186 protein-coding genes and 34 pseudogenes (1 of these 220 running past the window's edge) are annotated in these 229,488 nt (G+C 67.6%); 105 read left to right on the forward strand and 115 right to left on the reverse strand.

What is annotated here, in order from left to right:
- Positions 1–247: 247 nt before the first annotated feature.
- From G4G31_RS16645 to G4G31_RS16660, 4 genes and pseudogenes are all read right to left on the reverse strand, one after another.
- Positions 248–1,548: pseudogene (locus G4G31_RS16645) on the reverse strand (RNA polymerase sigma factor).
- The gene (locus tag G4G31_RS16650; RefSeq protein ID WP_182988593.1) at positions 1,548–1,970 is read right to left on the reverse strand and encodes a VOC family protein; all 423 of its coding nucleotides are present in this window, start codon (positions 1,968–1,970) and stop codon (positions 1,548–1,550) included. The pseudogene G4G31_RS16645 and the gene G4G31_RS16650 overlap by 1 nt, the downstream one beginning before the upstream one ends.
- Positions 1,971–1,974: 4 nt before the next feature.
- Positions 1,975–2,397, reverse strand: coding sequence for a YciI family protein (locus tag G4G31_RS16655; RefSeq protein ID WP_182988594.1), 423 nt, complete (start codon positions 2,395–2,397; stop codon positions 1,975–1,977).
- Positions 2,398–2,533: 136 nt separating this feature from the next.
- A complete protein-coding gene (locus tag G4G31_RS16660) occupies positions 2,534–2,890 on the reverse strand; it encodes a YciI family protein (RefSeq protein WP_182988595.1) in 357 nt (118 codons plus the stop codon).
- Positions 2,891–3,108: 218 nt separating this feature from the next.
- Between G4G31_RS16660 and G4G31_RS16665 the strand changes: the two genes are divergently transcribed.
- The 3 genes from G4G31_RS16665 (at position 3,109) to G4G31_RS16675 (ending at position 4,945) form a co-directional block, all read left to right on the forward strand.
- Positions 3,109–3,477 carry a hypothetical protein gene (locus G4G31_RS16665; RefSeq protein WP_182988596.1) on the forward strand — a complete coding sequence of 123 codons (369 nt, stop codon included), beginning with the start codon at positions 3,109–3,111 and terminating at the stop codon, positions 3,475–3,477.
- Between the two features lie 144 nt (positions 3,478–3,621).
- Entirely contained in the window at positions 3,622–4,326 is a 705-nt protein-coding gene (locus G4G31_RS16670) for a M23 family metallopeptidase (protein WP_182988597.1), read from the forward strand.
- 64 nt (positions 4,327–4,390) lie between these two features.
- Positions 4,391–4,945 (forward strand): ankyrin repeat domain-containing protein, encoded by a 555-nt coding sequence (locus tag G4G31_RS16675; RefSeq protein WP_202033628.1) that lies wholly within the window; start codon positions 4,391–4,393, stop codon positions 4,943–4,945.
- A gap of 20 nt (positions 4,946–4,965) precedes the next feature.
- Here the strand turns inward: G4G31_RS16675 and G4G31_RS16680 are convergent, their stop codons facing one another.
- Both G4G31_RS16680 and G4G31_RS16685 read right to left on the reverse strand, forming a co-directional pair.
- A complete protein-coding gene (locus G4G31_RS16680) occupies positions 4,966–7,032 on the reverse strand; it encodes a bifunctional diguanylate cyclase/phosphodiesterase (protein WP_210283913.1) in 2,067 nt (688 codons plus the stop codon).
- 216 nt (positions 7,033–7,248) lie between these two features.
- Positions 7,249–8,397, reverse strand: coding sequence for a branched-chain amino acid ABC transporter substrate-binding protein (locus G4G31_RS16685; RefSeq protein WP_182988599.1), 1,149 nt, complete (start codon positions 8,395–8,397; stop codon positions 7,249–7,251).
- A 337-nt stretch (positions 8,398–8,734) separates the two neighbouring features.
- On the opposite strand from G4G31_RS16685, the gene G4G31_RS16690 reads away from it, so the two are divergent.
- The 4 genes and pseudogenes from G4G31_RS16690 to G4G31_RS16700 all read left to right on the forward strand — a co-directional run bounded on the left by G4G31_RS16690 (position 8,735) and on the right by G4G31_RS16700 (position 11,718).
- Complete coding sequence (locus G4G31_RS16690; RefSeq protein ID WP_182988600.1) at positions 8,735–9,076, forward strand: hypothetical protein; 342 nt, start codon at positions 8,735–8,737, stop codon at positions 9,074–9,076.
- A 240-nt stretch (positions 9,077–9,316) separates the two neighbouring features.
- On the forward strand, positions 9,317–9,451 hold the full coding sequence (locus tag G4G31_RS27640; protein ID WP_267873621.1) for a hypothetical protein: 135 nt from the start codon (positions 9,317–9,319) through the stop codon (positions 9,449–9,451).
- Between the two features lie 69 nt (positions 9,452–9,520).
- Positions 9,521–11,222 (forward strand): annotated as a pseudogene (gene leuA, locus G4G31_RS16695) (2-isopropylmalate synthase).
- A gap of 34 nt (positions 11,223–11,256) precedes the next feature.
- Entirely contained in the window at positions 11,257–11,718 is a 462-nt protein-coding gene (locus G4G31_RS16700; RefSeq protein ID WP_308621617.1) for a cytochrome c family protein, read from the forward strand.
- A gap of 45 nt (positions 11,719–11,763) precedes the next feature.
- Here the strand turns inward: G4G31_RS16700 and G4G31_RS16705 are convergent, their stop codons facing one another.
- The 4 genes from G4G31_RS16705 to G4G31_RS26515 all read right to left on the reverse strand — a co-directional run bounded on the left by G4G31_RS16705 (position 11,764) and on the right by G4G31_RS26515 (position 13,443).
- Positions 11,764–11,955, reverse strand: a complete 192-nt coding sequence (locus tag G4G31_RS16705; protein ID WP_182988601.1) for a LiaI-LiaF-like domain-containing protein — start codon at positions 11,953–11,955, stop codon at positions 11,764–11,766.
- Between the two features lie 180 nt (positions 11,956–12,135).
- Positions 12,136–12,612 carry an acyl-CoA thioesterase gene (locus G4G31_RS16710; protein WP_182988602.1) on the reverse strand — a complete coding sequence of 159 codons (477 nt, stop codon included), beginning with the start codon at positions 12,610–12,612 and terminating at the stop codon, positions 12,136–12,138.
- Between the two features lie 64 nt (positions 12,613–12,676).
- On the reverse strand, positions 12,677–13,021 hold the full coding sequence (locus tag G4G31_RS26510; protein ID WP_229425621.1) for a MaoC/PaaZ C-terminal domain-containing protein: 345 nt from the start codon (positions 13,019–13,021) through the stop codon (positions 12,677–12,679).
- Positions 12,922–13,443, reverse strand: a complete 522-nt coding sequence (locus G4G31_RS26515) for a hypothetical protein (protein ID WP_229425695.1) — start codon at positions 13,441–13,443, stop codon at positions 12,922–12,924. Before G4G31_RS26515 ends, G4G31_RS26510 begins: the two co-directional genes overlap by 100 nt.
- 224 nt (positions 13,444–13,667) lie before the next feature.
- Here G4G31_RS26515 and G4G31_RS16720 point away from each other — a divergent pair.
- From G4G31_RS16720 to G4G31_RS16730, 3 genes and pseudogenes are all read left to right on the forward strand, one after another.
- A pseudogene (locus G4G31_RS16720) lies at positions 13,668–14,767 on the forward strand (branched-chain amino acid aminotransferase).
- 577 nt (positions 14,768–15,344) lie between these two features.
- Positions 15,345–15,938, forward strand: a complete 594-nt coding sequence (locus G4G31_RS16725; protein WP_182988604.1) for an outer membrane beta-barrel protein — start codon at positions 15,345–15,347, stop codon at positions 15,936–15,938.
- Positions 15,939–16,075: 137 nt separating this feature from the next.
- Positions 16,076–17,001, forward strand: a pseudogene (locus G4G31_RS16730) (LysR family transcriptional regulator).
- A 59-nt stretch (positions 17,002–17,060) separates the two neighbouring features.
- On the opposite strand, the gene G4G31_RS16735 reads toward G4G31_RS16730, so the two are convergent.
- The 3 genes from G4G31_RS16735 to G4G31_RS16745 all read right to left on the reverse strand — a co-directional run bounded on the left by G4G31_RS16735 (position 17,061) and on the right by G4G31_RS16745 (position 19,447).
- Complete coding sequence (locus tag G4G31_RS16735) at positions 17,061–17,762, reverse strand: pirin family protein (RefSeq protein WP_182988605.1); 702 nt, start codon at positions 17,760–17,762, stop codon at positions 17,061–17,063.
- Positions 17,763–17,955: 193 nt separating this feature from the next.
- Positions 17,956–18,537, reverse strand: coding sequence for a flavin reductase family protein (locus tag G4G31_RS16740; RefSeq protein ID WP_182988606.1), 582 nt, complete (start codon positions 18,535–18,537; stop codon positions 17,956–17,958).
- Between the two features lie 106 nt (positions 18,538–18,643).
- Entirely contained in the window at positions 18,644–19,447 is an 804-nt protein-coding gene (locus G4G31_RS16745; protein WP_182988607.1) for a ferritin-like domain-containing protein, read from the reverse strand.
- Between the two features lie 710 nt (positions 19,448–20,157).
- Here G4G31_RS16745 and G4G31_RS16750 point away from each other — a divergent pair.
- The 3 genes and pseudogenes from G4G31_RS16750 (at position 20,158) to G4G31_RS16760 (ending at position 26,199) form a co-directional block, all read left to right on the forward strand.
- Positions 20,158–24,482: pseudogene (locus G4G31_RS16750) on the forward strand (DEAD/DEAH box helicase).
- Positions 24,483–24,605: 123 nt separating this feature from the next.
- Complete coding sequence (locus G4G31_RS16755) at positions 24,606–25,352, forward strand: FadR/GntR family transcriptional regulator (protein WP_182988608.1); 747 nt, start codon at positions 24,606–24,608, stop codon at positions 25,350–25,352.
- 148 nt (positions 25,353–25,500) lie between these two features.
- Entirely contained in the window at positions 25,501–26,199 is a 699-nt protein-coding gene (locus G4G31_RS16760) for a FadR/GntR family transcriptional regulator (RefSeq protein WP_182988609.1), read from the forward strand.
- A gap of 108 nt (positions 26,200–26,307) precedes the next feature.
- Here the strand turns inward: G4G31_RS16760 and G4G31_RS16765 are convergent, their stop codons facing one another.
- On the reverse strand, positions 26,308–27,162 hold the full coding sequence (locus G4G31_RS16765; protein WP_182988610.1) for a hypothetical protein: 855 nt from the start codon (positions 27,160–27,162) through the stop codon (positions 26,308–26,310).
- 479 nt (positions 27,163–27,641) lie between these two features.
- On the opposite strand from G4G31_RS16765, the gene G4G31_RS16770 reads away from it, so the two are divergent.
- The 5 genes from G4G31_RS16770 to G4G31_RS16785 are packed head-to-tail and all read left to right on the forward strand — an operon-like array spanning position 27,642 to position 34,865.
- On the forward strand, positions 27,642–30,476 hold the full coding sequence (locus tag G4G31_RS16770) for a TonB-dependent receptor (protein ID WP_182988611.1): 2,835 nt from the start codon (positions 27,642–27,644) through the stop codon (positions 30,474–30,476).
- A 60-nt stretch (positions 30,477–30,536) separates the two neighbouring features.
- Positions 30,537–31,058, forward strand: a complete 522-nt coding sequence (locus G4G31_RS16775) for a hypothetical protein (protein WP_202033630.1) — start codon at positions 30,537–30,539, stop codon at positions 31,056–31,058.
- Complete coding sequence (locus tag G4G31_RS24590) at positions 31,031–31,339, forward strand: hypothetical protein (RefSeq protein WP_202033631.1); 309 nt, start codon at positions 31,031–31,033, stop codon at positions 31,337–31,339. The genes G4G31_RS16775 and G4G31_RS24590 overlap by 28 nt, the downstream gene beginning before the upstream one ends.
- A gap of 17 nt (positions 31,340–31,356) precedes the next feature.
- A complete protein-coding gene (locus tag G4G31_RS16780; RefSeq protein WP_182988612.1) occupies positions 31,357–33,648 on the forward strand; it encodes a hypothetical protein in 2,292 nt (763 codons plus the stop codon).
- Complete coding sequence (locus G4G31_RS16785; protein ID WP_182988613.1) at positions 33,645–34,865, forward strand: pectinesterase family protein; 1,221 nt, start codon at positions 33,645–33,647, stop codon at positions 34,863–34,865. The genes G4G31_RS16780 and G4G31_RS16785 overlap by 4 nt, the downstream gene beginning before the upstream one ends.
- A 239-nt stretch (positions 34,866–35,104) precedes the next feature.
- On the opposite strand, the gene G4G31_RS16790 is transcribed toward G4G31_RS16785, so the two are convergent.
- The 3 genes from G4G31_RS16790 to G4G31_RS16800 are packed head-to-tail and all read right to left on the reverse strand — an operon-like array spanning position 35,105 to position 37,802.
- Positions 35,105–36,067, reverse strand: a complete 963-nt coding sequence (locus G4G31_RS16790; protein WP_229425058.1) for an alpha/beta hydrolase — start codon at positions 36,065–36,067, stop codon at positions 35,105–35,107.
- Positions 36,064–36,981: an aldose 1-epimerase gene (locus G4G31_RS16795; protein ID WP_182988614.1), complete on the reverse strand. Its 918-nt coding sequence runs from the start codon at positions 36,979–36,981 to the stop codon at positions 36,064–36,066. The genes G4G31_RS16790 and G4G31_RS16795 overlap by 4 nt, the downstream gene beginning before the upstream one ends.
- A complete protein-coding gene (locus G4G31_RS16800) occupies positions 36,981–37,802 on the reverse strand; it encodes an NAD(P)-dependent oxidoreductase (RefSeq protein ID WP_182988615.1) in 822 nt (273 codons plus the stop codon). Before G4G31_RS16800 ends, G4G31_RS16795 begins: the two co-directional genes overlap by 1 nt.
- A gap of 189 nt (positions 37,803–37,991) precedes the next feature.
- Between G4G31_RS16800 and G4G31_RS16805 the strand changes: the two genes are divergently transcribed.
- The 3 genes from G4G31_RS16805 (at position 37,992) to G4G31_RS16815 (ending at position 41,535) form a co-directional block, all read left to right on the forward strand.
- Entirely contained in the window at positions 37,992–39,392 is a 1,401-nt protein-coding gene (locus G4G31_RS16805) for a glycoside hydrolase family 105 protein (protein WP_182988616.1), read from the forward strand.
- A gap of 16 nt (positions 39,393–39,408) precedes the next feature.
- Positions 39,409–40,632, forward strand: a complete 1,224-nt coding sequence (locus G4G31_RS16810; RefSeq protein WP_229425059.1) for a DUF4861 family protein — start codon at positions 39,409–39,411, stop codon at positions 40,630–40,632.
- A 126-nt stretch (positions 40,633–40,758) separates the two neighbouring features.
- Entirely contained in the window at positions 40,759–41,535 is a 777-nt protein-coding gene (locus G4G31_RS16815; RefSeq protein WP_182988617.1) for a tetratricopeptide repeat protein, read from the forward strand.
- 104 nt (positions 41,536–41,639) lie between these two features.
- Here the strand turns inward: G4G31_RS16815 and G4G31_RS16820 are convergent, their stop codons facing one another.
- Complete coding sequence (locus G4G31_RS16820) at positions 41,640–41,996, reverse strand: hypothetical protein (protein WP_182988618.1); 357 nt, start codon at positions 41,994–41,996, stop codon at positions 41,640–41,642.
- A 370-nt stretch (positions 41,997–42,366) separates the two neighbouring features.
- Between G4G31_RS16820 and G4G31_RS16825 the strand changes: the two genes are divergently transcribed.
- Both G4G31_RS16825 and G4G31_RS29275 read left to right on the forward strand, forming a co-directional pair.
- Positions 42,367–42,852 carry a hypothetical protein gene (locus G4G31_RS16825; RefSeq protein ID WP_182988619.1) on the forward strand — a complete coding sequence of 162 codons (486 nt, stop codon included), beginning with the start codon at positions 42,367–42,369 and terminating at the stop codon, positions 42,850–42,852.
- A 93-nt stretch (positions 42,853–42,945) separates the two neighbouring features.
- Entirely contained in the window at positions 42,946–43,344 is a 399-nt protein-coding gene (locus G4G31_RS29275; RefSeq protein ID WP_182988620.1) for an energy transducer TonB, read from the forward strand.
- Positions 43,345–43,489: 145 nt separating this feature from the next.
- Here the strand turns inward: G4G31_RS29275 and G4G31_RS16835 are convergent.
- Positions 43,490–44,388 (reverse strand): annotated as a pseudogene (locus G4G31_RS16835) (LysR family transcriptional regulator ArgP).
- A 74-nt stretch (positions 44,389–44,462) separates the two neighbouring features.
- Between G4G31_RS16835 and G4G31_RS16840 the strand changes: the two are divergent.
- The 3 genes and pseudogenes from G4G31_RS16840 to G4G31_RS27650 all read left to right on the forward strand — a co-directional run bounded on the left by G4G31_RS16840 (position 44,463) and on the right by G4G31_RS27650 (position 45,763).
- On the forward strand, positions 44,463–45,110 hold the full coding sequence (locus tag G4G31_RS16840; protein WP_182988621.1) for a LysE/ArgO family amino acid transporter: 648 nt from the start codon (positions 44,463–44,465) through the stop codon (positions 45,108–45,110).
- 50 nt (positions 45,111–45,160) lie between these two features.
- A pseudogene (locus tag G4G31_RS27645) lies at positions 45,161–45,364 on the forward strand (FMN-binding negative transcriptional regulator); the annotation flags it as partial.
- A 183-nt stretch (positions 45,365–45,547) separates the two neighbouring features.
- Positions 45,548–45,763 (forward strand): hypothetical protein, encoded by a 216-nt coding sequence (locus G4G31_RS27650; RefSeq protein WP_267873622.1) that lies wholly within the window; start codon positions 45,548–45,550, stop codon positions 45,761–45,763.
- Positions 45,764–45,877: 114 nt separating this feature from the next.
- Here the strand turns inward: G4G31_RS27650 and G4G31_RS16850 are convergent, their stop codons facing one another.
- From G4G31_RS16850 to garD, 3 genes and pseudogenes are all read right to left on the reverse strand, one after another.
- Positions 45,878–46,762, reverse strand: a complete 885-nt coding sequence (locus tag G4G31_RS16850) for an SMP-30/gluconolactonase/LRE family protein (protein ID WP_182988622.1) — start codon at positions 46,760–46,762, stop codon at positions 45,878–45,880.
- Positions 46,759–48,210 carry an MFS transporter gene (locus tag G4G31_RS16855; RefSeq protein ID WP_182988623.1) on the reverse strand — a complete coding sequence of 484 codons (1,452 nt, stop codon included), beginning with the start codon at positions 48,208–48,210 and terminating at the stop codon, positions 46,759–46,761. Before G4G31_RS16855 ends, G4G31_RS16850 begins: the two co-directional genes overlap by 4 nt.
- 177 nt (positions 48,211–48,387) lie before the next feature.
- A pseudogene (gene garD, locus G4G31_RS16860) lies at positions 48,388–49,906 on the reverse strand (galactarate dehydratase).
- Between the two features lie 294 nt (positions 49,907–50,200).
- Between garD and G4G31_RS16865 the strand changes: the two are divergent.
- The 22 genes and pseudogenes from G4G31_RS16865 to G4G31_RS16965 all read left to right on the forward strand — a co-directional run bounded on the left by G4G31_RS16865 (position 50,201) and on the right by G4G31_RS16965 (position 79,849).
- Complete coding sequence (locus G4G31_RS16865; RefSeq protein ID WP_182988624.1) at positions 50,201–50,890, forward strand: FadR/GntR family transcriptional regulator; 690 nt, start codon at positions 50,201–50,203, stop codon at positions 50,888–50,890.
- A gap of 470 nt (positions 50,891–51,360) precedes the next feature.
- A pseudogene (locus G4G31_RS26520) lies at positions 51,361–51,543 on the forward strand (TonB-dependent receptor plug domain-containing protein); the annotation flags it as partial.
- A gap of 709 nt (positions 51,544–52,252) precedes the next feature.
- Entirely contained in the window at positions 52,253–53,830 is a 1,578-nt protein-coding gene (locus G4G31_RS26525; RefSeq protein ID WP_229425060.1) for a TonB-dependent receptor domain-containing protein, read from the forward strand.
- Positions 53,831–53,895: 65 nt separating this feature from the next.
- Complete coding sequence (locus G4G31_RS16875) at positions 53,896–55,737, forward strand: glycoside hydrolase family 28 protein (RefSeq protein ID WP_182988625.1); 1,842 nt, start codon at positions 53,896–53,898, stop codon at positions 55,735–55,737.
- Positions 55,738–56,344: 607 nt separating this feature from the next.
- Positions 56,345–57,259 (forward strand): 5-dehydro-4-deoxyglucarate dehydratase, encoded by a 915-nt coding sequence (gene kdgD / locus G4G31_RS16880; protein WP_182988626.1) that lies wholly within the window; start codon positions 56,345–56,347, stop codon positions 57,257–57,259.
- A gap of 93 nt (positions 57,260–57,352) precedes the next feature.
- Positions 57,353–58,930 carry an aldehyde dehydrogenase (NADP(+)) gene (locus G4G31_RS16885; RefSeq protein WP_182991818.1) on the forward strand — a complete coding sequence of 526 codons (1,578 nt, stop codon included), beginning with the start codon at positions 57,353–57,355 and terminating at the stop codon, positions 58,928–58,930.
- A gap of 649 nt (positions 58,931–59,579) precedes the next feature.
- Positions 59,580–60,431 (forward strand): SpvB/TcaC N-terminal domain-containing protein, encoded by an 852-nt coding sequence (locus tag G4G31_RS27655; protein ID WP_182988627.1) that lies wholly within the window; start codon positions 59,580–59,582, stop codon positions 60,429–60,431.
- Positions 60,409–61,239, forward strand: a pseudogene (locus G4G31_RS27660) (SpvB/TcaC N-terminal domain-containing protein); the annotation flags it as partial. The gene G4G31_RS27655 and the pseudogene G4G31_RS27660, both read left to right, overlap by 23 nt.
- 280 nt (positions 61,240–61,519) lie before the next feature.
- Entirely contained in the window at positions 61,520–63,067 is a 1,548-nt protein-coding gene (locus tag G4G31_RS16900; protein WP_182988628.1) for a toxin TcdB middle/C-terminal domain-containing protein, read from the forward strand.
- Positions 63,054–63,368 carry a hypothetical protein gene (locus G4G31_RS16905; protein WP_182988629.1) on the forward strand — a complete coding sequence of 105 codons (315 nt, stop codon included), beginning with the start codon at positions 63,054–63,056 and terminating at the stop codon, positions 63,366–63,368. Before G4G31_RS16900 ends, G4G31_RS16905 begins: the two co-directional genes overlap by 14 nt.
- A gap of 161 nt (positions 63,369–63,529) precedes the next feature.
- Positions 63,530–65,128 (forward strand): hypothetical protein, encoded by a 1,599-nt coding sequence (locus G4G31_RS16910; protein WP_182988630.1) that lies wholly within the window; start codon positions 63,530–63,532, stop codon positions 65,126–65,128.
- A 91-nt stretch (positions 65,129–65,219) separates the two neighbouring features.
- Complete coding sequence (locus tag G4G31_RS16915; protein WP_182988631.1) at positions 65,220–67,016, forward strand: RHS repeat-associated core domain-containing protein; 1,797 nt, start codon at positions 65,220–65,222, stop codon at positions 67,014–67,016.
- Positions 67,017–67,319: 303 nt separating this feature from the next.
- The gene (locus G4G31_RS16920; protein WP_182988632.1) at positions 67,320–67,724 is read left to right on the forward strand and encodes a hypothetical protein; all 405 of its coding nucleotides are present in this window, start codon (positions 67,320–67,322) and stop codon (positions 67,722–67,724) included.
- Between the two features lie 338 nt (positions 67,725–68,062).
- Complete coding sequence (locus G4G31_RS16925) at positions 68,063–68,407, forward strand: hypothetical protein (RefSeq protein ID WP_182988633.1); 345 nt, start codon at positions 68,063–68,065, stop codon at positions 68,405–68,407.
- Positions 68,408–68,942: 535 nt separating this feature from the next.
- Positions 68,943–70,073 carry a hypothetical protein gene (locus G4G31_RS16930; RefSeq protein WP_182988634.1) on the forward strand — a complete coding sequence of 377 codons (1,131 nt, stop codon included), beginning with the start codon at positions 68,943–68,945 and terminating at the stop codon, positions 70,071–70,073.
- A gap of 399 nt (positions 70,074–70,472) precedes the next feature.
- Positions 70,473–71,249: a hypothetical protein gene (locus tag G4G31_RS16935; RefSeq protein WP_182988635.1), complete on the forward strand. Its 777-nt coding sequence runs from the start codon at positions 70,473–70,475 to the stop codon at positions 71,247–71,249.
- The gene (locus tag G4G31_RS16940) at positions 71,246–71,857 is read left to right on the forward strand and encodes a hypothetical protein (RefSeq protein ID WP_182988636.1); all 612 of its coding nucleotides are present in this window, start codon (positions 71,246–71,248) and stop codon (positions 71,855–71,857) included. Before G4G31_RS16935 ends, G4G31_RS16940 begins: the two co-directional genes overlap by 4 nt.
- Positions 71,812–72,255 carry a hypothetical protein gene (locus G4G31_RS16945; protein WP_182988637.1) on the forward strand — a complete coding sequence of 148 codons (444 nt, stop codon included), beginning with the start codon at positions 71,812–71,814 and terminating at the stop codon, positions 72,253–72,255. Before G4G31_RS16940 ends, G4G31_RS16945 begins: the two co-directional genes overlap by 46 nt.
- Before the next feature lie 65 nt (positions 72,256–72,320).
- Positions 72,321–74,120 carry a hypothetical protein gene (locus G4G31_RS16950; RefSeq protein WP_182988638.1) on the forward strand — a complete coding sequence of 600 codons (1,800 nt, stop codon included), beginning with the start codon at positions 72,321–72,323 and terminating at the stop codon, positions 74,118–74,120.
- Between the two features lie 1,011 nt (positions 74,121–75,131).
- A complete protein-coding gene (locus G4G31_RS16955; protein WP_182988639.1) occupies positions 75,132–77,942 on the forward strand; it encodes a hypothetical protein in 2,811 nt (936 codons plus the stop codon).
- A 173-nt stretch (positions 77,943–78,115) separates the two neighbouring features.
- Positions 78,116–79,264, forward strand: coding sequence for an alpha/beta fold hydrolase (locus G4G31_RS16960; protein WP_229425061.1), 1,149 nt, complete (start codon positions 78,116–78,118; stop codon positions 79,262–79,264).
- A gap of 105 nt (positions 79,265–79,369) precedes the next feature.
- A complete protein-coding gene (locus G4G31_RS16965; RefSeq protein WP_182988640.1) occupies positions 79,370–79,849 on the forward strand; it encodes a VOC family protein in 480 nt (159 codons plus the stop codon).
- 104 nt (positions 79,850–79,953) lie between these two features.
- On the opposite strand, the gene G4G31_RS16970 is transcribed toward G4G31_RS16965, so the two are convergent.
- Positions 79,954–81,354 carry a GntP family permease gene (locus G4G31_RS16970; RefSeq protein WP_182988641.1) on the reverse strand — a complete coding sequence of 467 codons (1,401 nt, stop codon included), beginning with the start codon at positions 81,352–81,354 and terminating at the stop codon, positions 79,954–79,956.
- 285 nt (positions 81,355–81,639) lie between these two features.
- Between G4G31_RS16970 and G4G31_RS16975 the strand changes: the two genes are divergently transcribed.
- The 3 genes from G4G31_RS16975 to G4G31_RS16985 all read left to right on the forward strand — a co-directional run bounded on the left by G4G31_RS16975 (position 81,640) and on the right by G4G31_RS16985 (position 84,902).
- Positions 81,640–83,028 (forward strand): nucleobase:cation symporter-2 family protein, encoded by a 1,389-nt coding sequence (locus tag G4G31_RS16975; protein ID WP_182988642.1) that lies wholly within the window; start codon positions 81,640–81,642, stop codon positions 83,026–83,028.
- A 207-nt stretch (positions 83,029–83,235) separates the two neighbouring features.
- Positions 83,236–84,321 (forward strand): porin, encoded by a 1,086-nt coding sequence (locus G4G31_RS16980; protein ID WP_182988643.1) that lies wholly within the window; start codon positions 83,236–83,238, stop codon positions 84,319–84,321.
- 122 nt (positions 84,322–84,443) lie between these two features.
- The gene (locus G4G31_RS16985) at positions 84,444–84,902 is read left to right on the forward strand and encodes a PaaI family thioesterase (protein ID WP_182988644.1); all 459 of its coding nucleotides are present in this window, start codon (positions 84,444–84,446) and stop codon (positions 84,900–84,902) included.
- Between the two features lie 3 nt (positions 84,903–84,905).
- Here the strand turns inward: G4G31_RS16985 and G4G31_RS16990 are convergent, their stop codons facing one another.
- Positions 84,906–85,724 carry an IclR family transcriptional regulator gene (locus tag G4G31_RS16990; protein ID WP_182988645.1) on the reverse strand — a complete coding sequence of 273 codons (819 nt, stop codon included), beginning with the start codon at positions 85,722–85,724 and terminating at the stop codon, positions 84,906–84,908.
- Between the two features lie 397 nt (positions 85,725–86,121).
- Here G4G31_RS16990 and G4G31_RS16995 point away from each other — a divergent pair, with 397 nt between their 5' ends.
- The 5 genes from G4G31_RS16995 (at position 86,122) to G4G31_RS17015 (ending at position 90,680) form a co-directional block, all read left to right on the forward strand.
- Complete coding sequence (locus G4G31_RS16995) at positions 86,122–86,988, forward strand: branched-chain amino acid ABC transporter permease (RefSeq protein WP_182988646.1); 867 nt, start codon at positions 86,122–86,124, stop codon at positions 86,986–86,988.
- Complete coding sequence (locus G4G31_RS17000) at positions 86,985–87,986, forward strand: branched-chain amino acid ABC transporter permease (RefSeq protein ID WP_182988647.1); 1,002 nt, start codon at positions 86,985–86,987, stop codon at positions 87,984–87,986. Before G4G31_RS16995 ends, G4G31_RS17000 begins: the two co-directional genes overlap by 4 nt.
- Positions 87,979–88,737 (forward strand): ABC transporter ATP-binding protein, encoded by a 759-nt coding sequence (locus G4G31_RS17005; RefSeq protein WP_182988648.1) that lies wholly within the window; start codon positions 87,979–87,981, stop codon positions 88,735–88,737. The genes G4G31_RS17000 and G4G31_RS17005 overlap by 8 nt, the downstream gene beginning before the upstream one ends.
- Positions 88,730–89,437 (forward strand): ABC transporter ATP-binding protein, encoded by a 708-nt coding sequence (locus G4G31_RS17010; protein WP_182988649.1) that lies wholly within the window; start codon positions 88,730–88,732, stop codon positions 89,435–89,437. The genes G4G31_RS17005 and G4G31_RS17010 overlap by 8 nt, the downstream gene beginning before the upstream one ends.
- A gap of 61 nt (positions 89,438–89,498) precedes the next feature.
- Positions 89,499–90,680: an ABC transporter substrate-binding protein gene (locus tag G4G31_RS17015; protein ID WP_182988650.1), complete on the forward strand. Its 1,182-nt coding sequence runs from the start codon at positions 89,499–89,501 to the stop codon at positions 90,678–90,680.
- 203 nt (positions 90,681–90,883) lie between these two features.
- On the opposite strand, the gene G4G31_RS17020 is transcribed toward G4G31_RS17015, so the two are convergent.
- The 3 genes and pseudogenes from G4G31_RS17020 to G4G31_RS17030 form a co-directional block, all read right to left on the reverse strand.
- Complete coding sequence (locus G4G31_RS17020; protein WP_182988651.1) at positions 90,884–92,089, reverse strand: CaiB/BaiF CoA-transferase family protein; 1,206 nt, start codon at positions 92,087–92,089, stop codon at positions 90,884–90,886.
- 73 nt (positions 92,090–92,162) lie between these two features.
- Positions 92,163–93,315, reverse strand: a pseudogene (locus G4G31_RS17025) (acyl-CoA dehydrogenase family protein).
- 19 nt (positions 93,316–93,334) lie between these two features.
- Entirely contained in the window at positions 93,335–94,543 is a 1,209-nt protein-coding gene (locus G4G31_RS17030) for an acyl-CoA dehydrogenase family protein (RefSeq protein ID WP_182988652.1), read from the reverse strand.
- A 304-nt stretch (positions 94,544–94,847) separates the two neighbouring features.
- Here G4G31_RS17030 and G4G31_RS17035 point away from each other — a divergent pair, with 304 nt between their 5' ends.
- The 3 genes from G4G31_RS17035 to G4G31_RS17045 all read left to right on the forward strand — a co-directional run bounded on the left by G4G31_RS17035 (position 94,848) and on the right by G4G31_RS17045 (position 97,736).
- Positions 94,848–95,594 (forward strand): DUF2076 family protein, encoded by a 747-nt coding sequence (locus G4G31_RS17035; RefSeq protein WP_182988653.1) that lies wholly within the window; start codon positions 94,848–94,850, stop codon positions 95,592–95,594.
- Between the two features lie 91 nt (positions 95,595–95,685).
- Positions 95,686–97,032 (forward strand): MBL fold metallo-hydrolase, encoded by a 1,347-nt coding sequence (locus G4G31_RS17040; protein ID WP_182988654.1) that lies wholly within the window; start codon positions 95,686–95,688, stop codon positions 97,030–97,032.
- Positions 97,029–97,736: a hypothetical protein gene (locus G4G31_RS17045; protein WP_182988655.1), complete on the forward strand. Its 708-nt coding sequence runs from the start codon at positions 97,029–97,031 to the stop codon at positions 97,734–97,736. The genes G4G31_RS17040 and G4G31_RS17045 overlap by 4 nt, the downstream gene beginning before the upstream one ends.
- A gap of 12 nt (positions 97,737–97,748) precedes the next feature.
- Here the strand turns inward: G4G31_RS17045 and G4G31_RS17050 are convergent, their stop codons facing one another.
- The 19 genes and pseudogenes from G4G31_RS17050 to tssB form a co-directional block, all read right to left on the reverse strand.
- Positions 97,749–98,162, reverse strand: a complete 414-nt coding sequence (locus G4G31_RS17050) for a hypothetical protein (protein WP_182988656.1) — start codon at positions 98,160–98,162, stop codon at positions 97,749–97,751.
- A 40-nt stretch (positions 98,163–98,202) separates the two neighbouring features.
- Entirely contained in the window at positions 98,203–98,805 is a 603-nt protein-coding gene (locus G4G31_RS17055; RefSeq protein ID WP_229425062.1) for a hypothetical protein, read from the reverse strand.
- Positions 98,806–98,823: 18 nt separating this feature from the next.
- On the reverse strand, positions 98,824–100,665 hold the full coding sequence (locus G4G31_RS17060; protein ID WP_182988657.1) for an acyl-CoA dehydrogenase: 1,842 nt from the start codon (positions 100,663–100,665) through the stop codon (positions 98,824–98,826).
- Positions 100,666–100,750: 85 nt separating this feature from the next.
- Positions 100,751–101,140, reverse strand: a complete 390-nt coding sequence (locus tag G4G31_RS17065) for a DUF4280 domain-containing protein (RefSeq protein WP_182988658.1) — start codon at positions 101,138–101,140, stop codon at positions 100,751–100,753.
- 1 nt (position 101,141) lies between these two features.
- Positions 101,142–101,495, reverse strand: coding sequence for a toxin-antitoxin system YwqK family antitoxin (locus tag G4G31_RS17070; protein WP_182988659.1), 354 nt, complete (start codon positions 101,493–101,495; stop codon positions 101,142–101,144).
- Between the two features lie 145 nt (positions 101,496–101,640).
- Positions 101,641–102,372: a hypothetical protein gene (locus G4G31_RS24595; RefSeq protein ID WP_202033632.1), complete on the reverse strand. Its 732-nt coding sequence runs from the start codon at positions 102,370–102,372 to the stop codon at positions 101,641–101,643.
- Positions 102,369–103,634 carry a type VI secretion system tip protein TssI/VgrG gene (gene tssI, locus G4G31_RS24600; protein WP_202033641.1) on the reverse strand — a complete coding sequence of 422 codons (1,266 nt, stop codon included), beginning with the start codon at positions 103,632–103,634 and terminating at the stop codon, positions 102,369–102,371. Before tssI ends, G4G31_RS24595 begins: the two co-directional genes overlap by 4 nt.
- Positions 103,634–104,140: a hypothetical protein gene (locus G4G31_RS17080; RefSeq protein WP_182988660.1), complete on the reverse strand. Its 507-nt coding sequence runs from the start codon at positions 104,138–104,140 to the stop codon at positions 103,634–103,636. The genes tssI and G4G31_RS17080 overlap by 1 nt, the downstream gene beginning before the upstream one ends.
- A 19-nt stretch (positions 104,141–104,159) precedes the next feature.
- Complete coding sequence (locus G4G31_RS17085; protein WP_182988661.1) at positions 104,160–104,762, reverse strand: hypothetical protein; 603 nt, start codon at positions 104,760–104,762, stop codon at positions 104,160–104,162.
- 36 nt (positions 104,763–104,798) lie between these two features.
- Entirely contained in the window at positions 104,799–105,434 is a 636-nt protein-coding gene (locus tag G4G31_RS24605) for an AAA family ATPase (RefSeq protein WP_202033642.1), read from the reverse strand.
- A 369-nt stretch (positions 105,435–105,803) separates the two neighbouring features.
- Positions 105,804–106,253: a hypothetical protein gene (locus tag G4G31_RS24610; RefSeq protein WP_202033643.1), complete on the reverse strand. Its 450-nt coding sequence runs from the start codon at positions 106,251–106,253 to the stop codon at positions 105,804–105,806.
- On the reverse strand, positions 106,208–107,344 hold the full coding sequence (locus tag G4G31_RS24615; RefSeq protein WP_202033644.1) for an AAA family ATPase: 1,137 nt from the start codon (positions 107,342–107,344) through the stop codon (positions 106,208–106,210). Before G4G31_RS24615 ends, G4G31_RS24610 begins: the two co-directional genes overlap by 46 nt.
- Complete coding sequence (locus G4G31_RS29280; RefSeq protein WP_374011320.1) at positions 107,341–107,655, reverse strand: type VI secretion system baseplate subunit TssG; 315 nt, start codon at positions 107,653–107,655, stop codon at positions 107,341–107,343. The genes G4G31_RS24615 and G4G31_RS29280 overlap by 4 nt, the downstream gene beginning before the upstream one ends.
- 52 nt (positions 107,656–107,707) lie before the next feature.
- A pseudogene (locus G4G31_RS29285) lies at positions 107,708–108,355 on the reverse strand (type VI secretion system baseplate subunit TssG); the annotation flags it as partial.
- Positions 108,352–110,180, reverse strand: a pseudogene (gene tssF, locus G4G31_RS17105) (type VI secretion system baseplate subunit TssF). The pseudogenes tssF and G4G31_RS29285, both read right to left, overlap by 4 nt.
- Complete coding sequence (gene tssE / locus G4G31_RS17110) at positions 110,177–110,614, reverse strand: type VI secretion system baseplate subunit TssE (protein ID WP_182988664.1); 438 nt, start codon at positions 110,612–110,614, stop codon at positions 110,177–110,179. Before tssE ends, tssF begins: the two are co-directional and overlap by 4 nt.
- Before the next feature lie 9 nt (positions 110,615–110,623).
- Positions 110,624–111,121, reverse strand: coding sequence for an Hcp family type VI secretion system effector (locus G4G31_RS17115; protein ID WP_182988665.1), 498 nt, complete (start codon positions 111,119–111,121; stop codon positions 110,624–110,626).
- A gap of 89 nt (positions 111,122–111,210) precedes the next feature.
- Positions 111,211–112,773: a type VI secretion system contractile sheath large subunit gene (gene tssC / locus G4G31_RS17120; protein ID WP_182988666.1), complete on the reverse strand. Its 1,563-nt coding sequence runs from the start codon at positions 112,771–112,773 to the stop codon at positions 111,211–111,213.
- 45 nt (positions 112,774–112,818) lie between these two features.
- Positions 112,819–113,379 carry a type VI secretion system contractile sheath small subunit gene (tssB, locus tag G4G31_RS17125; protein ID WP_182988667.1) on the reverse strand — a complete coding sequence of 187 codons (561 nt, stop codon included), beginning with the start codon at positions 113,377–113,379 and terminating at the stop codon, positions 112,819–112,821.
- 284 nt (positions 113,380–113,663) lie between these two features.
- Between tssB and G4G31_RS17130 the strand changes: the two genes are divergently transcribed.
- From G4G31_RS17130 to G4G31_RS17150, 6 genes and pseudogenes are all read left to right on the forward strand, one after another.
- Entirely contained in the window at positions 113,664–114,185 is a 522-nt protein-coding gene (locus G4G31_RS17130) for a hypothetical protein (RefSeq protein WP_182988668.1), read from the forward strand.
- A complete protein-coding gene (tssK, locus tag G4G31_RS17135; RefSeq protein ID WP_182988669.1) occupies positions 114,182–115,207 on the forward strand; it encodes a type VI secretion system baseplate subunit TssK in 1,026 nt (341 codons plus the stop codon). The genes G4G31_RS17130 and tssK overlap by 4 nt, the downstream gene beginning before the upstream one ends.
- On the forward strand, positions 115,168–115,548 hold the full coding sequence (locus tag G4G31_RS17140; protein ID WP_182988670.1) for a hypothetical protein: 381 nt from the start codon (positions 115,168–115,170) through the stop codon (positions 115,546–115,548). The genes tssK and G4G31_RS17140 overlap by 40 nt, the downstream gene beginning before the upstream one ends.
- Positions 115,549–115,803: 255 nt before the next feature.
- Positions 115,804–116,379: a DotU family type IV/VI secretion system protein gene (locus G4G31_RS17145; protein WP_182988671.1), complete on the forward strand. Its 576-nt coding sequence runs from the start codon at positions 115,804–115,806 to the stop codon at positions 116,377–116,379.
- A 263-nt stretch (positions 116,380–116,642) separates the two neighbouring features.
- A pseudogene (locus G4G31_RS27665) lies at positions 116,643–116,921 on the forward strand (type VI secretion protein IcmF/TssM N-terminal domain-containing protein); the annotation flags it as partial.
- Positions 116,922–117,031: 110 nt separating this feature from the next.
- Complete coding sequence (locus G4G31_RS17150) at positions 117,032–118,006, forward strand: type VI secretion protein IcmF/TssM N-terminal domain-containing protein (protein WP_267873623.1); 975 nt, start codon at positions 117,032–117,034, stop codon at positions 118,004–118,006.
- On the opposite strand, the gene G4G31_RS17155 is transcribed toward G4G31_RS17150, so the two are convergent.
- Together G4G31_RS17155 and G4G31_RS17160 are read right to left on the reverse strand one after the other, a co-directional pair.
- The gene (locus tag G4G31_RS17155; RefSeq protein ID WP_182991918.1) at positions 117,990–118,568 is read right to left on the reverse strand and encodes a hypothetical protein; all 579 of its coding nucleotides are present in this window, start codon (positions 118,566–118,568) and stop codon (positions 117,990–117,992) included. The genes G4G31_RS17150 and G4G31_RS17155 overlap by 17 nt on opposite strands.
- Positions 118,490–119,956: a hypothetical protein gene (locus G4G31_RS17160; protein ID WP_182988673.1), complete on the reverse strand. Its 1,467-nt coding sequence runs from the start codon at positions 119,954–119,956 to the stop codon at positions 118,490–118,492. Before G4G31_RS17160 ends, G4G31_RS17155 begins: the two co-directional genes overlap by 79 nt.
- 17 nt (positions 119,957–119,973) lie before the next feature.
- Here G4G31_RS17160 and G4G31_RS17165 point away from each other — a divergent pair, with 17 nt between their 5' ends.
- From G4G31_RS17165 to G4G31_RS29300, 4 genes and pseudogenes are all read left to right on the forward strand, one after another.
- The gene (locus tag G4G31_RS17165; RefSeq protein WP_182988674.1) at positions 119,974–120,225 is read left to right on the forward strand and encodes a hypothetical protein; all 252 of its coding nucleotides are present in this window, start codon (positions 119,974–119,976) and stop codon (positions 120,223–120,225) included.
- Positions 120,222–120,434 (forward strand): annotated as a pseudogene (locus tag G4G31_RS29290) (type VI secretion system ImpA family N-terminal domain-containing protein); the annotation flags it as partial. The gene G4G31_RS17165 and the pseudogene G4G31_RS29290, both read left to right, overlap by 4 nt.
- A gap of 85 nt (positions 120,435–120,519) precedes the next feature.
- Positions 120,520–120,705, forward strand: coding sequence for a hypothetical protein (locus G4G31_RS29295; RefSeq protein WP_374011321.1), 186 nt, complete (start codon positions 120,520–120,522; stop codon positions 120,703–120,705).
- Positions 120,663–121,319, forward strand: coding sequence for an ImpA family type VI secretion system protein (locus tag G4G31_RS29300; protein ID WP_210283260.1), 657 nt, complete (start codon positions 120,663–120,665; stop codon positions 121,317–121,319). The genes G4G31_RS29295 and G4G31_RS29300 overlap by 43 nt, the downstream gene beginning before the upstream one ends.
- An 18-nt stretch (positions 121,320–121,337) precedes the next feature.
- Here the strand turns inward: G4G31_RS29300 and G4G31_RS17175 are convergent, their stop codons facing one another.
- The 3 genes from G4G31_RS17175 to G4G31_RS17185 all read right to left on the reverse strand — a co-directional run bounded on the left by G4G31_RS17175 (position 121,338) and on the right by G4G31_RS17185 (position 123,170).
- Complete coding sequence (locus G4G31_RS17175; protein WP_182988676.1) at positions 121,338–122,042, reverse strand: DUF1294 domain-containing protein; 705 nt, start codon at positions 122,040–122,042, stop codon at positions 121,338–121,340.
- Positions 121,958–122,542: a hypothetical protein gene (locus tag G4G31_RS17180; RefSeq protein ID WP_182988677.1), complete on the reverse strand. Its 585-nt coding sequence runs from the start codon at positions 122,540–122,542 to the stop codon at positions 121,958–121,960. The genes G4G31_RS17175 and G4G31_RS17180 overlap by 85 nt, the downstream gene beginning before the upstream one ends.
- A 67-nt stretch (positions 122,543–122,609) precedes the next feature.
- Positions 122,610–123,170 carry a hypothetical protein gene (locus G4G31_RS17185; protein WP_182988678.1) on the reverse strand — a complete coding sequence of 187 codons (561 nt, stop codon included), beginning with the start codon at positions 123,168–123,170 and terminating at the stop codon, positions 122,610–122,612.
- A 205-nt stretch (positions 123,171–123,375) separates the two neighbouring features.
- Between G4G31_RS17185 and G4G31_RS17190 the strand changes: the two genes are divergently transcribed.
- Entirely contained in the window at positions 123,376–124,071 is a 696-nt protein-coding gene (locus G4G31_RS17190; protein WP_182988679.1) for a trimeric intracellular cation channel family protein, read from the forward strand.
- 105 nt (positions 124,072–124,176) lie between these two features.
- On the opposite strand, the pseudogene G4G31_RS28550 reads toward G4G31_RS17190, so the two are convergent.
- The 3 genes and pseudogenes from G4G31_RS28550 to G4G31_RS17200 all read right to left on the reverse strand — a co-directional run.
- Positions 124,177–124,476 (reverse strand): annotated as a pseudogene (locus G4G31_RS28550) (cupin-like domain-containing protein); the annotation flags it as partial.
- Positions 124,477–124,672: 196 nt separating this feature from the next.
- On the reverse strand, positions 124,673–124,984 hold the full coding sequence (locus G4G31_RS28555) for a hypothetical protein (protein ID WP_308621642.1): 312 nt from the start codon (positions 124,982–124,984) through the stop codon (positions 124,673–124,675).
- Positions 124,985–125,060: 76 nt separating this feature from the next.
- Positions 125,061–125,441: a hypothetical protein gene (locus G4G31_RS17200; RefSeq protein ID WP_182988680.1), complete on the reverse strand. Its 381-nt coding sequence runs from the start codon at positions 125,439–125,441 to the stop codon at positions 125,061–125,063.
- Positions 125,442–125,621: 180 nt separating this feature from the next.
- On the opposite strand from G4G31_RS17200, the gene G4G31_RS17205 reads away from it, so the two are divergent.
- Positions 125,622–126,515, forward strand: coding sequence for a LysR family transcriptional regulator (locus G4G31_RS17205; RefSeq protein WP_182991821.1), 894 nt, complete (start codon positions 125,622–125,624; stop codon positions 126,513–126,515).
- A 30-nt stretch (positions 126,516–126,545) separates the two neighbouring features.
- On the opposite strand, the pseudogene G4G31_RS17210 reads toward G4G31_RS17205, so the two are convergent.
- The 4 genes and pseudogenes from G4G31_RS17210 to G4G31_RS27895 all read right to left on the reverse strand — a co-directional run.
- Positions 126,546–127,725, reverse strand: a pseudogene (locus G4G31_RS17210) (MFS transporter); the annotation flags it as partial.
- Between the two features lie 96 nt (positions 127,726–127,821).
- Positions 127,822–128,877 (reverse strand): NAD(P)-dependent alcohol dehydrogenase, encoded by a 1,056-nt coding sequence (locus G4G31_RS17215; RefSeq protein WP_182988681.1) that lies wholly within the window; start codon positions 128,875–128,877, stop codon positions 127,822–127,824.
- 188 nt (positions 128,878–129,065) lie between these two features.
- Positions 129,066–129,569, reverse strand: coding sequence for a hypothetical protein (locus G4G31_RS17220; RefSeq protein WP_182988682.1), 504 nt, complete (start codon positions 129,567–129,569; stop codon positions 129,066–129,068).
- A gap of 41 nt (positions 129,570–129,610) precedes the next feature.
- A complete protein-coding gene (locus tag G4G31_RS27895; protein ID WP_182988683.1) occupies positions 129,611–129,856 on the reverse strand; it encodes an alpha-hydroxy-acid oxidizing protein in 246 nt (81 codons plus the stop codon).
- A 377-nt stretch (positions 129,857–130,233) separates the two neighbouring features.
- On the opposite strand from G4G31_RS27895, the pseudogene G4G31_RS27670 reads away from it, so the two are divergent.
- From G4G31_RS27670 to G4G31_RS17290, 14 genes and pseudogenes are all read left to right on the forward strand, one after another.
- Positions 130,234–130,785, forward strand: a pseudogene (locus G4G31_RS27670) (DUF2138 family protein); the annotation flags it as partial.
- A gap of 191 nt (positions 130,786–130,976) precedes the next feature.
- Positions 130,977–131,905 (forward strand): annotated as a pseudogene (locus G4G31_RS29305) (DUF2138 family protein).
- A 139-nt stretch (positions 131,906–132,044) separates the two neighbouring features.
- A complete protein-coding gene (locus G4G31_RS17245) occupies positions 132,045–132,569 on the forward strand; it encodes a DUF1175 family protein (protein ID WP_182988687.1) in 525 nt (174 codons plus the stop codon).
- Positions 132,566–135,559 (forward strand): MG2 domain-containing protein, encoded by a 2,994-nt coding sequence (locus G4G31_RS17250; protein WP_182988688.1) that lies wholly within the window; start codon positions 132,566–132,568, stop codon positions 135,557–135,559. Before G4G31_RS17245 ends, G4G31_RS17250 begins: the two co-directional genes overlap by 4 nt.
- Before the next feature lie 17 nt (positions 135,560–135,576).
- Positions 135,577–136,110, forward strand: coding sequence for a hypothetical protein (locus G4G31_RS26550; protein WP_229425064.1), 534 nt, complete (start codon positions 135,577–135,579; stop codon positions 136,108–136,110).
- Positions 136,111–137,392: 1,282 nt separating this feature from the next.
- Complete coding sequence (locus G4G31_RS26555) at positions 137,393–138,157, forward strand: DUF2300 domain-containing protein (protein WP_229425623.1); 765 nt, start codon at positions 137,393–137,395, stop codon at positions 138,155–138,157.
- 265 nt (positions 138,158–138,422) lie between these two features.
- A complete protein-coding gene (locus G4G31_RS17260) occupies positions 138,423–138,851 on the forward strand; it encodes a DUF2300 domain-containing protein (RefSeq protein ID WP_182988690.1) in 429 nt (142 codons plus the stop codon).
- Between the two features lies 1 nt (position 138,852).
- Positions 138,853–139,644, forward strand: a complete 792-nt coding sequence (locus G4G31_RS17265) for a YfaP family protein (RefSeq protein WP_182988691.1) — start codon at positions 138,853–138,855, stop codon at positions 139,642–139,644.
- Position 139,645: 1 nt separating this feature from the next.
- Positions 139,646–140,414: pseudogene (locus G4G31_RS17270) on the forward strand (YfaP family protein).
- 182 nt (positions 140,415–140,596) lie between these two features.
- Positions 140,597–140,989: pseudogene (locus G4G31_RS26560) on the forward strand (alpha/beta hydrolase); the annotation flags it as partial.
- A gap of 136 nt (positions 140,990–141,125) precedes the next feature.
- Positions 141,126–141,383, forward strand: coding sequence for an alpha/beta hydrolase (locus G4G31_RS26565; protein ID WP_229425624.1), 258 nt, complete (start codon positions 141,126–141,128; stop codon positions 141,381–141,383).
- 55 nt (positions 141,384–141,438) lie between these two features.
- Positions 141,439–141,804 carry an energy transducer TonB gene (locus G4G31_RS17280; protein ID WP_182988692.1) on the forward strand — a complete coding sequence of 122 codons (366 nt, stop codon included), beginning with the start codon at positions 141,439–141,441 and terminating at the stop codon, positions 141,802–141,804.
- A gap of 465 nt (positions 141,805–142,269) precedes the next feature.
- A complete protein-coding gene (locus G4G31_RS17285; protein ID WP_210283914.1) occupies positions 142,270–142,602 on the forward strand; it encodes a hypothetical protein in 333 nt (110 codons plus the stop codon).
- Complete coding sequence (locus G4G31_RS17290; RefSeq protein WP_182988694.1) at positions 142,602–143,432, forward strand: tetratricopeptide repeat protein; 831 nt, start codon at positions 142,602–142,604, stop codon at positions 143,430–143,432. Before G4G31_RS17285 ends, G4G31_RS17290 begins: the two co-directional genes overlap by 1 nt.
- 60 nt (positions 143,433–143,492) lie before the next feature.
- On the opposite strand, the gene G4G31_RS26570 is transcribed toward G4G31_RS17290, so the two are convergent.
- The 5 genes and pseudogenes from G4G31_RS26570 to G4G31_RS17310 all read right to left on the reverse strand — a co-directional run bounded on the left by G4G31_RS26570 (position 143,493) and on the right by G4G31_RS17310 (position 148,945).
- On the reverse strand, positions 143,493–143,708 hold the full coding sequence (locus G4G31_RS26570; protein ID WP_229425065.1) for a BBE domain-containing protein: 216 nt from the start codon (positions 143,706–143,708) through the stop codon (positions 143,493–143,495).
- The gene (locus G4G31_RS17295) at positions 143,693–144,955 is read right to left on the reverse strand and encodes an FAD-binding oxidoreductase (RefSeq protein ID WP_229425066.1); all 1,263 of its coding nucleotides are present in this window, start codon (positions 144,953–144,955) and stop codon (positions 143,693–143,695) included. The genes G4G31_RS26570 and G4G31_RS17295 overlap by 16 nt, the downstream gene beginning before the upstream one ends.
- A 342-nt stretch (positions 144,956–145,297) precedes the next feature.
- Positions 145,298–145,774: a hypothetical protein gene (locus G4G31_RS17300; protein WP_182988695.1), complete on the reverse strand. Its 477-nt coding sequence runs from the start codon at positions 145,772–145,774 to the stop codon at positions 145,298–145,300.
- Positions 145,775–145,819: 45 nt separating this feature from the next.
- Positions 145,820–147,448: an NAD(P)/FAD-dependent oxidoreductase gene (locus G4G31_RS17305; protein ID WP_182988696.1), complete on the reverse strand. Its 1,629-nt coding sequence runs from the start codon at positions 147,446–147,448 to the stop codon at positions 145,820–145,822.
- A gap of 180 nt (positions 147,449–147,628) precedes the next feature.
- Positions 147,629–148,945: pseudogene (locus tag G4G31_RS17310) on the reverse strand (MFS transporter).
- Between the two features lie 344 nt (positions 148,946–149,289).
- Here G4G31_RS17310 and G4G31_RS29310 point away from each other — a divergent pair.
- Positions 149,290–149,907 (forward strand): annotated as a pseudogene (locus G4G31_RS29310) (SapC family protein); the annotation flags it as partial.
- 189 nt (positions 149,908–150,096) lie between these two features.
- Here the strand turns inward: G4G31_RS29310 and G4G31_RS17320 are convergent.
- The 18 genes and pseudogenes from G4G31_RS17320 to G4G31_RS26610 form a co-directional block, all read right to left on the reverse strand.
- On the reverse strand, positions 150,097–150,777 hold the full coding sequence (locus G4G31_RS17320; protein ID WP_182988697.1) for an SOS response-associated peptidase: 681 nt from the start codon (positions 150,775–150,777) through the stop codon (positions 150,097–150,099).
- Between the two features lie 24 nt (positions 150,778–150,801).
- Positions 150,802–151,101: an antibiotic biosynthesis monooxygenase gene (locus G4G31_RS17325; protein ID WP_182988698.1), complete on the reverse strand. Its 300-nt coding sequence runs from the start codon at positions 151,099–151,101 to the stop codon at positions 150,802–150,804.
- 69 nt (positions 151,102–151,170) lie between these two features.
- Positions 151,171–151,497 (reverse strand): aldehyde dehydrogenase family protein, encoded by a 327-nt coding sequence (locus G4G31_RS27685; RefSeq protein ID WP_267873624.1) that lies wholly within the window; start codon positions 151,495–151,497, stop codon positions 151,171–151,173.
- Positions 151,406–152,617 (reverse strand): annotated as a pseudogene (locus G4G31_RS17330) (aldehyde dehydrogenase family protein). The gene G4G31_RS27685 and the pseudogene G4G31_RS17330 overlap by 92 nt, the downstream one beginning before the upstream one ends.
- Before the next feature lie 205 nt (positions 152,618–152,822).
- Positions 152,823–153,659: pseudogene (locus G4G31_RS17335) on the reverse strand (glycoside hydrolase family 43 protein); the annotation flags it as partial.
- An 84-nt stretch (positions 153,660–153,743) separates the two neighbouring features.
- Positions 153,744–156,518: a TonB-dependent receptor gene (locus G4G31_RS17340; RefSeq protein WP_182988699.1), complete on the reverse strand. Its 2,775-nt coding sequence runs from the start codon at positions 156,516–156,518 to the stop codon at positions 153,744–153,746.
- A gap of 183 nt (positions 156,519–156,701) precedes the next feature.
- Positions 156,702–157,838, reverse strand: coding sequence for an ABC transporter ATP-binding protein (locus tag G4G31_RS17345; RefSeq protein WP_182988700.1), 1,137 nt, complete (start codon positions 157,836–157,838; stop codon positions 156,702–156,704).
- A 17-nt stretch (positions 157,839–157,855) separates the two neighbouring features.
- Entirely contained in the window at positions 157,856–158,713 is an 858-nt protein-coding gene (locus tag G4G31_RS17350) for a carbohydrate ABC transporter permease (protein ID WP_229425068.1), read from the reverse strand.
- Complete coding sequence (locus G4G31_RS17355; protein ID WP_229425069.1) at positions 158,710–159,636, reverse strand: carbohydrate ABC transporter permease; 927 nt, start codon at positions 159,634–159,636, stop codon at positions 158,710–158,712. The genes G4G31_RS17350 and G4G31_RS17355 overlap by 4 nt, the downstream gene beginning before the upstream one ends.
- Positions 159,637–159,650: 14 nt before the next feature.
- A complete protein-coding gene (locus G4G31_RS17360) occupies positions 159,651–160,754 on the reverse strand; it encodes an extracellular solute-binding protein (RefSeq protein ID WP_182988702.1) in 1,104 nt (367 codons plus the stop codon).
- On the reverse strand, positions 160,724–160,954 hold the full coding sequence (locus G4G31_RS17365; RefSeq protein WP_182988703.1) for a hypothetical protein: 231 nt from the start codon (positions 160,952–160,954) through the stop codon (positions 160,724–160,726). The genes G4G31_RS17360 and G4G31_RS17365 overlap by 31 nt, the downstream gene beginning before the upstream one ends.
- Before the next feature lie 142 nt (positions 160,955–161,096).
- On the reverse strand, positions 161,097–162,053 hold the full coding sequence (locus G4G31_RS17370; protein WP_182988704.1) for a glycoside hydrolase family 43 protein: 957 nt from the start codon (positions 162,051–162,053) through the stop codon (positions 161,097–161,099).
- A gap of 169 nt (positions 162,054–162,222) precedes the next feature.
- Positions 162,223–162,609 carry a LysR substrate-binding domain-containing protein gene (locus G4G31_RS26580; protein WP_308622177.1) on the reverse strand — a complete coding sequence of 129 codons (387 nt, stop codon included), beginning with the start codon at positions 162,607–162,609 and terminating at the stop codon, positions 162,223–162,225.
- 46 nt (positions 162,610–162,655) lie between these two features.
- A pseudogene (locus G4G31_RS26585) lies at positions 162,656–162,907 on the reverse strand (LysR substrate-binding domain-containing protein); the annotation flags it as partial.
- 100 nt (positions 162,908–163,007) lie between these two features.
- Positions 163,008–163,172, reverse strand: a pseudogene (locus G4G31_RS26590) (LysR family transcriptional regulator); the annotation flags it as partial.
- 265 nt (positions 163,173–163,437) lie between these two features.
- A pseudogene (locus tag G4G31_RS29315) lies at positions 163,438–165,203 on the reverse strand (amidohydrolase).
- Between the two features lie 42 nt (positions 165,204–165,245).
- Positions 165,246–165,584, reverse strand: a complete 339-nt coding sequence (locus G4G31_RS26605; RefSeq protein ID WP_229425070.1) for a hypothetical protein — start codon at positions 165,582–165,584, stop codon at positions 165,246–165,248.
- Between the two features lie 427 nt (positions 165,585–166,011).
- Positions 166,012–166,137 (reverse strand): annotated as a pseudogene (locus G4G31_RS26610) (LysR family transcriptional regulator); the annotation flags it as partial.
- 95 nt (positions 166,138–166,232) lie between these two features.
- On the opposite strand from G4G31_RS26610, the gene G4G31_RS17390 reads away from it, so the two are divergent.
- The gene (locus G4G31_RS17390) at positions 166,233–166,922 is read left to right on the forward strand and encodes a hypothetical protein (protein ID WP_182988705.1); all 690 of its coding nucleotides are present in this window, start codon (positions 166,233–166,235) and stop codon (positions 166,920–166,922) included.
- A 7-nt stretch (positions 166,923–166,929) separates the two neighbouring features.
- Here the strand turns inward: G4G31_RS17390 and G4G31_RS17395 are convergent, their stop codons facing one another.
- The 5 genes from G4G31_RS17395 to G4G31_RS26615 all read right to left on the reverse strand — a co-directional run bounded on the left by G4G31_RS17395 (position 166,930) and on the right by G4G31_RS26615 (position 171,804).
- Positions 166,930–168,303 (reverse strand): MFS transporter, encoded by a 1,374-nt coding sequence (locus G4G31_RS17395; RefSeq protein ID WP_308621655.1) that lies wholly within the window; start codon positions 168,301–168,303, stop codon positions 166,930–166,932.
- A 217-nt stretch (positions 168,304–168,520) separates the two neighbouring features.
- Complete coding sequence (locus G4G31_RS17400) at positions 168,521–168,994, reverse strand: MarR family winged helix-turn-helix transcriptional regulator (RefSeq protein ID WP_182988706.1); 474 nt, start codon at positions 168,992–168,994, stop codon at positions 168,521–168,523.
- A 205-nt stretch (positions 168,995–169,199) separates the two neighbouring features.
- Positions 169,200–170,048 (reverse strand): glycoside hydrolase family 75 protein, encoded by an 849-nt coding sequence (locus G4G31_RS17405; RefSeq protein WP_182988707.1) that lies wholly within the window; start codon positions 170,046–170,048, stop codon positions 169,200–169,202.
- A gap of 533 nt (positions 170,049–170,581) precedes the next feature.
- Positions 170,582–170,797, reverse strand: a complete 216-nt coding sequence (locus G4G31_RS17410) for a hypothetical protein (protein WP_182988708.1) — start codon at positions 170,795–170,797, stop codon at positions 170,582–170,584.
- A gap of 707 nt (positions 170,798–171,504) precedes the next feature.
- On the reverse strand, positions 171,505–171,804 hold the full coding sequence (locus tag G4G31_RS26615; protein WP_229425071.1) for a hypothetical protein: 300 nt from the start codon (positions 171,802–171,804) through the stop codon (positions 171,505–171,507).
- A 406-nt stretch (positions 171,805–172,210) separates the two neighbouring features.
- On the opposite strand from G4G31_RS26615, the gene G4G31_RS26620 reads away from it, so the two are divergent.
- The 4 genes from G4G31_RS26620 to G4G31_RS17430 all read left to right on the forward strand — a co-directional run bounded on the left by G4G31_RS26620 (position 172,211) and on the right by G4G31_RS17430 (position 174,791).
- Positions 172,211–173,023 (forward strand): DUF2779 domain-containing protein, encoded by an 813-nt coding sequence (locus G4G31_RS26620; RefSeq protein WP_229425072.1) that lies wholly within the window; start codon positions 172,211–172,213, stop codon positions 173,021–173,023.
- A 69-nt stretch (positions 173,024–173,092) separates the two neighbouring features.
- Complete coding sequence (locus G4G31_RS17420; RefSeq protein ID WP_182988709.1) at positions 173,093–173,413, forward strand: hypothetical protein; 321 nt, start codon at positions 173,093–173,095, stop codon at positions 173,411–173,413.
- A gap of 78 nt (positions 173,414–173,491) precedes the next feature.
- Positions 173,492–174,340, forward strand: coding sequence for a hypothetical protein (locus tag G4G31_RS17425; RefSeq protein ID WP_182988710.1), 849 nt, complete (start codon positions 173,492–173,494; stop codon positions 174,338–174,340).
- Positions 174,291–174,791: a hypothetical protein gene (locus G4G31_RS17430; protein ID WP_182988711.1), complete on the forward strand. Its 501-nt coding sequence runs from the start codon at positions 174,291–174,293 to the stop codon at positions 174,789–174,791. Before G4G31_RS17425 ends, G4G31_RS17430 begins: the two co-directional genes overlap by 50 nt.
- A 21-nt stretch (positions 174,792–174,812) precedes the next feature.
- Here the strand turns inward: G4G31_RS17430 and G4G31_RS17435 are convergent, their stop codons facing one another.
- The 8 genes and pseudogenes from G4G31_RS17435 to G4G31_RS17470 form a co-directional block, all read right to left on the reverse strand.
- A complete protein-coding gene (locus tag G4G31_RS17435; protein WP_182988712.1) occupies positions 174,813–175,205 on the reverse strand; it encodes a RidA family protein in 393 nt (130 codons plus the stop codon).
- A 34-nt stretch (positions 175,206–175,239) separates the two neighbouring features.
- A pseudogene (locus G4G31_RS17440) lies at positions 175,240–176,411 on the reverse strand (acyl-CoA dehydrogenase family protein).
- A gap of 11 nt (positions 176,412–176,422) precedes the next feature.
- Entirely contained in the window at positions 176,423–177,277 is an 855-nt protein-coding gene (locus tag G4G31_RS17445) for an enoyl-CoA hydratase family protein (protein WP_182988713.1), read from the reverse strand.
- Between the two features lie 8 nt (positions 177,278–177,285).
- Complete coding sequence (locus tag G4G31_RS28560; protein WP_308621660.1) at positions 177,286–177,825, reverse strand: MarR family transcriptional regulator; 540 nt, start codon at positions 177,823–177,825, stop codon at positions 177,286–177,288.
- A 4-nt stretch (positions 177,826–177,829) separates the two neighbouring features.
- Positions 177,830–180,216 (reverse strand): annotated as a pseudogene (locus tag G4G31_RS17455) (bifunctional salicylyl-CoA 5-hydroxylase/oxidoreductase).
- Positions 180,213–181,855 (reverse strand): annotated as a pseudogene (locus G4G31_RS17460) (AMP-binding protein). The pseudogenes G4G31_RS17455 and G4G31_RS17460 overlap by 4 nt, the downstream one beginning before the upstream one ends.
- Positions 181,856–182,127: 272 nt before the next feature.
- Positions 182,128–183,333, reverse strand: coding sequence for a S8 family peptidase (locus G4G31_RS17465; RefSeq protein ID WP_182988715.1), 1,206 nt, complete (start codon positions 183,331–183,333; stop codon positions 182,128–182,130).
- A 532-nt stretch (positions 183,334–183,865) separates the two neighbouring features.
- Positions 183,866–186,067 carry an OsmC domain/YcaO domain-containing protein gene (locus G4G31_RS17470; protein ID WP_182988716.1) on the reverse strand — a complete coding sequence of 734 codons (2,202 nt, stop codon included), beginning with the start codon at positions 186,065–186,067 and terminating at the stop codon, positions 183,866–183,868.
- 510 nt (positions 186,068–186,577) lie between these two features.
- Here G4G31_RS17470 and G4G31_RS17475 point away from each other — a divergent pair.
- Together G4G31_RS17475 and G4G31_RS17480 are read left to right on the forward strand one after the other, a co-directional pair.
- The gene (locus tag G4G31_RS17475; protein WP_182988717.1) at positions 186,578–187,513 is read left to right on the forward strand and encodes a CHAP domain-containing protein; all 936 of its coding nucleotides are present in this window, start codon (positions 186,578–186,580) and stop codon (positions 187,511–187,513) included.
- A gap of 16 nt (positions 187,514–187,529) precedes the next feature.
- A complete protein-coding gene (locus tag G4G31_RS17480; RefSeq protein ID WP_182988718.1) occupies positions 187,530–189,509 on the forward strand; it encodes a serine protease in 1,980 nt (659 codons plus the stop codon).
- A gap of 118 nt (positions 189,510–189,627) precedes the next feature.
- On the opposite strand, the gene G4G31_RS29320 is transcribed toward G4G31_RS17480, so the two are convergent.
- Both G4G31_RS29320 and G4G31_RS29325 read right to left on the reverse strand, forming a co-directional pair.
- Complete coding sequence (locus tag G4G31_RS29320) at positions 189,628–190,140, reverse strand: chloride channel protein (protein WP_374011252.1); 513 nt, start codon at positions 190,138–190,140, stop codon at positions 189,628–189,630.
- A complete protein-coding gene (locus G4G31_RS29325; protein ID WP_374011322.1) occupies positions 190,137–190,457 on the reverse strand; it encodes a chloride channel protein in 321 nt (106 codons plus the stop codon). The genes G4G31_RS29320 and G4G31_RS29325 overlap by 4 nt, the downstream gene beginning before the upstream one ends.
- 213 nt (positions 190,458–190,670) lie before the next feature.
- Here G4G31_RS29325 and G4G31_RS17490 point away from each other — a divergent pair, with 213 nt between their 5' ends.
- Positions 190,671–192,404, forward strand: coding sequence for a hypothetical protein (locus G4G31_RS17490; protein WP_182988719.1), 1,734 nt, complete (start codon positions 190,671–190,673; stop codon positions 192,402–192,404).
- Positions 192,405–192,407: 3 nt separating this feature from the next.
- On the opposite strand, the gene G4G31_RS17495 is transcribed toward G4G31_RS17490, so the two are convergent.
- Genes G4G31_RS17495 through G4G31_RS17510 form a run of 4 tightly spaced genes read right to left on the reverse strand, consistent with a single transcriptional unit; the run spans position 192,408 to position 196,388 of the window.
- Complete coding sequence (locus tag G4G31_RS17495) at positions 192,408–192,665, reverse strand: hypothetical protein (RefSeq protein WP_182988720.1); 258 nt, start codon at positions 192,663–192,665, stop codon at positions 192,408–192,410.
- A 17-nt stretch (positions 192,666–192,682) separates the two neighbouring features.
- Complete coding sequence (locus G4G31_RS17500; protein WP_182988721.1) at positions 192,683–194,077, reverse strand: hypothetical protein; 1,395 nt, start codon at positions 194,075–194,077, stop codon at positions 192,683–192,685.
- Entirely contained in the window at positions 194,074–195,789 is a 1,716-nt protein-coding gene (locus G4G31_RS17505; protein WP_182988722.1) for an McrB family protein, read from the reverse strand. The genes G4G31_RS17500 and G4G31_RS17505 overlap by 4 nt, the downstream gene beginning before the upstream one ends.
- A complete protein-coding gene (locus G4G31_RS17510) occupies positions 195,786–196,388 on the reverse strand; it encodes a hypothetical protein (protein ID WP_182988723.1) in 603 nt (200 codons plus the stop codon). Before G4G31_RS17510 ends, G4G31_RS17505 begins: the two co-directional genes overlap by 4 nt.
- A 279-nt stretch (positions 196,389–196,667) precedes the next feature.
- Here G4G31_RS17510 and G4G31_RS17515 point away from each other — a divergent pair, with 279 nt between their 5' ends.
- Positions 196,668–197,825, forward strand: a complete 1,158-nt coding sequence (locus G4G31_RS17515; RefSeq protein WP_182988724.1) for a YjgN family protein — start codon at positions 196,668–196,670, stop codon at positions 197,823–197,825.
- Positions 197,826–198,317: 492 nt separating this feature from the next.
- The gene (locus tag G4G31_RS26630) at positions 198,318–198,839 is read left to right on the forward strand and encodes a M48 family metallopeptidase (RefSeq protein WP_229425628.1); all 522 of its coding nucleotides are present in this window, start codon (positions 198,318–198,320) and stop codon (positions 198,837–198,839) included.
- A gap of 65 nt (positions 198,840–198,904) precedes the next feature.
- Here the strand turns inward: G4G31_RS26630 and G4G31_RS17525 are convergent, their stop codons facing one another.
- Positions 198,905–200,872, reverse strand: a complete 1,968-nt coding sequence (locus G4G31_RS17525; RefSeq protein ID WP_182988725.1) for a U32 family peptidase — start codon at positions 200,870–200,872, stop codon at positions 198,905–198,907.
- 458 nt (positions 200,873–201,330) lie between these two features.
- Positions 201,331–204,891 (reverse strand): indolepyruvate ferredoxin oxidoreductase family protein, encoded by a 3,561-nt coding sequence (locus tag G4G31_RS17530; RefSeq protein ID WP_182991824.1) that lies wholly within the window; start codon positions 204,889–204,891, stop codon positions 201,331–201,333.
- A gap of 189 nt (positions 204,892–205,080) precedes the next feature.
- On the opposite strand from G4G31_RS17530, the gene G4G31_RS17535 reads away from it, so the two are divergent.
- The 5 genes and pseudogenes from G4G31_RS17535 (at position 205,081) to G4G31_RS17550 (ending at position 210,325) form a co-directional block, all read left to right on the forward strand.
- Positions 205,081–205,548, forward strand: a complete 468-nt coding sequence (locus G4G31_RS17535) for an Lrp/AsnC family transcriptional regulator (RefSeq protein WP_182988726.1) — start codon at positions 205,081–205,083, stop codon at positions 205,546–205,548.
- Between the two features lie 902 nt (positions 205,549–206,450).
- A complete protein-coding gene (locus G4G31_RS17540) occupies positions 206,451–206,978 on the forward strand; it encodes a (2Fe-2S)-binding protein (protein WP_182988727.1) in 528 nt (175 codons plus the stop codon).
- Positions 206,975–207,577, forward strand: a pseudogene (locus tag G4G31_RS29330) (xanthine dehydrogenase family protein subunit M); the annotation flags it as partial. The gene G4G31_RS17540 and the pseudogene G4G31_RS29330, both read left to right, overlap by 4 nt.
- Positions 207,578–207,692: 115 nt before the next feature.
- Positions 207,693–208,010 (forward strand): hypothetical protein, encoded by a 318-nt coding sequence (locus G4G31_RS29335; RefSeq protein WP_374011323.1) that lies wholly within the window; start codon positions 207,693–207,695, stop codon positions 208,008–208,010.
- Positions 208,007–210,325 (forward strand): xanthine dehydrogenase family protein molybdopterin-binding subunit, encoded by a 2,319-nt coding sequence (locus tag G4G31_RS17550; RefSeq protein ID WP_182988728.1) that lies wholly within the window; start codon positions 208,007–208,009, stop codon positions 210,323–210,325. Before G4G31_RS29335 ends, G4G31_RS17550 begins: the two co-directional genes overlap by 4 nt.
- A 91-nt stretch (positions 210,326–210,416) precedes the next feature.
- Here G4G31_RS17550 and G4G31_RS17555 read toward each other — a convergent pair whose 3' ends face one another.
- Positions 210,417–210,914, reverse strand: a complete 498-nt coding sequence (locus G4G31_RS17555) for a hypothetical protein (RefSeq protein WP_182988729.1) — start codon at positions 210,912–210,914, stop codon at positions 210,417–210,419.
- A 91-nt stretch (positions 210,915–211,005) separates the two neighbouring features.
- Here G4G31_RS17555 and G4G31_RS17560 point away from each other — a divergent pair, with 91 nt between their 5' ends.
- Complete coding sequence (locus G4G31_RS17560; RefSeq protein WP_182988730.1) at positions 211,006–211,284, forward strand: hypothetical protein; 279 nt, start codon at positions 211,006–211,008, stop codon at positions 211,282–211,284.
- A gap of 34 nt (positions 211,285–211,318) precedes the next feature.
- On the opposite strand, the gene G4G31_RS17565 is transcribed toward G4G31_RS17560, so the two are convergent.
- The 7 genes from G4G31_RS17565 to G4G31_RS17595 all read right to left on the reverse strand — a co-directional run bounded on the left by G4G31_RS17565 (position 211,319) and on the right by G4G31_RS17595 (position 217,875).
- Positions 211,319–211,483 carry a hypothetical protein gene (locus G4G31_RS17565; protein WP_182988731.1) on the reverse strand — a complete coding sequence of 55 codons (165 nt, stop codon included), beginning with the start codon at positions 211,481–211,483 and terminating at the stop codon, positions 211,319–211,321.
- 361 nt (positions 211,484–211,844) lie between these two features.
- Positions 211,845–212,111 (reverse strand): YkgJ family cysteine cluster protein, encoded by a 267-nt coding sequence (locus G4G31_RS17570; RefSeq protein ID WP_182988732.1) that lies wholly within the window; start codon positions 212,109–212,111, stop codon positions 211,845–211,847.
- Positions 212,108–213,757, reverse strand: a complete 1,650-nt coding sequence (locus tag G4G31_RS17575) for a dynamin family protein (RefSeq protein WP_182988733.1) — start codon at positions 213,755–213,757, stop codon at positions 212,108–212,110. The genes G4G31_RS17570 and G4G31_RS17575 overlap by 4 nt, the downstream gene beginning before the upstream one ends.
- 2 nt (positions 213,758–213,759) lie before the next feature.
- Complete coding sequence (locus G4G31_RS17580) at positions 213,760–215,595, reverse strand: dynamin family protein (protein ID WP_182988734.1); 1,836 nt, start codon at positions 215,593–215,595, stop codon at positions 213,760–213,762.
- Entirely contained in the window at positions 215,592–216,188 is a 597-nt protein-coding gene (locus G4G31_RS17585) for a hypothetical protein (RefSeq protein ID WP_182988735.1), read from the reverse strand. The genes G4G31_RS17580 and G4G31_RS17585 overlap by 4 nt, the downstream gene beginning before the upstream one ends.
- A gap of 11 nt (positions 216,189–216,199) precedes the next feature.
- Positions 216,200–216,946 (reverse strand): GTPase, encoded by a 747-nt coding sequence (locus G4G31_RS17590; protein WP_182988736.1) that lies wholly within the window; start codon positions 216,944–216,946, stop codon positions 216,200–216,202.
- 143 nt (positions 216,947–217,089) lie between these two features.
- Positions 217,090–217,875 carry a hypothetical protein gene (locus tag G4G31_RS17595; RefSeq protein ID WP_182988737.1) on the reverse strand — a complete coding sequence of 262 codons (786 nt, stop codon included), beginning with the start codon at positions 217,873–217,875 and terminating at the stop codon, positions 217,090–217,092.
- Positions 217,876–218,107: 232 nt separating this feature from the next.
- Between G4G31_RS17595 and G4G31_RS17600 the strand changes: the two genes are divergently transcribed.
- Positions 218,108–219,733 carry an NERD domain-containing protein gene (locus G4G31_RS17600; protein ID WP_182988738.1) on the forward strand — a complete coding sequence of 542 codons (1,626 nt, stop codon included), beginning with the start codon at positions 218,108–218,110 and terminating at the stop codon, positions 219,731–219,733.
- A gap of 95 nt (positions 219,734–219,828) precedes the next feature.
- Here G4G31_RS17600 and G4G31_RS26635 read toward each other — a convergent pair whose 3' ends face one another.
- Positions 219,829–220,359, reverse strand: coding sequence for a molybdopterin dinucleotide binding domain-containing protein (locus G4G31_RS26635; protein ID WP_229425073.1), 531 nt, complete (start codon positions 220,357–220,359; stop codon positions 219,829–219,831).
- The gene (locus G4G31_RS17605; RefSeq protein ID WP_229425074.1) at positions 220,356–222,071 is read right to left on the reverse strand and encodes a molybdopterin-dependent oxidoreductase; all 1,716 of its coding nucleotides are present in this window, start codon (positions 222,069–222,071) and stop codon (positions 220,356–220,358) included. Before G4G31_RS17605 ends, G4G31_RS26635 begins: the two co-directional genes overlap by 4 nt.
- A 293-nt stretch (positions 222,072–222,364) precedes the next feature.
- On the opposite strand from G4G31_RS17605, the pseudogene ftsZ reads away from it, so the two are divergent.
- A pseudogene (gene ftsZ / locus G4G31_RS26640) lies at positions 222,365–223,264 on the forward strand (cell division protein FtsZ); the annotation flags it as partial.
- 459 nt (positions 223,265–223,723) lie between these two features.
- Positions 223,724–226,189, forward strand: a complete 2,466-nt coding sequence (locus G4G31_RS26645; protein ID WP_183107498.1) for a DNA polymerase II — start codon at positions 223,724–223,726, stop codon at positions 226,187–226,189.
- A 380-nt stretch (positions 226,190–226,569) separates the two neighbouring features.
- Here G4G31_RS26645 and G4G31_RS17615 read toward each other — a convergent pair whose 3' ends face one another.
- The 3 genes in view from G4G31_RS17615 to G4G31_RS17625 are tightly spaced (at most 11 nt apart) and all read right to left on the reverse strand, a layout consistent with a single transcriptional unit that may run on beyond the window.
- Positions 226,570–227,742, reverse strand: a complete 1,173-nt coding sequence (locus G4G31_RS17615; RefSeq protein ID WP_182988740.1) for an alpha/beta fold hydrolase — start codon at positions 227,740–227,742, stop codon at positions 226,570–226,572.
- 11 nt (positions 227,743–227,753) lie between these two features.
- A complete protein-coding gene (locus tag G4G31_RS17620) occupies positions 227,754–228,200 on the reverse strand; it encodes a response regulator (RefSeq protein WP_182988741.1) in 447 nt (148 codons plus the stop codon).
- On the reverse strand, positions 228,175–229,488 hold the final stretch of the coding sequence (locus G4G31_RS17625; RefSeq protein ID WP_182988742.1) for a hypothetical protein. Its footprint extends 1,986 nt past the window's final position; only the last 1,314 of its 3,300 coding nucleotides appear in the window; its start codon lies beyond the right edge, outside the window; the stop codon is at positions 228,175–228,177. The genes G4G31_RS17620 and G4G31_RS17625 overlap by 26 nt, the downstream gene beginning before the upstream one ends.

Genomic DNA, 229,488 nt, shown 5'->3' on the forward strand with positions numbered 1-229,488 from the left:
TGGCTTCCGATCAGTTTGTTCGTGAAAATGCTGGGGTCAGGTCTGACAAATGGACACGAACTCTGCTCTTGCATCGCCCACAAAAGCCCACAGCTGGGCCCGTGTCTGAATGTCACGTGAAAATGCTGGGGTCAGGTCTGACAAATGGACACGAACTCTGCTCTTGCATCGCTCACAAAAGCCCACAGCTGGGCCCGTGTCCAAATGTCAGACCTGACCCCAGCCTGGTAGGCACGGCAGCCGGGCTTCAGCGATCCGGCTCCCGGCCATCGGCACTTGCGCCGATCACGCGTGCGCGTTCTTCCAGCAGGGCCCGCTCGCGCGCATTCGCCGCCAACCCCGCGGCACGGGAAAACTCGGCGGCCGCTTCCCGCCGCCGTCCCAGCTTTTCCGGGAAATCCCCGCGCACGCTCGGCAGCCATTGATAATCGCGCAGTGCCCCGTCCCGCGCCAGCGCATCGACCAGCGCCAGCCCGGCCGCCGGCCCCTGGCCATCCCGACGGCCACCGCCCGGTTCAGTTCCACCACCGGCGACGGCGCGGCCTCGGCCAGTTCGCCGTACAGCCGGGCAATCTCGTTCCAGTCGGTCTGGGCAGCGCTGCGTGCGCGCGCGCGTGGCAGGCGGCGATCGCCGCTTGCAGCGTGTACGGTCCGCGCCGTGTTACCGGCTGTTGCGCGCGCGCCAGCGCCGCCAGCCCGCGCCGGATCAGGATGCCGTCCCAGCGCGAGCGGTCCTGGTCGAGCAGCAGCACCGGCCGCCCGGCGCCGTCGACGCGCGCGTGCATGCGCGAGGCCTGCAATTCCATCAGCGCCACCAGTCCCCGGGCTTCGGATTCGTAGGGCGCCAGTTCCGCCAGCATGCGTCCCGGGCGCAGCGCTTCCTCGACCAGCGCCGGGCGCATCCATTCGGCGCCGCTGGTGGCGGTATAGCCTTCATTGAAGACGAGATACACCACTTCGAGCACCGCCTCGAGCCGCTCGTGCAGTTCGCCGGGCGGCGGCAACTCGAAGGGCACGCGCGCCTGGCCGAGCGTGCGCTTGGCCCGCACCAGGCGCTGGGCGACCGTCGCTTCCGGCACCGGGGAAGGCGCGCGCGATCTCGGCCGTGGAGAGGCCGCCGAGCAGCCTGAGCGTGAGCGCCACCCGCGCGTCCGGGGACAGCACCGGGTGGCAGGCAGTGAACATCAGGCGCAGCAAGTCGTCGCCGATGATGTCGTTGCGGGCGGCATCGAGGCCGTCGACGAAATCGGGCACGATCAGGGCCTCCTGTGCTTCCAGGTCGAGGCCGATCTGCTGCAGCTTTTTCCCGGAGAGATTTATCGCGGCGCAGGCGGTCGAGCGCGGCGTTCTTCGCGGTACGCATCAGCCACGCTCCCGGATTGTCCGGCACGCCCTGCCCCGGCCAGGTCTCCAGCGCGGCAACCGGGCGTCGCCGGCCAGTTCCTCGGCCAGGCCGATGTCGCGCACAAGGCTCGCGACGCCGGCGACGATTTTCGCCGACTCGATCCGCCAGACGGCGGCGATGGCCGTATCGACCTGCGCGGCCATCAGCCTTGTGACGCGATGTCGGCCGGCACCTGGCTCATGTCCATCCGGGACAGCTCCCAGACATGGCCATCGAGGTCCTCGAAGCCGTGGCCGTACATGAAGCCGTGATCCTGTTTCGGGTTCGGCGCCCGGCCGCCGGCGGCGAGCGCCTTGGCCACGAGGGCATCGACTTCCTCCCGGCTCTCGCACGACAGGCAGGTGAGCACCTCGGTCGTCTCGCGCGCGTTCGCCACCGGCTTGTCCGTAAAGGTCTGGAAGAAGCGCTCGACCAGCAGCATCGCGTAGATGTTCTCGCCGATGATCATGCAGGCCGCGTCGTCGTTGCTGAACTGGGGGTTGAATTCGAAACCCAGGCTGGCGAAAAAGGCGCGGCTGCGCGCCAGGTCGCGCACGGGGAGGTTGACGAATATTTGCTTGTGCATGGTCTTATCCTTTCGTGGTGGTGGTGTCTTCAAGTTCGCGGAAACGCTCGAGCGCTTCGGTCTGGGCGAAATCGTCGAGTTCGAATACCTGGCGCACCTCGATTTCTGCGTCGAGGCCCTGGCCGCGCGGGTTCGGGAAGCGCCGTGCCCATTCGAGCGCTTCCTCGCGGCTGCGCACGCCGATCATGGTGTAGCCGGCGATCATTTCCTTCGATTCCGTGAACGGGCCGTCGATGACCCTGCGTTCCTTGCCCTGGTAGCGGATACGCCAGCCGCGGCTGCTCGGGTGCAGGCCGTTGGCGTCGAGCAGGACACCGGCACGCGCCAGCTCCTGGTGGTATTCGCCCATCGCATGAAGCAGGCTTTCCGCCGGCATGGCGCCGGCTTCGGATTCGGGGGTGGCCTTGACGATGATCATGAAGCGCATGTCGATTCTCCTGTGGTGTACGGTTCAGCCCGGTGTCAGCGGCAGCCGCGGTTTGCCGGGTTTCGATGACACGACGAAGGGCAGCACAGGAAATCGACATGCGCCACGAAAAACATGAAAAATATCTCTGCCCGCGTCAGGCCTCGTAGCACGGCGCCAGCGCGCGCACCTCGACGGTGGCCCACTCGGCAGCCGGGCAGCGCGCGGCCAGTGCCACCGCTTCCTCATGCGTGACCACGTCGACATGGTAGAAGCCGCCGATCATTTCCTTGGCTTCCGCAAACGGTCCATCGAGCATGCGCGCCTTGCCGGCTTCTTTTGTTACCCGGGTAGCGCGCGTCAAGGGCGCGAGCGACTGCGCCGCCACCAGCACGCCCTCGCGCTGCAGCGCGGCGCCGAAGTCGAGCATGCGCTGGTACAGGGCGCGCCCCTCGTCTTCCGTGCGCGTGGCACGCTGGCCCACCGGTTCGTGAATCAGCAACATGTAGGACATGGGTCTTTCTCCGCGAAGAGTGTCACAAAGGCAAGCAGTATGCGCTGGAGCGGGTCTTCAGTAAAGCATTCGTCCTGGTCCAGGCATGGACTCGTCTCAATCGTGCCAGACCTCGTACCGTCCGACGCCTCCTACACGGCCGCCACACCTGCTCCTATTGTCCCCGCGCAGGCTGGCGCTACTATGAAGGAACCAATTCATACAAGCAGGAGGCAAGCATGGGTGAAAACAAGGGCAAAGGCATGAAAGGCCGTAACTACGATGAAATCAGCGGCGTAGGTACCAGTGTCGCCGGCGTGACCGGGACCACCGGCAAGCTCAACGATGGCGTGCGCGATGGCGGCGTCGGCAAGCCTGCCGCGGCCGATAGCGGCAACCTGAACCGGCAATCGGCCGAACCGAATGACGGCGACACCACGCCGGCGCTGGGCACCGGCAATCGCTCTGGCGCCGGCGAGAGCCGCCAGGGCGCGCCGGGTGACCCGAATTCCCAGTCGGGCCAGGGCGGCAACCTGCAGGGGAGGCAAGAGCCTCGACCAGGACGTGCTCGGCAAGGGAAAACTGAGCATGCGCAGTTGATAATCTAGTTATACTCTCGCCTGAAGCGCAGCTGCAAGAAGGCTGCGTTAGCGTGGCCGGCCGGCGTCAACCCGCCGGCCGCCGCGCGTCCTGATATCCCTGCCGCCCGTGGCGGCAGTCCACCCACGAACCACCCTCGACCGCCCTCCTCAATGAGCGCTTTTCGACCTTTCTTGCGCGCCCTCGTGCTGGTGCTGATCGCCACCGCCGCCTGGATCCTGCTCGGCCCCTGGCTGAAAAACGCGCTGTACGCGGTACGCCTGGCTTCGATGCCCGCCCTCACGGCGCTGCCGGTTCCCGTGCGCGGCGTGGCGGCGCGCGACCTGCGCGACACCTGGGGCGGCGCCCGCGGCGGCGGCCGCAGGCACGAAGGCATCGACATTTTTTTCGCGCGTCGCGGCACGGCCATTACGTCCAGTACCGAAGGGCTGGTCCTGCGTGTAGGCACCAACTCGCTCGGCGGAACGGTCGTGTGGGTGCTGGGACCTGGCGGCCAGCGCCACTACTACGCCCACCTGGACAGCTACGCCGACATCGAAACCGGCCAGCGCGTGCGGCCAGGCACCATCCTCGGCTATGTCGGCACTACCGGCAATGCGGCCGGCACGCCGCCGCACCTGCACTACGGCATCTATGAAACAGGCGGCGCGATCAACCCGTATCCGCTGCTGCGCCATGCGCCCGCCAAGGCGGAAGCCAAGGCCGAAGCCAAGGCGGAAGCCAAGGCGGAAGCCAAGGCGGAAGCCAAGGCGGAAGCCAAGGCGGAAGCGAGGGCGCAAGCCAAGGCCGAAGCCGGGGCGAAGGACAAGCTGGCCGCATCCGGGGCGCAGGGGCGCACCGCGCACCAATTGCATTGAGCCATCCGCGCGAACGGCGCCTCTTCGCGCGCTGTGCTTCAATGACGCTTCCATCGAGACCATGATGAGCAAAGGAAGCATGCAGTCCAGCCCGCCCAAGGCCGCCAGCCCCGCCGAACTCGACGACGACACCCTCGCCTTCGTGCGCCGGGTGTTCGGCCATGCGCGCGCCGGCGACAGCGACGAGCTGGCCGCACTGCTGGCCCGGGGCCTGCCGCCCAAGCTGCGCAACGAGCGCGGCGACAGCCTGCTGATGCTGGCCTGTTACCACGGTCACCTCGATACCGCCCGCGTCCTGCTGGAACACGGTGCCGACCCCGAACTGCTCAACGATGCCGGCCAGACGCCGCTGGCGGCTGCCGCCTTCAAGGGCGATGTGGCGGTAGCGACCCTGCTGCTGGATCACGGCGCCGGTGTCGACAATGCCGGTCCGAACGGCAAGACCGCGCTCATGCTGGCCGCCATGTTCAACCGTGTCGACATCATGCGCCTCCTGCTGGCGCGCGGCGCCGATCCGCGCCTCGCGGACGCCGCCGGCGTATCGATCCGCGAGGCGGCCGCGAAGATGGGGGCGCAGGACAGCCTTGCCTTGTTGACCGAACTGCTCGAGGGCCGCTGAAGCGTCGCCGTTCGCCCCGCTCAGGCGTGGCGCGCACGCGCCGCCCGCAGGAACTCGGTGGCGCCGGCAACCGGCAGCGGATGGCTGAACAGGAAGCCCTGGAACAGGTCGCAGTCGCAGGCGGCCAGCGCCTGGTGCTGTTCGCGTGTCTCCACGCCTTCGGCCACCACGTGCATGTCGAGCTTGTGGGCCAGGGCCATGATGCCGGCACACAGGTCGGCATCCTTGGGATCGTCGGCCACGTTCTTCACGAACGAGCGGTCGAGCTTCAGGTAGTGCACCGGCAGCTGGCGCAGGTAGGACATCGACGAAAACCCCGTACCGAAGTCGTCGATCGACAATGCCACCCCGCCGCCGCGCAGGCGGTGCAGGATGGCGATCGCAAGATCCGGGTCGGACATCATCATCGATTCGGTCAGCTCCATTTCCAGGCAGCCGGGCCCGATGCCGTATTCGCGCATGACGTCGAACACGTAGTCCGGCAAGGCGGCGCTGGTGAGCTGGCTGGTGGATAAATTGACGGCTACCGGCACGGTACCGATCCCGGCCTCTCGCCAGCTCGCCGCCTGGCGGCAGGCTTCCTCGATCACCCAGCGTCCCAGGTGCAGCAGCAAGCCCAGCTGTTCGGCCAGCGGGATGAATTTATCGGGCGCAACCAGACCGACCCCTGGACGATTCCAGCGGATCAGCGCCTCGACGCCGGCGACGCTGCCGTCGCGCCGCACTTTCGGCTGGTAGACCCGGGCGAACTCGCTCGAGCCGACGGCGGCGCGCAGGTCGCGCTCGAGCTCGACACGTTGGGCCACGGTGGAGCCCAGCTGGGGCGAATAGAAGCGGTACTGGTCGCGCCCGCTGTCCTTGGCCGCGTACATGGCGGCCTCGGCGCGTCCCAGCAGCGCGACGGCGCTGTGGCGGCCGCCGCGCGACAGGCTGATCCCCGCGCTGAAGGTCAGGTGCAGCGGCTGGCGCAGCACGGCATAGGGTTGGGCCAGGAAGGCGCGGATCTGCTCGACCTGGTGCGCCACGTCCTCGATCGACTCGGCATGCGGCAGGATAAAGGCGAACTCGTCGCCGGACAGGCGCGCCAGGCTGGCCAGCGGCACGTTGCACTGCTGCAGGCGCTGGGCGCCCAGCTTGGACATCAACAATTGCTCCTCGAGCGCCGCCTCGAACATCGTGCGGTTGGCCAGCCCGGTGAGCGAATCGGTGATGCGTTCCTGCTCGATCCGGGTATGCAGGCCGCGCAGCTCGGTGATTTCCGTCGAGAAGCCGATCAGGCACATCGGCTGGCCGGGCAACTGCAGCGGGATCTTGCGCGAACGGAAAACGTGGCGGGCGCCATCGGCACCGACGATGACTTCCTCCCGCACCACGCGCTCGCCGCCGGCCAGTACCTCGCGGTCGATCTCGGCAATGCGCTGGGCCAGCTCGGGCGGCATCAGCTCGGCGTCCGTGCGTCCGACCAGGTCCTGCAGCGGCCGGTCGTACAGGGCCAGGACCGGCGCATTGGCGTAGAGGTAGCGGCCCTCCACGTCCTTCAGGTAGATCGCGGCGTCGACATTCGACAGGATGGCGTTGAGTAGGTCGTTTCGCTCGATCAATTCCCTGACGGCGCGGCGCTGTTCCGTGATATCGGTGGAGATGCCGCAAAGGCCGATCACGCGGCGTTCCTTGTCGAACAGCGGCAGCTTGACGGTACGGAAGGTGCGCCGCTCGCCGCTGCGCAGCTGGACGACTTCGTCGGCATCGACCTTGGCAGCGTCGGTCATGGTCGCGTGGTCGGTGCTGCCGATGTCGGAGGCCGCCATGTCGACGAAGCCGGTGTCGGGGTGGCCGATGATTTGCGCGGGGTCGGCGCCGAACACGGCGGCCAGTGCCTTGTTGGCGAACAGGTAGCGCCCGCTCGTGTCCTTCACGTAGAAGCAGGCGTCGAGATTATCGACGAGCGTCCACAAGCTCTCCAGCTGGGTACGGTCAACTCCGGGCTCACCGCGTGCTTCGTCCATGCTGCCCCCCCTCGCGACGCCTCGTCGGCGCATTTCCAGGCCATGGCATCCATCGCGCATCATGCGCTTCGCATGACGCATGGGTGCAGTGTAGCGCCCTTGGGGCTTGTTGCGGCAAATCAGTAAGCACCGCTGCGCAAAGCAGCCACAACAGCAAAAAAGAGACTGTTGCGTCTCTCCCGGCTCCGCGGGCGGCGGGCGAACGGTAGGGTGCACCCTCGTCCGCGAGGGCTCACGACCGTGCAAACAAGAAGGGCCGGCATGATGCCGGCCCTCGAGGAATGCGGTCGTGGCGGATTACTTCGTCACCGCCAGCATGCTGCGGCGCCCGCCCTTGAAGGTGTACAGGGTGATGGTGCCGTCGCGGATGTCCCCCCGCTCGTCGAAGGCGATCGGGCCGGTCACGCCCGCGTAGCGGGTCCTTGCCAGGGTCGGCAGGTAGGCCGCCGGTGCGGTCGAGCCGGCTTTGACCATGGCGTCGGCCATCGTCATCACCGCATCATAGGCGTAGGGCGCGTTGATCTGCACGTCGATGCCGAAGCGCTTGCGGTAGGCGGCGCGGAAATTGTCCATCGCCGCCTTGCCGGCCGCATCGACGCCGCCCGCCTCGGCGCAGAACACCTGGCCGTCGGTCATCGCGCCACCCGAGAGCTTGTGGATCTCGTCCGAGCAGATGCCGTCGCCGCCCATCATCCTGGCCGTGAAGCCGAGCTGTTTCATCTGGCGCAGCATCGGGCCGGCCACCGCACTCATGCCGCCGAAGAACACCAGGTCGGGCCTGGCGGCGCGGATCTTGGTGAGGATGGCGCTGAAATCGGCGGCCTTGTCGTGGGTGAACTCGCGCGCGACCACGGTTCCGCCCTGTTGCTGCAGGGCTTTCGCGAACTCCACCGCCAGGCCCTGGCCGTAGGCCGTGCGGTCGTCGATCACGGCAATGCGTTTCGCGCCCATTTCCCTGACGGCATAGTGGCCGAGTGCCCGGCCCAGCTGGACGTCGTTGGCGACGACGCGGAAGGCGGTATTGAAACCCTGCTGCGTGTATTTCGGGCTCGTGCTCGAGGGCGAAATCTGCGGGATACCGGCCTGGTGATAGATTTTCGAGGCCGGGATCGTGGTGCCCGAGGTTTCATGGCCCACCACGCCATTGACGCGGGCGTCGACCAGTTTCTGGGCGACATTGGTCGCCTGTTTCGGATCGCCGCCGTCGTCCTCGGCCACCAGTTCGAAACGGACCTTCTTGCCCTTGATCTGGACGCCACGGGCGTTGAGCGCCTCGATCGCCATGCGCGCGCCGTTCTCGGTATCCTTGCCGAAATAGGCGACCGGGCCGGTGACGGCGGCCGAATGGCCGATACGGACGACTTCCTGGGCGGCAGCCCCGCCAGGCGCCAGGATGGCGGCAGCCACGACGGCGGCGCCGACGGTGGCGAACAGATGCTTCTTCATTGATTCCTCGATTGATTCCGTGACAACGCGTGTAGACGCGAAAACGGAAACTATAGCAGGATGGGCTGCGCGCGTGCGGCAGCAGCCCCCGCCGGCCTGGTGCGTCGACGGGGCCCAGCATGTACACCGCGCCTGGCGGACAGGTCGCCAGCGCCGGCGCCACGCACGCCACACCTCGAAGCCGAAGCGCGCCCTTGCCGACGCCGCGCACGATAGCGGGCACGAAGCAGACAGGGGTGCCGCTTGCGGCATACTGGACCTTCGTTCACACCGATCGGCCCAGGCGCGCCGCTAGGAGTTTCCCATGACGAAGCCGCGAGCAGAGGAAGACAGGAGCATGGAACCCGCCGCCAACGCTGCACCGCTCTCCCTGCGCACCCTGGTGTATCGCTTTCTCTTCTTCGACTGGCTGTTCGCCGACGTCGGCCGTGCCCGCACGCCCCTGGAACGCCATGCGGCGCTGCAGCACAACCGGCGCATGGGCCTCTACCTGCCGATCTATTTGCGCCGCTGGTCCTTCCTGACGGTCTTCGATTTTGCCCTCGGCTGCCTGGCCGAACGGGCGCTCCAGGCCACCCTGTTGTCGGCCTGGTTTTTCACCTGGACCTGCATCACCGCCACCGGCGCCGTCGTGATTACGGTCGCGTGGGTCTTTCTTACCCAGGTCCGCCAAAGCTAGCGGACTGGACAGCTGCCTCTCCTCCGCGCAACACTTTTCTTAAAAACATTCTTGACACCGAACTATATTCGGCCTACAGTCAAACGCATGTCCTTTCATCTGTCCATGCCAATTTCCCTATCGCTCGCCGCGCGACACGCGCCGGCGCTGCTACGACTACGCGCCTGAGCCCGTCGCGCCACGCCGCGCCGCTTCGCTTCCGGTCTCGCCGAGACCCCCGTAGTCAGAGGAATTTGCACGATGAACAGCACCTGTCAAACCATTCGCGGCACCATGTTGCACCACACCATGCACGCTGGCGCACGCATGTCGGTGGCCTCCGCTTTCGCCGCCGGTCCTGGCCTGCTGGCACTACCGATCGGTTGCCGGGCCTAGCGTCACCTGGCCCGCCCGGCAGCCAGCGCCACTCCCGCAGCAATCCCATTTCATTTACGCAGGAGTTTCATCATGCTGAGCAACCCGTCATCGAAATACCGCCCCTTCCCCGCCGTTCCGCTGGCCGACCGCCAGTGGCCAGGCAAGACCATCACGCGCCCGCCGATCTGGATGAGCACCGACCTGCGCGACGGCAACCAGGCACTCATCGAGCCGATGAGCGTCGAGAAGAAGCTGCGCTTTTTCGACAAGCTGGTGCAGATCGGCGTGAAGGAAATCGAAGTCGGTTTCCCCTCGGCCTCGCAGACGGACTTCGACTTCGTGCGCATGCTCGTCGACGGCAAGCGCATTCCCGACGACGTCACCATCATCGTCCTGACCCAGGCGCGCGAGGAACTGATCCGCCGCACGGTGGACTCGGCGGTCGGCGCGAAGCGGGCGATCGTCCACGTGTACAACTCGGTGGCGCCGGTATTTCGCCGCGTCGTGTTCGGCATGGAGCGCGACGAGATCGTGCAGATTGCGGTCAATGGCACGCGCCTCATCAAGGAGCTGGTGGCCCAGCACCCGCAAACCCAATGGGGCCTGGAATATTCGCCCGAGTCCTTCTCGACCACCGAACTCGATTTCTCCAAGCAGATCGTCGACGCCGTCAGCGCCGTCTGGGAGCCGACGCCAGCGCAGCCGATGATCGTCAACCTGCCCTCCACGGTGGAAGCGAGCACGCCCAACGTGTATGCCGACCAGATCGAGTGGATGAGCCGCCACCTCGAGCGGCGCGACAGCCTGGTCATCAGCGTCCACCCGCACAACGACCGCGGCACCGCCGTGGCGGCGGCCGAACTGGCGGTGCTGACCGGCGCCGACCGCGTCGAGGGCTGCCTGTTCGGCAATGGCGAGCGCACCGGCAACGTCGACCTGGTCACGCTGGCACTGAACCTCTACACCCAGGGCGTCGACCCGGGACTGGACTTTTCCGACATCGATAGCGTGCGCCAGCTGGTCGAGGAGTGCAACCAGCTGCCGGTGCACCCGCGCCACCCGTATGCGGGCGACCTGGTGTTCACGGCCTTCTCCGGTTCGCACCAGGATGCGATCAAGAAGGGCTTCGCCGTGCAGAAGGCGGACGCGCTGTGGGAAGTGCCCTACCTGCCGATCGACCCGGCCGACCTCGGGCGCAGCTACGACGCCGTCATCCGCGTCAACAGCCAGTCGGGCAAGGGCGGCATGGCCTACCTGCTGGAACAGGAATATGGGCTGGAACTGCCGCGCCGCCTGCAGATCGAATTCTCGCGCGTGGTGCAGAAAGTGGCCGATACCAGCGGCCGCGAAATCGCCGCCAGCGACATCCACGCCCTGTTCGCACGCGAATACCTCGAGCGCGAGGCGCCTTACCGCTATGGCGCACACCGCATGACCGAAGACACCCGTGCGGGCGATGCCGGCAACAAGCAGGTCGAGATCGAGGTCACGGCCGAGCACGAGGGCCAGCCCTGCGTGCGCCGCGGCGCCGGCAACGGCCCGATCGACGCCTTCGTCAATGCCCTCGGCCTGGACATCCGCCTGATGGACTACCACGAGCATGCGATCGGTTCCGGCGCGAATGCGCGCGCGGCCTGCTACGTCGAACTGCGCGTGGGCGACGGTCCCTACCCTGTTCGGTGCCGGCATCGACAGCAACATCGTCACCGCGTCCTTCAAGGCCGTGCTGTCGGCGGTGAACCGCCACACGCAGGCGCAACCCGCGCGCACGGTGGCGATGGCCGCTTGAGCGGGACGGGCGGCGGCAGGGCCGCTGCCTTGCCGTGCCCGGGCCCCTTGCCGCCGGCAGCCCGTTCCGACCGCCGCTCCGACATGAAACGACGACTGTTCCTGCTCCTCTGCGTGCCGCTCGCCGCGCGCGCGCCGCACCGCCAGCCGATCCTGCCGCCGGTGCGCGCCTGTTCGCCAGCCGCTGCGCCTCCTGCCATGGCGTCGGCCCTTCGGCAAGGGGCGGGTTCGGCCCGCAGCTCAACGCTTTGTTCGGCCGCACGGCCGGGGCCACACCGGGGTATGCCTATTCGGCGGCGATGAAAAAGTCGCGGATCGTCTGGGACGAGCGCACGCTGCGTGCGTTTCTCGCCGATCCGGATGAGGTAGTGCCCGATACGAGGATGCGCTTCTGGGGCATGGGCAACGAACGCCAGGTGGGCGATTTACTGGCCTACCTGCGCAGCTTCCAGCCGGCTGGCGGTATCGCGCCGGTGGCGCCGGCCACGAGACGCTAGCGGCGGCGGCGAACCGCCGCCTGTCCGGCATCGCGCAGCCCGGTGCTAGTCATGCACCACGCGCCCGAACAGCAGGATCACGCCCGCCATCACCAGCGCCAGCGGCCACCACTGCTGGACAGTGGCGGCATCGAACAGGCCGGTATCGCGTGCCAGCGCGACGCTGCCGACGACGATGGCCGCCAGCGCCACCAGCAGGCCCGGCGCGCCGCGCTCCCAGCGTGCAATTCGCTCCATGTCTTCCTTTCCCAGCATTGCCAGCGCAGCGCTCGCCGCCGGTCGTGACGCCCATGCGTATGGGCACACCAGATTCGTTTCAAAAGCATATGTTGGCGAACGTCAATTTGTTACTAGCAGATGTGCTAGTAGCTGGGCAATGCGGATCCGGCCCCGCCGGGCTGCCCGGCGCGCGAAAAACTAGCGCGTCCTGCCGTGCAGCGCCTGGCGCGAGCGTTTGCGCTCCTCGGCTTTCTCGAAACGGCGCTTCTGCTCGTCGGTCTCCGGCAGCAGCGGCGGGACGGCCTGCGGCTTGCGGTCGGCGTCGACCGCCACCATCGTGAAATAGCAGCTGTTGGCGTGCCGTACCGTGCGCTGCTGGATGTTTTCCGTCACCACGCGGATGCCGACCTCCATCGAGCTGGTCCCAGTGTAGTTTACCGAGGCCAGGAAGGTGACCAGCTCGCCGACGTGGATCGGCTGCAGGAACATCACCTGGTCGACCGACAGCGTCACCACGTAGGCGCCCGAATAGCGGCTGGCACAGGCATAGGCGACGCTGTCGAGGAGTTTCAATATGGTGCCGCCGTGGACATTGCCGGAAAAGTTCGCCATGTCCGGCGTCATCAGGACCGTCATCGTCAATTCGTGGACGGGTCTGCCGTGGTGGTCGTTCATGTGGGTCCTGGTTGGGAGGGAAGAGGCGTTCGTTCTCGACGATTGTACGGCGCTTTGCCGGCGCTTACCGGCAAGCCCCAGGGTTGCCGGCGAAGGCGGCATGTCCCTCGGCCGCCAGTGCCCCGTCCGCCAGCACCATGAATTCGCCCGGCGCCGCACCTTCGGCCAACACGACGGCCGAGCCCAGCGCCACCGGCGCCCGGAAGCGCACCGACAGGGCCGTGACGGGGCGGCCCGCCCGTGCTTGCAGCAGCGCGCAGGCACGGCCGAGCGTGTGCATGCCGTGGATGATGGGTGCGCGCAGGCCCATCAGGCGCGCGCTCCAGCCGGCCAGGTGGATGGGATTCCAGTCGCCTGAGACGCGGGCGTAGTCGCGTCCTGCGGAAGCGGCGAGCTGCCAGCGTCCGATCTCCGCCCGGGCTGGGGTAGCGCGGCCGCGCTGCGGCGCCCGCCCGTGCCGCGCTGCGCCAGATAGGTGCTGCTGCAGGTCAGCAACGGGGTGCCGTCTGCGCTGACGCTGGTTTCGAGCCGGCACAGCACCGCGCCGGATGCGCTCGGCGGCAGGATGTCGATGCGGGTCGACAGGCGCAATGGCCCGGCGGGCAGCGGCGCGTGCGCGACAAGCAGGTTCTCGACGTGGACCATGCCGGCGATCCGGTACGGAAAAGCGGGCGACAGCATCGTCGCCAGGTGGGCGCGCTGCACCGGCAGGTACCACCAGGTCAGCGCCACCGTGCCCGGCGCGAAGTCGAGTGCGGCGTTGTAGGCCTCGCACTCGACGCGCGTGGGCGCTTCCATCAGGAAAGTGGAAGTCAGCGGCGCAGCCGGCACGGCCCCATGCCGCCCGGGCGCTTGAAGAGCGCGCGCAGCAGCAGTCTCGCGCCCATCGGCGGCAAATGCGCCGCCCCATTCGAACCGAACAAAATTTCCCTTTCTTCCGCCCGCTGGGGCAGCTGCTGCGCGAATTGTCAAAACTTCCATCGGTAAAAAACCGCTGATTGATCGATAATACCGCCTGACGACGCACTACCGCACTGTCGCTTTACGGAGACCGTATGAACAAAGTTGGCCCATCGACCCTGTCGATCCAGAAAAGTTTGATGCCCCTGCCCCCCGCCGACCGCTCGGCGCTGCTGCAAAACCCCGGTTTCGGACGCGCGTTCAGCGACCACATGGTCACGATCCGCTACACCGAAGGCCGCGGCTGGCACGACGGCAAGGTCGAGGCGCGCGGCGCCCTGCCGCTCGACCCGACGACCATGGTCCTGCACTATGCGCAGGAAATCTTCGAGGGCATGAAGGCCTATCCGCAACCGGACGGCGGCGCCGCCCTGTTCCGCCCGGAGGCGAATGCACGCCGCTTCCGCAAGTCGGCAGAACGCCTGGCGATGGCGCCGCTGCCGGAAGAGCTGTTCCTGGAATCGGTGCACGCCCTGGTTTCTGAAGATCGGGACTGGATCCCCCAATCGGAGGGGTCCGCTCTCTATCTGCGCCCCTTCATGATCGCCACCGAGGCGGCCCTGGGCGTGCGTCCGGCCAACGAATACCTGTACTGCGTATTCGCTTCCCCGGCCGGCAACTACTTCAAGGGCGGCGCCGCCGGCGTGACGCTGTGGGTCTCCGAGAACTATATCCGCGCCGCGCCCGGCGGCACCGGTGACGCCAAGTGCGGCGGCAACTACGCTGCCAGCCTGGCAGCGCAGGCCGAAGCCACGCGCGAAGGCTGCGACCAGGTCGTGTTCCTCGATGCCGTCGAGCGCAAATGGGTCGAGGAACTGGGCGGCGCATGAACATCTTCTTCGTCTTCGCCGACGGTTCGGTCCAGACGCCGCCGCTGACCGGCACCATCCTGCCAGGCATCACGCGCGATTCGCTGATCACGCTGGGCCGCGACCTGGGCCTCACCGTGCGCGAAGAGCCGTATTCGATCGACCAGTGGAAAGCCGATGCCGCCAGCGGCCGCCTGGTCGAAGCCTTCGCCTGCGGCACCGCGGCCGTCGTCACCCCGATCGGCAAGGTCAAGGGCCGCGGCTTCGAAGCGGCCATCGGCGACGGCGGCGCGGGCCCTGTCACCACGCGCCTGAAGTCGGCGCTGCTCGACATCCAGAACGGCCGCGCCGAAGACAAGCACGGCTGGATCCAGCGCGTGTTCTAAGCGCTTCCGCGACAGCGCCGCAGCGAGGGCAGCCCCGGGTTGGCGCTCAGTCAGTCAAGCTGAGGTCTTCCAGGAAGAACCGCGCAGACCTGTAGGGTGGGCGGCTGTACCCGGCCGCCTGCCCGCCCGCTGCTTGGATGCCGCCCACGCGTTCAAGCAGACGCTGAAAGCTTGCGACGGATCGCCTGCCGGTTGGACGCCGCCCGCGCGTCCGACCACACGCTGGAACCTTGCGACGAATCGCCTGCTGGTTGAACGCGTGGGCGGCACGGACGCTGCCGGTTCGCTAGCTGAGAGGGTGGAGCCGCCCACCCTACCGTCTGTGCATCGTTCCTGGAAGAATAGGCGCTGCCACCTTGGCGTCGGACCGGGATTGGAGCATGCCCGGGTTGTTGCTTTTCGCCTGCGGCGAGCAGGCCCGGCCCGCCTGCATGGCGCAGCCCCTTTCCTTTGCTGCACATATGTTTCATATGCGCAACAGTTGTCAATAAGGGTTTGCACGTAGGCAATTATCTCTTCTATCATGTCGCTTGGACTACGCAATTCGCGTCGTGCCACTACTACACATCGAAAAGACATGAAAAAACTCGCTATCGCATTGGCTCTCGGTCTCGCTTCGCTGGGCGCCCAGGCACAAACCACCACCGTCGAAACCGCACCGGCCAAGTCCCTGTACTTCGTCGTTGGCGCCGGCCTGACCTTCGGCGGCGACAAGCTTGCTACCGCCGAGTTCGAGAACGGCGGCGAAATCAATATCCACGCTGGCAGCATGATCGCCCTGCTGGCTGGCCTGGAATACCGCGTCAGCCCGGAATTCTCGGTGCAGGGCACCGTCGGCTACCACGTCGATAACGCCAGCGCCAGCAACGGCGACATCCGTTTCGAGCGCGTGCCTGTCGAACTGCTGGCCTACTACCACGTGAACGAGCAAGTGCGCGTCGGCGGCGGCCTGCGCTACGTCACCAACACCGCCCTGCGCAGCAGCGGCGCCGGCGACATCGGCGACTACGACTTCAAGAACACCACCAGCCCGGTCGCTGAAATCGAATACCTGGTTTCGCCGCAAGTGGGCATCAAGCTGCGCTACGTGAACGACAAGTTCGAAGAGAAGCAGTTCGGCGGCAAGGTCAAAGGCGACCACGTCGGCATCCTGGCCAACTTCTACTTCTGATGCCCGGGGGCGCATCCCTGCCCCCCCCGAGCAGCAAGGCAAAGACCACGAGGACTCGTGGTCTTTTTTCATCCCTCGTTTCTGCACAGCCGGCGCCGGGTTATGATGCGGCCTTTCCGGCCGCCCGATCGAAGCGCATGCTCAAACTCAGCCTGGACGCCCTGCTCACCGTCGACACCATCGCCCGCCGCGGCTCCTTTGCGGCCGCCGCCAGGGAACTGTTCCGGGTGCCCTCGACGATTTCCTATACGGTGGCCAAGCTGGAAGAAGACCTGGGCGTACAGCTGTTCGAACGCTTCGGACCGCGGGTGGAACTCACGGCCGCCGGCGCCGAACTGCTCAAGGAAGGCCGCTACCTGTTGAAAGCCGCGGGTGACCTCGAGCGCCGGGTGCGCCGCGTCGCCTCCGGCTGGGAGACCGAATTCACGCTTGCCATCGATTCGATGCTGTGCCCCGATCCCTTGATGACGGAAATCGACGTCTTCTGCGGCGTCGCCGACCAGACCCGCCTGCGCCTGCTGAAGGAAGCCCTGTCGGGGACCTGGGAAGCCCTGCTCGAGCGGCGCGCCGACCTGCTGGTGGGCGCCGCCGGCGCGGACCCCGCGGGCGGCGGCTACACGGCGCTGCCGCTGGCGACCGTCGGCTTCGTGTTCGTGGTGGCGCCCGGGCATCCGCTGGCCGGCGCACGCGAACCCCGGCGAAAGCCGACCTCGCGGCCTGGCGCGCCGTGTCGGTATCGGATTCCGCACGCCAGCTGCAGGCGCGCACGGTCGGCCTGCTGTTCGGGCAGAACACCCTGGCCGTGCCCGACATGCAGACCAAGCACGCCTTCCAGCGTGCCGGCCTCGGTTTCGGCTTCCTGCCCCAACCCCGGGTGCACGAGGACCTTGCCGCGGGGCGCCTGGTCGCCAAGGCGGTGGAGGAACCCAAGCCCGACGAAACCCTGTACCTTGCCTGGCGCACCGGCGAGGAAGGCGCGGCACTGGACTGGTGGAAGAAGCGTTTGCAGGACGGCGCCGTCGTGCGCCGGATGCTGCTGCCCGCAGGGTGCGGGCAGGTGTAAGGATGCTGCGGAGCTAGCTGGCCTTGGCGGCGGGGCCGCCGCCAAGGCCATGAGCGCATTTAGTGCGGCAGGTCGAACACCAGCACTTCAGCGTCCGCCGCGCCCGACAGCGTGATCGCCGCTTCCCCGTCGACCCGCACCGCGTCGCCGGCCGCGAGCAGCACGCCGTTCACGCTCAGGCTGCCCCGCGCCACGTGGACGTAGCCGATGCGGCCCGCGGGCAGCGGATGGGACAGGCTGTCGTCGCCATTCAGGATGGCGGCGTAGATCGACGCATCCTGGCGCAGGGTGACGGAACCGTCGCGGCCGCCCGGCGACGCCACCAGGCGCAGCTGGCCCTGTTTCGACGACGGGTCGAAGTGCTTCTCCTCATAGCCCGGCGCGCCGCCGATCTCGTTCGGCTGGATCCAGATCTGCAGGAAATGCACCGGCTCGGTGCGCGACCCGTTGAATTCGCTGTGGACCACGCCCTTGCCGGCACTCATGCGCTGCACGTCGCCGTAGCGCAGCACCGAGCCGTTGCCCATGCTGTCCTTGTGTTCCAGGGCGCCGTCGAGCACATACGAGATGATTTCCATGTCGCGGTGGCCGTGGGCATCGAAGCCGCGGCCGGCGGCCACCCGGTCTTCGTTGATGACGCGCAGTGGGCCGACGCCCATGTGGGCCGGATCCTGGTAGTGGCCGAACGAAAAGGTGTGCTTCGAATCGAGCCAACCGAAATTGGCGACGCCACGTTCTTCGCTTTTACGTACTGTCAGCATGATGCGCTCCTGTTGTTATGGGCCCATTCGAACCATTCGAATGTCGCTGCGGCGGCGATCCTGCTGTCTTTCTCGCCCGCCGCCGAGGCCGCGTTGTGCATGAAGGACATTATGCGCGCCCCAAGCCGGGGCAAAAAGCGAGTAGTTTGCCGGCCTATCGTCGAAATTTTCGAACGCGCGTTCCGCCATGCGTTCAGCCACTGTCGCGGGCACGCATCGCCTCGCCGATCGCATAAAACTGGCCGCCGGCCACGTGATGGATGCTGCGCCAGCCCGGTGCCGCGTGCTCGAACTGCCAGTGGCCGTCGCGAAAGGCGCGTTCGTCGGCCCAGGCGGCAACGACTTCGCCGATGAAGAGGTCGTAGACCGCCTGGTTGTGCGGCTCGGGAACCAGGCGGCATTCCAGCCAGGCCGCGCAGCCGGCGACAAAAGGCAGCGCGTCGCCGGCCAGATGCATCAGCGCGACGCCGCTGGCGCCCAGCTTGCCGGGGTCCCGGGCCAGCGAGCGGTTGCCGACGTCGTGGGTCAGCTGCAGCTGGTCGACCGTGGGCACCTGGATCACGAAGCGCCCGCTCGCCTCGATAAGCAGGCGGGTGCGGGTCGCCTTGTCCAGCACCACGGTGAGCTTGGGCGGGGCGAAGTCGAGGGCGCAGGCCCAGGCCGCGGCCATGACATTGTCGACGCCCTCGTGGTGGGCCGAGACGAGCACGGTCGGGCCATGGGTCAGCAGGCGATAGGCTTTTTCGAGGGGAACACTGAGGATATGTGGAGGCATGGGTTTTTCGAGAAATGCACGTGTGACCCACGCATGGTACCGATTATCCCGGCGCGGGCGGGCACGGATGCGGATTGGCCGGGCGAATGGAGCGCTGCGCAGCGCTTCACGCCAGGCGTGCCAGTTCCTCTGCGCTGAAACCGGCACGGCGCCGCGCCTCGATGTTGAAGGGCCCCTTCAGCACCGGCGCCTTGTACTGCACCGTCAAGACCTCGTAGGTGGAGACCGGCTCGCGCCCCTGTTCGGCGCACAGGTGCAGGTACCAGCGGTTGCCGATCTCCACATGGCCGACCTCGTCGCGCAGGATGATGTCGAGGATGGCGGCGGCCACCGCGTCGCCGGCCTGGGCCAGCTTGGCACGCAGCGGTGGGATCGCGTCCAGCCCGCGTGCTTCCAGCGTCCTCGGCACCAGCGCCATGCGCGCCAGCACGTCGCCGCGGGTCTTCTCGACCATCTCCCACAGGCTGTCGTGGCCCGGAAAGTCGCCATAGGCGTAACCCAGCGCCTTCAGGTGGTCGGACAGCAGGGAAAAGTGGTAAGCCTCTTCCTTCGCCACGCGCAGCCAGTCGAGGTAATAAGCATTCGGCATGCCGGGAAAGCGCCACAGCGCGTCGAGCGCCAGGTTGATCGCGTTGAACTCGATGTGCGCGAGCGCATGCACCAGCATGGCGCGGCCCTCGACGCTTGCCATCGAGCGCCGCCCGACCAGGCGCGGCGGTACCAATTCAGGCTTGTCCGGACGCCCCGGGATGGCACTGGCCGGCTCCAGCACGGCGCGCGGCGCAAGCGTGACGAGGCCGTCGGCGTAGGCGCCTGCCAGCGCGGCGACACCGCCTACCTTGATGGCAGGGTCGGTCTGGAGCAGGCAGGCCAGCGCGCCGGCGCGCAACTCGGGCGGATGGGACGGCATTGAAGGATTCCTTGCGAACAAAGGCGACAGTCTAGCAAATTCGACGAACGCCCTGCCGCCGGCCCGCCCTCATTTCCTCCCTGTCCGGCTTCATCCGGAACGAGATTGTTTCGTGATGCCGGCGCCAGCCCGCTTGCGATCCAGGGATGCCGCCCTGGACCGCAATGACCCGCATTCCCTTTGATCGCGGCATTGCGGCAGTCCGGACGGGCCAGGACGCCGCCCTGTGCGGCGCCTGCCTGACGACGTTCGTGCTTCGTGCAGGAATCATCATGCGTCCATACTCTTTCCTGTTTCCCGCTTCCATGTCCGTCCTGGCCGCGGGCGCCACAGCCCAGAACCTGCCCTGCCCGCAACCCGATACCGGGCCGATGTCCACCGTCCGGGTGAAAGTACGCCCCGCCCCGCGCACATCGACGCCAGGATCGACAATGAACAGCCGATCCGCCTGTACGCGGTAGCGCCCTGCCAGTTCGCCTCGCGCGACGGCAAGGTGCGGATGGAATTCAAGCGCGGTCCGGCCGGCGAGGACATGTCGATGAGCTATCTGCCGGACCGCCGCCTGGCCTGGGTCGTGGTGTCGAGCGTGCCGATGGCAAGCCGCTCAATTGTCGAGCCGGGCGCACCTCGTCCGGGAGGCAAGCCTCCCGGGCATCTCCGCTGCGCATTTCCATCTTGCCAATCCGGCGATCGGCCCCATCTGGCGTTGCATGAACGATCGCTCCCTGCCAACCAGCCAGCGCCATGCCTTTCACCCGGCCGTGCAGGCCTGGTTCGCTGCCAGTTTCCCGGCCGCCACCGAGGCCCAGCTGCGCGCCTGGCCGCCGATCCAGGCGGGGCGCGCGACCCTCGTGGCCGCCCCCACCGGCTCGGGCAAGACCCTGACCGCCTTCCTGGCTGCGATCGACGCGCTGGTCAGGGAAAGCGCGGAGCAGCCGCTGGCGGACGCCACCCGCGTGCTCTATGTCTCGCCCCTGAAAGCGCTGTCGAACGACATCCGCGTCAACCTCCAGGCGCCGCTCGCGGGCATCGACGAGCAACTGGCGGCGATGGGCCTGCCGCCGCACGGCATCCGCAGCGCCGTGCGCACCGGCGACACCACCACGGCCGAGCGCAACGCGATGCGCAAGCGCCCGCCGCACATCTTGGTGTCGACCCCCCGAGTCCCTGTACGTGCTGCTCGGCTCCGACAGCGGCCGCGCCATGCTGTCGAACGTTCAAACCGTGATCGTCGACGAGATCCACGCGGTCGCCGGCAGCAAGCGCGGCAGCCACCTGTCACTCAGCCTGGCGCGGCTCGATGCCTTGTGCGGCCGCCCGCCCGTGCGCATTGGCCTGTCGGCGACGCAAAAGCCGCTCGCGCTCGTCGCGTCCTTCCTGGTCGGCGCGGGACAGGACTGCGCGCTGGTCGACGTCGGCCACGTGCGTGCGCGCGACCTCGGGCTGGAACTGCCGCCGGTGCCCCTCGAGCCGGTGATGCCGAACGAGGTCTGGGAGCGCGTCTACGACCGCATGATGGAGCTGGTGGTGCTGCACCGGACCACCCTCATTTTCGTGAACACCCGACGCATGGCCGAGCGCATCGCGCGTCACCCGGTGACCGCCTGGGCGCCGGGCACGTGGCGGCCCACCACGGCAGCCTGGCCCAGGAGAGCCGCCTGGATGCCGAACAGCGCCTGAAACGCGGTGACCTGCGCGTGCTGGTGGCGACCGCCTCGCTGGAGCTGGGCATCGACATCGGCGACGTCGACCTGGTCTGCCAGGTGGGCTCGCCGCGCAGCATTTCCGCTTTCCTGCAGCGGGTCGGGCGTTCGGGCCACTTCGTGGGCGGCATGCCCAAGGGGAGATTGTTCCCGACCTCGCGCGACGACCTGGTCGAATGCGCTGCCCTGCTCGACTGCGTGCGCCGTGGCGAACTGGACCTGCTGCGCATTCCGCGCGCACCGCTCGACGTGCTGGCCCAGCAGATCGTGGCCGAAGTAGGCTCGCGCGAGTGGGAAGAGGACGCGCTGTTTGCGCTGGTGCGGCGCGCCCAGCCCTACGCGGACTTGCCGCGCGAGCGCTTTCGACGCGCTGCTGCGCATGCTGGCCGAGGGTTACAGCACCGGGAACGGCATCCGCGGCGCCTACATCCACCGCGACGCCGCCACCCGCTCGCTGCGCCCGCGCCGCGGCGGCAAGCTGGCCGCCGTCACCTCCGGCGGGACGATTCCCGAGAACGCCGACTACACGGTGCTGCTCGAACCCCAAGGCCTGTCGGTCGGCACCGTCAACGAGGACTTCGCCGTCGAGAGCCTGGCCGGCGACGTCTTCCAGCTCGGGAACACATCGTATCGCATCATGAAGGTCGAGTCGGGCAAGGTACGGGTCGAGGATGCACATGGCGCGGCGCCGAACATCCCGTTCTGGCATGGCGAGGCGCCTGGGCGCAGCGACGAACTTTCGCACGGCGTGGCACGCCTGCGCGCCGAGGTCGAGCGCGAACTGGCCTCCTCCAGCGGCGAGGAAGCCCTCGACCGCGCGACCGGCTGGCTGACCGAGCACCTTGGCCTGAAGGAGGACGCGGCCGGCCAGATCGTCGACTACCTGGCGCGCGCACGGGCGGCCCTCGGCGCCCTGCCGACCCTGGACACGCTGGTGATGGAGCGCTTTTTCGACGAGTCAGGCGGCATGCAGCTGGTGATCCACAGCCCTTTCGGCAGCCGCATCAACCGCGCCTGGGGCCTGGCCCTGCGCAAGCGCTTCTGCCGCAGCTTCAACTTCGAGCTGCAAGCCGCGGCGACGGAGGACGCCATCATCCTGTCGCTCTCGACGGCCCACAGCTTCCCGTTAGAGGAAGTATGGCGCTACCTGCGCGCCGGCAGCGCCGAGCCGGTGCTGGTGCAGGCGCTGCTGGACGCGCCGCTGTTCAACGTGCGCTGGCGCTGGAACGCCACGACGGCCCTGGCCCTGCCGCGTTTTGCCGGCGGGCGCAAGGTGGCGCCGCAGCTGCAGCGCATGAAGAGCGACGACCTGCTGGCGACCATCTTCCCGGACGGCGCCGCCTGCCTGGAAAACATCGCCGGCGACCGCGAACTGCCGAACCACCCGCTGATCGACCAGACCCCGGACGACTGCCTGCACGAGGCGATGGACAGCGAAGGCTGGCTGGCCCTGCTGCGCCGCATCGAACATGGCGACATCAAGCTCGTCGCGCGCGACCTGCCGGCGCCCTCGCTGCTGGCGGCCGAAATCCTCAACGCCCGCCCCTACGCTTTCCTCGACGACGCGCCGCTCGAGGAGCGCCGCACCCAGGCCGTGCTGAACCGGCGCTGGAGCGATCCGGCGTCCAGCGACGACCTGGGCGCGCTCGACGCCGATGCCATCGCCACGGTGGCCGGCGAGGCCTGGCCGCCCGCGCGCCATGCCGACGAAGTGCAGGAAGCGCTGGTGGCGCTCGGTTGCGTGACCCAGCGGGAAAGCCTGGATCGCCAAGGCTGGCCGGATTGGCTGGACGAGCTGGCGGCGGCCGGGCGCGCTACGCGCCTGCAAGGCGAGGGCTTGGACGCCTGGGTCGCGCTGGAGCGCCTCGACTGCGCGCAGGCGGCCTGGCCGGGGCGCGCGCCACGCCCGCCCTGCGGGTGCCTGCCAGCCACCGCGGCAATGGCGGCGCGCCGTGGACGCGCGACGATGCCCTGGTCGAGGTGCTGCGCGCGCGCCTGTCCGGCTTCGGCCCGCAGACGATCGCCGCCATCGCCGCGCCGCTGGCCCCGGGCGAAGGCGAGGCCGCGATCGCCCTGGCCCGGCTGGAAAGCGAAGGCTATGTCCTGCGCGGCCGCTTCACGCCGGGCGCGCAAGACGAACAATGGTGCGAACGCCACCTGCTGGCCCGCATCCACCGCGCCACCATCCGCGGCCTGCGCCGCGAGATCGAACCGGTCGAGGTGCGCGACTTCCTGCGCTTCCTGTTCGACTGGCAGCATCTCACCGTGGATACCGGCTGGCGCGGCCGGGACGCGCTGCCGCTGGCCGTCGCCCAGCTCGAGGGCTTCGAGGCCCCCGCCGGCGCCCGGGAAAGCGAACTGCTGGCGCTGCGCGTGCGCGATTATTTCGGCTACTGGCTGGACGAATTGTGCCGCTCCGGGAAAATCGTCTGGACCCGCATCGATGCGCCGCGCTCGGCCGCCGGCGGCCCCGTGCGCACGACCCCGATCGTGCTGCTGCCGCGGCGCCAGGCCGCGCTATGGCATGAAGTGCCCCTGCCCGCCGGTCCGCCCGAGATGTCGCCGCGCGCGCTAAAGGTGCTGGAGGTGCTGCGCCGCCATGGCGCCATGTTCCTCGACGAACTGCAGTTCGACACGCGCATGATGCCGGTCGAACTGGAGGCGGCGCTGGGCGAACTCGTGGCCACCGGCCTGGTGAACGCCGACAGTTTTGCCGGCCTGCGCGCGATGCTGGCCCCGGTCGCCAGGCGCGCCAGCATGGACCGCAAGCGCCGGCGCGGCGCCGGCCCGTCGATGGAGGAAGCAGGCCGCTGGGCGCTGGTACGCCGCGTCGTGCCGGAGGAAGGCGCGGACACGCCGCCCGCCCGGCGCCGCCTCGCCCCGAAACCCCGGAGCACGTCGCCATGACCCTGCTGCGGCGCTATGGCGTCATGTTCTGGCGCCTGCTGGAACGGGAAGCGGCCTGGCTGCCGTCCTGGCGCGAACTGCTGCCGGTCTACCATCGCACGGAAGCGCGCGGCGAGATCCGCGGCGGGCGTTTCGTGGCCGGCTTCTCGGGCGAGCAGTTCGCGCTGCCGGAGGCGATTCCCGCCCTGCGCGAAGTACGGCGCCGGCCGCCGGAGGGCAGCCTGGTCTGCGTGTCCGGGGTCGACCCGCTCAACCTGTGCGGCACCCTGCTGCCCGGCGACAAGGTCCCGGCGCTGGCCGGCAACCGCATCCTGTTCCGCGACGGCGTGCCGGTGGCGGCCGTCGTCGCCGGGAAGATCGTGTGGCTGGCCGACCCCGGCGCGGAGCGCGAGCTGCAGCATGCGGCGCTGGTACGGCGCTATTGAGGGGCCGCCCTGCCGGGGGCGGCCGCGCAGCGATAGGCGGCAGCATGTGGTCTTGTCGTCTGTCATCAGACAAGGGCCCGGCGTATAATCCGGTCACCACGATCAATCCGCCCGATGTCCCCCATGACCGCAACGCCGCTCCCGCCCGTTCCCCTGAAACGCCACCGCAACCTGGCCCAGGGCGTCGTTGCCCACCTGAGCGACAGCATCCGCGCGGGAAGCCTGAAACCGGGCGACAAGCTGCCGACCGAGTCGGAAATCATGCGCCAGCTGGGCGTGAGCCGCACGGTGGTGCGCGAAGCCATTTCGCACCTGCAGGCCTCCAGCCTGGTTGAAACCCGCCACGGCATCGGCACCTTCGTGCTGGAACCTGCGCCTGCCCCGATGGGACTGGATCCGGCCACCGTGGTGACGATGCGCGACGTGCTGGCCCTGCTGGAACTGCGCATCAGCCTCGAGACCGAGGCCGCCGGCCTGGCCGCCAACCGCCGCAGCGAGGAGCAGCTGGCGCAACTGCGCAGCGCGCTCGACAGCTTCCACGAATGCGCGCGCGCCGGGCGCGAGACGGTCGGCCCCGACATGCAGTTCCACCTGCTGCTGGCGCAGGCGTCCGGCAACCGCTATTTCCACGACATCCTCGGCCACACGGGCACCAACATCATCCCGCGCGCGCGCCTGAATTCGGCGCGCCTGGCCCATGACGACCCGGCGCACTACCCGGAACGCGTGATCCACGAGCACGAGGACATCTACAATGCGATCGCGCGGCGCGACCCGGACAGCGCACGCGCCGCCATGCGTACCCACCTGAGCAACAGCCGCGAACGCCTGCGCCGCGCCCAGGAAGACGCCGAAACGCGCGAGAAGTAAGGCGGCCATGAATCCGCAGCGAACGCGCGTGCGGAAAAAGCCCTTAATCCGCTTGCAAGCTTAACCGTAGCAAACTAAGATTCCGCAGATTGGCAGCGGCCCCTGCATCGCGGCGCCGGCCCATCATTCATCCAGGATTGAAGCACACATGAAGAAAACCGCCGCGCTGAACGAAGCCAGTGCCAATGAGCCGCGCCTGTACCGGGTAGTATCGGGCAAGATCGAGGAATTGATCCGCGCCGAGAACATCCGTCCCGGCGAGCGCCTGCCCTCCGAGCGCGACCTCGCGACCAAGCTGGGCGTGAGCCGCACCTCGCTGCGCGAAGCCCTGATCGCGCTGGAACTGGGCGGCACGGTGGAAGTGCGCGGCGGCTCGGGCGTGTATGTCAGCGAGCAGGCGACGCCCGTGGCGGAAGCCGTCACCGCCGGCCCCGGACCCTTCGAGGTGCTGGCCGCGCGCCGCCTGATCGAAGTCGAGGTCGCGGCGCTGGCGGCCAAGCATGCCAGCGCTTCCGCCATCGACGCCATCCTGGTAGCGGTCATGGAGATGGAGCAACACCACGAGGAACGCAGCGGCAACGAATCGGCCGACCGCAACTTCCACCTGGCAATCGCCCGCGCCACCGGCAACAGCGCGATGGTCGGCGTCATCGAATACCTGTGGAGCCAGCGCGGCTCGCTCTGGCACAAGCTGAAGGAACACTTCCAGACCGAGGAATTGCGCCAGCAGACCCTGATCGACCACCGCAACATCTTCGCGGCGATTGCGGCACACGACGTCGCCGGCGCCAAGACCGCGATGCGCGCCCACCTCGACCGCGTGACGCGTACCTTCTCGCGCGGGTAAGGAGCCGCGCCCGCGCCCGCCCTCATTGAAGATCCGCTCAAGGAGGCGACGGCGGCCGTACGTGGCGCCGCGCCTGTGCGCTTGCACTCCAGCAGCGAGAACCGTGGCTTACAGCGGCAGCGCCGCTCCCGGCGGACCGAACAGGCGGCACGCCATCTTGCGCTCGGCGTCGCCAATCGAATGCTCCTTTACCGGCTCCAGGGCCGGCGTCCCGCACTTCGTGCACACGGTGCGCCCGGGCTTGTCTCCGCCATGGACGATCCGTTCGAGCTCCGCCGCGCGCGGCGCCTTGCAATCGACTTCCTTCAGCGTCATCCAGTATTCGCCGGTCGGAATGGCCGGGGCCGGCGTCTTGCCCTGCCTGCTCCCCTGGGTGTGGATGGTCGTGCGGAACCAGGCCCGTACGCGGTCGCCCTTGACCAGGACGGGTTTGGGCAGGATGCTGAAGACGAGCAGCTGGCCGTCGAATTCGTCGGTCTCGGTAATGGGCACCAGCATTCCCGCACGCGCCGGCCGCGCTTGCGCACAGATGCGCGGCAGCTGTTTCTTGATGAGCGGGCCAACCTCGTAGGGGTCCTGATCCTGCATCGAAAAATTGTGCGCGGCCTGGATCACGGCGGGCATCTGCGCGATGCTCTGGCGTTCGGCGGCTGCGAAGTCGGGTATCCCGGAAGTGGAAGCGACCGCAAGGTAGGCAAAATTATCGGTCATCCAGCTGCCGTCGCAGGCAAGCAGGAAGTGTTCGGTCGCGATTTCCTTGTCTGCGGGCCTGTGCCTCAATACCCGCACCATCACGGCCTTGCCGATTTTGATGGCCGGCGCGGCGCCCAGGACGGTATGGGTCCCGTAACGCTCGCTCAGGGTGAGGTAGTCCGCGCCCGCCGCGGCGGCGCCGGACGCCCACAGGACAGCGGCGCAGGCCGCCAGCATGGTGCATGCCCGCCTGCTTGCTCGGTGCATCATCGATGTCTCCTCCGGTAAAGGCCAGTGCGTTCGAAAAGACGCGTGCTTGTCCCTTGAATGTCGAGCTGGACTATAGGGGGCCGAACGGACCTTGTCCATACAGCATGCCCGGATAGGGTCCCGTGGCAAGCGATCACCTCGAAGCCAGGCTGCTCCGGTCGCGCAGTTGGGAACGCGGGTGGCACGGCCACTTTTGCCAGTTTGTTCAGGCCGAAAAATAACTGGCTCGTCCAGATTGCAGAACTGGCCCGACCAAAGTACAATTGTCCGCACACTAATAATTTGCCTGAGGAATTGACTGGGGAAACTCCTCAAGGCGGACTGGCAGCAGCGGCGCATGCCGCACCAGTACTGGCATCGACCGGCCGTGACCTCGGCGATTTGCTCTCGTCACGACGGCACGGGTACGCGAGGTACCCATTCGTGCGATTCGGGGAAACACCCGGACGCTACCCACGATCACACGCAGGAGACACGTAGTGAAACACCAGAGCAACATCATCGGCCCACGCACGGCCGAACAGCGCTTCATTCTCACCGCCGTCACCGTCGCGGTCCTGACCCTGGCGCATAGCGCGGCCGCCGCGGACGCCCCGATGCAGCGCGTCGAAGTCACGGGCTCCTCGATCAAGCGCCTCGCCGCCGAAAACGCCCTCCCCCTCACCACGATCAAGGCCGAAGAGCTGACCAACCGCGGCCTGACGACGATGTCGGAAGTGGCCACCGCCCTGACGGTTGCCTCGACCAACGAGCCGGTTGGCGGCGGTGGCGGCGGCACCATGATCAACATGCGCGGCCTCAATACCAACCGCACCCTGGTGCTCCTGAACGGCCGTCGTCTCGCCAACGAGGCGCTCGGCGACAGTTCCGTCAACGTCGACGTGATCCCGATGGCCGCCATCGAGCGCGTCGAAGTGCTGCGCGACGGAGCCTCCGCCCTGTACGGCACCGACGCCATCGCCGGCGTGGTGAACTTCATCACGAAGAAGTCGATCAAGGACGTGTCCGTGAGCGCGAGCGTCGTCGAGCCCGAGCACCAGGGCGGCGGCCAGCAGCGCCGCTTCGGTTTCGTTGCCGGCAAGGGCGACCTGGCCGAAGACGGCTGGAACATCTATACCGCCTTCGACACCCAGAAGCGCACTCGCCTGCTGCAGAAGGACCGCCCGGGCATCACCGACCCGGCCACCATCGTCAAGCTGGGCGGCACCGCCTTCGTGCCGAACTCCTCGAGCGTGGGTGCCGCCTCGCCGGCCAACTACACGGTCTACGCGAACGGCAAGCCGACCAGCACCACGGGCAACCCGTATTTCGCGGCCGGCTGCGCCAGCCCCTTCGCGACCCAGACCACGATCCCGTCGACGCGCGCCTCGGGCGCGGGCAGCCGCACCTGCGTCACCGATCCGACCCTGTACCCGGAACTGCTGCCGGAAGCGGCGCAGACCACCCTGTTCACCAAGGGCAGCCTGGCGCACGGCGACGGCAAGGTGTTCTCGGTCGAACTGCAACTGGCGCGCTCCTACATCGACGCGGGCGACGCGCCCCAGCCTTTCGGTGCGAACGTCGACTATGACCTCCTGAACGGCTCGTCCGGCCGCCGTCCGCTGATGATCACCAAGGCCAGCAAATGGTACCCGGGCGGCAGCGGCGGCGTGCCCGCCGTGGCCGGCGTCACCGGCCAGGACCTGGCGCTGAACTGGAGCCTGGACGAACTGGGCGGCGTCGTCAGCCACGACGTGCAGACGAACCACCGCCTGGTGGCCGCCGACGAAGGCGACTTCAAGGGCTGGGACTACCGCGTCGGCGCGTCCTACGCCTACAGCCACCGCGACGTCGGCCTGAAAAGCGGCTTCGTGAAGACGCCCGGCCTGTATGCGGGCGTGGCCAACGGCACGCTGAACCCCTTCGGCCCGCAGGACGAGGCCGGCCGCGCCTACCTGGAAAGCATCTCGGCCGACGGCCAGACCTACCGCGAAGCCGACGTGCGCTACTACGGCGCCGACTTCAACCTCTCGCGCACCTTCATGGAGTTGAAAGGCGGCTCGCTCGGGCTGGCCATCGGCGGCGACTGGCACCGCGAGACCTTCGAAGAAGACATGAACATGCTCGGCAACGAGGTGGTCTACAAGATTTCGGGCAGCCCTGGCCGCAACCCGAGCGGATCGCGCAAGGTGGCCGGCCTGTATGCCGAACTCGATGCGCCCGTCACCAAGCAGCTGAACCTGAATTTCGCCGTCCGCGGCGACCATTTCAGCGACTTCGGCTCGACCTTCAATCCGAAGGCCAGCTTCCGCTACCAGCCCTTGAAGGAAGTCATGATCCGCGGTACCGTCAGCACGGGCTTCCGCGCGCCGACGCTGCCGGAACTGTACGGCACGCCGCGCACGCTGACGGCGTCCTCGTTCAGCTGGGACGACCCGCTGCTGTGCCCAAGCGCCACGCCAGGCGCCGCCGGCACCGGCCAGGTGACCACGGATCCCCGCTACGCCGGTTTGAACCTCGATCCTTCGCGCGTCTGCAACACGCGCCTGACCACGCTGACAGGCGCGAACCCGGACCTGCAGCCGGAAAAATCGAAGACCTATACGATCGGTTTCGTGGTCGAGCCATTCAAGAACTTCATGGCCACCGTCGACTTCTGGAAGATCGACATGACCAGGACGATCGCGCAGATCGACGAGCCGACCATCTTCAACAACCTGGGCCAGTACCAGGACCTGTTCGTGCGTAACCCGGACGGCACGCTGCAGTACATCACCAAGACGCGCCTGAACATGGGCGGCCTGAGAACCCAGGGCATCGACATCGGCATGAGCTACCTGCTGCCGACCGCGAACTGGGGCCGCTTCGGCGCTTCGCTCGACGGCACCTTCACCGACAAGTACGAAGGCCAGAACGAAGTGGGCAGCGAGTGGATCGATGTCGTCGGCCGCGTGGGCGCACTGGCCACCGGCTCGACCTCGTCGAACACCTATGTCTTCAAATGGAAGCACACGGCGCGCGTGAACTGGACCTATGGCCCCTTGTTCACCCAGCTGACGCAGCAGTACTCGTCGAGCTACGAAGACACCAACGCCCTGCCGACCCAGAAGCCGGGCCAGCCGTTCTACAACGTGATCGAGCCCTACAGCGTCTACAACCTGACGGCCAGCTACAAGGTGTCGGACAAGTTCAAGATCGGTGGCGGCGTGAACAACCTGTTCGACACCGACCCGCCCCTGTCGAACCAGCGCCTGTCCTCGCGTGTCGTGTTTGCGCGTAACATCGCCAAGCCGATCGGCCGTACCTTCACGGTGCGTGCGGATTACACGTTCTAAGCTTGAACGCGTGGGGTGGACGGGTTCTCTGTCCACCCTGTTTTTCCCCGGAGGTCCCGCATGAAGTACCCCGCGACCCTGCTCGCCCTTTCCTTTCTCGCGGCACCCGCGACCGCCGCCGGTCCCGCCCCCGCCAAAGCCGTCCGCATCATCCTCGTCGGCGACTCCACCATGGCCACCAGATCCGGCTATGGCGACGCCCTGTGCGCGCGTTTCACGCTTGAAACCAGCTGCATCAACCTGGCACGCGGCGGGCGCAGTTCCGGGAGCTTCCGTGCCGAAGGGCGTTGGGACGAGGTCCAGGCGCTGCTGAAGGATGGTGCCTCGTTCGCAGCCACCTATGTGCTGGTCCAGTTCGGCCATAACGACCAGCCGGGCAAGCCGGGCCGCTCGACCGACCTGGTGACGCAGTTCCCCGCCAATATCGATCGCTATGTCACCGACACCGTCGCCGCCGGCGGCGTGCCGGTGCTGGTCACGCCGCTGACGCGCCGGTCTTTCAAGGGCAACTACCTGAAGGACGACCTGGCGCCCGGGCGGCCGCCACCCGCCGCGTGGCAATCGAGCGCAAGGCAGCGCTGATCGACCTGAACGCGCTCAGCGCGGCCGCCGTCCAGAAGATGGGCCAGGACGAAGCCGATACCCTGGCACAGGCCCCGCGACCCGCCGACTATGGGGCGGCTTCGCCCGCGCCCGGCACCGAGCCGCAGGGCACGCCGAAAAGCGCCTTCGACCGCACGCACCTCGGTCCCAAGGGTGCCGGGCTGTTTTCAGGTATGGTCGCCGGCGAGCTGGTACGCCTGTTCCCCGCCATGGCGAGCAGCCTGAAGGCAGCGGCACCGCACACGGTCCCTCAACCATGATGGGGTCGAAGCGCCACATGAAGCACACTTCCCTCACCCTGCTCCTGCTGGCCTCCCTCGCCGGCGGCGCGTTGGGCGCCCCCTCCCTTCCCGGCGGCGCGCGCGAAGAAGCACCGCTGGACGGCTGGGCGGCGCAGGAAGGCGGCACCCGCGGCGGCCTCGAAGCCGTACCCGCCCGCGTGTTCACGGTCGCCACCCCGGCGCAGCTGCGCGCCGCCCTGGCCGACAGGAACGGTGCGCCACGCATCGTCGCCGTGCAGGGCATCCTCGACATGAGCGAAGGGCGCCCCTACACGAGTACCGCCGACCAGGCCGAGCGGGGCGAGGTGCGCCTGCGCAGTAACACGACCCTGATCGGCCTGGGACCGCGGGCCGGCTTCGTCAACGCCCACCTGATGGTCTCGAAGGTTTCGCAGGTCATCATCCGCAACCTGAACTTCCGTAATCCCTGCGACGTCGCTCCCGTCTGGGACCCGAAGGATGGCCGCGAGGGCAACTGGAACGCGGAGTTCGACAGTATCTCGATCGTTGGGGCCACCCACGTCTGGGTCGACCACAACAGCTTCACCGACGCGCCCTTCCTCGACGACCGCCAGCCGGTCGAGAACGGCAAGCACAAGCAATGCCACGACGGCACGCTCGACATCCGCGACGGTGCCGATTTCGTGACGGTGTCCTACAACCGCTTCGCCCTGCACCAGAAGAACATGCTGATCGGCGCCAGCGACAAGGCGGTCGGCGACAGCGGCCACCTGCGTGTCACCCTCAGCAACAACCTGTTCGAGCACATCGCCAGCCGCGCGCCGCGCGTGCGCTTCGGCCAGGTCCACCTTTTCAACAATTACCACGTGGGCGACCGCAAGCATCCGGTCTACAAGTACGAGTACGGCGTGGGTGTGGCCCGGCGCGCGCGCATCGTCTCGCAGGCGAATGCCTTCGATATCGCCGGCGCCCGTTCCTGCCTGGATGCGGTGCGCAGCTTTCGAGGCCGAGGGGCGGACCCGCAGGAGGGCGGCGTGTTCACCGACAGCGGTTCGCTCCTCAATGGCGCGCCGCTTGGTGCCTGCGGCGCGTCCGGCTCGCCCGCCTGGACCGTTCCCTACCCGTTCTCGCCGCGCCCGGCCGAGGCGGTGCGCGCCCATGTGCTGGCCACCGCCGGCACCGGCAAGCTGGTCGAGCGGGTAGCCGTCGCCGGCTGCCCCACGGCGGATTTCCTGTTCTGCGACGGTTTCGAGCGCACCCGTGCTGGCGACTGGGAGCGCCAGGCCGGCAGCGATGCCGGCCTGGCCGCACAGCCAGCCGGACGGCGCGCGGAACCAGGTGCTGCGCATGACGGGCACCGGGCGCGTCATGGTCCTGGCAAGACAGCCGAAGCTGGCCACGCTCGTGCAGGACAACGCCTTCGTCGAGACGCGTGTGCGCTTGCAGCCAGCCCGCGCCACCCAGCAGTTCTACCTGATCGGACGCCATGTCGACGCGCGCAACTGGGTCGGCGCCGGCGTCGAGCAGCTGCCTGGGACCGACACCGTGCAGATCCAGCTGCTGCGCATGCAGGATGGCGTGTTGAAGACGCTCAAGCGCGTGCCGCGCGCGCGCCTGGCCGACGGCCGCTTCGCCATGCTGCGCCTGGAGATGACGCCCTCGCTGCTGGCGGTGTATCTCGATGGCGAAAAGATCACGACCGCGCCGCAGCCTGCGTTCAGCGCACCGAGCGCCCGCGTCGGGCTGCTGGCCCGGGCGGCGGCATCGAGCTCGACGACCTGCGTGCAGGCGTCCCGGGCGTACAGCCCGCACGCATTGCGCCGTCACTGGCCAGCCAGGCATTCACCGCGCAGGCGGGAGACCCGGCGCAGCACCTGGCCGTCAGTGCCCTTGCCAGCGATGGCGTTTCGCGCCTGGCTTTCCGCGCCACGTCGAGCAACCCGGCGGTGGTGGAAGTCACGCCTGCGCCAGGCGGCATCACCATCACACCAAAAGCGCCCGGCAGTGCGGCCATCGTACTGGCAGGCGTGCATGACCCCGCGCTGCAAAGCACGCTGACGGCAACCGTGACGGCGGCCTTCTCCGCACCGGCCGGCGGGAGCACCGTCGCAATCGCCCAGGCCGTCCAGCCAGCCGTGGGCGCCACCGCGGTGCCGCCCGACACGCCGCTACGCATCCGCTTCGACCGCGCACCCCGGCTGGCCGCCGCGGGATCGGTGCGCATCTTCCGCGCGGGCGACGATGCCCTCGTCGATATCGTCCGCCTGGGCGAGGAAGTGCGCGCCATCGGCTACCCGGCCAGCCGCGCTCGCGCTACCTGCGCATGACCCCGATCACGGTCGAGGGCGACACGGTGCTGGTCCGCCCGCACGCGGGCACGCTCGCCTATGGCACCGCCTATTACGTCATGGCCGAGGGCGGCGCCTTCCTCGACGCGGCGATTGGCGGCCAGCCTTTCGCCGGCATCGGCAAAGGCGGCTGGCACTTCCGCACCGCCGACGCGCCGCCTGCCGGCGCGGTCCTGCGCGTGGACGACGACGGCGCCGCGGACTTTCGCACCGTGCAGGGCGCGGTGAACCACGCCATGCGCGCCTTCCCGAAGGCGGCGCCGGTCACGGTCGACGTGCACAATGGCCGCTACGACGAACTGCTCTTCATCCTCGGCAAGGACAACGTGACGATCCGGGGCGAAAGCCGCGACGGCGTCGTCATCGAGGCCCTGAACAACGACGGCATCAACCCCGGTTCGGGCGCCAGCCAGGGCGCCGCTTCGCCATCGTTCACCGGCGGGCGCCCGCTGCTGTCCGTCGAGGAAGCGGACCTGCTGACCCTGGAAAACCTCACCCTTCGCAATACCACCCGGCGCGGGGACACGCGTTCGGGCCAGGCCGAGACGGTCTACTTCAATACCGACAGCGGCCGCCTGGTGGCGAAAAATGCCAGCTTCTACAGCGAGCAGGACACGATCCAGGTGAAGGGCTATGCCTGGTTCCATCGCACCCTCGTCGAGGGCAATGTCGACTTCATCTGGGGCGCGAACCGCGCGGCCCTGTTCGAGGCGAGCGAACTGCGTACGGTCGGCGACAGCGGCAACCCGCAATCGGGCGGCTACCTGGTACAGGCGCGCACGGTGACGGCAACCGACCCCGGCTTCGTGTTCCTGGACAGCGTGCTCACGCATGGGCCTGGTCCGAAGGGCAATGGCGTCCCAAGCGGCGCCACCTACCTGGCGCGCAGCCCGGGCACGGCATCGACCTGGGACAACGTGGCGTTCGTCAATTGCCGGATGGGAGAGCACATCGCGCCCGTCGGCTGGGCCGGCGCGGGCGTGAACCGCGAGCCGGCGCCGCATCCTGCGATGGCAAATGCAGCGCAGGGCTGGCGTGAGTATGGTTCGACCGATTTGGCGGGCAAGCCGCTGGACCTGTCGAAGCGCGTGGGCGGCTACCTCATGACGGCCGAGGAAGTGGAGGCGCGCTTTGGCAGCCGGGCGAGCATCTTCGCCGGATTTGGCGGCGGACAGGGGTGGGATCCGGCGCCGTGAGTAGTGGCGGTGGTACCGCGTGGGCTCGGGGAGCCCACCCTACGCCTGCACGCGCGGTTTCGTAGGGTGGGCACTTGTGCCCACGCCGTATGGGCATCCGAACGGTGTTACCACGTGGGCACAGGGCGCCCACCCTACAAACCCTGCGCGGGCAGCTTCTGTAGGGTGGGCGCTCCGAGCCCACGCGGTTCCGCACCGGCGGCTAAACCGTACGCTAGCGCTGCTTCGCACCCATGTGCTCATCCAGGAAGCGCACCGTCGCCTCCACCGTCGGCGCCAGCCAGGGGTCGAACAGCCAGAAGCTGTGCGGCGTCTCGGGCAGCACGACCACGCGGCTGGGCACGCCCGCGGCGGTCATCCTGGCGATCATCTCGTCGCGTCCCACCGAGAAACGCGGCTGACCACTGCCGATGAACAGGATCGGCGGCGTCTGCCGGTTCACGTAGAACGTCGGCGAGGCTTCGCGCCACAGCGCTGCTTTTTTCCGCATAGCGTCCGCCAAACCAGGCGCCCGCCGCCGACGGCTTCCTGGCCGGGTCGTCCTCGTACTTGCGCGCCGCCTCCGAAGTAAAGTCGGACAGCCCGTCGATATTCACGATCGCCTGCGCCGCACTCGAGACCGCGCCAGGCGCCGCCGCATCAAAACGCGCGATGCCGTCGGTAACGCCCACCAGGCTGGCAATCTGTCCGCCTGCCGAGCCGCCGCCCACGGCGATGCGCCCCGGATCGATGCCGTATTGCGCCGCGTTGGTGCGCACCCAGCGCAGCGCCGCCTTCACGTCGACGATGGCGGCCGGGTACGGGGCTTCGCCCGAGAGCCGGTAGCTGACCGTGGCCGCCGCATAGCCGCGTTCGGCCATGCGGATCGCCATCGGCGCGAAGTTCGTGCGTACGCCCGTGCGCCAGCCGCCGCCGTGCACCAGCACAATCGCAGGCAGGCGCACAGTGCCGCGCTTCGCCGGGAGATACAGGTCGAGCTGCAGCGCGCGCTCGCCATGGCGTACATAGGTGAGGTCGCGCAGCACCTCGACTGTTGCCGGCGCCTCGCGGCTGGCGACGGTGATGAAGGGGTAGCGCCCCACCAGCCTGGCGTACGTGGTTTCAGCGGTGTAGCTGTCGGCCGGCGCCGCCGGTTCTGCCGCCGCCGGCAGGCTCAGGGCTGCGATGGCCATGGCGGCGCTCGCGGTCAGGCGCAAGTTCATCGGGTTTCTCCGGATTGGTCGTGGACGCGGAAGGCCACGCGCCGGCGCAGTGTAAGTCCGGGCGCCAGTATCGTCAGGCCGTTATGCGCCGGGCCGCCCGGCAGGTTGTGGGCGTTGATCGCATGGTCCACCGGCTCGAAGCAGAAGACGTCCCTGCCGACCGGCGTGTAGAGGATGAAGTAATCCATGTCGGCCACGATCTCCAGCGCCAGCCGGCTGTCCGGCCAGGCGACGATGGCGCGCCCGTCCCAGCCGCGGAACACGTGGTCCACGGACTCGCCGGGCAGCGCGCGCGCCTGCGCGAAATCCCAGGCCGCGGGCAGGTCGATGCCATCCGCGGGCAAGCCGAGCGGCCCGCGATTCCAGGTGCCGCGCGCCCCTGCCTGCAGCGTGACGCCGGAACGGCGCGGCAGCCAGGGATGCAGGCCGAGCCCGAAGGGCAGCGCGGCCGTGCCGGTGTTGGTCGTTTCCAGCGTGACCTGCAGCGCGCTGTCGGTCAGCAGGTAGCGCAGCCGCGCCGCATAGGAAAATGGTGTCCCGTCGCGTCGGTCGAGGTGCAAGCTGACGCTGCTGCCGCAGTGCGCCTCCACCCGCCAGGGATGCTGCCAGCCGTCCCCATGGATGGGACAGGGTTCGCCGGGACGGTTCGCTTCCAGCGCGACCTTTCTATCCTCGAACACGAAACCGCTCGGGTCGATGCGGTTCGACCAGGGCACGAGCGGGAAGCAGGCCAGCTGCGAGGTCGTCGGCGGCGGTGCGCCCTCCACGTGCACATAAGGACGCAGCACCGGTTCCGCGCCGCCGGCGCCCAGCCAGTCGAGGCGGCCGAGGCCACCCGCGGCGCCAGGCAGCACTTCGGCCTGCAGCCGCTTGCTGCGCAGCGTGACGACCTGCAGTGCGGCTGGCGGCTGCATCAGCGGTACATCGGCCCGTCGAGCAGGAACTTGCCGCCCTGGTAGATCGTCGTCACGTCGTCCTTCTCGGGGAACTCCGAGGTATCGGCGAACTTGTGTGCGAACAGGTCCGAGCTGTCCTTGGCCTTGTAGCCGAGGTGGCGCGCGAAGCGGTTGTCCCACCAGACGCTGCGGTTGTCCGACATGCCGAAGACGATGGTGTGGCCGACCCGCGGAGCGAACAGCGAGCAGCGCAGCATTTCAAGCAGGTCGTCATAGCTGAACCAGGTGCTCATCATGCGCTTGTTGACCGGCTCCGGGAAGCTCGAACCGATGCGGATGCACACCGTCTCGACGCCGAAGCGGTCGTAGTAGTAGCGCGACATGGTCTCGCCGAAGCACTTGCTGATGCCGTACATGCTGTCGGCGCGCGCGGGCATGCTGGCGTCGAGCATGTCGGTGGTCTTGTAGTAGCCGACCGCGTGGTTCGAGCTGGCGAAGATCACGCGCTTCACGCCGTGCTTCTGGATGGCTTCATACAGGTTGGCCACGCCGAGGATATTGGCCTGCATGATGTCCTCGAACGGCGCCTCGGTGGAGATGCCGCCGAAGTGCAGCACCGCATCGACGCCTTCCATCAGCGACAATACAGCCGCCTTGTCGGCCAGGTCGCACTGCACGATTTCCTCGTTCGGGCCTGCCTCGCCCATCGGGGCCAGGTCGGACAGGCGCACGACGTCTGCCCAGGGCTGGATGCGTTCGCGCAGCACGCGACCGAGGCCGCCCGCGGCGCCCGTGAGCAGGATGCGCTTGAATGGTTTGGAGGGTGGAGTGTGCGTCATGCCGGTTCTTCCTGGTGGGGTTCGAAATGAATGCTGCGATGGCTGCGAGTATGCCATGAAAAATCATTAACCGGCTAGTCCGCCTTGCGCATGCGGTCAGACCACATTAGAATGGCCTGACCAAAAAGGCAATCCGACAGCAGAAGGCCGCGGCTTTTGGATTTCCACCACAATCCATACGAGACAACGATGAACCTGCCCACCAAGCTGCTTGCCACCCTTGTCGCGTTCGCCGCCCTGCACGGCGCCGCATCCGCCGAAGGCCCCTACCGCAATCCGGACAACAAGAACGCCAGGGACGCGGGCGAAGGCACTTACCCGGTACCCTACAAGAAGCCCGTCCCGGCGGAGATCACTGCCGCCCTGCACCGCATCCGCGGCTACATGGAAGCGCAGACACCCACGCGCGTCGTCACCAAGTCCGGGGCGCCCGTTACCGACTTCAGGACTCCGGTGAAGGATGCCGTCGTCGAGGAAGGCCCGGCCGACTTCGGCCTGCAGGTCTACGAAATGGGCGTGGTCCACGCCGGCATGCTCAAGGCCGCGGAGGTCACCGGCGACAAGCGTTTCACGGACCTGACCGCGCGCCACCTGAACTTCATCGCTGAAAAACTGCCCTACTTCCGCGCCCAGGAAGAACGCTTCCACCTCGAGCGCGCGAATGCCTTCTCGCGTTTCCTCGACCCGCGCTCGCTCGACGACGCCGGCTCGATGTGCGCGGCGATGATGCGTGCCCGCGCCGCCAGGGTCGGCCCGGAGCTGTCGCAACAGATCGCCGTCTGCGGCGACTGGGTCGCCAACAAGCAGTTCCGCCTGGCGGACGGCACGCTGGCGCGCCAGCGCCCGCAGGCGGCCTCGCTGTGGGCGGACGACATGTACATGGGCGTGCCCGCCCTGGCCGAACTCGGGCGCATGACCGGCAAGCGCGCCTACTATGACGACGCGGTGAAGAACGTGCTGCAGATGTCGGGTTACATGTTCAATCCGCAGCTGGGCCTGTACACCCACGGCTGGAACGCCAACAACCCGGACGCGCCGCAATTCTACTGGGGCCGCGCCAACGGCTGGGCGGTGCTGTCGATGTCGGACCTGCTCGACGTCCTGCCGAAGGACCATCCTGGCTACCCGAAAGTGCTCGAGCAGCTGAAGAAAAGCCTGCGCGGCATCGCGCAGTACCAGTCGGGCACGGGCCTCTGGCACCAGATGCTGGACCGGAACGACTCCTACCTCGAGACCTCGGCCAGCGCCATCTTCACCTATGTGTTCGCCCACGCGGTGAACCAGGGCTGGGTCAGCCCCACCACCTACGGATCGATCGCGATTGCCGGCTGGGCGGGCCTGTCGACCCGCATCAACGAGCGTGGCCAGGTCGAGGGCACCTGCGTCGGCACCACCTTCGCCAGCGACCAGGTGTACTACTACAATCGCCCGGCCAGCGTCGACGCCCTGCACGGCTACGGTCCGGCACTGCTGGCAGGCGCGGAAATCATCAAGCTGGTGAACAACCCGGCCTTCACCATCGAGCACCGGGTGCGCACTTATCACTTCGTGCCGAAGGGCTTTGATACCAACTACCGCGAACACCACTGATCGAACGGAGAGCCACATGTCCACCATGAATCTGCGTTGTACCCTCGCCGGCCTGGCCGCCCTGGCGGCGTTGGCACCCGCCCTGGCCGCCGAGCGCCTGGTCGTCACGGTCAGCCACGACCTCGCGCTGGCCCGCCCATCCGAGACCATCACCATCCCCTGGCTTGAAGTCAATCGCGCCCTGCCCGGCGCCCTGATCCAGCGCCTGGTGGTCAAGGATGCGAAGGGGCGCGTGCTGCCGCACCAGGTGACGAACGTGGCGCCGCTGGCGAAGGACCCGAAGAACGTCGGCGCCGCCTACGGCGAACTGATTTTCCAGCACGACTTCGCGGCTGGCGAAAAGTCGGCCAGCTTCACGATCGAAAAAACCGAGACCCTGGCGCCGGTCTTCCCCGCGAAAGCCTTCGCCCGCTACGTGCCGGAGCGCCTGGACGACTTCGCGTGGGAGAACGACCGCATCGGCCACCGCACCTATGGCCCGGCGCTCGCGGCCCCGGCGCCTGAGGGCAGCGGCAAGGAAGTGCTGGTGACGAGTGGCCTCGACCTGTGGTTCAAGCGCGTCGACTACCCCATCGTCGACCGCTGGTACAACAAGGGCCACGACCACTATCACAAGGACGAGGGCGAAGGGATGGACCAGTACAACGTCGGCAAGTCGCGCGGCTGCGGCGGCACCGGCGTCTGGAACGGCAGCGCGCTCTTCACCAGCACCAACTACAAGACCTGGAAGGTGCTGGCCAACGGCCCGGTGCGTGCCGTGTTTGAACTCAGCTACGATGCCTGGGACGCCGGCGGCATCCAGGTGACCGAGACCAAGCGCTTTACCGTCGACGCCGGCCACCAGCTCGACCAGATCGAGAGCACTTTCACCTTCAGCGGCCCGCAGCAGATCACGGTGGCCGTCGGCCTGAACAGGACGCCCTCGGACAAGAAGCAGGATCCGAAGATCGCGGTCGTCAAGAGCGAGTCGGATCCGTCGCTGCTGCAGTGGGTGCAGCAGGCCAGCAATGGCGCCATGGGGACGGCCGTCGTGCTGCCCGGCGCGACCGGTTTCGCCGAGGACGCGCTCAATCACCTGGTCCTGGCGAAGGTGGAATCGGGCAAGCCCTTGCGCTACCTGGCGGGGGCTGCGTGGGACCGCGCCGGGCGCGTCACCTCGCAGGAGGCCTGGACGAAGTATGTGGCCGAGGCGGCGGCGCGGGCGAAGAGTCCGGTCAAGGTGAGCCTGGCGCCACGCTGACCGCTTTTCCGCGTCAAGCGCGCTGTCGGGGCGCTGGGCGGCGCCTTCCGACCAGGGAAGCGTTTCCTTGTCACGAACCATCCGTTACACTGGTGACCGGCTCCCGCCGCCGCCATTGGAGAACAGATGCGCCCTTCCCGGATCGTGCTTTCGGCCCTGTTTTACGCAGTCCTGTCCGTGCTGCCCGCACAGGCGAAGGACGCCTGCTACAGCCGCTACGACAAAGAGGCGGATCCGGCCGCGGACGCCACGTTCGACAAGGGAACGTCCGCATTCAGTCAGGGCGACCACGCGGCGGCCGTGGCAGCGTGGGCAAGCCTTGCCGAGACCGGCGACTGCCGCGCCCAGTACAACGTCGGCACCGCCTATCTCGCCGGAAGCGGCCGGCCAAAGGACATTTCTGTGGCACTGGCCTGGTTCCGCAAGGCCGCCGAGCAGGGCAACGCAAAAGCGCAGTACAACCTGGCGGAGGGGTACCGTGCCGGCGAAGGCATCGAGAAGGACCTGGGCCAGGCCATTGCCTGGCACCTGAAAGCTGCCGACCAGGGCATGACCAGGTCCCACGCCATGCTGGGCCTGATTTACGACAAGTCACCGGACGTTCCGCGCGATATCGAGAAAGCGGTGCGGTTCTATCGCCAGGCGGCCGCCCAGGGCGAAGCCGGTTCCTGCCTGAACCTCGGTGTCATGCATGCGCTCGGCGAAGGCGTCGAGCGCGACAAGGTCCTTGCCCACTTCTTCGTCGGGATCGCGGCAGCGGCGCATTTCCCGGCGGCCGAGGTCACGCTGCCGAAAATCCGCGCCAAGATGAGTGTGCAGCAGATCGAGGAAGCCGAAGGGCTGGCCAGGAACTGGACACCGGCGACTGCGCTGCCCGACAGATCGAGGACAGGACGGTTCTGAGCGAAGCCGCCGCATGCTGCGCGCGTATCGTCCTTCGAATGGCGCGGGCGGGCGGCGGCTCCGTTATTCCGATCCTGATCGCAATCTCACCCGCTCGTGCCCGGTCACGCGCGTGCCGGCACTCCGCGCGCAACAAGGCATCCGGTCGCGAAGCAAGCCAGCGCGCTCATACCGACGATGGATTCGGTTCGAAATTCAGGCAGTGCGAGGGCGAGCTGGGCGAAATAGGCCATGCCGAACAGGCTGCCGCCAAGCGCCACCGCACCGCACCAGGAGCGCGAGCGGAACAGTCCATAGGCTGTCGCGTATGCCCATACGCTCAGTGCCACCGCCACGGCGAGATTCCCGAGTACCCAGAGCTTCGGGTTGATCCAGTCGCTGACACCGATGACGAAACAGTCGGGAACCCACGCACTGCGATCGTTCCAGCCCTCGAACAGCCGGCCGTCGAAGCAGAACATGCCCAGCCCGAGGAGCGTCAAGGCAAACCAGACCAGGGCAACTCCGCCACATGCCGCGGCAGCTGCAAGCACGATGCGTATGCCGGATTGTGTGTATCGGAACAAGGCGGACCACAGTCGAAAGAGGCGAATTGGCAGCGCTGATCGACGCGCATTAATGCAAGCGGTCGCACCGAATGGATCAGTGTAAGACCATCCTGGCTCCCCGGGCAAGTCACGCCCACATCGAAGCTGGGCTAGGCGACGCTAAGCTTGTCTACCCGGGCCCGGGAGCCGCGGTGCGAACGATTCCCGGTGGAGGGTTCGCATTTGGCTCGGCAACTTTCGGTTACCATGCCGTCGTATCTCTACTTCCAGAATGACTGCACACATGATTGTACGAACCTTGGTTTTTTTCGGTTGCCTGCTGGTCTCTCCGCTGGCGGCAGCGGCCGACTGGGAACCTCTGCAAGCAGCCGCACTCTCCTTCATGGACGTCGGCACGATGGCCGAGAAGACCATGGCGCTGTGCGATAAGGCGGAGCTCGGCAATGACGAGCGCGCGCGGTTGGCGGCAGCTTACCGGCATTTCAGGGAAATCCATTTGCCGCAAAAGGCGGCCGTCAATGCTTACGTGATCGAATCGGCCAGGCAGCTCGGCCCGGATGGCCCGCAGTTCCTCGCACGGTTCCAGGACCCGGCCGTGCGCAAGGAGTTGGCCGAGTGGTTTCCCACCAAGCGGGTCAGCAGGGACTATTGCGTCGTCTTGCTCACGAAAATGCTGGACGGGCAGTACCTGGCCTTGAACTTTAACGACTATGCCATCCGGATCCGTGAAGAAGGAATGCTCGGATCCAGTCCTGGCAAAGTGGATTAGAGCGTCTCACATCACTCCCTCCCGCTTGTCCTATCGGCACAGGTGCAGTTACTCCGGCATACTTCGTGCCTGCAACCGCGAGCTCATCCAATCATGCGTACCCACCGAATCGCCGCAACATGCTCCGCGCTGGCTATCGCCGTTGCCTGCAATGGATGCGCTGCTCCGCAAGGGCCCCGGGCCAGCCCGGCCATAGCGGGGAAGTCGGGCGAGCAGGTCCTTCCCAGTTATGTCGCCAGCGTCACCCACGCCATCCGAAGCAATACGCTCTATGGCGGTTCGATTCCTTCGGAGGGCAATCCGTCGGTCACGTATCGGCTTGAATTGCTCCCGGATGGGACAGTGACGGCCGTCACGCTTCAGGAGCCAAGCGGTCAACCCGCTTTCGACGAGGCCGTTCGGAGAGGGATCCTTCGGGCCTCGCCGCTGCCCAGACGCGCGAACGGCGTTTCGGAATTACGGATGATTATCCGCTTCCATATGAAGAGTTGAGCGTGCCCTCGCATCCATAATGCGGGGGAGCTGACATACCGCCGGCTGTCCTTCCGGTCGCTTGCACGCTCTCATCCGCTGCAGCTCGGTCAAGAGGTTTTGCCGGCGGCTTCCAAGGCCCTTTGCCCAAGCACCTGGGTTCGCGTCAAGGCGCAAGCAAAGCATCCCGCGCCGCCGCCGCAATCGCCCCGCTCAGCTCCTCCAGCAACTGCGACGCCGCCCGCGCGTGCTGCCAGTACAAGGGCACGTCCAGCGGCGTGCCGGGCACCAGCTCGACCAGCTTGCCCGTTGCCAGCTGCGGCGCAATCAGGACGTGCGGATGCATTCCCCACCCCATGCCGGCCAGCGCTGCCGCCACAAACGCTTCGGCCGAGGGCAGCGTATGGCGCGGCAGTTCGACGTGGCGATGACAGAGGCGCGCCGCGCCCAGCGTGCCTGCAGTTCGTCCTTCGTGTTGAACTGCAGGCTGGGCGCCAGCGCCAGGCTGGCCGCACCCACGCCGTCGGCGAAATGGCGCGCGATAAAAGCGGGACTGGCCGCCGCCAGGTAGCGCATCGCCCCAGCGCGCGGCTGTTGCAGCCCGATGCAGGCCGCGCCATGCCCGTCACCGCAGCCACCACCGCCCCGCTGCGCAGCCACTCGCCCGTATGGTCCTGGTCGTCCACCGCCACCTCGATCAGCACCGGACGTTCGGCCGCAAATCCAGCGATGACCGGGGCCAGCCAGGTGGCCAGGCTGTCGGCATTCACGGCAATCGGCAGGGCGACACGCGCATTGCCGCCCAGGTCCTGCCCGGGCAGCGTGCCGCGCAGGTCCTGTTCGAGCAGGCGCACGCGGTCGACGTGCTGGCACAGGCGGCGGCCGGTCTCGGTCGGGCGGCGGGGGCTGGTCGCGCACCACGAGGGCGCAACCGACCCGTTCCTCGAGCTGGCGGATGCGCTGCGAAATGGCCGAGGGAGTCACGTGCAGCGCCTGGGCGGCGCGCTCGAAGCTGCCTTCACGCACCACGGCGGCCAAGGCGGACAGGGCGGCATAATCGAGCATGGGATCAGTTTTGCTTATGTAAGTGAAGAAAAGATAGTTTGCCTTCATTGCACGAGGCTGACAAGATCGTCGCCATGAATCCACTCCCTACGCTGACGCTCGCCTTTCCCGTCTTCCTCCACGGCCTGCTGCTCGGCTTCGGCCTGATCGTCGCCATTGGCGCGCAGAACGCTTTCGTGCTGCGCCAGGGCCTGCGCCGTGAGCATGTCGGCAGCGTGGTGCTGTTCTGCGCGCTGGCCGACGCCGTGCTGATTACCGCCGGCGTGATGGGCCTGGGCCAGGCGCTCGGGCAAAGTCCCCTGCTGGCGCGCGCGCTGGCGTTGGCCGGGGCCCTGTTTCTGGCCGTCTACGGCTGGCGCGCCTTGCTGCGGGCACGCCAGGTGCAGCGTCTGGAGGCGGCGGCTGGCGCGCAGGGGCTCGGCCGCGGCGTTGTGCTGGCGCAGGCGGCCGCCATCACCCTGCTCAATCCCCACGTCTACCTCGACACCGTGCTGCTGGTCGGCAGCATCGGCGCACAGCAGGCCGCGCCATTGCGCCCGGTCTTCGTGCTGGGTGCAAGTGCGGCCAGCCTGATCTGGTTCACGCTGCTGGGCTTTGGCTCGCACAAGCTCGCGCCCCTGTTCGCGCGGCCACGTGCGTGGCAGGTTCTGGATGCTTTCATCGCCTTGACCATGTTCGCGTTGTCGGCCATGCTGGTGCGGCACGCTTTTTCAACGCTTTGAGGACCCGCATGTACATCAGGAAGGATCACCGTCTCGACAACCACGACGCCATGCTCGCGCTGGTGGAAGCGCATGCGCTGGGCGCCTGGGTCGTGCCGTGCGCGGAAGGCCTGGTCGCCAACCACGTGCCCTTCCTGCTGGATCGCTCGCGCGGGGCCCACGGCACGCTGATCGGGCATGTCGCGCGCGCCAATCCGGTGTGGCGCCAGCTGGAAGGCAGCAGTGCCTCCATCGTGATGTTCCAGGGGCCGCAGGCCTACATCACGCCGAACTGGTATCCGGGCAAGGCGGAACACGGCAAGGTGGTACCCACCGGGATTATGCGGTGGTGCATGCGCACGGCCTGGCGCGCGCGGTCGAAGAGCGCGACTGGCTGCTCGACATGCTGGAGCGGCTGACGCATGCGCACGAGGCGGCGCAGCCCTGGGCCGTGGCGCGTGTCGGATGCGCCGGCGGAGTATATCGAGAAGCTGCTGGGCGCGATCGTCGGCATCGAGATACCGATCGCGCGGCTCGAGGGCAAGCTCAAGGCAAGCCAGGACGAGGCGGTGCGCGATCGGATGGGAACGGTGCACGGCTTGCAGGCGCTTGCAGGGGCAGGTGACATGGCGCTTCTGGTTGCTGGTGCGCTGGACCGGAAGGAAGGCCTGTAGGGGGATCGACTCGCAGCCAGGTGGCATGCGTTGCTCGAACGCGTGGACGGGAGACCCGTCCATCCCACCGGTTGGCGCGGGCCGGCTCCGCGTGGCTCGGCCTTCGTGGCTATTCTAGCCGCCGAACGGCGTCTCGGCCACGCCCTGCACGCCGGGGCGCAGCATGATGGTCGCGCCGGCCCAGGGGTCGGCAGGATCCTGGCCGGCGCTGATCGAGGTGACCAGCAGGGTGTCCAGGTTCGTCCCGCCGAAGCTGCACATCGACGGCTTGGCCATCGGCACGGCAATCGTTCGATCCAGCTTGCCGTCCGGCGTGAAGCGCAGGATGACGCCGGCGTCGTTCCCGCAGGTCCAGTAACAGCCGTCGGCGTCGATCGCGGCGCCGTCAGGGCGGCCGGGATGCGTGCGCATGTCCACGAAAGGCCGGCGGTTCGACGGCAGCCCCGCATCGAGGTCGTAGTCGAAGGCCCATACCTGCTGGCTTTGCGGGTGCGAGTCCGACAGGTACATGGTGCGCCCGTCCGGCGAAAAGGCCAGGCCGTTCTGGGTCAGCAGGCCGGATACGACCGGTTCCGACAGCCCGTCCTCGTTCGAATAGCGATACAGCTGGCCGACCGCGCGCTCGGCCGCCATGTCCATGAACATGGTGCCGCTCCAGAAGCGGCCCTGGCGGTCGCAGCGGCCATCGTTGAAGCGCATGCCCTCACCCAGCGATGCAGGCACGGCCAGGCGTTCGCCGCCCGCCTTGCCGGCCTCGCCGAGCGCCAGGCGGAACAGGCCCGTCTCCATGCCCGCCACCAGAGTGCCGTCGCGGGACGGCGCAATGCAGGCCACCATCTCGTCGGCCGTCCAGCTGGCAAGCTGGCCCTCGCTACCGAGCCGCCAGACGGTTCTGGCGACGATGTCGACCCAGTACCAGCAGCCGTCCAGCGCACTCCACACGGGGCACTCGCCGACCAGCGCCCGTCCCTCGCCTATCCGTTCGATCGCGACGCTCATGCCTGCGGCTCGCGGATTTCGTCATAACGCGGTACCAGCGTCTTCATCACGCCCCAGGCGATCAGGTAAGCCACGGCGCAGAAGCCGAACATGATGCTGTAGCCGGTATGGATCTGGCCGATCGCGCCGTAATAGTCGAACAGCCAGCCGCCGATCTTCGTGATCAATACGCCGCCGATGCCGCCGGCCAGGCCGCCGATGCCGACCACGGAACCGACCGAGCGTTTCGGGAACATGTCCGAGACGGTGGTGAACAGGTTGGCCGACCAGGCCTGGTGGGCAGCGGCGCCGATGCCGACCATCAGGACCGGCACCCAGAAGCTGATATAGCCCAGCGGCTGGGCCAGCAGCACGGCCAGCGGGAACACGGCGATCATCAGCATCGCCTTCATGCGGCCGTCGTAGGGCGTGGCGCCCTTGTTGATGAAGAAGGTCGGGAACCAGCCGCCGCCGATACTGCCGATCATGGTCATGCTGTAGAGGATGGCGAGCGGCCACTGGATGTCGGTGCTGGCCATGCCGTATTGCGCGGCCAGGTATTTCGGTAGCCAGAACAGGAAGAACCACCAGACGCCGTCGGTCATGAATTTGCCGAAGGCGAAGGCCCAGGTCTGGCGGTAGCCGAGCAGTTCCCACCAGGAGAGGCAGCGGCCGGCCGGTTTGCCGTCCGCGGCGGGGGCCGCGTCGTCGCAGGTGATGTAGGCCAGTTCCGGGGCGCCGAGGCGCTTCTGCGAAGTCGGCTTTTCATAAAAAATCATCCACAGGCCCAGCCAGACGAAGCCGATCGCGCCGATGATGATGAAGGCCGCTTGCCAGCCCCAGGTGGCGGCAATGACGGGGACGCTGATCGGCGCCAGCACGGCGCCCACGTTCGCGCCCGAGTTGAAGATACCAGTGGCAAAAGCGCGGTCCTTCTTCGGGAAGTATTCGGCGGTGGCCTTGATCGCGGCCGGGAAGTTGCCCGATTCGCCCAGCGCCAGCACGGCGCGCGCCGCCATGAAGCCGATGACCGACACCGGCACGGCGGCCAGGCCGATGGCGCTCATCGCACCAGCGAGGCCCTCGCCCATCGGCACGGCCACCGCGTGCATGATGGCGCCAAAAGACCACACGACGATGGCCAGCGCGAACGCGCCCTTGGTGCCGAGCCGGTCGACGACGCGCCCGGCGAACAGCATCGAAATCGCATAGACGAACTGGAAGGCGGCGGTGATGTTGGCGTAGTCGGTGTTCGACCAGCCGAATTCGCGGGTGAGCTCGGGCGCCAGCAGCGACAGCACCTGGCGGTCGAGGTAATTGACGGTGGTGGCGAAGAACAGCAGTGCGCAGATGGTCCAGCGGTAGGTGCCGATCTTGCCGCCGGCGGCGGCATTCGCGTTGGAAGATGGGGAAGTGCTGGCGGAATTGCTCGCGGGCGCGGCCGGCTGCTTGATCGTCTCGGTTCGCATGGTGTCTCGTCGTTGTTTTGTCTAATCGGTCTCGCAACCCCCGCCACTCTGTGGTGGCTGGCAGGTCGTAAGTCATCGTACAACAGGGTTGGTGCGGGAGGCAATCCTCCGTTTGTATCGCTGCTGTATCAGCGCAGCCGATACGGCAAAGGCGGCGGACGTCACGCCGCCGCCCTTTCAGGTCACCGGCGCCGGATTGAACAGCGTCAGCGCGTTGTGCAGCTTCCAGTGCTCGGCCCAGGTCTTGCGCCCGCTGGCCACGTCCAGCATCAGGCGGAACAATTCCCAGCCCACGTCTTCGATGCTCGCCTCGCCGCTGGCGATGCGGCCCGCATTCACGTCCATCAGGTCGTGCCAGCGGCGCGCCAGATCGTTGCGCGTCGCCACTTTGATCACCGGGACCGGCGCCAGGCCGTAAGGCGTGCCGCGGCCGGTGGTGAAGATGTGCACGTTCATGCCGGCCGCCACCTGCAGCGTGCCGCAGATGAAATCGCTGGCCGGCGTGGCCGCGTAGATCAGGCCCTTCTTGCCGTTCAGGCGCTCGCCCGGCGAGAGCACGCCGGAAATCGCGGCGGAGCCGGACTTGACGATCGAGCCCATCGCTTTTTTCGACGATGTTCGACAGGCCGCCCGCCTTGTTGCCTGGCGTCGTGTTGGCGCTGCGGTCGACGCCGCCCCGCTTGAGGTAATTGTCGTACCACGCCATCTCGCGCACCATCGCGGCTGCCACCTCAGGGTCGGTCGCGCGCGCCGTCAGCTGGTCGATGCCGTCGCGTACTTCCGTCACCTCCGAAAACATGACGGTGGCGCCGGCGCGCACCAGGAGGTCGGTGGCATAGCCCACCGCCGGGTTGGCCGTCACGCCCGAGAACGCATCGCTGCCGCCGCACTGCACGCCGACCACGAGATCGGATGCGGGGCAGGTTTCGCGGCGGCGCGCATTCAGCACTTTCAGCTGTTCCTCGGCCGTGGCGACGATCGAATCGATCATCGACATGAAGCCGACGTGGCCGGCGTCCTGCAGGCAGACCGTGGCCGGCTCGCGGCCATTCAGGATGGGAATGCTCCCTTTCGGGAACAGGCGCGCCGGCTGCAGCTTCTCGCAGCCGAGGCTGACGACCATGGCCTGGCCGCCGAAATTCGGGTTCTGGCTGATGTTGCGCAGCGTGCGGATCGGCACGTCGGCATTCGGCGCCTCGATGGCCACGCCGCAGCCATAGCTGTGTTCGAGGCCGACGACGTCGTCGACGTTCGGGTACAGGGGCAGCAGCTTGTCCTTGATGACTCTGACCGCGTGGTCAACCACGCCGGAGACGCATTGCACGGTGGTGGTGATGGCCAGGATGTTGCGCGTGCCGACGGACCCGTCGGCATTGCGGTAGCCCTCGAAGGTGTAGCCGTCCAAAGGCTCGAGCACCGGCGGCTTGACCGTGGCGACCGGCAGGCCGGCCAGCTCGACGGCATCCGGCATGCGCAGCGTCGCTTCCGAGACCCAGCTGCCGCGCGGCAACGCGCGGGCGGCATAGCCGATGGTGACGTTATAGCGCGTCACCGGCTCGCCTTCGGCCAGGTCGCGCAGTGCCACCTTGTGGCCCTGGGGCACGGCGTCGAGCAGGCTCAAGCCGTCGGCAAAGACGGCACCGGGTGTCAATCCGCCGTCGTTGACGACGATGGCAACGTTGTCGTTGGCGTGCATGCGGATGTAGCGCGGCGTGTCTGGCGATGCGCCATCGCCGCTTGGCGTGCCCTGTCCGGCGCGGACGATTTGGATGCTTTGCATAGGAAACCTGCCAATCGGATGAGTGCGGCCGACAGGGCAGAAAGGCACCCGTCGACCATCGTTGAGTCGGGCCGAGTATGACAGCAAAAATTTGATCTGGCTAGTCCGCATTGCGCAATTGGTCAAACCAATTTAGAATGGCCTGACCAAATACACAATCGGACCGCCATGCTGAAACGAGTACCGAGTGGAGACAACCCTGCCGACCCGATGGCTACAAACCAGGGTCAGCATGCACACACTGCCGAGCCGCGCCTGTACCGGGTCGTGGCCGACCGCATCGAGGCCCTGATCCGCAGCGAAGGCATCGCCGCCGGCGCGCGCCTGCCGGCCGAACGTGAGCTCGCCGCGCGGCTGGGCGTCTCGCGCGCCTCGCTGCGCGAAGCCCTGATCGCCCTCGAACTGGGCGGACGCATCGACGTGCGCGGCGGCTCGGGCGTCTACGTCTGCGCCAGCGCACCAAGCGCCGAAGTCGAAGCCGGCCCCGGTCCTTTCGAAGTACTCGCCGCCCGCCGCCTGATCGAGGCCGAGGTCTGCGCCATCGCCGCGCGCGTGGCCACGCCGGGCGCCGTCGACGCCATCCTGCGCGCCCTCGAGGAGATGGAGCGCAACCACGACATCTATTCCAGCAACGAGACGACCGACCGCGAATTCCACCTGGCGATCGCCCGCGCCACCGGCAACAGCGCCCTGGTCGGCACCATCGCCTACCTGTGGGAACAGCGCGGCCGCCTCTGGCACCGCCTGAAGGAGCACTTCCAGACCGAGCAGCTGCGCCGGGAAACCCTGCTCGACCATCGCCGCATCTTTGCCGCGATCGCCGGGCGCGATCCGGCCGGCGCGCGCAGCGCCATGCGTGCTCACCTGGAACGCGTCACGCGGACCTTCTCGCGCGGCTAGGAGGCAGCAGAAGCACAAGGAAAGGCAGCACGCGAATACAGATCAAGCACCGCAGGTACAAAGCGAACACGCAGCAAAAGGCAATGTTGGTACCAGATGATGGCCCACGTGCGACCACGGCCGGAAGGTAGCGAACCGGTCCCGCCGCAGTGGCAGCGGACACGCGAGGTGTCCAAGGCGCCGCAGCCCCAGGCTGGGCACATTCATGTCGGTCAAAAAAACATACGGAGACAGCTTCATGAACCACGTACGCAAGTCCGCCCGCCGCACCCTCGCCCTCTCGTCCATCTCGCTCGCCGTCCTCGCGCTGACACAAGCCGCGTGGGCGCAGAATGCGGCGCCGATGCAGCGCGTCGAAGTCACCGGCTCGAGCATCAAGCGCCTGGCCGCCGAGGCCGCCCTCCCCGTCACCACCGTCAGCGCCCGGGGAACTCACCGCGCGCGGCATGACGACCCTGGCCGACCTGATGATGTCGCTGCCCCAGTCCTCGTCGCTGGCGCCCTCGAACGCCGGTTCGGGCACCAACATCAACCTGCGCGGCCTGGGCGTGAACCGGACCCTCGTGCTGCTCAACGGCCGGCGCCTGGCCAACGAGGCCATCGCCGACGGCTATGCCAACCTGGACGTGATTCCGATGAGCGCGATTGCCCGCGTCGAGATCCTGCGCGACGGCGCCTCCTCGATCTACGGCTCGGACGCCATCGGCGGCGTCGTCAACTTCATCACCAGGAGCACTTTCGAGGGCGTGCAGGTCACCGGCCAGTATATTCAACCGGAAAAGCACGGCGGCGGCGACGAGCAGCGCCTGACGCTCACCGGCGGCACGGGCAACCTGTCCACGGATGGCTGGAACGTGTATGCCACGGTCGATGCCCACCGCCGCAGCGCCCTGTACGCGCGCGACCGCGCCGAGCTGTCGACCCCGGACATCCTGGCCAGCATCGGTCGCGCGCCGACCCTGAGCGCCGGCGGCTATGCCATGCCCGCCAACTACACCACCAGCGCCAACCGCACCGCCGCCAATCCCTACTACGCCACCGGCTGTACCGGCCCGTACTCGATCCAGGGCGCGCGCAATACCTGTATCCTGAACAACCAGGAATACGGGATGGCGCTGTACGAAAACCAGCAGGTCACCTTCTACGCGCGCGGCACGAAACAGTTCAGCGAAGAGCACAAGCTGACCGTGGACTACATGCGCGGCGAGGAATACATCATTGCCACCCGCAACCCGACCCAGAGCGTGGCGGTCGGCGGCGTGCCGGCTACCCTGCCTTCGACCAGCAAATGGTATCCGGGCGGCGCGGGGGGGTGCCGGCCATGCCGGGCCTCACCGGCCAGCCGCTCTTCGTCACCTGGGCGTGGCCGACCTGGGCCTGGCCGCAACGAAGGACGTGCAGGTCAACCAGCGGCTGGCGATTTCGGACGAAGGCCGCATCGGCAGCTGGGACTACCGCGCCGGCCTGGTACACGGGGTCAGCACGCGCAAGAACTACTACCGCGACGGTTACGTGACGGGCGCCGGCCTGAACGCCGGCTTGATGAACGGTTCGCTCAACCCCTTCGGCCTGCAGGACGCGGCCGGCATGGCTTACCTGGAAAGCATCTCGGTCGATGGCCAGATGAACCGCACGTCGAAAAGCACCTTCTCCGGCGTCGATGCCTCGCTCAGCCGCTCGCTGATGGAATTGAAAGGCGGTTCGCTCGCCTTCGCCGTCGGCCTCGACCTGCACCGCGACACCACCCAGGACGAGCGCCTCCCGATCGTCAACGCCGTCACCTACGCGAACGCCGCAGCCGCCCGCGGCGAAGGCGCGCGCAATGTCTCGGCGCTGTATGCGGAACTGGATATCCCGGTCACGAAACAGCTGACCTTCAACGTGGCCGCCCGCGACGACTATTTTTCCGACTTCGGCAATACCTTCAACCCGAAGGCGAGCTTCCGCTACGAGCCGAGCAAATCGCTGATGTTCCGCGGCTCGGCCAATACCGGTTTCCGCGCACCGACCCTGTTCGACCGCTACGGCTACCGCACCGCCGGCCCGAACGGCCTGACCGCCGGCCGCTGGGACGATCCGACCCTGTGCCCCGGCGGCAAGCCGGGCGTGGCCGGCTCCGGCACGGCGCTGCCGGGCCAGGTGGCGTCCGAAGTGTGTAACGCCCAGCTGCCGCGCCAGGTCGGCAGCAATCCGGAACTGCAGCCAGAGAAATCGAAAGGCTGGACGCTCGGCGTGGTGATGGAGCCGATGAAGAACGCCACCCTGTCGCTGGACTACTGGAACATCCGCATGGAAGACATGCTGGCGAATCTGCCGGAACAGGCGATCTTCCTCAATCCGGCCAAGTACGCCGACCTGTTCGTGCGCAATCCCGACGGCAGTCTGTACTACGTGAAGAACATCACGATGAACCTGGGCGGACAGAAAGCGGCGGGCGTGGACGTCTCGGCCAGCTACACCTTCCCGAAATCGGTGGCGGGCACCTTCAAGGCGGAGCTGGACGGCACCTGGCTGACCCAGTTCGACAACCAGCTCGAGCGCGACAGCGAATTCGTATCGAACATCGGCCGCTTTGGCCTGGCCAGCAACGGCACCACCAGCAGCTTCCCGATCATCACCTACCGCTGGAAGCACACGATGAAGCTGGCCTGGAACCGCGGCGACCTCGGTGCCCAGCTGACCCAGAACTACAATTCCTCGTACGAGGACCAGAACCTGGTGGCGGCGCAGTACCATCGCCGCATCGAACCCTACAGCGTCTGGAACCTGACCGCCAGCTACAACGGCATCCCGCACGTGGGCATCACCGCGGGCATCACCAACCTGCTCGATGAACGCCCGCCGATCACCAACCACAATGGCTACACCTATGGTTACCTGAGCAGTGCAGCGAGTCCGATCGGACGGGCCTACAACCTGCGACTGACCTACACTTTCTGAAGATGGACGCACGGTGGCCGGCGCTGGCAGCCGGCCAGTGCGAGCAACAACGTAACGGAGACAACATGCAAGTCAAGCACACCAATGCGCAGCGCCGTTCGCTGCTGCGCGCCGCCTCGGTGTCCGCCGCGGGCCTGTCCCGGGCGGCTGCGCGCTGGCCAGGGGCGGCGCGGCAAGCGCGGGTCCTGCCCCTGCGGGCGATCCCTGGGGCGCGCGCGCAAACCATCGTCGACAGGTTCAGGAAGCCGCTCGCTTTTCGCCAGCAGGACTTCGACATCACGGCATTCGGCGCGAAGCCCTGCAAGACGCGGATGGTGGAAGGCTATGTGGCGCACCACGAGCCCGGCCAGGTCAGTACCCCGGTGCCCGATGCGCCCGACTGCTATGGCGCGATTGCCGCGGCGATCGCGGCCTGCAGCCAGGCCGGTGGCGGACGCGTGGTGATTCCGGCCGGCAACTGGCTGGTCAAGGGCCCGATCGTGCTCAAATCCCACGTCAACGTCCACCTGGCCAGGGGCGCGCATGTCTACTTCAGCACCGACCCCGACGACTTCGCCAGGTATGGCGAGTACGACTGCGGCGCCAACGGCAAGCTGACCATCTCGCGCTGGCAGAGCAACGATTGCCTGAACTATTCGCCGCTGGTCTATGCCTACGGCCAGACGAATATCGCCCTCACCGGCGAAGACTGGACCAGCATCCTCGACGGCCAGGGCGGCGTGCCGCAGGCGAACGGCGACTGCTGGTGGGACTGGAAGGGCAAGCGCAAGCCCGGCCCGCGCCAGCAGGAAGCGCAGAACGTCGTCAACCAACGCAACCCGGCTTCGGTAACGGCGATCGCACCAGGCCTCACCGCCGCCCAGATAGCGCTCATGGAGGGCAAGGACGACAAGTGGCGCACCGACGAAGCCTTCCTGCCGACGCTGTCGGAGGCGGGCGTGCCGGTCGCGAAGCGCGTGTTCGGCCGCGGCCACTACCTGCGCCCCTGCATGGTCGAATTCATCGGCTGTACGGATGTCCTGCTGCAGGGCTACCAGTTGAACGGGTCGCCGTTCTGGCAGCACCACCCGGTGCACTGCACCCGGCTGGCGATCCGCGGCGTGCACATGGACAGCATGGGACCGAACAGCGACGGCTTCGACCCGGAAGCCTGCGACACCGTGCTGGTGGAAGGCTGCACCTTCAACAGCGGCGACGACTGCATCGCCATCAAGGCCGGCAAGAACCGCGATACCCAGTTCGGACCGACCCGGAACGTGGTGATCCAGGGGTGCATCATGAACAGCGGCCACGGCGGCGTGACCCTGGGCAGCGAGATGTCGGGCGGGATCGAGCACGTGTACGCCCAGGACATCGAGTTCCGCAATGCGCATTGGGCCACCGACTCGCTCAACACCGCGATCCGCATGAAGACCAACATGAACCGCGGCGGTTTCCTGCGCCACTTCTACGTGCGCAACGTGACCATGCCGAATGGCGTCGCGCTCAAGCCCCAGGTCTACACGCCCCTGCCCGGCTCGCCGATTCCGAACCGCTCCGTGGGCTCGTCCGCCGGCGCCGTCGTCACCATCGACTGCGACTACGCGCCCACCGCCGACAACGTGCGCACGCGCCCGCCGATCGTCGAGAACGTCCATATCTCGGGCGTGAGGGTCGGTAACGTGAAGACGAAGGATGGCAGCTTCTCGTGCTACCAGGCCCTGCTGTTGCTGGGGCCGGTCGCCTACGACTACAACGGACCAGCCGGCGCCGAGATCCTGCCGATCCGCGACGTGACGATCACGGACTGCGATTTCGGCAATCCCGTGAACGTGGCCCAGCCATGGTTCGTGTACAACGTGCGCAATGTGAAGCTCACGAACGTGACGATCGGCGGCAAGGTCGTCAACACGACCCTGTCGGCGTAGATGCGCCTGCGGCGTGTGGGTTTCGCAAGGTGGGCACTCCGTGCCCGCGCGATATAGCACGGGCGAGTGTCGAAATTTGACCATGAACGCGGCCCTTGCATGTTGGACTTGTGGGCGCGTTTCGATGTGCAACTGTTCCATACCGCGTGGGCACGGAGTGCCCACCCTACAGAGCGCGGCTCGCTGATTGATCCGCTGCGCTCACCGTTTCACAAAATTGGTCAGACCGCTTGCCAAGCTCGGCCTTAAGTGAAGCTCACGAACGTGACGATCGGCGGCAAGGTCGTCAACACGACCCTGTCGGCGTAGATGCGCCTGCGGCGTGTGGGTTTCGCAGGGTGGGCACTCCGTGCCCGCGCGGTATAGAACAGTTTCGAGTCGAAATGCTGCCGCAAGCCGAACTGCAACGGCCGCGTTCACGCCGAAGTTTCGACACTCGTCCGTGCTATACCCCGTGGGCACAGGGCGCCCACCCTACGAAGCAGTCTCAAAAAACTGGTCGGACCGCTTGCCAAGCCCGGCCTTAGGTTGTACGATGACTGATAACTGCAGTACAGACTGAGGCAGGAGACGGCCTCATCCACATCCCAACCTGAAGGTACCGACCATGTTCACTCCACAAGACGTCAAGACCATCCTCTCCTCCGGCCTGCTGTCCTTCCCGATCACCGACTTCGACGCCCAGGGCGACTTCAAGGCGGACACCTATGCCCAGCGCCTTGAATGGCTGGCACCCTACGGCGCCACCGCCCTGTTCGTGGCCGGCGGCACGGGCGAGTTTTTCTCGCTGACGCCCGAGGACTACACGCAAGTGGTGAAGGTGGCAGTGGAAACCTGCCGCGGCAAGGTGCCGATCCTGGCCGGCGCCGGCGGCCCGACCCGGATGGCCATCAAGTACGCACAGGAAGCCGAGCGCCTGGGCGCCCACGGTATCCTCCTGATGCCGCACTACCTGACCGAAGCGAGCCAGGACGGCCTGATCGAGCACGTGGCCGCCGTCTGCGCCTCGGTGAAGTTCGGCGTCGTCGTCTACAACCGCGACCGCTGCAAGCTCAATGCCGATTCGCTCCTGAAACTGGCTGACCGCTGCCCCAACCTGATCGGTTTCAAGGACGGCATCGGCGAGATCGAATCGATGGTCACCATCCGCCGCAAGCTGGGCGACCGCTTCACCTACCTCGGCGGCCTGCCGACCGCGGAAGTCTACGCCGCAGCCTACAAGGCGCTGGGCGTGCCGGTTTACTCGTCGGCCGTGTTCAACTTCATCCCGAAGACCGCGATCGAATTCTACGAAGCCGTCCGTACCGACGACCACGCAACGCAAGCACGCCTGATCGACGACTTCTTCCTGCCTTACCTGGACATCCGTAACAAGAAGGCCGGCTATGCGGTCAGTATCGTCAAGGCCGGGGCCTCGATTGCCGGCTACCCGGCAGGCCCGGTGCGCGCGCCGCTGGTCGACCTGGCACCGCAGGAAGTCGAGCAGCTGGCTGCCCTGATGGCCAAGCTCGGCCCCCAGTAAGCTCGGCCCCCACACATTGATTGACAACGGCGCGCCTCGGCTGGCAAAGCCCGGCGCGCCTTTTTTGTATTCGAAGAGGAGAACATCTTGACCATCACCATCAATGGCGAACAGCTGATCGGCGCCAGCGCCCTGAGCGGCACCGCGCCCTCCTTCCGCGCAGTCAACCCGGCCACCGGCGAACAGTTCGAGCCCGGCTTCGGCACCGGCACCGTGGAAGACGTCGAGCGCGCCTGCACCCTGGCCAACGAAGCCTTCGACACTTACCGCAATACCTCCCTGGCGTCGCGCGCCGCTTTCCTCGAACTGATCGCACAAAACATCGAAGGCATCGGCCCACTGCTGATCGAACGCGCCATGCAGGAATCCGGCCTGCCCCAGGCCCGCCTCGAAGGCGAGCGTGGCCGCACCGTGAACCAGCTGCGCCTGTTCGCGAAAGTCGTGCGCGACGGCCGCTTCCTGACGACCGCCCTCGATTCGGCGCTGCCGCAACGCACCCCGCCGCGTCCCGACATCCGCTTGCGCAAGATCGGCCTGGGCCCCGTCGCCGTTTTCGGGGCCAGCAACTTCCCGCTGGCCTTCTCGGTGGCCGGCGGCGATACGGCATCCGCGCTCGCTGCCGGCTGCCCGGTCGTGGTGAAAGCCCACGGTGCCCATCCCGGCACCTCGGAACTGGTCGGCAAGGCCGTGCAAGCCGCGGTGAAGGCCGCCGGCCTGCCGGAAGGCGTGTTCTCGATGCTGCATGGCGACGGCCGCACGATTGGCCAGGCCCCGGTGGCCCATCCGGCCATCAAGGCGGTCGGCTTCACCGGTTCGCGCCAGGGCGGCCTGGCACTGGTGCGCACGGCCCAGGCACGTCCCGAGCCGATTCCCGTCTATGCCGAAATGAGCAGCATCAATCCGCTGTTCCTGCTGCCGGGTGCAATGACGGAACGCGCCGTCCAGATCGGCACCGGCTTCATCGATTCGCTGGTGCTCGGTTCCGGCCAGTTCTGCACCAATCCGGGCCTGGTGGTAGCCCTCGAAGGCCCTGAACTCGATACCTTCCGCGACGCCGCCAGCACCGCCCTGGAGGGCAAGGTCGGCAGCACCATGCTCACTCCCGGCATCCACTCGGCCTTCAACAACGGCGTTGAAAAGCTCGGCAGGGAGCCTGGTGTCAGCCTGGTCGCCCGCGGCCAATGCGGCACCACCGTCTGTGCCGGCCAGGCGGCCCTGTTCGAAACCGATGCCGCCAACTTCCTCGCCAACCCGGCGCTGGAAGACGAAATCTTCGGTTCGTCCTCGCTGATCGTGCGCTGCGCCAGCCTGGCGCAGTTCAAGCAGGTGGCCGAACACCTGGACGGCCAGCTGACGGCAACCATCTTCCTGAACGAGAGCGACCGCGATGCCGCGCGCGCCCTGCTGCCCATCCTGGAACGCAAGGCCGGCCGCATCCTGGTCAACGGCTACCCGACCGGCGTCGAAGTCTCGCACGCGATGGTGCACGGAGGTCCCTTCCCGGCCACCTCGGACAGCCGCACCACGTCCGTGGGCGCCAGCGCCATCGACCGCTTCCTGCGTCCGGTCAGCTACCAGGACCTGCCGGGCTGGCTGCTGCCGGAAGCGCTGCAGGACGCGAATCCCTTGAACCTGCACCGCATCAAGGACGGCGAGCTGGTCCGGGGCTGATGTCGAAGGGCGCCCGATGCGTACATCGGGCGTTCGATCATGGCCGCGGCTATTCATGGTGAACACCGCGGCACCGGCGCCCGGCGGCCGGCCCGCGTGCCGACGTCCATTCTGAGGGGGTATGTGGCTCGGGCACGCGCCCCCTATGCCCTGTGCATACCCCTCCGGGTGGAGCGCACTGACGGCTGACGCGCCGCCGCAACAAGCTTGCAGTATTTACGTTTCTTTTACTATTTGTCACGCCGGCGGTATAGAGTTATGCCAGGTACAGTGTGATGCGCCTCCAATCGCTCCCGAGAAGGTGGCGGCATGCCGGCGTATTTTCTGCAATCTGGTTCCCGTCTAGGCCGCCATGGATGCTACCGCTTCGCAATGCCCCGCTACCGGCGCCGCCGGACCGTTTCGGCGCTTCCTGTCGCGCGGGGTCCTGACGGGCCGTCCGGGCCGCGTCACCGCCTCGTTCACTATCCGGCCTCGCGCACTTCGCTGCCATGCGCGGCGCCGCCGTCGCCGCGCTTCCTGCGCCGCCCCGCTTCACGCCGACATGCGGTACAAGCGCGCATCCTGAAAACCTTGTTGACGACCCACGCGCACGCGCATAGCGGCGCGCCGATGAACCGTGCACCGGGACATGCAGCGGGAGGCGGGAATGTGGCAAGAGCGGCAGGCGCCGAACAGCGGGGCAAGCGCACCGGCTGGTGCACAGGTGCAGGGTCAGGGATCGGCAGGAGCGCAAGGGGCGGCGCCCTCGCTCGCGCTGCCCAAGGGTGGCGGCGCGATTCGCGGCATCGGCGAAAAATTCGAGGCCAACTCCGCCACCGGTAGCGGATCGATGACGATCCCCATCACGACCAGTCCGGGACGTTCGGGCTTCGGTCCGCAACTGGCGCTGCACTACGATTCCGGCAACGGCAACGGTCCGACCGGCTTCGGCTGGCAGCTCGGGCTACCCAACATCACGCGCAAGACCAGCAAGGGCGTGCCGCGCTATCTCGACGCAGCCTGGTCCGGGTGCGGGCCCGGGGCCGGGTACGATGCGCAGGCCGATTACGAGCCGGACGTTTTCATCCTCTCCGGCGCCGAAGACCTGGTGCCGGTGCTGGCCGCGGATGGCCGGCGCCATGAAGACCGCGCCAGCGTGCCGGGCTATACGCTGCACCGCTACCGTCCGCGGGTCGACAGCGTCTTTGCCCGCATCGAGCGCTGGACCCGGGACACCGACGGCGATATCCACTGGCGCGTCTGGAGCGCGGACAACCTGCTCACCGTGTACGGGCTCGATCCGGATGCGCGCATCGCCGACCCGGCGGCGCCCGGGCAGGTGTTCAGCTGGCTGATCTGCGAAACCCGCGACGACCGCGGCAACGCCATGCGCTACGTCTACAAGCGCGACGACGGCGCGGGAATCGACCTGTGCGCGCCCCGGGGAACGCAACCGGGGCCCTGCGGACAGCCCGCTGCGCGCCACCAACCGCTACCTGAAGCGCATCCTCTACGGTAACCGGCGCCCGCTGCTGGCCGACCGCGGCACCGCCGGCGCCTTTGCCGCGGCCTCCTGCGGCGCTGACGACTGGATGTTCGAAGTAGTGCTGGACTACGGAGAACATGATGAGTCGGCGCCGGCGCCTCAGGAAGCACGGCCCTGGCCGGCACGCCCCGATGCGTTTTCGAGCTACCGCGCCGGTTTCGAGGTGCGCACCACGCGCCTCTGCCGGCGGGTCCTGATGTTCCACCATTTCGCGCAAGAAGAAGGCGTCGGACACGCCTGCCTGGTGCGCTCGACCGATTTCGACTTCGAGGCGCCCGGCGCCGTCACCGACGGTACCACGCCCCATTACTCCTTCCTCCGCGCCGTGCGCCACGCGGCGTACCGGCGCACGCCGGGTGGCTACCGGCGGCGCGCCCTGCCCCCGGTCGAATTCAGCTACGCCGGGGCGCGCATCGGCGAGCGGGTCGAGGAGGTCGCGGCGCCGGAGCGCGACACGCTTCCCGTGGGTGTCGACGGCGCCACCTGGCGCTGGGTCGACCTGCACGGCGAAGGCAGCGCCGGCATCCTGACGGAACAGGGCGACGCCCGGTATTACAAACGCAATCGCAGTGCCCTGGAGGGCAGGCCGCTTTTCGGGCCGCCCGAATCCGTGCCCCGCAAGCCGAACGCCAGACTGGCGGCGGGCGCCGCTCTGGTCGACGTCGACGGCAACGGACGCCCCGACGTGGTGCTGCTGGACGATCCGGCGCCGGGCATGTACCGCCACGACGAAGCCGAGGGTTGGCTGCCCTTCCGTCCCTTTCCGCGTGCCGTGCGCGGCGCCCGTGCGGAGGGCATGCGCTTCGTCGACCTTGACGGCGACGGCCGCACCGATCTCCTCGCGGGCGAGGCCGACAGCCTCGTCTGGCATGCCCGGCTTGCCGACGACGGCTTCAGCGCGCCACGCCGGGTGGCGCAGGCGGCCGACGAGGAAGCGGGGCCACGCCTGCTGCTCTCCGGCACGGCGGCCACGATCTACCTCGCCGACATGTCGGGCGACGGCCTGGCGGACATCGTCCGGGTCGGCAATGGCGACATCAGCTACTGGCCCAACCTGGGCCATGGCCGCTTCGGCGCACGCATCGCCATGGCGGGCGCGCCAAGCTTCGACGAGCCCGGCGCCTTCAGCCCGGGCGCGGCTGCGCCTGGCCGATATCGACGGCAGCGGCACCACCGACATCATCTACCTGCACCGGAAAGGTGTGCGCCTCTATTTTAACGATTCGGGCAACGCCCGGAGCTGCCCGCGCCAGCTGCCCGCGTTTCCCGGCCTGGACGATCCGGCCTCGGTGGTTCCGGTCGACCTGCTCGGCAACGGTACCGTCTGCCTGGCCTGGTCCTCGCCCCTGCCCGGCGCGACCGGCAGGCCGCTGCGCTACGTCGACCTGACCGGCGGCATCAAACCGCACCTCCTGACCGGCTGGCGCAACAACCTGGGCAGCGAGATGCGGCTCGAGTACGCGCCCTCGACCCGTTTCTACCTGCAGGACAGGCACGACGACCGCCCCTGGCTGACGCCGCTGCCCTTCCCGGTGCACGTGCTGGCGCGCGTCGAGACCATCGACCATGTCAGCCGCACCCGCTTCGTGAGCCGCTACGCCTACCACCACGGCCATTACGACAGCGAGGAGCGCGAGTTCCGCGGTTTCGGAATGGTCGAACAATGGGACAGCGAACGCTATGCCACGGCCGATGAGGGTGCGGCTGTCGATGATGCCGGCAGCGGCGCGGCGAACGCCGACCGCGCCTACACCGTGCCGGCCGTGCATACCAGGACCTGGTACCACACCGGCATCCATCTGGCCGGCGGCGCCCTCACCGATCGCTTCGCCGGACTGGGTCCATGCGCCGGCCGGGGCGAATACTTTCGCGAGCCCGGCCTTGGCGATGCCGAGGCGCGCGCACTGCTGCTGCCGGATACGGTGCTGCCGTCCGGCTTGTCGTGGGACGAGGAACGCGAAGCGGGCCGCGCGCTGAAGGGCACGATGCTGCGCCAGGAAGTCTACGGCGAGGCCGCCGAAGCGGCATGCGACGCGCTGCCGGCTCCCGTTCCCTACAGCGTCGCCGAGCGCAATTTCACGGTACGCCTGCTGCAGCCGCGCGGCGCCAACCGGCATGCCGTGTTCCTGACCCACGCGCACGAATCGATCAGTTACCAGTACGAATGCGAGGCCCACGACCCGCGCATCGAGCACGTCCTGACGCTCGAGGTCGACGACCACGGCAACGTGCTGAAGGAAGCCGCAATCGCCTATGGCCGGCGCACCCTCGTGCGCGGCCCGGATGCGGGCGGCAAGCCAGGCCTGCGCCCGAACCCGGCGCTGGCCGCCCTGCACCCGGCCGACCAGGCAGTCCAGACGACCGATCTGCTTGCCTACAGCGAGAATCGTGTCACCAACGCGATCGACGAACCGCATGCCTATCGCCACCCGATGCCCTGCGAGACGCGCAGCTACCAGCTCGGCGGCTTGCGGCCGACAGGGCCGGCCGGACGCTACCGGGCTTGCGACCTGGTGGAAGCGGCGCCGGGGAAGCGTTCTGCGCCAGTGCCCGCCGCGCGAGCTCGAACCCGACATGCCCGGCGCGGCAAGCTCCATGCCGCCGCCTGACGGCGCCTGGCGCCGCCTTACCGCCCAGGCGCGCACGCTGTATCGGCGCGACGACCTCGCGGGCCTGGCGCCGCTGGGAACGAGCGGCGCGCTCGCCCTGCCCGGCGAACAGTACCGGCTGGCCTTCACGGCCACATTGCTCGATCGGGTCTATGCACGCCCCGGCGCGGACGGTGCAAGCCCTTCCCTCCTGCCCGGCAACGTGGAGGCGCTCGCCGACGAAGGAGGCTACGTGCGAAGCGCGCCGCTCAAGGCCGCGGGCCTGTTCCCCGCGACGACCGCGACACCGACTGGTGGGTAGCCTCGGGCCGAAGCTTTTACAGCCCGGACGCGCACGGCGACGGCGGCGACGGCAGCGCCGCCGAACTCGCGCAGGCGCGCGCCCACTTCTACCTGCCACGGCGCTACCGCAATCCCTTCGGCCATGATGCGCTCGTCGACCACGACGCCTACGACCTCCTGATGATGCGCAGCCGCGATCCGCTGGGGAACGAGACGGTCGTCGAAGCGGTCGACTACCGTGTACTGCAGGCGCGCCGCATCCGCGATCCCAACGGCAACCGCAGCGAAGTTGCGTTCGACATTCTCGGACAGGTGGTCGGCACGGCGGTGATGGGTAAAGCCGCCCCGGCGCCGGTTGAAGGCGACACGCTGGACGGCTTCGTCACCGATCCGCCGCGGGACGCGCTGGACGCCCTGTTCGGCTCTGAACAGCCGCACGCGGCGGCGGCGCTGCTGCTCGCTGGGGCGAGCACGCGCATCGTCCATGACCTGGACCGTTTCCAGCGCACCCGCGCCGCCCATCCGCACGACCCTGCGCAATGGCAGCCGCCCTGCAGCGCGGCGCTCGCGCGCGAAGTGCACGTGGCCGGGCCGGAGCTCAAGGGAGAGCCCCCGATCCAGCTCAGCTTCAGCTACTTCGACGGTTTTGGACGCGAGATCCAGAAAAAGCGCGAGGCCGAGTCCGGCGCTGGATTCGGCGCCCGCACGCAGGAGCAGCCGGGGCGGCGCTGGGTCGCCAGCGGCTGGATCGTCTTCAACAACAAGGGCAAGCCGGTGCGCCAGTTCGAGCCCTTTTTCAGCGCCGGTCCACGCTACGAGCCCGGTACCCGCGCCGGCGTCAGTCCGGTGCTATTCTACGACCCGCTCGGGCGCGTGGTCGCCACCCTGCAGCCGAACGACAGCTACGAGAAGATCGTCTACCGCGCCTGGGAACAGGTCTCGTTCGACGCCAACGACAGCTGCCTGCTCGACCCCCGCCGCGACCCGGACATCGCAACCCAGGTCGCACCCTATTTCGCTACCCTGCCCGGCAGCTGGGAAAGCTGGTACGCCCAGCGCAGCGACGGCAGGCAGGGAGAGCGCGAGCGCCTGGCAGCGGCCCGCGCCGCCGCCCACGCCGGCACCCCGACCGCCACCTGCCTCGACCCGCTCGGGAGGACCTTCCTTACCCTTACCCGCAACCGGGTCGTGTGTCCGGGCCACCCGGCCGATGGCCGCACCGAGACCTTCCACCCGGATCGAACTCGACCTCCTCGGCCGCCAGCTGGCCTGCGCGACCCCAGCGGCCAGGCGCTTGCAGTTCCCGGGCGCACCGCCATGCGCTTCGCCTACGACCTGATGGGCAACCGCGTCCGCAGCACCGGCATCGACGCCGGCACCCGCTGGATCCTGCCCGATTGCGGCGGACTGCCGATGCGCGCCTGGGACAGCCGCGGACACGTCGTTACCACGGGCTACGATGCGCTGCGCCGGCCGCTGCTCCAGAGTGTACGCGGCGAAGGCCCTGGCGCCGATCCGCGCACGCGCGGGCGGGAGCTCGTGGTCGACCGCATCGAGTACGGCGAAGGCCTGGCCGACGCCGGGAAGCTGAACCTGCGCACCCGCATCTACCGCCACATGGACACGGCCGGGGTGGCCACGAACGCCGGGCTGGACGCCGAGGGGCCGGCCCTGGCAGGCCTACGACTTCAAGGGCAACCTGCTGCGCAGGACGCGGCGCCTGCTGGCCGACTACAAGGCTATCCCGGACTGGCATGCGGCGCCGGCGCTGGAGGATGAATCCTTCGAAAGCAGCACCCGCTACGACGCCCTGAACCGGCCGACCCAATTCGTTGCGCCACACAGCAGCCGGCCGGGAACCCGGCGCGACGTGATCCAGCCCGTGTTCAACGAGGCCAACCTGCTGGCGCGGCTCGAGGTCTGGCTCGAACGCCCTGACGAGCCGGATGCACCAATCGATCCCGCGCGCGACGGGCCTTGCGCCGCCGGCATCGCGCACATCGCCTACAACGCCAAGGGCCAGCGTCTGCGCATCGATTACCGCAACGCCAGCACCACCCGCTACCACTACGACCCGCTCACCTTCCGCCTGGCGCGCATGACGACCCGGCGCGCACCGGGCCGGGCCGCGCGCGGCGCCACGCTCCAGGACCTGCGCTACAGCTACGACCCGGTGGGGAACCTGATCGCGGTGCGCGACGCCACGCGCCGGGCCAGCTGCTTCCGCAATGCGCGCGTGGCACCGGGTACCGACTACGTCTACGACGCGCTGTACCGCCTGGTCAGGGCCGGCGGGCGCGAGCACCTGGGCCAGCAGGACGCGGGGGCAGGACCCGGCCGGCCCGGCGACAGCCTGCGCGTGCTGCTCGACCAGGCCGACGACGGCGCCGCCATGGGCGCCTACACCGAGGATTACCTGTACGATGAAGTCGGCAATTTCCTCGAGCTGCGCCATCGCGGCGGCTCGGCGCGCCACCGCGGCTGGACGCGGCATTACCACTATGAGGAGCCCGGGACCTTCGACGACAGCGCCGGCAGCCGGATCACGGGCAACCGCCTCAGCCGTACCTGGAACGGAGACGGCGGGGACACGGACGCGGCGCGCTACCGCTACGATGCACACGGCAATGCCATCGATCTTCCCCAGCTGGGCGGTGCCCATGCGGGCACCAACCTCGACTGGGACTACCGCGACCGCATGACGCGCGCCGGGCTGGGTGGCGGGGGCGAGGCCTGGTATGTCTACGACGCCGCCGGCGAGCGGGTCCGCAAGGTGTGGGAAAAGGCGCCCGGCTGCACCGAGGAGCGAATCTACCTCGACGGATTCGAACTGCTGCGCCGCCACGCCGGCCCCGTCGCTCCCGACGGCGCCGTGTTCGAACGCGCGACGCTGCACCTGCTGGACGACACCCGCCGCATTGCCCTGATCGAGACCCGCACCCGCGACACGGCACACGCCGACCGCGCGCCGCGCCAGGCGATGCGCTACCAGCTGGGCGACCACCTCGGTTCGGTGAGCCTCGAGCTCGACGAGGATGCCGACATCGTCTCCTGCGAGGAATACGCCCCTTACGGGCAATCCACCTGCCGCGCGGTGCGCAGCGCAACCGAGACCGCCAGCCGCTATCGCTTCACCGGCAAGGAGCATGACGAGGAGACCGGCCTGTCGTATTTCGGTGCCCGCTATTACGCGCCCTGGCTCGGACGATGGACCAGTTGCGACCCCAAATTGTCCGCCGACCCCTACGTGTACTGCCGTTGCAATCCGGCGACGCTGGTCGATCCGGACGGCCGCGAAGCGACCTTCGCGAACCGCCTGTGGGGTGGCGTGCGGGCGCTGGGCGGCGCGGCGCAGGCGCTGGTCGGCGCCGCCGTGTTCGTCCAGATCGAGGTCCCGGTCGCCGCCCAGGTGGTTGGCGGCATCGCGGTGGTGCACGGCGTGTCCGACATGGAGGCGGGCTTCCGCCAGATGATCACCGGCCGCGAGGAGCGCAGCGTGGTCGAGGAAAGCGTTACCGTTGTCGCGCGCGCGGCCGGCGCGGAGCGCGACACGGCCCGCGCCATCGGCACCGGAGTCGACATCGGGCTGGGCTTCGTCAGCCCGGCGCCGGTCAGCGGCGGACCGCGCATGGGCTATGCCCGGCGCGTGGCTCTTCCGGCGCGGTGATGACGATGGAAGCGGCGCGCGCCGCCGAGGCGACGCGGCTGGCCGAGCTCGCCCGTCCGTCCCAGCTGGTCACGCCGCTGGCGATGGCGGCCACCAAGCTTGGCCGGGGGGCGGCGCTTCCAGCAGCGAGAGCGGCAGCGGCAGCGGCAGCAGCAGTAGCAGCAGCGCGGAGGGTTCCGGCGGGCCGGGAGAACCGTCCAGCTCCGGCGGGGCGCCGGCGGAACCGGGCGGCAGCAGCGGCGGGACCAGCAGCAGCGGGGTGGCGCCAGCTTCAGCGGCGGCGCCACCCGACCGCGCTCGCAGTTGCTGGCCGGTGACCGGCGCGCGGCCCGGGCCGATGCCATCGCCGGCCTGTGGGAACGGCGCATCAGCGGAAACATGACCCAGGCCGACATCTACACGCTGGAACGCCTCGAGTCCGAACACGGCGCCGAGGCGGTCGTGCATTTCGAGGAATCGGGACGGCTGCCGCGCGACTTCGAATTCAGCCACCTGTACAGCGCGTCGGAATACCCGGAATTCGCGCGCCGCGCCGACCTGGGCGTGCTGACCGACCACATGGACCATATCCAGGGACACCATGGCGGCGATACCACGGTGCCGCTGCACGGCGAGCCGCGCAACGCATCCTGGGCCGACGACTGGGGCACGCAAACCATGGGCAACAGCCCGGAAGAACTCGATTATCTCGGCATGACCTGCCACTGACCACGCCGCCCACCGGCGGCACCAGCGTTCGAAACGAGAGGAAAGCGCCATGCCACAAGTAATCGTTGCCCGCCTCACCCCGAGCCAGCCGACGAGCGGCGCGGATTTCAGCAGCTACCTGACCAACCTGTCGATCCGGGCCTTCGACCTGTCCTTCGGCAGTCCGGAGGCCGGCACCCTGGTCGGCGAGGCCAGCGGCGCATGGATACCTGACAGCGGCCCCGGGGCCAGCGGTCCGGCATTCACGCCGGCCACGCAGCGCATCGTCCAGCACTTTACGCCCCTACCTGATCGCACCGCCGCCGGCCGCGCCGGTCTACGACATCCGGCTCGAAGCGGTGGCGACGGCGATCATCGCGCTGACGCCGGCGGGCGCCGAATTCGGCAGTGCCGACCTGCGTCTCGAGGTCCGCCAGGGTGCCACCCTGATGGGCGAGCACCGGCTCGAGTTCAATGTGCTGACGCTGCCCGACGGCCCGCTGGTGGCCGACCCGACCGTCTACATGGCGGTCGACCCGCCCGGCCTGCTGGTGGCGCTGGCCGCCCGGGCACCCCGTCCGCGCTCGACCTCCTGCCGGACGACGGCAGCGCCCCGCGCTTCATGCCGCTGCGCGACGCCATCGACGCCGTACTGGCGCAGGATCCGGGCGGCGGCGCCAGCCTGGCCAACCGCAGCCCGCTGAGCGTGCAGCAGGCGCGCCACGTGGCGCGCGAGATCATCTGGAACCGGGCCGTGGCGGCGCCACCGGGCCGCCCCGCCGGGCGCCGGCTGGAAGACATGTACACCCGCCCGCCGACCCCCCGAGGGCTGGAGCGCCACCGAGATCGACCGGGCCGACATGGACCGCAAGCAGTACGAGGCCAACCTGCTCGGATACAACGCCCTGCTGGACGCCGATGCGCAGCGCCTGGCGCAGTACGTGTATGCGGCGGCCTCGGCCGCCGTGTGGGCGGAGCAGCAAAGCGCAGCGCCCGGCCGGGTCGGCCTCGGCTTTCCGGTCGAGACCGGGCCAGCCCCGGTCGCCGGCCCCACCTTGCGCCATGCCGAGACTGTCCTGCAAAGCACGCCGCCCTTCGTGCTGAGTTTTACCGTGCCCGCCTCCTGCTTCTACGCGCTGGCGCTGATGCTGGCGACCAGCGTCGCCCACGAGGACCGTTACCACATGGCGACCGGCGGCGACGAACGCCAGCTGGCGACCGCGATCAGGGCGGCCATCGATGCCGGCACCATCGCCGCCGCCGCGATCACGCCCGAGAACGCGGCGCGGCGCCTCGGCGCGATCGGACCGCGGCCGCGCCACCCACGCGACGCTGTGCGTGCTCGACGCCGAGACCATGGCGCTCGTCACCGCCTGGCTGGCGTACATGCCGGCTTCGATCGACGACTTCTGGCAACAGGCGCCCTTCCCCGCGGCACCCGGCCACTTCGACCTGGTGCTGGCAGCGCTCATCCAGCAAACGGCACTGACGCCGTCGTCCGCGGCCCTGATCGCGGCCATCAAGGCGATCCCCGTCACCGGCACGGCGGCGCTGAAACTGCTCACGGTGCAGGACTGGCGGCATTTCTTCCTGCCCGCAAACGCTGCCCTGCTGCCCGAATTCACCCGCCCCGGGACACCCGAGGAAAGAGTGGACGCCTTTGTCCGCCGCGTACGCAAGTTCTTCGAAGTGCTGTCGGCGCCGCCGGTACCGGCCCCGGGCGCGGTGCCGGGGCCGCCGGCCATCGCGATCGCCGACAACGACCCGATCAACGCCTTCATGGCGCTGGCACCCGGTTTCGGCTTTCCGGTCGGCGACTGGCTGGACCCCGCCATCGAGGCCGCGCTGCTCGGCGTGTTCCCCGACGATCCCGAGGCCCGCGCCTGGCTGCTGGGCGTGCTGCACACCCTCGACGACCTGGTCGGCGCGACCGCCGGCATCGGCGCCGCGCCGCTCCAGTTCTCCCTGATGGAGGCCCTGTATGCGCGCGGCTTCACCTCGCGCGACGCGATCCGCGCGCTGAGCGACGAGGAATTCGCCCATGCCCTGACCGGCACCGCCGCCTATCCGCATGCCGCCGCCATCATGGCCGCGGCGGGCGGCTCGGCTGCCCTCCCCGAGGCCCTTGCGGGCGGGCCCTTCATGCCGATCAACCCGGACGGCGCCCTCGTCAACTGCATCCCGCCCTGGCATCTGTCGCCGCGGGGCCGGTGCGCTATCTGCAGGAACTGCTGGCGACCGGGATCGGCGCCACCTGCGAGGAACCGGCCGCGAGCGGCGAATCGCTGGCGGCGCTGGTCGCCGGCCGGCGCGGCGACATCGGCAGCCTGCTTGCCACGGCGGCCAACGTGCACATCGCCCTGCCGCTGATCGACATCGTCAACGAGAACCTGGAACACCTGGCCGCCGGCGGCGCCGCCGCGACGGGCGGCATCGTGCTCGACACCGACGGCGCCAGCCTCGGCGGCCATGCGCTGGGCCAGCAGGGTGCCGTTCCCGGAGCCGGCGAGCACACTCCGGAACGCCTGTACGCGGCCCTGCCGGCCCATTCCAGCCCGGCCACGCCGGTGCGGGCGCCGGACGCCTACACGGCGCTGGGCGCGGACTTCTCGGCGCCCGCGCTGCCCTATTCGCAGGCGCTGGACGTATCGCGTTCCTACCTGCGCGCGATGGGGTGCGGCGCTACGCCACCATGCGCGCCTTCCGCGAAAAGATCACCGCCTTTGCCATCGACGCCGGCCAGGAGGCGGCGGACTTCCAGGCGCACCTGTGGCGCTACCCGTTGCGCTTCGAGTTGGCCCTGGGTACCTGTGCCTGTCCCGTGCGCAGTACGACACGCTGTACGCGGCACCGCTGTCCGCGGCTCGCCTGCGCGAACTCTACGGTTTCCCGGCCGAGATGGCGGGCCGCCTCGACTGGCGCAGCGTGGCGGTCGTGCTGCCCGAATTCCTGCGCCGTACCGGCCTCGCCTACTGCGACTTCCTGGCCCTCTGGCGTTCAGGCCATGTCCTTTTCGAAAACGGGGCGTCCCGCCAGGACGGCAATACCCATCCGGACGAGCATGCGGACGCGCACGGGTTCCCTCATTGCCCGCCGTGCTGCGCCGACGACTATGTCCTGCACTTTCCGGAGGCCTCCTCGGTCGACGACGCGCTCGCGCGGCTGGCGGTGTTCATCCGCCTGTGGCGCAGCCTGCATTGCCTGCCCGGCGCCGGCTATGGTTTCGCCGAACTGAGCGACATCTGCGCGGTGCTGGGCCTGACGGCCGGCGGCAAGCCGAATCCGGGCTTCATCGCCCAGCTGGCCGCCTTCCAGATCCTGCGCGACGACTGGTCGCTCGCGCTCGGCGTGGATGACACCGCGCCGGACGGGGCAAGCGCTGCCGACCGTACGCGCCTGCTCGGCCTCTGGCCGGCCCCGGGCACGCGTCCTTCGGCTGGGCGGTCGACCACCTGCTGGCGCGGATCGAAGACCGTGCCGAACGCGAGCACGCCCCGGGGCGGCGCCCGGGCAGCCAGCCGCGCCACCGGCCGCCGGAATTCATGAAGATCCTGCGCGCCAATCTCGACGCGCTGTCGCAACTGGCGGGATTCGACCCGGCCAGCACGCCATGGCACGCGCAGCCGACCAGCACCCTGCGCTTCGCGGAAATCCTGGCCAAGATCTACGCCTCGGCCTTCACGACCGGCGAGCTGCTCTACCTGTTCACGAGCGACCAGCACCTGAACGGCGACGATCCCTTTTTTGCCCAGGACCGCAACGAAGCGCTCGACCAGCCGTTCGACTACCCCGAGGAGGGCCACCCCTTCGACTTGTGGCATTTGCGCGCGCGGCTGCTGGAACCGCTCGCCGAGGAGCAGGCGCAGGCGATCGGCTGGCATGCGATCGAAAGCGCGATGCGCACCGACTACGGCTACGCGCCCGCATCCGGCAACGATCCCCTGCGCGTGCTGGGCCACCATTTCTTCCCGCGCATGATGGAAGAACTGGGCTTTGCCGCCACGCCACGCGCGCGCCAGTACCGTACGCCCCTGAGCGGCACGGTCCCGAACATGTGGAATCAGCCCCGGCAGGCCCGTTCCAGTACGATGCCGCCGCCGAGGAGCTGGTGGCGAGCCTGCCGCTGCCCGACGAGGCGGTGCTGGCCAAGCTGAACGCGATCGAGCAGCTGACGGCGGCGGAACGGCTGGCCGTGCAGCAGCTGTACTTCAGCCCGCGCGCCGAGCTGGCGCGCTTTTCCTTCCTCTTTCCCGACCTGCACGAGGCCGAGCGCGCGCTGATCGAGGAAGCCGACGAGCGCGCCCGCTGGCGCTACTTCCAGCGCAGCTATGCCCGATTCGCGGCGCGGACGCGTGCCGTCGCGGGCCACCTGGCCGGCCACGTCGCCTTTGCCAGCGACGGCCAGCCGGTCGACGATGGCCTGGCCGCCCTGGTCCTGCGCAACCTGCTTGGCGACGAGAACGCGGCGCTCGGCCCCCGGGAAGCGGACGACGGCCAGCCCCCACCACCCATGCCTGGACCGTACCTGGCGGCGGCGCCTGCGCGGCGCTGACGGCGCTGGCGGGCACCGGCCTGCCCGGGCAGTTCAGCAGCGACAGCGGTGCCGCATGGCAGGAGATGCGCGGCCCGCTGAGCGCCTTCGGCCCGGCGCGCGACCGCTGGAACGCGCCCTTGCCGACCGTGATCCCACGTCTCGACCTGGCGCCGGCCCCGGCCACGCCGCGCTTCGCGATCGTGCGCAACGGGCTGGCGATCCGCGAGTCCGACGGGCTGGCCCCGGGCGGCGCGGAAGGCTTCCAGGTACGCTGGAGCGGCGTGCTGATCGTCGAGCATGGCGGCAGCTACACCTTCTTCGCCGGCGCCCCCAGGCCCGACTGCGAGGCGCCCGGGGACGAAGCCTGCGACCACGCCCGCTGGCGCATCAACCTGCGCCGCGGCCAGAAGACCTGGCTACTGCTGAACCGCCGCTGGGACGGCGAAAACGCGCCGGACCGCGCATCGGGCCCGCTGCACCTGCGGCGCGGCGCCTATTTCATCGACATCGACTTCCACGAGGAGACGCCCGAATTCGACGAGCCGCTCGAGCTCGGGCGCGCTGCCACCGGTTTTACCGTCAAGTACAGCGGTCCCGACACCGGCGACCGCATCGCCGCGCTGCCGCAGGAACGCCTGTATCGCGACGTCGTCATGGCGCCCCTCGACAGCCGCGCGGCACTGGCGCCGGCCGCGCGCGCCTACTTTGCCAACCAGTATCCCGGCAGCCTGCGCGACATCCGCCGCACCTACCAGCGCGCCTTCAAGGCGCTGCTGCTGTGCCACCGGCTGCGCCTGTCGGCAACGCTGGGACCGCGCGCGGCCGTCTCCGAAACGGGCTACCTGCTGTCGGCGCCGGCGCTGTTCGCCGGCACCACCTACGTGGCGGGCACTCCCTACAGCTCGCACCGGGCCTGGTTCGACCTCAACCTGCTGCCGGTGGGCGACGCCTACAACGGCGACCCGGAGCGCCAGCCGCCGGCCCCGCTCGACGCGCGCGCGACACCCTCGGTTTCACGCCGCCAGGCCCTGTTCGACTGGTTCGAGCGCCTGCATGACTACACCGTGATGCGGCGCGCGGTGCTGCGCGGCGCTGGCCGCCAGGCCTGGCTGAGCTTCGTGGAAGCGGCCAACCAGCAGCCGGCCGACGTGGCGCCGCTGCTGATCGACCTCGGCATCGACCTCGATCACGCGCCGCTGCTGCTGGCCTTCCACGAAGGCGTCGCGATCGATTGGCCGCGCCTGGCCGACGAGCGCTGGGCGCTGCGGCTCTGGCACGCGGCGCAATGGGTGCGCCAGCTGCTGCGTCACTTCGTGCCGCGCGACCTGGGGCTGGCGCAACCGGCCGCCTGGGCCGGCGACGACGGAGCGGCACTGGCCGCAGCCAATGCCGGGCTGACGCGCTTCTACCGCGATGGCATGATCGAACGTGGCGAACCGCGCCGCTATCTCGACCTCGAACGCCTCAACAACGAACTGCGTGAGCGGGCGCGGACCGCGCTCCTGGCCTACCTGTGCGGCATGGACCGGGTGGCGCTGCCCTTCGCGCCGGGCACCCATGCACGCGTGCCGCGCGACCTGTCCGCCTTGCTGCTGCTCGATACCGAAGCGGGGATCTGCCAGCGCGCCAGCCGCGTCGAGGAGTTGACTGGGGCGCTGCAAGCCTCGTGGAACGCGCGCGCCTGCGCGAAGAGCCTACCCTGCCGCCGGTTGCCGCCTTCACCGCCGCCTGGGACGCGCGCTTCGCCAGCTTCCACCTCTGGCAAGCCTGCCGCCGGCGCCAGCTGTATGCCGAGAACCATGTCGAGTGGAGCGAGCATGCGCAGGCCATCCGTTCCGAGGCCTTCCGCTTCCTCGAATCGGAACTGCGGCGCCATACGCTGAGCGCACCCGTGCCCGGCGGCATGCTGCACTGGCCCGGCCCGCACTGGCCGGCGCACGCGCCGCTGGCAACGCTGCAGGCGCGCGAACCGTCGACGCTGGCGCAGCGACCGCACCCGCAAAACCTCGGCCTGATGGGCATGCCCGGGCGCCATGCGCGTCCGGCCTGGCTGGCGCCGCTGGGCGCCGCCGCACAGCCGCCGCGCGACGACGAAAACCCCAACGACCCCAACAATCCGAACGGCCCGGGCAAACCGAAAAACACGAACGGCGTGCCGGACAGCACGGGTCCCGGCGCGGCGCTTCCTGCCGCAGGCAACACCGAGCAGCCACCGCTCTGGCTGCAGGCGGCGGTGCGGCTGGGGACGCGCTTCCTGCGCATTGCCGCGGCCGCCGAGCCCCAGGCCAGCGCATCGTTCAGTCCGATCGTACCCGCGCCAGGCGCCTGCTGCGCCGAGTGCGGACGCATCCACCCGCCGGTGATGGACGAATACTATTTCTGGCTGGTCGATTCCGCCTATTACGACCCGGCGGGCCTGAATCCGTCGGACCCGACCCTCTACCAGGACGCGGACTGGGGCGCGGTGCCGCCCGACATGCGCTCGGACTGGCACCGGCGCGACAAGCTGCCGCCGCTGCTGGCCTGGTCGACGCGCCGGATGGTGCGCCTGGCCTGGTGCCGCGTGCACAATGGCGAGTTCCAGGTGCCGCGCTGCTCGGACGAGGGAGCCCATGTGTCGGGCAGCGGCATGGTGGCTGAACTCAGCTTCCTGGGACGCGAGGGCGACTCGCTTCGCTTCGCCATCACCAATGCCGGGCCGACGCCGCCGGGTTACGCGGACCCCTCGCCCCGGGGCTTCCGCTACGACATCGTCCCCGACAGCGTCACCGTCCTGCCGGAGGTATTCCCGACATCCGTGCCCGGCCCCTTCCCCGGCGCTCTGGCGGCCTATCCATTCTTTCTGTATGCGATGCCGGGCGCGCCGCTGGAGCCCCTCGCTGTACTCGACGGCGATGGCGGTTGCCGGTGCCCTGCGCACGCATTGCCGCACCGACGCGGCGCTCGGCTGGTACGAGCGCTATTTCGCGCCTCAGGACAAGGACCTGCGCTGGTCCACTTGCCGCGTGCTCAGGCCGTCGCCGAACGACCCTCCCGAGCAGCCGCCGACCCGCGGCCGCGGCCGTGACCGGGCGGCCCAGGCGGGACGCGGCCCCACCCGCGCCACGGCCGACACGGCCGCCCGTCTCGGGCGCAGGGGCGGAACGGGCGACGCCTGCTGCGACACCGGCGTCGGCTCGGCTGCCGAAGCGCGCCGCCGCAGCGTGCTGCTCGCCTACCTCGAGACCCTGCTCGAATCGGCGCGGGCCGCGCTGTGCGGCGACAGCGCCGAGGCTCATGCACTGGCACGGCTGCGCCTCGACGCGGCGGCGCGCTATCTTGGCCCCCGGCCGGTGACCATCCGCGGCGACGACGCGTCCGCACCGTCGACCGTGGCCGCCTTCGTGGCGCGGCTGGCGCCGCTGAACCCGCGGCTGATGGAACTGTACGACAGCCTCGACGACAACCTGGCCGCGCTGCGCCACTGCCTCGGCAAATCGCGCCTGGCCGCACCCGCACCTGCCGCCGGTTCATGGTGGGGCGAGTCCGGGATGCGGCGCGGCTGGCGCGAGCCGGTGGAAGACTGCGACGACGACGGCTGCTGCTGCCCGCCCGGGCCTTACCGTTTCCTGTTCCTGCTGGGACGGGCGCTGGAAACGGCGAACGAGGTGCGCAGCTTCGGGGCGGCGCTGCTGGCCGCCTATGAGAAAGGCGATGCCGAATTCCCGGCGGCGCTGCGCGCGGGCCATGAACGCCAGTTGCTGAACCTGTCCGAGGAGCTGCGCCGCACCGAGTTCCGCCAGGCCGACTGGCAGGTGCAGGCGCTCATGAAGAGCAAGGAAGCGGCCCAGACCCGGCGCCAGTACTATGCCGATCTCGTCGCGGGAGGCCTGATCGCGCGCGAGCAGAGCTACCAGTTCCTGACGCAGGCCGCCATGGCGACGCGCACGGCCGGCAATGTGGTCGAGGGCGTATCCCAGGCGATGAACCTGATTCCCGACATGACGACCGGCGTCGCAGGCGTGGCCTCGACGCCGGTGTCGGTGTTCCAGATGCCGATCGGTACCAAGCTTGCCCATGCCTTCGCGGCGGCGGCGCGCATCCTCCTGACCGTGGCCGATGTCCAGGGCACGCAGTCGGGACTGGCGCTGACGGAGTCCGGCTGGGACCGGCGCGAAGTCGACTGGCTGTTCCAGATCTCGGTGCTGGACGTCGAAATCGAAGCGCTCGAGCGCCAGATCCTGGCGCTCGAGCGCACTCGCGACGGCGCCCTGCGCCAGCTGAACAACCTGGTGCAGCAGAAGCAGCAGGCCGCCGAACTCCAGGACTTCCTGCGCGACAAATTCACCAACCACGCCCTTTACCTGTTCCTGCAGCGCGAAACGGCCGCCCTGCACCAACGCATGTACGACATCGCACGCTGCTGGGCGCTGCAGGCGCAACGCGCGTACCGCCTGGAACGGGAATTCAACACGCGAACCTTCCTGCCGGCCGACACCCGGGACGGCTTGCACGAAGGCCTGCTGGCGGGAGAGCGGCTTGCGACCGCACTGCGCGGTATGGAAAAGGCCTATCACGACGGCAACGGGCGCACGCTGGAACTCTCGACCCGGCTCTCGCTGCGGGTCGATTTCCCGCTGGCCTTCCTGGAGCTCAAGACCACCGGCCGCTGCGAGATCGCCATCCCCGAATGGCGCTTCGACCGCGAATACCCCGGCCATTACATGCGCCGCATCCGCTCGGTCAGTTTGACCATCCCTTGCGTCGCCGGACCGAATACCGGGGTGCACTGCAAGCTTACCCTGCTGGGCAGCGCCACCCGTGTCGAGCCGACGCTGCTCGACATCGAGGATTGCTGCCCGCGCGAGTGCACTTGCGGCTGCTGCGCCGGCCGTCGCTACGAAGCGCAGCCGGACGATCCGCGCATTGTGCGGCGCTGCGGTGCCACCGAGAGCATCGCGACCTCGCATGCACAGAACGATGCCGGCCTGTTCGAACTGAATTTCCGCGACGAGCGCTACCTGCCCTTCGAATACGCCGGCTTGGTCAGTCTCTGGCGCTTCGAACTGCCTGCCGAGACCAATGCCTTCGACACCGATACCGTGACCGAGGTCGATTGCAAGTTCGACTACACCGCTTGGGAGGGCGGCAGCGTCCTGCGGGAGGCCAGCTGGGCCGCCGCCTCGAACATGCTGCCCGGCGGCGGCCTGCGCTATTTCGACTGGGCCCGGGATTTTTCCGATGCCTGGCACCGGTTCACGGCGGGCTTCCTGGCCGACCGGCGCGAGCTTTGCGCGCGCCGGCTCGCGCTGCGCATGCACCGCGGCATGTTCCCCTATCTGCCGGGCCAACGGCCGGTGCGCATGCGCCGCCCGGAAATCTGGTTCGAGGCGCGCACCTGCGAGGAAGGCGTACGCAACGTCGAACTCGAGTTTGTGCCCGACCGCGACCTGCCCTGCGGCGACGACGGCGAAACCTGCTGCGAGCGCTACCAGCTGACCTGCGTCGCCAGCGCCGACTGGCCCTGCCTGTTCCACGGGGTACTGGACTATCCATTCCCCTACCTGGAGGAAGACTGCGCTCGGCAGATCGGCGAATTCGTGTTTCCGGAGACGGTCAGCGCGGTGCGCAAGGCTTACCTGGTCTGTTCATACGAAGCGGGGGCGCCGCAGCGGTGCCTGGCCCCAGCGGATGTCTGCCCGGAGGGTTGCAGGACGCCCTGCTGAGCGCGCGCGCGGCCGGTCCGGGACGCCGTCCGCGCGACTTTTTATCGGCGGCAAGCCCCGGGCCGGCCCGGGGCTTATCTTCGCGCAAACCACCTGCTGTTCGATTGAATCGCAGTTGGAAGTCGCGCGCGGCTGGCGTAAAGTCCTGTCACCCCGAACCAGACGAGACTGCCATGTACGCCAATGCCATGAACTGGAACAAACTCGATACGCTGGGGGCGCAGGCCCTGAAAAGCATGGACCGCAGCCGCCAGGCGCGCGGCAAGACGATGGAGCGCGCCGGCTACGGCCCGCGGCAGACGGCATCGGCCGTCGTCCTCGCCGAGCCGGGCCTGGAGCTGCGCCGCTACGGCGGCACTGCCGGGGATGCGCCACCGGTGCTGCTGGTACCCGCCCCCATCAAGCGCGCCTACATCTGGGACCTGGCGCCCGAGATCAGCGTCGTGCAGCGCTGGCTCGAACGGGGCTACCGTGTCTACATGGCGCACTGGACGCCGCTTTCCGAATCCGGGTCCGACTCCGGTCATGACTTCGGCCTGGACGACTATGCCGACCGCCTGCTCGATGCCTCCGTGCGCGCCATCGCGGCCGACGGCGCCGCCGGTGGCCATGGCAAGCCCGTCATCGCCGGCCACTCGCTGGGCGGCATCCTGGCGGCCGTCTACAGCGCCCTGCACCCGGAGAGCGTGCGCGCCACCATCCTGCTCGAAGCCCCGCTGCATATCGAACCGGCCTCGTGCTGCTTCAACCGCCTGGTGAAAGCCACGCCCGACGCGCGCGAGATCGCCGCCCTGTTCGGCCAGGTGCCGGGCGTTTTCCTGAACATGATGAGCGCCGCAGCCGAGCCGCAGGCCTTCCAGTGGGAGCGCATGTTCGACCGCTGGCTGTCGCTTGGCGACCGGCATGCGCTCACCACCCACATGCAGGTGGAACGCTGGACCCATGACGAGTTCGCGATGCCGGGGCGGCTCTTTGCCGACATCGTCGAGTCCTTCTACCGCAAGGACGAGTTCATGGCCGGCAGCCTGGAGATAGCCGGGCGCAGCGTGAGCCCGGCCGCACTGCGCGCGCCGCTGGTGAGCGTGGCCGACCCGCGCAGCAAGCTCATTCCCCCGGCGGCAACCCAGCGCTTCCACGAGGCGGCTGCCAGCCCGGCCAAGCTGCTGCTGCACTACGAAGGCGACATCGGCGTGAACCTGCAGCACGTGGGCGTGCTGGTGGGGCGCAATGCCCATGCGCGCATCTGGCCGGCAATCTTCAACTGGCTCGACGCCGAAGCCGCGCTCCCCATCGCCGCTACGGACACGGCAGGCCTGCGTTGAGAAGTGCGCGCGCCGGTGCGGCAGTGCCCCAGTGACCACGAGGGCGGGTGACCGCAGCCCGGTCTCGATGTAAGCTGTCCCTTTCTGAACCTGAAGGGGGATGTCATGCTCGGCAAGAACTCGGTTTGTCTTGGCTTCAAGGACGCGGCCCTGGAAGCGGCGCAGTTTTACGCGGCCACCTTTCCCGACAGCGCCGTCACGGCCGTCCATCGCGCTCCCGCCGACTACCCGGCCGGCAAGGAAGGCGAGGTCCTGATGGTCGAATTCACGGTGATGGGGATCCCCTGCCTGGGCCTGAACGGCGGGCCGGACTTCGTCCACAGCCAGGCTTTCTCTTTCCAGGTCGCCACCGACGACCAGCAGGAGACCGACCGCCTGTGGGATGCGATCGTCCAGAACGGCGGCACCGCGAACGTCTGCGGCTGGTGCCAGGACAAATGGGGCCTGTCGTGGCAGATCACGCCGCGCGCGCTGACGGCCGCCGTCACCGATCCCGATCCGGCGGTGGCCAAGCGCGCTTTCGAGGCGATGATGGGGATGGGGAAAATCGATATTGCCGCGATCGAAGCGGCCCGGCGCGGGTAATGTGACCGGCTGCGCGGCGAGCCGGCTTCGTGCGGGCGCTGCGCCGGCCGGCGCCCTGCTGCAGCGGCCCCCGCCGCCAGGCGCCGCGGCCCGGGCGAGGCGGCTTACACCAGCCCGGTCAGGTAGTAGACCGCGATGACGAAGAACACGGCCAGCGTCTTGATGAGGGTGACGGCGAAGATTTCGCGATAGGACTGGCGGTGCGTCAGGCCCGTCACGGCCAGCAGCGTGATCACGGCGCCGTTGTGCGGCAGCGTGTCCATGCCGCCGCTGGCCATGGCCACCACCCGGTGCAGCACTTCCAGCGGAATCTGGGCCGCCTGCGCGCCCTGGATGAACAGGTCGGACATGGCGGCCAGCGCGATGCTCATGCCGCCCGAGGCGGAACCGGTGATGCCGGCCAGCGAACTGACCGATACGGCCGCGTTGATCAGCGGGTCGGGAATGCTCCTCAGGGCGCTGCCGACGACGACGAAACCGGGCAGCGCCGCGATCACGCCGCCGAACCCGTATTCCGAAGCCGTGTTCATCGCCGCCAGCAGGGCGCCGCCGACGGCCGCCTTCGAGCCTTCGGCGAAGCGCGCACTGACGCGTTTGAAGGCGGTCGCCAGCACCAGCAGGATCCCCAGCAGCAGTGCGCCCTGCACCGCCCAGATCGCCACCACGGTCTTGATCGGCGTCGTTACCGGCGCGTGCAGGCCCGGCAGGATTTCGGGCGCCACCGTGAACGAAGTCCCATACCATTCGGGAATCATCCGCGTCAGCAGGAAATTGGCGACGCCGACCAGGATCAGCGGCAGGATCGCCAGCAGCGGGTTCGGCAGCGATTTCGCCTGCACGCGCTCCGGCTCGTTCGCCAGCGCGCTGCCATAGCCTTCGCCGGCAGCCATCGCGGCGCGGCGGCGCCATTCCAGGTAGGCCAGCCCGACCACGATCATGAAGACCGAACCGATCGTGCCCAGCATGGGTGCGGCCCAGGACGTGGTCTTGAAGAAGGTGGTCGGGATGATGTTCTGGATCTGCGGCGTGCCCGGCAGCGAATCCATCGTGAACGAGAAGGCCCCCAGCGCCAGCGCGCCCGGCATCAGGCGCTTCGGAATGTTGCTCTGGCGGTAGAGCTCGGCGGCGAAGGGGTACACCGCGAACACCACCACGAACAGCGACACGCCGCCATAGGTCAGCAGCGCGCAGACGGCAACGATGACGGCATTCGCGCGCGAGCGGCCGATGTAGCGCACCGCGGCGGCCACGATCGATTCCGAAAAGCCGGACAGCTCAATGAGTTTGCCGAACACGGCGCCGAGCATGAAGACGGGGAAGTACAACTTCACGAAGCCGACCATCTTCTCCATGAAGATGCCTGAAAACACCGGCGCGACAGCAGCCGGGTCGGTCAGCAGCACCGCGCCGAGGGCGGCGATCGGTGCGAACAGGATAACGCTGTAGCCGCGGTAGGCGGCGAACATCAAAAACGCCAGGGCGGCGAGGACGATCAGGAATGACAAGCTTGCTCCTTTTTTCTCTTGTTTCTCACGACCGGTCGCGTTCTGCGGACCGGCTTTTCGTCTCCGCCCATGTGCGGCTCACCATGTTTCGAACGGCCGCAAGCGATGGTGGTCCGACCACATGGGCCCGGTCGATTATTCGCGATCGTTGCCGAATTTGAAATACGTAGAACTACGGTAGTAGAACTACGGTAGCGATCCGGACCTCGGCGCGGTGCCGAAGCGCACGCGGCGCGGCGGAACAAGTTGTCAATGTAGAATGACCTTTTTGCCCCCTACGCGCCCATGACCTGCCTGCCGAAGCTGCCCGCATCGTCCCCCGAACTCGTCCTCGGCCTCGAGGACCGGCCCGGCCCCCTGATCGGCATGCTGGCTGCCCTGCAGCACTTGCTGGCGATCATCGTTCCAATCGTCACGCCGGGCCTCCTGATCTGCCAGGCGCTGGGCGTATCGGCCCGCGATACCAACCTGATCGTCTCGATGTCGCTCGTCATCTCCGGCATCGCCACCTTCGTGCAGTGCCGCCGCATCGGGCCCTTCGGCGCGGGGCTGCTGGTCGTGCAAGGCACCAGCTTCAATTTCGTCGGCCCGCTGATCGCCGGCGGCACCCTGATGGTCAAGGCGGGAACCCCGGTCGAGGGCGTGATGGCGGCGATCTTCGGCGTGGTGGTGGCCGGCTCCTTCATCGAGATGGGTGTCTCGCGCGTGCTGCCCTTGCTCACGCGCGTGATCACGCCGCTCGTCACCGGCATCGTGGTGCTGATGATCGGCCTTACCCTGATCAAGGTCGGCCTGGTCAGCATGGGCGGCGGCTTCGCGGCGATGGGCAACGGTACTTTCGCCAACGGCCAGAACCTGCTGCTGTCGAGCGTGGTCCTCGGCTTGATCGTCGTCCTGAACCGCATTCCCGTGGTCTGGATCCGCAGCAGCGCCATCATCATCGCGCTGGCGGCCGGCTATGCGCTTGCCGCCATGCTGGGCAGGCTCGATTTTTCCGGCATGCGCGCCGCGCCCCTGTTCCAGGTACCGAGCCCGCTGCATTTCGGGATCGCATTTTCCTGGACGCTGTTCATCCCGATGATCGTCATCTACCTCGTCACCTCGCTCGAAGCCATCGGCGACGTCACGGCCACCAGCAAGATCTCGCGCGAGCCGGTCGAAGGCCCGCTGTGGATGCGCCGCATCAAGGGCGGCGTGCTGCTCAATGGCGCCAACTCGCTGCTAGCTGGCCTGTTCAACACTTTCCCCAGCTCGATCTTCGCCCAGAACAACGGCGTCATCCAGTTGACCGGCATCGCCAGCCGCCATATCGGCATGTGGATCGCGCTCTTCCTGGTCGTGCTGGGACTGTTCCCGGGCGTGGCGGGCGTGATCCAGGCGGTGCCCGAGCCCGTGCTGGGCGGCGCCGTGATCGTCATGTTCGGGGCGGTGGCCGCCGCGGGCATCAACATCCTCGCCAGCGTGAAGCTCGACCGGCGGGCACTGCTGATCGTGGCCGTGTCGCTGGCACTCGGCCTGGGCGTGTCGCAGGTGCCCGAATTCCTGGCGCACATGCCGGCGGCGCTGCGCACCGTGCTGGAATCCGGCGTGGCGACCGGCGGCATCGCAGCCGTGCTGCTGAACTGGTTCCTGCCTGCCCCGTCGGACGCGAACACCGCCGCCGACGCGCCTTGAACACATCGCGCTGTGCGAATCCGCACACCCGTTTCGCATCGGCAGTATTCTGTTGACAATATTGAAACCGGAAAATACAGTTTCATTGCAGCTGGCCGGATTCCGCCAAGAGAAACGCCGCCGCCATGCCGTCGCGCCGTACCCTGCTTCATCGCCATCCCGGCCTCCCCAGGCCGGCGCCCCCAGGAAAACCAGGAGACAGCATTAATGAAGAAGACCATCCTTGCAATGGCCGTGCTCGCCGCATGCACGTCGGCCGCTTCGGCGCAAACCAGCGTCACCATTTATGGCATCGTCGATGCCGGCCTCACCCATGTCACCAATGACGGCCCCACCGGCGACCGCACCACGGTCGAAGCCGGGCAAATGCTGGTCTCGCGCTGGGGCTTCAAGGGTAGCGACGACATCGGCGGCGGCCTCAAGGCACGCTTTGCGCTGGAGGGCACGCTGCTCAACGATACCGGTGGCGCCGGCGTGCCGACCGGTACGCCCTCGAATACCGCCCTGTTCGACCGCGAAGCCACCGTCGGCCTGGCGGGGAACTTCGGTTCGATCGACATCGGCCGCCAGAACATCCTCGGCATGGGCTCGGTCGCCCTGGCCGATCCGATGAATTCCGCATTCGCCGCAACGAGCCCGAACGTCCTCTTCGGCGGCATGAACTACGCCGCCGTGTATGGCGCTTACGGTGCGAACAATGGCGGCAGCGCCCTACGCCAGAGTAATTCCATCAAATACGTCTCGCCGAGCTTCCACGGCGCCGGCTTCGCGCTGATGCGCGCCTTTGGCGAACAGGCCAACGGCTTCCAGAAGAATTCCTACCAGGGCGCCTCGGTGTTCTACAACGCCGGCGCCTTCGGTGGCGGCGCAGCCTATGCGCGCATGAAGAACATCACGGACAGCGACCTGCTGAAGTCCTTCGGCATCGGCCTGAAGTATTCGCTGCCGGCGGTCGTGCTGAAGTCGACCTACATCCAGAACGAACTGGAAAGCACGGGCCGCAAGATCGCCATCCTCGGCCTAGGCGTGGACGTGCCGGTGGGGCCTGCCCTCACCCTGAACGGCGCCTACTACAACACGCGCCGCAGCGGCGACCTGCGCGACGACTCGCAGCAATACATCTTCATCGCCCGCTATGCGCTGAGCAAACGCAGCACCTTCTACGGCTCGTACGGGCACGCCGCCACCGACAGCGTGGTGCGCGATGGCCAGATCAACCTCGCCCAGGGCTTCGTCGCGGTGGGCAGCGACTCGGCCAACCGCTTCACGGCCGGCATCCTGCACCTGTTCTGAACCTCGGCCCTGCGGAAAGCGAGCCGGCCGGGCGGCAGCCCCGCCGGCTTTTTTCATGCCGGCGCGTGGACGAACGCGGCCTTCGTCTACACTGCCCGTTTCGAACGCACAGAGCACATACCATGAGCACACCCGACGCCGACGCCGTACCCGAGGGCTTCGAACGCATGCAGCGCGGCGGCCCCTTCATCGCCGGCCTCGGGCCGCTGTACTGCCGCCGGAATCCTGAGTCCGGCGAGATCGTGATCGCGATGCGCATCCAGCCGCAGCACACCAACATGCGCGGCATTGCCCATGGCGGCATGCTGGCCACGCTGGCCGATGCGTCGCTGGGCCTGGGATTGACCCTCCACTGCGACGGCCGACACTCCTTCCTGACCGTAAACCTCAGCACCGATTTCATCGACGCCGCGCGTCCGGGCGACTGGGTCGAGGCGCACGTGCACATCGAACGCATCGGCCTGCGCGTCGCGTTTGCCGGTTGCACCCTGCAGGTAAAGGGGAAGCGCATCCTGCGCGCCAGCGGCGTGTTCACGGTGATGAAGCCGCTGACGCCCGAGCAGCTGGCGGCCGGCTACTGAGCCTCAGGACTCCAGGCGCGCGGCGATCTCGATCAGGCGCGGGCGCACTTCCTCGAGCAGGAACTCCTTCGACACGCTCGACGCCGGCCCGCCGCAGTTGATCGACATGAGCTGGCTGCCGCCGATCGGCATGAAGCCCACCGCGATGCCGTTGACGTCCTTTTGCCAATCGCCGAACGAGGTGGTGCAGCCATAGGCCTCGTAGTCGCGCAGGCCCTTCTCGAAGCCCTCGCGCAGGGCTGCGTGCGCCAATTCGTCCAGTTCCAGTGCGCGGCCGAAGATGTCCTTGCGTTCCTGTTCCGGTGCTTTCACCAGGTAGGCGCGGCCGATGGCGGAGGCCGCCAGGGGCATGCGCGAGCCCACCTGCAAGGCGAGCGCCAGCGCCGCCGTGCTGCGGCAGACCTCCACATAGATCATCGACAGCCGGTCGCGCATGGCGATCGAGACGGTCGTGCCGGAAAACTCGGCCAGCTCCTGCATCATCGACCGCGCCAGCTGGCGGATGTCCAGGCGCGCCAGCATCGCGCTGCCGAGACCCAGCGTGGCGGTGCCGAGCACGTAGCGGCCGCCGCTTTCCTGCACCAGGTAGCCCAGTTTGGTGAGCGTATAGGTGAAGCGCGTGACGGTGGACTTGGGCAGGCCGCAGCGCTCGGCGATCTGCTGGTTCGACAGCGCCTTGTCGGCGCGGCGGAAGCAGGCCAGCACCTCCAGCCCGCGCGCCAGCGCCGTGATGTAGTAGCGGTCTTCGGCGGAGCGTGCGGTATCGATTCCGGCTGCTATCGGGCCCTGCGCTTCCGGTGCGTCTGTATCGCTCGCTGGCATGGTCTGCTCCCCAGTTGAAACGGCATCGAAAAGCGTGCGGCGCGCGGCCGGAAAACCCTTCCCGGAGCGCCTGGCGCATGGCACACTGAACCAGCGCCGATGCCTGCGGGCGCAACCCGCGTCCTCTACGAACAAACCGTTGCTCGTCCGCGCAAAGTATCGTATTCTTTTTTCAATTCTATTCCATTTTACTGCACTCGGTTTCGCCAGGCAAAACTATCGCTGCCCGGCGCGCTATGCAGTCCAGGCCAGGGAGCGACAACGCATGCACCTGTACCAGAGACGCGGGAAAGGCCTCTACGCCACCACGAGCCTGGCGCCGCCCCGCTAGGCATCCCCGCCTCACCCGCACCAGCATCCAAAGCCCTACGACGATACCCACCACGGAGACAGTATTTTGGCGCTTTTCCTGCAGCAGGTCCTCAACGCCCTGACCCTGGGCGGCGTCTACAGCCTGGTCGCGCTCGGGCTCACGCTGGTCTACGGCATCCTGCACGTACCGAACTTCGCCCATGGCGCCTTCTACATGGCCGGCGCCTATGCCGCCTTCTTCATGGTCGACCGCTTCGGCCTGAACTACTGGTGGGGCATGCTGGGCGCGGCCGCCAGCGTGGCCTTCATCTCCGTGCTGTCCGAACGCCTGGTCTTCCACCCGCTCCGCAAAGCCCCCTACCTGCACCAGATGATCGCCTCCATCGGCGTGCTGCTCTTCCTGGAAGCGGGCGCGCAGGCCATCTGGGGCGCCGACTTCCACCGCATGGCGACGCCCTACACCCAGCTCCTCGAATTCGGCGGCCTCACGCTCCCGGCCCAGCGCCTGCTGATCATCGCCGCCGCTTTTCTCCTGGTCGCGCTGCTGCAGCTCTTCCTCAAGAAAACGGTCACCGGCGCCACCATCGTCGCGATGGCGCAGAACCGCGACGGCGCCGCCCTGGTGGGCATCGACGCCAACCGTGTCGCCATGCTCACCTTCGCCATTGCCGGCGCCCTCGCCGGCATGGCGGCGGTGCTGTACGCGCCGATCAACCTGGTCTACACCTCGATGGGCAACCTGGTGATCACCAAGGCCTTCGTCATCATCGTGCTGGGCGGGATGGGCAGCGTGCCCGGGGCGATTGCCGGTGGCCTGATCCTCGGCTTCGCCGAGAGCTTCGGCGCCTTCTACATCTCCACCGACTACAAGGACATCATCGCGTTCGCCCTGCTGGTACTCATCTTGTCGGTGCGGCCGCAAGGCCTGTTCGCGCGGGGAGCGGGCGCATGAAAGCCACCCTCGGCTGGTCCGCCCTGCTGCTGTTCGCCCTCGCCTTCCCTTACCTGGCCGGGAACGACTACCACCTCACGGTGATGTCGACCGCCTATATCTATGCCATCGCCACGATCGGCCTGAACCTGATCACGGGCTACACCGGCCAGTACAACCTGGCGCACGCCGGCTTCATGGCCGTCGGTGCCTACACGGTCGGCATCCTCACCGTCGACCATGGCGTGCCGTTCTGGATCGCCTTCGCGCTGTCGGGCGTGGTGGCCGCCGTTCTCGGCTTTTTCGTCGGCCTGGTGTCGCTGCGCCTGAAGACCCACTTCTTCTCGATCTTCACGCTCTGCGTCGGCCACATCATGTACCTGGTCATCGAAAAATGGGAAAGCCTGACCCACGGCACGGTGGGCATCATGGGCATTCCGGCACCCGAATCGATCGGCCCGCTGGACTTTTCCGAGCCGCGCACCCAGTACTACTTCGTGCTGTTCTTCCTGGTCGCCAGCCTGTGGATCATGCACCGCATCGTGCGCTCGCTGCTGGGGCGCACCTTCATTGCGATTCGCAACGGCGACGAGCTGGCGCAGGCCCTCGGCATCGACCTGATGCGAAACAAGCTGCTCGCCTTCATGCTGTCGGTCTTCTTCTCCGGGATGGCGGGCGGCCTGTATGCCGGCTATGTGCGCTTCCTCGGGCCGGGCGTGGCGGGCGTCGAGCACACCTTCGACATGACGATGTACATGCTGGTCGGCGGCATCGGCACCCTGCTCGGGCCCCTGCTGGGCGCCATCGCGATTCCCTGGCTGACCCAGTACCTGCAGTTCCTGCAGGAGTACCGCTTCGTCGTCTTCGGGCCGCTGCTGGTGCTGCTGGTGATTTTCCTGCCCTATGGCCTGGTCGGCACCTGGCAGAACCGCCGGCGCCGGATGGCGGCGCGCGCCGCGGGCACCGCCAGCAGCCCTGCGGCCACGGCGCCGGCGCGCGAAGGAGCCAGCCATGCTTGAGATCAGCGCGCTCACGCGGCGCTTCGGCGGCCTCACCGCCGTCAACGAGGTCAGCGCGATGTTCGAACGCGGCAGCATCAACGCCATCATCGGGCCGAACGGCGCCGGTAAGACCACCTTCTTCAACCTGGTCAGCGGAGCGGTCGCGCCAAGCTCCGGGCGTATCGTGTTCGACGGTCGCGACGTGACCGGCATGCGCGCCGACCAGGTCGCGCGCCTGGGATTGGCGCGCACCTTCCAGAGCACCACCCTGTTCGATACCGCCAGCGTGCTCGACAACCTGATCGTCGGCCATCGCCTGCGCACCCGCTCGAACCTGCTCGACGTGCTGCTCGGTACGCGCCGCCTGCGCGACGAGGAACGCATCTGCCGCGAAAAGGCGCATGCCGCGCTCGACTTCGTCGGCCTCTCGCACATCGCGTCGCGCCTGGCCGGCGACCTCTCGCAGGAAGAACGCAAGCGCGTCGCCTTTGCGCTGGCGCTCTCCACCGATCCAAGGCTCCTGCTGCTGGACGAACCGGCGGGCGGCGTCAATCCCGAAGAAACCGAGGGCCTGGCAAGGCTGATCCGCAAGATGGCGGCCAGCGGGCTCACCGTCTGCCTGATCGAACACAAGATGGACATGATCATGAACCTGGCCGACCACATCCTCGTCCTCAACAACGGCGAGAAAATCGCCGCCGGCACGCCCGCCGAGGTGCGCGCCAACCCGGTCGTGATCGAAGCCTACCTGGGGAGCGAACATGCTTAGGCTGCAAGACGTTTCGCTGTCCTACGGGAGCTTTCGCGCCCTGAACGGGGTGAGCCTGCATGCCGACGAGGGCGAACTGGTGGTGCTGCTCGGTTCGAACGGCGCGGGAAAAAGCTCGATCTTCCTCACGGTGAGCGGCCTGCAGCGCGCGGCAGGCGGCAGCATCCGCTTCGGCAACCGGGAACTCGTCGGCCGCAAGCCTTCGCAGATCGTCGCCGACGGCCTGGTGCAGTGCCCGGAGGGACGCAAGCTGTTCCCCGGCATGTCGGTGCTGAAGAACCTGACGCTGGGCGCCTACGTGCACCGGCGTGATGCGAAAGGCGTGCAGCGCACACTCGACGAGGTCTTCGAGCTCTTCCCCATCCTGTTCGACAAGAAGGAGCAGGCGGCCGGCAGCTTGAGCGGCGGACAGCAGCAGATGGTGGCGATCGGGCGCGCGCTGATGGGCCGCCCGAAAACGCTGCTGCTGGACGAACCCTCGTTGGGCCTGGCGCCGCTGGTGGTCAAGCAGATGTTCGAGGTGATCGCACGCATCAACCGCGCCGGCACCACCGTGCTGCTGGCCGAGCAGAATGCCTACGCGGCGCTGAACATCGCCAGCCGGGCCTATGTCATCGAGGGCGGCCGTATCGTGCTCGAAGGCGGGCGCGAAGAACTCCTGAACAATGCGCAGGTGCGCAAGGCATACATCGGCGCGTAGGCAGTCGGCGCGCCGGGCAATCCCGTAACACCCACAACAAAGCAAAACCAAGGAGACATCCATGAAACTGCATGCCCGGTTTTCCCGCCGCACCCTCCTGTCCGTCGCCACCCTGGCCGCGTTCGGCCTCGCCGGCGCCGCCCAGGCCCAGGAAACCATCAAGATCGGCTACTCCGGTCCCCTGAGCGGCGGTGCCGCGCTCTACGGCAAGAATGTCCTGTCCGGCATGCAGATGGCCGCGGCCGAGATCAACGCGAAACCGCTCGATATCGGTGGCAGGAAATACAAAGTCGAGATCGTCGCACTGGACGATAAGTACAACCCCAGCGAGACCGGCATCAACGTCCAGCGCCTGGTGCAGCAGCACAAGACGGCGGCCGTGCTGGTGCCGCACTCGGGCGGCGTGTTCGCTGTGCAGGCCTTCAACGAGAAATCGAAAGTGCTGCTGCTGGCCTACACCAGCCTGCCCCAGGTGACGGAACGCGGCAACAAGCTGACGATCCGCATCCCGCCCGACTTCACCACCTACATCGCGCCCTTCACGAAAGCGATGATGACGAAGCATGGCAAGAACGTGGCCATGGTCCAGGCCGACCACGATTACGCCAAAGCCTGGGCCGCCGCCTTCAAGCCGGCCTGGGAAGCGGCCGGCGGCAAGGTGGTGGCGGAGAACCCGATGTCGTACAACAAGGCCACCGATTTCTACAGCGGCGTCAGCCGCGCCATCCAGGCCAAACCGGACGTCATGTTCCTCGGCGGCGCCTCCGAGCCGACAGCACTCGTGGCCAAGCAGGCGCGCGAACTGGGCTTCAAGGGCGGCTTCATCATCCTCGACCAGGCGAAGATGGACGAAATGGCGAAGGTCATGGGCGGCATGAATCAGCTGGAAGGCGCGATCGGCGTGATGCCGATCGCGAACGACGAGCGTCCGGAAGCGGTGGCTTTCACGACGCGCTTCCGCAAGCTCAATCCCGGCAAGGACCCGAGCACCGAGATCAGCCTGAACTACTCCGCCGTGCACGCAACGGTGAACGCGATGAAGCTGGCGGGCACCACCACGGATGCGGCGGCGATCCGCGCGCAGATGGAAAAAGCCTTTACCACCCTGCCGGCGGCGAACAACCCGAACGACATCGACGGGTTGGACGCCAAGGGCGGGACGATCGCCAATACGATCATCGGCGTGGTCGAGGGTGGGAAGATCAAGGGGCAGTTCCTGCGGGCGCTGAACGCGGGTAAGTGATGCCGCAGCGCGTCAGCCTGGCGATGCCAATGACCCCGGGCCGGCGCGGCGTGGGCACGGGGTGCCCACCCTACGGGCTGGATACGTGTAGGGTGGGCGCCCCGAGCCCACACAGTGGCTGTCGAAGCCTGTGCAGCCGCTGTCGATCCTGCGTTCCGACGAGGTTCGGCGAGGCGCCAGCCGACCACTGACCTGTCGTTCTCTCAAAGCACGCCGCGCTGCCTGAGTCCGGCCAGCCGCTCCTCCGACAAACCCAGCAAGTCCTGCAGCACCTCGTGCGTCCCTTCGCCCAGCCCCGGCGGCGCCCGGCGCACGGGCAGGCGTTCGCCATCGAACCGCCAGGGCGACGCGAACACGTCGACGCTGCCTGCTTCCGGGTGCGGCATCTTCTGCACCAGGCCGGCGTCTTGCGAACGGCGCGAAGTCAAGGCTTCGTGCAGGCCCGCTACTTCGCCGCAAGGAATACCGGCCGCAGCCAGGGCGTCAAGCAATTCGCCGCGCCCGCGCCGAGCCAGTTCGCCCAGGATTTCCGGCATCAGCGCTTCGCGGTTCTTCGTGCGCGCCAGATTGGTGCGGAAGCGTTCGTCCGCCGCCAGGTCAGGGCGTCCGATCACATCCTTACAAAAGCGCAGGAACTGGCTGTTGTTACCGACCGCAATCACGAGCGGGCCGTCGGCCGCCTCGTAGACGCCATAGGGCATGATCGACGGATGGCCATTGCCGTAGCGCGGCGGGTCGCTCCCGCGCAGCAGGGCTTCCAGGCCATAGTAGGCGGTGATCATCAGGCCGCAATCGAACAGGGCCACGCCGAGGTGGCGCCCGCGCCCGGACTTTTCGCGCGCGTATAGCGCGGCCAGCGCTCCTTGCGCGGCGTACATGCCGGTCATCATGTCGACGGCGGCGACGCCGAATTTCAGCGGCGGCTGGGTCGGCTCACCGTTCAGGGCCATCAGGCCCGCTTCGCCCTGGATCACCAGGTCGTAGCCGGGGCGCGCCGCCTCCGGGCCGTTGCGGTCGTAGCCGGTGATCGAGCAGTAGACGAGGCCGGGCTGCTCGCGGCTGAGTTCCTCGTAGCCGAGGCCGAGTTTTTCGATTTCGCCGAACTTGAAGTTCTGGATGACGACGTCGCTCTTCTTCACCAGCGCGCGCGCCAGCTCCTGGCCTTCCGGCGTTTTGAGGTCGAGGCAGACCGAGCGCTTGTTGCGGTTGACGCTGTTGAAATACGGCGTCTCCGTGGACCCGATGCGCATGCCCCAGTCACGCGTGTCGTCGCCGCGCTCCGGGTGCTCGACCTTGATGACTTCGGCGCCCAGGTCGCCCAGCACCATCGCGCACCAGGGCCCCGCCAGTACGCGCGACAGGTCGAGGACGCGGACGCCGTCCAGCGGCAGGGAAGATGGACGAGTCACGCTGGGCTCCGTGCGGTGGTGAGGGCCGGGAGGATACACGAGCCGGCGCGGCCCGCGCCAGCGGCAAGACGGCTCACGCTGACTGGGCGCCGGCTGCGCGCCCGAGCGCGATATAGCGCGCCAGGTGATGGTCCTCGTCGCCCAGTTGGTGGTCGATCAGCACCAGGCGCTTGGCGTAATGCGCCAGCGGCAGCTCCCGTGTCATGCCGATGCCGCCATGCAGCTGGATGCATTCCTCGGCCACCAGGGTGCCGATGCGTCCGATGGTAAACTTGGCGGCGGACAGCGCCCGTTCGCGCGCGACCCGTTCGCCGTCCAGGCTGGCCGCGGCATTGATCACGCTGGACCTGGCCTGCTCGATCTCCAGCAGCAGGTCGGCCATGCGGTGCTGCAGCGCCTGGAAGCTGCCGATCGGGACGCCGAACTGGCGTCGCGTGCGCAGGTAGTCGAGCGTCGCCGCCTTGGCCGCTTCCATCGCCCCCAGGCTTTCCGCGCACAGGGCCAGCACGCCGCGGCCGAGCGCGCGCTCCAGCGCCGGATAGCCGCCGCCCTCCTCGCCCAGCAAGGCGCCGGCGTCCAGGCGCAAATCCGTAAAACCCAGTTCCGCGACGCGGCCGCCGTCCATCGCCGGACAGCCCTGCACAAGCAGGCCGGGCGTATCGCGCGGCACCGGGAACAGCGAAATGCCCGCCTCGGCATCGACTTCGCGCGCCGTGCGCGCCGATACGACGAACAGCCCTGCCGCATCGCCGCCGGCGACCACCGCCTTGGCGCCGTCGAGTATCCAGTCGACACCGTCGCGGCGCGCGCTGGTCTGCACGCGCGCCGGCTCGTAATGGGTGCCTGGCTCGTCATGGGACCGGGGCGGCAATGACGGCGCCGGACGCGATCTCCGCCAGCACCGCCTTCTGCGCCGCGTTGCCGGCCGCGGCGATGCACTCGGCTGCCAGCACCGCGCTGCCCAGAAGGGGTTCCACCACCAGGCCGCGTCCGAGCGCTTCGAACACGACCGCGATATCGAAACCGGCGCCGCCAAAGCCGCCGTCCCTTTCCCTCAGCAAGGCGCCGATCGCGCCCAGGTCGGCGAAATGCTGCCACATCGCGTTCGAGTAACCGAGTGGCGAAGCGGCGATGCGCTGGCGCGTTTCGAAGCCGTACTGCCCGGCGATGAAGCGGTCCAGGCTGTCGGCGAGCATGCGCCGCTCTTCGGTATGGCGAAAGTCCATCGCGAGTTCCTTCCGTTTCCTACAGACCGAGGATCATCTTGGAGATGATGTTCTTCTGGATTTCGTTCGAGCCGCCGAAGATCGACAGCTTGCGGTTGTTGAAATACTGGGCGGTGGCCGCGGCGGCGAACTCGGGGCCGAAGCGCGGGCCCGCGTAGTCGACGTCGAGCATCGCCTGGCTGAACGGGCGCGCATACACGCCCATCGCCCTGCGCGTCAGCGACAGGATCTCCTGGCGGATCTCGGTGCCGCGGATCTTCAGCATCGAGCTTTCCGCCCCGGGCACGCCGCCGCCCGCCACCGCCGCGATCACGCGTAAATTCGTCGTCAGCATGTTCGCCAGGTCGATCTCGACCCGTGCCAGGCGCGCAGCAAAACCCGGGTCTTCCAGCAGCGGCCGGCCATTGCGCAGCTGGCTGGCGGCGATGCGCTTCAGGCGCGCCAATCCGGCCACGGAGAAACCGACACCGGCGATATTCGTCCGCTCGTAGGTCAGCAGGTACTTGGCGCAGGTCCAGCCGCGCCCTTCCTCGCCGACGAGGTTCTCGACCGGCACGCGCACGTCGGTGAAGAACACCTCGTTGACCTCGTGCTCGCCGTCGAGCGTGACGATGGGGCGCAGCTCCACGCCCGGCGTGTTCATGTCGATCAGGAGGAAGCTGATGCCCTCCTGCTTCTTCGCCGTGCGCTCGGTACGGACCAGGCAGAAGATCATGTTGGCGTAGTGGCCGAGCGTGGTCCAGGTCTTCTGGCCGTTGACGATGTAGTGCTCGCCGCCGGCATCGACAGCGCGCACGGCGCTCGTCTGCACCGCGGCCAAATCCGAGCCTGCGCCCGGTTCGGAGTAACCCTGGCACCACCAGTCCGAGCCGTCGAGGATGCGCGGCAGCCAGTGGCGCTTCTGCGCCTCGCTGCCGTACTTGATCAGGACGGGGCCCAGCATGTTCACGCCGAAGGGAACGATGCGCGGCGCGTTCGCCAGGGCGCACTCGTTCTCGAAGATGAATTTTTCGATCGGGTTCCAGCCAGGGCCGCCGTATTCGCGCGGCCAGTGGTTGGCCAGCCAGCCGCGTTCGTTGAGGATGGCGTGCCAGCCCGCCATGTCGGCCTTGTCCAGATGCTGGCCATTGGCGACCTTGTTCGACAGGTCCGCCGGCAGCTTCTCGGCCAGAAAGGCTCGCACCTCGTCACGGAAGCGTTCTTCGTCAGGGGTGAAATGCAGGTCCATGGCTATCCCGGAGTCAATGTAGCGCCAATATGGCAGTGCGAACCGCTGTGCGAAACATGGTTTTGCTTCAGGCTTTACGCTGAACGATACCGACTTCCGCCCGCACTGTAAACGTCGAGCGAGCCGATCTGCACACTATGCCGGGCGATGCGCCTGTAAATCGTGCGCCTTGCTGCCAGGTAGTTCCGCTGTGCAAAACAGGGCGGGGAAGTCCCCATGAAAGCAGATTGCGCTCGGCAAGCCTTGAAAGTGCGCCCGCTGGTCCAATATCACCTTAACATGCAGCCACTAGGAGGGTGTTTCCATGAGTCCGCAAGATTCCCAGCTTCTCCAGGATTTCCTGGACCAGCTCATCCAGGCGCGCGGCCTGCCGAAGGATCCGGAGGCCGAGGCCATGATCCAGAAAGCGGTCGCCTACCAGCCCGATGCCGCCTACCTGCTGGTGCAGCGCGCCCTGCTCCAGCAGCAGGCGCTCGACAATGCCAAGGCCGAGATCGCGTCGCTCCAGCAGCAATTGCAGGCGCGCGGCGGCGGCTCGGGCGGCGGCTTCCTCGATCCGCACTCCTGGGGCAACAGCGCGGGCCAGCGGGCACAAGCCCGGGGCGGCCAGCACTATCCGTCCCAGCATCCATCCAGCTACCCACCGAACTATCCGCCGCAGTACCAGCCTGGCTATGCCCGGGCACCGTCCGGCCGGTTCGGCAGTTTCTTCCGCGGCGGCGGCATGGGCGGCGGCATGGGCGGCGCGCTGGGCAATATCGCATCCACCGCGGCGGGTGTGGCTGCCGGCGCCTTCCTGTTCCGGGGCCTGGGCAATTTGCTGGGCAACCATGACGGCAATGGCTTCCTCGGCAGCAACGAGGGCTTCAACTCGCTGGCGAACGGGGTTGAGGACGGCGGCAGCCACGCGTCGCTGGCCGATAACGCGTCGGATTCATCCAGCAGCCTGCTGGGCGGCGATGCGGGCGGCGGCGGGATGGCCGACGACCTTGGACTGGGCGATATCGGCGGCGACTTCGACGGCGGCTCGGACGACAGTTCGTTCGGCTGACGGCAGGTAAGAGGCCAGGCCTTGCCGGCACGGCGGTCTTGCTGCCGCTGTGTTAGCATTCGGCCGCCCGCCAGTCACGCCGCCATCAATCATGTCCCTCCAGATTTCCCGCATCCTGCACGCAGGCTACCTGTTCGCTTGCGAAGGTGGGCGAATCGCCTTCGACCCGATCTTCGAGAACCCGTTCAGCCGCAACTGCCACGCCTTCCCGCCGGTCGCTTTCGACCGCGAGCAGATCCGCGCGCTGCGCCTGGACGCCGTCTTCATTTCGCACTTCCACGACGACCACTGCTCGCTCGACAGCCTCGACCTGCTCGACCGCGCCACGCCGATCTACCTGTACTGCCTGTTCGACGAGCTGTTCGCGATGCTGCGCGAGCTGGGTTTCATGAACGTGCAGGCCCTGCGGCTCGATACGCCGGTCCAGGTCGGCCCGTTCACCGTCACGCCGCGCATCGCCATGGACGAAGAGGTCGACTCGATGTTCCAGGTGCAGGCGGCGGGCCTGAACCTGCTCAATGTCGTCGATTCCTGGATCGACCCGGACACCCTGCCCGCCCTGCGCGCGCTCGGCCCCTGGGACATGGTGCTCTGGCCCTTCCAGACCATGCGCGAGATCGAGGTGCTGTCGCCTTCGCGCGCGTCGCCGGCCCCCGCCATCCTGCCGGCCGAGTGGATCGAACAATTGCACGTGCTGGCCCCGCGCTACGTTGTGCCCAGTTCCTGCCAGTTCCAGCAGGAGAGCTGGTCCTGGTACAACCGCGCCTTCTTCCCGATCAGCTATCGCCAGTTTGGCGCCGAAGTCGAGGCTGCGCTGCCGGGCACCCGCGTCGTGCGCATGAACCCGGGCATCTCGTTCCGGCTCGGTGCCGACGGCCTGCTGCCGGCGCCGCCGCTGGACTGGGTGCTGCCGCTCGGCGACCAGGACGTCGATTACGACTACGACCCGCAGGCGCAGCCACCCTCCACCGCCGGGATCGCGCGCCAGTTCGCGTCGCTGGACCCTGGCCAGGCCACGCGCGTACGCGACTACTGCCAGGGCGGGCTGCTCGCACGCTACCGTTCGCTCGAGCTGCCCGAGGACAGCTATTTCGAACGGCCCCGCACCTGGCGCCTGTCGGTCTACGACCACGGGGGCGCGGGCACGCACTATCACTATCGCGTGCAGGGCGACGACATTGCGCTCCTCGCCGACGCGCCCGGATCGGTGTCCTGGGCTACCGAGATCCCGGCCGCGAAACTGCACGCGGCCTTGGTGCAGGGCGAATCGCTCACCTCGATGTACATGCGCATCAACGACACCGTTTTTGACGCCGAGACCGAGCGCGAGCTCGCATCGAGCGAACTGGTCGACGACCCCTTGATCCGCTGCCTTTTCGACGACGCCTTCGGCGCTTACCAGGCCGCGCAGCTGCGCCGGCTGAAAGAAACCCCATGACCATTACCATCCTGCCCTACCGTGCCACGCTGGATCAAGCCTGCGACTGGCTGGCGCTGCAGACGGACTCGCCCTGGACCCTGGCGCGCCTGCTCGAGCATGGCGTCACGCCTTATGTCTGGCTCGACTACGACCCGGCCCATCCGGACCTGTTCGGCGAGGCCAACGGCGGCTATGCCGCGCCCATTTTCTTTGAAGGCGATACCGCACGCCTGGCGGCCGGCAGCGAGGACGTCCTGATCACGATGACGAAAGATGCCTACAACATCGTCGCGCGCCTGCCCGAACCGGGCTTCCGGCGCCAGTTGCACGAGCTGCGCTTCCTGAAGAAGGACCTGGAAAAGCTGGTCAAGGCGGTCAAGCGCGCCGCGCAGCCGGCGCCTCCTCTGCCCGTGGCTGCCGAGTCCACCGCGGGCATCTACAAGGAGCAGGCCGTGGCCGCCTTCGGCGCGCTGGTAAAACTCGACCTGGCCGCCCAGCTGGCAAGCGGCGGCGGCATTTTTGGCGACGAAGGGGCGCGCATCAAGGCAAGCACGAAGAAGGCGAAGTCGAAGATCGTGTGGAATCCGGTGGTGCTGGCGCTCGGCCTGCACGACGTCTACCGCGTGCCGCTACGCGGTTTGCATCGCGCCTTTGCCGCCCACGACTTCCTGCAACCCTGGCGCGCGGAGTGGGAACGCAGCCTGGCCCTGCTGGGGCATTGATCCCGGGCCAGGCTAGGCGCCCCAGGTAAAGCTGGCGCTGGTGGCGGCAACGATGATGAAGCTGTTCGTGTTACTCGCATACAGGTAGTAAGCAAGCGCCCCGGCCGGCAAATTCGGGGGCAGGTAGGCGCTGATCGCCACCTGCGGGTCGGGCAGCGAGCCCTCGGCCGTGATCCAGAGCGATCCCCGCGCCCTGGCCGCGGCATCGAGCAATGCGGGTTCGACCAGGTAGAAACACAGGCCCGCGAATGTCAGCGTCCCGCGCTGGTAGTTGGACTGGCCGCTGCTTTCAGCCGAACCATACGGAATGTCGAAGGCGAACGATGCCGTTCCGCTTTCCCAGTCGATGGTCGAGGACAGCAGTTCCGCGTCGTGGAAGCTTGCATCCTCGTAGCGCGTGCCGAGCAGGCTGTTGAGCGACGTCATCGCAACGCTCCACTGCGACGCGCGCATGCGGGACGGAAGTTCATCGGATTGCGCTCCCGGCCTCGTAGTCGGCCTTTGCCGCCAGGTAGCGCCGCAATGCCGTTTCCGGGTCGAGCCCGGCCATCAGCAGGTTGACGATTTCGCGCTTGTCGGCCGAGCCGATCTCCCTGCAGGCGTCGCGGTGGGCACTGAAGTAGGCATACCACGACACCTCGGCCGGACGCTCCTTGCGCGGCTTGAAGCGCGCCGGCACCTGGCGCTGGCCGCACGGGCGAACTCCGCCAGCTGCGCCGGCGCGCCCGACCAGTCGGCGCGTGCCAGTTCGCCCCGCAGCGCCTGCGCCTCGGGCCCGGTTGCCGCATCGGGGCATGCCGGGTGCACCGCCAGGGCGGCCAGGTCGGGCAAGCCCGGGCGCGGCAAAATCGCTGACAAAACGCAGCTTGGCCGCGATGCCGAGCGGCTCGGCGCGGTCCATCGCCGCGTCTTTCGGGTCGAGGAAGCGCCCCAGTTCCAGCAGCGCCGGATAGCTGATCGGCTCCGCGCCGCGGGTGCGCAGGTGGTGCAGCAATGCGCCGACGAGGCGCGCGCCGATCTCGATGTCGTTGAGCGTAAGGGCAAACGCCGGGATGGGGGTGTCGGTCATGGATGTCGTCAAGTCAGTTCAGAACCAGGCATCGCGCATGTCGAGCGTGGTGGTGTCGAGGCTGGCCAGCAAGTCGAGTTGCTGCGCCACCTTCGGCAGCTCCCAGCGGAAGAAGTAACGGCAGGCCTGCAGTTTGCCATGGTAGAAGTCCTCCTCACGCCCGGCCAGGCGACGCGCCGCCACCAGGGCCTGCTCCAGCCACATCCAGGCGACGACCGTGTGGCCCACCGCTTCCAGGTACAGGCTGGCGTTGGCAAGCGTCTTGTTAAGGTCCCTGGTGCCGTAGAGCGCCGCCGTGACCTCCCTGACGCGGCGCCAGGTTTCATCCAGCTGCTGCGCCCAGTCCTGCAGTTCGGGCACCTGCGCCGCGCGCACGCGCGCGATGCAGGCCGCCACCTCGGCGCCGACGGCCTCGAACAGCGCGCCTTCCCCGATCACCACCTTGCGGCCCAGCAGGTCGAGCCCGTGGATGCCGTGGGTGCCTTCGTGGATGGGATTGAGGCGGTTGTCGCGGTAGAACTGCTCGACATTGTATTCGCGCGTATAGCCGTAGCCGCCGTGCACCTGGATCGCCAGGCTGTTCGCCTCGACGCACCATTGCGAGGGCCAGGACTTGGCGATCGGGGTGAGAAAGTCGAGCAGCATGCCGGCGTGCTGGCGGGCGTCAGGCGTGTCGCCGGTGCGCTGCTCGTCGACCAGGCGCGCACAGTACAGGATCAGTGCCAGCGCACCTTCGGTATAGGCCTTCTGCGCCAGCAGCATGCGTCGTACGTCGGTGTGCTCGATGATCGCCACCTGCGGCCTGGCCGGGTCCTTCTCGGCCGGATGGCGGCCCTGAGGGCGGCTGCGCGCATAGTCGAGCGCGTGGAGGTAGCCGGTGACGCCCAGCACGGTCGCGCCCAGGCCGACGCCGATGCGCGCCTCGTTCATCATGTGGAACATGTTGGCGAGACCCTTGTGTGGCTCGCCCACCAGGTAGCCGACCGCACCGGCGCGCCCGCCCGGCTTGAACCTGCCTTCGCCGAAGTTGAGCAGGCAGTTGGTGGTGCCGCGGTTGCCCATCTTGTGGTTCAGGCCAGCGAGCGCGATGTCGTTGCGCTCGCCGAGGCTGCCGTCCTCGTTCACCAGGTATTTCGGCACGATGAAGAGCGAAATGCCCTTCACGCCGGGAATGAGCTTGCCGTCCGGGCCGGGAATCTTCGCCAGCACCAGGTGCACGATGTTTTCCGCCAACTCGTGTTCGCCCGCGGAGATCCACATCTTGTTGCCGCGTAGCCGGTACTGGCGCTCGCCCTCGGGGCCATCAAGCGGATCCGGCTCGGCGCGCGTCGTGATGTCCGACAGGCTGGAGCCGGCCTGGGGCTCGGACAGGCACATGGTACCGAAGAAGCGTCCGCTCAATTGCGGGCGCACGAAGCGCTCCACCTGGCGCGGGGTCGCCGTTTTCAACAGCGTATTCGCATTGCCCATCGTGAGGAAGGTATAGGCCGAGGTCGCCACGTTGGCCGCCGTGAACCAGGCGGCGATCGCCCGGTCCACCACATAGGGCAGCTGCATGCCATCGAATTCGTAGTCCTGGCCCGCCGCCATGAAGCCGGCCGCGCAGAAGGCATCGAGCGCGGTTTTTACTTCCGGGATGATGGTGACCTTCTCGCCGTCGAAGTGCGGCTCCTGGCTGTCGCTCTTCTTGTTGTGGGTGGCGAACAGGTCGACCGCGATCTGCTCCGCGGTGTCCAGGGCCGCCGTGAAAGTCTCACGGCTGTGGTCGCGGTAGCGCTCGCGCGCGCACAGCGCGTCCACGGCCAGCCATTCGTAGAGCAGGAAGTCGATGTCGCGGCGGTTCAGGATGGTCGATTGCATGGTGTCCCTTGGCTGTGATGCGGTCTGGCGCAAAGGATAACCGATTGCCGGCCGTGTGGCAGCCGGGGGCAGCGGCGCGTCCGGCTCAGGGTGTCATCACCGTCCCTTGGCCGGGAGCCAGCACCCCGATCACGCCGCCCCACGCGCACATCAGCTTGGAATCGCTGTTCAGGGCCGGCATCGGCCCGACCATCACCGTCGGCGCGCCCACCATCCACATCCCCGCTGGCACGGGCATGCAGGGCATGGGCGTCAGTACGCCGAGGGCCGCCGCCGTGGCCGCCGCCACGGCAGGGTTGGCCATGCTGGTGCACACACCGAAGGGCGGCACGTTGACGATGGGCGCGCAGTCGGCAATGTTCGCGGCCGGCACCCCGCCGACCAGCACCCGGTTGGCAGGCAGCACCACCAGCGTGCTGGGCGCGGCCCCGAAGCTGCACTGCAGGCTGGCACCCATGCAGACCGCAAGCCCCATGCTAGGCCGCCTGCGGGAGGCCGCGCGCGTCGAAACGCTCGAGCACCGTCAATGGCACACCTGCGCCAAACTGGCGCCGCTCCGACATCGCACCGTTCGGATGGAAACGGCGCCACAAGCCGTCCGGCAAACCGCGTACATAGGTCGTTTCCTCGAACAGCAGCCCGTTCGGGTAGAAATCCTGCTGCAGGCCGTGCAGCTGGCCCTGGCGGTAGTGGGTGCGGCGCACCAGCACGCCCTCGATCGAGTAGAACTCGGCCGGGCCGTCGAGGCGGCCGTCGAGGAAGTGCAAACGCGCCGAGGGCCGGTGCGGCGCGTACAGGATGATGCACTCGCCCTGCTGCACGCCACCCACGAACGACAGTGCGGCCCCTGGGCGCCCCGTGCGCGTGCACCTGCAGCACGCCGTCGAGCTTTCCGTCGGCCAGCGCGCCCTGCATCTGCAGGGCGCCGTCCGCTTCGAGTAGTTGGAATGGCTGCCTGTCCATGCGGTTTCCTTCTCAGTTGACTTTCACCAGTCCGCCCTTGAGCGTCAGCATGCCGCCGCCGTCGACGGTCTGGCTGGCGCCGGCCTTGCTGGTCAGCGACAGCCCCGCCTCGTTCGTCAGCGAGGTGCCGGCCTTGTTCAGCAGGCTGGTGCCCGCCTCGGCACTCAGGTCGGTGCCGGCCTTGCTGCCGAGCGACGTGCCGGCCTCGATCGCGATGCTGGTGCCAGCCTTCAGGACGATCTTCCCGCTGACGTCGATGGTGAGGTCGCCCTTGATGGTGAGGGTGTACTTGCCGCCCACCTCGTGGGTGAAATCGGCGCGGCTGTCGTGGGTCTCCGCGCCCTCGACCGTGACGCTGCGGGTGCCCTTCACGGTCGCCGTCTCGTTGCCGGCAGCGACGCTGGTCGTCAGGTTGCCCCTGGTGACGGTGACGCTGCGGTTGCCTTCCTGGACTTCCAGGGTCTGGTCGTTCCTGACCGTGCGCTTGTCGTCGTGGCCCACCTCGCGCACCGCGTCGTTCAGGACGGCGGTCTTCATGTCCTTCTGCGCGTGCAGGTAGAGTTCTTCGGCATCCTTCCTGTCGTTCAGGCGGATCTCGTTGAACCCTTCGCCGCCCTTCGTCGACTGGCTTTTCAGGCTGCTGGTGGCCGCCTCCGCCGGCAAGGCGTAGGGCAGCGGATTGGCGCCGTTGTAGACGCAGCCGGTGACGAGCGGCCGGTCCGGGTCGCCGTCGAGGAAGCTCACCACCACTTCCTGCCCGACGCGCGGGATGAACTGCGCCCCCAACCCTTGCCGGCCCAGGCCTGGGCCACGCGGACCCAGCACGAGCTGTTCTCGTCGTTCTTGCCGGCGCGGTCCCAATGGAACTGCACCTTGATGCGCCCGTGCTCGTCGGTCCAGATCTCTTCGCCGCTCTTGCCCACCACGACCGCGGTCTGGCTGCCGTGGATGCGCGGGCGCGGTGTCGCGCGCTGCGGGCGGTAAGCCACGTCGCGCGGCAGCGCCGAAAAGCTGTTTTCGTAGGCCAGGTGCGAGAACGCATGGCCTACCCGTTCGACCACCCACTCGACATTGGCGTCGGGACGCTCGTGCCCAGCCAGGAGAAACGTATGGCCGGGCACCAGCGCCCGGCTGTCGCTGGTGCCGGACAGGCAGCGGCCGCGTGAATTCAGCTCCTCCATGCGCTGCTTCGCCCGGGCTTCGCCGGCCGCCTTGGTGGCGTAGCCGCCCGGGTATTCCGCCACCACCCGCGCCGGCTGGCCGCCTTCCGCCAGCGCCGCCAGCGAGGTGGCCGGGGTGACGAAGGCATAGTCGCCGGTGCGAAAGGCGGTACTGCCGGCCTGCAGTCCCAGTTCTCCCGCGCGGATGGCCTGCAATTCGCGCGCGCCGATTGCGGGCGGCATGAAGTCGATGGTGGCGCCGCCCGGGCAGACCGGCCAGGCGTCAGTACTGTCGGCCAGCACCAGCGTGTGCACACCGGTCGCATGGATGAAGAAGTAGTGGATGCCCTCTTCTTCCAGCAGGCGCGCGACGAAAGCAAAATCGGTCTCGCCGTACTGCACGCAATACTCGCGCGGCTCGTAGCTGCCGGACAGCCGCAGCTCGTAGTCGGTGTAAGCGGCCGCGGCAAACACCGCCTCGACGATGTCGGGCACGCTTTTCGCCTGGAAGATGCGGTAGTCGGACGACAAGCTCAGCCACCACAGCCAGGGCCGCAGTTCCAGCACATACACGGCGAAGCCTTCCTCGGCCGGGCGCTGGCGGATCGATGCGCACATGCCGTCGAAGGGCCGCTCGACGGTCCCGGCGCGCAGGGTCAGGCTGACATGCTTGCCCAGCGCGTCGGCCAGCACGATGGCGGCGTCGGTGCCGCGGCATTCCAGCGCCAGCCGGAACAGGCCACCGAGCAGCTCCTCGCCCTCGAGCCGCTGCGGGAACAGGGTGTCGAGCGGGGCGGCTGCCGACAAGGCCAGACCGGTTGCGCTGCTGTCGGCATGGCCGGGCATCAGATATGGTCCATCGTGCGCGCCGGCTGGCCGTTGAAGGTAACCAGCTGGTAGCTGGCGTAATGGTTGGCCGTGTAGAACACCAGGTCGCGCGCGTAGTCGATCAGGATGCGGCTTTGCGCATTGTTGCCGTTGAATTCGACCAGGGTGGGGATGCGCCCGGCCACGTGGGCCGGCGCGTATTCCTGCGCATAGCTCAGCCAGCACAGCTTGACCTTCTTCTTGTCGCTGCCGGCGTGCACGTACAGGTTGCCGATCTCGCCGCGGGTCGAGAACAGGGTGCGCATGCGCGCCGGCGCCACGGCGGGGATGCGCATCGTCGCCAGGCCATGGGCGCTGCGGATGTCGGCAAAGCCCAGGGAAGCGCTACGGTAAGGGGCGGCAAGGTCGAAGGCCACCGTGCCGGACTTGATGTCGGCGTTGCGCTGGCGGATGTCCCCGATCACTCCCTGCTCGCGCGCCGGCAAGGCGCCCCTGTCGATGCTCAGCAACACGTCGGCATGCATGTCGGTCTCTCCCGGATGATCAGCGGTACCAGCTGCCGCGGTGGAATTCGAAAACCCCGGGCAGCGCCACATGCAGCTCCTTGCCGTCGCGGTCGTACTCGAGGGTGATGGCATTGGACACGGAGTTGTGGATGATCCCGACCAGGCCCTGGCGCGTCCCCGGCGTCACATAGGACAGGTCGAACAGGCAGGCGTTGCCCTGGCGGTTTTCCTTGGCCACGGCCTTGTCGATCTGCCCCAGGATATGGTCCTGCTCGGTGCCGATCACGCCGGCGCCGACGCCGCTCGCCGACTGGCTGCGGAAATCGTGGCTCGGATACAGGGTCTTGATATCGGCGCGTATGCTGGCCGCGGTCTTGCGCAGGTGGGTGCCGCCGCGTACGGTACGGATGTTGTCGCCGATGTCGCCGTTCACGCCCACCTGCACGTCGTAGCTCTCGTCGCTCGCCACCGTACATGCCAGGCCCGCCTCGAGCAGCTTGGCCACGGCGATGCGCTCGCGGTTCTTCGACTCCGTGTTGCGCGGATCGACAATCACCAGCAGGGCTTTCGCCCAGGCGGTATCGTCGACCAGCACATTGCCGATATTGCTGCCGTCAAAGGCCACTACCTGTCTTCCCATGTCCCCCTCCTCCTGTAGGGGCGCGTGTCCCGCGCCCTAGATGCCGTGCCGTTCCAGGATGGCGTCGGCCAGCGACGTCGCCAGTTCGTCCATGATTACCCGGTCGATCTCGCGCGCGCCAAGCGCGCCGCAGCGCTGCAAGACCCAGTCCACCGTGTCCTCGCCGAAGCCGGCGAAATCGGGGTCGCCCGCCGCGGCGCGCTCGGCCACGCGATCGAGCTTCTGGCGCACGATGCCGCGCAGGGCTGCGTCACTCAATGCCAGGTAGGGCACGACCGCCATCCGCGCCAGCAGCGCCGGCTTGAAGATGGCGGAGAGCTGCGGCGCCAGGCGCGCGGCCAGCGTCCGTGCCGCCGGACGGGCCGCGCCGGTGCAAGCCTGCAGCACCAGTTCGGCGCCGGCGTTCGAGGTGGCCAGGATCACGGTGTTGCGGAAGTCGACGGTCAGCCCGGTGCCGTCCTCCATCGCGCCCTTGTCGAACACGTTGTAGAAGGCTTCCAGCACGTCCGGGTGGGCCTTTTCGAATTCGTCGAGCAGCACCACGCTGTGGGGCCGCCGCCGCACGGCTTCGGTCAGCACGCCGCCGCTGCCGTAGCCGACATAGCCCGGCGGCGCGCCCTTGAGCTGGGAGACCGTGTGCGCTTCCCGGTACTCGGCCATGTTGATCGTCACGAGGTTGCGCTCGCCCCCGTACAGGGGCGTCGGCCAGCGCGTAGGCGGTCTCGGTCTTGCCAACCCCGGACGGCCCGGCCAGCAGGAACACGCCGACCGGCTTGTCCGGGTCGAGCAGGCCCGCGCGATAGGCCTTGATGCGGTTGGCCACCAGCGCCAGGGCGTCATCCTGGCCGATCACCCGCCGCGCCAGGCGCGCGGCCAGGGTGCGCACCGCGTGGCTCTCGTCGGCCAGCATCTTCCCGACCGGGATGCCGGTCCAGCCGCCGATTACCGCGGCCACCGCCTTCGAATCGACGCACACCGGCACCATCGGATCGTCCTGGCGGATCGCTTCCAGACCCGCTTCCAGGCGCTGCAGCTGCAGCATCAGGCTGCCCGGCCCGTCCTCGTCGTCTTCCGATGCATCGGCCGCGGCGATTCGCTGGCGCAAGCGCAGGATCTCGTGCACGGCCAGGCGTTCCTCTTCCCAGCGCAGCGCCAGCGCGGCAAGGCTGGCGCCCATTTCCTCCCGTTCCGCGGCCAGGGCGGCAATCCGCTCTCCGTGCGCGAGGCCGGTCGCGCTTTCGCGGCGCAGGCGCGCCAGCTCCTCCTCGAGCGCGGCGATGCGCCGGCGCGCACCCCTCCACCTGGGGGCGGCGTGTCGTGCTGCCCGAGCGCGACGCGTGCGCAGGCGGTGTCGAGCACCGAGATCGCCTTGTCCGGCAGCTGGCGCTCGGGCAGGTAGCGGTGCGACAGCGCCACCGCGTCGCGCACCGCGCCTTCCGGGATGGTCACGCCGTGGTGCTGCTCGAGGCGCGCCGCCACCCCGCGCAGCATCGCCGTCGCCGCCTCCTCGCCCGGCTCCTCCACCTGCACCAGCTGGAAGCGCCGCGCCAGCGCCGGATCCTTTCGATGTACTTCTTGTATTCGAGCCAGGTGGTGGCCGCGATCGTGCGCAGGGCGCCGCGTGCCAGCGCGGGTTTGAGCAGGTTGGCCGCGTCGCCCTGGCCCGCCGTACCGCCCGCGCCGATCAGCGTGTGCGCCTCGTCGATGAAGAGGATGACCGGTGCCGGCGAAGCGCTGACTTCCGCGATCACGCGTTTTAGCCGTTCCTCGAATTCGCCCTTGACGCCGGCGCCGGCCTGCAGCAGCGCCAGGTCCAGCGTGCGCAGGCTGACGCCCTGCAGGCGCGGCGGCACGTCGCCCTCGGCGATGCGGCGCGCCAGGCCTTCCGCCACGGCCGTCTTGCCGACGCCCGGCGCGCCGACCAGGATCGGGTTGTTCTGGCGCCGGCGCAGCAGGATGTCGATGACCTGGCGGATTTCGCCATCGCGGCCGGTGACGGGATCGATGGCACCGGCTTGGGCCGCGGCGGTCAGGTCCTCGGTGTAGTCGGCGAGCGCGCCTGTCTCTTGAGCCCGCGCGCCGGCACGCTCGGCAGGCGCGGGTCCGTTCTCGATCGACGCCGCGCACCAGATGGGCAGGGATGTGCGCAGGGTGTCGCGGCCGATGCGCAGCAGCGACGAGCCGCCAGCCGCCAGCTGGGCGCGCGCGCCCTCGTGTTCCAGCAGCGCCAGCAAGAGCGTGCCGGAGCGTACCTGCGGCTGGCGCAGGTGCAGGCTGGCGATGACCCAGGCTTCCTGCAGCAGGCTGACAAAGGCCGCCCCCAGCGGCGGTTTGCGCACGTTGCCGCGCCGGACCGCCTCGAGCGCCATGCGCAGCTCCGCTTCCAGAACGGCCGCGCCGATCGCGCATTCGGCCAGCACGCAGGACAGGTCGTTGTTCGGCGTGCGCAGCAGTTCCAGCAGCAGGTGCTCGGCTTCGACGTGGAAGTGCTGCTGCGCCATGCAGCTGCCGATCGCCGCTTCCAGCGCGCCGGTGCAATGGGGGTTCAGTGTGGCGACGAGGGCGCCGTAGTCCAGGCTCATGCGGAGTCCTCATGCGTGGCAGCGCCGGGCGCCGCCAGGGTGAAAGCGGCGGTATGCGAGTCCCCTGCCTTGCCGAGCCAGGCGCCCTGCCCCAGGCGGCAGCCTTCGGACAGCACGCAGTCGGCATGCTCGGGCAGGCAGGCCATGCCGATGCGGCAGTCCAGGTCCGGCCCCAGGTACCAGGCGCACAGCCGGGCCAGGTCGGCATGGCGCGCGCCGCCCGGCAGCAGGTCGCGGAACAAGGCTGCCGGCAGCGTGCCGAAATCGAGCGCGATCGCGCCGTCCGGCTGCCAGGCGCGCCGCCCCAGCACCGCGCGCGCGGCCGAGCCGGTGGTTGCGGCCGGACCGCCCGGGGCTGCTGCGCAGCCCGGGCTCCAGGTCGAGCCAGCGCCCCGCCGCTTCGCGCCCGCTCACGCGCATGCCGAAACAGCGTCCCAGCAGGATGCACAGGCCATGCAGCGACCGTCGCGCCTGGGACGCCGCCGGCAGGTGCGCAAACAATGGCGCTCGCGCTTCGTCGTCCGATGCGCCGGCCAGGGCGCGCAGTGCAGGCGCCAGCGGCCCCGCGCCCGGTGCGCTGAACGGCCCCGCGCAACGCATTGCATCGGCCGCGCGCCAGGCATAAGACAGCAAGCGGTGCTGGAAAATGCCGAGGAAATCCGCGCTCGCCCCGTCGCGCGCGAGCAGGCTGGTCCGGACCAGGTCGACGTAGGGCTCGGGCAGCGGCCCGTCGCTGCCGGCCAGGCCGAGGAAGTTGACGAAGAGGCGCGGCGGCCCGCCGGCGCCGGCGTGCATGTCCTCGAGCGGCAGCGGACGGAAGCCGAACTCGAAGGGCGCGCGCAGGCTCACCGCTTCGCGCGATGGATCGCTCCCCTCGCCCAGTGGGACGGGGGCCATCCCCTGTGCGCGCGCCAGTTGTTCGAGCAGGTCGACGGCCTGGACGAAATCGAACTCCCCGGGCGCCGCCTGCAGGCGCGCCGCCGCCAGGGAAGGCGCGGATCTGCTGGTCACAGCGGCAGCTGCGCGCTGGCGAGCGCGCCCCAGTGGCCGGCCACACGGCCGTCGTCGTGCTCGATCGTCAGCTCCACAAACGTGTTCACGCCGCCATACAGCGCCAGGAAACGCTGCAGCACGGCGCCGAACAGGCAGATGGAACTGCCGCGCATGCCGTCCGGCGCCAGGCGCAGGGTCAGCGCATAGCCGCGCCGGTAGCCGTGCCGGGGTCGCCCCCCACATGGCGCGTGACGCGCCGGCAGCGCAGCGCCGCCAGCGCGCCGATCTGGCGGTCGGCCACGACGCTGCCGCCCAGGTTGTTCAGGGCCAGCAATTCCTTCAGGCGCAGCAAGCCCTCCGGTCCGTCGGCCAGCGACAGGTGGTTCAGCGACAGCTGCGACACCAGCTGCCAGCGCGCCGCGCCGTCGGGCCGGGCCAGCGATTGCCGGCTGGGTGCATGCAGCAGGCGGATCGCACCGATGGCGCCCGCGTCCTCGGTGTCCAGCCGGGTGCCGGCCGGCAGCGTCTCGGCCAGGCCGCGGTTGGTGCACAGCAGCCTGGCCACCAGCGTACGCGTTGCCGGCACAGCCGGGTCGCAGGCCGGGTCGACCAGCAGCAGGCGCATGTCGGTCCCGCCCAGCGCGGCCTTGAAGGCCGGGCCGCGGCGCGCATGCCAGTAGACCTGGCGCGCCGTCCTGTTCGTCCCGTGAGCGCCGAAGAAGCGTGGCAGGGTCGCGGCGCGCTCGCCGGGCACGATGGCCGCCACTTCCTCGATGCTGTAGATCTCGGTGGCGCGCTCGCGGTGCACGTCGGCCACCAGCTTGTACTGCGAACGGGTGCCATCCACCCGCACCGGCTCGGAAGTGCGCGGGAACAGGTTCAGCACCGGCGTGCAGCCCAGCATGAGCGCGTCGGGCTCGAGCTCCAGCGTCTCGATGGGCCGGGCGCCCAGCACGAACAGCAGCTCGCACCGGGGCCCGCTCCACGGCCCCGGCGGCACGCCGGCGTGGCGCCCGAGCTGCGCGCAATCGAGCTCGAAGAACTGGAACTTGGCCGGGCAGGAAAAATATTCCAGCAGCAGGCGCAGGCCCGGGTGGGTGTCGTCGTGCTCGGGCAGCAGCGCTTCCTCCGCATCCAGGCCGACGAAGCGCGGCAAGCTGTCCAGCACGCCGCCGCGCCCGGCGGCATCGCGCCAGCGCACTTCCAGCGTGTGCGCGTACAGCAGGTCGCACAGGCGCGCGGCCGCATCGTTCGAGCCCTTCACATGAAAGCGCAGGCGTCCGAGGTTCGCCGCCGCCGGGTCGAAGGTCAAGGGAAAGGCCAGGCGCAGCGACAACACGCTGCGCTTGTCCGGATGGCGCGACAGGTCGTCCAGGCGCTCGGTCAGCAGCGCGCTGCGCGCCACCCGCAGCGGCCATAGCGTCAGCGGAAAGCGGCTCTGGAAGCGGATGGTGGTGCCGTCGGCCGTATCGACGAACATGGCGCCGCCGCGCGCCAGGTCGTAGCCGGTGCCGAGGTCGATCTTCGCGGTATCCGGATCGACGTGGACGATGCTGCTCGACGGGAGCGGCCGCGCCGCGTGCGGGAACAGCTGCTCGAGCAGGGTCGCGGCCAGGCTCGAGGTGCTCTCGTCAAACGTGCGGTGCAGGCGCGCGGCCAGGAAGGCGAAACCCTCCAGCAGGCGCTCGACGTGCGGGTCGGCGCTGCCTTCGCTGGACAGTTCCAGGCGCGCCGCCACCTCCGGGTGCTCGCGCGCGAAGGTGGCTCCCGCATTGCGCAGGTAGCGCAGCTCGCGCTCGTAGTCTTCGCGCAGGCGCGCGCCGTCGGCGCCGGCAGCCTTCATGCGTCCTCCAGCGCCTGCACGATAGCGCCGCCCGATCCGAGCGCCACGCTGTAGCGCGCCGGGCCGACCCTGCCATCGAAGCGCACCGCGCCCGACACGCCCACGCGCAGCACGCGCGCATCAGGGTCGGGCACGATCTCCACGCGCGGCACCAGGAGGCGCGGCTCGAAGGCGACGATCGCCCGCAGCACAGCGCGCGCCAGCACCTCGCGGTCTTCGGCATTGGCCGCATACAGCGTGGACGGGTCGGGCAAGCCATAGTCGATGACGCTGAGCTGCCGTCCAGGCACCGGCACGCTGCGTGCGTTCAGGAGCCGTGCCAGTTCGCGTCCGATCGAGGCGCGCAGGCCAGGCGCGTCGAGGGCGCGCCCGTGCCCGTCCGGGCCCAGGCGCTCGAACAGCGGCAGCCGGTGCGCATCGCGTGCAAGGTCCACGAAGCGCCCTTACTTGACGAGCTTGTTGTTCGACAGGTCCCAGGTGGCCGCTGCCGTGCCTTCCTTGCTGCCGTCGGTCTTCTGCGAAGTGAGCTCCCACTTGATGGCGGTGAAGTTCAGCGACAGGGTTTCCACCGGCTTGCCGCCCGAGCCGCCGCTGACGCTGACATTCGAGATGATGGCGTTCGACAGCGTATAGACGATCAGCGGCACCGTCTTGCCGCTGTCGTCGCCCGAGTTGCGCCCCACCGTGATCATGGCTGTGGGGATCGACTTGCCAGCGCAGCAGTATTCGTTCAGCGTCGGCGTCGAGCCATCGAGGAACTTGGTGACGGTGAATTCGCCGATGTGGGGGCGGCCCGAGGTGCGCTCCCTGTTGCTGACGTCGTTGGTCACCTGCATCGCCACGTTGTGGCTGTACGACATCAGTTCGATCTTGTCGGTATAGCCTTCCAGCGCCGAGTCGCCCTTGATGGTGTCGCCCAGGTCGAGAATGATTGCGTCCATGCGTGTCTCCGGAGCGCAAGCGGCCCTGTGCCGCCTGCGTGATTGTGTGAAGAGCGCCCCGCGGGGCGCCGCTGTTTGCCAGGCGCCGATCAGCCGGCCGCCGGGGGCGGCAGGTCGGCTACCAGGCGGATCGAGGTCGTCAACTCTTCCAGCTGGAAGTGCGGCTTGAGGAACATGGTGGCGCGGTAGGCGCCCACCTTGCCCGGCACGCTGACCACGTCGACGCGTGCCTCGCGCAGCGGATACTGGGCCTTGAGCGACTGCGGCGCGTTGTCGTTGACCAGCACATAGTCGGCCACCCAGTTGTTGAGGTAGCGCTCGACCTGCTCGCGCGAAGTGAAGGAGCCGATCTTGTCGCGCATGATCACCTTCACGTAATGGGCGAAGCGCGAGGCGGCCAGCACGTAAGGCAGCATCGAGGAGATCGACGCGTTCGCATTGGCCAGGTCCTTGTTGTACTTCTTCGGACGGGCCGCGGTCTGGCCGCCGAAGAAGACGGCGAGGTCCTCGTTCTTCTTGTGGCACAGGGCCATGAAACCGAGGTCGCTCAGTTCCTTCTCGCGGCGGTCGGTGATGCTGGTCTCCAGCGGGCACTGCAAGGTGCGCAGCTTGCCGCTGTCCTCCACCGGATAGTTAAACACCGGCAGATCCTTGACGGCGCCACCGCCCTCGACCCCGCGGATCGCCGCGCACCAGCCGTACTTGGCGAAGGCATCGGTGATGCGCTGGGTCAGCGCGTAGGCCGGATTGCCCCACAGGTAGCGTTCGTGGCTGGCGCGGCTACCGTACAGCGTGCTTGACGCCGTGCCGTCCTCGTTGCGCACAAAGGCGCGCTCGCTCCCGAACACGTTTTCCTCGTAGGCCAGGCCATCGACCGGGTTGCCGGCGTCGCCATACGGCAGGCGCAGCAGCATGCGCGGCATGACCAGCGTCACGTAGCGGGCGTCGTCGCTGTCGCGGAAGGCATTCCACTTGATGGCATCGGCGCCCTCGAAGGCCTTGGCCAGGTCGCGCGGGTTGCCCAGTTCCGTGAACGAGTCCAGGCCAAACAGTTCCGGTTCCGCCGCCGTGATCAGGGGCGCATGGGCGGCGGCGGCGACGTTCGACAGCTTGGTCAACAGGCCGATTTCCGGCGCCTTGCGCCCGAAGCTGTAGTCGGCCATCAGCACGCTGAACGGGTTGCCGCCGAAGGTGCCGTATTCTTCCTCGTAGACCTTCTTGAACAGGGCCGACTGGTCGAAAGCGACCGCCTTCTCCAGGTCGTTCTTGAGGTCGTCTCTAGCGATGTTCATGACCTTGAGCTTCAGGCGCGCGCTCGTTTCGGTGCCGAACACCAGCAGGTGCAGGCCGCGCCAGGCCGACTCGAGGGCCTGGAACCGTTCGTTGTGGAGGATCTGGTCGAGGCGCTCGCTGATCAGGCCATCGATGTCGCGGATGCGCTTGCTGATCACCTTGACAGAGTCTGCCTCCGGGCTCGTGTCGGCGCGCGCCGCGTCGAGCGCGGTCTTGAGGATGATGGCGGCGGTTTTCTTTTGCGTGTCGTCGTAGGTGGCCTTGATCACCATGTCGATCAGGCTGGGATTGCTCACCTTCAGTTCGGCGTGTTCGAGCGCCGCTTGCTGTTCTGTTTTCAGGTCAGTTTCGGTTGTCATGTTCTGCTCTCGTCGAATGGAATGGCGCGTCCGGATGCGCGCGTGTCAAGCCTGGTCGGGCGGAGTGTCCCCGGCCATGTCCTCTTCCGCCTTGCCGCCGCTCTTGCCACTCTTCTCGGGAGCGCCGCCCGGCGCGGGCCGGACCGACCTGAACTCGGCGTCGAGCTGTTCGCCCAGCTTCACGTTGCCGTCCAGGCGCGCCAGCATGTCGCGCAGGCGCTGGCGCTCCTCGTAGAGCTCCTTCAGGGCTGGCACCATCCTGAGCAGCTCGACCGGGTTGAAATGGTCGAACTGGGTGAAGGTGAAGGTCGCTTCCAGGGCCTTGGCCGCCTTGTGTTCGGCCAGCTGGCTGCTGGCCGGCAGGTTCAGCGTCACCGTCGGGGCGATCTCCTTGAGCATCTCGTCGAAGTTGTCGCCGTCGATTTCGCGGAAGGCCTGCTCGGCGACGACCTTGCCCTTGGTGCCGTCGAGGTCGGCAAGGATGCCGACGACGAGCGGCAGCTCCTTCTTCTCGACGGCATCGCCGATTTCCACGTCATATGTGATCTGCACCCGCGGCGGGCGGTTGCGGTCGAGCCAGTGCTGGCCATTGTCGATACCGGACATCGCTACTCCTTCAGAAACCGCGCCCTCGCTGGACGCGGAAGGTGGATGAAACGACGAGCTTGGCGCGGCCGCATGCGGCTTGCCGGGCGCTCCTGCCCTGTGCTTGGGGAAAAAAGAATACGCCCAAAAAACCACATTGCGGGGGTCTGCAATCGAAAATATATTTCTTAAACCACATCAAATTTTCGTGTATATTTTTGTTCCATTTCTTGAGTGACTCCTGGTTATGCACGGTGGGTCGAAGATCGCAATCGGGGCGCCAGGCGGTGCCGGAAGGAGGGGCGTTGCACATCTCGACTGGCAGTTCGCACGCCCCCTGGGCACGCCGCGCCATCCTGCTGGGACTGGCCCTGCTGGCCGCCGGATGCGCGAGCCGGCCTTCCCTGCCCGCCCTGTTCGGGCCACGCATTGCCCTGTCCGATTTGCGCCTGGACGTGGCGCGCGACGCCAATGACAACATGCCCCTGCGGATCGAACTGGTCGCCGCCGGTGACGAGCAGCTGCTGGCCAGGCTGCTCGAACTGAGCGCGGCGCAGTGGTTCGACCCGCTGGCCAATTACCGGCGCGACTACCCGGCCACCCTGCGCTCCACGGGACTACGAACTGCCGCCCGGCGCGACCCTGCACCTGCAGCCAGCACCTTGCGCGGGCGCCAAGGCGGCGGGCCTGGTCCTGTTCGCCAGCTACAAGGGCAAGGGCGCCTACCGCCTGCGCCTCGATCCCTACCGCAAGGCGGTCGTCACGTTTGGCGCGATCGACGCCAGCGTGGCCGGCACGCCGCGCTGACGACCATGCCAATCCCATGAATCCACCTACCGAAATGTCCTCCGGCCTGGCCGGCCTGCCCGATGCGGTGCGCTGGTACGAAGGCATGGCGCTGCTGCCGCACCACTTCCAGCAAGCCACGGCGCGCGCCGAGATGCTGGCCGCCGCCCTGCTGCGCGCGCGCGACCCGCTGCACTGGGGCCTGCTGCGCCTGGCCCTGGAGCAGGACGGCACCGAGGTGACCGTCACCGCCCCGGAAGCGGTCATGCCCGACGGCTTGCCGGTGGTGGCCGGACCGGGACAGCGCCTGTCCATCGACCTGGCACGGCACCAGCCCGACGCCGAGGGCATCTGGCGGATCAGCCTTGCCGTGGCGGCGCAGACGCTGGAGCGCCGTCCCGAGCCGCCGCGCTATCTCGAACACGGCAGCGTGCGCGTGGCCGACCAGAACCCTGGCGGGGCGGACGAGGTCATCTCGGTGCTGCGCCCGAATCTGCTGCTGGTGTGCGGCCACGGCCGGGGCTATGCCGATGCCGAGCTGCTGCCGCTGGCGCAGTACCGTCGCGCGAGCGGCGTGCCGGTCGATACCGGCTACATCGGCCCCTGGCTGCGCATCGGAACGGAGCTGGTCCTGCATGGGCGCATCCACGCGCTCGGGCGCAAACTGCGCTCGGCCTATGCCCAGATGGCGGACGACCCGGTCGATGCATCACGCCCTGTCGCGCGCCGCGCCCTGCTGCCCGTGCTGGGTGCGCTGGTGCTGGAACTGGACAGCATGTGCCAGCCCGGTACCAGCCACCCGCAGGTCCTGTACGGCGTACTGGCGCGCCTGCTCGGCGCCCTGGCTGCCGGCACCGGCGCGGCCGTGCTGCCGACCTTGCCGCGCTTCGACTACCGCGACCTGGCGGCGGGGTTCACGCCCTTGCTCGACGCGCTCGACAGGCTGCATGCGCAGCTGGCGCCCGACTTCGACTGGGCGCCCTTCCGCAGCCTGGGCAAGCAGGAGTTCGAGATCGCCCCGCCATGCTGGGCGGCGCCGCGCCGTATGTGGTGGCGCTCCTGAAACCGGTGCGCGCGAGCGACGACGACATGCGGCGCTGGTTCGAGGAAGCCCCTGGTCTGCTCGGCGGGACGCAACGACCGGCCGCAGCACCACCGCATCCGTGGCATCGGCAAGGCGCAGCTCCCACCGGGGTGGCGCAAAGCCTGGGCGGGGACGCCAGCCGCACCCTGTTCCAGCTACAGGTGGATGCCGGCAGCGCCGATTATTTCGACGCGGCGCTGCCGCTGCGCATCGACGGGCCCGGCGGCAGTGCCGACGGCTACATCGAGCCGCTCGCGATCGAGCTGTTGCTGCGCCCGCGCTCCAACGCCACCGCGGCGCCGGCCGGAAAGGACACCTAGCATGGAACCGATGCGCGAACCCATGCGCGAACGGGTAGCAGTGCAGACCCGGGCGATGCCAGGCGAGCATCCGCGCGAACGTCCCCGCTGGCTGCAGGACGGCAATCCGCTCGGCGGGCTGTTCCGCGACGCCGTCGACGCGTTTTACGCCTTGCTGGCGGCGCAACCCCGCATCGGACCGGGCGCGGTCAGCCTGGAAGTGGCGCACGAGGCAGCGCGGCGCATGCAGGATGCGCTCGGCGACATCCGCCGGGCATGGCGCGCCAGTCCTGGTCGCGCCAGTACAGCGGCGAGGAACAACTGGAGGCGCTGCAGTATGCCTTTGCGCTCGTGGTCGACGAGACCCTGCTCAACGAGCCGTGGCCCGGCCGCGCGGCCTGGGGCGAATACCTGCTGGAATGGCGCCTGTTCAAGACGCGCAGCGGCGGCGAACGCCTGCTCGAACGGATCGACGCCGTGCTGCACGGCCAGGATCGCGGGCAGCGCGACATCGCCGAAGTCTACCTGCATTGCCTCAGCCTCGGGTTCGCCGGGCGCCTGCGCGACCGCCCCGATGGCCCGGCCGAGCTGGCGCGCCGCCGCACCGAGCTGTTTGCTTACCTCTACCCGGACGCAGTGCCCCTCGACGCGCCCGGCTTCGTGCTGACGGAGGCGCCCGACGAACACCTGGTGCGCGCAACGCCGCGCACCCGCGGGCTGTCCTCGCGCATGCGCACCTACCTGCTGTCGGCCGCCGTGCTGGCCGTGCCGCTCGTGGCCTCGCTGATCGTGTGGCTGGCATTGCGTCCCATCGCCGGCGACGTGCTGCGGCAGATCGGGGAGCGCGCATGAACGCCAACGCGGTGATCGTCCTCGTGCTGGTCCTGGTGCTGTTGCTGGTGCTGGGCGTGTTTGCCTGGCTGTGGTGGCGCCGTCGCCGCGCGGCGGGAACCGGGCAGCCGCCAGCGGCCGTTCTGCCTCTGCAGGCCAGTGTGTTCGCGCGCGCGCTGCGGACCCTGCATCCGAAGGGGGCCGACTACCGCTACGAGAAGGCCTGCGTGCTGGTGTGCGGCGGCGCCACCAGCGGCAAGACCGACCTGCTGCGCGCCGCCGGCATGGAGGCAGTCCCGGCGAGCGAGGGCATAGCCAGCGGCTGGTGGCGCAGTCCCGAAGGCGTCGCTTTCGAGCTGCCCTCGAACGCCTGGGAAGCCAACAGCGGCCCCTGGACCGACTTCCTGCGCCTGATCGAGCGCCATCGCAGCGTACGCGCGCTCGATGCCATTGTCTTGGCCGTCCCGTTCGCGCAAGTCGCCAGCGACGCTGTCGATGGCGAGCGCATCTACCGCAAGCTGGTCGAACTCCAGGACCGGCTGGGCCTCGCGCTGCCTGTTTACGTGGTGGTCACCGGTTGCGAGGACGCGCCCGGCTTTGCCGAATGGGCGGCCCTGCTGCCCCCGGGGCCCGTAGCCAGACGCTCGGCTGGTCGAACCCGCATCCGCCAGCCGTGCCATGGCGGCGCGAAGTCGGCGAGGAAGCGGTGGCAACGGTGGTGGCGCGGCTGCGGCGCCTGGCCGGCGCCCTGGCGGCGCGGCGCGACCCGGGCGAGCATGGCGCGCCGATCTTCCTGATGCCGGAACGCATCGCGGCGGGTCTCGCCCAGCTGCCGGCGGCGCTGCACGCGGCCATGCGGCCGAACGCCGTGCTCACGCCCTTCTCCTTGCGCGGCATTTACCTGAGCGGGCGCGCCCTCCCCGCGGCGCCCCGGGCGACGGTGGCGGCCGACCCGTTCGCGCCGCCGCCGGCGCCTGGCGCGCCCGCCGCGCCGCTGTTTTGCCGCGACCTGTTCGCCACGCGCATCTTCGGCGAGTTCGGCCTGGCGCAGCCGGTGGCGCGGCGCGTGGCCGCCGACCGCCGTGCCCGGCGCGTGGTGCTGGCCGCCAGCGCCTTCGTCGCCGCGGTCTGGCTGGTGGCGCTGGTGCCGACCTGGTTCTCGCTCGACCGCCAACTGCAGTCGATGCGCACGCCGCTTCTCGGCATGCACAACGCGATCCTCGACGCCGGGCGCGACGTGCGCATCGACGAGCGCGCAACCATCGAGCTGCTCAGCGACATCGACCGCGTGCCCGACTGGGATACCCGGCGCGCGGCGCTACCGCTGTCATGGTTCGCCTGCTGCGGCGGTCTCGAACCCGAGGTCCAGGGCGCGTTTCGCAGCTATTACGAGAAGGTGCTGTTCGACAGCCTGGACGAGGCCCCGGACGAACGCGCCGCGCGCTTGACGGCGGACGCGCCGGCGCCAGCGGCGGCCAGCGCCCTGTTTGCCTCGCCCGAGCGCATGGCGGAATTTGTCGCCATGCGCGAATTCGTCGCCGCGACCCTCGAATTCGAATACCAGCACGCCCGCTTCGAGACCCTGGCCGGGGTGCGCGGCGGTACCGGCAGGACGCCACCGCCCTGTTCTCCTACCTGTTCGGCCTGAAGCTGAACCCGGGCACGAGCCGCAGCGTGACACTGTTCGACCGTGCCGTGCGCGACAGCACCCCGGGCACGAACGGGCGCGAACGCCAGCACGATGCCACGCGCTTTCGCAAGCACCTGAAGGTGCTGCACCGGGCCTGGCTCGAGCACCTGTTCGGTGCTAACGAGCTGGCAACGCTGCAGCGCGAGCTGGTGCGCGGTGCGCGCGCTGGCCGCCAACCCGAACAGCGAGTGGCGAGCTGGCCGGCCTGCAGGCCGACATCGGCAAGCTGCGTACCCTGCTCGCCCGTACCGATGTCGCCTGGATGGCCGACGGCCGCCTGGCCCGGGGCGAAGCCTATGCCAACCTGGATGCGCGCATCCGCAAGTCGCGCCTGCTCGGCCCGGACATTGCTGGCCAGCTGGCCGACGAGGTCGTGGCGCGCCAGGCGGCGTTTCGCAGCAGCGTCGACGCCGACAGCAGCGGCGCCACGCCGGTGCTGGCCTATGCCGAAGGCAAGCAGCTGCTGGTGAACGAGGACCTGGCCGGCCTGGAGGAAGCCCTCGGCCGCCTGCTGCAGCACCCGTTCGCCCGGGGACGGGCACGCCGGGTGCGGCCCTGCCCGACGGCGCCCTGCCCTGGACCTGGGACGACGCGCGCCTGCAGGCGGCGCGCACCGCCGCGGCCGACCTGCAAGCCTATGAGGGGGCAGAGCTGGCCAAGGCCCCGCCCGCCTACCAGGACGCGCTGCGGCGCCTGGCCCGCTCGCAGGCGGCCGTCCTGGTCGAGCGCGAACTGGCGGCCGCGGTGCTGCCGGCACAGTGCGACGCGCGCTGGCGCTGCGCCAACTTCGACGATGCCCGCAGCCACCTGGTGCCGCTGCTGGCCGACCTGCGCAAGCTGGAACTGGGCATGCTGGCCGAACGCTGGCGTGGCCTGCTCGACCGCCAGGCGGCAAGCCTGGTACGCAGCGTGGCGGCAGCTGCCGACGCCGGCAAACTCTATCTGCCCGACGCGGGCGCGGCCGCCGGCTGGGACGGCAGCCGCGGCGGCGCCCTGGCGGCCTATGGCCTGGAAGGCCCGGCCGAGCTGCCGGACTACCCGGAAAGCCAGCTGAACGTCCTCACCGAGCTGGCCGCCGCCAGCAGGGCGCGCGCGCCTGGCTGGCCCAGGAGGGGGCCGGCACGCCGGTCGATGCCCGGCCGCTGCTGGCCGAGTGGTCGGGCATCGACGCCGAGCTGGCGCGGCGCAGTGCCAAAGGCGCCGGGCGGCGCGCTGCAGAAGCTCGAAGCCTGGCTGGGCACCGACGTGGCCGAACTCGACAGTGTCAACTGCGCGGTTCGGCTGGCCCGCGGCACGGGCGGCGGTGACTATTTCGGGCGCCGCCTCGGCCGCGCGGCAGCCACCTTCCGGCCGCGCTGCCTGGCCTTGCAGGCAAGCCTTGCCCGCGCCGGTTACGAAGCCATCGCCGGCCACTTCGAGCAGCAGCTGCTCGGGCGCTTCCCCTTCGCCGCCAACCTCGAGGCGGCGCCGAGCGACCCCGATGCGGTACGTCAGCTGCTGGCCTTGCTGGAGCGGCACCTGCCGGGGACGCGCGGGCCGCTGGCGCGCCAGAAGGACGCGCGTTCGGCGGCCGCTGTCGCCTTCCTCGACCGCCTGGATGCCGCGCGGACCCTGCTGGGCGCCATGCTGGCCGAGGACCCCGCCGGCGGCGTGGCGGCCCTCGACCTGTGGCCGCAGTTTCGCCTGAACCGCGCCCGCGAAAAGGGCGCCGACCAGATCATCGAGTGGGCCGTCGAAGCCGGGGACGCGCTGGCGCCGCCGCTGGCGGGCGGTGCACCCAGGGTGGCCTGGCGCGTCGGCCAGCCGATCACGCTGCGCCTGCGCTGGGCGAAGAACAGCGAGGTGAGCCCAAGCCCGGACCCGGCGCGTCCCGCCATGCGGGTCGATGGCCGCAACGCCAGCTGGCACTACGACGACCCCGGGCCTTGCTGCGCGTGCTGCGCGAGCACGCGGCGCCCCTGTCGGAATTGGGCGAACGCGAAGCGCGCCAGGGCGGCATGCTGCGCTTTGCAGTACCGACGCGCGACGCCGCCGGCACGCCGGCAACCACCGTGGCCTATGCCCGCCTGGCCGTCGCCCGCCACGGCAAGCTTGAGTCCCCGGCAATGCCCGCCTTCCCGGGCACCGCCGCGCCGCCGCTACCGGCCTATCTCAACGACAAAGGAAGCGCACCATGAAGCGCGACGATCCACAGGACGATGCGTTCGACGCCCTGCTGCTACCGATCAGCGACGCCAGCCCGGGCGGGGACGACCTGCTGCACGGACCGGAGTTCGACGCCATCGCCGAAGCCCGCCGCGAGGACGATCCGACCCTGCCGCGCGGCGTCTGGACGGCGGAGCTGAAACGGGCCGACTGGCCGCTGGCGGCGCGCCTGTGCCGCGAGGCGCTGGCCACGCGCAGCAAGGACCTGCAGGTGGCGGCCTGGCTGGGCGAAGCCTGGATCGCACTCGAGGGGCCTGGCCGGCGGCGTGCGTGCCACCGGGCTGGTCGCATTGTTGTGCGAACGCTTGTGGGAATCGCTGCATCCGCTGCCGCGGGACGGCGATATCGAATTCCGCACCGCCCCCTGGCCTGGCTGGACGAGCACTGGAGCCGCGCACTGCTGGTGCGGGTGCCGCTGCTGCGCGGTAGCGGCGTCGACGCGCACGAGGTAACGCTGGCCGCCTGGCGCGAAGCGCTGGCGATGGACAACAGCGAACGCAAGGCGGGCGACAAGAAGCCTGCCGCGGCTGCCAACGCCGGTGTCCTGACGCGCGGCCAGGTGCTGCTGCAGGTACGCGCGCTGCCATGGGCCGAGCTGGCGTCGACGCTGGCCGAACTGGAAGACTGGGCCGCCAGCGCCAAACGCCTGCACGATGTGCTGGAGCGCCAGCTGGCGAAGGACGCGCCGCCGCTGCACCGCTTGCGCGGCCTGCTGGACGAAGCCCGCCGCGTGGTGCAGGGGTGGATGAGCGAGCGCCCGGAGCGGCCGGCGCCGGTACCGCCGCCGCAAGCGCCAATCGCCGAGGCTGCAAAGGATATGCCGGTGCCGCTCGCCCCCGTGGCCCCGCCGGGCCAGGCCGCAACGATCGCGAGCCGCTCGGAAGCCTATGCGCGCCTGCGCGAGCTTGCCGACTATCTCGCCCAGCTCGAGCCCCACAGCCCGGTGCCGGCGCTGCTGCGGCGTGCGGTGGACTGGGGCGCCATGCCCTTCGACCAGCTGCTCAGGGAGCTGACGCACAATAACAACGAGATGCACAAGGTGCTGCTGCGCGACCCGATCGAATAGCGGTGGACGCGCCCTGCGTCAGCCAAGGCCGTGCAGGCGCAGCCAGGCCAGGCCCCAGTGCGACACCAGCCAGGCCAGCACCGCGCAGTTGAGGACCACCGTGATCCGGAAGGCGCGGCGAAACGATTGCTTGCGCGTCTTGTGCCGGAACATCTGTTGCGCCACCAGCGCCGCCGGCCAGCCCCCCAGCAGGCCGAGGACGTGCAGGGTGTCCTCGGGCGTCCGGCGCCGGCCGCCGCGCGCCGCGGCCTTGTCGGCCGCATACGCGAAGAAGGTGAGCAGGTTGACGCAGGCGAGCATACCGGCGATCCAGGCCGGCAGCCTGCTCTTGACGACGCACAGCGCCAGGATCGCCGCACAGAGGAGCGCGGTCAGCATGGCGCGGCCGGGTCTCGGCGGGGACTGTCCCGTACCGGCATCCACGAACATCACGTTCGCCGCGCGCGGCTGCCCCTTGTCGCTGGCCGACAGGTGGTAGGTGACGACGTCGCCCCGGGCCGGGCGTCCGCCACCGCCCACGGCGCTGACATGCAGGAAGACCGCGGGGCCACCGCCGTTGGGCGTGATGAAGCCGTAGCCCTGCTCGTCCTTCCAGGTCGTGACGCTCCCCGGTAGCGGGGCGGCCTGCGCTCGCGCATTTACTCTTTCGTGGCAGGCGCGGTGGCGGCGGCGACCTCGGGGACGCCGCCGCTCTTGACTGCCTCGACCGGGAGGTTCTGCCACTGGCAGACCTGCGAGGCCGCCACGCCCTTCAGGAAGGCCCGGCGCACCGAGCCTGCGGCGATCGCCGCCGCCACCTTCTTCGAATAGCGTTCGGCGCCGCTCAGCTTGCGCACCCAGCCGCGGAAGGGAATCAGGTCCTGCGCCGTGCGCTGCACCGCGTTGATGGCCTGTTCGTTGGCCAGCGTCGAGGCGCGCTCCATCAGCGAGGGGCGCGTGTCCGAGACCGGGGCATCGAGGTCGGCGCCGAGCACTTCGTCGAGCTTGCGGATCTCGACCGACAGCACGATGCAGGTGGCATCCCTGGGCATCACGTACGGTGCCTTCTGCGCTTGCTCGAGCACATCCGGGATATCGGCGCGCACGACGTTCAGGTCGTTCAGGGGCGTCACGGCAGCGTCGCCCATGCGTTTCGTGGTGTCCGAGGCGCAGGCGCCCAGGGTCAGCACGAGGGCAAGGCTTGTCAAGCGGAGGGCGAACTGCTTACTGGAGCGGATGTGCATGCTGTTCCTGTCTTCGACATTCAATAGGGATGGTGCGGGGCGTACAGCGCACTGCGGCCAATGGCTGTCATTGCGCTTTGCCGGCGCCGCCGACGGCGCTGGCAACGGCGTTGGCTCCCGCAGGCGGGTTGGTGGCGGCAACGATCGTGCCCGGTTTGCCGCAGGCCAGGCCGGGGCGCTCGCTCATGTATTTTTCGCGCAGCCGCGCGGCCTGCGCCTCCTCCTGGCCCGACAGGGGCGCGTAGGTCCGGCCGTAAGGCCAGCCGTAGCCCCAGCGGTAGCTGGTCGGGAAGTACGGTACGCCGCCGCTGCGCACGCCGGCGAGCATGGTCGTGGCCAGGACCTGGCTGCCGGCGGCGGCGCGGACGCAGTTGCTCAGATCGCGGTCGGCCTGCAGCCGCTCCTCGGCGGTGCCGCCACGCCAGTAGGCCAGGTCGTGGGCGACGCAGCAGTTGCACCAGTCGACCTTGCCCACCAGCGCGCCGTCCGGGAACATGCTGCAGCCGTCGCTGGCGAAGTCGGCCAGCGACGGCGCTTTCGTGGTGGCGCATCCGGCCAGGGCCAGCGCCGCGCAAAGCGCCAGCGCGGCTGGGGACGGGAAGGTAATCGGGGAAACGCGAAGCGTCATGCTCGGTCGGCTAATTGCCAAATGACAATGGCGGAAGTCTACCGAGCCTGTTACCACCTGTCTACTCCTTGTGGCTAATCCGCCAATACCGGATTTTCCAGCCCGCGTGCGGAAATCCCGCCGGCTGCGGTACCATGGCAGGTTTCGCCGGCGCCGGACACACCGGGCCGAGCACAGATCGTCATTCATCCAGAGGCATCACACCGTGTTCGCAGTCCTTTCCCTCGACGTGGGGGCCGCCATCAAGACCCTCGTGCTCACGCTCGACCTGGTCGGCACCTTCGTCTTTGCCCTCTCCGGCGCCACCGCCGGCGCGCGCCGCCGCCTCGACATCTTCGGCGTGCTGGTGCTCTCCTTTGTGGCCGCCAATTCGGGCGGCATCGTGCGCGACCTGCTGATCGGCGCGACGCCGCCCGCCGCGATCAGCGACTGGCGTTATCTCGCCGTCTCGATCCTGGCCGGCATCGTCATCTTCTTCTGGTACCCCTTCATCAATCGCCTGCGCAGCCCGGTCCTGTTCTTCGATGCGGTCGGCCTGGCGCTGTTCTGCGTGGCAGGCGCCCAGAAGGCGCTGGTATTCCACCTCGAGCCGATGATGGCGGCCCTGCTGGGCATGCTGACGGGGATAGGCGGGGGCATCGCGCGCGATGTGCTGCTCTCGAACGTGCCGGCCGTGTTCCGCTCGGATATCTACGCCGTGGCGGCGCTGGCCGGTGCGGGCGTCGTCGTGCTGGGCGACGCGCTGGCGCTGCCGACCACCGCTACCGCCTGCGCCGGCGCCGCGCTGTGCTTCGGCCTGCGGATGGCGGCCGTGCGCTTCGACTGGCACCTGCCGCGCGCGCGCACGCTCGACCACGCCGAAGGGCAGCGCGAAGTCGACGAGCGCGGCGACAACCGCTGAACTACACGCGCCGTCCCGCCAGCGCCAGCGGCAGCGCGCGCGCGACCAGCGGTTCGAGGACAGCGAAAAGCTCAGCGAGCGCACCTGGTGGAACCAGCCGGCCGGCACATACAGCATCTCGCCCGGCCCGACGACGCACTCGACCAGCGCCGCCTGGCGCGCCAGCGGGAAGCGCGCATAGTCCGGCGCTTCCGGGTCGAAGGGAGAGCCGAACAGCAGCGCATTGGCTTCATACGGGGACAGGTAGGCGTCGTGGTGCGGCGGCGCCAGGAAGATCCGCTTGCTGCCCCAGACCGGGCGAACAGGTTGTCGTCGTAGTCGGCATGCAGCGGCGTCACCGTGCCCGCGGGGCCGATCCAGAAGCGCGGCGGGCCGGGCCTGCTGAAATACGCGGGCCAGTGGCAGAAGCGGTTCAGCGCGCGTAGTTCGAGGTTGCCGAGATAAGGCGGCAGAGCGTCAATGCCTGCGGCGACGCGCTCGAGGTAGTCGCGCATCGACATGTCCTGCATTGCGCGGTCGGGGGCGAAGGCCGTGTTGACGTAGTCGCCGACGCGCGCGCGCACCGGCAGCGACGGGAACTCTTCCAGCAGGGTCCGGGGCGTCAGGCCGAGAGCGGCCAGCGTCCCACCACGCCGTCGATCAGGAACGGCAGGCCGCGGGCAGCCTCGCGCGCGAAAGCGTCGGGAGACAGACGCCCCAGGCGCGGCACCACAGGCAGCGGCGGCAGGTCGCGCGCCGCTTCCCTGATCGCCACGCGCATCGCTTCGATGGAGCTGACCCCGCGCACGCCTGCATCCCTGCGTTCGCGCGCCGCCTTCTTCTCCAGCGCTTCCTCGATTGAGGCCGGCAGGGTATCGGCCAGGCGCGGCGGCAGGCGCGCGCCGGCGGGAGTCGGGGAATCGGGGTGGTCCATCGTGCGCCTGCTCTTGTTCGTATCGGGGCGACAGGATAGCGCAAAGGCAGGGCGAACTCCAGGCCGCGGGTGCCTGCTATTCCGACGCCTGTGCGTCCTCGATCGCCAGCTCGATGCCTTCGCGGACGTCGCTCAGGAACAGCAGCGCGTCGCCCGAATAGCTCGTCCCCGGCACCGCCAGCTCGACCAGGCAGTCGAGCATCTGGCCGAACCAGGTCAGGTCGATGCCGCGCCCGGGCAGGCCGTGGGCCTCGCGCAGGTAATCGACGGCGCGCGTGACCAGGTTCGGGTCGCGCCCCAGCGAAACGACGAAGTCGACATGGCCGAGCGCGATCTCTTCGAGCTTGTGGGCGAAGGTCTCGACGATATCGTTCGAGGGCTGCATCGCGCCCGGATAGACGCAGGTCGCGAACGCGCGGCAAGCTTCGTTCAGTGCAGCCCGGTGAAACTCGATCACGTGGTTTCCTCCTGTGTTGGCGCAGGCCTTCCCGCGCGAGCCATTTTACGGCGCGCGCGGCGCACGGGGCGCCCTGTTGCGCCGGTTCATGAGCCCGCAGCATGAATGGGCCCACATATTACGGACGCGGTATCATGAATCCCCGCCTATCCGGCACCACTCCTTCACCGAGCACCCAGCATGGCCCGCGACAACATCAACGACATCCTCGTCTTCTTCGCCGTCGCCCGCGAGCGCAGCTTCACGCGCGCGGCGGGCAAACTCGGCATGACGCAGTCTGCGCTCAGCCACATCGTGCGCGGCCTGGAGAACCGGCTTGGCGTGCGCCTGCTGACGCGCACCACGCGCAGCGTCTCGCCCACCGAAGCGGGCGAGCGGCTGCTGCAGAACGTGGCGCCGCGCCTGGCGGAAATCGAGGCCGAGCTGGCCGCCATCAGCGACATGGGCGACAAGCCCACCGGCACGGTGCGCATTACCGCCATCGACCACGTCGTCGACACCATCCTGTGGCCGCGCATCGCGCCGCTGCTGCGCCAGTATCCCGACCTGCACGTCGAGATCAGTTCGGACTACCGCATGGTCGACATCGCCGCCGAGCGCTACGACATCGGCGTACGCCACGGCGACCAGGTCGACAAGGACATGGTCGCCGTGCGCCTCACGGCAGACGTGCGCATGATGATCGTCGGCGCCCCGGCCTATTTCGACTGGCATGCCACGCCGGTCAACCTGGCCGAGCTCCTGAAACACAACTGCATCAACCTGCGCCTGGCCAGCAGCGGCGGCCTGTATGCCTGGGAGCTCGAGCACGAAGGCCAGCTTGTCGAGGCACGCGTGCGCGGCCAGGCAGTGTTCACCAGCGCCTATGCCATCCTCAACGCGGCCCTCGGTGGCTGCGGCCTGGCCTTCCTGCCCGAGAGCCTGGTCGAGCCGCACCTGGAGAGCGGCGCCCTGGTCGCCGTCATGCCCGACTGGTGGCCGCGCTTCCCCGGCCTGCATGCCTATTATCCGAGCCGGCGCAATACCTCGCGCGCCGTCTCGGTCGTCATCGACGCGCTGCGCCTGAAGGCGTGAGCGCGGCCGCGGTCGGCTGCCGCAACCGTCGGCCCGTGCCGCCAGCCATGCCAGCGCGCTTGACGCCAGCAGCAGGCCGGCACTCAGGCTGAAGGTGGCGCGGTAGCCGCTGGCGTCGAACAGCAGGCCGCCAAGCGTGGCGCCCAGCATGATGGCCAGCTGCACCACCGCCACCATCAGGCCACCGCCCGCCTCGGCTTCGTGCGGCAGGGTTTGCGCCAGCCAGGTCCACCAGCCGACCGGCGCCGAGGTGCCGACCAGGCCCCAGATGGCCAACAGCAGGCATGTGGCCGGCACCGATGCGCCACAGGCGATCAGGCCCAGCGCCAGCGCCGCCATCGCCAGCGGCATGATCACCAGCAGCCGGTACAGGCGGCCCTGCAGCAGGCGGCCGATCAGCGCCGTGCCGACGAAACCCGCCACGCCGACCGCCAGCAGCATCAGCGACAGCGTCGTCACCCCAACGCCCGTCACCGTTTCGAGGAAGGGGCGCAGGTAGGTAAAGAGCGCGAACTGGCCCATGAAGAACAGGCTCACCGCCGCCATGCCATAGGCCACGGGAGTGCGGCGCAGCAGCCGCAGGATACCGCCCGCGCCCATGCCTGTCCGGGCCGGCATCGGCGGCAGGCTGGCCAACTTCCAGATCAACGCGAGCGCCGCCACCGGCACCACGCAGAAGAATGCACCGCGCCAGCCGATGACGGAACCAAGAAAGGCCCCGAGCGGCGCGGCCACCACGGTGGCGAGCGCGTTGCCGCCATTGACGATGGCGAGTGCGCGCGGCACCTCGTGCAGCGGCACCAGGCGCATCGCGGTGGCGGCCGACATCGACCAGAAGCCGCCGATGGCGACCCCGATCAGCGCGCGCCCCAGCATGAAGAGCGCGTAAATTCGGCGCAAAGGCCGCGACCGCGCCGGAGACCATCATCAGGAGGGTCAGCGCGAGCAGCAGGGTCTTGCGATCGAGCCTGCCCGCGAGCGAGCCGATAAACAGGCTGGTCACGAGCGCAAAGGCGCCGGAAATGGCGATGCCCTGCCCTGCCTGGCCTTCGGTGACGCCCAGGTCGGCGGCAAGCGGCGTGAGCAGGCTGACCGGCATGAATTCGGAGGCGACCAGGGTAAAGGCGCCGAGCGCCATCGCGAAGACGGCGCCCCAAGCGGCGGAGCGCTCGACGGCCTGGCCAGGGCTGGGAGGTGGAATGGTTTGCATGATGCGAGAGAAAAAAGCTGCCCCAGCGATTGCGCCCAGGGCGCAATCGCATGAAAACAAGGTCCAGGGAGGCGCCGGAGCGCCAAGGGATGCCGCTCAGACGGCGAGCGTGGCGTTGTCGATCACGAAGCGGTACTTGACGTCGCCTTCGAGCATGCGCTCGTAGGCAGCGTTGATTTCGTCAGCCCGGATCATCTCGATGTCGGCGACGATGCCGTGCTCGGCGCAGAAGTCGAGCATTTCCTGGGTCTCGGGAATCCCGCCGATCATCGAGCCGGCCAGCGCGCGCCGCTTCATGATCAGGTTGAACACCTGCGGCGACGGGTGCGGCGTGGCCGGCGCGCCGACCAGTACCATGGTGCCGTCGCGCTTGAGCAGCGACAGGAATGCGTCGAGGTCGTGCGGCGCGGCCACCGTGTTGACGATCAGGTCCAGGCTCTTCGCGTGCTCGGCCATGGCGGCACGGTCGCGCGAGACCACCACCTCGTGCGCGCCCAGCGCCGTGGCTTCGGTGCGCTTCGATTCCGAGGTCGTGAATGCCACCACGTGCGCACCGAGGGCGCGCGCCAGCTTCAGGCCCATGTGACCGAGGCCGCCGATGCCGACCACGCCCACGCGCTTGCCGGGACCGGCCTTCCAGTGGCGCAGCGGCGACCAGGTCGTGATGCCGGCGCAGAGCAGCGGCAGCGGCGCGACGGCCGCAAGCTGGTCTTCGGCGTGCCGGATGCGCAGCACGAAATGCTCGTGCACGACCACCTGCTGCGAATAGCCGCCCAGGGTGTGGCCGGGTGCGTCGGCGGTGGGGCCATTGTAGGTACCGACCATGGTGTCGCAGTAGTTTTCGAGGCCGGCCTCGCAGTCGGCGCAGTGGCGGCAGCTGTCGACCATGCAGCCGACGCCGACCAGGTCGTCCACCCGGAAGCCGTGTATATGCTCGCCCACGGCGGAGACGCGCCCGACGATCTCGTGTCCGGGCACGCACGGGTACAGGGTGCCGGCCCACTCGCTGCGCACCGTGTGCAGGTCGGAGTGGCAGACGCCGCAGAAGGCGATGTCGATCTGCACGTCGTGCGCGCCGGGGGCGCGGCGCGTGATGTCGAGGGGTTCGAGCGATTTGTCGGCGGCGTGGGCGCCGTAGGCTTTGACGGTCATGGCATATCCTTTTCAATGGTGCATGGGCGCCGGCCGGATCAGGGCCGGTGCGCGAGACCACGAATGGTAATGCCAAATGCATAGGCCGAGCGCACGGGGATTTGTTTGACCTTATGAATGGAATTCATCAATTGCTGGGTCACCGTGGCAACGCGAAGGCCGGCTCGGCACCGATTGATGAAACGGGTTCATGACCCGCCAACGGAATCAGTGCGAGCAACCACTCGTGTAATACGTGACCATCTCGCCCAAGCGGGTATCGCTTGCGGGCGGTGAAAACGCCAGCAGCGCGGGATCCGGGATGGCCGCGCGCGGCGCGCCCGGCGCGCCGGCTGGTGGCGCTTCCGGATCGTCAGCGTCGTATGTTCGGCGCAGGCCTCACTGGTTTTCAACACGCGGCCGCAATCCCAACGGTGGAGATCGCGGCGGGCCCGCGCGCACGAAAAATGCAGGGCTTTGAGTTCGGCAAGCAGCGTCTGCAAGGGCGCATCGCGCGTCTTGAGGCCGTCCGCATAGGCTTTCCACTTTTCCTCGGAATGGAAGGGCTCGGCCTGGGTGCAGGCGGGAGGCGCCACCTTTTCCCAGGCACAGTCGGCCGATTCGCAATGGAAGACGCAGGCGGCCGACGCTGCCAGCGGCACGGAGGCGGCTAGCGCAAGGACCAGGCGGAGGGATGTGCGGCGTGTTTTCATCGAAGGCGACGCGCGTGACAGGACAGGCTGGCAAGCATACCTCAAGGGCCCACCAGCAGCTCCGGCCCGATCTCGCGCACCGACTTCACGCCGGTCAGCACCATGGCCGTCCTCAACTCATTTTCCAGGATCGCCAGCAGCTGTTCGACGCCGGACCTGGCCGCCGGTCGCCGGCGCATACACAAACGCGCGCCCGGCGCGGCGCCGCCATCGACGTAGTGGAACAGGAAAGGTGGCAGCCTGCGGCGGGCGGCTGCGCGGAAGTCGAGTGCGGAGGCAATGATCATGGGGTCGTCAGGATCGGACGTGGTCGCCTATTGCAAGCGGCGCCGTCGCGCCGGCCAGGTGGTGGCAAATTACCAACAAGCGTGAAAAATAGTTTGCGTAGCGTGCCGCTGCCGAAAAGGCTCTGCGCGGCCGACTTTCGCTTCGCCCGGCCTGGCCTGGCCCCGCGACGCTGGACAATCTCGCGCATTCTCACGCCACCATGCCGAAAAACCCGCGTGCCCGAGCGAATTTGGGCGGCATCCGTGAAATTGTCACGAAACGAGCGCCCTTTCCGCCTGCGCGGCAGGCGACGACAGCCCCGCTGCCCCATGCGCCCGACATTGCGTTTTCGCCAATTCTCCATTACAACTAGGAAACTTGCGTAGAGCGGCTGCCCATGAATAAGAGAAAAGTCGGTAAGGTCCTGATTGCCTGTGTGCTGAGCGTCGGCGCGTTCGTCACCTATCGCAGTTTCAGCTGGGATTATCTCGGGCGGGTCAACAGCCTCGAGCTCGATTTGTCGAAGCCCGACGCGCTGATCCTGACGCCCAGCCTGTCGACGCTGCCGCGCGACCTGCTCACCATCCCGCTCGCGCGCGACGTGCTGCGCGAGGACTTCGTCTTCTACTACGAACAAGGCGAAGACCGGCTCGGCCTGAAGGGCAGCCTGCGCCGCATCGCCTACGAACACGAGCTCAATTGGGGCGACGAACTGATTCGCATGGTGCTCGACCAGCCGGCGGAAGTGGCCCTCTGGCGCGACGCGGACGGCACCCTCAAGCATTACGCCATCGCTGTCACGCGCGGCAACCTGGCGCGCCTGCTGGAAGAAGCCGGCAAGGTGGCGCTGAAGGACACGCAGCTGCGCCGCGCCGGCGAACTGGCGGTCGGCGCCGACAAGGTGCCGGTGTACGCCCTCGACTACGGCAATCAACGCACCCTGCTGTTCGCGGCCAGGGGCGAGCGCATGGTGATCCTCTCGCATCCGGGCATGCTCTACGGCGTGCGCGCGGGGCCGCACTCGCCGCTCCCGGGGCCGCAGTCCAGCCGGATGGCGCGGCGGACGCCGGCCGGCAGCCGCCCGAGACCGCGCAACAGGACGCCGTCCCCGACCCGGGCGCGGCGGCCATCGTCGCCGGCCTGCTCGGTGCCGACCCCAGGGCGCACGGCGTGTTCCACGGCCAGTTCCAGGTCGCCGGCGGCATCCCCGCGGGCCACAGCGTGCTGGTCAAAAGCGATTTCCTCTCCTTCGGCTACCAGCCCTTCTTTGGCGCCCTGCAGGCGCTGCGCTTCGATTTCAGCCGCGGAGCCTGGCGTTCGCAGGTACTGATCGACGGCGCCCGCCTGCCCAAGGGCGGCTACGACAGCAGCGCCCTGTGGGCTGCCCTGCCCCACGATGCGAGTGCCTGCTTCAGCGTGCCGGCCGACTGGAAGTCGATGACGCCGGTGCTGGAGCACTTCGGCGAGGCCGAGGCGCTGCGCGGCTTGCCGGCGCAATTCGCGGGACCGGTGGCGGCCTGCTGGTACCCGTCCTCGCGCCTGTACACGCCGGTGTTCATTGCCCAGCGTACGCAGGCCGCTGCCGCTACCGGCCATGATTCCCCGGGCAAGCTGTTCGCGGCCGCCGTCGGCACCGATCCCGCTGGCGGTGCAGATGCCCGGCCAGCCACCCCGGGCGCTGGCAGCGCGAGGTGAACACCCGCGAAGGCAAGCTCGCGCCGACCCTGGCCGCCAGCGGCCGCACGGTCGTGTTCTCGGCCGACCCGGCCCTGGTCGAGCGCGTGCTGGCCGTGACGCGCAAGCAGGCGCCGGCCGTCTCCGACACGCTCCCCGCGCCTGGCCGCACGGTGGGCATCATCAGTCCCGCGCCGCTGGCCCAGCTGGCCATGAAGGAAGCCTTCGAGGCCCTGCCCGCGGCCAACGAGTCGGTACTGCGCGGTGCCGCCGACGCCCACCTGCTGCCGCGCCTGGCCGCACTCGGCAAGTATCCCGCCTACCGCATGGTGGTCAAGGACATCCCGGCCAGGGGCCTCGCCTGGACGCCGCTCGAGTGGCAACCGGTCCGATGACCCGGCGGCGGGCCATATTCCGGGTGGCGGCGCTCGCCGGCATGGCGCTGGGCGCTGGCCCGGTCATGGCCTTGAGCGCGCGCCGCTGCGCGCGGAGACCCGGCTCACGCCCGCGCAAAGCCGCGCCTTCCGCGGCTGGATGGTGCGCATCGTGCGCGACCAGGTGCAGCGAGGCCCCTCGCCACGCTGGCAGCACCGCGACTGCGCGGGCCTGGTGCGCTTTGCCGTCACCGAGGCCCTTAGCCCGCACGATGCACGCTGGATGCGCGCCAATGGCATGCGCCCCGACGCAGGCCTGCCGCCCGAACTCGACCTGGACGCTGGGCAGGCGCTGCTGCGCAACCGCTGGGTGCAGACCGGCGGCACCGTCGGCCATTTCGTCACGGCGCTGGCCCTGGTACAGCACAACAGCCGCCCCGTCGGACGCGACATCAACGACGCCCAGCCGGGCGACCTGCTTTTCTACGACCACGGCGACGCCCAGCACCTGATGGTGTGGATGGGCGCGAGCGTGGCCTATCACACCGGCACCACGACACCCGTCGACAACGGGCTGCGCGGGGTCGGGATCCGACAACTCATGAACTGGAAGGACACGCGGTGGCAGCCAGCGGTCGACAATCCGAATTTCGCCGGCGTGTACCGGCTCTCGTTTCTTTCGTGAAGCTGGCCCTGAGCGGCGTGCTGGCCCTGGCGCTGCTCGGCAGCGCCGTCAGCGCGGGCGAGCCCGGTAGCGAACCCGGTAGCGGGACCGGTCTTGCGCCAAGCAACTACACACTCTTCAAGGGCGAGCCCTTCTTCCTGCTCTCGGACGCCACCTATGGCAGCAAGGAAGTGGCGAAGGTGCGCCTGGAAGTGCCGGGCCGCGACAGCGCACGCGCCAGGCTGGAAGCCTATTCCGGCGTCGACGTCGTCGTCTACCGCGTGCCGCAGCCGATCGAGTTCCTGAAAAAACAGCGCAACCTGCACCGCATCGAGGTGGCCGGCAATTACCGCGGCGAGGGCCTGGCCAATACCCTGCGCTACCTGTGGGACAGCTGGTGGAAGCAGTCGCGCATGGTCTGGCGCAAGCTGTTCACGGCCGAGGCGCGCCGCGCCGTCACCAGCACGCAGCCGAAATTATCCACGGGCGAGGCAATCTTCCGCCCGACCGTATTTGCCCACCACCCGCAATACAAGCCGCTCGCCGGCTTCGAGATGGTCGACAGCTTTCGCTACCCGCTCTGGCAGGCCAGGCCGATCGAACCGCCCAAGGGCGTAAAGCTCGACGGCTCCAGCAGTGACTTCATTCCCTCGGGCGGCGCCGGCAACTTGATGATCCCCGTCGGCATGCGCAAACCCGGCCTGTACCTGGTCGAGGCAATGATCGGCGAACACCGTGCCACGACGCTCGTGTTCGTGTCCGACACCATGGCCGTCACCAAGGTATCGTCGAACCAGATGCTGGTGTGGGCCGCGCGGCGCGACAACGGCGCCGCCGTACCGGGTACCCATGTCGCCTGGAGCGACGGCACCGGCGTCCTGCAGTCGGGCACCACCGGCAAGGATGGCGTGGTCGCGCTGGAGCGCGGCAGCCCGGAACACACCTATGTGCTGGGCGAGGATGCCAGCGGCGGCGTGTTCGTCTCCGAGAACTTCTATTACGACAGCGAGATCTACAACACCAAGCTGTATGCCGTGACCGACCGCCCGCTGTACCGCCCGGGCGACGAAGTCAACGTCAAGTTCCTGGGACGCGAGTTCAAGTCGGCGTGCGTATCGAGCGCCGCGCAGGCCGGGCCGGTCGCCCTCACCGTGTTCGATCCGAACGGCACGCCCCTCCTCACGCAAACCCTGCAATTCTCGTCCGCCACCGGCACCGAGACGCGCTTCCGCCTGCCCGATAGCGCAAGCGCCGGCGGCTACGAACTGCGTTTCCGCTACGGCGACGATACCTATGGCGCCGCCTTCCGCGTCGCCGAATACGTGAAACCCCACTTCGAGATCGACGTGCGCCCGGCGAAGGCCGAGTTCAAGACGGGCGAAACCGTCTCAGGCAGCATCGCCCTGCGCTACCCCGACGGCAAGCCGGTGAAGAACGCCACCCTGAGCGTCAGCCTGCGCAGCCAGAAGAACACGATGGTCGAGGGCGAGCTGCGCTATAGCGGCATGTTCCCGGTCGAACTCAAGACCCAGGAGATGACCAGCGACGCCCGCGGCAACGTCAGCTTCACGCTGCCGGCGGCCAGCGACCCGTCGCGCTATATCCTGACCGTGCTGGCCACGGACGGCGCGGCCTACCGCGTGAAGACCACGCGCGAACTGCTGATCGAGCGCTCGGCAAGCAGCTACCAGCTCAAGGCACAACGCCAATTTTCCGACCCCGGCCAGCGCGTGCGCTTCGACCTGGTGCCCGATGTCCAGGCCCAGGGCAAGCCCGTGCGCCCGGTGCGCTGGGAGATGGTGCAGTTGGAGACCCAGGCGAAAACGGCCGGCGAGTTCAATCCGGCCGCAACAGGCTGGGACGTGGACTTCGCCCGCGCCGGCTCCTATCAACTCAGCCTGCGCGACGCGCAGGGCAACCTGCTGGCGGCCACCAGCCACTGGGTCAGCGGCGACGGCGTGCAAGCCACGCCGGGCAGCATCGAGATCGTGCTCGACAAGGCGGCCTACGCGCCGGGCGAGACGGCCGAAGCCCTGGTCACCTTCTCCGACAACGCCGACCAGGCCCTGTTCACGCTCGAGCGCGACAAGGTCGAGCAGCATGACCTGGCCGCCGGCGGCGCCGACTGGTTCCAGTCCCAACGCGTCGCCCCGCGCCAGTGGCGGGTACGCATTCCGGTGCGCGCCGACTATGGTCCCAACATGACGTTCTCGGTGGCCACCACGCGCGGCGGCGAATTCATGTTCGAAAACGCGGGACTGCAGGTGATCGAACCGCGCATCGCACTGCAGTTCAAGACCGACAAGGAGGTCTACCAGCCCGGCGAGACGGTCACCCTCGACGTCCTTTCCCAGGTCGACGGCAAGCCGGTATCGACCCTGGTGGCGCTCGGCGTGGTCGACGAGATGATCTATGTGCTGCAGCCGGAGATCGCGCCGGACATCGGCGACTTCTTCTATCATCCGCGCCGCAACAACGTGCGTACCACCGCCAGCCTCTCCTTCATCAGCTATGACATGGCCCAGGGCCGCGGCGGCGACGCGCCTGCGCGCCACAACTACAACGAGCGCGGCGTGAAGGTGCTGGAGCGGCCACGCCGCGACAATGTCGACACGGCCTTCTGGGCGCCCACGCTGCAGACCGATGCCAACGGCCACGCGCGCATCACTTTCACCATGCCCGACGCGCTGACGCGCTGGCGCATCACCGGGCGGGCGATGGATGCGCAGGGGCGCGTGGGCCAGCGTACCGGCTACCTGCGCTCGGACAAGGCGGTCTACACCAAGTGGACCTCGCCCGACTGGCTGCGCGCCGGCGACGCGCCGCGCGCGGCCGTCGCCGTGTTCAACCGAGGGACAGCAAGAGCGAGCGCTGGAAGTGAGCCTGGACACCGGCAGCGCGACCGGACGCATGACGACAAGCCTGGCAGCGAAGCCCGGCATCAACTACGTCGAATTTCCGCTGACCGGCGGCGCACGCGCCCTGCGCACGGAAGTGCGCGCCAACGGTAAACTCGTCGACGCGCTCGATGCCCCCCCTGCGGACGCTGCCGCTGGCCTGGAACAGCCAGCACACGCAGCTCGTGCCGATAACAAGCCTGGACACGCCGCTCAAGCTGCCGCCGGACGCGCGCAACCTGCGTGTCTCGTTCGCGCAAGGGGCCGCCAGCCACTTCACCCGCATTGCCGACGACCTGATCGACTACCCTTACGGCTGCGTCGAGCAGACCTCGAGCCGCCTGATTCCGCTGACGATGGCACTGCAGGGCATGCGGGGTGGCGCGCCTGAAGTGCGCGAGCGTTTGCTGGCCACGCTGCAGGCAGAACGCCTGCGCCTGGTGGCCATGGCCGGGCCGGACGCGGTGTTCGGCTGGTGGGGCAACGGCACCCGCGAGGGACCCCTTGATGACGGCCTATGCCTACTACGCCGACTGGCTGGCGGCGCGTTCGCTCGGCATCGAGATGCCGGCCGAGCACTGGAACAATGTGCTGGCGGTCTACGGCAAGCACGGCCTGAAGGCACCCCTGTTCGATCGCGCGCTGGTGCTGTGGCTGGCCCATGAGATGGGGCTGCCGACCCAGACCCTGGTGACCGGCCTGGTGGAAGACCACGGCGGCATGCGCCTGCGGGACGGGACGGCCCGAGGCGCATCGCTCGGCTCCCTCGTGCTCGACGCGCCGGCGGATGGCAATCGCGACGCGCTCGGCCTGGCCCTGCTGTCGATGCTGGCAAGGGACGAGGGCACGGCGCTGCCGCCGGCGCTCGAAGCCCAGGTCGACGTGGCCTGGAAGCGGGTCGCCGCCATGCCGGCACCCCTGGCACGCGCGCTGGCGCTGCTGGACGGTCGCCTGCCCGCCCTCCAGGCGGACGTGCTGCTGTCCTCGGTGCGCGCGGAGATGCCGACCATGGACCGCGCGCTGACCCTGGTCTGGGTGCAGAAGAAGCTGGGTGGCGCGCCCGTGCCGAAGGGACCTGTGCTCGTATTGGACGAGGCTTGGCAGCCCGTCAGCGGCGCGTCCACGCTGGCCAGTTGGCGCCCGCGCGCGGCCGGCGCCCTGCCGGAACGCCTGCGCCTGGCCCAGGCCGCGCCGGCCGGCACGGTGGCCGTGATCGAATACGAAAGCCGCGCGCCGCAGGTGCAATCGCTGGCGGTTGGCGTCAAGCGCCGCATCCTGCGCATGGTGCCGGCGAAGAACGGCTACCGCCTGCAGCCGCTCAAGGCCAGCGAGGTGCTGCGCACCGACCAGCTCTACATGGATGAAGTGACCCTGACCCCGACGGCCAAAGCCGGCCGCCCGCGCTTCGGCCTGGTCGAGGTGGCGCTGCCGCCGGGTGCGAACGTGGAGCCGACCACCGGGGTATCAAGCTGCTGGGCGGGAAGGAGCCGACCCCGCTCGAGCGCGCGCGCCATGTGTCCCGCCGCGACGGCTACGCGGTACCGATCGACGTGCTCGAGGGCGAAGTCAAGGTGCGCCACCTGCTGCGCTTTGCCCAGAAGGGGGCAGCTATGGCCTGCCGCCGGCCCGCTACTACCGCATGTACCAGCCCGACCAGGTGGCCTTCGAGGGCGCCGGCGGTCGCCGCGTGCTGCAGGTGAAGTGATGCGCACTGCCGCGCGAGGCTTCCTGGCGGCGCTCCTGGCGGCGCTGCTGCTGGCCGCCGGCCCCGCCATGGGCGCGGAGACGCTGGACGTCGCCTGGCTCCGGGACGGCAAGGTCCAGGCGATCGCGCTGGCCGAAGGCGGGGCCGCGCCTCTTGCGCGCGTGGACGCCAGCACGGCCGTGCCCCCGGGCAGCCTGTGGAAGCTCTTCGTCTATGTCTACGCCGCCGACACCGGGGTCGCGATGCCGGATTATGTGTGCAAGGGACGTCTGCCTGAAGAAGTCTATTGCTGCGAGCCCGGCGGCAGCATCGACCGCGACAGCGCCCTGGCCCAATCCTGCGGCCCCTTCTTCGCGCCCACGCGCCTGATGCTCGAACGCGCCGCATGGCAGCGCTACTGGGGCGCGCGCCTGAACGCCCCGCTGGCCGGCGAATTCGCCTGGCTGCGCGACCCGGCGGGCCTGGCGCCCGAGCGCAGCGCCAGCCTGGCCAGCCTGCTGCGCGCGCTCGCCAGCATGCCGCCAGCCGGCCGCGCCGACGCCGAGAATGCCCTGCTGCGCGTGGTGCTCGACGGCCGCGGCGCCGACAGCGTGCGCTGGTTCGGCAGCCGCCTGCGCGTGAAAACCTATTCCCCGGCACCAGCCCGGGCGGCCGCAGGAGCGACTCGGCGGCGGCGCCGGCTGGCTGGCCGACGGCACCCCGGTCTGGTTTGGCGGCGCCGGCACCAGCGCCGGCATCTTCCGCAAATGGGGCCGCCAGCTGGCCGCCAGCCTGCCGCCAGGCGCCCCCGCTGTCGATGCCGGCTGCGTGGTGGTCGACTTCTTCGCGCGCTATCCGGTGCGCAGCCTGGTGGGGCCACATGGCCCGGCGCTGCCCGGCCCGCTGCATGGCCGCCACGTCGTCTCCTTCGAGAACGGCCAGCAGCTGGCCTTTCGCGCCAACGGCTCGATGAGCATGCTGCGCGAGGGCGGGCGCATCCGCATCCAGGGCCGCTTCGGCACCAATGAATACGTGGCGCGCGTGCTCGAGCGCGAAGCGAACGCCCGCCCCCCGGAGGCCGCCAGGGGCCCTTGCGGTGGCCGCGCGCAGTTACCTCGAGCAGAACGGCCGCGCGGCGGCCTCCCTGCCAGCAGATCGCCGACAGCAGTGCCACCCAGCGCGTTGGCCCGAATCCCGCCGGCCCGGCAGCGCTGGCAATCGCCGCCTGGACCGACCGCCTGGTGGTCGAAAACGCCACCGTGCGCTATCACCGCGACACCCCCGGGGCCCGGTGTGCTGGCCTGGACCCATGCCGTGCGCCAGGCCGAGGCCGGACAAGGCTTCGACGCCATCCTGGCGCAGGCCTATCCGGGCGGCGTGCTCGGCATCGCCGGGGTCGGGGCGCGCTGCCGCCGCCTGTTCGAGAACGAAACCTGGCTCGCTACGGCCCTGCCGCGCTGGGAACGCATCTTGCTGACCCAGCCGGGCTACGAACGCCCGCCGCAACTGCCGCTGGTCTGCGCGCTCAATGGCGGCGCGCCCTACCCGAACAGTCGCGCAACCGGGTTTTCATGCGTCCCCTGGCCACGCGCGAAGACCGCATCACGCTGGCCCACGAATACCTGCACATCGCCCTGCGGCGCCATCCGCGCGGGCAGGACGAAACCTATGTCGAGGGGCCTGGCACGGCGCCTCCTCGACGCCAACCTCGGGAGCTTCTGAGATGCCGCGCCTACCCATCCTGCTCGCGCTGGCCGCCGCCTGCGCCTGCCCCCCGCTGCCGGCGCAAACGACGCTGGAGACGCCCGTCGGCGGCTGGAAGCGCGCCGGCCTGGTCGACAGGTCCGACGAGCTGGCCGTGAATTACCCGTACAACCTGATCGACCGCGGTGCCCAGAAGGGCCGCACCATGATCCGCGGGCGCCTGCAGGCGGCCGGCCACAAGCGCCCCTTCCACAAGCTCGTCGTCAACGGCAACCCGACGCCGCTCTACCTCGATGAGGAAGGCCGCTTCGCGCGCGGCTACTCCTTCGGCAGCGGTTCGAACAGCGTCGAGATCCGCAGCCCCGACGGCAAGCCCGTGAAACGCGTGCAGTTCTACGAGGCCGACCGCAGCCGGCCGCAGCCTACCCTCCGCATACTCGGCGCCTGGGACGACAACCAGGCGGAGATCGACCTGCACATCGTCACGCCCGATGGCCAGCACGCCTACTGGGCCCATCCCTTCCTGACCAATGGCGGCGGGCTCGATGCCGACAGCGTCGACGGGCCGGGGCCCGAGATGTTCACGATGACGACGCCGCTACGCGGGCTCTACCAGGTCTGGATCAACTACTGGGGCAATTTCGGCGACAGCGGCTACCATTTCGACGAAAGCACGCGCCAGCGGCCCATCATCACCAGCCGGGTCACCCTGGTCTTCAACGAAAACACGGCGCGCGAGCGGCGCGAAGACCTGGTGATCCCCCTTCGCAGCATCGGCGAGCTCACCCTCGTCAAATCTTTCGTGTACTAGGATGAAGAATCGATTCTGGATGGTGCTGTGCCTTGCCGCGGCCAGCGCGGGTGCGCAGGTCACGCTGGATGCGCCGCGCGGAGGCTGGCGCAATTCACAGGGTGCGCGCGAGGAGTACAGCCAATCCGTCAACTATCCTGCCGCCTCTGTCGGCATGCAGCCGGAACCAGGGCGAGACGGCGCAAATCCGCGGCCGCATCGCCGGCGCGCCCAAGCGCAAGCCGGCGACGCTGGTCGTGAACGGTGTCGCCATGCCGATCGAGGTGCAGGAAGACGGCAGCTTCGCCCGTCCCTACAGCTTCGGCAGCGGGTCGAACGGCGTCGAGCTACGCTCACCCGGCGGCGGCTCCCGCGCCCGCACCCAGTTCTACGACGGCTACAGCGGCAAGACCCAGTCACGCCTGCGCGTGGTGCTGTCCTGGGATACGCCAGGCACCGACCTCGACATGCACGTGGTCGGTCCCGATGGCGCCCACGCCTGGTACGGCAGCCGCGTCATGCCCAATGGCGGCGCGCTCGACGTCGACGTCACCACCGGCTATGGTCCCGAGATCTTCGCCAGCGCGGCGCCGCTCGCGGGCGCCTACCAGGTCTGGGTGAATTACTTCGGCGGTGGAGGCGCGGTTGACGATAAAAGTGCCGCATTGACGGTCGCCCGGGTGACGATCATCAGCAACGAGAACACGCCCCGGGAAAAGCAGCAGACCTTCCAGGTGCCGATGCGAGCGCCCGGCGAACTGACGCTGGTAAAATCCTTCGTCTTTCCCTGAGCCCCAAGACTCGCATGAACCGCGACAGGAGAACCCTGATGACCCAAGCCGCCGCCGGGATGCTGCTGGCCGCGGGCGCGCCCGGCGCCTCCGCCGCCATCCTGCCCGCATTCGGCCCGGCGCCGGAGACGATTTCCCTCTGGCCCGAGGGCGTGCCCGGTGCGAAGCCAGGCCTCGGTCCGATGCGCGTCGAGGACGGCCGCACCAGCAATGTCAGCGAACCGGTGCTGACTGTCTTCGCTCCCTCGCCCGATCGCGCCAACGGCACCGCCGTCGTCATCTGCCCGGGCGGCGGCTATGTGCGCCTGTCCACGGTGCGCGAGGGCGAACAGTACGCGCGCTGGCTGGGCAGCCTGGGCGTCACCAGCTTCGTGCTCACCTCGCGCCTGGCCGAATTCGGCCATCCGGCGCCGCTGCGCGACGTCCTGCGCGCCGTGCGCCTGGTCCGCGCGGGCGCGAGCCGCCACGGCGTGCGCCCGGACCGTATCGGCGTCATGGGCAGTTCGGCCGGCGGCCACCTGGCTGCCTGCGCCGGCACCCTGTTCGAGCATCCGCTCGGGCGCACAGGCGCCGAGCTGGACGGCGTCAGCGCCCGCCCCGACTTCATGCTGCTGATGTACCCCGTGATCGCGATGGACGGAGCGGCGGCGCACGCCGGTTCGCGCAAGGCCCTGCTGGGCGCCGCGCCAAACCGCCGCCGACATCGCCCTGATGTCGCTCGAGCGCCAGGTCACGCGCGCCACGCCGCCGACCCTGCTGATCCACACCCAGGCCGACGAATCGGTGCCGGTCGAGAACAGCATCCTGTTCTACCAGGCCCCGGTACGCGCCAAGGTGCCGGCGGAGATGTACCTGTTCGAGCACGGGGAGCACGGCATGGCGATGCGTCCCGGCCTGGGCACGGCATCGACCTGGCCGCGCCGCGCCGAGGAATGGCTGCACGGCCGCGGGCTGCTCGATCCGGCATGAACCTGCCGCGAGGCGGTCTGTCCGCCCTTGTCCCTCAACTCCAACCCTGATCCCGATGCGTTCCCTTCTCCTTTCCACCGCCCTGATACTGCCCGCGCTCGCCTCGGCAGAGGTTCCCTATTTTCCCAGGTTCGCGCGCCAGGCTTTGGATGCCGAAGTGCTGTCGTGGGAGCTGTGCCCGAAACCCGAATACCCGCGCAGCTCGGCGCGTAACGAGGAGGAAGGCAGCGTCACTCTGCATTTCACGGTGGGTGCGGACGGACGCCTGCTTGCGACGCGCGTCGCGAGCAGCTCCGGCTATCGCGCCCTCGACGCCGCCGCCTATTCGGCGCTGTCGCAATGCCGCTTCCGCCCCGCCAGTATCGACGGCGATCCGGTGCAGATGACGATGTACGTCCAGTACATCTGGAGCCTCGAATGAAGCGCGCCCTCCTTTCCCTGCTGGTGGCGGGCGCCTGCGCGCACGTGCAGGCCGCTTCCGTAAGCTGCGGCCCGTCGCGGCACGCCGACCCTGCTGCGCTCACGCGCGCCGATGCGGCCCTGGAAAGGCCAGGGCCAACCCGGGCGCGCAGGAGCTGCTGCTGGCCGAGGCGCTGGCCGACTCCGCCGGCGCCCTCGCCCGGCACACGGGCAATGCCGCCGCGACGCCGAAGGACCGGCCAGGCGCGCTCGACCTGCTCGGGCGTGCGCGTACGATCTGGGCCGCGGCGCAACCGAACGCAGAACTTGCCAGCCGCCTGTGGCAGCGCGGGCGGCGCGACTTGCTGGCCCACCACTGCCCACTGGCGCTGGGCGAACTGGAAAGCGCGCTGGGCGCGGCCGACAAGGCGGGCGACACCAGACTGGCGGAGTCGATCCTGCGCGACCTGGCCCGGTGGCCGGGGCGATGCGCGACGATGCCGTGCTCAAGCCCATTGCACCGCGCCTGTCTGCCCTGCTCGAAGCGGACAGCGCGCCGCTGGCGCAGGACCGGCTCGATGGCTACCTGGCTGCCGCGGGCTACTACTACCGGGCGCAGGACAATACCCGCGCCGAGACGCTCCTCAAGCGCCTCCGTGAGCAGGCACGGACGGCCAACCCGCAGGATGGCGCCCTGCTGCGCCGCCTCGACTTCGAGCTGGCCAGCGTCCTGTATGCGCAACTGCGCTACAAGGAAGCGCAAGCCTTGAGCGCGCCCCCCTGCAGCGACCGCCTGTGGAAGCGCCGACACCCTACCTGATGCACAAGCAGCTCGAACAGGACATGGCCGCGCGCGTGCGCGCCGGCGACCTGGCCGGGGCCGCGACACTTGGCCGGGAAGCGCTGGCGCGCTATACCGCCGAGCGTGCACGCGCCGACGCCAGCATGACCGCGGCGGCGGCCAGCCAGGAGGCCGCGCTCGCGCAAGGCCGCCAGATCGATGCCGCGGCCGCAGCGGCAAAGCTCGCCCGGAGCAAGGCCGACGTGTCCTCGCTGCGTACGATGGCCGCCGATATCCAGAGCGACCTGGGCGAAATACTGCATGCGCAGGGGCAACTGGACGCGGCACTGCCCTTGTACGAGACGGCACTGCGCGGCTATCCGGCTCCCGAAATGGTGCACGTCTACAAGGTCAACCGCATACTGGCCGCCATGGGAGCACTGTACCGTACGCGAGGCGACACCCCCGCGCGCGCTGGCGCTGCAGCAGCAGGTGCATGCCGCACTGCTGCCGCGCCTCGGCAAGGACCACCCCGACGTCATCGCCGCCGAAGACGAAATGGCGGCGCTACACCGGCGCTGAAGGATTATGCCGCCGCCGCGCCGCTGGCTGCGCGCCAGCGCGAACGCGCCGAGCGCAGCCAGGCGCCGCCGGCGAGGCTCGCGCCGATCCCGGAAGCGCAGGCCGACATCGCCACGGGCCAGGGCGACCGCGCCGGCGCGCTCGCTTCGCTGGAGCACGCGGTAGCGGTGTGGGCGTCCGCGGGCGAAGCCGGTGCCGCGCCAAAGCGCAAGGCGCAAGCGCGCGTGGACGCGCTGGCCAAGGGCATGGGTGCGGCGCCCGCGCGCCAGGCGAAGCGGGCGAAATAGCGTAGCACAGGCAGGGCCGTCGCCTGACGCGGCAAGCCCTGCGCCGGCGCGGGCGCGTCCCTAGCGCCGGTCGCGGCTAAAACCGTCCGCGCTCCAGCCTTCGCTACCCACCCCGTGGTGGACATGGAAGAGCCGCCCCGGATCGAGCGCGTCTTTCACCCGCAGGAGCCGGGCATAATGGCTGCCCCAGTAGGCATCCTGCCAGCGTTCCCGGAAATAATCGCTTTCCGAAACATAGGCGCCCGCGTTCGGCGCAGCTTTCAGCAGCGCGTCCATCGCGCCTCGGATCTTGGCCGCCGCGCCCCGTGCGCGCGCTCCTCGTCGCGCGGCTTCTCGAGCAGGCCCGGATAGGCCGGACCGCTGCCGCCGGCAATGATCGCCAGCGCGAAGGCATCGAGCACGGCCGGGTTCATCGATGTATTCCCGGTCGCGGCCAGCGCCTCCCGGGCACCGCCGGCCAGGCCCTTGTTGAAATGCAGTTCGAAATCCCACTGGGCGGCCGCTGCGCACAGTGCCTCGACCAGCAGCGCCTGGCCCTCGGCGTGGAGCAGCTTCGCCGGCAGCCAGGCCGACTGGTAGCCGTGGATGAACCAGCCGGCTTGCTCGCCGTCGCCGGTCCAGAAGAAGCGGTCGGGCGAGGCCTGGGCGCCGCCGTCCATCGTCATGATGCCGGGAGCGTGCTGGGCGAAGAAGCGCGGGTTCCAGAATTCGCGCGCCGGTACGGCCATCACGGTCGGCTCTTTGACACTGTATTCCTTGCGCTCGCGCACCCAGGCGAAGAATGGCGCCCACACTGCCTGGGCCTGGGCGCGGTCCAGCCCCTGGAACACCATCGACAGTTTCAGCCGCTTGCCCTCGCGCAGCGAGACCGTCTCGCCCCAGTGTTCATTGAACAGGCTGGTGGCATAGAAGTCGACGAAGCGCGCCACCAGGGCGCGCCAAGCCTCGGGCGTGGCGGCCGTGATCTCGCCGAACACCGCACCGAAGAACGCCGGCAGCGGATGGGTTCTCAAGGTCAGGCGCGTGACCACGCCGAAGCTGCCGCCACCGCCGCCCTTCAGGGCCCAGAACAGGTCGGGATTGGTGACCGCATTGGCGATGCGGACCTCGCCGTCGGCGGTGACGACTTCCGCCTCGATCAGGTTGGCCGCCGCCGTGCCGAAGCGCTTCGAGAAGCTGCCGAAGCCGCCGCCCTGCACCAGCCCGGCGACGCCGACGGTGGTGCAGCCGCCGCCCTGCACGTAGCGCCCGCCACGGGTGGTGACCGCGGAATACGCATCGGCCCACATGGCGCCGGCGCCCACGCTCACCGCCGCCTGGGCCGACTCAGGTGGGCAGCCCTGGCCGACAAAGGCTTCGTGCATGCCGACCGCGTTCATCTTGCGCGTCCACACAAGCAGCGAATCCGGCGCATTCGAGGCGCCGTGGTAGCTGTGGCCGCCGCCCTTGACCACCAGGCGCAGCTTGTGGCGCCGTGCGAACTTGACGGCGGCGGCAACGTCGCGTGCATCCTGCGCAGCCACTGCGTAGCTGCTCGGGCGCGATTCCCACGCGTCCTGCCAGCCGCTGGTCTGGGTCAGCGCCGCATGGTCGCCGATATAGAAGGGGTTCCTGATACCGGCCAGGGCTTCCCTTGCGGACGGCGTCGCTCTGCCCGCGAGCGAAGGGCGAAACCGGGCTCGACAGGCGGCCCCCGACCTCGTCGCGCAGCGCTTGCCATTCGCGCGCGCCCGGCCATCCCGCCCTGCCCGGCCGCGCGCGCATATGCGGCAACGGCGCCGGCTTGCCCTGTGCCAGCGCCCTGGCCGGCAGGGCGCCTGGCAGGAGTGCGACCGAACCCATCATCCCCAGAACTTCCCGTCGTTTCATTGTCCCCCCTTGTGAACGGCAGCTTCGTATAGTTTCCCAAGAGCATATCGTAATGACAAGAAGCGAGCGAGCTTTTTGCGGGCCGCCCGGCACGGTGGAATCTGCCAGAATGCAGTCTGCAGCTTTCTTCGCCATTCGCCCACATCATGAACACCGAGCTCAACCGCGATTCGATCGCCACCCTGGTCCACGACTTCTATGCCGACATCCGCCGCGACAGCACGCTCGGTCCCGTGTTCGACGCCGCCATCGGCGCCGACTGGGAGCCTCACCTGGCGCGCATGGTCGACTTCTGGTCGTCCGTGATGCTGTCGAGCGGCGAATTCAAGGGCAATGTGTACGGCAAGCACATGGCGCTGCAGGGCATCGCGCCCGAGCATTTCCGGCGCTGGCTGGGCCTGTTCGAGTCCCATGTGCACCGGCTGTTCGCGCCCGAAGTGGCGGAAGGCTTCGGCGGCGGCGGCGCGGCGCATCGCCGCCAGCCTGCAGTATGGGTTTTTCGGCCGCGTCGAAGTCGCCTAGCCTGCCTCGCGGACGCGCTCTTCGCGATGCGGAAATGCGCGCACGTCGCGCAGGACTTCGCGCGCGGCGTTGTGGCCCGGCGCCCCGGTGACCCCGCCGCCCGGATGGGTACCGGCGCCGCAGGTATACAGGCCCTTGACCGGACCGCGGTAGTCGGCATGGCCCAGCATCGGCCGCGCCGCGAACAATTGGTCGAGCCCGAGCGCGCCGTGGAAGATGTCGCCGCCGACCAGGCCGAAGCTGCGTTCCAGGTCCAATGGGCTCATGATCTGGCGGCCCAGCACCGAACGCTTGAAATTCGGCGCGTAGCGGTCGACGGTGGCGATCATCAAATCCGCGACCTCGTCGCGATGGGCGTCCCAGCTGGCGCCATCGGGCAGCTGGGGCGCGACATGCTGGCAGAACAGGCTGGCCACGTGCTGGCCGGGCGGCGCCAGCGTCGGGTCCAGCGTCGACGGGATCAGGAGTTCGACGATCGGCTCGCGCGACCACCCCTGCGTGCGCGCATCCATCCAGGCGCGTTCCATGTAGGCCAGGCTGGGAGCGATGATGATGCCGCTGCCGTGGTGTTCGGCCGCCTCGCGCCCGGGCAGGCAGCGAAAGTCCGGCAGTTCCGACAGCGCCACGTTCATGCGGAAGGTCCCTGAACCACAGCGCCAGCCGCGCATGCGCCGCAGGAAGTCCTCGGGCAGCGCGACCGCATCCACCAGGGAGGTATAGAGCAGGCGCGGGTTCAGGTTCGAGACGACCACGCGCGCGTCCAGCCGCTCGCCCTTCGCGGTGACGACGCCGCTGGCCCGGCCGCCACCCACCAGCACTTCGGCCACCGGGCTGGCGGTCCGGATCTCCACGCCGAGTGCGCCCACGGCTTTCGCCATGGCCTGGGTGATCGCACCCATGCCGCCGATCGCATGGCCCCAGGTCCCCTTCTTGCCGTTGACTTCGCCGAACACGTGGTGCAACAGCACATAGGCCGAGCCGGGCGCATACGGGCTGGCATAGTTGCCCACCACGCTGTCGAAGCCGTAGGCGGCCTTGATCGGCGCACTCTCGAACCAGCCGTCGAGGTAGTCGCCGGCCGACTTCGTGAACAGGTCGAGCAGTTCGCGCTGGCTGGTCAAAGGCAGCCTGGCCATGCGCTTGCCCAGCTTGCCCGCCTTGAGCAGCTCGGGCAGCACCGCCAGCCATCCCCCGTCGACGCGGTTCGGCGGTGTTTGCAGCACCAGTTCGCGCAGCAGGTCGGCGGCGCCATCGAGCTGGGCGTGGAAGGCATCGAGCCGGTCGGCATCGCGCTGGGAGAACCTGGCGACTTCGGCATGCGTGCGGCCGGCGCCGATCTTCAGGTAGCGGCCGTCCTCGAAAGGCAGGAAGTTCGACAGCGGCCGCTCGACCACGCGCAGGCCGTGGCCCGCCAGGTTCATGTCCTGGATTACCTTCGGATTCAGCAGCGACACGGTGTAGGCCGCGACGGAATTACGAAAGCCCGGGTGGAACTCCTCGGTGACGGCCGCCCCGCCGACGACCTCGCGCGCTTCGAGTACGGTGACCTTCAGGCCGGCCCGTGCCAGGTAAAAGGCGCATACCAGGCCATTGTGGCCCGCCCCGATGATGACTGCGTCGCGCATCTGAATCCTCCCCGAGTAGGCGCCCATTGTGGCCCAGAATGGGGCATGGCGCACCTCCCAGAATGATGGGTTCCCGGAGCGCGTGACTACACTCCCATCGCTGCGTTGCGGCGGCTCGCCGTACACGCGTACTGTCTTCGCCGCTGCGCCTTGCCCTGGAAGTGTTGTCACACGCTCCGATTACTCCAGGGCGCGCTGGCGCGATTCCACGTCGACGCAGGCGATCGCCACGGCGCCCAGTACCAGGAAGGCGGCCAGCATCAGCAGCGACAGCGTGAAGCGGGTCGCCATCACCGGCGCCACGATGGCCGGCGCGAACAGGCCGCCGAAGCGTGCCACTGCCCCGGCCAGGCCCATGCCGCTGGCGCGCAGGTCGGTCGGATAGACCTCGGGCGTGAAGGCATACAGCGCACCCCAGGTGCCCAGCAGCGCAAAGCTCATCAGGAGCGTCGAGCCGACCACCACGGCGGTGGCGTCGCCAAGGCTGTAGAACAGGCAGCCCAGGGCGCTGAGCAGCAGGAAGCCGATCAGCGTCGGCCGGCGTCCCCAGCGCTCGACCCCATAGGCCGACAGCGCAAAGCCCGGCAGCTGCACCAGGGCCAGCAGGATCAGGAATTCCTGGCCGCGCATGAAACCGAAACCCTGGGACGCGAGCTTCACGGGCAGGTAGACGAAGACGCCATAATAGGCGATCGAGATCAGCGCCCAGGCCGCGAACAGGGCCAGGCTGCGGCGGCGCAGGCCGCCGGCAAAGAGCGCCCCCAGGCCATGTTTCGGCGCGGTGTCAAGCTGCAGCGCCGGGATGGCGACCGTGCGGCGGTTCACGGCGGCGACCCTGGCCAGCACCGCGCGCGCCTCCTCCAGCCTGCCGCTGCGGTGCAGGTACATGGGCGACTCCGGCACGAAGGGGCGCAGCACCACGCCGACCAGCGCCGGCAGGCCGGTCACGAAAAAGATCACGCGCCAGGCGTCATCCCCCCCACCGCAGCGCCGCCAGTGCCAGCACGGCCAGCGCGATGGTGCCGACCGCCCAGAAGGACTCGAGCAGCACCAGCCAGCGCCCGCGCCGGTCGCTCGGCAGGAACTCGGCCATCATCGTGTAGTCGACCGGCAGCGTGCCGCCAACGCCGATGCCGGTGGCAAAGCGCAGCGCCAGCAGCCGGGAGAAGTCGGGCGCGAAGCTCGATGCGACCCGCAGCAGGCGTCGAGCACGACGGTGGCGATGAGCACGGGCCGGCGCCCGATGCGGTCGGCCAGGCGCCCGAAGCCGAAGGCGCCGACCAGCATGCCGACGAAAAACAGGGTCCCCGTTTCGAGCGCCTGCGGGGTGGACAGGCCGAAGCTGCGCGCGATCGAGGGCGCGCTGAAACCGATCGACAGCACCTGCATGGCGTCGGCCATCCAGACCAGGCCGAAAATCAGGAAAAGACGGTACTGGAAGCGGCCGACCCCGGCCGCCTGCAAGCCCTGCTCCACTGTCGCTGTCCCATGCGCCATCGTGCTCCCCTTTGAAGAAACGGCTGCCTCGCCCTTGCGCTTGCGGCCGGGCGCAAGGCAGCACAGCCAGTCTGCAGAAGAAAACCGGCGCGCACTGTGCATTGGAAGACATAACCGGGAGAAACCATGCGTCGCCGCCCGGTTCCCACGCCGTTTTCATTACCCAAGAAACAACAATCTGGGCGTTTTGGACATAAATGCTGAGTAGCGCTTTGGGTTTGCGCCGAAACTTGCCAGAATAGCGACGCTTCGACGCGCGGCACCAGGTCCGCGCCGGGAAGACGACTTTCGTACCAGCCGCCCGCACAGGGCACCAATCACAAGGAATGATCTTGGCCTCGATGATGTTCTATAGCAGCCCCGTCGCCCTCAATCGCGAGGCGCACCGCAACCTCAAGCTCGACACCGCGTCGACCGATTTCGCCTACGCCGCCGGCACCAACTCGATGCTGCTCGCCGCCAGCGAGATCGCCGATGCCGCCCGCGACTATCCGGTCGTCTTCATCGGCGGCGAAGGCCAGCCGTACACCGTGGCCGCCATCATGGGCATGCGCGACGGCGAAAACCTGTTCGTCGACGCCGACGGCAACTGGGAGAGCGGCACCTACCTGCCCGCTTTCGCCCGCCGTTACCCCTTCGTGCTGGCCGAAGGCGGCGCCCAGGGTGGCGAGCTGACCGTCTGCTTCGACGAGGCATCGCCGCGCATGACCAGCGAATCGGGCACGCCCCTGTTTGACGAACAGGGCGGCCCGTCCCAGCTGCTGCAGGACGCCATCGCCTTCCTGGAGCTGTTCCACACCCAGATGCAGCAGACGGCGCAGATGGCGCAGCGCATCGCCGAGGCCGGCCTCCTGGTGCCGCGTACGATGGAAATGGTGCGCGGCGAGCAGCGCTACGCGCTCAATGGCGTCCACGTCGTCGACCGCGACAAGCTGATGGCGCTGGACGACGCGACGGTGCTGGAACTGCACCGCTCGGGCGCCCTGTACGCCATCCACGCGCACCTGATGTCGCTGTCCCGGGGCGAGCGCCCGGGCACTGCGCCTGGACGCGCGCCTGGCCGAGCAGAAGGCCGCGCAAGACCAGGCCGGCTAAGGGGGCTGCGCACTGCCCCTGCGCCCGCCTGGAGTGGGCGCAGGGCGGCGCGCGTCCTAGAACAATTCGAGGTTGACCGGCGCGGATGGTTTACGCGGCGCGTTCGGCGCCGGCCAGTCGCGCATGCGCTCGGCCGGATAGTGGCGCAGGAAGCTGCGCGCCAGCTCCAGGTCGCCGCAGGCCAGCCAGCTGTCGACCTCCTCATGCGGCAGCACCACCAGCGAGCGCTTTTCGTCGCCCGGCCGGTGCATCCGCCGCAGCAGCGGATGCTCGTCCGCGTTGATGGTGATCTGGGTGAACGAGGTCGACACGCCGCCATCCGGCTCGGCCCAGTCGCGCCACAGGCCGGCGACATAGAACAACGCATCGTCGCGCATGCCGATCGCATGGCGCACGGCGCGGCCGCTCTCGTAGCAGGGCTCGTAGAACCAGGCCATTGGCACCGCGCACAGCTGCAGGCGGCGCCAGCTCGGCGCGAACGAACGCCGTTCGGCCAGCGATTCGGCACGCGCGTTCATCGTATCGAAGGGCTTGATCTCGGGCGGAATCATGCGCCGCGGGACCATGCCGTAGCTGGCCAGGCAGGCTTCTCGCCTGCCGTTCTCGCCGCGCCGGACGATGGGCGCGTCGTAATCCTTCCAGGTCTCTTCCGGCCAGCGCCAGTCCGCAGGCAGCTCGCTGAAGGCGCCGAGCGAACCGAATTGCTCCGGTGTCGGCGGGCGGTAGTTAACACACATGACTGCGGCACATGGCTGCGCGCCCTAAAACCCTTGGTGGACCGTAGCCAGGTGGCTCACGGACGGCGTGCCGTCGAAGCAGTGTTCAACGAGGCAGCGCCACTCGGTGAAGTCGGCGCTGCCGCGGAAGTGGACGTTATGGTCCTCGACCGTCTGCCAGCGCACCAGCAGGCGGTAGCTGCGCGGGTGCTCGATGCCGCGCTGGACTTCCATGCCCTCGCAGCCGCGCGCACGCCGGAACAGCGGCGTCGCTTCGCGCACCGCCGCTTCAAACGCCTCTTCCATCCCTGCCTTGATCAGGAACTCCGCACTCTCGATGACCATCTTCTTCCTTCACTGAGGGGAAAACGTACGGGCCGGCCGTTTGCACGGCCGGCCCGGCATATCAGACGCCTAGATGCCCACCATCGACACGGCCTTGGTGTTGAGGTAGCCCTCCATCGCCTCCGGGCCGCCTTCGGTGCCATAGCCCGAATCCTTGATGCCGCCGAACGGCAGTTCGGCGCTTGGCGTCGCCGGCTGGTTAATCCACAGCATGCCCACTTCCATGCGGTTCATCAGGAGCTGGGCGTTCTTGATCGAACGGGTGAAGGCGTAGCCGGCCAGGCCGTAAGGCAGGCGATTGGCCTCAAGGATCGCTTCTTCCAGGGTCTCGAAACCGCGCACGGCCGCGATCGGGCCGAAAGGCTCGTCGTTGAAGACCGAGGCCGTCAGGGGCACGTCGGCGAGAATGGTCGGCGCGAAGAAGTTGCCGGCTTCGCCGACACGTGCCCCCGCCGGTGGCGACGACGGCGCCCTGCGCCTGCGCATCCTCGACCACCTTGGCCATCGCGCTCACGCGGCGGGCGTTGGCCAGCGGCCCCAGGTTGGTGCCGTCCGCCAGGCCGTCGCCCAGCTTCAAGCTTTCGGCATGCTGGACCAGCGCGCGCGTGAATTCGTCCTTGATCGCCTTGTGCACCGGGAAGCGGGTGGGCGAAATGCAGACCTGGCCGGCGTTGCGGAACTTGGCGGCGCCGGCGGCCTTGACGGCCAGGGCGACGTCCGCGTCCTCGGCGATGATGACCGGCGCATGGCCGCCCAGTTCCATCGTCACGCGCTTCATGTGGGCGCAAACCAGTGCCGCCAGTTGCTTGCCGACCGGCGTCGAGCCGGTGAAGGTGACCTTGCGGATGATCGGGTGCGGGATCAGGTAGCCGGAAATCTCGGCCGGGTCGCCGAACACCAGGCCGACCACGCCGGGCGGCACGCCGGCATCGACGAAGCACTGCATCAGCGCGGCAGGCGAGGCTGGGGTCTCTTCCGGCGCCTTGCACAGGAAGGAGCAGCCGGTGGCCAGCGCGGCGCCGAGTTTACGCACGATCTGGTTGATCGGGAAGTTCCACGGGGTGAACGCGGCGACCGGGCCGACCGGCTCCTTCAGCACCAGCTGCTGGGCGGCAGGGTTGCGCGACGGGACGATGCGGCCATACACGCGCATGCCTTCGGCGGCAAACCAGTCGATGATCTCGGCGCCGGCCAGGGTTTCGCCCTTGGCTTCGGCCAGCGGTTTACCCTGTTCCCCGGGTCAGCAGGCGGGCGATGTCGCCGGCACGTTCGCGCAGCAGGTTGGCGGCGCGGCGCATGACCGCGGCACGCGCGGCGGCCGGCACAAGGCGCCAGGCTTCGAAACCTTTTGCGCCGCTTCCAATGCGCGGTCGAGGTCGGCGATGGCCGCATGGGCCACGGTGCCGATGGCCTGGCCGGTCGCTGGATTGACGACCGGAATGGTCTTGCCGCCGGTGGCCTCGACCCATTCGTTGGCGATGAGGAGGCGGGTGTCTGGATAGCTGGACGTCGTCATGGCGTATCGATTCCTGTGTCTGGGAAAAGCGCCATCTTACCCTGTACGCGGGCGTCTTGCAGCGGCTGCACCCGCCCCGTGGTGGTTCAGGCCGAGGGGCCGCCTGCGCAGCGGAGGTCGGGCCGTGCGTCGTTGGCCGCGCGCCCTCCCAGTCGAGGCGGTCGATGCACATGCGGCGCGCCGTTTGCGCCTCGTCCCAGGCGTGGTAGACGATCCAGGTCTGGCTGCCATCGGGCGAGACCGTGAACGAATTGTGGCCGGGACCGATGATGCCGGGCCGGCTGCCCATCAGCAGGGCCTCGTGGCCGCCTTGCGGGCGTTCGTAGGGACCGAGCGGATGGTCGCCAACCACATAGCTGACGCCGTAGTTCTCGCGCTCCCAGGCGCCGCCGCTGTAGAAGCAGTAATAGCGCCCGTCGTGGACCTGCACCGAGGCGCCCTCCACGGTGTGCCAGTCATAGACCCGCCCGTACATCGTGCGCCCCTTGCGGAACACGTGCCAGTCCTCGTGCGGGCGCACCACCACGCGCGGCTCGCCGGCGAGGGTCGTCATGTCGACCAGGCGGTCGACGACGATGCCGGTGCCCACGCGGTGATCGTCTTCCAGCTCGAGGAAGTCGACGCAGTAGAACAGGTACCACTGGCCATCCTTGTCCCTGAACGGATGGGCGTCGATCGAGAACGGCTGGTCCGGCACCAGGATCTTGCCGCTGTCGACAAACGGCCCGGCCGGATGCTCGGCCACCGCCACGCGCAGCTTCTGGTCGGTGCCCTCGTCGGCCGAGCCGGACGAGTAGTACATGTAGAAGCGGCCTTCGTGGAAAGCGACTTCCGGCGCCCAGTAATGCTCGGCGCCGTTGTTGTCGAGCGCGTGCCCGACGGGCTCCCACTGCACCAGGTCGGTCGAACGCAGGACCGGAATCTGGCGCCCATCCGCGCCGCCCGGTGCCGTGCCGTAGGCATAGTAGACGCCCTCGTGTTTCAGCACGAAGGGATCGGCGAAGATCTCCGGGTAGACCGGGTTCTGGTAAGTCTGCTGCACTTTCTGTCTCCTGGAAAGCGGCGACCGCCCGGCGCAGGGCGGTCGTCGGTCTTGCGTGTGCTACCCGGCTGGCGTGACGTCGCCTTACAACTTATAGCGCAGGCTCAGCCCATACGTGGTTGGGTTGTAGCGGATATCGCGCGGCTGATACGGCCCGAGTTCGCTCTTGAACTTCGCATGCGTCAGGTTGATCGCATCGAAGTGGAGCGACAGGTTGCGGCTCAGCTCATAGCCGATGCTCAGGTCGACAAAGGTGTTCGCCTTGACGATGCGGTCCTGGTTGAACGGCGGCTCGGCGATCTGCTCGACATAGTCGCCGCGGCGGGTCGCAGCCAGGCGGCCGGTGATGCCGTTGCCTTCATAGAGCAGTGCCAGGTTGTAGTTCTGCTTGGCCACGCCGATCAGCGCGGTGTTGGCGAAACTGTCGGTGCCGAACTGGGTCTTGGTTTCGTTCTCGCCGTCGATCCAGGTGTAGTTGAACTGGGCGCCGAAATTGCTCCAGATACCAGGCAGGAAGTCGAAGAACTTCTGGACACTGAATTCCGCGCCCTTCAAGGTGCCCTCGCCCGAGTTCTGCGGACGCGTTACGCGATAGACCTGGCCACCGATGGTCTCGTCGGCCGTGAAGTTCTGCAGGTAGCCGTCGATCTTGCGGTGGAATAGCGCCACCTGCGCATAGCCGTTCTTCGCGAAATAGTACTCGAGCGTGGCGTCGAGGTTGGTCGAGCGGGTCGGATCGAGATTCGGGTTGCCGGCATTGCCGCTGCCCGGCGCGTTCACCGTCGGCGGAATCAGCGACAGTGCCGGATTCATCTCGCGGAAACCCGGACGGGTGATGGTTTTGCCGGCGGACAGGTGCGACTGCAGGTTTTCGGTCCAGCCGACGGTGGCGGCGATGCTCGGCAAGACGTTCGTTTCCGAAGTCGACAGGTCGACATCGCTGACGACGTCGCCGATCTGGCTCTTGCCGCGCAGGTCGCGGTTCACGCGCACGACGCGGGCGCCGGCCTCGCCGGAGAGGTCGATGTTGCCAAGCTTGGTGCCGAAGCGCGCCGACAGGTAAAGGGTGGCGCTCTTTTCGCGCTGGTCGAACAGGCGCGTCGGGTCTTCCGGCACGCGGCCGCTCGGTGCGCCGTAGCCATTGCGCACGAGGTCGCGGTTGTTGAGCAGGAAGTCGGCCGAGGGGGTGGCCCAGGGGCCGCCGAGACGGTCCAGTCCTGGCACGATTTCCTCGAAGTGTACGCCGAACTGGCCGATCGGGGTCGGGCGCACGGGACCTGCGAAGTCGGAGTGGCCTTCGGCGCCATGGTAGCTGGCCTTGCGCGAGGACAGGCGGATACCGCCCGTGATCGCATCGAAGAAGCCGTCGCCACCGAGACGATAGACGGCGTCGGAACGCAGCTGGAACTGGTCGCCCCGCTGCTCGTTCCAGTTCTGCACCAGGCCGCGCAGCACGTACTGGCTCGGGTCGCGCAGCGCGTTGGCGCTGGTGGGCGTGGTCACCGCGCTGTAGCCGCCGTGGCCATCGCTGCCATAGGCGAACACGCTGGAGCTGGCGCCCGGAATCTGCTGGTCGACGATGATGGTGTCGTTGACGAACTTCGAGCGGGTGTAAGCCAGTTGGGTATTGAGCGTGAGCGGCCCTTCGGCATAGCGCAGGCCGAGGTTCAGGTAATTCGTCGTGGTGCGCTCGTCCTGGCCCCAGGTACTGGTGGCGGTGTACGGGTCCCAGTCGTAGGCGCCCGGGCCGAACTGCGCCGCAGGCGCGTTGGCCGACAGGATCGGGCAGATCACGCCGACCGGCGTGTTGCAGTGGTTGCCCTGGGGAGCCAGCACCACGTTGTTCAGGCGCGGCGCCCAGGTGACGATGTCGAGGATGTAGTTGACCGCGCTCTTGCCCTGGTAGCCCATACCCAGGTACTGGGCGCTGGCCTGCAGCTGCGGGCTGATCTTCCACGAAAACGCGCCGTGCACGCTCTGGCGCTCGCGGTCGCCGCTATTGTAGATGCCGCCGATGTTGGGTAGCTGGCCCAGCACATCGCCGGCATTCACGGGCGCGAACGGCGCCGTATTGCCGATGCGGGTAGCGGTGCCGTCCGGGCTGACCGAAAACACGTTGGTCGGACGGTCCACCCATTGCACCGGATAGGTCCAATTCTCGCGGTGCAGCGCAACGTCGAGCAGCACGCCCATTTCGCCCAAGCGCGTGTTCCAGCGATCGCTCACGAGGAAGCCGCCGGCTGGATTGTGCTTGGTCTTGGTGGCGTCGCTGCCGTTGGTCTTCTGGACGCGGTCTTCCAGGAAACCGGTAACCGTGTATCCCGGGAAGTCGAAGGGCGATCGCAGGCGCACGTTGACGGCGCCGGCGATGCCGCCCTCGAACTGGTTGGCCGTGGCCGACTTGTAGACTTCGAGGCCGCCGATCGACTGCACTTCCAGGTCCTCGTAGGACAGGCGGCGCCCGGCGGCCGTGAAGATCTCGTTGCCGTCGAGCGTGGTGGCGACGTCGGGCAGGCCGCGGATGATGACGGAGCTGGTCTGGCCGCGGTCGCGTCCGACCTGTACGCCGGCGATACGCTGCAGCGCGTCGCCCACCTGGCGATCGGGGAACTTGCCGATGTCGTCGGCATTGATGGCGTCGACCACCTGCACCGCGTCGCGCTTGATCGCCTCGGCCGAGCGCAGGCTCTGGCGCAGGCCGGTGACTTTCACGACGGCCGGCGCCTGGGCCGATTCGGGCGCGGCATCGGTGGCTGCCGTTGCTTGCGGCTCGGTGGTGGTTTGCGCCAGCGCGCTGGCCCCGTAGGCCGACATCAGCATGATGGCGGCGCAGATCGGCTTGACTTTGAATCGGGTCATGCAAGTCTCCTGATTGGTATGAATGGCGTATGGCTGGCCGAAGCGTGGGCCCAGCCGCCGGCCGGTCGCAGCCGGCTTGGGACGTATCACATACTAAAAGAGGGCAACTGGCGCCACCCATAACGAAACACGCAAGAGCTATCCGAAATCGTCATGGCATGCCGGGTGCATGCATGAAAGGCTTCAGGGCACGCGTGCCAATGCCTCGGCCGTGCTCTCGGTCCACCCCGGCGCGAACACCTGGCCGTCGGCGTCGAACAGGAAGGCACGCGTGGCCGGGAACACCAGCTCGACGCGGCTGCCCGGGGCTGGCGGTGCCGTGTCGGCATCGCTTTTCACCGCCACCATTTCGCCGGTGCCTTCGACCTGCGCATAGACCGGGGAGATGTCCCCGAGGTATTCCACCAGTGCGACCGTCGCGCCGATGCCGTCGCCCTGCCCCGGGCGCACCAGCTGCAGGTGCTCGGGGCGCACGCCCAGCGTGACGCGGTCGCCGCTGCGTGCACGCGCCACATCGGCCGCCACCTGCACGCGCGCGCCGCCGGCCAGCTGCACGCCGGCGCTGCGGCCCGCGGGCCCGGCCAAACTCGCTTCGAAAAAGTTCATGCGCGGCGAACCGAGGAAACCGGCCACAAAACGGTTGGCCGGCCGCTCGTACAAATCGAACGGCGTACCGACCTGCTCGATGCGCCCGCCGTTCAACACGACGATCTTCTGGCCGAGCGTCATCGCTTCGACCTGGTCGTGGGTCACGTAGATCATCGTGCTTTTCAGTTCCCGGTGCAGGCGCGCCAGCTCCACGCGCGTCTGGCCGCGCAGGGCCGCATCCAGGTTCGAGAGCGGCTCGTCGAACAGGAAGACCTCGGGTTTGCGCACGATGGCGCGCCCGATCGCCACGCGCTGGCGCTGGCCGCCCGACAGCGCCTTCGGCTTACGGTCCAGCAGGTGCTCGATCTGCAGGATGGCCGCGGCGCGCCCGACCCGCTCGTCGATCTCGCTTTTGGGCACCTTCGCCAGCTTGAGGGCAAAGCCCATGTTTTCGGCCACGCTCATGTGCGGATACAGCGCATAGCTCTGGAACACCATGGCGATGCCGCGCCGGGCCGGTTCGATGTCGTTGGCCACGCGTCCGCCGATTTCCAGCGTGCCCTCGCTGATGTCTTCCAGGCCCGCGATGATGCGCAGCAGGGTCGACTTGCCGCAGCCGGAAGGCCCGACGAACACGACGAACTCGCCGTCCCCGATGTCGAGGTCGATGCCCTTGATGACGCTGTTGCCGTCGTACTGCTTCTTGATGCCGCGAAGGCTGACCGATGCCATGCCGTACTCCTGAAAAGTTATCCTTTGAGACCGCTCGCCGCCAGGAAGCCCTGGGTCACGCGCCGCTGGAAGACCACGTAGGCCAGGGCCACCGGCAAGGCTCCGATCAGCGCCGCCGCCATCAGCTGGGCGTAGCGTACGCCGAACGCGTCGTAGGTCTGGGTCAGCCCGAGGGGAATCGTCATCATCTCGTTCGAGGTCACGATGATGAAGGGCCAGAGGAAGTTGTTCCAGGCGCCGATGAAGGTGACGATCGCCATCGCCCAGACGATGTTGCCGGAAATGGGCAGGTAGACGCTCCACAGCACCCGCAATGGGCCCGCGCCGTCCATCACTGCCGCCTCGCGAAAGTCCGTGGGAATCGCATCGAAAAACTGCTTGAAGACGTAGATCACGACCGGCGACACCACCTGGGGCAGCACGAGGCCGGCGTAGCTGTTGATCAGTCCCAAAGCGTGCATGGTGCGAAACAGCGGCACCAGCAGCGCTTCGAAAGGCAGCAGGAAGGCCAGCATCGACAGCGCGAACAGCAGCGAGCGGCCACGGAAGCGCAGCTGCGAGAAAGCGTAGGCCGCCGTCAAGCTGATCGCCATCGTGACGATGGTTACCAGGAAGGCCACCAGCGCGCTGTTGAACAGCCAGCGCGGCAGGTTGCCGGCACTGAGCGTGATGCGAAAGGCCGACAGGGTCCAGGTCTGGGGCAGCCAGTGGAAGGTGGCGGACACGGTTTCGTGTTCGGGGCGCAGCGCGGTGGACGCCGCCCACAGCAGCGGGAACAGCCACAGCGCGGCCAGGATGACGGCGCTGGCGACCGCGACAACCGTCCACCCAAGTTGCGACCCGCCTTTCATACGTCCTTGCATGGCAGCTTTCATGCCGCCCTCCGTCCGATCGAGCGCGCCAGCAGCGACAGCGCGATGACGACCACCATGAAGGCCATCGCCACCGCCGCCGCGTAGCCGGCGTCGCTTTGGGTGAATGCCGTCTCGTACATGTAGTGCAGGGTGACGCGGCTCGTGTTGTAGGGCCCGCCGCTGGTGAGGATATAGGTCTGGCCGAAGACCTTGAGCGAGGCGATCAGCTGGATCAGCAGCGCCGTGCCCATCACGGGCTTCAGCGCCGGCCAGGTAATGGCCCGAAACAGCGTGAAGCCGCGCGCGCCGTCGAGTGCAGCAGCCTCGTAGAGCTCCGCGGGGATATTGCGCAGGCCCGCCAGCAGCATCAGCATGTTGAAGCCGACCGTCCACCACACGGTGCCGATCGCCACCGAGGGCAAGGCCCAGTGCACGTCGGCCAGCCAGGCGCGCTGGCCGCCGACCAGGTAGTTGATGACGCCCGACGACGGCTGCAGCATCCAGTCGGCGATCAGGGTCATGACGGAGATCGGTAGCACGTAGGGCAGGAAAAAAGCGCCCTGCAGCCAGGATTGGAAGCGCACGAAGCGGTGCACGAGCAGCGCCATCACCAGGCCCAGGGCGGTCAGCGGAATCACCGTCAGCAGCGCGAAATAGAAGGTGTTCCCGAGCGAAGCCCAGAACGACGGGTCCTGCACCAGGGTCGCGTAGTTGGCCAGGCCGACGAAGCCGCTGGTGCGCGTCAGGCTGCTCTCGGTCAGGCTCAGGTAAAAGGTCTGCAGCGCCGGCCCGAAGAAGAACAGCAGGAAGGCGAGCAGAAAAGGCGCCAGCAGCAGCCAGGCCGGGAGGTTTTCGCCGCGTGCGCGCCGGGCGTGGCGAACCGCCGGCGCGGGTTCGGGGCGATTTGCCTGGGGGACGGCGGTGACGTGTGCGGCGGGGCTCAAGGTGGGCATCTCCATCAGTAACGCGGCGGCTTCTTGCGCAGCAGGCGCGAGGCTTCTTTTTCGAACATCTCGAGCGCTTCAGCCGGCGTCAATTGGCCGGACAGCGCCCCCGGCATGAATTTCGATGCCATCGCCTCGACGGGACCGGCCGCGCCCATGTACCAGCCATCGGGGTCGTAGACCACGTGCTGCGCGGCCGACGCGTACAGCGCGTTGGGCATCAGGGCGCGTGCCGCCGCCGACTCGGCCACCGGACGGTAGGCCGGCACGTGGCCGCCCTCGGCCCAGCCCATCGAATGGCGGCTGACGTAGGCGATGAAAGCGAGCACCGCCTGCACCTTTTGCGGCGACATGGTGCGACCCTCGTTCGCCGGCATGGCAAAGGCATGCGAATCGGTCCAGACGCTGGCGTCCTGGTATAGCTGGGGGAAAGGCACGATGCCGTACTCGAAGCCGAGCGTGCGCGCCCTGGTCGCCCGCACCAGTTCCGGCACTTCCCACACGCCGTTGATCATGAAGCCGGCGCCGCCGCCCATGAACTGGCTGGTGGAAGCGGGATAATCGAGGCCTACCGGGCCATAGCCGCGCGTGAACCAGGCGCTGACCTTGGCCAGCTCCTCGACGCCCGCGCGGCCATACACGAACTGGCCGTTCTCGATCAGGCCTGCCTTGCGCTGGGCCAGCAGCGACAGCCACAGGCGCCAGATCGCGTACGAGCCCTGCCCCGACTCCATCGCCAGGCCCGTCTTGCCGGTGCGTTCCTTCACGCTGCGAAAGGCGTTGGTCAGGGCGTCGTAACCGACGATGGGTTTGAGGGTGCCGGACGCGTCCAGCAGGCCCGCCTGCCCGGCCAGGGTCTTGTTGTAGTAGAGGACCAGCGGATGCAGGTCGAGCGGGATGGCATAGGTGGCGCCGCCGTAGCGCGACTTTTCCCATTGGCGCGGGAAATAGTCGCCCGCTTTCAGGCCGGCGGCGGCCAGCTCGGCATCGCCGATGGGGCGCAGCACGCCGCCCCCCGCCAGGTTCGGCAGGCGCGACAGGTGGACGGTGGCGATGTCCGGCCCCTCGCCCACCACCGACGAGGTGATCAGCTTGGTATAGAAGGGCTCGCCCCCCACTTGAGCGTGGTGCTGACCACGCGCACGCCGCGCTGGCTGGCGTTGAAATCGTCGATCATCGCGCGCATGCGCGCACCGTCGCCGCCGCTCAGAAGCGTCCAGACCCTGACCTCGACCGGGCTCCGGGCACGCGCCAGCTCGGGCGCACCCAGCATCCCGAGCAGGATGGAAGACGCGATAAACCGCCTGCGTTGCACCACATTGTCTCCGTTTCGTTCGACGGCTGGCCTGTGCCGGCCTGTCCGTTTGCTTCGCTGTTTGTGAACTCGTGCTATCGAGCCATGATTATTTCACCATTCCCGTCAGCCAGCCTGTCCCCTTGCGCAGGGAGGCGCGCCGGCGCTAGCGGATCAGCGTCGGCCCCTTCACCACCGGCCTGCCGCCCACCCACTCGAGCTTGTCGATGTAGAGGAAGCGCCGGTCGCCGCGCTTGCCGTCAGCCTTCAGTTCCCAGGCGTGGTAGGCGATGTAGTCCTGGCCGCCCACCTGGAACACGGCCTGGTGGCCCGGTCCGAACAGTTTCGACTCGCGGCTGGTCTTCAGGAAAGGCGCGTCGCCCACCGGCTCGCAGGGCCCCATCGGCCCGGCGCAGCTGGCATAGCCGGCCGCATAGGTGCCGTCGCCGAAGTCGTTCGCCGAATACATCAGGATGTATTGTCCGCCGCGCACCACCATGGTCGGCGCCTCGATGACCTTGCCTTCCCAGGTGCGGCCATTCGTCAGCAGGCGGGTCGGCTGGCCCAGCACGCCAAGTCCATCGGGCTGCAGTTCCTGGGCGAAGATATGGGTCGGCTGGTTGCAGCAGTTGCCGTCGCTCTTGAAGTAGAGGTAGAGGCGGCCGCCTTCCAGGAACGGGCTGGCGTCGATGGTGCCGCCCAGTTCCGTCTGGCACACCAGCGGTTTGCTGGCCTGGTCGACGAAGGGGCCGGCGGGCGAAGCCGACACGGCAGCACCGACGCACTGCTTGTCCGAGGCCTGGTCGTGCGCGGTGTAGTAGAGAACATAGCGTTCTCCCAGCTTGATCACTTCCGGCGCCCAGACGTGCGGCACCTTCGGGCGCACCCAGCTGGCCAGCGCCGGCATCGCATCCGGCAGCGCGCGCCAGGTGTGCAGGTCCTGCGAGTGCAGCAGCTGGACGTGCTTTTCGTTGGCGTTGGTGGCGTAGGCGTAGTAGCCGCTGCCGTCGGCCAGCACGAACGGATCGGGGAAGTCGCCGATCGTGCTGACGGCCGGCTGCTCATGGCTGCAGCCGAGCAAGGCGACGCCGCACAGGATGGCGATTCCAAACGACTGCCTCATGCCCTGCCCCTGGCTACGGTCTTCGTGCGCGTGCATTTCCCCATGTCCCCTTATTGAAATATCGGTCGGCCCGGCAAGCCGGGCGCACTGTCATGGCTGAGATCATACGGATCGGGATGGGCGATTTCCCATAACGAAATTCGCGGGATCTATGCCAAATCCGTATTTGTCAGGGAGTGACCGCAGCCAGCCCGGCCGCCTCGCGCAGCGCCGCGAGCATGGTCTCGGCCGCCGGCGACAGGTGGTGGCGCTTGCGGGTGACGATGCCGTAGACGTCGGCGCGCAGTCCCAGGTCGAGCGGGAGTACGGCCAGCAGGCCCGCCTCCAGCTGCGCCTGCACCAGGCCCGGCGGCAGCGCGACGATGCGCTCGCTCCCCTGCAGCAGCTGCGACACCAGCGGCAGCGACAGGGTCTCGACGATGTCGAAGGGCTGCTCCAGCCCCTTGGCGAGGAACATCGCCATCAACTGGTCGCGCAGGCGCCCCGGCGGCGGCAGGATCCAGGCGGCGCCGGCCAGGTCTTCCAGCGCCAGGTCGGACCGGCCCAGCCAGGGGATGCCCGGCGCGCACGATCAGGCTGCGCGGCTCGTCGGCGAGCGGCTCGAAATCGAGTTCGCTCGCAGCCGACGGATCGTGGATGCGGCCGATGACGATGTCGAGCTCGCCCGCGCGCAGGTCTTCGATCATGGTGCGGCTGGTCTCCACCCTGACTGCCACCTGCACGCGCGGACTGCGTTCCTTCAGCAGTTTCAGCGCCTGCGGCACCAGCGAGGCCGCGGGCGTCAATACGCTGCCGACGCACACGCGCCCGCTGGACCCGGCCTGCCCCTGCATGATTTCCCTGGTGCGCCGCATCCATCTCGGCCAGCGCCGCGCCGGCGCGCCGGATCAGCACCTTGCCGGCCCAGGTCGGCACCACGCCGCGCGGCAGGCGCTCGAACAGCGGGACGCCCAATGCGTGCTCGAGTTCACCGATCAGCTTGGAGGCACCCGGCTGGGTGAGGCCCGCTGCTTCGGCGGCGTGCAGGATCGAGGCATGGCGGCCCAGTTCGACCAGCAGCACCAGGTGGCGGGTCTTGAGGTGAAAGCGGATGAACCGGGTGGAAGACGAATCGCGCATGCCGCATTATGAAATTTTTGTTAAAAAATCATAAAGCATGGGGGATGGGGCGTCAAATCGGTTCAGGCGGGTGTCACGGTTCGGCAACGGAACGGAAAACAGCGCGGCATGGCGGTCTATCCGGTGAACGGGATGCTGCGTCGGCATCCTGGCTCGGCCTCCAGTCCGGATACGCCACACCTCGCGTCAAGAACGACGGCAGTGCTCGTGTCCAAATGTCAGACCTGACCCCAGCCTTGTTGCTGATCGAATGTTCCGGTTCCTGTTACTCGCCCCGGTACCGTACAACGCCGCCCACCACCGTTTGCAACACCCTGACATTGGCGATGTCCTCCTCCGGTATCGCCAACACATTCCGGTCCAGGACGATCAAGTCTGCCAGCTTGCCCACCTCCAGCGAGCCAATCAGTTTTTCCTGGCGCAGCGTGTACGCCGCATCGATCGTGGCCGCGCGCAGCACGGCGGCGCGGGTCATGCCGGGTTGCGGCGTCAGGCGCCCGGCGAATTCGGGGCCGGCATCCGGCGCGGCGGTGCGCGTGACGCCCACCTTCAGGGCGAACCAGATGTCGAGCGGATCGACGGGCCAATCACTGCCATAGGCGACGCGCGCGCCGGCGTCGACCAGCACGGCCTGCGGTTCCACCGTCGCGTAGCGCGTGGAACCGAGGTAGTCCTTCAGGGCGCCGACCGTGTCCGCCGCCGGTTTGGCCCACTGGAAGGAGAGCACGGGCCTCACGTCCAGCGCGGCGAAGCGGCGGTAGTCGGCTGGTGCGACGATTTCGGCATGGGCGATCGCCGGGCGCAGCGCCCTTCCCGCTCCCGTTTCGCGCAGCGCCGCGATGGCATCGAGCGCCTCGCGCACGGCGCGGTCGCCGTCGGCATGGATGTGCGGATCGATGCGGGCCTGCGCCAGTGCGGCCAGGGTCTCGCGCAGCGCAGTCGGCGAAAAATAGCTGGGCGGGCCATTGCCGGGCCCGGGCCGCCAGTCGGGCTGTTCAAGCGTGCCGCGGTTGACCAGGTAGGGTTCCAGCATGGCGCCCGTAAAGGCCGGGGCCGCGATGACGCCGTCCATGAAGAGCTTGGCGTGGCGAACCTGCATCGACGGACGCACGCGGGTAGGCCCGGCGTCGAATCGCCTTTGGTGGCGCAGCAGCTCGGCCACGGCCTGGCGCGGGGTCGCGCCCTTGTCGAGGTCGATCAGCACGGCGAAGTGGGCACGTGCGCTCAACTCGCCCCGGCGCTGCAGGCGTGCGAAGGCGGTAAGCGTCTCGGGATCGGTCCAGGCGTCCAGAAAAGTGGTGATGCCCGGCGGCGCATGGCGTCCAGCGCGGCGCGCGAGGCGGCCAGGTTCTGCACCGGGGTCAAGGGCGGCAGCAGGCGCATGGCCAGGTCCTGGGCGGCATCTTCCAGCAGGCCCGTCGCGCGGCCAGCGGCATCGCGCACGATCTTGCCGCCGGCCGGGTCCGGGGTGGCGGCATCGATGCCGGCCAGGGCGATCGCGCGCGAGTTGATCTGCACCGAGTGGCCGAAGGAAGAGCGCACGATGATGGGCCGGCGCGTCTTCAAGGCATCGAGCAGGGCTGCACTGGTGGCTACGCCCTCGGGCTGCATCCCCTGCTGGAACCAGTTTACCACCAGCAGCGGGCGGTCCGGTTCGCGCTTCCTGTCGCGATCGATGCAGGCCTGGATGCGCGCCTGGAACCGGGCCACGGTCAGGCGCGCGTAATCCAGGCTGCAGTTGAGCAGGCGGCTGCCGCCAGATTGCGGGTGCATGTGGGCATCCACCAGGCCGGGCATGAGCATGCGCCCCTGCAGGTCGACCACGCGCGTGCGCTTGCCGACCAGCGCGCGCACGCCGGCGTTGTCGCCGACATAGACGATGCGGCCGCCGCGCACGGCCAGCGCCTGCCGCACGCTGTCCTGTGCATCGACCGTGTAGACGACACCATTGCGGTAGACCAGGTCCGCCGGGCGTTCGGCGGCGGCTGCGCAGCCCAGGAAGAGAAAGGAACACCGGGCGAAGATCTTCATATGCCTCCCATGATGGCCTGATGATGGCCTGACACCGCGAACTCAGTCGGCGCGCAGTGCGGCCGCTGTCGCTTTCAGCCAGCCTGGGGCCGTTCGGCGGTCCCAGACGAACCAGGCCGTCTCCGTCGCCTCGACCGCGCGGTCGGCAACCTCGACCCGCACCAGTGCCGGGTCCTCGAGCACGAACTGCGGCAGGTAGGCCAGCGCCTCGCCACGGCGCACAAACGCCAGCAGCAGGTGCAGGTCGTCGGCCCAGTAGCGGATCGCGCGCGGGGCGGCTTCGGCGCGCCAGCCGTCGGAACGGGCGCCGCGCTGGGCGCCGCACAGCAGCGAGCGCGTCGGGCAGGCGAACGGGTGCGCCAGCACAGCCTCCAGCGGCACCGGCCCCCCACGGCAGCAAGCGGATGGCCGGCGCCGGCCACCAGCTGTAGCTGGAAAGCGCCCAGCGCCACGCTCTCCCAGTCGGCCGACCAGAAGCGCCCTCTTCCGTCCATGACTTCACCCGTGACGATGGCCGCCATGGCCTCACCGCGCGCCAGTGCGCCCAGCGCGTCGTCCTCGTAGGTCGCCTGCAGGCGCACGCCGGCATCCACATAGCCCGCCAGCGCTGCGGCGACGCGGCCCGCTTCACGCGCCAGCAGGATCGCCGGTCCGGCAATGCGACAGTCCACCGTGGCGTGGGCGCCGAGGATGTCGGCCTTCGCCTCCGGGCCATCGCCAGCAGCAGCTGCGCGCTGTCGACCAGGCGCCGGCCGCTGGCATTGAGCACCAGCTGGCGGCTGCTGCGGTCGAAGACCTCCGTGCCCAGGCTGTCCTCGAGGCGGCGCAAGGCTTTCGAGACGGCCGAAGGCGTCAGGTGCAGTTGCTGGGCGGCCGCCGCCAGCGACGCGTGCTGCGCGACCGCGAGGAAAACACGGAGATCGGCCAGGTTCATTGTCCAGCCAGGACACAGATGATGAACATTCGTTGCTTTACGCTCAAGTATCGATTCCCTACTATGCACGAGTTCATCCCGCACCTCAAGCCGCCATGCATCGATTCCGCCTGCCCGTCCTTCCCGTCTTCGCCTCCCGCACGGACGCCCTGCGTCGCCTCGCCGGTGCCTGCCTGCTGTTCCTGCCCCTGTCCGTGACCGCGCTCGAGCCGAGCCACGGCGTGCATGGCATGGTGCTGTTCGGCGACAGGGATGGCCTGTACGCCGCGCGCCTGCCGATGTTCCACGCGCCGCACGACACCCAGGTCGTCCTGCGCGTGCGCTTTGCCGATCCGCGGCTCGAACGAACGATGCGCGCCCGGCTCGATGCCGGGACGGCACTGTGGACGCTGGAGCCGGAGCGCTTCGCCCTCGGGCGGCTCGCGCCCGGCGCAGGCGACCCGCTGCGCGCGTTCAGGGCCCGCGCCGTCGAGGGCCATTTCGAGCGCGGCGGCGTCACCCGCGTGCAGGACGCGCAACTGCGCGTCGAGCGCGTCGTGCTCTACCGCCCCCTGCGGCCGCAAGCGGCCGTGCACCCGCAGTCGGCCTATGTGCCGGTCGGCCGCTTCCTCGTCAAGCTGGTCGACAGCCGGCCCGATTTCGACCACATCGTGCGGCTGCGCCATGCCGTGCCTGGCCCGGTGACGGTACCGAAGCGCGGCGTCGAGGAAAGCGCCGCCGCCGCCCTGGCGCGCCGCGCGCCTTATGCCGCCACGGTGTACTACGACACCGCCGACCTGCGCTGAACGGGCGCTAGGCCGCGGCCCCCGATGCCGCCTGCGCCGGCACGTCCATTTCGATGCGGCGGATCGGCGTGAACAACCAGGCCAGTGCGGACAGGCCGACCAGCACCGCGCCGCCGCCCGGGAACAGCTGCGCCAGCGTGATGTGGGTCAGCAGCCAGCCGGCGCCCGCTGCCGACAGGGGCGCCAGGCCCATGAAGATGAACATGAAGATGCTCATCGCGCGTCCCATCATGTGCGCAGGCACGCGGCGCTGGATCAGGTATAGACCGTCACCTGCATGAAGCCCGACAGCACGCCGACCAGGAGCAGCAGTCCGGCAGCGAGCCAGGTTGCGCCGACGCTGCCGATGGGCGCCACCAGCAGCCCGGACACCCCGTCGACCAGCAGCAGCGTGGTGCCGAAGCCCGCCAGGCGCAGGCGCTTGCCCGCCACCGCCGCCCCGGCCATGCCGAGCAGGGCGCCGGCGCCGCTCGCGCCCATCAGGATGCCCGGGGTCGAGGCGCCATGCTCGCTGCCGTTCGCCAGCACCGGCAGGGCCACCTGCATCGTCCCGCCGATGAAGAGGGAGACGATGCCCCAGTAGGTAAAAGCACAGGCGCAGCGCCAGGTCGTTCCACACCATGCGCAGGCCGTCCGCGACCGAGCGCAGCACGGACGCGCCCTGCGCGCCGCGCCTGCCCTGCCCTGCGGCCGGGCGCAGGCTCACCTTCGACAGGGTCCATGCCGACACCGGGAAGCTGGCGCAATCGAGGCCGAAGGCCGGGGCCAGGCCACGCGCATCCGCCAGCTGCGCGCCAGCCTGCGCACCGTTGCCGGCAAGCGCGATCAGCACCGCTGCCAGCAAGGGTCCCGCCAGCATCGCCAGCTGGCGCAGGCCCATCATGATGCCGTTGGCCGCTGCCAGGTGTTCGGCAGGCAGCGCCTGCGGCAGGATCGATGTGCCCGACGGGATGCTGAAAGCCTGGGCCAGGCCGAGGCCGAATGCGAGGATGCAGACGATCGTCAGGATCACCCGCGGCGACATGACCACGGCCAGCGTGGAACCGAATTGCCAGGTGGCGCCCGGCTCGACCTGCAGGACGAAGACCGTGACCGCCGCCAGCAGCAGCGCGTTCGCGTACTTGCTGAGCATGAGCACGCGCTTGGGCGAATAGCGGTCGACCATCGCGCCGCCCAGCAGGATGAAGACGGCGCGTGGAATGCTCATCAGCGCCAGCACCAGGCCCAGGGCCAGCGCGCTGCCGGTGAGTTTCAGGACCAGCCAGGGCAAGGCGACGATCGACAGCTGGTCGCCCAGGTTCGAGATGACGCCGCCGCGCAGCAGCCAGCGGAAATTCGGGTCGCGCATCAAGGCCGGGCGCGTCGACTGGGGATTGGACATCGTGTTTCCTTCCATGGTAACGGGCGCGCCGCGGGCCGCGGCGCTGTTGAGAGCGCCTAACAAAGGTGAAGCCGCACGCGCGATGCGCGCGCCCTCCATAGCTGCGTTGCATCCGCTCGCCGTACAGGTGTACGGTCTTCCGGTTCGCCGATGCGACGGCTGCGTCGGGTGGACGCATCCCTTGCTCTGAAGGTTTTGTTAGGCGCTCCAGGGTGGATCAGCGCGCCTGGGCCATCGCGGCCACCAGCGCCAGAGCCTGGCTCAGCGCCTGCAGCTCGGCGGGCGTGGAATTGCGCAGCAAATCCTTGCTGATCTGTTCCGCCGGGACGTGGGCGTGGCCGAGCAATTCGCGGCCCGCCGCCGTCAGCGCCGCGTAGGCCACACGCGCGTCGCGCGGTTCCTGCTGGCGTTCGACCAGGCCGAGTTTTTCCAGCGGCAGCAGCGTGCGGGTGATGCCCGAGGCGGTCAAGCCATGGCGCTCGGCCAGGTCGACCCGGCGCAGGCGGCAGCCCGGACCCTGGCTCAGGTGGTGCAGCAGCAGGAAGTCGTTGAAGCTCAGGCCGTGGTAGCTGGCCAGCGCCCCGTCCAGGCGGCGCATCACCACGGTCTGGGTGCGGGCCAGTTGCAGGACGACGTCCAGCTGCGGGCTGACGGGGCCGCCTGGCGCCGGTTCGATGTGCGATGGGTTCATGGTCACTGGGGGGTAGTTGAGTGATACTTGAACGATACGTGAAAGATACTTGAGTACGCAAGCATTATCGTATATGCATGACGTTTTTGTGCCGACGACGATGTTGGGCGAACACGCGGCATGCCGGTGCTGGCCGCTGCTGCGTTACCCGCGCACCTGGTCGGTTTCGCCACGCGGGCACTCCCGGCGGGGCCGCCCGCGCCGCTTATTTTGCGCAGGCCTGCAGCTGCGCGATACCGCCGAACGCGTCCAGCGCGGCCGCGCCCTCCTTCTGGATACGTTCATGCCAGGCGGCCGCATCCGCCTCGCGCCGCGACACCGCCGCCGGGAACACGGCCGTCAACACCGGGTCTTCGATGCGTGCCTTGGCGCGCGCCACGCCATCGCGCATGACAATCGGATCGCTGCCCAGGTCCTGGTGCAGCTTGATCGATCCTTCGCCCAGGCCGCCACCGTCGGCGTAGACGGCAAAAGCGTGGCGCCCGGTGGCGGGCCGATAGACGACAGCCAGTGTCCCCGGCTTGATGGCGTGCTGCTCGATGAAATCTTGCGGCAGCACGATGTAGGGAATCCTGGTGGCGTCCACATAGCGGCGCTGGGTACCGGCGGGCTGGCCGGGAATGCCGATCGAGGTCGCGCTGATATACGCTTTCCCCGGTAAAGGGTCGCCCGCTTTCTGAATGAGCGGCACATTATGGGGCCCCGTCTCGAAGCCGAAGATCCTCACGCCGCCATAGTCGCCGCTGGCTCTCGCTTTTTTCCAGGCTGCCTGGCACTTCGCTTGCCAATGCTTCTTGTCCGTCTTGCTCGTGACGCGCTTGCCGTTTTCGAAGGCCACCACGCCATCGCAGGTAAACGACAAGCCCTTGCCATCGACCAGATAGGAATTCGGCGCGCCGTCGGCGTCGACATTGTAGGGCGCGCGTTTGAACAGCACCGCGTTGTTGTGGGTCCATGGGTCGCCGTTCGCGATGCCTGTCGGGCAGGTCTGGGCGAGGACAAGGGAAGACAGCGGCGCCAGGATGGCTGCCGCCAGGATCGGTTTCGTTCGCATAGGGTCTCCAGGAGCTGGTTCTATTCGGGAACGACGGCATGCGGCAAGCTGCAGCCGCAGCGCGCTTGCAGGTCGACGTACGGCGGAGCTCGGCGCTTGCAGGACGCGCTGCCAGGCACGCTTTCGCGGCGGCGCCACCTGCATTGCCATAGTATCCTGCTCGCGTCTCGCCGTCACGGCACATGCTGCGCATCCCTCGGAAGTCGGGACCGGCCGGCGCAAGTGCGCAACAATGGTTCCGGCGCCAGCGCCGGGAGGGACGACGAGAAAATCGGCGGGCAGCACGGTTGGCGCGTGCTGCCCCAGGCTTTCCAGGGCTGACGCCCATAACACGACATGCGCGGCGACGAACGCAATGCCGCGGTGACCGAGGCGGCAAGGAATTGCCTCCAGTATCCAGACGCGGCCCCCGACCGGCAAGCCTGATGCCGGTTCGCCGCCCTTGCGACAGCGGGCATCCCATCCGGGTCCACGCAGCCTGGACCCTCGCAGGATCTGGGCCGCAAGCGGCGCGTGACGGCTGACGGGGAATGCTATGGGGCGGTCTTGCGCACCTGGCCGGGTCGCGCCGCGCCGCCATAGACCACGCTATGCTCCGCCGCCGGATAATGCGTGCGGACCAGTTCGCCGATGGCGGCGGCGATCTTGAATGCGCCCTGGGCCGACGGTTCGATCGGCGACACGCTGGCATAGTCGGCTTTATCCGTGCAGACCAGGCGCAGGTCGAGCACCGGCAGGCGGCGCGCCACCGCTTCGCGCAGGATGACGTCGTTGAAGGAACCGCAAGGGCCGTGCGCAGGCCAGGGGCCAGCCCCGGCACGCTGTCGTAGATCGTCGCCACCGCCGTCGGCTTGCCCTGCGCCAGCACGCCATCGAGCATGCGCCGATAATCGCGGGCGAAGGCCGCCTGCCAGCCGGCCAGCAATTCCATCCCTTCCAGCACCGTCGCCACCTTCCTTCCCATCTCGCCGACCAGGCCAAGCACGTCGTTGCCCCCGCAGCTGACGAACAGCCAGGTGGGCAGCGCGTCCAGCTGGCCGATGCGCGCCAGTTGCCCGGCCAGGTCGGCCAGCACGTCCCCGTCGCGCGCCAGCAGGGAGACGCCGTGGCGCGGCCCGAGGCTGGCGCGCAGCTGCGACGTGACGTCGGTTCCGGGCGAGACATAGGGGGCGTTATCGAAGATCGAGTCGCCCAGCAAGACGATGTGTTCCATTTCCGTTTCCTTCGGTTTCCGTGCGTCGTCTTTTGACAACGCACCACTTGTTCGGCGTCGCGCGGGACCTCGCCCGGCCACGGTCGGGGCCGTAACCAGCATACCCTGCCCCGCCGCCGGTGCGCGCCCAACACGATGCAGCCTAAAGGCGCCTGCGACAGGCGGCGTCGCATGGTCGCGCCGCCACAACGCCGAGCGGGCCAGGAGTTTCCATAAGGAAATAAGTCTGCAATAATTGAACATTCATTCAGCCGCCCCGCCATGCCTGCCCGCCTGTCCAAATCCAAGCTGATGGCGTATCGCCAATGCCCGCGCCGCCTCTGGCTCGAACTGCACCGTCCGCAGCTGCTCCAGAATGACGCGGCAAGCGTGGCTTCGTTCGCCACCGGACACGAGGTCGGCGACCTTGCGCGCCAGCTGTACGACCCACGCGGCAAGGGCGTGCTGATCGATGCCCGCGGCGAAGGCTACGAGGCCGCGTTCGCGCGCAGCAGCGCGCTGCTTGGCGGCGGGCAGCCGATCTTCGAAGCGGGCTTTGCCCACGGCGGCGCCCTCGCGTTTGCCGACATCCTGCTGCCCGTGCGCCGCGGGGGCACCCGCCGCTGGCGCATGATCGAGGTGAAGTCGGCCACGTCGCTCAAGGACTATCACCGCGAGGACGCCGCGGTCCAGTCGCACATCGCCCGTGGTGCCGGGGTGGCGCTCGACAGCGTGGCGGTGGCGCGTATCGACCGCGACTGGGTCTACCCGGGCGGCGGCGATTATGCCGGCCTGCTGGTCGAAGAGGACGTGACGGGCGAGGCATTCGCCCGCGATGCCGAAGTGAAGGAGTGGATTGCCGACGCCGGCGCCATCGCCCTGCGCCGCAAGGGAGCCGCAGGTCGACCCCGGCGGGCATTGCAGCGCCCCCTACGAATGCGGATTCAGTGCACATTGCCGCGGCGCCGAGGTGCCGGCCCGCTTTCCCGTCGCCTGGCTGCCGCAGGTGCGCAGCAAGGCGCTCAAGGCCTGCATCGCGGACGGCGCAGCCGACATGCGCGAGGTGCCCGATACGCTGCTGAGCGACAAGCAGGCACGGGTCAAGCACCATACCCTGTCCGGCCGCCCCTACTTCGATGCCGCAGGCGCCGCCCAAGACCTGGCCCCGCACGGCCTGCCTGCCTGGTTCATCGATTTCGAGACCATCAGCCTCGCGATCCCGCGCTGGCAAGGCACCAGTCCCTACCAGGCGATCCCGTTCCAGTTCAGCGCTCACCGCCTGGGGCGCACGGGCAAGCTGGAACACCGCGCCTTTCTCGACCTGTCCGGCGCCGATCCCTCGCGCGGCTTTGCCGAGGCCCTGATCGCGGCCTGCGGCGATCGCGGGCCGGTATTCGTCTACAACGCCGGCTTCGAGGCCGCGCGCATCGCGGAACTGGCGGCGCGCTTTCCGCGCCTGCGCGCCGGCCTGCTGGCCATCAATGACCGCATCGTGGACCTGCTGCCGGTGGCGCGCGAGCGCTACTACCACCCCCGCCAGCAGGGGAGCTGGAGCATCAAGCACCTGCTGCCGGCGATCGCGCCCGACCTGCGCTACGACGAACTCGAAGGCGTGCAGGATGGCGGCGGCGCGATGGCGGCCTACCTCGAGGCCATCGCGCCCACGACCACGGCAGAGCGCAAGGGAGAGATCGAAGGCCAGTTGCTGGCCTACTGCCATCTCGACACGCTGGCCATGGTACGGCTGTGGGAATTCTTCACGGCGCGACAGCGCTTGTCGTAGCGGCGCTTAGCATCCTCTGGCCGCCGCATGCAGCGCGGCGCCGCCATTCAACAATTTTTGCCCGACACGATGCCCAACCTGAACTGGTTCCTCCCCCTTGACGCCTGTCATTCCCTCGACGAACTGACGCCGCAGTGGCACGCGCTGCTCGAACAGCACCGGATGACGCCCGCCTGCGACGCCGAACGCTACGCGGACGCGCTGCTCGCCTTCGTCGGCATGTCCACCTTGTCGCCGCACCTGAAGCTCTCGGCCGTGCTCGCGTTCGGTTCCGCTTTCGACATCGACCTGCGCCTGGCGATTGGCGCCCTGGCCGAACAGACCGGGAAGCGGACGTGGCCTGGCCCGACAGCGTCGCAGCCAGCGTCGCCGACAACGGCCCGGCGCTGAACGTCGCCACTGGCGACGCGCAGCTCGCCGCTTTTGTGCTCGGCCGCCTGGCCGGGCTGCGCGAAACGATGCAACACGATGGAACGCGGCTCGAGGCGTGGACGGCGGCGTTCTGGCAGCGCTTCCCCGGCGATGGCTTGCCGTCACGGTTCGCCGGATGCGGTGGCGCTGGCACTCGGTAACGGCGCCGATCCGCTGGCCGCCGACGGCGCGGCGCTTGCCGCCGCGGCGGCGGGCCCCGGCAGCGACGAGGACACGCCCGCCCGGCAAGGCGAGGACGAGCATGTGATGCAGCTGCTGCTGGGCGCCGCTTCCGCGCGCGCCGCGGTGCTGGCAACGGCACTGCAAGCGGCGGCCGGCGCCGACAGGATCGCGATGCTCGACTTCCTGCTGGAGCAAGGGGCCAGCCTGGACGCTGCCGGTCCCGCCGCGCTGGCTGCCGCCGCGCGCCACCTCGCCTTCGACGCCTTCGAGCACCTGCTCGGACGCGGGGCCGATGCACGCGGGGCGGAAGTACTCGCTGCCGCCGTGACCTCGCTCGACGAGACGATGGTCGAGGCGGTGCTGGCGGCGGGCGCCGACGTGCAGGCGCACGCCTGCGTGGCGCTGACGGCGGCGTTTTCCGCACAGCCCGGGACCTCTACGGCGGCGAGCCGGATTTCATCCGCCCGCGCGCCGACATGGTCGCCCTGCTGCTGCGCCACGGTGCCCGCTGCGACGACGCCGGCGTGGTCGACGCCCTGGCCGGTGGGTATCGCGCGGGCGAGGTCGTGGACACCCTGCTGGCGCACGAGGACATCGACGCCGGCGGCATTGACTTCATCGCCTCGCTGGCCTGCCGCGCCTTCGCGCCGGCTGCACGGGAAAGCAGCGCGCCATGAGCAATGCCTTCCCCGAACGCGTGCACATCGATGGCCGGGACTATGAACTGACCGGTTATCCGCTCGAGGGCTTTCTGAAGAACTGGCCGGACTGGCCGCGCTTTCCGGCCTGGCCCTGCAACGCCGTAGGCTACACGGCCAGCTGGATCGTCGCCAACGGCCACTTCTGCCTGGCGGACCTGCGCTGCCCTGTCCAAGCGCCGCTGGTGGTGCTGTTTCCGGGCGTGCCGGCGCCGGTGCCGGCAAGCTGGGTGGACGGTCTGCTGAAGGCGACGCGCGGCGAGCGGCGCCATGTGAGCTACCCGTCACGCCTCATCTACGAGGACGAAGTCTACCTGGAGGTGCGCGGTGGCGCGATCCTGCGCGAGTGGCGCCTGGACCTGCGCGGCGTGCCCGACCAGACGGACGACGAACTGCGCCTGTCCCTGCCACGCTTCCTGTGGCCGGCGCGCCTGCGCGAGGCGGAGCCAGATGAAGGAGCTGGCGGCGCCGGATAGCGCCCGCCGCGGGCACCCGCGTCACGCAGGCACGACCGCCGTCACCTCGATCTCCACGCGCGCCCGGTCCTCGACCAGGCCCGCCACCTGCACGGCGCTCATCGCCGGATAGTGGCGCCCGATGATGTCGCGGTAGGCCGCGCCGATTGCCGGGTAAGCCGCGACGTATTCCTTCTTGTCGAGCACGTACCGGGTCATGCGCACGATGTGTTCGGGCCCCGCGCCGCCCGCGCGCAGCACGGCGACCACGTTCTCGAGCGCCTGGCGCACCTGACCGGCGAAGTCGTCGGTACGGAACACGCCCTCGCGGTCCCAGCCCACCATGCCGCTGACGAATACCATCCGGCCCGAGGCGGCCACGCCGTTCGAATAGCCACGCGGCCTGGGCCACCCCTCTGGTTGCAAGAATTCCATGCTCTGCCTTCAGTCCATGTGTTCGCGGCCGCGGTCAGCCAATGGCGGCCGCCACGGCCAGCAGTTCGCGCGCGATGATCAGCTGCTGCACCTCGGTCGCGCCTTCGTAGATGCGCAGCGCGCGGATTTCGCGGTACAGGCGCTCGACCGGCTGCTCGCTGACCACGCCCAGGCCGCCGAACATCTGCACGGCCGCGTCGATCACCTGTTGCGCCGTCTCGGTGGCGGTGAGCTTGGCCATCGCCGCCTCTTTCGTCACGCGCCGGCCGCTGTCGCGCTGCCAGGCCGCGCGGTAGGTCAGCAGCGCGGCGGCATCGATCCCGGTCGCCATCTGCGCCAGCTTGGCCTGGGTCAGCTGGAAGTCGGCCAGGGTCTTGCCGAACATCTTGCGCGAGGTGGCGCGTGCCAGCGTTTCATCCAGCGCCCGGCGGGCAAAACCCAGGGCGGCGGCGGCGACCGACGTGCGGAAGACGTCGAGCGTGGCCATCGCCACCTTGAAGCCCTGCCCCGGCGCCCCAGCCGCTTCGAGGCGGGCACGCGGCAGCCAGTGAAGCGCAGGCGCGCCAGCGGATGGGGGGCGATGACGTCGATGCGTTCGGCGATCTCGAAGCCCGGCACATCGGCATCGACGATGAAGGCGGAAATACCCCGCGCGCCGGGCGCTTCGCCCGTACGCGCGAACACCACATAGAAATCGGCGATGCCGCCATTCGAAATCCACGTCTTCTCGCCGTCGAGCACGTAACCGTCGCCCTGAAGCGTGGCCGTACAGCTTAGTGCAGCCACGTCGGAACCGGCGTCGGGCTCGGACAGGGCAAACGCGGCGATGGCTTCGCCGCGCGCCACCCGCGGCAGGTAGTCGCGCCGGTTCTCTTCGCTGCCGAACAGGGTGATGGCGCCGCTGCCCAGCCCCTGCATGGCAAACGCGAAGTCGGCCAGTCCCGCATGGCGCGCCAGGGTTTCGCGGATCAGGCAAATGGCGCGCGTATCGATGGCGTCGCCGAAGGCACCGTAGGCGCGCCCGCCGATCGCATGCCCGAGCCAGCCGGCTTCGCCCAGCTGTTTCACGAGGGCGCGGCAGGCCGCATCGACATCATGATCGTGCCCCTGGGCGATGTGCCGCGCGGCCCAGGCGTCGAGTTCCAGCGCCAGCGCGCGGTGGCGCGGTTCGAAAAAGGGCCAGTCCAGGTAATCGGTATCAGGCATGCGGGCTCCTCTCAGTTGCCTTCGAACTGCGGCTTTTCCTTGGCCACGAAGGCGTGGTAGGCCCGATGGAAATCGTTGGTGGCCATGCAGATCGCCTGTGCCTGCGCTTCGGCTTCGATGGCCTCGTCGACGCCCATGTTCCACTCCTGATGCAGCATTTTCTTGGTCATCCCGTGGGCGAAGGTCGGGCCGGTGGCGAGAAGCGCGGCGAAGGCCCGGGCTTCAGGCAGCACGCTCTCGGGCGCGCACAGGCGGTTGAAGAAACCCCAGCGCTCGGCTTCCTCGCCGCCCATGCTGCGCCCCGTGTAGAGGAGTTCCGCGGCGCGGCCCTGGCCGATCACGCGCGGCAGCAGCGCGCAGGCGCCCATGTCGCAGCCGGCCAGGCCGACCCGCGTGAACAGGAAAGCGGTCTTGCTGCGCGCGGTGCCGTAGCGGATGTCGGATGCCAGCGCCAGGATTGCCCCGGCGCCGGCGCAGACGCCGTCGATGGCCGCGACGACTGGTTGCGGACAGGCGCGCATGGCTTTCACCAGGTCGCCCGTCATGCGCGTGAAGGTGAGCAGGCCCGGCATGTCCAGTTTGGTCAGCGGGCCGATGATCTCGTGGACGTCGCCGCCGGAACAGAAATTTTCGCCCGCACCCGTGATGACCACCGCCTTGACGTCGTCGGCAAGGCTGAGCGCCCGGAACAGGTCGCGCAGTTCGGCATACGACTCGAAGGTGAGCGGGTTCTTGCGCTCGGGACGGTCCAGCGTGAGCGTGGCCACGCCCTGCGCCACGCTCAACTGGAAGTGGTGTGGCTGGTAGCCGGCAAGGCTGGTGCGGTTGCCCGCCAGCTGCTGCGGTTCGCCTGCGAGGTAACGCATTCGTTCTCCTAGGTTTGTTCAGGGGTGCTGAGCCCCGCTTTCAGTGTCGACAGCAAGCGGAGCAAGGTGCCGCGCTCGTGCTCGCCAAGGCCCTTCAACAGCTCGACGATCCAGGCTTCGTGGCGCGCGGCCATGCGTTTGAACGCGCGCCGCCCGTTTGGCGTGAGCCTGACCTGGTATGCGCGGCCGTCGCCCGCTGCCGGCTCGCGCACCACCAGGCCCTCTTCTTCCAGCAGGTTGACGATGCCGGTCACGTTGCCGCTCGTGACCATCATCCGTTGCGACAGCTCGCCCATGCGCAGCCCTTCGGGATGACGGTCGAGCTGGGCCATCAGGTCGAAGCGCGGCAGCGTGATGCCGAATTCGGTACGCAGGCGCGAGCGCACTTGCGCTTCGATGCGGGTGGTACACGAGAGCATGCGCAGCCACAGCTTGAGTGCGTCGTGGTTGTCGTCAGTGAGGCGGCTTTCGACGTCGAGTTCGGCCGGTGCCGCATCGTCGGTAGCGGACGATCCGTTGGCTCCCATGTTCGTGGCTCGTCGTTCCATGCGCTTAACCCTCGAGCAGCCTGGCCGCCACTTCCTGCGGCGACAGCCCGGCTCCCGCCGCGGCGATCTGGCGTTCGCGTTCCAGGTTGCGTTCGAGCTGCAGCTTGCCGGCGTAATACTGCTTCGGCCAGGCGATGTCCGTGTAGCCGAGCTTGGCCGTCTCGTGCAGCGTCCAACCGGGTCGGCCAGGTGGGGCCGCGCGATGGCGCACAGGTCGGCGCGGCCCGAGGCGATGATGCTGTTGACGTGGTCGGCCTCGAAAATGGCACCGACGGCAATCGTCGCGATGCCAACCTCGTTGCGGATGCGGTCGGCGAACGGCGTCTGGAACATGCGCCCATACACGGGCTTTTCGAGTTTGCTGACCTGGCCGGAGGAGACATCGATCATGTCGGCGCCAGCCTCCTTGAACAGGCGCGCCACCGCGACGGCGTCGGCTGGCGTGAGTCCCCCCTCGACCCAGTCGTGGGCGGACAGGCGCACGCTGATCGGCTTGTCGAGCGGCCAGGCGGCGCGCACGGCGGCGAACACCTCGAGCGGGTAGCGGCAGCGGTTTTGCAGGCTGCCGCCATATTCGTCGCCGCGCCGGTTGGTCAGCGGCGAGATGAAGCTCGACAGGAAGTAGCCATGCGCGCAGTGCAGCTCCAGCCAGTCGAAACCGGCTTTCGCCGCCTCGCGTGTCGCGCGCACGAAGTCGCGCTGGATGCGCTCCAGGTCTTCGCGCGTGGCTTCGCGCGCCCATTGCGACACGCCCTCCAGGTACTGCTGGCTGGATGCGGAGACCAGCGGCCAGTTGCCCTCTTCCAGCGGCAGGTCGGTGCCGTCCCAGGCGCGCCGGGTCGAGCCCTTGGCGCCGGCGTGGCCGAGCTGGATGGCGATCTTCGCGTCGCTGCCCGCATGCACGAAGTCGACGATGCGCTTCCATGCGGCCGTGTGCTCGGGCGCGTACAGGCCGGGGCAGCCGGGCGTGATGCGGGCGTCCGCCGAGACGCAGGTCATCTCGGCGAAGACCATGCCGGCGCCGCCCAGCGCGCGGCTGCCCAGATGCACCAGGTGGTAGTCGCCGGCGACGCCATCGACGCTTGAGTACTGCGCCATCGGCGAGACGACGATCCGGTTCTTCAACAGCGTGCCGCGCGCCCGAAACGGCGTAAGCATCGGCGGCATCGCCCCCCCCGGGGGCGGCAGGCCGGCCTGGGCATGCGCGCGGCGCGCGATCCATTCCTCGAAACGGACCACATAGGCGGGATCGCGCAGGCGCAGGTTTTCATGCGACACGCGCTGGCTGCGCGTGAGCATCGAATAGGCGAACTGCTCGGCCTCCAGGGCCGTATAGCGCGCCACGTTCTCGAACCACTCCATCGAATTGCGCGCCGCGCTCTGGATCTTCAGCACCTCGACCGCCCGCACTTCCTGGTAGCGCGCCAGTGCCGCCCCGATATCGGCGCCGTCGGCGTCGGCAAAGCTGCGCGCCAGTTCGATCGCATCCTCCAGCGCCAGCTTGGTGCCGGAACCGATCGAGAAGTGCGCGGTGTGGGCGGCGTCGCCCATCAGCACGGTCGGCACGCGCCGCCCGTCGACACTGTTCCAGTGCACCCACTCGCGGCAGACGATGCGCGGGAACGTGATCCACATGCTGGAACCGCGCCCCTGCGACGCGTTGCTCATCAGGCGATGGCCACCCAGGTATGCGGCGAACAGGCGCTCGCAGAAGGCAATGCTCTCCTCCTGGCTCATCTGATCCAGGCCGGCGCGGCGCCAGACCGCTTCCGGCGTCTCGACGATGAAGGTCGAGGTGTCGCCGTCGTACTGGTAGCAATGGGCCTGGAACCAGCCATGCTCGGTTTCCTCGAAGGCGAAAGTAAAAGCCTCGAATTTCTTCTTTGTGCCGAGCCATACGTAGCGGCAGTGGCGGCTGTCGACATCGGGCTGGAAGGTGGCGGCATGGCGCGCGCGCACCCGGCTGTTGATGCCGTCGCAGGCGACGACGAGGTCGGCGCCATACCGGCTGGCGACGGCCGCGTCCTCCTCCACCTGGGTCTCGAACTCCAGGCGCACGCCGAGTTCCTCGCAGCGCGCCTGCAGGATGTTCAGCAGGCGCTTGCGGCCGATGCCGCAAAAGCCATGGCCGCTGGAGGTGATGGTGCGGCCCTTGAAGTGGACGTCGATGTCGTCCCAGTGGTTGAAGGATTGCAGGATGGTGCGCGCGGTGGGCTCGTCGGCGGCTACCAGGTTGCCCAGGGTCTGGTCCGAGAACACCACGCCCCAGCCGAAGGTATCGTAGGGACGGTTGCGCTCGATGACGGTGATCTCGTGGGCGGGATCCGCCTTTTTCATCAGGAGGGCGAAATACAGGCCAGCCGGGCCGCCGCCGATGCAGACGATCTTCATGGCGCGGCGCCCTGCTGCGTGAGCTCGCGCGCTTCCTGGCGCAACTTGAAGCGCTGCAGCTTGCCCGTCTCGGTGCGCGGCAAGGCTGTCCGGAACTCGATGCGGCGCGGGTATTTATAAGGGGCGACGACGCCCTTGACGTAGTCCTGCAGGGTTTTCGTCATCTCTGCGCTCCCCTCGCCGCCGGCGCGCAGCACCACGTAGGCCGTGACCACCTGCCCCCGTTCCGGATCGGGCGCGCCGACCACGCCGCATTCGGCCACGGCCGGGTGCTGCAGCAGCACGTCCTCGATCTCCGGCCCGGCGATGTTGTAGCCTGCCGAGATGATCATGTCGTCCACCCGCGCCTGGAACCAGTAATAGCCATCCTCGTCCACCCGGTAAGCGTCGCCGGTCAGGTTCCAGCCATTGCACACATAGTCGCGCTGGCGCTCGTCGGCCAGGTAGCGGCAGCCGGTCGGGCCCTTGACGGCAAGGCGCCCGGTCACGCCGGGGCCGACCGGGTTGCCGTCCTCGTCCAGATGCAGGCCCGGTAGCCGGGAATCGGGCGGCCGGTGGCACCGGGGCGAATGTCGGCACCTGCGGCGGAGATGAAGATGTGCAGCATCTCGGTCGCGCCGATCCCGTCGATCATGGCGAGACCGGTGGCACGCTGCCAGGCCTGGCGCGTTTCCAGCGGCAGCGCTTCGCCGGCCGATACGCTACGGGTAAGGCTGGCGAGGTCGTAATTGGCGGCCAGCGGCGCCATCTGGCGATAAAACGTGGGCGCGGTGAAGCAGACCGTGGCGCGGTAGCGGGCAATTGCGGCCAGCAGCGCGTCCGGCGTCAACTTTTCCAGCAGCACCGTCGAGGCACCATAGCGCAGCGGGAACAGCAGCAGGCCGCCCAGGCCGAAGGTAAACGCCAGCGGCGGCGAACCGATGAAGACGTCATCCGGATTTGTGGCCAGCATCGAGCGCGGGAAGCAGTCGCAGATCGCCAGCACGTCGCGATGAAAATGCATCGTACCCTTCGGCCGGCCGGTGGTGCCGGAGGTAAAGCTGAGCAGGCACACGTCCTGCGCGCAGGTAGCGACCGCCTCGAAGCGCGGCGGCATCGCCGCCATCAGCGCTTCCAGCGAGACCGGTGCGCCGTCGTTGAAGGTGAGCACGCGCGGCGCAGTCTCTCGGTCGGCGCAGGCGAGGTCGAGTTCCGCGCGCAGGTCGGCGGCGCACAGCACCGCGTCCACCCGCGCCAGTTTGACGATGGTGGCCAGCTCCCCGGCGCGCAGCAGCGGCATGGTGGGTACGGCGATCAGGCCCGCCTTCCACACCGCCAGCACGCAGGCCGCCATCATCGGATTGTTGGCGCCGCGCAGCAGCACCCGGTTGCCGGGAACCAGCCCCATCTCACCACGCAGCACGCCGGCGATGCGGTCGACGACTTCGAGCAGCTCGGCATAGGTCCAGGCCAGCTGCGCGCCGCGGATCGCCGTCGCCGCGCCGAAGCCGCGCGTTACCATCGCGTCGAGCAACTCGGCGGCGCAGTTCAGGCGCTCGGGATAGCGCAGCTCGGGAAGATCGAACAGCAGCTCCGGCCACGCCTCAACCGGCGGCAGATTGTCTTGCGCAAACGTATCCAGGTAAGCGGTTCCGCTCATGGTGTCTCCGGCCAGTGGTGGGCGCGACGACGGCGCTCGCGCCGTGTCGCAGGTGATGACCATACTGTCGTGCTGCAGATACTTTAAGCCTAAAGTATCGGGAAGGACAAGCGATTCCTGGCGGGGCCCAGGCTGGCGAGCGAGCGGTGCCGACAAGCTTGCCAGCGACATGTGGCGGCGCCGAAGTCGCGAGCCGCGCACGAAAAAAAAGGACGCCGAAGCGTCCTCCTTGCGAGCCAGCGATTGCGCCGGCTCCCGTCCGGTTACCCCGATCAGCGGCCGCAGCCCAGCGAGCGGATGCGGTCGTAGGCCGTCTTGGCTTGCACCAGGCCGTAGCCGTAGCGCGTATCGCGGCCGGCCGTGCCCAGGTCCTGGGCGCTGTTTGCCAGCGAGGTACGGATCTGCGACGCGGTGCAGGTCGGGAAGTAGCTCCACACCAGTGCGGCAACAGCAGCGACGTGCGGCGTTGCCATCGAGGTGCCGCTCATGTAGCCGTACCTGCCCTTGGCGACCGGCAGGGTCGAATAGACCTGCACGCCAGGGCCGGCCAGTTCGACCTTGCTGTTGTACTGCGAGAAGCTGGCCCACTGCTTGTACTCGTCGACCGCCGCCACCGACACCACGCTGCTGTAGCCGGCCGGGTAGGACTGCGACGAATTGCCCGCATTGCCGGCTGCGGCGATGGAGAGGATGCCGGCCGCCGCGATGTTGGCAAACGCGTTCGACTCGGTCGTGCTCGAGCCCGAACCGCCCAGCGACATGCTGATGACGTTGGCGCCGGCGGCCTTGCACTTGTTGGCGGCGGTGGCCAGGTCGGACGAATAGGCCCAGCCGCTGGCGCTGAACACCTTCACGATGTGCAGCTTGATGCGGCGGTTGGCGTTCACGCCGACCACGCCCACGCCGCTGTTGTTGATGGCGGCAATGGTGCCGGCCACGTGGGTACCGTGGCTGTTGGTGTCGGTATACCACCAGCCGGTACCGGAATCGTATTCGCCGGTCATGGTGTTGCCCGACAGGTCTTCGTGCGAGCGGTCGAGGCCGGAGTCGATGATGCAGACCTTGCGGTTGGCGGCGTTCGTGTCTGGCAACACGTCGGCCTGAACCATCTTGATGCCGTAAGGGACTTGCTGGCCGGTGTAGTACGGCGTGCCGGTCGAAGGGGTCGTCAGCGCCAGCGGATAGCGCTTGAAGTCTTCTTCGATGAACTCGACGTTCGGATTGTTCTCCAGTCCTTTCAGTGCGCTGCGCGGCACTTCCATCGACACGGCGTTGGTGCCGAAGATTTCGCTCTTCACCGTGCCGTTGAGGCTACCGGCCACCGATTTCATCGCCGTCTTGGCGCCGGCCTTGAAGGACACGATGACGCGGACGTTCTCGTCTGCCGGGGCGCTGGCCGAATTGGCCGAGCCGCACAGGATGGTGACTGCGGCGGCAACAACACACATGCTCAGTTTCTTTGCAACTTGCTTGGTCATTTAAGTCTCCGTGAATAACGCTTATGAAAATGCCGCGCGCTCTCTGGACGCGTGCACGTTTTTTGTAAAAACGCCTCTTTGCCGCTGTAACGGCTGCGCAAGTGTAAATATGAAAAGCTGACTTAGCAATCGAAGTTTTAATCGTGTGGCGCTTGTCGTGTAAATGCCGCAGCCCGCTCCCGATATTCTTTGGACGTAGATAAAATATGCATTCCAAGCGGCAATCCCATCAGCTTTCGTGCAATCTCACTCCCTCTGTGCGGCATGTCATGAAGCGATTGTCTACAACGGTTCCGGGCCGCCCTAGCAGAATGGCGAGGTGCGGATACGCCGCATTCGGAGTAAGCCCGGGCGGTCGATATAATCGCGACGCATTGAATTTGTATAGATGAGTGAATATAATCCACTTTAAATACTCCCGGGAATCTCTTAATTGCATTTCACCGATGGGTTCGACGCGAAGCGCCAATTGACGGCAAAATAAAAAAAGGCCCACGCATGAGGTGGGCCTTGTCATTGACGCCTTGCCTGTCTATTTCGCGGCCGCAGACCTGGCACGCGCCGCATGCAGCTTGCGGTAGCTGTCGAGCAGGCGATGGTGGCGGTCGAGGCCCTCGAGCGCCATGCTGGTCGGCACCAGGCCGAAGAAGCGCACACTGCCATCGACCGAGCCCAGCGCCGCATCCATGCGCACGTCGCCGTACATGCGGCGGAAGTTGTGCACGTAGTCGCCCAGTTCCAGCTCGTCGTCCAGCACCACTTCGAGCACCACGTTCAGCGCCTGGTAGAACAGGCGGCGTTCAACCGTGTTGTCGTTGTATTGCAGGAAGGCGCCGACCAGTTCGTGGGCGTCCTCGAACTGTTTCAGCGCGAGGTTGATCAGCAGGCGCAGTTCGAGCACCGTCAGCTGGCCCCAATCGGTATTCTCGTCGAACTCGATGCCGATCAGGCTGGCAATATCGGAGTACTCGTCCAGCTCATTGTTCTCCAGGCGTTCCAGCAGCGCCGCCAGCTGGTCATCGTCGAGACGATGCAGGTTGAGGATATCTTCGCGGAACAGCAGGGCTTTATTCGTGTTGTCCCAGACCAGGTCTTCCACCGGATAGACTTCCGAATAACCGGGAACCAGGATACGGCAGGCCGTCGCGCCGAGTTCGTCGTACACGGCCATATACACTTCCTTGCCCATCTCTGCGAGGATACCGAGCAGGGTGGCAGCTTCCTGGCTATTCGAATCCTTGCCTTCGCCGGAGAAATCCCACTCGACGAAATCGAAATCGGCTTTGGCGCTGAAGAAGCGCCACGACACCACGCCGCTGGAATCGATGAAGTGCTCGACGAAGTTATAGGGTTCCGTCACGGCTTCGCTGGCGAAGGTGGGCTGCGGCAAATCGTTCAGGCCCTCGAAACTGCGTCCCTGCAGCAATTCCGTGAGGCTGCGTTCCAGCGCCACTTCGAAACTCGGATGCGCGCCGAACGAGGCGAACACGCCGCCCGTGCGCGGATTCATCAGGGTGACGCACATCACCGGATACAGACCGCCCATCGACGCGTCTTTTACCAATACCGGGAAACCCTGCTCTTCCAGGCCCTTGATGCCGGCGACGATGCCAGGGTATTTCGCCAGCACCTCCTGCGGTACATCGGGCAGGGCCAGTTCGCCTTCCAGGATCTCGCGTTTCACGGCGCGCTCGAATATCTCGGACAGGCATTGCACCTGCGCCTCGGCCAGCGTATTCCCGGCGCTCATGCCATTGCTGGCATACAGGTTTTCGACCAGATTCGACGGGAAATACACGGTTGCGCCGTCCGACAAACGTTGGTAGGGCAGCGAGACGATGCCGCGCTTCGCATTACCCGAATTGGTATCGACCAGGTGCGAGCCGCGCAGTTCGCCGTCCGGGTCGTAGACTTCCAGGCAGTATTCGTCGAGGATCCCGGCGGGGACCGCATCGTTTGGCCCCGGCTTGAACCAGCGCTCGTTCGGGTAATGGACGAAATCGGCATTGGCGATGTCTTCGCCCCAGTACACGCCGGCATAGAAGTGGTTGTTGTTCAGGCGTTCGATGTATTCGCCCAGGGCCGAGGCCAATGCGCTTTCCTTGGTCGCGCCCTTGCCGTTGGTGAAGCACATCGGCGAATGGGCATCGCGAATATGCAGCGACCAGACATTCGGCACGATATTGCGCCAGGAAGCGATTTCGATCTTGATGCCCCAGCTCGCCAGCATGGAGGACATGTTGGCAATCGTTTGCTCGAGCGGCAGGTCCTTGCCGGGAATATAAGTGGCGGCCTGCGCATCCGGCTGCAGGGTCAAGAGCGCCTGGGCATCGGCGTCCAGGTTCTCGACTTCCTCGATGACGAATTCCGGCCCTTCCTGCACCACTTTCTTGACCGTGCAGCGCTCGATCGAACGCAGGATGCCCTGGCGGTCCTTTTCCGAAATGTCGGTCGGCAGCTCGACCTGGATCTTGAAGATCTGCTTGTAGCGGTTTTCCGGGTCGACGATATTGTTCTGCGAAAGCCGGATGTTTTCGGTCGGGATGTCGCGGGTATTGCAGTACAACTTCACGAAATAGGCCGCGCACAGGGCAGACGACGCCAGGAAGTAGTCGAAGGGACCGGGCGCAGAACCGTCGCCCTTGTAGCGGATGGGCTGGTCGGCGATGACGGTGAAGTCGTCGAACTTGGCTTCCAGGCGCAGTTTATCGAGGAAGTTGACTTTGATTTCCATGGGGGATGTCCAAATGAGTACGCAAAACGGGGATCGGCCATTATCCGTGGTTTCGGGCGCACGGCAAAGGTGAAAGATGTGGGCGGGTGTGGGGGAGGCAGGTCGGCCGGACCAGGTGCATGGGCCTCTGGGGGCCGTTACCGCGAGTCAGCGGCTCGATCCGCAGGGTTCATCAAGGCCGGTGGCTGCAATGAAGGGACCCATCGCCCCGCCGTGGCGAAGCCGCGCGCCGGAATTGGCAGACGCTCCCCGCGCTCTGGTTCAGCACCGCCAGCCCGAGGCGATGCGCTCCTGAAGGTCCGCCCTGCCCGCCTGAACCCGGACAGGCACGCGGCGCGGCGCATCGGCTCGGCATCGTCGCGAGGGCCGCGGACCAGATGCCGCCCTTCGAGGAGCCGGACGACCAGCACCCGACCTGTGCAGCGACTCGTGAACGATTCTCCATCCGAATTGTATTGCGCTTGTATTTACAAAGAGGCAGAATTGTCTGGCCGACTATCGGGGGACATTATGATGAATCATCGTAGAAATGCGATTGGCGGATTGCTCGCGATGTCTGTTTCCCTAGCCTTGCGCCCGGTCTTTGCCCAGGCAAACAATGGCATTTCTGCCGAAGGAATGGAAAAATTCGATGATTTCCCGCAAGAGTTCCAGGATGGGATGTTCCGATCGCCTGACCCCAACAAGAATTTCGGGTCCACGTCGCCGCCTGAAACCTATAAGGCAATTAGTGGCGTGCTTTTGCGCGGTGCGCCGTTTGATTGCCGACCGATCGACGTCGCCTATTATTTTGCCGCCCTGCGCGAAGGAATTTTGCCTGATGCTGTAATCGCCGATATCAGGGACATCGCGGCTCAGGCAAAACAGCCTCGATTGGCCCAGCCGGGATTCCTGAAATTTTTCGCTTACGATTGGGAAAAGAATAACTATTTCAATCCGGTCGTGGTTGGCTTTTTTCGTGGCAATGGATTAAAACCCTATGCGGGGGACGAAACGCCATGGTGCGCGGCCTTTGCCAATTGGTGCATTTCGAGGTCGCGCGTGCGCGCAGCCAACGTCATCATCTTCGATAACCAGACTCGTGCACTTGGCACGCGGAACGCGTCTTCCGGTTCGTTCCGCTGCTGGGGCAGCGAAGCGACCATGGACCCGCGTGAAGGCGATCTGGTCGTCTGGGCGAAAACAGGTACAGTTACCGTAAATTGTCCAAGTGTCGGCCAAGGTCATGTTGCCTTTGTCACGAAAGTACAGGTGGGGGCTGGTAACAAGCGCTCATACCATGTGGTGGGAGGAAACCAGGGTTTCCGCGGAGCCGTGGTTCAAAGTGTGAACGGCGCGCTCGTCAGGCCCGTCGACGTAGCCCAGGCGGTTTCGCGTCGAGTCATCGGAAACCATTTTGCGGACCGCGTCATTCATTCGGTTCGCACACAAAGCTTTTTTCGGTAATTCCTGGGGAGCGAAGATGCGCTCATATCTCCTCGCATTCGGCCTGATGCTGGGTCTGCCCCAGGCCGTCAGCGCCCAGACCGGCGACGACTGGATGTTGAATCAACGTGACAAGGACGTGATCGGCATCGTTGAAGTACGCGTCGGCGCAAAAGGATCGCCTCTCGATGCCGTGGATCCGGAGCGCGGCACTGGCACGCTCATATCAGCCGCGGGGCACGTCCTGACGGCCGCGCACCTTTTCACTGATAAGAGCTACGCGGTCTGTGCATCGGCCGCCGGTGCGGACCCAAATAAAGCATGTCGAATCGATTTCTATTGGCGCGGAGACCCGGCCAACCGGTTTTCGCTCACGATATCAGGCCCTCGTCAGGCGGACCGCGACTACATCGTTCTCGGCCTGCCGTCGGCCGCCGAGAAGATCGGTCGGCCAGGCTGGCCCTTCGCTACGCTTGCGCGCAAGGCATCCGACAACGAACCCGTGTATGCCGCGGGATATCGGGGATCGGATGCCGTGCAACCCGGTTCGGCAAACACGATCGACACCGCACGCGGCGTACTACGTGCCGACATGGCCAGTGGGCGTTGCTCCAACGCTTACGGCATCTCTCGTAACGCCACAATGCAGACTTCACCGGGCCTGAGTGGCGCCCCCACGTTCAACCGGCTCCATCGTGTCGTCGGCATCGTCCTGGGCGAGGCCTGCGCCGCCGATGACGGCGGGAACGCACAGGACGCCCCGAAATCCCGCATTCTCCTGGTGCAGGACATGGAACGGCTTTGCGCCAGTCCGGCCCTTTCGTGTTTTTTCGGGTTCGACGGCGATATCGATCCCGCTCGTGCCGACGATACCACGCCATGGTACAAGCGCTTGATTGGTGGCGAAGCGGTCGCGGACAACTATGCCTATGGCCTCAAAATCCGCGAGATCGCCAAGTTCCAGAATTTGCTGGGATTTTGTTCGCTACTGGCCAGCGATGCGCAACTCGTCCGATCCGTGCAAGCCGATGCGGAGGCTGGCGGTGAACTTGCCATTGTGTTCGACACGGTATGGGCAGTCTGCAGGCCTGGTGCCAACCTCATCGATAGCCTTCCGAGCCGTCAACGGCTACAGCGACTGGCCGATGCCGGTTATGAGCCTGCCCAGCAACTGGCAGCGATGCTCGTGCTCTTCGAGCTCGGACCCAAGCTGGCATCGCGACGGTCACCTGAAGACCCGGTCCAGATCAGCCAGTCCGAGCGCGTTTCGCTCCGGCGCGCCGAAGCTTACCTGAGGTCGGCAGCCGCCCACGAATGGTCAGCTGCGTCGATGACGATGTTCGACTTATGCCGTACCCGCGTTTTTTCATGCCCGCGAAGAGAAACAGATGCCTACCTCGATGCTGCGGTGGCGGATGGGCAGCGGGACGCACTCCGTATGGCGGGCATCCTTTTTCTTGTCGGCAACGAGCCTGCCCTTACCCGCAGATATGGGGTTTCGCGTCCGCAAAACACTGAACGGGCGTTGGCGCTGTTCGGGCAAGCGGCAACGCCGCAAACGGGGACGACGAACAATCCTGGCTACATGGCTTATGATAATTATTCAGCCGGCTACCTGGGCTATTTCAGCTGGGGAGGCATGTATCGGGGAAGGACACTGATGCCCACCAACGTGCTTGTCGCACAACAATACAACGGGGGCTGCAATAGCAACGGTCCGGCGGTACCGCCACTCTTCGAGTACTGCACCATGATCAACGAGGTGGGACGCTTCAACAATCTGACAGATCGTACGATGAGGCGGGCCGCCTGGTCCACGATCCAGCAACTTGCGCAATGGGCGCCAATCGCCGGTCCGCTGGGCAAAAACCTGGCGACCTGGTCGCCCGATGGTAGCGGCATAGACCGGATCGACTGTCCATTGAACGACGAGCTTGTGTTTGCTGCACCTACTGTGGTGCCTGCTTTCAGGCCCCGGACCGCCTATTGTTATTTTGCAAATCCGCAGGTCGAGTAGGCGTTTGCGTGTTGTTGTTCCCAATCCTGCAGCGGAGCCCGCGACGAAATCGGGACCGGCAGCAGGCCGGGCTTCACGCTCCACAAGGGTTTGCCGGCCCGGGCCTGCGCGGCGCCAGTCACCCCGCCGTGTCCGCACGCGCCATCTGCATGCGTGCCAGCGCCGGGTACAGCGGCGGGCTGAAGACGCGCGCCAGCATGCTCGACACCAGCGCGCAGGCCATCAGGCTGAGCACCATCGAGTGGCCATCCACCATTTCCATGACGATGATGAAGGCCGTCAGCGGCGCCTGGGTTGCCGCCGCCAGGAATCCCACCATGCCCAGGGCGATCAGTGCCGGTGCCTGGGTGCCGTAGAACAGCAGGGCGACGTCGTTTCCGAGCGCGGCGCCGACGGCGAGAGAGGGGGCGAAAATCCCTGCCGGCACGCCGGACCAGGCGCTGAGCCAGGTCGCCACGAACTTGAAGAATGCGTACACCATCGGCATCGTCGCCACCCCATCGACCATACCGCGCGTGGGGGCATGGCCGGAGCCGAAGGCCGCGCCCGCGGCCACCAGGCCGATGGCGGCGACAAGCAAGCCGCACAGGGCGCCGAACAGGACCGGGCGACGCGCGCGCAGGCGGCTCATGGGGTCGCGCCCTGGCCGCCTGTCGACGCGATCAGGAGCCGCGAAAGCAGTCCGCCGGCCAGGCCCGTGCACAGGGCGAGCACCAGCCCCGGCAACAGCAGCGACAGGCCGACCGTGCCGGTATGGATGACGCCGAAACAAGTGGCATTGCCATGGACCGATACGGCGACGAGACCGCCGAGCACGATCGCCGCGATGATCAGGCCACTGTTACGCTGCTCCGGCGCGCGCGCCAGTTCCTCGATGGCGAACATGACCCCGGCCAGCGGGGTGTTGAATGCGGCCGCGATGCCCGCTGCGCCGCCGGCGACGAGCAGGCCGTGGACGGTAGCGTGCGGGCGTGACGGCCAGGGCCTGGTCGACCCAGCTTTGTTCCCCGCGCCAGTCCTGGGCCAGGGCGCGCCACAGGGATATCACCATCAATGCCGGGCCGTCGTGCATATTGGAGAGTTTCCCGCATGCTGGCGCCGTTATACTGCGGGGTTCCCTCCCCGCTCGTCCTGCCTGGCGTCCGGGCACGCAGCTTCACTATGTCGACCAGCATGAACCATCGCTCCACCACCCTCCTCCTGACCTCACTGTTCGCCGCCGGTCTGCTGGCATATAAAAACCCGACGCTCGGGGACTTCGGCCACTATGCCCGTCAACACATCCGCACCATGGCACAGTCGGACGGTGCGAACGATCCAGTGGGGGCCTTGATCGGCGAGATCTCCGGGCCTGCCGTCACGGCGGCGACAAGCAGGTCGGACTTCGTTTTCTTCAGCAGCTTCAGTGGCCAGGAATTCGGCTACCGCTGGCGCGTGCTGGGCATTGCCGGCAATTTCGTGCCGCTCGAGATAGCGAAAATGCGAGCGCCGGCTGAACACCCCGTCACCGCGCCCCCGGCGGCGACTGCCCTGGCCCTGCCTGCGGCGGAGCCGGAACCGGGCAATCCCGTCTCTCCTTCCTACGATTGCAGCCAGGCGCGCGTCTTTGCCGAGCGGGTCGTCTGCGCGGATGCGCCATTGGCCTACCAGGACCGGCTGGTCGCCGCCTTGTATGCCTGGCAGCGCTCGGCGGCCGCGGCAGCGCAGCGCCAGCCCCTGCTGGACGGACAGCGCACCTGGCTGGCGCGGCGCAACGCCTGCACGACGGTCGATTGCGTCTCCGCGGCCTATACGCAGCGGATCGCCCTGCTGCTGGACACGCAGCCGCCAGCGGGCGCGCTGCCGCTTCGCCGCGGCCAGTGCATGCACGACTCGATCGCCCGCATCGGTCAGCGCCCGGAGGTGTCCGGTGCGGAACAGGAAGGCAGCGGGACTCGCATCGAATATCGCAGCGGGCTGCAGGGCGTCTCCTACGAGACCGAGCCCGAAGTCGCCCGCAGCCGGCCGGGGATCCTGTCCTGGTCTGCCTGCATTCGGTGCCGGCCGATTGCCCGCCTGGCGACGACCGCGGCTCGGAATACGCGGCATTCAACCGCCGCACCGGGGAAGCCTGGACGCTGCCGGACAGCCAGCACAGCTGCGGCGGCGCCTGAAACCCAGCCGGTGTCGCCGCGGACCGGTGCCAAGGCGTCAGCGTCCTGGCATGCCCGGCGCCGCCAATACCCGCGCCGGCAAGCCGTGCAACCGGTAGAACTGGCGCAGGCCCTCCGCTGCCAGCGCTTGCGGCACGCCCCCATGCACCAGCGTGCGCTCGAGCGGCAAGCCGCGCCCGGCCGGCGCATGCGCGCCCGGGGACAGCGCCGGCACCAGCAGGTCGCCGACGAGCTGGAAGCGGGTCGGGCTGCGCCAGCGCGCCAGCGCCACCCACTCGCGCTCGGCGTGCAGCTGCGGCGGCCGGAACCGCGGCAACACCATCGCGACGGCCTGGCGAAATCCATCCCAGCAGGAGGCCAGCACCTGCCCCACGTTCTGCTCTCCAAAGCGCTCGCCCGCCGCTGCCTGATAGGTTTCGAACGCAGTGAAGATCGCCCCCAGGATGGCGCGCTGGCTTGCGGGATCGTAGATGGCGCTGGCGAGCAGGAAGCTTCGCTGCGGACCGCCGTGCACGGCCATGTCGAGCTCCGCGGTACGCAGGCCGAGTGCGTACGGCAGCCTGCCTTCGTGACGTTCGAGTGCGGCATCGGCGCCCTCGAACAGGCGCACCAGGTAGCGTTCGAAGTAGGAACCGGCCGCTTCGATGCCTTCGGCCAGGGCTTCCCGAAGCGGTATTCCGGCGCGGCGGGCCGGCGCACGCGGCGCTCGTCGATGAAGGCGGTCAGCAAGGGCAGCGCATAGGCGTCAAGGGCGGCCTCGCCGGCAAAACGGCTGTCCTGCGCGGGCAGGCGCCGTCCGCGACGGCCTCGTGAAGCTGGGGGCCGTCGGCAGGAGGTAGAGCAGCCGCGGGGCCGGCCGGGCGTCGAGCGCACCGGTGAAGCCGCGCTGCTGTATGGCGCCCAGTTCGGTGCCCACCACGCCCCGGACATGCTTGTTGAAGGTCATCAGCTCTCCTGCGAAGTCGGCAAGGGCGCTATCGTAGACGACAGTGCGACGAGCCACGTCGCAGGCCGGTCTTGCTAGCGACCCGGTTCGAGCAGCGCCGCGATACGCTCCACGAATGCCCGTTCGGCGGCGACGGCATCGGGGAAGTCCTCACCATCCTGGCGTGGCGGCACCACAATGCCGTCGACGACGAATGCGATCTCCGCGTCGGCCATCCAGCTGTCGTGACACAGCGGCTGCGCCGGCGCCGCGCCCAGCGGATACAGCAAACCGCCGGCCACCAGGCGCTTGCCCGGATGGAGCCGGTAATGGCTCATGTAGGTCGAGATCTGGAAGTAGTCCTCGCGGTCGACGTCGCCGGCGCCATGGCGACCGCGGCCCTGGAAGTGCATGCGCTTGTACTTGGTATCGAAGACCGCCACGCGCACGCCGTCCTCGTGTTCCATGACGATGTCCGGAATGATGTTGCGCTCGTAGAAGCGCCCGGCGTGCAGGAAGATGGCCGGGGATGACACCCGCCAGGCCGGGAAACTGCGTGCCAGCAGCTTGCGGACATAGATTTCGAACAGCTCGGCCACGTTCAGCAGGAAGCCGGGGGCGCTGCTGCTGCCCGTAGGATGCTGGCGGGCCGCGTCGAGCCTGACGATCATGGCCGCCAGCTCCAGCACCCTTCGGTAGGGCGCGAAGATCGGATTGCCCAGGCTCTTGTCCGACTGGGCCGCGGCGACGGTCGCCCGCGTCACGGGCCGGCCGGACCGGCGCCCGGCCAGGTCCGCGCGCACGTGGGCAATGCGCCCCAGCATGCGCTTGCCGCCGTTCCGGTCGATCACCGATATCGCTTTCGCGAGCACGTCGACGATGGCCACGCTGGCCTGCTGCTCGCGCGCCACCGTCGACACCTTGCCCAGGAAGGGAATGTCGTCGCGCACCAAGCGCGCCACGTCGATGCGGCCGCGCACCACCGGGTCATGGCGGGCGACGCTGCGGTAAGCCTTGGGCAAACCCAGCAGGAAGGCCTTCTCCAGCGCCTGCACGAACATCATGTAGAGCAGCGCGCGGGCGTAGTCCATCGTCCCGGCCTCGATACGCGCGCCCGGCGAGAACCCGTCGTCGATGAAAATATCGTTCGCGAAGTTCAGCATGCGCTGCATGAAGGCATCGCCGAAGCGCGAACCGATATCGAACGCCACCTTCCCGAAGCTGAAACGCCCGACGTAGTTGCCGGTCTGGATCGTGGCCTCGGCATCGGCGCTCGCGCCCAGCGCCACCACCAGTTCCTCGTCCCGCTTGCGCCGGCTTTCCGCCGCATCCTTGCCGCCGAAGGAAAACAGGCCATTGCCGGCCGCAAGATAGGCCTCGAGGGTGACCGTCAGTCCCGCGGGCGCAGCCTTGCACGCCTTCAGCGCGGCCGCGCCATCCGCTGCTTCCGACAGGGCGCGCCGTTGGCAATTGTCTTCGACGCGAATCATGCCGCCGGCGCGGCCTTGCCTGGGGCGCGCGACAGCGAGAAGATCTCGCGTGCGGTCTTGAGCCTGTCCTTGACCTCGCCCGCGCTGTATTCGGCGCGCAGGTACTCCGCCAGTAGCGGCTCGATGCTGGTGTCGAACAGGTCGCGCACCGAGGCCGCACTCAGGCCACGCTGGGCGAGCTTCATGAAATAGGCATGGCCGATTTCATACGAGGCGCCCAGTTGCAGGCCCTCGCGGATGAAGGTGTTGAGTTCGCGGCAGATCTCTTCGTAGCGCTGGGCATGCTTGTGGTCGCCAAACGTGTCGCGCACGACCCCGTAGTCGCAGGCCGTCGGCACCCAGGCGAAACGACGGCGCAGCGCCATGTCGAAGCTGTCGATGCTGCGGTCGATGTCGTTCATCGTGCCGATGAAGACCACGTTGGCGGGCACGCCGAAGTCCGGATCCTCTCCCTCTTTCGCCAGGTAGCTGTACTGGGTCTTCACGCGCAGTCCGGTCTCCCTGCCCTCGCGGTCGACATCGATGCGCTTGGAGTCCTCGAGGCAAACCAGCACCTCGCCCAGCACGCGCGACAGTTCCGCGCGGTTGATCTCGTCCACCACGAAATAGAAGGCCCGCGGTGCGGTTCCCGCCAGCCTGTCCGCCCGCAGGGCGTCCATCGCGCGTTTGCAGAACAGCTTGAACACGCCCGGCTTGACCACGAGGTCGATGCCGCTGCCGGCGGGGACGGGTTTGAGCCCTTCGATGAAGTCCTCATAGGAGTAACTCGGATGGAACTGGACGATTTCACGCATCTCCGCGAGCGCGCGCCCTTCCAGCATGGCGCGCCTGGCGATGGCCTCGGTGACCATGTGGGTCTTGCCGGTGCCGGGCGGACCGTAGAAGATCGTGTTCTTGTGCTCGAACTCGATGGTGGTGCCGAAGCGCTGGTACAGGAAATTCGTCAGCTTCTGGCTGATCTCGAATTCGAGGCTCAGTCGACCATTGTCGCCGTCACGCCCCCAGGACCGCAGCGTTTCGCGGTCCCAGGTGCAGGTATCCTCGGGGCTGATGTTCCAGGCGGCCGTGAGGGCGCGCTTGATCGCTTCGGTTGCCTTGTAGCCTTCGAGCTCGTCTTCGTCAAGTTTCAGCAGGCGGCCGATCCTGCGGATCACCTCGCCCTTGTACAGGGCAAGCAGGCGTCCCGGGTTGTACATGTAGGCGACCTTGCGGGCGAAGTTGATCTCCAGCGGGCTCAGGTCGTCGCGGTCTGCGTAAGCGGCCAACGCGACCAGCACCGGCCTCACCTCGCTCTCGAAATACTTCTGCGCCTTCGCTTGCGACACCGGCTCGGCATTGCCTTCGGCACTGGCCTGGCCTGCGATCCGGAACAGGGTTCCGGCCGCCCCGGCCCCGGCCTTCGCCCGCGTGCGGAACACGCCGTAACCGTTGCTGCTGGCTGCGCGGAACCGGCCACAGTGCGTGGTCTGGCGCTCGATCAGGTAAGTAAAATAAGGCTGGCCTCCCTCGTCGAGCAGGCCCGTATAGCGGTCGAGCGGCATCTCGGCGATCGGGACGCTGTTCTTCCAGTCGAGGAACAGGCGCCATTCTTTCTCGACCACCGGTTTCAGCGGCTCGCGCTTGAAGCTGTCCCATTCCCGCTTCAAGGCAGCGAGGCTGTTCTCCGGGTTCGTGTTCATATCGTTCATCTCGTTCGGTTCCTTGTCCATCATGCCCCCGCCAGTAGCGCGCGCGCCGCGATCACGCGCCCGTAGGCGGCGTCGGCATCGAAGCCCTCGATCAGCAGCGTGAGGATCTCTTGCGCCTCCTCGTCGCTCACCTTGCTGTAGGCCTGGCGGTTGCCCTTGAAGTGCTGATAGCGCAGATCCAGTGCTTTGGCTTCCGTGCGGCGCTTGCGCGGCGTGACGGCACGCCGGGCTTCGATCACGTAGGCATCCAGCTGCGCCTGTGCGGTCGACCAGTCGAATTGCGCCACCGCCTGCTTGTCCGCCTCCCAGTCGCCCTTGTACCCCTCGCTGGGCCGGCCGCGCGCCTTGCTCACTGCCAGGCAGGCGAGAGTCGGATAGCCGTTCAGCAGGCAGAAACGCTCCACGAACAGCAGCTTCATGCCAATGCCGATCGGTACGGCGCGCTGGAGTTCGGCGTCGTTCGCATCGAGCGCGCGCGCCTGCTGGAGGATGTCCGAATAGAAGACGGGAGCCCCGCCGGTAGCATGGGCATGCGTCACGAGGGCCGTGTACAGGCGCGTGCCGACGTGGATATCGTTGAGGGTGAAGTCGGAGAAGTCGAGGGCTGCCTGGGGAGTTGCCATGTGCGCTTTCGGGAGACGGTTGACTGCTGCCGGGTGGCCGGCAGCTTATGTTCTAAAAACTATACCATTGCCAGAGGGAAATTTCCATCGCTGTCGTTGCACCCAGGTGGGTGCTGGGGCGCTGTTGGCATCGATATATGTCGAGAAACCATCGTAGTCGACGGCGCGACAGGGGGTGTCGCGCCGCGGACACGACCGGACGGAGCCGCCGTGTACATATTTGTTGACAAATTAGCCAGCCACCGCGATATTGCCCGCAATCACCATTCATTTCACCCCATGCTCACTGTCGACACCCCTGCGAGCAGTTCCTGTACCGACGCCGGCGCACCGCTGGCCCTTGCTGCTCCCGCGCTCCCGCGCGTCTTTCACTTTCGCTTCACCGGCAGCGGAAGGGAATATTTCCGCATCTGGGTCGTCAACCTGCTCCTGAGCCTGGCCACGCTGGGCATCTATTCAGCCTGGGCCAAGGTGCGCCGCCTCGCGTATTTCGACCGCAGCACGCTGCTTGCCGGCGCCCGCTTCGACTTCCACGGCCAGCCCACCGCCATCCTGCGTGGGCGCGTGCTGGCCGTGGTGCTGCTTGCGCTGTACAACTACGCCTTCGGCTTCTCGCTTGTCTTCGGCCTGGCAAGCGTCGCCATGCTGCTGCTGGCGCTGCCGTACATGATGCGTGGCGCGCTGCGCTTCCGACTGGGAAACACGTCCTGGCGCGGGTTGCGCTTCCGATTCACGGGCTCTGTCCCCCACGCCTACCGTAGCTACCTGTCGCCGATTACCGTCTTCCTGCTGCCGGGCGTGGTGGTGGCTGTCATGGGGCAGACCCCCTGGTCCGCCCTGCCTGTGCTGCTCTACCTCGGCTGGCCCGCAATGTATGCCGCGATGAAGCGCTACCAGTACGGGCACGTCGCCTTTGGCGACCAGCACACCACGACCGAACTGCCGACCGGGCCGTTCTTCGGGATCTACCTCCGCGGCCTGCTGCTCGCGTCCTGCCTCATCGTCCTTTTCATGGGGCTGGGCCTGCTCAGCATCCCGCTGCAAAAAGTGTTTGCCGCGGAGACAGCAGTCATGGCGATCGGCGTGGCCGGTTCCCTGGCGAGCGCTGTCGTGGCCTACCTGCTGCTCGGCCCGTACCAGCAGGTACGCACGCTCAACCTCTGCCTGCCGCGCACCAGCTTTCCCGGCGTCCGTTTCGTCTCCACCTTGACGGCGCGGGGCTACGCTCGCCTCCAGCTCAAGAACCTGGTCCTGACCCTGCTGAGCCTTGGCTTGTATCGCCCGTTCGCGGTGGTCAGCGCCTACCGCTACCGGCTGGCCCACCTGGCGCTCGAAGTCGACGATGGTTTCGACCACATCCTCTCGAGCGCCGGTACGGACGGCGGCGCCGCAGGCGACAGCAGCGCCGACCTCCTCGGTATCGATCTTTCCTGGTGACCGCCATGCACGCCGCAACCTATTTCGACGGGCGCAGCGCCCGCGCCCATGCCGTGGAACTGACGGCGGACGACGAGCGTCTCTTCCTGCATGGCGAAGCCGAAAAAACCTATCCCACGCGGACCACGCGCCTGGCCGAGCCTTTCGAGCACGGCGCGCTGACGCTGTATTTCGACGACGGCGCGCGCTGCGAAGTGGCCGACGCGGGCACCGGCACGGCACTGCGCGTGGCGCTCGGCTACCGGCCATCGCGCGTGGTGCGCCTGTCCCGGCATACACGGGCCGCCCTGCTGGCGCTGGTACTGCTGGTGTCGCTCATCCCGGCGACGCTGTTCTGGGGCGTGCCCGCCGCGACCGTCCATATCGCCGCCGCGCTGCCGCCCTCGGTCGACGAGACCCCTGGGCGAGAGTGCCCTCAAGGCCCTGCACGCCAGCCGCACGCTGCAGGACAGCCGCCTGAGCGACGAGTGGCTGGCCGAAGTCCATGCGGCGCTGGCGCGGGTAGCGCCGGCCGACACGCCGGTACGGCTGCTGGTACGCAAGTCGGACCGCCTGGGTGCGAATGCCATTGCGCTGCCAGGCGGGACCATCGTCGTCTCCGACCTGATGGTGCGCCTGGTCGTCGGCAAGGCTGGCGAATTCGGCGACGCCCAGAAAGCGCAGCTGGCCGGCGTGCTCGCCCACGAGATCGGCCACGTGCGCATGCGCCACGGCACCCGCATCCTGGCCGGTTCGTCCCTGTCCGCGGCATTGGCTGCGGCGCTGTTCGGCGACTTCAGCACGGTGGGCGGCTTGCCTGCCGTGTTTGCCAGCATGAGCTATTCGCGCGACATGGAGTCCGAAGCGGACGAGTACGCGATCGCCCTGCTGCGGGAACGGGGAATCTCGACGCTGCCGCTGGCCGACCTGCTCGAGCGCATCGACGGGGCGGCCTGGCTGACGAAGAGAGCGAAGAAGATGCGCCGAACTGGCTCTGGCAAGCGGTCGACAGTTTCACGAGCACCCATCCGATGACGGCGGAACGCGTGGCGCGCCTGCGCAGCGCAGCCCGTCCCGGCGACTGACCAGCGCGGACCTGTTTATGCCGGCCGGCGCCGATGGAAGGTCAGCGGGCTGTAGGGCACGGCGGACGGCGGCGGCGAGCGCAGGATGCCGGGCTTCATCGCGCCGACGACGTGCATCTCGCAAGGCTTGCAGTCAAAGCGCAGCGTGTAGGTGTCCTCGCCGGTGCTCAAGGTCATCGGCTCGGCCTTGACCTGGCCCTGCACGCCCTGCACGCCCTTGGCCTGCTTCGGGCACAGGTTGAACGAGAAGCGCAGGCAGTGCTTGGTGATCATCAGCGACACCTCGCCCGGCTCCTGGTGCGCCTCGTAGGCCGCGTCGATCAGGCCGACGCCGTGCTTGCGGTAGAACGTCCTCGCCTTTTCGTTGTAGACGTTGGCGAGATAAGACAGCTGGGTTGCCGGATAGACGGCGGGCGGCTCGGCTGGTGCCTTGCGCTCCGGCCGCTCCCAGGCGGCCAGGCGCGCCGCCTCGTGGGCCGCCACCGCATCGCGGCGCAGCGCGTTGATGGCGGCGGCCGGCACGAACCGGGGCTGCGACAGTTCCAGCGCGATGCCGTCGGCTTCGAACATCGTGTTGCCCAGCCTGGTCAGGCTGGTGCGCAGCGCGGCGTCGGCCTGCTCGGCGTTGTGCGCGCGCTGCAGCGCCAGCTGCGCGCTCGTTCTCGTTTCGATGCCATCCTCGTCGCGCAGGGTCAATGCAAGACCGCCATCGAGCTCCGACAGCGTCAGGTGCAGGGACACCTTGCGGTCGGCCGAGCGCTTGTTCAGCGCCGCTTCCCATTGGTGGTCGCGGTTGCGGTGGACCTGCGTGCCCGGTTTCAGGCCGGGCAAAGCGCTGACCGGCTCGTTCGGGAACACGCGCCAGCGCTGGCCCTCGTCGCTCTCGCCCAGCTTCTGCACCGTGTTGACCCCGATGCCCACGCTGGAGCGCTTGTTCATGTAGTTCAGGCCGTCGCCATTCGCCAGCGGCGCGTCCGTCATCATCTCGATGAAATCCGGGCCGACTTTCGTGACGGCGCCGACCAGCACGCCGAGGTACTTCGGCGAATCGAAGGCGCCGATGTCTTCCTGGCGTCCTTGGGCGAAGTAGTCGGTGTGGCCGCGGTTGAAGTTCTTGTCGACGTCCGGCGTGAAAAAGACTTGCGTGTGTCCGCTGGCGGCGCGCACGAAACCGGCGCGGCGCTCGAGGATCTCGTCGAGCAGGAGGCGGTAGTGGGCCGTGATGTTCTTCACGTAGCCCATGTCCTTGTAGCGGCCCTCGATCTTGAAGGAGCGGATGCCGGCGTCGATCAGCGCTTCCAGGTTGCGGCTCTGGTCATTGTCCTTCATCGACAGCAGGTGCTTGTCGTAGGCGACGACGCCGCCTTTCGCATCCGTCAGCGTGTAGGGCAGGCGGCAGGCCTGGGAACAGTCGCCGCGGTTGGCGCTGCGGCCCGTGTCCGCATGCGAGATATAGCACTGCCCGGAGAACGCGACGCACAGGGCGCCATGGATGAAGTACTCGAGCGGCGTATCCACCTGCGCACGGATCTCGCGGATCTGTTTGACTGTCAGCTCGCGCGCCAGCACCAGCTGGGAGAAGCCGACGTCGCCGAGGAACTTCGCCTTCTCCACCGTGCGGATGTCGCACTGGGTACTGGCGTGCAGCTGGATCGGCGGCAGGTCCAGTTCCAGCAGGCCCATGTCCTGGACGATCAGCGCATCGACACCCGCTTCGTAGAGCTGCCAGATCTGCTGGCGCGCCAGATCGAGCTCGGCGTCGTGCATGATTGTGTTCATCGTGACGAAAATGCGCGCGCGGTAGCGGTGCGCGAACTGCACCAGGCTGGCGATGTCTTCGAGGGAGTTGCTGGCATTGTGGCGGGCGCCAAAGGCCGGGCCGCCGATGTAGACGGCATCGGCGCCATGCAGGATCGCCTCGCGGCCGATCTCGGCGGTTTTGGCGGGCGACAGCAGTTCGAGCTGGTGGTCAAGCAGAGACATGGCGCATTCCTCGTCGACGGAGACGGAAATTATAGCGGCGCGGGTGAACGCTGTCATGGGTGGGCGTGCGGGGTGGGCTTGGCTGATCGGCTGTGCACGTTGCGGTGGCGTTCAGCTGGCGCTGACGGCCGCAACCGCTCGTCAGCGGCAGCAACCGTAGGGTGGGCATCCCGTGGTGAAGCCGGCAGAGAGGCCATCGGCCTCAATGCCCCACGCGGATCAGATCCGGCCGCGAACGCGATTGGCAGCAGAGCGCTGGCGGCATGCAAGGGGATGACATCCGTTGGCGGGGCTGTTGCCTGAGCGGCTAACGGTGCCTTGGGTCCGCGTGGGCACGGGGTGCCCACCCTACGGACGAAGCCGCGGGCTCGCGGTGACGAAGACCGCGAGGCGTCAGCCACCGTGGGCGGACACGCGTACCTGACGAAGACCGGGCGGGGCCGGAGTGCCGGGCCGTCTTAACGACCGGTCGCGCGCTCGAGATGGATCACCTTCGACGGCGAGGTGAACTCCTGCAGCAGCCGTTCTGTCTCCGCCTTTGCCTTGGCCAGGTTGCCGGCCTTGACGTGGCCGAAGCCGCGGATCGACTCCGGCAACTGGGCCAGCTTCAGGGCTGAGTCGCGGTTGCGGGCGGTGAGCCCGGTGGCGATCGTCTCGACCAATGCCAGGTAGTCGTCGCGCGTCTTGCGCTCTTCGCGCCGTTCGTGCGTGTAGCCGAAGACGTCGAATGGCGTCCCGCGCAGCACCTTCAAGGGCGCCAGCACGCCGAACACCGACTGCAGCCAGCCACCAAAGCGCATCTTGGCTGGCACGTCGCTGCCGGGCTTGCGGCGTGCCAGCAGCGGCGGCGCCAGATGGTACTCGAGCTTGAAGTCGCCTTCGAACTGGTTGTGCAAGCCTTCCAGGAAGGCCGGATCGCGGTGCAGGCGTGCCACCTCGTACTCGTCCTTGTAGGCCATGACTTTGAACAGCGCACGCGCGACCGCGCGGCTGACGGCACGCTTGGACGCTTCGCCTTCGATCTCCACTTCACGCGCTTCCACCCGCGCCACGGCGGCACGATACGTTTCGGCGTAGCGGGCATCCTGGTAGCGCGTGAGCAGGTCGACGCGGTAGGCGACCAGGTCCTGCAGGGAGGAAGGCGGCGTGAACTGGATCACCCTGGCCGGCTGCGCCAGGCGGTCGACGGCCCCCGCGTCGGCGGCGACCAGGCGTCCAAGCAGGAAGGCCTTCTTGTTCATCTCGACGGCGACGTTATTGAGTTCGATGGCGCGCATGATCGCTTCCAGGCTCACCGGCACCAACCCCTTCTGCCAGGCCGCGCCCATCAGCAGGATGTTGGCGCCGATCGGGTCGCCCAGCACGCGCGCGGCGATGTCGGGCGCATTCAGGCGCAGCGTCGAAGCGCCACCGTTGGCGTCCATGATCTTCGCCAGCAGATCCTCGCGGCGCACGTCGGCATCGGGATTACGGGTGAAGTCGGCGGTCGGGATCTCGCTCTCGTTGGCGATGACCTGGGTATGCCCGCGGCGCATGACGGCAAGCGAATCGGGCATGGCGGCCACGACCAGGTCGCAGGCGAGAATGGCGTCGGCCTGCTGCAGGTCGATCCGTACCTGGTGCAGCGCCTTGGGCGAGCGCGCCACGCGCACGTGCGACATCACGGCGCCGCCCTTCTGGGCAAAGCCCGTGAAGTCCAGCGTCGAGGCACCCTTGCCTTCGAGGTGGGCGGCCATCGTGATCAGGGCGCCCACCGTGACCACGCCGGTGCCGCCGACGCCGGCGACCAGCATCTCGAAGGGTTTGTCGAAAGCGAACGGCGTCGGCAGCGGGTAGGCTGCCAGCAGCTTTTCCAGCTCGGCCTGGGCCAGCGTGGCGGCAGACGGTTTCTTCAGGCTGCCGCCGATGACGGACACGAAACTCGGGCAGAAGCCTTCGACGCAGGAGAAGTCCTTGTTGCAGGAAGCCTGGTCGATCTGGCGTTTGCGGCCCAGCGGGGTTTCCAGCGGCAGGATCGACAGGCAGTTCGACTGCACGCCGCAGTCGCCGCAGCCCTCGCACACGGCAGGGTTGATCACCATGCGCCGCTGCGGGTCGGGGAAGACGATTTTATCGGGCTTGTTCTTCTTGCGGCGGCGGCGCTTCTCGGCGGCGCAGGTCTGGTCGTAGACGAGGACGGTCACGCCCTCCATCTCGCGCAGCCGGCGCTGGATGGCATCGAGTTCGCTGCGGTGGTGCACCTGCACGCCGCCGGGCAGCGCGATGCCGGCATAGTTGCCCGGCTCGTCGGTGACGACGACGGCGTGGGCCGCGCCCTCGCTCAGCACCTGCTGCACGATCTGCGGCACGGTGAGCTTGCCGTCCACCGGCTGGCCGCCGGTCATGGCGACAGCATCGTTGTAGAGGATCTTGTAGGTGATGTTGGTGCGCGCGGCGATCGCCTGGCGGATGGCCAGGTAGCCCGAGTGGTAATAGGTGCCGTCGCCCAGGTTCTGGAACACGTGCTTTTCGCGGGAGAAGCGCGAGGCCGCCACCCAGGGCACGCCCTCGCCGCCCATTTGCGTGAGCGTAAACGTGTCACGGTTCATCCAGCTGGCCATGAAGTGGCAGCCGATGCCGGCCAGCGCGCGGCTGCCTTCCGGCACCTTCGTCGACGTATTGTGCGGGCAGCCCGAGCAGAAGTACGGCGTGCGCTTGATGGCGTCGGCGCCGTTCGACAGCACGTCGGCGCGGCAGAACTGCGGCATGAATCGTTCCAGGCCGAGCTCCGGCAGTTTAGGAGCCAGCCAGCGCACCAGGGCCGGCGCGATGCGCGATGGGCGCAGCTCGCCCAGCTCGGACAGGAGCGGCATGCCGGCCGCATCCTGCTTGCCGATCACGAGCGGACGCTTATCAAGCGCCAGGTTGTAGAACAGGCTCTTGATCTGTCCCTCGACAACGTCGCCCTTCTCTTCCACCACCAGCAGCTCGCTCAGCCCGTCGGCGAAGGCGTGCAGGCGGGTGCGCTCGAGCGGATAGGTCAGGCCAGGCTTGTACAGGCGCAGCCCGTTGGCCTCCAGCTTGTCAAGGGGCAGTCCCATGCGCGTCAAAGCCTCGACCAGGTCGAGATAGGCCTTGCCGGCGGCGATGATGCCCAGCCTGGCGTTCGGCGCGGGTACGACCAGCTTGTCGATCGAATTCACGCGTGCGAAGGCCTGGACGGCGGTCAGCTTCTCGGCCGTACGCTGCTCGAGCGCCAGGCTGGGCAGGTCGGGCCAGCGATAATGCAGGCCATCGCCTGGAGGCGTGTAGTCTTCAGGCGTACGGAAAGTGGGCATTTCCGGCAGCTCGACGACCGCGCCGCCCTCCACCGTCTCGGAAATCGCCTTGAAGCCGACCCAGGCGCCGGAAAAGCGCGACAGGGCCCAGCCGTACAGGCCGAACTCCAGGTATTCCTCGATATTCGCCGGGTTCACGATGGGCATGTGCCAAGCCATGAGCACCTGGTCGCTCTGGTGCGGCATCGAGGACGAGACGCAGCCGTGGTCGTCGCCGGCCACTACCAGCACGCCGCCGTAGGGAGACGAGCCGTAGGTCGTGCCATGCTTGAGGGCGTCGGCTGCGCGGTCCACGCCGGGGCCCTTGCCGTACCAGATGGCAAAGACGCCGTCGACGGTGCGGTTCGGGTCGCCCCCGACCTGCTGGGTGCCCAGCACGGCGGTGGCGCCCAGCTCTTCGTTAATCGCCGGCAGGAATTCGATGGCGTTGGCTTTCAGGATGTTTGAGGCGCGCCAGGCTTCCTGGTCGACGGCGCCCAGGGGCGAACCGCGGTAGCCGGAAATGAAACCGGCCGTATTCAGGCCGGCGCGCTCGTCCAGCGCCTTCTGCATCACCGGCAGGCGGATCAGCGCCTGGGTGCCGGTGAGGAAAACCCGGCCCTGCGTGCGCTTCAGGTTATCGTCCAGGCGGTAGCCCGGGTCGACCAGCGCCGTGGCCGTGTTGTGTTCCGCTGCGCCGGTGCCGGCGACTTCTTCATGCATCGAACCCATGTGTCTCCTCTTTTTATCGTCCTGCGGCGCCGCGCTGTGATGGGTCGCGTGCCGCCTGCCGCGGGTTGTGCCCACAGCTCTTCCATGGTGAAACATGATAGTCTTGATGCCAGAAATATCATTTCTAACTTACCGGCCGTTGTGCCGGAACCGGCAAACCTTTTCCCGCATTACCCCTAAATGGAAAAAAACAACCTCGACCAGGCATCGATGCGCATCCTCCGCGAACTGCAGCGGAACGCCCGCCTCTCCATCAACGAGCTGTCCGAGAAGGTCGGCATGTCGGCTTCACCCTGCTGGCGGCGCCAGAAGGAGCTGGAAGAGAACGGCTATATCAAGCGCTACGCCGCCATCCTGGAGCGGCGCAAGCTCGAGCTCGGGCTGGTGTGCATGCTGCACGTCTCGCTCACCCGCCACGAGGCCGGCGTCGTCGAAACTTTTGAGGCGCAGATGAAGGCGTGCCGGGAGGTGATGGAGTGCTACGAGGTGACTGGCACCTCGGATTACATCGTCAAGCTGATGGTGGCGGACATGGACGCCTACCACGACCTGTTGCACAACGTGCTGTTGAAGTTGCCAGGGGTGTCGCAATTGAATACCAGCGTAGCGCTGCGGGAAGTGAAGTATGAGACGGCCTTGCCTTTGTAGCGGGCGCAGGAGCGTGTGGCGCGGCAGGCCAGGGCCGACCTTTGCTGGTGGTCCAGACTGGCCAGAGTCGGCGCGGACCCTCCTCCCTGGTGGCTTGGGTGAAATTTTGCTGGCTTCGTTTGTTTCGTTAGCGTATGGACATTTAAGTGGCCGGACATCAGTCTGTTGGTTAGTTACGTTTTTACGGTTAACCGTGTCCATGCGCCTTTTGATACCGCAACTTGCATTCCCCGCACCACAGCACTGAACGGAATGCTTCCGGTTGAGCTTGTTTCCAAATGCCAGACCCGACCCCTGCTGAGCTGCTTTGGATGCACCTTCTGTTGAGCTCGTGTCCAAATGTCAGACCTGACCCCTGCTGTGTGCCGTTGAGCTGCTTCGAATGCACCTCCTGTTGAGCTCGTGTCCAAATGTCAGACCTGACCCCTGCTGGGTGCATGACCCCTGCTGGGTGCACGCAGGAGCGACTTCTCGAGCACCTCATGACGCCGATACGGCAGCGCCATACCGGCACCTGCTCGCCGGTCCGGCATGACCCGCATGTCTCTTCGAGCCATGGGCGACCGGAGCGCATGCGGGCCCACGTGCAGCCTGGTCGCCGAGCACGGCGCTGACCTCACCCGGGCGAACCTTCCTCCTGGACGCCTGGGTGAGTGTTACTGTCTTGTCTCGTTTTGTTGGCGTTCGCCTGTCGTGGTTTTGCTGGTCCTCTTCTTTGGTTAGTTACATTTCTGAGCGCGGGGCCGTCCTTGGCGCCGTACACCCACTTGCCAATTCTGCTACGAGCCACCCCGGTTGCCGCCGCGCTCCTCGGTCAAGGCCGATGCGATATACGTGAGCGAACGAACCGAACAGAACTTGATTATTGGTTAACGTGAGCGATCCGGAATGAAAGGACAGCCATGGACCCGCAACACGAATACCCGATCCGGTTACGCATCAACGGACAGGACCGGGACTTCTCGGTGCCCTCCTGGGTGACGCTGCTCGACCTCCTGCGAGAACGCGCGCAGCTGTCGGGGACCAAGAAAGGCTGCGACCATGGCCAGTGCGGTGCCTGCACGGTCCTCGTCGACGGCAGGCGCATCAATTCCTGCCTGACGCTCGCCGTCATGCAGGATGGCCATGCCATCACGACCATCGAAGGCATGGCCGATGGCGACGCCCTCCATCCCTTGCAGCAGGCCTTCATCGACTGCGACGCCTTCCAGTGCGGCTACTGCACGCCGGGGCAGATCTGCTCGGCAGCGGGGCTGATCGCCGAAGGCCGTGCGAAGTCCAAAGACGAGGTGCGCGAGCTCATGAGCGGCAATATCTGCCGCTGCGGGGCCTACCCGCAGATCACGCAGGCCGTGATGCAGGTCATGCGTATCGAGAAGGCGCCTGGCGCGGCACAACGGCCGGCCGCCAACGGGAAGGACGCCGCATGAACCCCTTCACCTTTACCCGGGCAAGCGACATCGACGCCGCGCTGGCACATCTGGCCGAAGGTAAAGCCGGGGACGCGCGCCCGATCGCGGGCGGCACCAACCTCCTCGACCTGATGAAGGAAGGCGTGATGCGCCCCGCCCGGCTGGTCGACATCAATGCGCTGGGTCTGGACCGCATCGAGGACATCCCTGGCGGCGGCCTGCGCCTGGGCGCCCTGGCCCGCAACGCCGACACGGCCTATGACGAGCGGGTGAAGAGCCGCTATCCGCTTCTCAGCGCGGCCATCCTGGCGGGCGCCTCGCCCCAGCTGCGCAACATGGCGACCAACGGCGGCAACCTGATGCAGCGCACCCGCTGCTATTACTTCTACGATCTCGGCACCCCTTGCAACAAGCGCGAGCCCGGCAGCGGCTGCCCGGCGAAGAAGGGCCTGAACCGCCAGCTCGCCATCCTCGGCACCAGCGAGGGTTGCATCGCGACGCACCCGTCCGACATGTGCGTGGCCCTGCGCGCACTCGACGCCGTCGTGCACGTGCGCTCCGCAACCGGCGCACGCGACATCCCCTTCGCCGAATTCCACCGCCTGCCGGGAGACCATCCGGAGCACGACAACACGCTGGCGCCCGGCGAACTGATTACCCATATCGACCTGCCCGACGCGAACCGCTTTGCTGCGCACAGCGCCTACATCAAGGTGCGCGACCGCTTGTCCTATGCCTTCGCGCTGGTATCGAGCGCCGCCGCCCCTGGATATCGACAGCGCCACCGGCACGATCCGCGCGGCCCGCATCGCCCTCGGCGGCGTCGCCCACAAACCCTGGCGCGTCGAGGAGGCCGAAGCGGCGCTCGCCGGCAAGCCCGCCACGGAAGCAACGTTCAGCGCCGCCGCCGACATCGTCCTGCACGGCGCCCGCGACTACGGCCAGAACGACTTCAAACTGGCACTGGCCCACAACACCATCGTCCGGGCATTGAAAGCCGCGACGCGCGGAACAAGCCCGGCCCAAAACGAGCACGGAGAAGCGCAATGAGCGACCTGATTCCAGAACTGCGTACGCCGACAGCGCCGGAAGGCACGGGCCGCGTGCAGCGTGGCATGCCGGTCTCGCGGGTGGACGGCCATGCGAAGGTAACCGGGCAGGCGCAGTACGCCGCCGAGATCGACGCGCCGGGACTGCGCTATGGCGTCGTCGTGAGCGGCACCATCGCCCGCGGCCGCATCACCGCCATCGACAGCGCCGAGGCGCTGGCCGTGCCCGGCGTCGTGGCGGTGCTCACGCACCTGAACCGCCCGAAGATCCGCAGCTACGACCTGGCCTACAAGGACATGACGGCGCCCGCCGGCTCGCCCTTTCGCCCACTCTTCAGCGACCGGGTGTTCTACAGCGGCCAGCCGCTTGCCCTGGTAGTGGCCGACAACTTCGAGGCCGCGCGCCATGCGGCCCAATTGGTCAGAGTGAGCTACGAGGAAGAAGCCCACGAGACGAACCTGCTTGCGAGCCTGGACCAGGCCTACAAGCCGCGTGCACTGAAGCCCGGATTCACGCCGCCGAGTTCGAAAGGCGACGCGCCCAAGGCCTACCAGGCCGCGCCGGTGAAGATCGCATCGCAGTTCTACCATGGGCCCGAGCACCACAACCCGATGGAAATGCACGCCACCACGGTGCTCTACGGCGAGGATGGCCACCTCACCATCTACGACAAAACCCAGAGCTCGCAGAACAACCGCTGGTATGTCTCGCGCGCCTTCGGCCTGCCGAAGGAAAAGGTCACCGTGCGCAATCCCTACGTCGGCGGCGCCTTCGGTTCCGGCTTGCGTCCCCAGTACCAGCTGACGCTGGCCGTCATGGCCGCGCTGCACCTGAAATGCCCGGTGCGGGTGGTGCTGACGCGCCAGCAGATGTTCAGCTTCGGCCACCGTCCGGAAACCTGGCAGAAAGTCCAGCTGGCCGCCAGCGAGGACGGCAAGCTGCAAGCCATCGTGCACGAGGCGATCCAGGAAACCTCGCGCCTGGAGGATTACGTCGAGGTGGTGGTGAACTGGTCCGGCCAGCTCTATGCCTGCGACAACATCAAGCTCGGCTACCAGCTGGTGGCGCACGACCGCCACTCGCCGATCGACATGCGCGCGCCCGGCGCCGCCCATGGCATGCACGCGCTCGAGGTGGCGATGGACGAACTGGCCTACAAGCTGCGGATGGACCCGCTGGAACTACGGCGCATCAACTATGCCCACCGCAACCCGCTCGAAGACAAGCCCTACTCTTCCAAGGAGCTGAGCCAGTGCTACGACAAGGGCGCGCAGCGCTTCGGCTGGGAGGGCCGGCCCATCGAGCCGCGCTCCATGCGCGACGGCGATGAACTGATCGGCTGGGGCATGGCCACCGGCATGTGGGATTCCCTGGTCATGGTGGCGCGCGTGAGCGCCGTTCTCCATGCCGATGGCCGCCTCGTCGTGAGCAGCGCGGCGTCCGACATCGGCACCGGCACCTATACCGTCATGGCCATGATCGCCGCCGAAAGCCTGGGCCTGCCGATGGAGCGGGTGACCTTCCAGCTGGGCGACTCCACCCTGCCCTTCGCGCCGGTCGAAGGCGGCTCGTCCCACGTGACCACCGTCGGCGGCGGCGTCCACGGCGCCTGCGACAAACTCAAGATCCGGCTGGTGCGCATGGCCCAGCGCATGCCCGGTTGCCCCTTCGCGAACCTGCGTCCCAAGCACATCGCTTTTGAAAACGGCGCGTTGATGATCCGCGGCCGCCCCGACACGGCCATCCCTTTGCAAGCCGTGCTGGCATCAAGCGGTGTGGATCGTGTCGAGGAAAAATACCTGATGACGCCGCAGATGCTCAAGCAGCGCAAGTTCACCCGCGCCGTGCACTCGGCCGTGTTCTGCGAGGTCCGCGTCAACGAGAAGCTCGGCATCGTGCGCGTCACCCGCGTCGTCAACGCGGTGGCGGCCGGCCGCATCATCAACACCAAGACCGCGCGCAGCCAGATCGTCGGCGGCGTGGTCTGGGGCATCAGCCACGCGCTGCACGAAGAAAGCTTCACCGACCACCGTTTCGGCCGCTTCATGAACCACAATTTCGCCGAATACCACGTGGCGACGAATGCGGATATCCACGACATCGAGGTGATCTTCGCCGAAGAGGACGACCGCGTCGTCAGCAAGCAGCTCGGCGCCAAGGGCGTGGGCGAAATCGGTATCGTCTCTACCTCGGCCGCGATTGCCAACGCGATCTTCCATGCGACGGGACGGCGCATCCGCAGCACGCCGATCACGCCGGACAAGATCCTGCTGGGGGATCGCGAAATTCCGGTGCCGGGGCCGACGGAAAGCTGAGGAGCTGCGATGGCGCGTCTGCAAACTAGCGCCCCCCGGCGATGACCGTACCGTTCCAGCTTGCTGCTGCATGCTGGTCGCGAGTCAGCTGCTATATCCTCTGAATGAGGAGGCCCGCATAGACGTTTCCGAGCCTCCTGGCGAGATTGGCACAGTAGTCGAAATACTTGATGCACTCTTTTACGCTCATGTACTCTGTTCCCGGATAGCACAGCGAAATGTAGTAGATTTTGTTCCCTTCGAATATCGCCGATCGTGAAAGGAACTTCTTCGCCACCTGATCTGCCCGGTTCGCGTCCAATTCGATAACGACGAGGGCGTCGCGGCTTGTGCCGAATATGTCGACTGCGTCTTTCCTGTCAGACGGATGCTTGTATTCCTGGGACCAGACGAATTCTTCCGCAAGATTCGTTTCCAACTCATGGACGACAGCTTGCTGAAATCCTTTTACTACCGATGCCCGCTCACGTTGCGTTCTTTTTTCGCGGGACGCGAAATGATCTTCGCACTGAATGGATTTGATACATTCAATTATGTTCAGCATGGTGAGGTCATGAGGGTCAGATTCCACATGCAATACAGGGTTCACGAGACCAATCCTCTAAAAAATAACTTCATCAAGGGATAATATCCTTCCCGCAGCCTGACGAAGCAGTTGCAACGATTGAAGGAACCTGACCATGGGATGCTACATCGAGCCCAAAGATCAAACGAAAGAAGAGTGGCTGGCCGCCAGGGGCCGCCCGATTACCGAGGCCCAAGCAGGCCAGATCAAGTTCTTCATGGCGAAGGAGCTGCCTGTCGTACTCATCGACAATGGGTCCTTCAGGGCGGCCGGCGTCGCATACGACGCGTACACGTACGAGGAATTCTGCTACCCCGACGGCCGCCACAAGCAGTGGTTCATGGTCAAAACCGAGGATCTCAAGCAGGTCTGCGCCTTGGAAAAATTCTGCTGATCCATGCGCTTCCGACTCACACCGACCCCATCGCCTATCGCGGCGCACCGACCATCACCACGTCCGTCTCGACGCCGCCATCGCGCCAGGCCAGCTCCAGGTCCTGCTCGATCTCCGCGAGCACAGCGCCGCTGCCGCTGAAACTGCGCAGGCCGAAGGCACGGTTGCGGCCGTGCGGCTTGGCCATGTAGAGCGCCATGTACGAGGGTCAGGCTTGCCTGCATGCCCGCGAGGGCACGTAGAAAATCGCCCTCCTCGCCATAGGCTTCGGCGGATGCGACACCGAGCTGGAAGCGCAGGCCGACGTCGCGCGGGGCACGGCCCAGACGCTCGGCCGCGCGCACCAGCTCGTGCGAGGCCTGCAAGTCGTTCTGGACATACATCAGGTTGCCCTTCAGGAGCAGCCCCCTGGCACGCGCGACTGTGCAAAAAGCAGACAATTCCTGTGACCTGTGGCTCGTCGCATGCCGGGCCGGAGTCCATGCTCCCGGTTCGCATCCTCTTGGGACCACGGAGCCGAGCGGCCCGGACGCCGGCGCGCCGGCGCCAGGGGCAAGCCCCTAGAGCGTGGCGCAGATAGCGAGATTGATCCGCACGAATTCCGGCCAGCTGACCTGCCCCGACAGGTGCTGCTCGTAGTACGCCTCGACGCGGCACACCAGCGGCCGCTGCGCGTAGATGGTGCAGCGCTTGCCGGGCTCGTCGAAGTGGCGGCAAGTGCCGTCACCACGATCGAGCCAGGCGGTCTCCGTGCTGCCGTCCACGCGACGGCAGCATTTTCCGCGACCGTTGCATGGAAACGGCTCGCGGACCTGTTCGCCCGTCACGCGTCGAGGGCCAGGCGGAGAATCCCGACCAGCTGCTGCACCCGCGCGCTGGCTGCCTGGTCCGCCTCGCTGAAGGCCTGGCGCAGCTTTTCGACGTGCGCACTGACGTTGGCGAAGAATTCGCCGATTTCCTTGTCCACGCCCGCCTGCATCGAGGTCTCGAAGCCTTCGCCGAGTTCACGGGCGAAGTCTTCCATCTGCTGGACGGCGCGCTCCCGGGCCCGCTGCTGTTCCTCGTGCTGCTGGCGCAGGCGGGCTTCTTCGGGATCGCCCCTGAACAGGCCATACAACACCTCGCCCACCGAGACCGCGATGCCCACGTACGGCAGCCACTTGCCGACGACCGAGCCAGCCCATTTCTCCATGGTCCTGGTGCCGATACCCTTCATCAGCGACGGCGCGACCTCCTTGACCAGTTTCAGGCCGCTCACGATGTGCTCGGGCTTCGTGATGCCCGCCAGCTGCTGCATGGCGCCCTTGATGTCGATGGCCGATGCCGCCGGCAGCGGCGCAGGGGTTCCCCCCTGCCCGCCTTCCCCGTCGCCTTTGCCCAGCGTCGGGACTTCGACCGAGCCAGCCTGGTGCTGCATGCGCGGCACCACGGCTTCGAGTTCCTCGATTTCGACCTGTACCGAGGACACGACCTGCTGCAGCTCGTGCTGCAGGGTGTCGCTGACAGCCTGGCCCGCCTTGATCATCAGTTGCTCGATCCTGGCCTGGCAATCGTCGGGAGCGGTGCGCATGGTGGTCCTGGCCATGTCGGCGAGCTGGCTGCGCTGGCGTCCCAGTTCGCGCCGCATGGCCTGGGTCACGCGCGACTGCTGGGCGCCGATGCTGCCGAGCAGCCGGTCGTACTTCTTGACGAGGGCCGAGTCCGTACGCGACTCGAGCAGCGCGACATACTCCTGCAGGAAGCCGGCCAACTGTCCTTGCAGCCGGCCGTAGACCTCGTCGAGCCCGACGCTTTGCAGGAAGCCCGTCAGCTGGCGTTCGAAGGCGGGAAAACCGCTCAGCTCCACCAGGGCGGGCTCGCCCTCGACAAAGCCGCGCAAGGCACGCCTGGCATTGATCTTCGCAATCGGGATGTCGCCCAGCACGTCGTTCAGTCCACGGGCGGCGGCCATCTTCTGCAGGTGGCCACGGGTCTGGTCCTTGAGCTTGATGAAGTCCGCGTCGCCCAGATTCTTCTTGTCGTTAAAGACAAGGAAGACCTGCTTGCGCTCTTCCAGCATCTCCAGCAGCACGTCCAGGGTCTTCGCTTCCTCGACCGTACCGAGCGGATCGACCACGAACAGGATCGCATCGGCCTTGAGCATTTGCGCCCGCGTGACGTTTTCGTGCGCGATGGGCGCGTCCACGCCAGGCGTGTCGAGGATGCTGTAGTTGCCCCATTCGTAGGCAGTGACCTTGTCGGTCAGCGGAATGTCGTCGGCCGGCGCGATTTCGCGCTGCAGCAATGCGTTGATGAGCGTGCTCTTGCCGGCGTTGTAGACGCCATACACCATGATGACGGCATCCGCGCTCTTCTTCTTGTCCTCGAATACCTCGCCGATCGGGCTGAACGCCGCGGCCATCGCCGGATCGGCCTCGACAAACGCCCGCGCTTGATCGTAGGCCTGCAGCAACTGGGTCGGATTGATGCTCATATTCATTTCTCGCTTGCGTCGGTTGCCTGCACCAGGGTGTGCAGGTCTTTGTCGAAACGGTCGATTTCCGCGGCCATGCCGGCCAGCAAGCCGTCGACTTCTTCTTCCATCGTTTGCCAGAGCCCGCTGGAAGCCAGGCGCATCTGGCGGTCGAGCGCCTGCTGGCTGGCGCGCAGCGCCTGCAGCCGGATTTCCTGCAGGTTGTCGCCGACGGTCAGTTCCACTTCCCGATACTGGGTCGTAGCGCTGCTTCCGCTGGCACCGCCCAGCCCCCCGCCCAGGCTCATGCCGAGTGCGGCACCGGGCGGGCCGCCGCCGAGGAAGAAGCCGGCGATCCCGCCCGCGATACTGCCCAGCAGGCTCGTGAGCGTGCGCGTGCCGCCCTTCACGGTCGCGATCTTTTCGGTGATCGTGGCCAGCTCGAAGCCCGGCAACTTCACCATGCCGCTCCCCGAGTAAGTGGTGCGCACGGCATCGGCGAAGCCGGCCATGATGTCGTCGAACATTGCCGCCAGCTGCCGGGTTGCGATCTCCTGGTAGCGCGCGTTCAGGCGCTGTTCGAAATCGGCCAGTTGCCCGCCGACGCGGCTGGCGTCGGCGCGGTCGGACTCGAGCTGCGCGAAGAATTCGTCGATGAACTGCTGCAGCTCCTGCTGGCCCGCGTGCACCGCGCCGCCGAGCTGCTGTTCAAGGCGCCTTTTGGCGGCGTGCAGCGGGGCCTTGAAACCGCCGATCAAGCCTTGGTAAGGTTCCAGCCCGGCGCGGCATTCGGCCAGGAAGTTGCGCAGGTTGGTCATCGGGGTACGCTGCTTCATGCGCACCCCCTCCGATTGTGCGATCCGGTGCAGGGTACGGCACAGGTGGCCGACGCCGCTATCTTCGAAGGCATCGACGTCGCTCGCGTGCAGCTGGGCATAGTGCGCCGACAGCGACACGATCTCGACCTGCATGGCCTCCTCGGCGCTGCAGGCCGACTTCAGCTCCGAAGCGACATAGTCGCGCTGGCGCGCGCGGATCTGCGCAGACTTCATGACCAGGCGCGACACCCAGGTGCCGCTTGCCTTGTCGCGAACATCCTCGTTGTCGTCGCTGCCTGTCAGCAGGAGCAGGACCTTCTTGTCCCGGTTGAGCAGTGACCTGATCTCGTCGATATCGCTCTTGCGTCCGGGAGAGTCGGACTTCATCGTGTACAGGATCAAATCGGCGTGCTCGACGTAGGCTCGTGCCAGCGCGCCGTTCTCGTGGTTCAGCGAATGCAGGCCGGGTGAATCGACCCAGGTCAGGCCAGGCAGGGAAAAGCCCTGGATCGAACTCGTCGCTTCGGTCGCGCCCACGCGGAACTCGCGGCGCGACGCTGCCTCATTCTCCGCGTCACCGCTCTCGACTTTTGTTTGTGCGTGCGAAAAATGTTCCGGGACCATGCCCGGGGGCACCTCCTGCTTCAGCGCTTCCGTGGGGTCGGTATCGCCCCAGGCCATGTAATTGCCGAGCGAACTCTTGCCCGACTTGACTTTGCCGTTGACGAACACGAGCAGCGAATCCTCGTAGCGGGCGCGGAAGGCGATTCCCTTGTTGCGTCCGGCCACTTTCAGCGTCCACTCGGCCTGTGTGGCGGCCAGCATGTCGATGAAGCCGAGCACCTGGTCGCGTACCGGACTACCTGGCGGCAGACCTTCGCCAGCCGCCCGCAGGCGTGCCGACAGCGCGTCCGCGAAACGCTGGCGCAGGGCATCGAAATCGGCTTCATGGGCCCTGGCCTGTTTCAGCGAATCGTCGAAACGGGCTTGCAGGCTCTCGAAGGACGCGAGCAGGTCGGTGCGCAGGACGGTCTCGTTCATGCCCTGCCCTCCGCCATGTTCGCGGCTGCCTCGGCCCTCTCCTGGACAATCCGCTCCAGATTTTTCCTCAGCCCTGCAAGTTCGGACAATTCCCTGTCGGCCGACCGGATCGCCATCAGCCTCATGTGAAGCCGGGTATTCCCGCGCAAGCGCACGTCATAGACATCATTGAACAAATCGAGGTGGCGCCGAATCTCGGCGACCTCCCCATCGGTCCGGGGGAACGTTTCTGTGAAGACCTCGCCCAGCTCATGCGGTACGACCTCGCGGGCCGGTCGCTTCGCATAACCGGACGCGGTCAGCGTTGTCCCGAATACGGGCTCGCCGCCGAGGTCCACCCAGTCTTCAAGCGCGGCGGCCAGCCGCTGGCCGGCCTGCGCGCCTCCTTCGGCGAACAGAAGGCGTGCTTTCGTCAGCTTCTTCACGCGCTCGTCCTTGCGGACCTGCTCCGCCGCGGCTTCCTTTCGGCGGCGTTCCTCGCCGTCGCTGCTGCTGCCGGCGCTGCTGCCGGACGTGTCATCGCTGCTGGTGGCAGCGGCAATGGCGGCGCCAAGCCCGAGAACGGCGGCACCAATCAACCAGGGTAAAGGCATGTCTTCCTCAATCAAATATGGGTGTATCGCGTTGCGGCGTCGTCCAGAAAGGCGCGCAGCCGGCCGGCTTCGCCATTGAAGGCGGCGAAGGCCGTGACGACCTCGTTGCGCAAGCCTTGCCGGCGCAGCGCGGTCCGCTGTTCGGCCTGCGCTACCTCCTCGAGCAAGGCCCGCGCCTCGGCAAGCGCCTTGCGTGCCCGGATTGCCTGCACCGTGGCGGCAACGGTGCTTATCTGCGCGATGAGCGCGTCCATGCCGCTCGCGGCAACGAGTGCGGGCTCGCCCTCGAGCAGGCCCGTCCGGTAACGCTTGCCCGACACCCGCCACACCTGCGCCTCAAAGCCCAGCTCATCGGCACATTGCCGGCGAATGCGCGCTTCGATGGCATCGAGGTCGTCCGGCCTTGCCTTGTCGGCCTTGGTCAGGACCACCAGGATGCTGGCCCCGGCATCGCTGCCGCGCGCGGCGGCAAGCGTACGAAGGAAATCGGCTTCCACCGCTTCCAGTTCCCCCTGCGGCTGGTGCACGAACAGCACGACGTCGGCCTGTTTCAAGCCCGACCAGGCCTCCTCGTCGTCCAGCGCGTTCGCGTCCAGCCCGGGCGTATCGAGATAGGTGTAGCGGTCCGATTCGAAGTGTGCGTTCTCGGCCGTCTCGCGAATGTCGGCGGTCCTGAAAAATTCCTGCTCGAGATGCATGGTGAGCATGTTCAGCAGATAGCTCTTGCCCGCGTTCATCAGGCCGCAGGCGGCGATCACGGGCTTGGGCGCGTGACTGCCGGTTTCCATCTCGCGTAAGGCAACGCGGATATCGTTAAGCTTCATCGTCATGTGTAAAGGAGGTGGTCGGATGCCGGGCGGGTCGAAGCACTGCCCGGCGTGGGGATGGTCGGGCAGGAGATTCAGGCGGCGCGGCCCATGGCGAAGAACGCACGCTCCACGTCGACCGCACGCCACGGGTGCTCGCTGCCGTCCCAGTCGGGCCAGGTTGCTTGCAGGGCGTTTGCCGCCTGTGCCTGGCGCATGCACCAGTCGCACCACTTCAGGTAGCGGGCGACGAAGTGGTCGCGGGCGATGGCGGAATTCAGGCTGGCCATCGGTCCGTGCATGGCTGCCAGTTCCCGATCGGCGTGGCCGCGCAGCCGCTCGTTGATCACCGAGTCGAGCACGGCAGCGATGTCCGGACGCATTGCCATGACGAGTTTCGTCGCAAAGGCCGGGCCGACGAACTTGATGCGCAGGCAGGCCAGCGTCGCCGTGGCCAGGTCGCCATTCCTCGCTGCCCGGCACGCGGTCGCGAGCAGGGACCTGACTTCGGCCGGGTCCTGGGGAGGCCGGCGCGAGCCCGCGCCCTTCAGCAGGCTGCCCGCCCTGCCAAAGGCCCTTTCCGGCTTGATCAGCAGGTCGGTGCCGGAGACGAAGCCCCAGGTGACGCAGGAGAGCAGTCCGTGCAGGCGGTCCTCGACGTCGTCGGACAGGAGCAGCCCGGTATGGAAGCGGTCCAGCGCGACCGACGAGTGGCGTGCGCGCACCTCCGGCCGCGCCCATTCGGCGGTGCCCGGCACCTCCACGTGCAGGCGCCGGTTGCCAAGTACGTGCACCTTCACGTCTTCGCGCGTGGTCGGTTTCAGGCATCCAGGCGGATAAGCGTATTGCGCCCGCAGCGCGCGCATGTCAGTTGGGTTCATTCGGTCTCGCTTATCAAGTGGACAGCATCCTAGCAAAAATATTTCAACATGGAAATAAGCGTTACACGCCGCAGGCCGGCCAAAGCTTGCTGTGGCGTGGCGGACAACACGCTCGATCATCGCAGCCGAAGCGACAAACGGGGTCGCAATAGGGAGACATCGGGACGAACTGCCGCTGTGCAAGCAGGAAAATATTGTTGATAATGAGAAACCTCATCACTATTTTCGCCCCATGGCCACTCTCTCACCTGCTCTGTTCCCTCCCCTGCGCACGGATGCGGGACGCTACCGCGAGCTGGAGGTGCTGGAGCGCCTGCGCGACTACTTGCCGGCCGGATTCGAGGTCTTCCACAACATCGCCCTGCATACGCTTCGCGGCGGGCGCGACAGCTACGGCGAGATCGATGTCATCGTCCTGTCGCCGGGCGGCTGCCTGCTGCTCATCGAAGTCAAGGCCGGTCCCGTCATCCTGCGTAACGGCGAGGTATTCAAGCTGTACGGCGATGGCGAATGCGATGTGGCGCGCCAGGGCCGCCTCCAGCGCACCGCCATGCAGAACCGGCTGCACGAGGCCGGGCTCGATGTCCCCATGCTGAGCTGCCTCGTCCTGCCCGACTATGCGCTCGGCGACAGCCAGGTGGCATCGATCCCGCGCGAGCGCATCATCGATGCACCGCGCTACGCCGACATGGTGTCGACTGTCCGCGACTGGATGGGCGCAATCCAGGGCACGGCAGACGGGGCGGCCTTGCGCCGCCTGCTGCTCAACCAGTTCCAGGTCACGCCCGTCCTCGAGGTCCTGCGCGACCAGTTGCAGGGCGCCGTGCGGCGGCTATCCGATGGCCTCGCAACCTGGGTACCCCGCATCGGTTCGCCTTCCGGCGTTTTCCGTATCCAGGCGACGGCCGGTTCCGGCAAGACCCAGCTCGCGCTGCAGCTGCTGGAGACGGCCGCTGCCGAGCGGCTGAACGCGTGCTACGTCTGCTACAACCGCAGCCTGGCCGACCACGTGCGCCATCTGGCCTCGTCGAAGGTCGACGTGGTGAACTTCCATGAGCTGTGCGTCGAGCATTACCGGCGCACCCAGGGCGATCCCGATTTTTCGCCAGGCGCGTTCGAACGCATGACCGCGCACTATGTTGGCGCCAGTGCCGGCTTCGCCCAAAGCCTGGACCTCCTGATCATCGACGAGGCCCAGGATTTCGACGCGAGCTGGGTGGAAAGCCTGTGCAGCCGCCTGCGGCCCAACGGCAGGCTGTACGTACTGGAAGACGAAGCCCAGCGCCTGTACCGGCAGGACAGCTTCGACCTGGGCGACGCGGTCACGATCGGCTGCAGCGACAACTTCCGCAGCCCGCAGGTGATCTGCGACCTGATCAACGCGCTGGGCCTGGTGCGCCCGCCGATCCGGGCGCTGAATCCCTACCGCGGCGAGCTCCCGGGCATCCGGACCTATCTGTCCGACGAGGAGGTGCTGGCCCGGACCGAGGAGGCGGTGGCCGCGCTGCTGGCACGCGGCTTCGCCCTCGCCGACATCGCCGTCGTCTGTGGCCGCGGCCGCGAAAAGTCGGCACTGCTGAACCGGGCCTGCATCGGTCCCCATCGTACGCGCCGTTTCACCGGCGAATACGACGCCAGCGGCGAACCGCGCTGGAGCGAGGGCGAGCTGCTGGTCGAATCGGTATGGCGCTTCAAGGGCCAGAGCGCGCCGGCGGTCGTGGTCACCGAAATGGACTTCGCCGAGCTCGACGACGCCGCGCGGCGCCGCCTGTTCGTGGCGCTGACCCGGGCGCAGATGGCCGTCGAACTGGTGCTGTCGGACGGGGCCGAGCGTTGCCTGACCGCCCTGCTCGCTTAGGCCGCACGAAACGAGGGGGCGGCGAGTTGCGCGCCCTTCTCAACCGACCCAGCTGCCGCGAGCAGCCCGGCATACCGTTCCGATGAGGATCTTGACTACACTGTCGACCCGAATCCGCCTGCTTCCAGCGGCGCCATCTCGACCGCCACGCCGGACAGCACCGCATTACCCGATAGCGGGTCGCGCAGGTTCTCATCGAGCAGCGCGTTCAGGTTGACACCCGGCCGTTCGCTCGCCACGCCAAGCTTGACGCCTTCCAGGTCGTGCCCCCAGCCATGCGGCAGGCTGACCACGCCGGGCATCATCTCCTCGCTCACTTCGACCTGCACCTCGATCCGGCGCGCCCCGTTGCGGAGCTGCGCCATGCCGCCATCCTCCAGGCCGAGCCGGGCGGCGTCCAGCGGATGCACGAGCGCCGTGCAGCGGTAGGCGCCCTTGGCCAGCACGGGCAGGTTGTGCATCCAGCTGTTGTTCGAGCGCAGCTGGCGCCGGCCGATGATGACGAGATCCGGCGCCGGCGCCGCCAGGTCCGCCGCCACCCGGGCCAAATCATCGAGCAGCATGGGCGGGGCGAGTTCGATCTTGCCGGACGGCGTGCGCAAGGCTTCGGGAATGCGCGGGGTCATCGGTCCCAGGTCGATGCCGGACGGAGCCTGCCTGATTTTCTCCAGCGTGAGCCCACCAGGCACCCGGCCGAACCCGTCGCCGTAGGGGCCGGTGCGCAGGTCAGGTCGAGCAGGCGCTCCGGGCCGCGCTTCGGCGCCAGCGCCGCCATCACCTGCGCGGCGGCGGGACCGAAGGCCTTGTCCAGCTCCTGTTCCAGCAGCGCGTCATCCAGGGCCGCGATGTCGGCCCCGGCACCCATCCCTTTGGCGATCGCGGCAATGCGCAGCAGGCTTTCCCACTCGTCGGGCTGGCCGTGCTGGCGCGCTACTACCTGCGGGCTGTAGCGCGCGTGGTTACGGTGCGAGAACTGGGTGAAGGTGACGTCGTAGTGCGCGTCCTCCAGCGGCGATGGTCCGGGCAGGATCACGTCGGCGTGGCGCGAGGTTTCGTTCAGGTAGATGTCGAGGCTGACCATGAAGTCCAGCTTGTCCAGCGCCGCGGCCAGGCGCGGGCCGTTGGGGCTGGAGAGCACCGGATTACCGGCGATGGCGATCAGCGCCTTGATCTGCCCCGGGCCGGGCGTCTCGATTTCCTCGGCCAGGCAGGTGATCGGCAGTTCGCCCGCCACCTCGACCGCGCCGGAGACGCGCGAGCGATGCCGGCCGCTGACGACCCCGCGTCCGACGCCCGGTTTACCGCGCGTATTGGCCGCGAAGGCCGCAGCCTTGGGAAACATGGCGCCGCCCTCCTCGTCGAGGTGGCCGGTCAGGACGTTGATCACATCGATCAGCCAGGAGCACAGGGTGCCGAACTGCTGGGTGCAGGTGCCGATGCGGCCATAGAGCGCGGCGCGTGGCGTGGTCGCGAGCGTGCGGGCCAGGCTGCGGATGGTGGCGGCGTCGATGCCGCAGCGCGCGGCCACGCGTTCGGGCGTGTAATCCTTGACCGCCGCAGCCAGCGCGTCGAGCCCGTTGCAGTGCTCGAGCAGCCGGCCGGGGCGTACCAGTCCTTCGTCGAAGAGTGCCTGCACCATGCCGAGCAGGAAAAAGACATCTGCGCCCGGGCGAATGAAATGGTGGGCATCGGCCACCGCGGCGGTTTCGGTACGGCGCGGATCGACCACGACCATCTTGCCGCCGCGCGCGCGCAGCGCTTTCGCCTTGCCGCGGAAATCAGGCACGGTCCACAGGCTGCCGTTCGATACCATCGGGTTGGCGCCGAGGATCAGCAGGAAATCGCAGCGTTCGATATCGGGGACGGGAACCGACAGCCAGCTGCCGAACATTAGCCCGACGGACAACATTTTCGGCACCTGGTCCACGCTCGATGCCGAAAACATGTTGCGGGTACCCAGCGCCTTGGCCAGGCGCGGAAAGTAGAGCATCAGGCTCATCTTGTGCGAGGTCGGGTTGCCCAGCACCGTTGCGACGGAATCCGGCCCGCCGGCGGCGATGACCGGCGGCAGGCGCCGCGCGATTTCCGCATAGGCTTCTTCCCAGCTGGCTTCCATAAAACGGCCATCGCGCTTGATGAGGGGCGTGCGCAGGCGGTCGGGGTCCTCGTGCAGGTCTTTCAGGCCGATCGCCTTGGGGCAGAGGAAGCCTTTCGAAAAGACGTCGTTCTGGTCGCCGCGGATGCGGATGACGCGGCCCTCCTCCACGTCCAGCTCGAGGCCGCAACTGGCTTCGCAGAAGGGGCAGATACGGTGGGCGACTGCGGCTGGACTTATCATGGCAACCCTCATGGAAGGAAAGCGAACGGTCGTTCGATTGTGGGCAGGGATGGTTTGATTGTCAAGCAGCGGGCGGCTGTAGCGGCCTGCATGCCGGCGCCTGGCGCGGCCGGTCATCCGTTGCCTGCCTTTTGCAAACATTGCACGGGCTCTTACAAATGGTTTCGATTGAAACGTTTTCGCACTTTATCGTGCGCGCCTCAGCAAGTAGTCTAACGGGCTCGGCACCAGCCGGCCCGGGTTACAGCCGGTAGTCGGCTGGCCCTCCGCTCTTTCTTCAACCGGAGTTTTCCTTGTCCGAATCAAAAATTCCCCACTCGGCGTCGATCATCAAAGTCATCGGTGTCGGCGGTGCCGGCGGTAATGCCGTCAACCATATGGCATCGATCGAACATCCCGCCTTCGAATTCATTTGCGCAAATACGGACGCGCAAGCCCTGTCGAACACCCGTACCGAGAAGCGGATCCAGCTCGGCGAAAGCGGCCTGGGTGCCGGTAGCGACCCGGCCATCGGACGCGAAGCGGCCACGCGCGAACGCTCCCTCATCGCCGACGCGCTCAAGGGCGCCGACATGGTCTTCATCACGACCGGCATGGGCGGCGGCACCGGCACCGGCGCGGCGCCCGTGGTTGCGGAAGTGGCGCGCGAGCTGGGCATCCTGACTGTCGGCGTGGTGTCGAAGCCCTTTGATTTCGAAGGTCCGCGCCGCATGCGCGTGGCCGAGGAAGGCATTGCGACGCTGGCACGCTGCGTCGACTCGCTGATCATCGTGCTCAACAGTCGCCTCGAGGAAGTGCTGGGCGACGATGTCACGCAAAAGCAGGCCTTCGCCGCCGCCGACGAGGTGCTCAGCAAGGCGGTGACCGGCATTGCCGACATCATCGCCGTGCCGGGCCTGGTCAACGTCGATTTCGAGGACGTCCGCACCGTGATGCGCCAGACCGGCATGGCGATGATGGGCACGGCCCAGCACGCTGGCGAGGACCGTGCCGCCAGGGCGGCCGCGGAGGCGATCGCCTGTCCGCTGCTCGATGGCGCGAATCTGCGCGCGCGGCGCGGGGTGCTGGTCAATATCACCGCATCCGAGGAAACGCTGAAGCTGCGGGAAACCAAGGCCGTGATGAATGCGATTTGTACCTCGACCAATGAGGACGCGATCATCAAATTTGGCGCGGTGTTTGACGACTCGCTAGGGGACGAGATGCGGGTGACCGTGGTGGCGACGGGCTTGAACCGGCCTAGCGACTTTACGCTGGGGACGCGGCGGTCGACGATTTCGCGGGTAGGCACGCAGCCGCAGTCGGTGCTGCGGCAGGGCGCGGTTCACCCGTCGGTGCGGGCGGTGTCGGCACAGCACGAGTCGCGCGCCGGAGGATGTCGCGACAGTCGGCTTCGCCGGACAGCGGGGACGGCGAGCCCGGCTGAGGACCGGCAAGCCCGACCAAGGGGCGCCCGTCGTCCTGACGACCGGCGGTTCTCGGGACAGGCGATGGAATACGCCGCAGGCCCGGGTTTGCACCAGCGTTCCTTCCGCTCGCCTGCCCGCTCATCTGTTGGCGTGTGTCGCACGGTCTTGTCAGGCGTTCCAGGGGATTTGATACACTGCCGCCTTTGCGCGGTGGATCGCATCGCCTTGCATCATCTGACATCCATGAGCGACACAGCGAGGCAAGGCTTCCTGCTGACGCGCCACTGGCGCGATTTCAGCAACAACGGCGGCAACAACGGCGGCAAGCACGGCGGCAAGCACGGCGACAAGCACGGCGACGATGGGATGGGCGGCGTCGAGGTCGAGTTCTGGCTCGCCACCGACGACGGCCCATGCCGCCTGCGCCTGCCGGTGGCGGAGGCGGTCGCCTTCGTCCCGGCCGAGCAGGAGGCGGCAGTGCGAAGCCTGTTGCAGCGGGAACGCGGTGTCGAACTGCGCCCGCTGACCTTGTCCGACTTCCGCGGGCGCTTGGTGCTCGGGCTGTACTGCCGCCACTATCGCCTTCTCTTGCGGCTGGAAAAGCGCCTGCGCGAGCACGGGATCGACGTCTACGAGGCCGACATCCGTCCGCCCGAGCGCTACCTGATGGAGCGCTTCATCATGGCGCCGGTGGCGTTCACGGGCACGCCCTCCCCTGGCGACCCCGCGCTGCTGCTTTCCGCCCAGTTGAAACCGGCGCCCGGCTACCGCCCGCGGCTGCGCACCGTTTCGCTCGACATCGAAACCACCATGCAGGGCGAGTTGCGCTCGATCGGCCTGGAAGGCTGCGGCCAGCGCCAGGTGTACATGCTGGGGCCGCCGAATGGCGACCCAAGCGGACTCGACTTCGACCTGGAGTATTGCGACACCCGCCTGGCCTTGCTGGAGAAGCTGGAAGCGTGGATGACGCGCCACGATCCGGACGCCATCATCGGCTGGAGCGTGATCGACTTCGACCTGCGCGTGCTGCAGGAACACGCCGAGCGCCTGCGCCATCCCCTGCGCATCGGCCGCGGCGGCGCATCGATGGAGTGGCGTACCAATGCCAGGGCCAGCGCGGAGCGGGAAGCCCGCTATTTCGCCGGCCTGCCGGGCCGGCTGGTCATCGACGGCATCGAGGCGCTGCGCTCTGCCACCTGGAGCTTTCCTTCGTTCAGCCTGGAGAACGTGTCACAAACCCTGCTGGGCGAGGGCAAGGCGATCGACCAGCCCTACGACCGCATGGCCTCCATCGACCGCATGTTCGCGCAGGACAAACCGGCCCTGGCGCGCTACAACCTGAAGGACTGCGAACTGGTCACCCGCATTTTCGAGAAGACCGAGCTGATGGCCTTCCTGCTGGAACGCGCCAGCGTCACCGGCCTGGCGGCGGACCGCAGCGGCGGATCGGTCGCCGCGTTCGAGCACGCCTACATTCCGCTGATGCACCGCCTGGGCCGGGTCGCGCCCAATATCGGCGACGTGCCCGGTGCGGACAGCCCGGGCGGCTTCGTCATGGACTCGCGTTCCGGCCTCTACGATTCTGTGCTGGTGCTCGACTACAAAAGCCTCTATCCGTCGATCATCCGCAGCTTCCTGATCGATCCGGTGGGACTGGTGACGGGACTGGAAGAGCCTGAAGCCGACACCGTCCCGGGCTTTCGCGGCGCACGCTTTTCGCGCACCAAGCACTGCCTGCCCGGCATCGTCACGCGCGTGTGGGAGGGCCGCGAGGCGGCCAAGCGCGCCGGGAACCAGCCGCTGTCGCAGGCGCTGAAGATCATCATGAATGCCATGTACGGCGTGCTCGGCACCACCGGCTGCCGCTTTTTTGACGCGCGGCTGGCGTCCTCGATCACCATGCGCGGCCACGAGATCATGCACCGCACGCGCGCGCTGATCGAGGCGCGCGGCTACCAGGTCATCTATGGCGATACGGACTCGACTTTCGTGTGGCTTGGTGGGGCCCACGCCGACGATGACGCGCTGCGCATCGGGCGCGAACTGGTCGAGCACGTCAACGGCTGGTGGCGCACGCGCCTAGCGGAGGAGCTCGGGCTCGAGAGTGCGCTCGAGCTGGAGATCGACACCCATTTCCGCCGCTTCCTGATGCCGACCGTGCGCGGCTCCGATGAAGGCAGCAAGAAGCGCTATGCCGGCCTGGCCGGCACACCCGGCGGTGGCGAGGAAATCGTGTACAAGGGCCTGGAGACCGTGCGCACCGACTGGACGCCGCTGGCGCAGCAGTTCCAGCAGGGCCTGTACGGCCGCATCTTCCGGCGCGAACCCTACGAGGAGTATGTGCGCGAGTACGTGGCCTCTACCTTGCGCGGGGACTTTGATGACTTGCTCGTCTACCGCAAGCGCCTGCGCCGGCCGCTCCAGGAATACGAGCGTAACGTGCCGCCCCATGTGCGTGCAGCGCGCATTGCTGACGAGTTTCATATTGCTCGGGGACGGGGGGCGCAATACCGCAATGGGGGGTGGATCCGCTATCTGATGACGACCGCAGGGCCCGAGCCGATGGACGTCTGGATGGAACAGAAGCGGTCGACGATCGACTATGAGCATTATCTGGTCAAGCAGCTGGAACCTGTCGCTGACGGGGTTCTGCCTTTTGTCGGGGACAGTTTCGCGCGGCTGACTAGCCCGCAGGGGGCGTTGTTCTGATTGCCTTTCAGTTCGAACAAGTGCCGGGCGGTGCGTGGTTACTCAGCGCTTTAGCGAAGGCAGAGGTCATGTCTGAATGTCAGACCTGACCCCGTGCTCGCTAGCGTGACCCCGTGCTCGCTAGCGGCTTGGCGCTTAAAGCCTCGCGTCCGTACCGGCGAAGGGGATGGATGAGCGCCTGAACGTTTAGAACGAGGACTGCTTTACGCTAACCGATTCACTTGTGATGGCTACGGTCCAGGCTGTATCTTAATGTCAGACTTGCCACCCAAATACACAGATTGGGCTGTGACACCCTGATACCCCTACGCTCAGCCGATACAGCCCAAGGAATATTGAGCTACAGGCTTGATAATTACGGGTGAGCTCACTGTTACTTGCTAGGTCACCAACCAAATGAGTAGAAAATATACGGGTGCAATCAGTAAAGCGAACGGGATCAAGCATAGGATAGGCTTGACAAAATCGAGCAATTTAAGTAGTGCATCGATTAAATCCTCTCCGAGAAAACTTGTTCTATCGTCAAAACGTTCAGGCCGACCACCGGGATAGAATAGATTTAACCAAAACCGCCGGTAGAACAAATTCAACCTTAAATAAGGTTTAAAATAAAGATCATGGCCGCCAGAGAAATAGCGATTGCAAAAATCATCCGTATTCTCCCTCACAAACCCCACCCGCCCAGCATCGCCAAGACCCCATATAAACAATCGAGAAAGAATTAAAATCAGATCGCGAGTTCCACAGTCATTAACGGTCAGCTTCGATGCTTCGACTACCGGATCTAAATTAAATCCACTTGACAGTGGACTTCCACACAATATTAAACAACCAACTCGATTCTGAGGAAGTGTTGCAACTGCCTCCACCGCAATGAGCGTACCAAAACTATGCGCCACAATATAGATTTCACGATCTATTGAAGCGTCAATATGTCGCAGAATTCGCTTCGCAGCCGCCCTTACTGTCCGTTTTCTTAAAAAAGGCACTGCAAACGAAAGCAGATCGAAAAATCCATATTTAATTTCGACCGACTCAACATTTCGATTATGTTTACCGACTTCATCAGTAATTTTTGTTTGCCAGTGCCCGTGAGTACGAATTCCGTGCACTGTAATGAGAGTCGAATCCCTATCCTGGAACGATTTCCGTTCGGCACCCATTAATTTTTCAATTTGCGTGAGGATACGCTCCACCCACTCGTTACTGGTTAGAGTGCCATCTAAAACCACCGAAGCTTCTTGCTCGAATTGTGTAGCGTATCCCCGCATCTCCGCAACATCTGCCGTCAGTCCTATAATTAACTTTGGACGAATATAACGCTTTTTAGGATCACAAATGTCATTAAGTAGGTTAATGCTGTTTTTGGCCTGGGGGATGCCGCCGATTTTTTTGGGCAATAAAATATCCAAGACCAATAGATTAGTCACCGCCAACAACTCAACGCGTGCTTGATCAGCAGATTCACAGTATACGACCTGGACTATATCAGACAACTCCGAAGAAGCAAGCGCCGAACTAAATATCTTTGCTCTGGCTTCAGAGTCATCCACAAAGATTACCTTCAATTATTTACCTCATCTATTACGCTCGACAATTGATCCTTCCACACCGAGTCTGCCACATCAAAAATAATGCAACCCCTATAATTCCCTCCAAGTAGTTGCAACGATTCATCGATATTATCGATGCTCAAACTTCTCGAATCTATACTAAAATCTTTATAACCAGTCAAAACTACAAACGGAACCAACTTATCTACCTTAGCCAATTTCGTCGCAATTTCTTTTCCCGCCAGGGCGCGGAAGCGCCCTCCATGAGATGATTCAGCGCGGTCAAACGTCGGCATACTCATGTCTAATATAAGAAGATCAAAGGTATCGTTTAAAGCCATTTTCAAGCCCGCATTATAAGAAGCCGCTTCGCGAATAATAAAGCTACCGAGACTCAAAATAAATTCATGAACCTTATCACGCTTTAATAAATTATCCTCGATTAATAAAATTTTCATGATTCAACCTAACTATCACCCCAAATTTATCGTCCGAAACAGAAATATCGAAATCAAACCCAGTAGAAGAGTTGGTAAGGAGATTATGCATCTTGTATATCCCGCTTCCACCTTCTGCACGACTTAATGCCGAATTCTCCTCAGTCCATTTTGCACGCTGAGACGCTGCAAAGTCTTCGGGATAAGCTGATGAGGGCGAGACACTGTTAATAATGCATATTTCATCAAAATTACAAACTGATTTATGCGTTATCTCAACGGGACTATCCAGTGCGCCATATTTCAGTGCATTTTCCAACCCCGTGAAGAGCGATATAAAGAGCGAGCGTGCCTCCCCATAACTCAACGACAAATTAGTTTTATCCTGCTGAAATATCAGAATCTTACCCTTATGCTCAAATATGGATTGGAACGATGAGACCGCTGCTTCGATTACGACGCCAAGTTTCTCAAATGACTGAATTTGCTCTGACCCAACAAATCTGAACCAATTTAGAACAAGTTCAACTTCTTTTTTGAAGTCTGACCTTGCATTTCGTATCGCTTGCATTAGGTCGAACATCGCTGCTTCGCCTTTTATCGTTTGCACAGCCGACTCTAACAGATCGATTGCTTCCAAAACCTTTACCGCCAACACATCATTAATCAACTGTTGCGCTGCCCTTGCGCTTTCAACAGCTAGCTCCCACATAAATCCAATCAGTGCCGTAAAGAACTCATCAAACGTCTTAGAAGAATCCACAATTTGGGAGACCCGAACAGCACGGTCATGGTATGGACAGAAGTCAAATATATGATCTGGGGACAGTTCGTTCAGCTTCACTCTAAACTGCTCATTTACCTTCAGTAAGATGCCATCAACTTCACGAGAGAAAATTCGCAGAATATTGTCCAGCTCAACCAAGATGTCGTCAGTCACATAACTATATTGATGAATCCAGAAGATATTAGAGAGATACTCGCCATCTTTTTGAAGAGTAACCAGATTATTCTTTTCGAAACAAGCACGAAGTTGACTGACAAAAACGGTATGTCGCACCTCAGCACTTAGGTACTTATCTAAACCATAATTCTCATTTAATGCAAAATCCTTCGTTGCCTGGACAAAAATTCGGACCAGTATGCTTACCTTCTTACTCAATGGCACAGCAACTGGGACATCACTTTGCAGACGAAAGAGATCATCAGAATTTACTGAATCCCAGTCATAGTCGAGTGGCTCGATACTCACTCCACCTTCGATTGACTTTGCTTTCTCGTATAGATCCATATATATATGGCGCCGATG

The organism is Massilia sp. Se16.2.3, from assembly GCF_014171595.1.
Lineage (GTDB): Bacteria > Pseudomonadota > Gammaproteobacteria > Burkholderiales > Burkholderiaceae_D > Telluria.

What these genes read in the sequence shown, in the direction of transcription:
- G4G31_RS16650 (WP_182988593.1), bottom strand. Translation starts at nt 1,970, where the DNA reads ATGCACAAGCAAATATTCGTCAACCTCCCCGTGCGCGACCTGGCGCGC.
- G4G31_RS16655 (WP_182988594.1), bottom strand. Translation starts at nt 2,397, where the DNA reads ATGCGCTTCATGATCATCGTCAAGGCCACCCCCGAATCCGAAGCCGGC.
- G4G31_RS16660 (WP_182988595.1), bottom strand. Translation starts at nt 2,890, where the DNA reads ATGTCCTACATGTTGCTGATTCACGAACCGGTGGGCCAGCGTGCCACG.
- G4G31_RS16665 (WP_182988596.1), top strand. Translation starts at nt 3,109, where the DNA reads ATGGGTGAAAACAAGGGCAAAGGCATGAAAGGCCGTAACTACGATGAA.
- G4G31_RS16670 (WP_182988597.1), top strand. Translation starts at nt 3,622, where the DNA reads ATGAGCGCTTTTCGACCTTTCTTGCGCGCCCTCGTGCTGGTGCTGATC.
- G4G31_RS16675 (WP_202033628.1), top strand. Translation starts at nt 4,391, where the DNA reads ATGAGCAAAGGAAGCATGCAGTCCAGCCCGCCCAAGGCCGCCAGCCCC.
- G4G31_RS16680 (WP_210283913.1), bottom strand. Translation starts at nt 7,032, where the DNA reads ATGCGTCATGCGAAGCGCATGATGCGCGATGGATGCCATGGCCTGGAA.
- G4G31_RS16685 (WP_182988599.1), bottom strand. Translation starts at nt 8,397, where the DNA reads ATGAAGAAGCATCTGTTCGCCACCGTCGGCGCCGCCGTCGTGGCTGCC.
- G4G31_RS16690 (WP_182988600.1), top strand. Translation starts at nt 8,735, where the DNA reads ATGGAACCCGCCGCCAACGCTGCACCGCTCTCCCTGCGCACCCTGGTG.
- G4G31_RS27640 (WP_267873621.1), top strand. Translation starts at nt 9,317, where the DNA reads ATGAACAGCACCTGTCAAACCATTCGCGGCACCATGTTGCACCACACC.
- G4G31_RS16705 (WP_182988601.1), bottom strand. Translation starts at nt 11,955, where the DNA reads ATGGAGCGAATTGCACGCTGGGAGCGCGGCGCGCCGGGCCTGCTGGTG.
- G4G31_RS16710 (WP_182988602.1), bottom strand. Translation starts at nt 12,612, where the DNA reads ATGAACGACCACCACGGCAGACCCGTCCACGAATTGACGATGACGGTC.
- G4G31_RS16725 (WP_182988604.1), top strand. Translation starts at nt 15,345, where the DNA reads ATGAAAAAACTCGCTATCGCATTGGCTCTCGGTCTCGCTTCGCTGGGC.
- G4G31_RS16735 (WP_182988605.1), bottom strand. Translation starts at nt 17,762, where the DNA reads ATGCTGACAGTACGTAAAAGCGAAGAACGTGGCGTCGCCAATTTCGGT.
- G4G31_RS16740 (WP_182988606.1), bottom strand. Translation starts at nt 18,537, where the DNA reads ATGCCTCCACATATCCTCAGTGTTCCCCTCGAAAAAGCCTATCGCCTG.
- G4G31_RS16745 (WP_182988607.1), bottom strand. Translation starts at nt 19,447, where the DNA reads ATGCCGTCCCATCCGCCCGAGTTGCGCGCCGGCGCGCTGGCCTGCCTG.
- G4G31_RS16755 (WP_182988608.1), top strand. Translation starts at nt 24,606, where the DNA reads ATGACCGCAACGCCGCTCCCGCCCGTTCCCCTGAAACGCCACCGCAAC.
- G4G31_RS16760 (WP_182988609.1), top strand. Translation starts at nt 25,501, where the DNA reads ATGAAGAAAACCGCCGCGCTGAACGAAGCCAGTGCCAATGAGCCGCGC.
- G4G31_RS16765 (WP_182988610.1), bottom strand. Translation starts at nt 27,162, where the DNA reads ATGATGCACCGAGCAAGCAGGCGGGCATGCACCATGCTGGCGGCCTGC.
- G4G31_RS16775 (WP_202033630.1), top strand. Translation starts at nt 30,537, where the DNA reads ATGAAGTACCCCGCGACCCTGCTCGCCCTTTCCTTTCTCGCGGCACCC.
- G4G31_RS16780 (WP_182988612.1), top strand. Translation starts at nt 31,357, where the DNA reads ATGAAGCACACTTCCCTCACCCTGCTCCTGCTGGCCTCCCTCGCCGGC.
- G4G31_RS16785 (WP_182988613.1), top strand. Translation starts at nt 33,645, where the DNA reads ATGACCCCGATCACGGTCGAGGGCGACACGGTGCTGGTCCGCCCGCAC.
- G4G31_RS16790 (WP_229425058.1), bottom strand. Translation starts at nt 36,067, where the DNA reads ATGAACTTGCGCCTGACCGCGAGCGCCGCCATGGCCATCGCAGCCCTG.
- G4G31_RS16795 (WP_182988614.1), bottom strand. Translation starts at nt 36,981, where the DNA reads ATGCAGCCGCCAGCCGCACTGCAGGTCGTCACGCTGCGCAGCAAGCGG.
- G4G31_RS16800 (WP_182988615.1), bottom strand. Translation starts at nt 37,802, where the DNA reads ATGACGCACACTCCACCCTCCAAACCATTCAAGCGCATCCTGCTCACG.
- G4G31_RS16805 (WP_182988616.1), top strand. Translation starts at nt 37,992, where the DNA reads ATGAACCTGCCCACCAAGCTGCTTGCCACCCTTGTCGCGTTCGCCGCC.
- G4G31_RS16810 (WP_229425059.1), top strand. Translation starts at nt 39,409, where the DNA reads ATGTCCACCATGAATCTGCGTTGTACCCTCGCCGGCCTGGCCGCCCTG.
- G4G31_RS16815 (WP_182988617.1), top strand. Translation starts at nt 40,759, where the DNA reads ATGCGCCCTTCCCGGATCGTGCTTTCGGCCCTGTTTTACGCAGTCCTG.
- G4G31_RS16820 (WP_182988618.1), bottom strand. Translation starts at nt 41,996, where the DNA reads ATGTTCTGCTTCGACGGCCGGCTGTTCGAGGGCTGGAACGATCGCAGT.
- G4G31_RS16825 (WP_182988619.1), top strand. Translation starts at nt 42,367, where the DNA reads ATGATTGTACGAACCTTGGTTTTTTTCGGTTGCCTGCTGGTCTCTCCG.
- G4G31_RS29275 (WP_182988620.1), top strand. Translation starts at nt 42,946, where the DNA reads ATGCGTACCCACCGAATCGCCGCAACATGCTCCGCGCTGGCTATCGCC.
- G4G31_RS16840 (WP_182988621.1), top strand. Translation starts at nt 44,463, where the DNA reads ATGAATCCACTCCCTACGCTGACGCTCGCCTTTCCCGTCTTCCTCCAC.
- G4G31_RS16850 (WP_182988622.1), bottom strand. Translation starts at nt 46,762, where the DNA reads ATGAGCGTCGCGATCGAACGGATAGGCGAGGGACGGGCGCTGGTCGGC.
- G4G31_RS16855 (WP_182988623.1), bottom strand. Translation starts at nt 48,210, where the DNA reads ATGCGAACCGAGACGATCAAGCAGCCGGCCGCGCCCGCGAGCAATTCC.
- G4G31_RS16865 (WP_182988624.1), top strand. Translation starts at nt 50,201, where the DNA reads ATGGCTACAAACCAGGGTCAGCATGCACACACTGCCGAGCCGCGCCTG.
- G4G31_RS16875 (WP_182988625.1), top strand. Translation starts at nt 53,896, where the DNA reads ATGCAAGTCAAGCACACCAATGCGCAGCGCCGTTCGCTGCTGCGCGCC.
- kdgD (WP_182988626.1), top strand. Translation starts at nt 56,345, where the DNA reads ATGTTCACTCCACAAGACGTCAAGACCATCCTCTCCTCCGGCCTGCTG.
- G4G31_RS27655 (WP_182988627.1), top strand. Translation starts at nt 59,580, where the DNA reads ATGTGGCAAGAGCGGCAGGCGCCGAACAGCGGGGCAAGCGCACCGGCT.
- G4G31_RS16900 (WP_182988628.1), top strand. Translation starts at nt 61,520, where the DNA reads ATGGCCGCTTCGGCGCACGCATCGCCATGGCGGGCGCGCCAAGCTTCG.
- G4G31_RS16905 (WP_182988629.1), top strand. Translation starts at nt 63,054, where the DNA reads ATGCCGCCGCCTGACGGCGCCTGGCGCCGCCTTACCGCCCAGGCGCGC.
- G4G31_RS16910 (WP_182988630.1), top strand. Translation starts at nt 63,530, where the DNA reads ATGATGCGCAGCCGCGATCCGCTGGGGAACGAGACGGTCGTCGAAGCG.
- G4G31_RS16930 (WP_182988634.1), top strand. Translation starts at nt 68,943, where the DNA reads ATGCCGGCACCATCGCCGCCGCCGCGATCACGCCCGAGAACGCGGCGC.
- G4G31_RS16940 (WP_182988636.1), top strand. Translation starts at nt 71,246, where the DNA reads ATGAAGATCCTGCGCGCCAATCTCGACGCGCTGTCGCAACTGGCGGGA.
- G4G31_RS16950 (WP_182988638.1), top strand. Translation starts at nt 72,321, where the DNA reads ATGCGCGGCCCGCTGAGCGCCTTCGGCCCGGCGCGCGACCGCTGGAAC.
- G4G31_RS16955 (WP_182988639.1), top strand. Translation starts at nt 75,132, where the DNA reads ATGGCGGTTGCCGGTGCCCTGCGCACGCATTGCCGCACCGACGCGGCG.
- G4G31_RS16960 (WP_229425061.1), top strand. Translation starts at nt 78,116, where the DNA reads ATGTACGCCAATGCCATGAACTGGAACAAACTCGATACGCTGGGGGCG.
- G4G31_RS16965 (WP_182988640.1), top strand. Translation starts at nt 79,370, where the DNA reads ATGCTCGGCAAGAACTCGGTTTGTCTTGGCTTCAAGGACGCGGCCCTG.
- G4G31_RS16975 (WP_182988642.1), top strand. Translation starts at nt 81,640, where the DNA reads ATGACCTGCCTGCCGAAGCTGCCCGCATCGTCCCCCGAACTCGTCCTC.
- G4G31_RS16980 (WP_182988643.1), top strand. Translation starts at nt 83,236, where the DNA reads ATGAAGAAGACCATCCTTGCAATGGCCGTGCTCGCCGCATGCACGTCG.
- G4G31_RS16985 (WP_182988644.1), top strand. Translation starts at nt 84,444, where the DNA reads ATGAGCACACCCGACGCCGACGCCGTACCCGAGGGCTTCGAACGCATG.
- G4G31_RS16990 (WP_182988645.1), bottom strand. Translation starts at nt 85,724, where the DNA reads ATGCCAGCGAGCGATACAGACGCACCGGAAGCGCAGGGCCCGATAGCA.
- G4G31_RS17000 (WP_182988647.1), top strand. Translation starts at nt 86,985, where the DNA reads ATGAAAGCCACCCTCGGCTGGTCCGCCCTGCTGCTGTTCGCCCTCGCC.
- G4G31_RS17005 (WP_182988648.1), top strand. Translation starts at nt 87,979, where the DNA reads ATGCTTGAGATCAGCGCGCTCACGCGGCGCTTCGGCGGCCTCACCGCC.
- G4G31_RS17010 (WP_182988649.1), top strand. Translation starts at nt 88,730, where the DNA reads ATGCTTAGGCTGCAAGACGTTTCGCTGTCCTACGGGAGCTTTCGCGCC.
- G4G31_RS17015 (WP_182988650.1), top strand. Translation starts at nt 89,499, where the DNA reads ATGAAACTGCATGCCCGGTTTTCCCGCCGCACCCTCCTGTCCGTCGCC.
- G4G31_RS17030 (WP_182988652.1), bottom strand. Translation starts at nt 94,543, where the DNA reads ATGGACCTGCATTTCACCCCTGACGAAGAACGCTTCCGTGACGAGGTG.
- G4G31_RS17035 (WP_182988653.1), top strand. Translation starts at nt 94,848, where the DNA reads ATGAGTCCGCAAGATTCCCAGCTTCTCCAGGATTTCCTGGACCAGCTC.
- G4G31_RS17040 (WP_182988654.1), top strand. Translation starts at nt 95,686, where the DNA reads ATGTCCCTCCAGATTTCCCGCATCCTGCACGCAGGCTACCTGTTCGCT.
- G4G31_RS17045 (WP_182988655.1), top strand. Translation starts at nt 97,029, where the DNA reads ATGACCATTACCATCCTGCCCTACCGTGCCACGCTGGATCAAGCCTGC.
- G4G31_RS17050 (WP_182988656.1), bottom strand. Translation starts at nt 98,162, where the DNA reads ATGACGTCGCTCAACAGCCTGCTCGGCACGCGCTACGAGGATGCAAGC.
- G4G31_RS17055 (WP_229425062.1), bottom strand. Translation starts at nt 98,805, where the DNA reads ATGACCGACACCCCCATCCCGGCGTTTGCCCTTACGCTCAACGACATC.
- G4G31_RS17060 (WP_182988657.1), bottom strand. Translation starts at nt 100,665, where the DNA reads ATGCAATCGACCATCCTGAACCGCCGCGACATCGACTTCCTGCTCTAC.
- G4G31_RS17065 (WP_182988658.1), bottom strand. Translation starts at nt 101,140, where the DNA reads ATGGGGCTTGCGGTCTGCATGGGTGCCAGCCTGCAGTGCAGCTTCGGG.
- tssI (WP_202033641.1), bottom strand. Translation starts at nt 103,634, where the DNA reads ATGCCCGGCCATGCCGACAGCAGCGCAACCGGTCTGGCCTTGTCGGCA.
- G4G31_RS17080 (WP_182988660.1), bottom strand. Translation starts at nt 104,140, where the DNA reads ATGCATGCCGACGTGTTGCTGAGCATCGACAGGGGCGCCTTGCCGGCG.
- G4G31_RS17085 (WP_182988661.1), bottom strand. Translation starts at nt 104,762, where the DNA reads ATGGGAAGACAGGTAGTGGCCTTTGACGGCAGCAATATCGGCAATGTG.
- G4G31_RS24610 (WP_202033643.1), bottom strand. Translation starts at nt 106,253, where the DNA reads ATGCTGCGCGGGGTGGCGGCGCGCCTCGAGCAGCACCACGGCGTGACC.
- G4G31_RS24615 (WP_202033644.1), bottom strand. Translation starts at nt 107,344, where the DNA reads ATGAGCCTGGACTACGGCGCCCTCGTCGCCACACTGAACCCCCATTGC.
- G4G31_RS17115 (WP_182988665.1), bottom strand. Translation starts at nt 111,121, where the DNA reads ATGGACGCAATCATTCTCGACCTGGGCGACACCATCAAGGGCGACTCG.
- tssC (WP_182988666.1), bottom strand. Translation starts at nt 112,773, where the DNA reads ATGACAACCGAAACTGACCTGAAAACAGAACAGCAAGCGGCGCTCGAA.
- tssB (WP_182988667.1), bottom strand. Translation starts at nt 113,379, where the DNA reads ATGTCCGGTATCGACAATGGCCAGCACTGGCTCGACCGCAACCGCCCG.
- tssK (WP_182988669.1), top strand. Translation starts at nt 114,182, where the DNA reads ATGAATCCACCTACCGAAATGTCCTCCGGCCTGGCCGGCCTGCCCGAT.
- G4G31_RS17140 (WP_182988670.1), top strand. Translation starts at nt 115,168, where the DNA reads ATGCTGGGCGGCGCCGCGCCGTATGTGGTGGCGCTCCTGAAACCGGTG.
- G4G31_RS17145 (WP_182988671.1), top strand. Translation starts at nt 115,804, where the DNA reads ATGGCGCGCCAGTCCTGGTCGCGCCAGTACAGCGGCGAGGAACAACTG.
- G4G31_RS17180 (WP_182988677.1), bottom strand. Translation starts at nt 122,542, where the DNA reads ATGCACATCCGCTCCAGTAAGCAGTTCGCCCTCCGCTTGACAAGCCTT.
- G4G31_RS17185 (WP_182988678.1), bottom strand. Translation starts at nt 123,170, where the DNA reads ATGACGCTTCGCGTTTCCCCGATTACCTTCCCGTCCCCAGCCGCGCTG.
- G4G31_RS28555 (WP_308621642.1), bottom strand. Translation starts at nt 124,984, where the DNA reads ATGGACCACCCCGATTCCCCGACTCCCGCCGGCGCGCGCCTGCCGCCG.
- G4G31_RS17205 (WP_182991821.1), top strand. Translation starts at nt 125,622, where the DNA reads ATGGCCCGCGACAACATCAACGACATCCTCGTCTTCTTCGCCGTCGCC.
- G4G31_RS17215 (WP_182988681.1), bottom strand. Translation starts at nt 128,877, where the DNA reads ATGACCGTCAAAGCCTACGGCGCCCACGCCGCCGACAAATCGCTCGAA.
- G4G31_RS17220 (WP_182988682.1), bottom strand. Translation starts at nt 129,569, where the DNA reads ATGAAAACACGCCGCACATCCCTCCGCCTGGTCCTTGCGCTAGCCGCC.
- G4G31_RS27895 (WP_182988683.1), bottom strand. Translation starts at nt 129,856, where the DNA reads ATGATCATTGCCTCCGCACTCGACTTCCGCGCAGCCGCCCGCCGCAGG.
- G4G31_RS17245 (WP_182988687.1), top strand. Translation starts at nt 132,045, where the DNA reads ATGGTGCGCATCGTGCGCGACCAGGTGCAGCGAGGCCCCTCGCCACGC.
- G4G31_RS26550 (WP_229425064.1), top strand. Translation starts at nt 135,577, where the DNA reads ATGCCCCCCCTGCGGACGCTGCCGCTGGCCTGGAACAGCCAGCACACG.
- G4G31_RS26555 (WP_229425623.1), top strand. Translation starts at nt 137,393, where the DNA reads ATGCCGGATTATGTGTGCAAGGGACGTCTGCCTGAAGAAGTCTATTGC.
- G4G31_RS17265 (WP_182988691.1), top strand. Translation starts at nt 138,853, where the DNA reads ATGCCGCGCCTACCCATCCTGCTCGCGCTGGCCGCCGCCTGCGCCTGC.
- G4G31_RS26565 (WP_229425624.1), top strand. Translation starts at nt 141,126, where the DNA reads ATGTCGCTCGAGCGCCAGGTCACGCGCGCCACGCCGCCGACCCTGCTG.
- G4G31_RS17280 (WP_182988692.1), top strand. Translation starts at nt 141,439, where the DNA reads ATGCGTTCCCTTCTCCTTTCCACCGCCCTGATACTGCCCGCGCTCGCC.
- G4G31_RS17285 (WP_210283914.1), top strand. Translation starts at nt 142,270, where the DNA reads ATGCGCGACGATGCCGTGCTCAAGCCCATTGCACCGCGCCTGTCTGCC.
- G4G31_RS17290 (WP_182988694.1), top strand. Translation starts at nt 142,602, where the DNA reads ATGCACAAGCAGCTCGAACAGGACATGGCCGCGCGCGTGCGCGCCGGC.
- G4G31_RS26570 (WP_229425065.1), bottom strand. Translation starts at nt 143,708, where the DNA reads ATGGACGCGCTGCTGAAAGCTGCGCCGAACGCGGGCGCCTATGTTTCG.
- G4G31_RS17300 (WP_182988695.1), bottom strand. Translation starts at nt 145,774, where the DNA reads ATGCGCCGCGCCGCCGCCGCCGAAGCCTTCCGCCACTTCGGGCGCGAA.
- G4G31_RS17305 (WP_182988696.1), bottom strand. Translation starts at nt 147,448, where the DNA reads ATGCGCGACGCAGTCATCATCGGGGCGGGCCACAATGGCCTGGTATGC.
- G4G31_RS17320 (WP_182988697.1), bottom strand. Translation starts at nt 150,777, where the DNA reads ATGTGTGTTAACTACCGCCCGCCGACACCGGAGCAATTCGGTTCGCTC.
- G4G31_RS17325 (WP_182988698.1), bottom strand. Translation starts at nt 151,101, where the DNA reads ATGGTCATCGAGAGTGCGGAGTTCCTGATCAAGGCAGGGATGGAAGAG.
- G4G31_RS17340 (WP_182988699.1), bottom strand. Translation starts at nt 156,518, where the DNA reads ATGACCCGATTCAAAGTCAAGCCGATCTGCGCCGCCATCATGCTGATG.
- G4G31_RS17345 (WP_182988700.1), bottom strand. Translation starts at nt 157,838, where the DNA reads ATGGCATCGGTCAGCCTTCGCGGCATCAAGAAGCAGTACGACGGCAAC.
- G4G31_RS17350 (WP_229425068.1), bottom strand. Translation starts at nt 158,713, where the DNA reads ATGAAAGCTGCCATGCAAGGACGTATGAAAGGCGGGTCGCAACTTGGG.
- G4G31_RS17370 (WP_182988704.1), bottom strand. Translation starts at nt 162,053, where the DNA reads ATGAGGCAGTCGTTTGGAATCGCCATCCTGTGCGGCGTCGCCTTGCTC.
- G4G31_RS17390 (WP_182988705.1), top strand. Translation starts at nt 166,233, where the DNA reads ATGCATCGATTCCGCCTGCCCGTCCTTCCCGTCTTCGCCTCCCGCACG.
- G4G31_RS17395 (WP_308621655.1), bottom strand. Translation starts at nt 168,303, where the DNA reads ATGTCCAATCCCCAGTCGACGCGCCCGGCCTTGATGCGCGACCCGAAT.
- G4G31_RS17400 (WP_182988706.1), bottom strand. Translation starts at nt 168,994, where the DNA reads ATGAACCCATCGCACATCGAACCGGCGCCAGGCGGCCCCGTCAGCCCG.
- G4G31_RS17405 (WP_182988707.1), bottom strand. Translation starts at nt 170,048, where the DNA reads ATGCGAACGAAACCGATCCTGGCGGCAGCCATCCTGGCGCCGCTGTCT.
- G4G31_RS17420 (WP_182988709.1), top strand. Translation starts at nt 173,093, where the DNA reads ATGCCCAACCTGAACTGGTTCCTCCCCCTTGACGCCTGTCATTCCCTC.
- G4G31_RS17425 (WP_182988710.1), top strand. Translation starts at nt 173,492, where the DNA reads ATGGAACGCGGCTCGAGGCGTGGACGGCGGCGTTCTGGCAGCGCTTCC.
- G4G31_RS17430 (WP_182988711.1), top strand. Translation starts at nt 174,291, where the DNA reads ATGAGCAATGCCTTCCCCGAACGCGTGCACATCGATGGCCGGGACTAT.
- G4G31_RS17435 (WP_182988712.1), bottom strand. Translation starts at nt 175,205, where the DNA reads ATGGAATTCTTGCAACCAGAGGGGTGGCCCAGGCCGCGTGGCTATTCG.
- G4G31_RS17445 (WP_182988713.1), bottom strand. Translation starts at nt 177,277, where the DNA reads ATGCGTTACCTCGCAGGCGAACCGCAGCAGCTGGCGGGCAACCGCACC.
- G4G31_RS28560 (WP_308621660.1), bottom strand. Translation starts at nt 177,825, where the DNA reads ATGGAACGACGAGCCACGAACATGGGAGCCAACGGATCGTCCGCTACC.
- G4G31_RS17465 (WP_182988715.1), bottom strand. Translation starts at nt 183,333, where the DNA reads ATGACCAAGCAAGTTGCAAAGAAACTGAGCATGTGTGTTGTTGCCGCC.
- G4G31_RS17470 (WP_182988716.1), bottom strand. Translation starts at nt 186,067, where the DNA reads ATGGAAATCAAAGTCAACTTCCTCGATAAACTGCGCCTGGAAGCCAAG.
- G4G31_RS17475 (WP_182988717.1), top strand. Translation starts at nt 186,578, where the DNA reads ATGATGAATCATCGTAGAAATGCGATTGGCGGATTGCTCGCGATGTCT.
- G4G31_RS17480 (WP_182988718.1), top strand. Translation starts at nt 187,530, where the DNA reads ATGCGCTCATATCTCCTCGCATTCGGCCTGATGCTGGGTCTGCCCCAG.
- G4G31_RS29320 (WP_374011252.1), bottom strand. Translation starts at nt 190,140, where the DNA reads ATGAGCCGCCTGCGCGCGCGTCGCCCGGTCCTGTTCGGCGCCCTGTGC.
- G4G31_RS17490 (WP_182988719.1), top strand. Translation starts at nt 190,671, where the DNA reads ATGTCGACCAGCATGAACCATCGCTCCACCACCCTCCTCCTGACCTCA.
- G4G31_RS17500 (WP_182988721.1), bottom strand. Translation starts at nt 194,077, where the DNA reads ATGATTCGCGTCGAAGACAATTGCCAACGGCGCGCCCTGTCGGAAGCA.
- G4G31_RS17505 (WP_182988722.1), bottom strand. Translation starts at nt 195,789, where the DNA reads ATGATGGACAAGGAACCGAACGAGATGAACGATATGAACACGAACCCG.
- G4G31_RS17510 (WP_182988723.1), bottom strand. Translation starts at nt 196,388, where the DNA reads ATGGCAACTCCCCAGGCAGCCCTCGACTTCTCCGACTTCACCCTCAAC.
- G4G31_RS17515 (WP_182988724.1), top strand. Translation starts at nt 196,668, where the DNA reads ATGCTCACTGTCGACACCCCTGCGAGCAGTTCCTGTACCGACGCCGGC.
- G4G31_RS17525 (WP_182988725.1), bottom strand. Translation starts at nt 200,872, where the DNA reads ATGTCTCTGCTTGACCACCAGCTCGAACTGCTGTCGCCCGCCAAAACC.
- G4G31_RS17530 (WP_182991824.1), bottom strand. Translation starts at nt 204,891, where the DNA reads ATGCATGAAGAAGTCGCCGGCACCGGCGCAGCGGAACACAACACGGCC.
- G4G31_RS17535 (WP_182988726.1), top strand. Translation starts at nt 205,081, where the DNA reads ATGGAAAAAAACAACCTCGACCAGGCATCGATGCGCATCCTCCGCGAA.
- G4G31_RS17540 (WP_182988727.1), top strand. Translation starts at nt 206,451, where the DNA reads ATGGACCCGCAACACGAATACCCGATCCGGTTACGCATCAACGGACAG.
- G4G31_RS29335 (WP_374011323.1), top strand. Translation starts at nt 207,693, where the DNA reads ATGCCTTCGCGCTGGTATCGAGCGCCGCCGCCCCTGGATATCGACAGC.
- G4G31_RS17550 (WP_182988728.1), top strand. Translation starts at nt 208,007, where the DNA reads ATGAGCGACCTGATTCCAGAACTGCGTACGCCGACAGCGCCGGAAGGC.
- G4G31_RS17560 (WP_182988730.1), top strand. Translation starts at nt 211,006, where the DNA reads ATGGGATGCTACATCGAGCCCAAAGATCAAACGAAAGAAGAGTGGCTG.
- G4G31_RS17565 (WP_182988731.1), bottom strand. Translation starts at nt 211,483, where the DNA reads ATGGCGCTCTACATGGCCAAGCCGCACGGCCGCAACCGTGCCTTCGGC.
- G4G31_RS17575 (WP_182988733.1), bottom strand. Translation starts at nt 213,757, where the DNA reads ATGAGCATCAATCCGACCCAGTTGCTGCAGGCCTACGATCAAGCGCGG.
- G4G31_RS17580 (WP_182988734.1), bottom strand. Translation starts at nt 215,595, where the DNA reads ATGAACGAGACCGTCCTGCGCACCGACCTGCTCGCGTCCTTCGAGAGC.
- G4G31_RS17585 (WP_182988735.1), bottom strand. Translation starts at nt 216,188, where the DNA reads ATGCCTTTACCCTGGTTGATTGGTGCCGCCGTTCTCGGGCTTGGCGCC.
- G4G31_RS17595 (WP_182988737.1), bottom strand. Translation starts at nt 217,875, where the DNA reads ATGAACCCAACTGACATGCGCGCGCTGCGGGCGCAATACGCTTATCCG.
- G4G31_RS17600 (WP_182988738.1), top strand. Translation starts at nt 218,108, where the DNA reads ATGGCCACTCTCTCACCTGCTCTGTTCCCTCCCCTGCGCACGGATGCG.
- G4G31_RS26635 (WP_229425073.1), bottom strand. Translation starts at nt 220,359, where the DNA reads ATGACCCCGCGCATTCCCGAAGCCTTGCGCACGCCGTCCGGCAAGATC.
- G4G31_RS17605 (WP_229425074.1), bottom strand. Translation starts at nt 222,071, where the DNA reads ATGATAAGTCCAGCCGCAGTCGCCCACCGTATCTGCCCCTTCTGCGAA.
- G4G31_RS26645 (WP_183107498.1), top strand. Translation starts at nt 223,724, where the DNA reads ATGAGCGACACAGCGAGGCAAGGCTTCCTGCTGACGCGCCACTGGCGC.
- G4G31_RS17620 (WP_182988741.1), bottom strand. Translation starts at nt 228,200, where the DNA reads ATGAAAATTTTATTAATCGAGGATAATTTATTAAAGCGTGATAAGGTT.